At 61.6% G+C, this 227,402-nt stretch carries 209 protein-coding genes, 1 tRNA gene, 6 pseudogenes, 1 CRISPR repeat array and 1 riboswitch (2 of these 218 running past the window's edge); of the genes and pseudogenes, 123 read left to right on the top strand and 93 right to left on the bottom strand.

Annotated features, from left to right (window positions below; all coding sequences use genetic code 11):
• A protein-coding gene (locus tag PVU19_RS16685) for an NAD(P)H-quinone oxidoreductase (RefSeq protein WP_050662064.1) crosses the window boundary here: on the top strand, positions 1–72 show its end. The gene continues 912 nt to the left of window position 1, outside the view; 72 of the gene's 984 nt are visible here — the last part of the coding sequence; its start codon lies off the left edge, out of view; the stop codon is at positions 70–72.
• A 58-nt stretch (positions 73–130) separates the two neighbouring features.
• On the opposite strand, the gene PVU19_RS16680 is transcribed toward PVU19_RS16685, so the two are convergent.
• Positions 131–781, bottom strand: coding sequence for a ribonuclease T2 family protein (locus PVU19_RS16680; RefSeq protein ID WP_050662063.1), 651 nt, complete (start codon positions 779–781; stop codon positions 131–133).
• Between the two features lie 115 nt (positions 782–896).
• Between PVU19_RS16680 and PVU19_RS16675 the strand changes: the two genes are divergently transcribed.
• From PVU19_RS16675 to PVU19_RS16665, 3 genes are all read left to right on the top strand, one after another.
• Positions 897–1,658: a DUF1013 domain-containing protein gene (locus PVU19_RS16675; RefSeq protein ID WP_050662062.1), complete on the top strand. Its 762-nt coding sequence runs from the start codon at positions 897–899 to the stop codon at positions 1,656–1,658.
• A 118-nt stretch (positions 1,659–1,776) separates the two neighbouring features.
• Positions 1,777–2,910 (top strand): FAD-dependent oxidoreductase, encoded by a 1,134-nt coding sequence (locus PVU19_RS16670; RefSeq protein ID WP_050662061.1) that lies wholly within the window; start codon positions 1,777–1,779, stop codon positions 2,908–2,910.
• Between the two features lie 198 nt (positions 2,911–3,108).
• Positions 3,109–4,281: a type III PLP-dependent enzyme gene (locus PVU19_RS16665; protein ID WP_050662060.1), complete on the top strand. Its 1,173-nt coding sequence runs from the start codon at positions 3,109–3,111 to the stop codon at positions 4,279–4,281.
• 103 nt (positions 4,282–4,384) lie between these two features.
• On the opposite strand, the gene PVU19_RS16660 is transcribed toward PVU19_RS16665, so the two are convergent.
• Positions 4,385–5,782, bottom strand: a complete 1,398-nt coding sequence (locus tag PVU19_RS16660) for an aminotransferase family protein (RefSeq protein ID WP_050662059.1) — start codon at positions 5,780–5,782, stop codon at positions 4,385–4,387.
• Positions 5,783–6,223: 441 nt separating this feature from the next.
• Here PVU19_RS16660 and PVU19_RS16655 point away from each other — a divergent pair, with 441 nt between their 5' ends.
• From PVU19_RS16655 to PVU19_RS16635, 5 genes are all read left to right on the top strand, one after another.
• Complete coding sequence (locus PVU19_RS16655; RefSeq protein ID WP_050662058.1) at positions 6,224–7,219, top strand: taurine ABC transporter substrate-binding protein; 996 nt, start codon at positions 6,224–6,226, stop codon at positions 7,217–7,219.
• A gap of 86 nt (positions 7,220–7,305) precedes the next feature.
• A complete protein-coding gene (locus tag PVU19_RS16650; protein ID WP_050662057.1) occupies positions 7,306–8,115 on the top strand; it encodes a taurine ABC transporter ATP-binding protein in 810 nt (269 codons plus the stop codon).
• The gene (locus PVU19_RS16645) at positions 8,112–9,377 is read left to right on the top strand and encodes an ABC transporter permease (protein ID WP_050662056.1); all 1,266 of its coding nucleotides are present in this window, start codon (positions 8,112–8,114) and stop codon (positions 9,375–9,377) included. The genes PVU19_RS16650 and PVU19_RS16645 overlap by 4 nt, the downstream gene beginning before the upstream one ends.
• 646 nt (positions 9,378–10,023) lie before the next feature.
• Positions 10,024–10,719: a hypothetical protein gene (locus tag PVU19_RS16640; protein ID WP_050662055.1), complete on the top strand. Its 696-nt coding sequence runs from the start codon at positions 10,024–10,026 to the stop codon at positions 10,717–10,719.
• Positions 10,720–10,828: 109 nt separating this feature from the next.
• Complete coding sequence (locus PVU19_RS16635; RefSeq protein WP_050662054.1) at positions 10,829–12,871, top strand: ASKHA domain-containing protein; 2,043 nt, start codon at positions 10,829–10,831, stop codon at positions 12,869–12,871.
• Between the two features lie 132 nt (positions 12,872–13,003).
• On the opposite strand, the gene PVU19_RS16630 is transcribed toward PVU19_RS16635, so the two are convergent.
• The 3 genes from PVU19_RS16630 to PVU19_RS16620 form a co-directional block, all read right to left on the bottom strand.
• Entirely contained in the window at positions 13,004–14,929 is a 1,926-nt protein-coding gene (locus tag PVU19_RS16630) for a cation:proton antiporter domain-containing protein (RefSeq protein WP_050662053.1), read from the bottom strand.
• A 39-nt stretch (positions 14,930–14,968) separates the two neighbouring features.
• Positions 14,969–17,434 carry a hypothetical protein gene (locus PVU19_RS16625; protein ID WP_050662052.1) on the bottom strand — a complete coding sequence of 822 codons (2,466 nt, stop codon included), beginning with the start codon at positions 17,432–17,434 and terminating at the stop codon, positions 14,969–14,971.
• Between the two features lie 449 nt (positions 17,435–17,883).
• Positions 17,884–18,240 carry a hypothetical protein gene (locus PVU19_RS16620; RefSeq protein WP_160316353.1) on the bottom strand — a complete coding sequence of 119 codons (357 nt, stop codon included), beginning with the start codon at positions 18,238–18,240 and terminating at the stop codon, positions 17,884–17,886.
• A gap of 27 nt (positions 18,241–18,267) precedes the next feature.
• Here PVU19_RS16620 and PVU19_RS16615 point away from each other — a divergent pair, with 27 nt between their 5' ends.
• Positions 18,268–19,503, top strand: coding sequence for a tetratricopeptide repeat protein (locus PVU19_RS16615; protein WP_160316352.1), 1,236 nt, complete (start codon positions 18,268–18,270; stop codon positions 19,501–19,503).
• A gap of 230 nt (positions 19,504–19,733) precedes the next feature.
• Here PVU19_RS16615 and PVU19_RS16610 read toward each other — a convergent pair whose 3' ends face one another.
• Positions 19,734–21,014 (bottom strand): O-acetylhomoserine aminocarboxypropyltransferase/cysteine synthase family protein, encoded by a 1,281-nt coding sequence (locus PVU19_RS16610; protein ID WP_050662049.1) that lies wholly within the window; start codon positions 21,012–21,014, stop codon positions 19,734–19,736.
• An 84-nt stretch (positions 21,015–21,098) separates the two neighbouring features.
• Here PVU19_RS16610 and PVU19_RS16605 point away from each other — a divergent pair, with 84 nt between their 5' ends.
• From PVU19_RS16605 to PVU19_RS16595, 3 genes are all read left to right on the top strand, one after another.
• A complete protein-coding gene (locus PVU19_RS16605; RefSeq protein ID WP_050662048.1) occupies positions 21,099–21,512 on the top strand; it encodes a VOC family protein in 414 nt (137 codons plus the stop codon).
• Between the two features lie 80 nt (positions 21,513–21,592).
• Positions 21,593–22,636, top strand: a complete 1,044-nt coding sequence (locus PVU19_RS16600) for an aldo/keto reductase (RefSeq protein ID WP_050662047.1) — start codon at positions 21,593–21,595, stop codon at positions 22,634–22,636.
• A 69-nt stretch (positions 22,637–22,705) separates the two neighbouring features.
• The gene (locus tag PVU19_RS16595) at positions 22,706–23,491 is read left to right on the top strand and encodes an inositol monophosphatase family protein (protein WP_050662046.1); all 786 of its coding nucleotides are present in this window, start codon (positions 22,706–22,708) and stop codon (positions 23,489–23,491) included.
• Positions 23,492–23,515: 24 nt separating this feature from the next.
• On the opposite strand, the gene PVU19_RS16590 is transcribed toward PVU19_RS16595, so the two are convergent.
• Together PVU19_RS16590 and PVU19_RS16585 are read right to left on the bottom strand one after the other, a co-directional pair.
• Positions 23,516–23,884 carry a GFA family protein gene (locus PVU19_RS16590; RefSeq protein ID WP_139194517.1) on the bottom strand — a complete coding sequence of 123 codons (369 nt, stop codon included), beginning with the start codon at positions 23,882–23,884 and terminating at the stop codon, positions 23,516–23,518.
• Positions 23,881–24,627, bottom strand: coding sequence for a rhomboid family intramembrane serine protease (locus PVU19_RS16585; protein WP_050662045.1), 747 nt, complete (start codon positions 24,625–24,627; stop codon positions 23,881–23,883). Before PVU19_RS16585 ends, PVU19_RS16590 begins: the two co-directional genes overlap by 4 nt.
• Positions 24,628–24,758: 131 nt before the next feature.
• On the opposite strand from PVU19_RS16585, the gene PVU19_RS16580 reads away from it, so the two are divergent.
• On the top strand, positions 24,759–25,355 hold the full coding sequence (locus tag PVU19_RS16580) for a LysE family translocator (RefSeq protein WP_050662044.1): 597 nt from the start codon (positions 24,759–24,761) through the stop codon (positions 25,353–25,355).
• Between the two features lie 10 nt (positions 25,356–25,365).
• On the opposite strand, the gene putA is transcribed toward PVU19_RS16580, so the two are convergent.
• On the bottom strand, positions 25,366–28,797 hold the full coding sequence (gene putA / locus PVU19_RS16575) for a bifunctional proline dehydrogenase/L-glutamate gamma-semialdehyde dehydrogenase PutA (RefSeq protein ID WP_050662043.1): 3,432 nt from the start codon (positions 28,795–28,797) through the stop codon (positions 25,366–25,368).
• A gap of 105 nt (positions 28,798–28,902) precedes the next feature.
• Here putA and PVU19_RS16570 point away from each other — a divergent pair, with 105 nt between their 5' ends.
• From PVU19_RS16570 to PVU19_RS16525, 10 genes and pseudogenes are all read left to right on the top strand, one after another.
• The gene (locus PVU19_RS16570) at positions 28,903–29,382 is read left to right on the top strand and encodes an Lrp/AsnC family transcriptional regulator (protein ID WP_050662042.1); all 480 of its coding nucleotides are present in this window, start codon (positions 28,903–28,905) and stop codon (positions 29,380–29,382) included.
• Between the two features lie 31 nt (positions 29,383–29,413).
• A complete protein-coding gene (locus PVU19_RS16565) occupies positions 29,414–29,962 on the top strand; it encodes a tetratricopeptide repeat protein (RefSeq protein ID WP_050662041.1) in 549 nt (182 codons plus the stop codon).
• Positions 29,963–30,026: 64 nt separating this feature from the next.
• Positions 30,027–30,112: transfer RNA gene (locus tag PVU19_RS16560), tRNA-Leu, on the top strand.
• A 58-nt stretch (positions 30,113–30,170) separates the two neighbouring features.
• Positions 30,171–31,127: a DUF6538 domain-containing protein gene (locus PVU19_RS16555; protein WP_082237468.1), complete on the top strand. Its 957-nt coding sequence runs from the start codon at positions 30,171–30,173 to the stop codon at positions 31,125–31,127.
• Between the two features lie 76 nt (positions 31,128–31,203).
• Positions 31,204–32,283 (top strand): annotated as a pseudogene (gene istA / locus PVU19_RS16550) (IS21 family transposase); the annotation flags it as partial.
• Between the two features lie 1,081 nt (positions 32,284–33,364).
• The gene (locus tag PVU19_RS16545) at positions 33,365–33,949 is read left to right on the top strand and encodes an HNH endonuclease signature motif containing protein (RefSeq protein ID WP_050664503.1); all 585 of its coding nucleotides are present in this window, start codon (positions 33,365–33,367) and stop codon (positions 33,947–33,949) included.
• Between the two features lie 433 nt (positions 33,950–34,382).
• Positions 34,383–35,291 (top strand): hypothetical protein, encoded by a 909-nt coding sequence (locus PVU19_RS16540; RefSeq protein WP_050664501.1) that lies wholly within the window; start codon positions 34,383–34,385, stop codon positions 35,289–35,291.
• A gap of 22 nt (positions 35,292–35,313) precedes the next feature.
• Entirely contained in the window at positions 35,314–36,117 is an 804-nt protein-coding gene (locus tag PVU19_RS16535) for a hypothetical protein (RefSeq protein ID WP_050664500.1), read from the top strand.
• A 4-nt stretch (positions 36,118–36,121) separates the two neighbouring features.
• A complete protein-coding gene (locus PVU19_RS16530; RefSeq protein ID WP_160316404.1) occupies positions 36,122–36,289 on the top strand; it encodes a hypothetical protein in 168 nt (55 codons plus the stop codon).
• Positions 36,290–36,517: 228 nt separating this feature from the next.
• Positions 36,518–37,768, top strand: a complete 1,251-nt coding sequence (locus tag PVU19_RS16525; RefSeq protein ID WP_089280568.1) for an IS256 family transposase — start codon at positions 36,518–36,520, stop codon at positions 37,766–37,768.
• A gap of 788 nt (positions 37,769–38,556) precedes the next feature.
• Here the strand turns inward: PVU19_RS16525 and PVU19_RS16520 are convergent.
• From PVU19_RS16520 to PVU19_RS16505, 4 genes are read right to left on the bottom strand one after another with little or no spacing between them, the layout of a single operon-like run.
• Positions 38,557–39,036, bottom strand: a complete 480-nt coding sequence (locus PVU19_RS16520; protein ID WP_050664179.1) for a DUF6505 family protein — start codon at positions 39,034–39,036, stop codon at positions 38,557–38,559.
• Complete coding sequence (locus PVU19_RS16515) at positions 39,033–39,740, bottom strand: biotin/lipoate--protein ligase family protein (RefSeq protein WP_050664178.1); 708 nt, start codon at positions 39,738–39,740, stop codon at positions 39,033–39,035. Before PVU19_RS16515 ends, PVU19_RS16520 begins: the two co-directional genes overlap by 4 nt.
• Positions 39,737–40,801: an iron-sulfur cluster carrier protein ApbC gene (gene apbC / locus PVU19_RS16510; RefSeq protein ID WP_050664177.1), complete on the bottom strand. Its 1,065-nt coding sequence runs from the start codon at positions 40,799–40,801 to the stop codon at positions 39,737–39,739. The genes PVU19_RS16515 and apbC overlap by 4 nt, the downstream gene beginning before the upstream one ends.
• A gap of 1 nt (position 40,802) precedes the next feature.
• Positions 40,803–40,997 carry a DUF6494 family protein gene (locus PVU19_RS16505; RefSeq protein WP_050664176.1) on the bottom strand — a complete coding sequence of 65 codons (195 nt, stop codon included), beginning with the start codon at positions 40,995–40,997 and terminating at the stop codon, positions 40,803–40,805.
• A gap of 63 nt (positions 40,998–41,060) precedes the next feature.
• Here PVU19_RS16505 and PVU19_RS16500 point away from each other — a divergent pair, with 63 nt between their 5' ends.
• Positions 41,061–41,834: a hypothetical protein gene (locus PVU19_RS16500; protein WP_050664175.1), complete on the top strand. Its 774-nt coding sequence runs from the start codon at positions 41,061–41,063 to the stop codon at positions 41,832–41,834.
• Here the strand turns inward: PVU19_RS16500 and PVU19_RS16495 are convergent.
• The gene (locus PVU19_RS16495; RefSeq protein WP_050664174.1) at positions 41,828–43,783 is read right to left on the bottom strand and encodes a 4Fe-4S binding protein; all 1,956 of its coding nucleotides are present in this window, start codon (positions 43,781–43,783) and stop codon (positions 41,828–41,830) included. The two genes, PVU19_RS16500 and PVU19_RS16495, sit on opposite strands and share 7 nt — an antisense overlap.
• Before the next feature lie 351 nt (positions 43,784–44,134).
• On the opposite strand from PVU19_RS16495, the gene PVU19_RS16490 reads away from it, so the two are divergent.
• The 10 genes from PVU19_RS16490 to PVU19_RS16445 all read left to right on the top strand — a co-directional run bounded on the left by PVU19_RS16490 (position 44,135) and on the right by PVU19_RS16445 (position 53,997).
• Positions 44,135–44,725: a DUF3305 domain-containing protein gene (locus PVU19_RS16490; protein WP_235575889.1), complete on the top strand. Its 591-nt coding sequence runs from the start codon at positions 44,135–44,137 to the stop codon at positions 44,723–44,725.
• Positions 44,722–45,336 carry a DUF3306 domain-containing protein gene (locus PVU19_RS16485; RefSeq protein WP_050664173.1) on the top strand — a complete coding sequence of 205 codons (615 nt, stop codon included), beginning with the start codon at positions 44,722–44,724 and terminating at the stop codon, positions 45,334–45,336. Before PVU19_RS16490 ends, PVU19_RS16485 begins: the two co-directional genes overlap by 4 nt.
• Positions 45,333–45,962: a TorD/DmsD family molecular chaperone gene (locus tag PVU19_RS16480; RefSeq protein WP_050664172.1), complete on the top strand. Its 630-nt coding sequence runs from the start codon at positions 45,333–45,335 to the stop codon at positions 45,960–45,962. Before PVU19_RS16485 ends, PVU19_RS16480 begins: the two co-directional genes overlap by 4 nt.
• Before the next feature lie 56 nt (positions 45,963–46,018).
• Positions 46,019–46,210: a ubiquinol-cytochrome c reductase iron-sulfur subunit N-terminal domain-containing protein gene (locus tag PVU19_RS16475; RefSeq protein WP_050664171.1), complete on the top strand. Its 192-nt coding sequence runs from the start codon at positions 46,019–46,021 to the stop codon at positions 46,208–46,210.
• A gap of 107 nt (positions 46,211–46,317) precedes the next feature.
• Positions 46,318–49,212 (top strand): formate dehydrogenase subunit alpha, encoded by a 2,895-nt coding sequence (locus tag PVU19_RS16470; RefSeq protein WP_050664170.1) that lies wholly within the window; start codon positions 46,318–46,320, stop codon positions 49,210–49,212.
• Between the two features lie 12 nt (positions 49,213–49,224).
• Positions 49,225–49,821, top strand: a complete 597-nt coding sequence (gene fdh3B, locus PVU19_RS16465) for a formate dehydrogenase FDH3 subunit beta (RefSeq protein ID WP_050664169.1) — start codon at positions 49,225–49,227, stop codon at positions 49,819–49,821.
• Positions 49,822–49,961: 140 nt separating this feature from the next.
• Positions 49,962–51,185, top strand: coding sequence for a formate dehydrogenase subunit gamma (locus PVU19_RS16460; protein ID WP_050664168.1), 1,224 nt, complete (start codon positions 49,962–49,964; stop codon positions 51,183–51,185).
• Positions 51,186–51,187: 2 nt separating this feature from the next.
• A complete protein-coding gene (locus PVU19_RS16455) occupies positions 51,188–52,498 on the top strand; it encodes a c-type cytochrome (RefSeq protein ID WP_050664167.1) in 1,311 nt (436 codons plus the stop codon).
• Positions 52,499–52,501: 3 nt separating this feature from the next.
• Positions 52,502–52,639: a hypothetical protein gene (locus tag PVU19_RS16450; protein WP_162838267.1), complete on the top strand. Its 138-nt coding sequence runs from the start codon at positions 52,502–52,504 to the stop codon at positions 52,637–52,639.
• Complete coding sequence (locus PVU19_RS16445; protein ID WP_274789820.1) at positions 52,636–53,997, top strand: sigma-54-dependent transcriptional regulator; 1,362 nt, start codon at positions 52,636–52,638, stop codon at positions 53,995–53,997. The genes PVU19_RS16450 and PVU19_RS16445 overlap by 4 nt, the downstream gene beginning before the upstream one ends.
• A 79-nt stretch (positions 53,998–54,076) precedes the next feature.
• Here the strand turns inward: PVU19_RS16445 and PVU19_RS16440 are convergent, their stop codons facing one another.
• The 4 genes from PVU19_RS16440 to PVU19_RS16425 form a co-directional block, all read right to left on the bottom strand.
• Complete coding sequence (locus PVU19_RS16440; protein WP_050663453.1) at positions 54,077–55,093, bottom strand: Fe(3+) ABC transporter substrate-binding protein; 1,017 nt, start codon at positions 55,091–55,093, stop codon at positions 54,077–54,079.
• Positions 55,094–55,208: 115 nt separating this feature from the next.
• Positions 55,209–56,021, bottom strand: a complete 813-nt coding sequence (locus tag PVU19_RS16435; protein ID WP_050663480.1) for a metal ABC transporter permease — start codon at positions 56,019–56,021, stop codon at positions 55,209–55,211.
• The gene (locus tag PVU19_RS16430) at positions 56,021–56,770 is read right to left on the bottom strand and encodes a metal ABC transporter ATP-binding protein (protein WP_050663454.1); all 750 of its coding nucleotides are present in this window, start codon (positions 56,768–56,770) and stop codon (positions 56,021–56,023) included. The genes PVU19_RS16435 and PVU19_RS16430 overlap by 1 nt, the downstream gene beginning before the upstream one ends.
• Positions 56,761–57,249 (bottom strand): Fur family transcriptional regulator, encoded by a 489-nt coding sequence (locus PVU19_RS16425; RefSeq protein ID WP_050663455.1) that lies wholly within the window; start codon positions 57,247–57,249, stop codon positions 56,761–56,763. Before PVU19_RS16425 ends, PVU19_RS16430 begins: the two co-directional genes overlap by 10 nt.
• A 102-nt stretch (positions 57,250–57,351) precedes the next feature.
• On the opposite strand from PVU19_RS16425, the gene PVU19_RS16420 reads away from it, so the two are divergent.
• The 3 genes from PVU19_RS16420 to PVU19_RS16410 all read left to right on the top strand — a co-directional run bounded on the left by PVU19_RS16420 (position 57,352) and on the right by PVU19_RS16410 (position 61,044).
• Positions 57,352–58,344, top strand: a complete 993-nt coding sequence (locus tag PVU19_RS16420; RefSeq protein ID WP_050663456.1) for a zinc ABC transporter substrate-binding protein — start codon at positions 57,352–57,354, stop codon at positions 58,342–58,344.
• A gap of 121 nt (positions 58,345–58,465) precedes the next feature.
• Positions 58,466–60,349, top strand: coding sequence for an acyl-CoA synthetase (locus PVU19_RS16415; protein WP_050663457.1), 1,884 nt, complete (start codon positions 58,466–58,468; stop codon positions 60,347–60,349).
• 110 nt (positions 60,350–60,459) lie between these two features.
• Positions 60,460–61,044: an NAD(P)H-dependent oxidoreductase gene (locus PVU19_RS16410; RefSeq protein WP_050663458.1), complete on the top strand. Its 585-nt coding sequence runs from the start codon at positions 60,460–60,462 to the stop codon at positions 61,042–61,044.
• Here PVU19_RS16410 and PVU19_RS16405 read toward each other — a convergent pair.
• Positions 61,039–62,604: a 2-isopropylmalate synthase gene (locus PVU19_RS16405; RefSeq protein ID WP_050663459.1), complete on the bottom strand. Its 1,566-nt coding sequence runs from the start codon at positions 62,602–62,604 to the stop codon at positions 61,039–61,041. The two genes, PVU19_RS16410 and PVU19_RS16405, sit on opposite strands and share 6 nt — an antisense overlap.
• Positions 62,605–62,874: 270 nt before the next feature.
• Here PVU19_RS16405 and PVU19_RS16400 point away from each other — a divergent pair, with 270 nt between their 5' ends.
• Both PVU19_RS16400 and PVU19_RS16395 read left to right on the top strand, forming a co-directional pair.
• Positions 62,875–63,540 (top strand): SDR family NAD(P)-dependent oxidoreductase, encoded by a 666-nt coding sequence (locus tag PVU19_RS16400; RefSeq protein WP_050663461.1) that lies wholly within the window; start codon positions 62,875–62,877, stop codon positions 63,538–63,540.
• Positions 63,534–65,063 (top strand): cryptochrome/photolyase family protein, encoded by a 1,530-nt coding sequence (locus tag PVU19_RS16395; protein WP_050663462.1) that lies wholly within the window; start codon positions 63,534–63,536, stop codon positions 65,061–65,063. Before PVU19_RS16400 ends, PVU19_RS16395 begins: the two co-directional genes overlap by 7 nt.
• Before the next feature lie 11 nt (positions 65,064–65,074).
• Here PVU19_RS16395 and PVU19_RS16390 read toward each other — a convergent pair whose 3' ends face one another.
• The gene (locus PVU19_RS16390) at positions 65,075–66,487 is read right to left on the bottom strand and encodes an MORN repeat-containing protein (protein ID WP_050663463.1); all 1,413 of its coding nucleotides are present in this window, start codon (positions 66,485–66,487) and stop codon (positions 65,075–65,077) included.
• A gap of 153 nt (positions 66,488–66,640) precedes the next feature.
• Here PVU19_RS16390 and PVU19_RS16385 point away from each other — a divergent pair, with 153 nt between their 5' ends.
• On the top strand, positions 66,641–68,308 hold the full coding sequence (locus tag PVU19_RS16385; protein ID WP_050663481.1) for an NAD+ synthase: 1,668 nt from the start codon (positions 66,641–66,643) through the stop codon (positions 68,306–68,308).
• A gap of 7 nt (positions 68,309–68,315) precedes the next feature.
• Here PVU19_RS16385 and PVU19_RS16380 read toward each other — a convergent pair whose 3' ends face one another.
• Together PVU19_RS16380 and PVU19_RS16375 are read right to left on the bottom strand one after the other, a co-directional pair.
• Positions 68,316–70,472, bottom strand: a complete 2,157-nt coding sequence (locus PVU19_RS16380; protein WP_050663464.1) for an ATP-binding protein — start codon at positions 70,470–70,472, stop codon at positions 68,316–68,318.
• 4 nt (positions 70,473–70,476) lie between these two features.
• Positions 70,477–70,875, bottom strand: a complete 399-nt coding sequence (locus PVU19_RS16375) for a hypothetical protein (protein WP_050663465.1) — start codon at positions 70,873–70,875, stop codon at positions 70,477–70,479.
• Positions 70,876–71,055: 180 nt separating this feature from the next.
• Between PVU19_RS16375 and PVU19_RS16370 the strand changes: the two genes are divergently transcribed.
• The gene (locus tag PVU19_RS16370; protein ID WP_050663466.1) at positions 71,056–71,874 is read left to right on the top strand and encodes a CE1 family esterase; all 819 of its coding nucleotides are present in this window, start codon (positions 71,056–71,058) and stop codon (positions 71,872–71,874) included.
• A 97-nt stretch (positions 71,875–71,971) separates the two neighbouring features.
• On the opposite strand, the gene PVU19_RS16365 is transcribed toward PVU19_RS16370, so the two are convergent.
• Together PVU19_RS16365 and PVU19_RS16360 are read right to left on the bottom strand one after the other, a co-directional pair.
• On the bottom strand, positions 71,972–72,367 hold the full coding sequence (locus tag PVU19_RS16365) for a metallopeptidase family protein (RefSeq protein WP_050663467.1): 396 nt from the start codon (positions 72,365–72,367) through the stop codon (positions 71,972–71,974).
• 53 nt (positions 72,368–72,420) lie between these two features.
• On the bottom strand, positions 72,421–73,344 hold the full coding sequence (locus PVU19_RS16360) for an MBL fold metallo-hydrolase (RefSeq protein ID WP_050663468.1): 924 nt from the start codon (positions 73,342–73,344) through the stop codon (positions 72,421–72,423).
• 139 nt (positions 73,345–73,483) lie between these two features.
• Here PVU19_RS16360 and PVU19_RS16355 point away from each other — a divergent pair, with 139 nt between their 5' ends.
• Complete coding sequence (locus PVU19_RS16355; RefSeq protein ID WP_050663469.1) at positions 73,484–74,815, top strand: MFS transporter; 1,332 nt, start codon at positions 73,484–73,486, stop codon at positions 74,813–74,815.
• 66 nt (positions 74,816–74,881) lie between these two features.
• Positions 74,882–76,207, top strand: coding sequence for a glutamate--tRNA ligase (gltX, locus tag PVU19_RS16350; protein WP_050663470.1), 1,326 nt, complete (start codon positions 74,882–74,884; stop codon positions 76,205–76,207).
• Here gltX and PVU19_RS16345 read toward each other — a convergent pair.
• Together PVU19_RS16345 and PVU19_RS16340 are read right to left on the bottom strand one after the other, a co-directional pair.
• Positions 76,191–77,459: a DUF2254 domain-containing protein gene (locus PVU19_RS16345; RefSeq protein WP_050663471.1), complete on the bottom strand. Its 1,269-nt coding sequence runs from the start codon at positions 77,457–77,459 to the stop codon at positions 76,191–76,193. The genes gltX and PVU19_RS16345 overlap by 17 nt on opposite strands.
• A 76-nt stretch (positions 77,460–77,535) precedes the next feature.
• Positions 77,536–78,108 carry a gamma-glutamylcyclotransferase family protein gene (locus tag PVU19_RS16340; protein ID WP_050663472.1) on the bottom strand — a complete coding sequence of 191 codons (573 nt, stop codon included), beginning with the start codon at positions 78,106–78,108 and terminating at the stop codon, positions 77,536–77,538.
• 90 nt (positions 78,109–78,198) lie between these two features.
• Here PVU19_RS16340 and PVU19_RS16335 point away from each other — a divergent pair, with 90 nt between their 5' ends.
• From PVU19_RS16335 to gcvP, 4 genes are all read left to right on the top strand, one after another.
• On the top strand, positions 78,199–78,651 hold the full coding sequence (locus PVU19_RS16335) for an RrF2 family transcriptional regulator (protein ID WP_050663473.1): 453 nt from the start codon (positions 78,199–78,201) through the stop codon (positions 78,649–78,651).
• 30 nt (positions 78,652–78,681) lie between these two features.
• Positions 78,682–78,769: riboswitch (glycine riboswitch) on the top strand.
• A gap of 165 nt (positions 78,770–78,934) precedes the next feature.
• Positions 78,935–80,059 (top strand): glycine cleavage system aminomethyltransferase GcvT, encoded by a 1,125-nt coding sequence (gene gcvT / locus PVU19_RS16330; protein WP_050663474.1) that lies wholly within the window; start codon positions 78,935–78,937, stop codon positions 80,057–80,059.
• A gap of 21 nt (positions 80,060–80,080) precedes the next feature.
• Positions 80,081–80,440: a glycine cleavage system protein GcvH gene (gene gcvH / locus PVU19_RS16325; RefSeq protein WP_050663475.1), complete on the top strand. Its 360-nt coding sequence runs from the start codon at positions 80,081–80,083 to the stop codon at positions 80,438–80,440.
• An 85-nt stretch (positions 80,441–80,525) separates the two neighbouring features.
• Positions 80,526–83,375, top strand: a complete 2,850-nt coding sequence (gene gcvP, locus PVU19_RS16320) for an aminomethyl-transferring glycine dehydrogenase (RefSeq protein ID WP_050663476.1) — start codon at positions 80,526–80,528, stop codon at positions 83,373–83,375.
• Between the two features lie 213 nt (positions 83,376–83,588).
• On the opposite strand, the gene PVU19_RS16315 is transcribed toward gcvP, so the two are convergent.
• The 4 genes from PVU19_RS16315 to PVU19_RS16300 all read right to left on the bottom strand — a co-directional run bounded on the left by PVU19_RS16315 (position 83,589) and on the right by PVU19_RS16300 (position 89,703).
• Positions 83,589–85,388: a bifunctional helix-turn-helix transcriptional regulator/alpha/beta hydrolase gene (locus PVU19_RS16315; protein ID WP_050663477.1), complete on the bottom strand. Its 1,800-nt coding sequence runs from the start codon at positions 85,386–85,388 to the stop codon at positions 83,589–83,591.
• Positions 85,389–85,485: 97 nt separating this feature from the next.
• Positions 85,486–86,352 carry an inositol monophosphatase family protein gene (locus PVU19_RS16310; protein ID WP_050663478.1) on the bottom strand — a complete coding sequence of 289 codons (867 nt, stop codon included), beginning with the start codon at positions 86,350–86,352 and terminating at the stop codon, positions 85,486–85,488.
• Positions 86,353–86,506: 154 nt separating this feature from the next.
• Positions 86,507–89,029: an ABC transporter permease gene (locus tag PVU19_RS16305; protein ID WP_274789819.1), complete on the bottom strand. Its 2,523-nt coding sequence runs from the start codon at positions 89,027–89,029 to the stop codon at positions 86,507–86,509.
• Positions 89,026–89,703, bottom strand: a complete 678-nt coding sequence (locus PVU19_RS16300; protein WP_050663057.1) for an ABC transporter ATP-binding protein — start codon at positions 89,701–89,703, stop codon at positions 89,026–89,028. The genes PVU19_RS16305 and PVU19_RS16300 overlap by 4 nt, the downstream gene beginning before the upstream one ends.
• A 52-nt stretch (positions 89,704–89,755) precedes the next feature.
• On the opposite strand from PVU19_RS16300, the gene PVU19_RS16295 reads away from it, so the two are divergent.
• Positions 89,756–90,382, top strand: a complete 627-nt coding sequence (locus PVU19_RS16295) for an arylesterase (protein WP_235575833.1) — start codon at positions 89,756–89,758, stop codon at positions 90,380–90,382.
• Between the two features lie 58 nt (positions 90,383–90,440).
• On the opposite strand, the gene PVU19_RS16290 is transcribed toward PVU19_RS16295, so the two are convergent.
• Together PVU19_RS16290 and PVU19_RS16285 are read right to left on the bottom strand one after the other, a co-directional pair.
• Positions 90,441–90,647: a cold-shock protein gene (locus PVU19_RS16290; protein ID WP_050663055.1), complete on the bottom strand. Its 207-nt coding sequence runs from the start codon at positions 90,645–90,647 to the stop codon at positions 90,441–90,443.
• A 257-nt stretch (positions 90,648–90,904) separates the two neighbouring features.
• Complete coding sequence (locus PVU19_RS16285; RefSeq protein ID WP_050663054.1) at positions 90,905–91,468, bottom strand: L,D-transpeptidase; 564 nt, start codon at positions 91,466–91,468, stop codon at positions 90,905–90,907.
• A 425-nt stretch (positions 91,469–91,893) separates the two neighbouring features.
• Here PVU19_RS16285 and PVU19_RS16280 point away from each other — a divergent pair, with 425 nt between their 5' ends.
• The 6 genes from PVU19_RS16280 to PVU19_RS16255 all read left to right on the top strand — a co-directional run bounded on the left by PVU19_RS16280 (position 91,894) and on the right by PVU19_RS16255 (position 98,283).
• On the top strand, positions 91,894–93,183 hold the full coding sequence (locus tag PVU19_RS16280) for a lipoprotein-releasing ABC transporter permease subunit (protein ID WP_050663053.1): 1,290 nt from the start codon (positions 91,894–91,896) through the stop codon (positions 93,181–93,183).
• Positions 93,176–93,859 (top strand): ABC transporter ATP-binding protein, encoded by a 684-nt coding sequence (locus PVU19_RS16275; protein WP_050663052.1) that lies wholly within the window; start codon positions 93,176–93,178, stop codon positions 93,857–93,859. Before PVU19_RS16280 ends, PVU19_RS16275 begins: the two co-directional genes overlap by 8 nt.
• Positions 93,860–93,960: 101 nt before the next feature.
• Positions 93,961–94,938 carry an Ldh family oxidoreductase gene (locus PVU19_RS16270; RefSeq protein ID WP_050663051.1) on the top strand — a complete coding sequence of 326 codons (978 nt, stop codon included), beginning with the start codon at positions 93,961–93,963 and terminating at the stop codon, positions 94,936–94,938.
• A gap of 114 nt (positions 94,939–95,052) precedes the next feature.
• Positions 95,053–95,448: a c-type cytochrome gene (locus PVU19_RS16265; RefSeq protein WP_050663050.1), complete on the top strand. Its 396-nt coding sequence runs from the start codon at positions 95,053–95,055 to the stop codon at positions 95,446–95,448.
• A 38-nt stretch (positions 95,449–95,486) separates the two neighbouring features.
• Positions 95,487–95,888, top strand: a complete 402-nt coding sequence (locus PVU19_RS16260) for a DUF4864 domain-containing protein (protein WP_050663049.1) — start codon at positions 95,487–95,489, stop codon at positions 95,886–95,888.
• 103 nt (positions 95,889–95,991) lie between these two features.
• A complete protein-coding gene (locus tag PVU19_RS16255) occupies positions 95,992–98,283 on the top strand; it encodes a glycosyl hydrolase family 28-related protein (RefSeq protein ID WP_050663048.1) in 2,292 nt (763 codons plus the stop codon).
• 20 nt (positions 98,284–98,303) lie between these two features.
• Here the strand turns inward: PVU19_RS16255 and PVU19_RS16250 are convergent, their stop codons facing one another.
• Positions 98,304–98,963: a hypothetical protein gene (locus PVU19_RS16250; protein ID WP_050663047.1), complete on the bottom strand. Its 660-nt coding sequence runs from the start codon at positions 98,961–98,963 to the stop codon at positions 98,304–98,306.
• A gap of 110 nt (positions 98,964–99,073) precedes the next feature.
• Between PVU19_RS16250 and PVU19_RS16245 the strand changes: the two genes are divergently transcribed.
• Entirely contained in the window at positions 99,074–99,394 is a 321-nt protein-coding gene (locus tag PVU19_RS16245) for an antibiotic biosynthesis monooxygenase family protein (RefSeq protein ID WP_050663046.1), read from the top strand.
• Positions 99,391–99,678 (top strand): DUF5665 domain-containing protein, encoded by a 288-nt coding sequence (locus tag PVU19_RS16240; protein ID WP_050663045.1) that lies wholly within the window; start codon positions 99,391–99,393, stop codon positions 99,676–99,678. Before PVU19_RS16245 ends, PVU19_RS16240 begins: the two co-directional genes overlap by 4 nt.
• 36 nt (positions 99,679–99,714) lie before the next feature.
• Here the strand turns inward: PVU19_RS16240 and PVU19_RS16235 are convergent, their stop codons facing one another.
• Entirely contained in the window at positions 99,715–100,935 is a 1,221-nt protein-coding gene (locus PVU19_RS16235; RefSeq protein WP_050663044.1) for a multidrug effflux MFS transporter, read from the bottom strand.
• A gap of 183 nt (positions 100,936–101,118) precedes the next feature.
• Here PVU19_RS16235 and PVU19_RS16230 point away from each other — a divergent pair, with 183 nt between their 5' ends.
• From PVU19_RS16230 to PVU19_RS16195, 8 genes are all read left to right on the top strand, one after another.
• On the top strand, positions 101,119–102,651 hold the full coding sequence (locus tag PVU19_RS16230) for an acyl-CoA carboxylase subunit beta (RefSeq protein ID WP_050663043.1): 1,533 nt from the start codon (positions 101,119–101,121) through the stop codon (positions 102,649–102,651).
• 73 nt (positions 102,652–102,724) lie between these two features.
• A complete protein-coding gene (locus PVU19_RS16225; protein ID WP_050663042.1) occupies positions 102,725–103,063 on the top strand; it encodes a hypothetical protein in 339 nt (112 codons plus the stop codon).
• Positions 103,060–103,458 carry a DUF6497 family protein gene (locus tag PVU19_RS16220; RefSeq protein ID WP_235575831.1) on the top strand — a complete coding sequence of 133 codons (399 nt, stop codon included), beginning with the start codon at positions 103,060–103,062 and terminating at the stop codon, positions 103,456–103,458. The genes PVU19_RS16225 and PVU19_RS16220 overlap by 4 nt, the downstream gene beginning before the upstream one ends.
• A gap of 223 nt (positions 103,459–103,681) precedes the next feature.
• The gene (locus PVU19_RS16215) at positions 103,682–103,825 is read left to right on the top strand and encodes a hypothetical protein (protein ID WP_162838259.1); all 144 of its coding nucleotides are present in this window, start codon (positions 103,682–103,684) and stop codon (positions 103,823–103,825) included.
• An 87-nt stretch (positions 103,826–103,912) separates the two neighbouring features.
• The gene (locus PVU19_RS16210; protein WP_050663039.1) at positions 103,913–104,269 is read left to right on the top strand and encodes an SH3 domain-containing protein; all 357 of its coding nucleotides are present in this window, start codon (positions 103,913–103,915) and stop codon (positions 104,267–104,269) included.
• Positions 104,270–104,633: 364 nt separating this feature from the next.
• Positions 104,634–104,867, top strand: a complete 234-nt coding sequence (locus PVU19_RS16205) for a hypothetical protein (RefSeq protein ID WP_050663038.1) — start codon at positions 104,634–104,636, stop codon at positions 104,865–104,867.
• A 152-nt stretch (positions 104,868–105,019) separates the two neighbouring features.
• Positions 105,020–107,020 carry an acetyl-CoA carboxylase biotin carboxylase subunit gene (locus tag PVU19_RS16200; protein WP_050663037.1) on the top strand — a complete coding sequence of 667 codons (2,001 nt, stop codon included), beginning with the start codon at positions 105,020–105,022 and terminating at the stop codon, positions 107,018–107,020.
• Between the two features lie 4 nt (positions 107,021–107,024).
• On the top strand, positions 107,025–107,543 hold the full coding sequence (locus PVU19_RS16195) for a hypothetical protein (RefSeq protein WP_050663036.1): 519 nt from the start codon (positions 107,025–107,027) through the stop codon (positions 107,541–107,543).
• A 13-nt stretch (positions 107,544–107,556) separates the two neighbouring features.
• Here the strand turns inward: PVU19_RS16195 and PVU19_RS16190 are convergent, their stop codons facing one another.
• Positions 107,557–108,006: a DUF4174 domain-containing protein gene (locus tag PVU19_RS16190; RefSeq protein WP_050663035.1), complete on the bottom strand. Its 450-nt coding sequence runs from the start codon at positions 108,004–108,006 to the stop codon at positions 107,557–107,559.
• 175 nt (positions 108,007–108,181) lie between these two features.
• Between PVU19_RS16190 and PVU19_RS16185 the strand changes: the two genes are divergently transcribed.
• Together PVU19_RS16185 and scpA are read left to right on the top strand one after the other, a co-directional pair.
• Positions 108,182–109,117: a hypothetical protein gene (locus PVU19_RS16185; RefSeq protein ID WP_050663034.1), complete on the top strand. Its 936-nt coding sequence runs from the start codon at positions 108,182–108,184 to the stop codon at positions 109,115–109,117.
• A complete protein-coding gene (scpA, locus tag PVU19_RS16180) occupies positions 109,089–111,218 on the top strand; it encodes a methylmalonyl-CoA mutase (protein ID WP_050663033.1) in 2,130 nt (709 codons plus the stop codon). Before PVU19_RS16185 ends, scpA begins: the two co-directional genes overlap by 29 nt.
• 18 nt (positions 111,219–111,236) lie before the next feature.
• On the opposite strand, the gene PVU19_RS16175 is transcribed toward scpA, so the two are convergent.
• Complete coding sequence (locus tag PVU19_RS16175) at positions 111,237–111,632, bottom strand: beta-barrel domain-containing protein (protein ID WP_476705566.1); 396 nt, start codon at positions 111,630–111,632, stop codon at positions 111,237–111,239.
• 18 nt (positions 111,633–111,650) lie between these two features.
• On the opposite strand from PVU19_RS16175, the gene PVU19_RS16170 reads away from it, so the two are divergent.
• From PVU19_RS16170 to PVU19_RS16145, 6 genes are all read left to right on the top strand, one after another.
• Entirely contained in the window at positions 111,651–113,531 is a 1,881-nt protein-coding gene (locus PVU19_RS16170) for a VWD domain-containing protein (RefSeq protein WP_050663032.1), read from the top strand.
• 174 nt (positions 113,532–113,705) lie between these two features.
• Positions 113,706–115,280, top strand: a complete 1,575-nt coding sequence (locus PVU19_RS16165; protein WP_050663031.1) for an ABC transporter substrate-binding protein — start codon at positions 113,706–113,708, stop codon at positions 115,278–115,280.
• A 63-nt stretch (positions 115,281–115,343) separates the two neighbouring features.
• Positions 115,344–116,327, top strand: coding sequence for an ABC transporter permease (locus tag PVU19_RS16160; protein ID WP_050663030.1), 984 nt, complete (start codon positions 115,344–115,346; stop codon positions 116,325–116,327).
• 1 nt (position 116,328) lies between these two features.
• Positions 116,329–117,282 (top strand): ABC transporter permease, encoded by a 954-nt coding sequence (locus PVU19_RS16155; RefSeq protein WP_050663029.1) that lies wholly within the window; start codon positions 116,329–116,331, stop codon positions 117,280–117,282.
• Positions 117,279–118,274: an ABC transporter ATP-binding protein gene (locus PVU19_RS16150; protein ID WP_050663028.1), complete on the top strand. Its 996-nt coding sequence runs from the start codon at positions 117,279–117,281 to the stop codon at positions 118,272–118,274. The genes PVU19_RS16155 and PVU19_RS16150 overlap by 4 nt, the downstream gene beginning before the upstream one ends.
• Positions 118,271–119,236, top strand: a complete 966-nt coding sequence (locus PVU19_RS16145; RefSeq protein ID WP_050663027.1) for an ABC transporter ATP-binding protein — start codon at positions 118,271–118,273, stop codon at positions 119,234–119,236. The genes PVU19_RS16150 and PVU19_RS16145 overlap by 4 nt, the downstream gene beginning before the upstream one ends.
• 69 nt (positions 119,237–119,305) lie before the next feature.
• On the opposite strand, the gene dctP is transcribed toward PVU19_RS16145, so the two are convergent.
• From dctP to PVU19_RS16120, 5 genes are all read right to left on the bottom strand, one after another.
• Positions 119,306–120,391 (bottom strand): TRAP transporter substrate-binding protein DctP, encoded by a 1,086-nt coding sequence (gene dctP / locus PVU19_RS16140; protein WP_050663059.1) that lies wholly within the window; start codon positions 120,389–120,391, stop codon positions 119,306–119,308.
• 26 nt (positions 120,392–120,417) lie between these two features.
• Positions 120,418–121,743 carry a TRAP transporter large permease gene (locus PVU19_RS16135; protein ID WP_200901860.1) on the bottom strand — a complete coding sequence of 442 codons (1,326 nt, stop codon included), beginning with the start codon at positions 121,741–121,743 and terminating at the stop codon, positions 120,418–120,420.
• On the bottom strand, positions 121,740–122,234 hold the full coding sequence (locus tag PVU19_RS16130; RefSeq protein ID WP_050663026.1) for a TRAP transporter small permease subunit: 495 nt from the start codon (positions 122,232–122,234) through the stop codon (positions 121,740–121,742). Before PVU19_RS16130 ends, PVU19_RS16135 begins: the two co-directional genes overlap by 4 nt.
• Before the next feature lie 220 nt (positions 122,235–122,454).
• Complete coding sequence (locus PVU19_RS16125) at positions 122,455–126,060, bottom strand: flavoprotein (protein ID WP_160316366.1); 3,606 nt, start codon at positions 126,058–126,060, stop codon at positions 122,455–122,457.
• Positions 126,061–126,098: 38 nt separating this feature from the next.
• A complete protein-coding gene (locus tag PVU19_RS16120; protein WP_160316365.1) occupies positions 126,099–129,413 on the bottom strand; it encodes an ATP-binding protein in 3,315 nt (1,104 codons plus the stop codon).
• A 402-nt stretch (positions 129,414–129,815) separates the two neighbouring features.
• Here PVU19_RS16120 and PVU19_RS16115 point away from each other — a divergent pair, with 402 nt between their 5' ends.
• The 3 genes from PVU19_RS16115 to PVU19_RS16105 all read left to right on the top strand — a co-directional run bounded on the left by PVU19_RS16115 (position 129,816) and on the right by PVU19_RS16105 (position 131,816).
• Positions 129,816–130,520 carry a Crp/Fnr family transcriptional regulator gene (locus PVU19_RS16115; protein WP_050663023.1) on the top strand — a complete coding sequence of 235 codons (705 nt, stop codon included), beginning with the start codon at positions 129,816–129,818 and terminating at the stop codon, positions 130,518–130,520.
• 167 nt (positions 130,521–130,687) lie between these two features.
• On the top strand, positions 130,688–130,969 hold the full coding sequence (locus tag PVU19_RS16110) for a CNNM domain-containing protein (protein WP_050663022.1): 282 nt from the start codon (positions 130,688–130,690) through the stop codon (positions 130,967–130,969).
• 265 nt (positions 130,970–131,234) lie between these two features.
• A complete protein-coding gene (locus PVU19_RS16105; RefSeq protein WP_235575829.1) occupies positions 131,235–131,816 on the top strand; it encodes a rhomboid family intramembrane serine protease in 582 nt (193 codons plus the stop codon).
• A 218-nt stretch (positions 131,817–132,034) separates the two neighbouring features.
• Here PVU19_RS16105 and PVU19_RS16100 read toward each other — a convergent pair.
• A pseudogene (locus PVU19_RS16100) lies at positions 132,035–132,659 on the bottom strand (IS6 family transposase); the annotation flags it as partial.
• A 162-nt stretch (positions 132,660–132,821) separates the two neighbouring features.
• Between PVU19_RS16100 and PVU19_RS16095 the strand changes: the two are divergent.
• Positions 132,822–133,972, top strand: a protein-coding gene (locus PVU19_RS16095) for an IS630 family transposase (RefSeq protein WP_274789773.1) whose coding sequence is annotated in 2 segments (ribosomal slippage) — positions 132,822–133,272 and positions 133,272–133,972 — 1,152 coding nt in all. Because the reading frame shifts where the segments join, the coding sequence is not laid out codon by codon here.
• Positions 133,973–133,987: 15 nt separating this feature from the next.
• Here the strand turns inward: PVU19_RS16095 and PVU19_RS16090 are convergent.
• The gene (locus PVU19_RS16090; RefSeq protein ID WP_050664105.1) at positions 133,988–134,851 is read right to left on the bottom strand and encodes a MurR/RpiR family transcriptional regulator; all 864 of its coding nucleotides are present in this window, start codon (positions 134,849–134,851) and stop codon (positions 133,988–133,990) included.
• Positions 134,852–134,955: 104 nt separating this feature from the next.
• Here PVU19_RS16090 and PVU19_RS16085 point away from each other — a divergent pair, with 104 nt between their 5' ends.
• The 6 genes from PVU19_RS16085 (at position 134,956) to PVU19_RS16060 (ending at position 140,605) form a co-directional block, all read left to right on the top strand.
• Positions 134,956–135,981, top strand: a complete 1,026-nt coding sequence (locus tag PVU19_RS16085) for an ABC transporter substrate-binding protein (protein WP_050664104.1) — start codon at positions 134,956–134,958, stop codon at positions 135,979–135,981.
• A gap of 42 nt (positions 135,982–136,023) precedes the next feature.
• Positions 136,024–137,118, top strand: a complete 1,095-nt coding sequence (locus PVU19_RS16080) for an ABC transporter ATP-binding protein (RefSeq protein WP_274789818.1) — start codon at positions 136,024–136,026, stop codon at positions 137,116–137,118.
• Complete coding sequence (locus PVU19_RS16075) at positions 137,115–138,002, top strand: ABC transporter permease (protein WP_050664102.1); 888 nt, start codon at positions 137,115–137,117, stop codon at positions 138,000–138,002. The genes PVU19_RS16080 and PVU19_RS16075 overlap by 4 nt, the downstream gene beginning before the upstream one ends.
• Complete coding sequence (locus PVU19_RS16070; protein ID WP_050664101.1) at positions 137,999–138,814, top strand: ABC transporter permease; 816 nt, start codon at positions 137,999–138,001, stop codon at positions 138,812–138,814. Before PVU19_RS16075 ends, PVU19_RS16070 begins: the two co-directional genes overlap by 4 nt.
• A 98-nt stretch (positions 138,815–138,912) precedes the next feature.
• Positions 138,913–139,920: a DmpA family aminopeptidase gene (locus PVU19_RS16065; RefSeq protein ID WP_235575883.1), complete on the top strand. Its 1,008-nt coding sequence runs from the start codon at positions 138,913–138,915 to the stop codon at positions 139,918–139,920.
• Between the two features lie 319 nt (positions 139,921–140,239).
• On the top strand, positions 140,240–140,605 hold the full coding sequence (locus PVU19_RS16060) for a DUF983 domain-containing protein (protein ID WP_050664099.1): 366 nt from the start codon (positions 140,240–140,242) through the stop codon (positions 140,603–140,605).
• A gap of 363 nt (positions 140,606–140,968) precedes the next feature.
• Here the strand turns inward: PVU19_RS16060 and PVU19_RS16055 are convergent, their stop codons facing one another.
• Together PVU19_RS16055 and PVU19_RS16050 are read right to left on the bottom strand one after the other, a co-directional pair.
• On the bottom strand, positions 140,969–141,388 hold the full coding sequence (locus PVU19_RS16055) for a hypothetical protein (RefSeq protein WP_152911695.1): 420 nt from the start codon (positions 141,386–141,388) through the stop codon (positions 140,969–140,971).
• A 147-nt stretch (positions 141,389–141,535) separates the two neighbouring features.
• A complete protein-coding gene (locus PVU19_RS16050; RefSeq protein ID WP_050664107.1) occupies positions 141,536–142,420 on the bottom strand; it encodes an HAD-IIA family hydrolase in 885 nt (294 codons plus the stop codon).
• Between the two features lie 303 nt (positions 142,421–142,723).
• On the opposite strand from PVU19_RS16050, the gene PVU19_RS16045 reads away from it, so the two are divergent.
• The 7 genes from PVU19_RS16045 to PVU19_RS16015 all read left to right on the top strand — a co-directional run bounded on the left by PVU19_RS16045 (position 142,724) and on the right by PVU19_RS16015 (position 150,113).
• Positions 142,724–143,500, top strand: a complete 777-nt coding sequence (locus PVU19_RS16045; protein WP_050664097.1) for a DeoR/GlpR family DNA-binding transcription regulator — start codon at positions 142,724–142,726, stop codon at positions 143,498–143,500.
• On the top strand, positions 143,500–144,534 hold the full coding sequence (locus PVU19_RS16040; RefSeq protein WP_050664096.1) for an ABC transporter ATP-binding protein: 1,035 nt from the start codon (positions 143,500–143,502) through the stop codon (positions 144,532–144,534). The genes PVU19_RS16045 and PVU19_RS16040 overlap by 1 nt, the downstream gene beginning before the upstream one ends.
• A gap of 42 nt (positions 144,535–144,576) precedes the next feature.
• Complete coding sequence (locus tag PVU19_RS16035; protein WP_050664095.1) at positions 144,577–145,833, top strand: ABC transporter substrate-binding protein; 1,257 nt, start codon at positions 144,577–144,579, stop codon at positions 145,831–145,833.
• A gap of 76 nt (positions 145,834–145,909) precedes the next feature.
• Positions 145,910–146,803, top strand: coding sequence for a carbohydrate ABC transporter permease (locus tag PVU19_RS16030; RefSeq protein ID WP_050664094.1), 894 nt, complete (start codon positions 145,910–145,912; stop codon positions 146,801–146,803).
• Entirely contained in the window at positions 146,800–147,609 is an 810-nt protein-coding gene (locus PVU19_RS16025; RefSeq protein ID WP_050664093.1) for a carbohydrate ABC transporter permease, read from the top strand. The genes PVU19_RS16030 and PVU19_RS16025 overlap by 4 nt, the downstream gene beginning before the upstream one ends.
• A gap of 2 nt (positions 147,610–147,611) precedes the next feature.
• Complete coding sequence (locus tag PVU19_RS16020; RefSeq protein WP_050664106.1) at positions 147,612–148,409, top strand: phosphodiesterase; 798 nt, start codon at positions 147,612–147,614, stop codon at positions 148,407–148,409.
• A 45-nt stretch (positions 148,410–148,454) separates the two neighbouring features.
• Positions 148,455–150,113, top strand: coding sequence for a Na/Pi cotransporter family protein (locus tag PVU19_RS16015; RefSeq protein ID WP_050664092.1), 1,659 nt, complete (start codon positions 148,455–148,457; stop codon positions 150,111–150,113).
• Positions 150,114–150,237: 124 nt separating this feature from the next.
• Here the strand turns inward: PVU19_RS16015 and PVU19_RS16010 are convergent, their stop codons facing one another.
• The 6 genes and pseudogenes from PVU19_RS16010 to PVU19_RS15985 form a co-directional block, all read right to left on the bottom strand.
• Positions 150,238–151,803, bottom strand: a complete 1,566-nt coding sequence (locus PVU19_RS16010; RefSeq protein ID WP_050664091.1) for a Na/Pi cotransporter family protein — start codon at positions 151,801–151,803, stop codon at positions 150,238–150,240.
• 110 nt (positions 151,804–151,913) lie between these two features.
• A pseudogene (locus PVU19_RS16005) lies at positions 151,914–152,093 on the bottom strand (LrgB family protein); the annotation flags it as partial.
• 262 nt (positions 152,094–152,355) lie between these two features.
• The gene (gene istB / locus PVU19_RS16000; RefSeq protein WP_274789755.1) at positions 152,356–153,123 is read right to left on the bottom strand and encodes an IS21-like element helper ATPase IstB; all 768 of its coding nucleotides are present in this window, start codon (positions 153,121–153,123) and stop codon (positions 152,356–152,358) included.
• A gap of 17 nt (positions 153,124–153,140) precedes the next feature.
• Positions 153,141–154,676: an IS21 family transposase gene (gene istA / locus PVU19_RS15995; RefSeq protein ID WP_274789756.1), complete on the bottom strand. Its 1,536-nt coding sequence runs from the start codon at positions 154,674–154,676 to the stop codon at positions 153,141–153,143.
• Positions 154,677–154,736: 60 nt separating this feature from the next.
• Positions 154,737–155,381: an LrgB family protein gene (locus PVU19_RS15990; protein WP_274789817.1), complete on the bottom strand. Its 645-nt coding sequence runs from the start codon at positions 155,379–155,381 to the stop codon at positions 154,737–154,739.
• The gene (locus tag PVU19_RS15985) at positions 155,378–155,731 is read right to left on the bottom strand and encodes a CidA/LrgA family protein (protein ID WP_050664265.1); all 354 of its coding nucleotides are present in this window, start codon (positions 155,729–155,731) and stop codon (positions 155,378–155,380) included. The genes PVU19_RS15990 and PVU19_RS15985 overlap by 4 nt, the downstream gene beginning before the upstream one ends.
• Positions 155,732–156,008: 277 nt before the next feature.
• On the opposite strand from PVU19_RS15985, the gene PVU19_RS15980 reads away from it, so the two are divergent.
• Positions 156,009–157,292 (top strand): hemolysin family protein, encoded by a 1,284-nt coding sequence (locus PVU19_RS15980; protein ID WP_050664264.1) that lies wholly within the window; start codon positions 156,009–156,011, stop codon positions 157,290–157,292.
• Here the strand turns inward: PVU19_RS15980 and PVU19_RS15975 are convergent, their stop codons facing one another.
• From PVU19_RS15975 to PVU19_RS15960, 4 genes are all read right to left on the bottom strand, one after another.
• Complete coding sequence (locus tag PVU19_RS15975) at positions 157,293–158,276, bottom strand: calcium/sodium antiporter (RefSeq protein WP_050664263.1); 984 nt, start codon at positions 158,274–158,276, stop codon at positions 157,293–157,295.
• 165 nt (positions 158,277–158,441) lie between these two features.
• Positions 158,442–158,615, bottom strand: a complete 174-nt coding sequence (locus tag PVU19_RS15970; RefSeq protein ID WP_235575898.1) for a hypothetical protein — start codon at positions 158,613–158,615, stop codon at positions 158,442–158,444.
• A gap of 46 nt (positions 158,616–158,661) precedes the next feature.
• Positions 158,662–158,907: an EF-hand domain-containing protein gene (locus PVU19_RS15965; protein WP_050664262.1), complete on the bottom strand. Its 246-nt coding sequence runs from the start codon at positions 158,905–158,907 to the stop codon at positions 158,662–158,664.
• Positions 158,908–159,188: 281 nt separating this feature from the next.
• Positions 159,189–159,815: an exopolysaccharide biosynthesis protein gene (locus PVU19_RS15960; RefSeq protein ID WP_082237989.1), complete on the bottom strand. Its 627-nt coding sequence runs from the start codon at positions 159,813–159,815 to the stop codon at positions 159,189–159,191.
• A gap of 374 nt (positions 159,816–160,189) precedes the next feature.
• Here PVU19_RS15960 and secD point away from each other — a divergent pair, with 374 nt between their 5' ends.
• On the top strand, positions 160,190–162,646 hold the full coding sequence (gene secD / locus PVU19_RS15955; protein ID WP_274789816.1) for a protein translocase subunit SecD: 2,457 nt from the start codon (positions 160,190–160,192) through the stop codon (positions 162,644–162,646).
• A gap of 169 nt (positions 162,647–162,815) precedes the next feature.
• Here secD and PVU19_RS15950 read toward each other — a convergent pair whose 3' ends face one another.
• Positions 162,816–163,742, bottom strand: coding sequence for a magnesium transporter CorA family protein (locus tag PVU19_RS15950; protein WP_160316393.1), 927 nt, complete (start codon positions 163,740–163,742; stop codon positions 162,816–162,818).
• Positions 163,743–163,994: 252 nt separating this feature from the next.
• Positions 163,995–164,894, bottom strand: a complete 900-nt coding sequence (locus tag PVU19_RS15945; RefSeq protein WP_050664259.1) for a mechanosensitive ion channel family protein — start codon at positions 164,892–164,894, stop codon at positions 163,995–163,997.
• Between the two features lie 645 nt (positions 164,895–165,539).
• Between PVU19_RS15945 and PVU19_RS15940 the strand changes: the two genes are divergently transcribed.
• Positions 165,540–165,890, top strand: a complete 351-nt coding sequence (locus PVU19_RS15940; RefSeq protein ID WP_050664258.1) for a MarR family winged helix-turn-helix transcriptional regulator — start codon at positions 165,540–165,542, stop codon at positions 165,888–165,890.
• A gap of 505 nt (positions 165,891–166,395) precedes the next feature.
• Here PVU19_RS15940 and PVU19_RS15935 read toward each other — a convergent pair.
• Positions 166,396–167,586, bottom strand: a complete 1,191-nt coding sequence (locus PVU19_RS15935) for a DMT family transporter (protein ID WP_274789815.1) — start codon at positions 167,584–167,586, stop codon at positions 166,396–166,398.
• Between the two features lie 59 nt (positions 167,587–167,645).
• Here PVU19_RS15935 and PVU19_RS15930 point away from each other — a divergent pair, with 59 nt between their 5' ends.
• Entirely contained in the window at positions 167,646–167,930 is a 285-nt protein-coding gene (locus PVU19_RS15930; RefSeq protein ID WP_274789814.1) for a hypothetical protein, read from the top strand.
• Positions 167,869–168,006: a VOC family protein gene (locus PVU19_RS19410; protein ID WP_420833273.1), complete on the top strand. Its 138-nt coding sequence runs from the start codon at positions 167,869–167,871 to the stop codon at positions 168,004–168,006. Before PVU19_RS15930 ends, PVU19_RS19410 begins: the two co-directional genes overlap by 62 nt.
• Before the next feature lie 23 nt (positions 168,007–168,029).
• Here the strand turns inward: PVU19_RS19410 and PVU19_RS15925 are convergent, their stop codons facing one another.
• A complete protein-coding gene (locus tag PVU19_RS15925; protein ID WP_050664510.1) occupies positions 168,030–168,380 on the bottom strand; it encodes a winged helix-turn-helix transcriptional regulator in 351 nt (116 codons plus the stop codon).
• 124 nt (positions 168,381–168,504) lie between these two features.
• Here PVU19_RS15925 and gstA point away from each other — a divergent pair, with 124 nt between their 5' ends.
• The 6 genes from gstA (at position 168,505) to PVU19_RS15895 (ending at position 171,488) form a co-directional block, all read left to right on the top strand.
• Positions 168,505–169,128 (top strand): glutathione transferase GstA, encoded by a 624-nt coding sequence (gstA, locus tag PVU19_RS15920; RefSeq protein ID WP_050664509.1) that lies wholly within the window; start codon positions 168,505–168,507, stop codon positions 169,126–169,128.
• Entirely contained in the window at positions 169,125–169,499 is a 375-nt protein-coding gene (locus PVU19_RS15915; RefSeq protein WP_050664508.1) for a nuclear transport factor 2 family protein, read from the top strand. The genes gstA and PVU19_RS15915 overlap by 4 nt, the downstream gene beginning before the upstream one ends.
• A gap of 11 nt (positions 169,500–169,510) precedes the next feature.
• The gene (locus PVU19_RS15910; RefSeq protein WP_050664507.1) at positions 169,511–169,717 is read left to right on the top strand and encodes a tautomerase family protein; all 207 of its coding nucleotides are present in this window, start codon (positions 169,511–169,513) and stop codon (positions 169,715–169,717) included.
• A gap of 5 nt (positions 169,718–169,722) precedes the next feature.
• Positions 169,723–170,700: an NAD(P)H-dependent flavin oxidoreductase gene (locus PVU19_RS15905; RefSeq protein WP_050664506.1), complete on the top strand. Its 978-nt coding sequence runs from the start codon at positions 169,723–169,725 to the stop codon at positions 170,698–170,700.
• A gap of 4 nt (positions 170,701–170,704) precedes the next feature.
• A complete protein-coding gene (locus PVU19_RS15900; RefSeq protein ID WP_050664505.1) occupies positions 170,705–171,109 on the top strand; it encodes a GFA family protein in 405 nt (134 codons plus the stop codon).
• 202 nt (positions 171,110–171,311) lie between these two features.
• Positions 171,312–171,488 (top strand): hypothetical protein, encoded by a 177-nt coding sequence (locus PVU19_RS15895; RefSeq protein WP_160316406.1) that lies wholly within the window; start codon positions 171,312–171,314, stop codon positions 171,486–171,488.
• Between the two features lie 14 nt (positions 171,489–171,502).
• Here the strand turns inward: PVU19_RS15895 and PVU19_RS15890 are convergent, their stop codons facing one another.
• Both PVU19_RS15890 and PVU19_RS15885 read right to left on the bottom strand, forming a co-directional pair.
• Positions 171,503–171,913, bottom strand: a complete 411-nt coding sequence (locus PVU19_RS15890; RefSeq protein ID WP_082238074.1) for a thermonuclease family protein — start codon at positions 171,911–171,913, stop codon at positions 171,503–171,505.
• A gap of 314 nt (positions 171,914–172,227) precedes the next feature.
• Complete coding sequence (locus PVU19_RS15885; protein WP_050664435.1) at positions 172,228–172,776, bottom strand: DUF6512 family protein; 549 nt, start codon at positions 172,774–172,776, stop codon at positions 172,228–172,230.
• 172 nt (positions 172,777–172,948) lie between these two features.
• Between PVU19_RS15885 and PVU19_RS15880 the strand changes: the two genes are divergently transcribed.
• The 3 genes from PVU19_RS15880 (at position 172,949) to PVU19_RS15870 (ending at position 174,399) form a co-directional block, all read left to right on the top strand.
• Positions 172,949–173,350 carry a helix-turn-helix domain-containing protein gene (locus PVU19_RS15880; RefSeq protein ID WP_050664434.1) on the top strand — a complete coding sequence of 134 codons (402 nt, stop codon included), beginning with the start codon at positions 172,949–172,951 and terminating at the stop codon, positions 173,348–173,350.
• Positions 173,351–173,355: 5 nt separating this feature from the next.
• Complete coding sequence (locus PVU19_RS15875; RefSeq protein ID WP_162838268.1) at positions 173,356–173,496, top strand: hypothetical protein; 141 nt, start codon at positions 173,356–173,358, stop codon at positions 173,494–173,496.
• Between the two features lie 402 nt (positions 173,497–173,898).
• Positions 173,899–174,399 carry a DMT family transporter gene (locus PVU19_RS15870; RefSeq protein ID WP_274789813.1) on the top strand — a complete coding sequence of 167 codons (501 nt, stop codon included), beginning with the start codon at positions 173,899–173,901 and terminating at the stop codon, positions 174,397–174,399.
• Here PVU19_RS15870 and PVU19_RS15865 read toward each other — a convergent pair.
• A complete protein-coding gene (locus tag PVU19_RS15865) occupies positions 174,344–175,048 on the bottom strand; it encodes an IS6 family transposase (RefSeq protein ID WP_082238045.1) in 705 nt (234 codons plus the stop codon). The genes PVU19_RS15870 and PVU19_RS15865 overlap by 56 nt on opposite strands.
• A 272-nt stretch (positions 175,049–175,320) precedes the next feature.
• Here PVU19_RS15865 and PVU19_RS15860 point away from each other — a divergent pair, with 272 nt between their 5' ends.
• Positions 175,321–177,261, top strand: a complete 1,941-nt coding sequence (locus PVU19_RS15860) for an autotransporter outer membrane beta-barrel domain-containing protein (RefSeq protein ID WP_082238043.1) — start codon at positions 175,321–175,323, stop codon at positions 177,259–177,261.
• A 188-nt stretch (positions 177,262–177,449) separates the two neighbouring features.
• Here PVU19_RS15860 and PVU19_RS15855 read toward each other — a convergent pair.
• From PVU19_RS15855 to PVU19_RS15840, 4 genes and pseudogenes are all read right to left on the bottom strand, one after another.
• Positions 177,450–177,734: pseudogene (locus PVU19_RS15855) on the bottom strand (DDE-type integrase/transposase/recombinase); the annotation flags it as partial.
• 279 nt (positions 177,735–178,013) lie between these two features.
• Positions 178,014–178,210, bottom strand: a pseudogene (locus tag PVU19_RS15850) (IS6 family transposase); the annotation flags it as partial.
• A 150-nt stretch (positions 178,211–178,360) separates the two neighbouring features.
• Positions 178,361–179,350, bottom strand: a complete 990-nt coding sequence (locus PVU19_RS15845) for a response regulator (protein ID WP_050664382.1) — start codon at positions 179,348–179,350, stop codon at positions 178,361–178,363.
• Positions 179,351–179,556: 206 nt separating this feature from the next.
• A pseudogene (locus tag PVU19_RS15840) lies at positions 179,557–180,148 on the bottom strand (IS6 family transposase); the annotation flags it as partial.
• Here PVU19_RS15840 and PVU19_RS15835 point away from each other — a divergent pair.
• Positions 180,130–180,411, top strand: a complete 282-nt coding sequence (locus PVU19_RS15835) for a hypothetical protein (RefSeq protein WP_152911716.1) — start codon at positions 180,130–180,132, stop codon at positions 180,409–180,411. The pseudogene PVU19_RS15840 and the gene PVU19_RS15835 overlap by 19 nt on opposite strands.
• Positions 180,412–180,500: 89 nt before the next feature.
• Here PVU19_RS15835 and PVU19_RS15830 read toward each other — a convergent pair whose 3' ends face one another.
• From PVU19_RS15830 to PVU19_RS15775, 12 genes are all read right to left on the bottom strand, one after another.
• The gene (locus PVU19_RS15830; protein WP_160316396.1) at positions 180,501–180,644 is read right to left on the bottom strand and encodes a hypothetical protein; all 144 of its coding nucleotides are present in this window, start codon (positions 180,642–180,644) and stop codon (positions 180,501–180,503) included.
• 139 nt (positions 180,645–180,783) lie between these two features.
• Positions 180,784–182,262, bottom strand: a complete 1,479-nt coding sequence (terL, locus tag PVU19_RS15825; RefSeq protein WP_050664381.1) for a phage terminase large subunit — start codon at positions 182,260–182,262, stop codon at positions 180,784–180,786.
• Positions 182,259–182,702, bottom strand: coding sequence for a DUF5681 domain-containing protein (locus PVU19_RS15820; protein WP_050664380.1), 444 nt, complete (start codon positions 182,700–182,702; stop codon positions 182,259–182,261). The genes terL and PVU19_RS15820 overlap by 4 nt, the downstream gene beginning before the upstream one ends.
• Positions 182,689–183,549 (bottom strand): DNA-methyltransferase, encoded by an 861-nt coding sequence (locus tag PVU19_RS15815; RefSeq protein WP_274789812.1) that lies wholly within the window; start codon positions 183,547–183,549, stop codon positions 182,689–182,691. The genes PVU19_RS15820 and PVU19_RS15815 overlap by 14 nt, the downstream gene beginning before the upstream one ends.
• Positions 183,546–183,893, bottom strand: a complete 348-nt coding sequence (locus PVU19_RS15810; protein WP_200901895.1) for a hypothetical protein — start codon at positions 183,891–183,893, stop codon at positions 183,546–183,548. The genes PVU19_RS15815 and PVU19_RS15810 overlap by 4 nt, the downstream gene beginning before the upstream one ends.
• A 5-nt stretch (positions 183,894–183,898) precedes the next feature.
• The gene (locus tag PVU19_RS15805) at positions 183,899–184,747 is read right to left on the bottom strand and encodes an ATP-binding protein (protein ID WP_050664378.1); all 849 of its coding nucleotides are present in this window, start codon (positions 184,745–184,747) and stop codon (positions 183,899–183,901) included.
• A complete protein-coding gene (locus PVU19_RS15800; protein WP_050664377.1) occupies positions 184,744–185,232 on the bottom strand; it encodes a hypothetical protein in 489 nt (162 codons plus the stop codon). The genes PVU19_RS15805 and PVU19_RS15800 overlap by 4 nt, the downstream gene beginning before the upstream one ends.
• A 43-nt stretch (positions 185,233–185,275) precedes the next feature.
• A complete protein-coding gene (locus tag PVU19_RS15795) occupies positions 185,276–185,626 on the bottom strand; it encodes a hypothetical protein (protein ID WP_200812556.1) in 351 nt (116 codons plus the stop codon).
• A gap of 18 nt (positions 185,627–185,644) precedes the next feature.
• The gene (locus tag PVU19_RS15790) at positions 185,645–185,905 is read right to left on the bottom strand and encodes a hypothetical protein (protein ID WP_183073547.1); all 261 of its coding nucleotides are present in this window, start codon (positions 185,903–185,905) and stop codon (positions 185,645–185,647) included.
• An 84-nt stretch (positions 185,906–185,989) separates the two neighbouring features.
• Positions 185,990–186,712, bottom strand: a complete 723-nt coding sequence (locus PVU19_RS15785; protein ID WP_121096490.1) for an RNA polymerase sigma factor — start codon at positions 186,710–186,712, stop codon at positions 185,990–185,992.
• 99 nt (positions 186,713–186,811) lie between these two features.
• The gene (locus tag PVU19_RS15780; RefSeq protein WP_121096489.1) at positions 186,812–187,057 is read right to left on the bottom strand and encodes a hypothetical protein; all 246 of its coding nucleotides are present in this window, start codon (positions 187,055–187,057) and stop codon (positions 186,812–186,814) included.
• A 79-nt stretch (positions 187,058–187,136) separates the two neighbouring features.
• Complete coding sequence (locus tag PVU19_RS15775) at positions 187,137–189,353, bottom strand: hypothetical protein (RefSeq protein ID WP_143535659.1); 2,217 nt, start codon at positions 189,351–189,353, stop codon at positions 187,137–187,139.
• A 395-nt stretch (positions 189,354–189,748) separates the two neighbouring features.
• Here PVU19_RS15775 and PVU19_RS15770 point away from each other — a divergent pair, with 395 nt between their 5' ends.
• From PVU19_RS15770 to cas2 (PVU19_RS15740), 7 genes are all read left to right on the top strand, one after another.
• Positions 189,749–190,201 carry a DUF2924 domain-containing protein gene (locus PVU19_RS15770; RefSeq protein WP_274789811.1) on the top strand — a complete coding sequence of 151 codons (453 nt, stop codon included), beginning with the start codon at positions 189,749–189,751 and terminating at the stop codon, positions 190,199–190,201.
• A complete protein-coding gene (locus PVU19_RS15765) occupies positions 190,198–191,505 on the top strand; it encodes a recombinase family protein (RefSeq protein WP_274789810.1) in 1,308 nt (435 codons plus the stop codon). The genes PVU19_RS15770 and PVU19_RS15765 overlap by 4 nt, the downstream gene beginning before the upstream one ends.
• Positions 191,502–191,894, top strand: a complete 393-nt coding sequence (locus tag PVU19_RS15760) for a hypothetical protein (RefSeq protein ID WP_274789809.1) — start codon at positions 191,502–191,504, stop codon at positions 191,892–191,894. Before PVU19_RS15765 ends, PVU19_RS15760 begins: the two co-directional genes overlap by 4 nt.
• A 300-nt stretch (positions 191,895–192,194) precedes the next feature.
• Positions 192,195–195,434 (top strand): type II CRISPR RNA-guided endonuclease Cas9, encoded by a 3,240-nt coding sequence (gene cas9, locus PVU19_RS15755; RefSeq protein ID WP_235575918.1) that lies wholly within the window; start codon positions 192,195–192,197, stop codon positions 195,432–195,434.
• Positions 195,435–195,512: 78 nt separating this feature from the next.
• Positions 195,513–196,538, top strand: coding sequence for a type II CRISPR-associated endonuclease Cas1 (cas1, locus tag PVU19_RS15750; RefSeq protein WP_420833235.1), 1,026 nt, complete (start codon positions 195,513–195,515; stop codon positions 196,536–196,538).
• Positions 196,477–197,858 (top strand): IS3 family transposase gene (locus PVU19_RS15745; RefSeq protein WP_420833267.1). Its coding sequence is split into 2 segments (ribosomal slippage): positions 196,477–196,795 and positions 196,795–197,858, totalling 1,383 coding nucleotides; the frame shifts between segments, so codons are not numbered across the junction. The genes cas1 (PVU19_RS15750) and PVU19_RS15745 overlap by 62 nt, the downstream gene beginning before the upstream one ends.
• 224 nt (positions 197,859–198,082) lie before the next feature.
• Positions 198,083–198,373 carry a CRISPR-associated endonuclease Cas2 gene (gene cas2 / locus PVU19_RS15740; protein WP_274789806.1) on the top strand — a complete coding sequence of 97 codons (291 nt, stop codon included), beginning with the start codon at positions 198,083–198,085 and terminating at the stop codon, positions 198,371–198,373.
• Between the two features lie 73 nt (positions 198,374–198,446).
• A CRISPR array of direct repeats spans positions 198,447–202,426; the repeat unit is 36 nt; unit sequence ATTGTAGCTGTTCAAAATTCGCGGTCCAGCCGCAAC.
• 742 nt (positions 202,427–203,168) lie between these two features.
• Here cas2 (PVU19_RS15740) and PVU19_RS15735 read toward each other — a convergent pair.
• The 7 genes from PVU19_RS15735 to PVU19_RS15705 form a co-directional block, all read right to left on the bottom strand.
• Entirely contained in the window at positions 203,169–203,486 is a 318-nt protein-coding gene (locus tag PVU19_RS15735) for a type II toxin-antitoxin system RelE/ParE family toxin (RefSeq protein WP_050664311.1), read from the bottom strand.
• 4 nt (positions 203,487–203,490) lie between these two features.
• Entirely contained in the window at positions 203,491–203,742 is a 252-nt protein-coding gene (locus PVU19_RS15730) for a ribbon-helix-helix domain-containing protein (RefSeq protein WP_050664312.1), read from the bottom strand.
• A gap of 71 nt (positions 203,743–203,813) precedes the next feature.
• Positions 203,814–204,146: a hypothetical protein gene (locus tag PVU19_RS15725; RefSeq protein ID WP_050664313.1), complete on the bottom strand. Its 333-nt coding sequence runs from the start codon at positions 204,144–204,146 to the stop codon at positions 203,814–203,816.
• A 145-nt stretch (positions 204,147–204,291) separates the two neighbouring features.
• Positions 204,292–205,224 carry an IS5 family transposase gene (locus PVU19_RS15720; RefSeq protein WP_050664314.1) on the bottom strand — a complete coding sequence of 311 codons (933 nt, stop codon included), beginning with the start codon at positions 205,222–205,224 and terminating at the stop codon, positions 204,292–204,294.
• A 328-nt stretch (positions 205,225–205,552) separates the two neighbouring features.
• Positions 205,553–206,581, bottom strand: coding sequence for an IS110 family RNA-guided transposase (locus PVU19_RS15715; RefSeq protein WP_050664315.1), 1,029 nt, complete (start codon positions 206,579–206,581; stop codon positions 205,553–205,555).
• 155 nt (positions 206,582–206,736) lie between these two features.
• Positions 206,737–207,945, bottom strand: coding sequence for a CaiB/BaiF CoA transferase family protein (locus tag PVU19_RS15710; RefSeq protein WP_050664316.1), 1,209 nt, complete (start codon positions 207,943–207,945; stop codon positions 206,737–206,739).
• Positions 207,942–208,898, bottom strand: coding sequence for a hydroxymethylglutaryl-CoA lyase (locus PVU19_RS15705; protein ID WP_050664317.1), 957 nt, complete (start codon positions 208,896–208,898; stop codon positions 207,942–207,944). Before PVU19_RS15705 ends, PVU19_RS15710 begins: the two co-directional genes overlap by 4 nt.
• 265 nt (positions 208,899–209,163) lie before the next feature.
• On the opposite strand from PVU19_RS15705, the gene PVU19_RS15700 reads away from it, so the two are divergent.
• From PVU19_RS15700 to PVU19_RS15685, 4 genes are all read left to right on the top strand, one after another.
• A complete protein-coding gene (locus PVU19_RS15700) occupies positions 209,164–210,135 on the top strand; it encodes a Bug family tripartite tricarboxylate transporter substrate binding protein (protein ID WP_050664318.1) in 972 nt (323 codons plus the stop codon).
• Positions 210,132–210,563, top strand: a complete 432-nt coding sequence (locus PVU19_RS15695; protein ID WP_082238001.1) for a tripartite tricarboxylate transporter TctB family protein — start codon at positions 210,132–210,134, stop codon at positions 210,561–210,563. Before PVU19_RS15700 ends, PVU19_RS15695 begins: the two co-directional genes overlap by 4 nt.
• Positions 210,564–210,599: 36 nt before the next feature.
• Entirely contained in the window at positions 210,600–212,114 is a 1,515-nt protein-coding gene (locus tag PVU19_RS15690) for a tripartite tricarboxylate transporter permease (RefSeq protein WP_050664319.1), read from the top strand.
• 339 nt (positions 212,115–212,453) lie between these two features.
• Positions 212,454–213,176, top strand: coding sequence for a hypothetical protein (locus PVU19_RS15685; RefSeq protein WP_235575903.1), 723 nt, complete (start codon positions 212,454–212,456; stop codon positions 213,174–213,176).
• Between the two features lie 150 nt (positions 213,177–213,326).
• On the opposite strand, the gene PVU19_RS15680 is transcribed toward PVU19_RS15685, so the two are convergent.
• From PVU19_RS15680 to PVU19_RS15650, 7 genes are all read right to left on the bottom strand, one after another.
• Positions 213,327–213,815: a hypothetical protein gene (locus tag PVU19_RS15680; protein WP_050664377.1), complete on the bottom strand. Its 489-nt coding sequence runs from the start codon at positions 213,813–213,815 to the stop codon at positions 213,327–213,329.
• A 43-nt stretch (positions 213,816–213,858) separates the two neighbouring features.
• The gene (locus PVU19_RS15675; RefSeq protein ID WP_200812556.1) at positions 213,859–214,209 is read right to left on the bottom strand and encodes a hypothetical protein; all 351 of its coding nucleotides are present in this window, start codon (positions 214,207–214,209) and stop codon (positions 213,859–213,861) included.
• Positions 214,210–214,227: 18 nt separating this feature from the next.
• Positions 214,228–214,488: a hypothetical protein gene (locus PVU19_RS15670; RefSeq protein ID WP_183073547.1), complete on the bottom strand. Its 261-nt coding sequence runs from the start codon at positions 214,486–214,488 to the stop codon at positions 214,228–214,230.
• 84 nt (positions 214,489–214,572) lie between these two features.
• The gene (locus PVU19_RS15665; protein ID WP_121096490.1) at positions 214,573–215,295 is read right to left on the bottom strand and encodes an RNA polymerase sigma factor; all 723 of its coding nucleotides are present in this window, start codon (positions 215,293–215,295) and stop codon (positions 214,573–214,575) included.
• Between the two features lie 99 nt (positions 215,296–215,394).
• Positions 215,395–215,640, bottom strand: a complete 246-nt coding sequence (locus PVU19_RS15660; RefSeq protein WP_121096489.1) for a hypothetical protein — start codon at positions 215,638–215,640, stop codon at positions 215,395–215,397.
• Between the two features lie 79 nt (positions 215,641–215,719).
• On the bottom strand, positions 215,720–217,936 hold the full coding sequence (locus tag PVU19_RS15655) for a hypothetical protein (protein ID WP_143535659.1): 2,217 nt from the start codon (positions 217,934–217,936) through the stop codon (positions 215,720–215,722).
• A gap of 132 nt (positions 217,937–218,068) precedes the next feature.
• Complete coding sequence (locus tag PVU19_RS15650; protein ID WP_050664513.1) at positions 218,069–219,001, bottom strand: IS110 family RNA-guided transposase; 933 nt, start codon at positions 218,999–219,001, stop codon at positions 218,069–218,071.
• A gap of 484 nt (positions 219,002–219,485) precedes the next feature.
• On the opposite strand from PVU19_RS15650, the gene PVU19_RS15645 reads away from it, so the two are divergent.
• From PVU19_RS15645 to cas2 (PVU19_RS15620), 6 genes are all read left to right on the top strand, one after another.
• The gene (locus tag PVU19_RS15645) at positions 219,486–219,938 is read left to right on the top strand and encodes a DUF2924 domain-containing protein (RefSeq protein WP_050664514.1); all 453 of its coding nucleotides are present in this window, start codon (positions 219,486–219,488) and stop codon (positions 219,936–219,938) included.
• The gene (locus PVU19_RS15640) at positions 219,935–221,239 is read left to right on the top strand and encodes a recombinase family protein (protein ID WP_050664515.1); all 1,305 of its coding nucleotides are present in this window, start codon (positions 219,935–219,937) and stop codon (positions 221,237–221,239) included. The genes PVU19_RS15645 and PVU19_RS15640 overlap by 4 nt, the downstream gene beginning before the upstream one ends.
• Positions 221,236–221,628, top strand: a complete 393-nt coding sequence (locus PVU19_RS15635) for a hypothetical protein (protein ID WP_274789808.1) — start codon at positions 221,236–221,238, stop codon at positions 221,626–221,628. The genes PVU19_RS15640 and PVU19_RS15635 overlap by 4 nt, the downstream gene beginning before the upstream one ends.
• A 300-nt stretch (positions 221,629–221,928) precedes the next feature.
• Positions 221,929–225,168 (top strand): type II CRISPR RNA-guided endonuclease Cas9, encoded by a 3,240-nt coding sequence (gene cas9, locus PVU19_RS15630; RefSeq protein ID WP_235575918.1) that lies wholly within the window; start codon positions 221,929–221,931, stop codon positions 225,166–225,168.
• Positions 225,169–225,246: 78 nt separating this feature from the next.
• Positions 225,247–226,158, top strand: coding sequence for a type II CRISPR-associated endonuclease Cas1 (gene cas1, locus PVU19_RS15625; RefSeq protein ID WP_274789807.1), 912 nt, complete (start codon positions 225,247–225,249; stop codon positions 226,156–226,158).
• A gap of 50 nt (positions 226,159–226,208) precedes the next feature.
• Positions 226,209–226,499 carry a CRISPR-associated endonuclease Cas2 gene (gene cas2, locus PVU19_RS15620; RefSeq protein WP_274789806.1) on the top strand — a complete coding sequence of 97 codons (291 nt, stop codon included), beginning with the start codon at positions 226,209–226,211 and terminating at the stop codon, positions 226,497–226,499.
• A 592-nt stretch (positions 226,500–227,091) separates the two neighbouring features.
• Here cas2 (PVU19_RS15620) and PVU19_RS15615 read toward each other — a convergent pair.
• On the bottom strand, positions 227,092–227,402 hold the end of the coding sequence (locus PVU19_RS15615) for a sterol desaturase family protein (RefSeq protein ID WP_050664490.1). Its footprint extends 535 nt past the window's final position; only the last 311 of its 846 coding nucleotides appear in the window; its start codon lies beyond the right edge, outside the window; the stop codon is at positions 227,092–227,094.

Raw genomic sequence — 227,402 nt, 5'->3', positions numbered from 1 at the left:
GACGCAGCTGCGGCGCATGCGCGGATGGAATCGAGCGGCCACATCGGTAAGATCGTTCTCAAGGTCGGCTGAGCCGGGCCGCCCGCCGGGGCACAGGGCGGGAGTCGAGTATTTTTGCCAAGAAGAAACCCTAGGGGATGGGCGCGAAAAGCGCGTCTTTCATCTGGCAGTCGCGGATCACGTCGCGCCCGCAGGGCACCGGGCTGAGATCGCGGGAGAGGCAGAGCCGCGCCTCCTGGATGCGGCCCGCGCGGCAGGTGATGGTCAGCATGTCGGCCTCCCATCCCGGGTTGGCCTTGAGAAACGCCTCTTCCACCACGCTGGCGGGCAGTTTCACGGGTTTGGTGAGGTTTCGGAACACCGCTGGCCGGGTGACTTGGGCATAGGCCTCGCGCGACAGGGCATAGTAATCGGGCGCGGAAAGACCGGAGCAGGTGCCGTGTTTTTTCCATTGATGCCAGGCGAGGCCCGCGTTGCCCATGATATCGGCCATGTCGCGGGTCATCGCGCGTGAGGGCGGGCGGTGCGGGCTCTGGCAATCCTCGGGCCAGCCACGGTGGTATTGCGGCCAGAGCCCGTGCAGCACCCAGCCGTGATCGGCCTGCGGGTCGCATTGCGTGGCTCCCCGCGCATCGCCTTCGAGCGCACACCATGTGGGCGACCAGCTGAGCGACAGCACGTAATAGTCGAACACGCCCGCGCGGTGCGTCTGTGCGGTGGCGGGAAGGCCGAACAGGGCCAGGCAGATCAACAGCACAAGGCGCATTCTTTGGTCTTTCATTTTGCCGTCGGGGGCAGTATACAGCGCCCAATTTCCCCGACAATGGAAACCGTTCCGGCCCGCTGGAACCGCCTTTCAGGCGACGGGGAAGATTTGGGTAAAGGAGACCTGAGACATGTCACTGCCGATCATGGCCAAGGCCACAGCCGTCTGGCTGGTGGATAACACGACGATCAGCTTCAAGCAGATCGCCGATTTCTGCGGCATGCACGAATTGGAAGTGCAGGGCATCGCCGACGGTGATGTGGCAGCGGGCGTCAAGGGGTTCGATCCGATTGCGAACAACCAGTTGACGCAGGAGGAAATCGACCGCGCGCAGGCCGACCCGATGCACAAGCTCAAGCTCAAGCATTATGCCGCAGCACAGGGCGAGGAAAAGCGGCGCGGTCCGCGCTATACGCCCCTGTCGAAGCGGCAGGACCGGCCCAATGCGATCCTGTGGCTGGTGAAGTTCCATCCCGAACTGGCCGACAGCCAGATCGCCAAGCTGGTGGGCACCACCAAGCCGACGATCACCTCGATTCGCGAGCGGACGCATTGGAACATCTCAGCCATGCAGCCGATCGACCCGGTGGCCCTGGGGCTGTGCAAACAGTCCGAGCTGGATGCCGCCGTGCAGAAGGCCGCCGCCAAGAAGGCCAAGGAAGGCGCCGCGCTGAGCGATGACGAGCGCCGCAAGCTGTTGAGCACCGAGCAGAGCCTTGGGGCGGATGCGGAGCCGCGCATGCCGACGGCGATCGAGGGACTGGAGACGTTTACCCTCGGTCAGGACAAGGATGACGACGAGGACGCGCCGGAAAAGGAATATGACGTCGACAGCGTCTTCAACCTGCCCGACAGCGACGATGACGAGGATGACGAGGACGATCAGCGCTGAACGCCGCTGACCTCTGATGAATGACAGGCCCGGACGCATCTGCGTGCCGGGCCTTTTCGTGTCTTGACGCGGGCGCGGTCGCACGCTCGACTGCGCGCGCAAGATGAGGGAGGCAGGCATGAGCGTTGCGGTGATTGGCCGGGGCTTGATCGGATCGGCGGCGGCGCGGCATCTGGCGCGTGCGGGGCAGGATGTGGTGTTGATCGGGCCGGATGAGCCGGAGGAAAAGACCCGCCATCCCGGCGTTTTCGCCAGCCATTATGACGAGGGGCGGATCACGCGGGGCCTTGACCCCGCGCCGTTCTGGAGCCGGGTCAGCCGTGCCTCGATCGCGCGCTATGCCGAGATCGAAGCGGCGAGCGGCATCCGGTTCTACACCGAGCGGGGCGTCGTCATGGCGGGGCCAGAGGGCAGCGCGCCGATGGACCGGATTGGTGAGGTCGCGGTGCGGGACGGCGTGCCGCATGACCGGCTGGACGATGCGGGGCTGGCGGCGCGGTTCGGGTATTTCCGGTTTGATGCCGGAACCTGCGCCTTTCACCAGACGCAGCAAGCGGGGTTCATCAGCCCGCGCCGTCTGGTTGCCGCACAAGGCGTGGCCGCCGAGCGGGCGGGGGCGCGGATTTTGCGCGCGACGGTCGAGGCGGTCGAGGAGGATGGGCAGGGTGTGCGCATCCGCAGTTCGGCGGGCGATATCCGCGTCGACCGGGTGCTGATCGCGGCGGGCGGCTATACCAACACGCTGTTGTCCGTGCCCTTGCCGCTGACGGTGATGGCGCGGACGGTGGCGCTTTTCGAGGTGGACGAGGGGGAGGCGGCGCGTTTCGCCTCGATGCCGCCGTTGATCTACCTGCACGCGCATGGCGACGGGCCATACCTGTTGCCGCCGATCCGCTATCCTGACGGACGGCATTACCTCAAGATGGGCGGTGATCCGGTGGATCGCGTGCTTGGATCAGGGGCCGAGATCAGCGACTGGTTCCGCTCGGGTGGTGATCCGGAGGTGGCCGCCGGGCTGGAGGCGCAGCTGCGCGAGCGGATGCCCGATCTGACGATCCGGTGCATGAGCCACATGGCTTGCGTGACCACATTCACCCCCGAGGACGAGGCGCGGATCGAGATGGTGTCGGCGCGCATCGGCGTGGCCACGGCGGGCTGTGGGCGGGGCGCGAAATGCAGTGATGAATTGGGGCGTCTCGGGGCCGTGCTCATTGCCGACGATGTGCCGGAGGGCGCGCCTGCCATGGCGTGACATCCGCGCCTCGGAATTATTTTTGGCCGCCCTCAGAAATCTCTTGCGCGAGTCAGTGCAAAGCCCTACCTGCGATTTTCATAGACGCCAACGCACGCGCCTCTGGCCGGTGGTTCGCCACCCGTGTTTACGTAGCGACGGTAACGTCTCCTTTTGGAACTGGTCGGGTGAAAGCCCGGGTCTTGATCGGAGATGACCATGAACGCTTACGTAACCCCCGTCGCGGGCGGCGATGCCGTTTTCGCAGCCACCCCCCTTGTCGATTTCATCCGCCAAAACACGTTCGACCGCCCCACGCTGGTGCTGTCGCGTGATATCGTGGCGCAGAATTACCGCGCCCTGAAGGCGGGTCTTGGCCGCGCCGATATCCATTACGCGGTCAAGGCGAACCCCGCCCGCGAAGTGATCGAGACGCTGATTGCGCAAGGAAGCCGGTTCGATGCGGCCTCGCGTGGTGAGATCGAGCTTTGCCTGAGCCTTGGTGCGCAGCCTGCGCATATCTCGTTCGGCAATACGGTGAAACGAGCCAGCGACATCGCCTTTGCCCATGCCGCCGGGATCACGCTCTTTGCCGCTGACAGCGAAATGGAGCTGGAGAAGATCGCCGAGCATGCGCCGGGCGCGCAGGTCTATATCCGCCTGCTGGTGGGCGCAACGGGCGCCGACTGGCCGCTGAGCCGCAAGTTCGGCTGCGCGCCGGAGCGGGCCGTGGAACTGATGGATGAGGCCGTGTCGGTTGGCCTCAAGCCTGTGGGGCTGTCGTTCCATGTCGGTAGCCAGACGCGGCGTTCGGAGATGTGGCGCGACACGCTCGATCAGGTCGCCGGTGTCTGGGCCGAGGCGCGCGCTGCCGGGCATGCGCTCAGCCTCATCAATATCGGCGGTGGTCTTCCGGCCTTTTACGGCGACGAGATCGCGGCGCCCGAGGCCTATGCCGCGCAGGTGATGGCGATGGTCGAGCCGCGCTTTCCCGGGGCCACCCGCGTGATGGCAGAGCCGGGGCGCGGCATGGTGGCCGAGGCGGGCATGATCGCCGCCGAGGTGCTGCTGGTCAGCCGCAAGTCGGACGAGGATCTGTGCCGTTGGGTCTATCTCGATATCGGGCGCTTTTCCGGGCTGGCCGAAACCGAGGGCGAGGCGATCCGTTATCAGTTCCTGACCGACCGCGACCATGAGGCGACGGGGCCCTGCATCCTGGCCGGGCCGTCCTGCGACAGCGCCGATGTGCTTTACGAGAAACGCCCCGTGGCGCTGCCGGTGGGCCTGCGGGCCGGGGACCGGATCATCATTCGCGCCTGTGGGGCCTACACGTCGAGCTATTCCTCGGTCGGGTTCAACGGGTTCCCGCCGCTGGATGTGGTGGTGATCTGAGGAAAGCCGCGCGCCGGAAACTTTAAAAGTTTCCGGTCCGGAATTTTTTGAAAATTCCGGCTCTGGCCCGCCCCGAAACCGGTGTTTCGGGGCGGTTCGTTTTTCAGCCGAACACGCGGGTCAGTGCGGCATCGGTGGCCGACACGATCTGGTCGATGTCATCCTTGGTGGCGATGAGCGCGGGCGAATAGCAGAGCGTGTTGTTGAAGCCCGGCAGCGAGCGGTTGGTCGCGCCGATCACCACGCCATTTGCCATGCAGTCGGCCACGACCGCCTGCACCATCTTCTCCGCCGCCGGTTCCTTGGTCGCGCGATCCGCCACCAGTTCGGCCCCGAGGAAGAGACCCTTGCCGCGCACATGGCCGATGACCGCGTGCTTGTCCTGCAAGCTACGCAGCTGGTCGAGCATGTAATCACCCATGGCATTGGTGTTCTCGAGCAGGTTTTCCTCTTCGATGATCGCCATGTTTTCGAGCGCCGCTGCAGGCCCCGCCGTGCAGCCGCCGAAGGTCGAAATATCGCGGAAATAGTTCATCGGGTCAGTGGCGTCGTCCTTGAAGAGGTCGAACACACGCTCGTTGGTGACGCAGCAGGCGATGGCGGCATAGCCCGAGGCCACACCCTTGGCCATGGTCACGAAATCGGGCTCGACCCCGTAATGCTGATAGCCGAACCATGTGCCGGTGCGCCCCACGCCGCAGACCACCTCGTCGATATGCAGCAGGATGTCGTATTTGCGGCAGATCTCCTGCACGCGGGGCCAGTAGCCTTCGGGCGGGACGATCACGCCGCCACCTGCGGTGACCGGCTCAAGACAGAGCGCGCCGACGGTATCGGGACCCTCGGCGAGGATGACCTCTTCGATCGCGTTGGCGGCGGCGATGCCGTAATCCTCGCCTTCCAGATCCCATTGCGCGCGGTATTCAAGGCAATGCGGCACCCGCACGAAACCCGGCGTGTAGGGGCCATATTGGGCGCCCCTCTCATCCTGACCGCCCGCCGAGAGGCAGGCAATGGTGGTGCCGTGATAGTCGCGGTCGCGGTAGAGGATCTTGTGCTTCTTGCCGCCATAGCGCTTGTGGGCGATCTGACGCACCATCTTGAACGCCTTCTCATTCGCCTCGGAGCCGGAGTTCGTATAATACACCCGGCTCATCCCCGGCATTTTCGAGATCAGTTTCTCGGAAAAAAGCGCGCCCGGAATGGAGCCTGCGGAGCCTGCGAAATAGGGCAGTTGAATAAGCTGGTCGCGCACCGCGTTGGCGATGCGCTCGCGCCCGTAGCCCACGTTGACTGTCCAGACCCCGCCCGAGACGCCGTCGATATGCTCGCGGCCCTTCTGGTCCCAGACGCGCATGCCGCGCCCTTCAACGATGATGCGCGGGTCGGCCTTGGGGTCGTCCCCGGTCCAGGCTGCGTGCTGAATGAGGTGATGCCAGACATGGGCGCGGTCGGCCTCGACCACGTGGCTGATGTCATTGTCGCGAAGTTTGCCGTCCATGGGGATGCTCCATCAGGTTGAGGCCCGGCGCAGGCGCGCGGAGCCAAGGCTGTAACAGCGTTCGTTCATGCTTCATATCAGCCTTGAAATTTAGGCACACGATAGGGCCAAATAACGGCATTAAATATATCCAGATCACCCCGATCAGCAGAGAATCCGAAGTCAATCCCCTGAAAAGTAGCAGTTTTCTCCTCTGGCCCTGCGTAGTGGCTCTCTTTCGGGCGATCCGAAAAGCTCTTTTCGGATTTACTGAAATGCCTCTAGGCTTTGCACTATGGCGTTGATCGGGACGCATGGATCGGGTTCACTCTTTTATGCAGTGGGCGGTCCATGGGGCCGGTCGGGCTCATCAATGCGGGTGTGTCGGGCAATCATGCCGGGCACGCCGGTCAATCAACAAGGCGCAAAGCCTGTCAACATAACCAACGGGAGACCAGACAAATGAACCTCAAGGCAAAACTGATGTCCGCCGTCGCCGGTGCGGCTTTTGCGGCCAGCGCGGGTGCCGCGCAGGCGGAAATCACCGTCGCCTATTTCCTCGAATGGCCGATGCCGTTCCAATATGCCAAGGAAAAGGGCATGTATGAAGAGGCGCTTGGCATGAAGGTGAACTGGCGCGCGTTCGACACCGGCACGGCGATGAGTGCGGCCATGGCGAGCGGAGATATCCAGCTGTCGGTCAGCCAGGGCGTGCCGCCCTTCGTGGTCGCCACCAGCGCCGGTCAGGACCTTCAGACTGTCGATGTGGCGGTCAGCTATTCCGACAATGACAACTGCGTCGTCGCCGAGGCGCTCGAGATCGACAAGGACAGCGCCGGGGAACTGGCGGGCAAGAAGGTCGCCGTACCGCTCGGCACCGCGGCGCATTACGGGTTCCTCAAGCAAATGAACCACTTCGGCGTCGATATCTCGACCATGGACGTGGTCAACATGGCCCCGCCCGAAGGGGCCGCCGCCATCGCGCAGGGTGCGGTCGACATGTTCTGCGGCTGGGGCGGTTCGCTGCGCCGGGCAAAGGAGCATGGCAACGTGTTGCTGACCGGGGCGGAAAAGGAAGAGCTGGGCATCCTGGTGTTTGACGTGACCTCCGGGCCCGCCGATTACATCGCCGAGAATTCCGACGTGGTGGCCAAGTTCCTCGCGGTGACGGCAGAGGCGAACGCGATGTGGGCGGACCCTGCCAATCGCGACGAAATGCTGCCGGTGATCGCCAAGGATAGCGGTATGGATGTCGAAGCCACGGCGGCCACCATCGACACGTTCGTGTTTCCCACCGTCGAGGACCAACTGACCGAGAAATGGCTGGGTGGCGGCGCGCAGGAATTCATGAAGGGCGTCGCCGAAGTGTTCGTCGAGGCAGGCAGCATCGATTCGGCGCAGGCCACCTATGAGAGCAACGTCAACACCGGACCGCTCGCCGCAGCCAACGGCATGTAATCCCTACTGACACTCTCAACGAGGCCCGCCCCGCAAGACTGGGCGGGCCTTTGCCCAACAAACCCAATGAACAACAGGGGGTGGGGATGTCGACACTATCAATCGAAAACATCTCGATGCGGTTCGATCTGCCGAATGGCAGCCATGTTCAGGCGTTGCAGGACGTTTCGCTCGAACTCAATACCGGAGAATTGATGAGCGTGCTGGGGCCTTCGGGCTGCGGCAAGACCACGCTTCTCAACATCCTCGCCGGGTTTCTTGCCCCGACCGAAGGGCAGATCACGCTCAACGGTCACAAGGTCACCGGGCCGGATGCCGAGCGTGGCATGGTGTTTCAGCAAGGCGCGCTCTTCGAGTGGATGAGCGTGCGCGACAACGTGAGCTTTGGCCCCCGCATGGCGGGTAAGCGCGAGAAGGAGTGGCGCGGCACCGTCGATCACCTGCTGGATGTCGTGGGCCTTCAGGGTTTCAAGGACAAGGCGGTCTATGAGCTGTCCGGCGGCATGCAGCAGCGCGTGGCGCTGGCGCGGTGCCTTGCCAACGATCCCGACGTGATCCTGATGGACGAGCCATTGGGCGCGCTTGACGCGCTGACCCGTGAAAAGATGCAGGGGCTGGTGCTCAAGCTCTGGAAGGAGACCGGCAAGACGATCATCCTGATCACCCATTCGGTCGAGGAGGCACTGCTCTTGGGCGAGCGTCTTCTGGTCATGGCGCCGCGTCCGGGCCGCATTCACAAGGAATACCGTCTGCCCTTTGCCGATGATGGCGTGGGCAAGGACCTGCGCGAGGTCAAGAAAAACCCCGAGTTCGGGCAGAAACGCGAGGAAATCCTGTCGATGATCTGGGACATGGAAGAAGAGATCATGGGACGCACAGAGGAGGCCGACGCATGATCATCCTCGTCATATATATCGTGATCTTCGCCGCTGCCTTCTTTCTGGTGCGCTTCGGCGTGCGCAAGTTCCGGCAGATGAACGATTTTACCTCGCTCAAGACCGTCACCTTCGGGGATGAGAGCGCGGTGCGCCCCGATCGGTGGGCGAGCGTCATCTCGGTGGTGACGATCTTTCTGCTCTGGGGCGCGTTCACCGGGTCGAAATGGGTGCCCGTTCACGCGCCCGGCCCGTTTGTGGGCGATGCCGAGTTCACCTATACGCTCGAGGCCCCGAATGGGGATCGTGACGATGCGACGGTCTTTGTGCGTGTCTTCGAGGTGGGCGAGGAAATCGTGAAGCCCGAGATCGAGCCGGGCGACGGCTTTGCCAAGAATGACGCCTCGGCGGTCGGTGCATGGCGGTCCGACCTCATTCTGATGGACAAGAACGACGAGACAACGCGCGATGACGGGGCAAAGGTCGTGGCCATCGACGGACAGCCGGTGAGCGCGGGTAGCACCGTGTCGGTTGCGGCGGGCAAGGTCACGGTCACCGCCAAGGGCGCGCTCAATTTCACGCCCTCGGGCGGCATGCAGATGGAGCCGATCTGGCTGCCACCGCCCGAATCCGTGGTCAAGCGCGTGGGCGAGATCGCAAGCGAGGGCTATCAGAACTTCACCCTGTGGGAGCATCTCTACTGGTCGCTGTTCCGGGTGATCGTGGGCTTTGCGCTCGGGGCTGCCGTGGGCATTCCGCTGGGCTATGCCATGGGGTTGAGCGATTGGTTCCGCGGCTGGTTCGATCCGATCGTGGAATTCATGCGCCCGGTGCCGCCCTTGGCCCTGATCCCGCTGGTGATCATCTGGGCGGGCATTGGGGAGTCGGGTAAGATCATCCTGCTGTTCCTCGCGGCGCTCTGGATCATGACCATCTCGGCGCGTGCGGGTGTCTCGGGCGTGGCGATTTCCAAGGTGCACGCGGCCTATTCGCTCGGGGCATCAAAATGGCAGCTCATGCGCCACGTGATCGTGCCGAACTCCCTGCCGGAGATCTTCACCGGGGCGCGTGTCGCCATGGGGGTCTGCTGGGGCACGGTGGTGGCCGCCGAACTGGTGGCCGCCGAAAAGGGTGCCGGCATGATGATCATGGTCGCCAGCCGGTTTCAGCTGACCGATATCGTGATCATGGGGATCATCCTGATCGGGATCATCGGCTACGGCATCGACATCCTGATGCGCAAGGCCGAAAGCTGGCTGGTGCCGTGGAAGGGCCGCGTCTGACGGGCCTGCAAACCTGACCAACTCAAAAGGGGGCTGCATCGCGGCCCAGCCCCCTTTTATTAAATGATGCAGGTTAAAACACGCAGTGGGCTCGAAGCGCAATGACCGCTTCGAGCCCATTCTGTCGATTTCGTTGGAAATGAACCTCGGCTTGGCTTGGCCTGAACCCGACATACGCACCACCCGCGCGAAACGCACCGAAGGTGCCGCGCGATCGCCGGGCCGTCCCTCGGCCTGGCGATTTGATAGGGTGCGCAACCTGTTGAGGTTAGAATGACTTGGCTGGGATAAAGCACCCGCCACGACCGTTGCATCGCCAGTCCCCGGCCCTGCGCTCGCGCGGCACCTTCTGGCGGGGTGCTATGACTGCTCCACGCCAATGGCCGACCTTGATCCCGACTTTCACCAAGAGCAGCTCCGTCCGCACAGCCGACATTCATCGCATCCACCTCCCGAGAAAATCTTCGGAAGCTGGATCTTTGTCATCGTGTTGCCCTGAATGGCTCTCAGCTCCGCGCTGCATCATTTATTGCAAAGGGCTGGGCATCGCGGCCGCCTTTTTGCAATGCCCGCTTTGGTTGAAATCACCGTGATCCGCGCGTGAGGCGGATTGTGCGCGCCCCGGCATAGGCCGTAGAGTCTCCCTATGGATGACAGCGCTACCCCTGGACATGCCCCACCCGTACCGCCGCCGGTCAAGATCGGACTGGCGCGCACCTTGGTGCGGCTGCTGCTGATCGGCGGTCTGGCAGTGGTGCTGCACCGGGTATTCGTCTGGGCCGAAAGCTGGATATTGCAGAGCGAATATGGCTGGGCGATGCCCGGGCTCTTGGTGGCGGTGCTGCTGATCTATGCGCTGCTGATCGCCATTCCCTTCGTGCCGGGGGTCGAGATCGGGCTGAGTGTCCTGGCGGCAGGCGGGCCCGAGATTGCGCCGCTCGTGTGGCTGGCAACGGCCACGGGCCTGACACTGGCCTATATGGTGGGTTGTTTCGTGCCGCTGAAATGGCTGCACCGGTTCCTGCTCGATCTGCACCTGACCGGCGCGGCTGATATGATCGCGCGGTTCGAAGCGGTGCCGCCCGTGGAGCGCGCCGCCTTTGTCCACAGCTTCCTGCCCGCGCGCTATTGCGGCTGGATCGTGAAATACCGCTACGTGAACCTTGCCGTTCTGATCAACGTGCCGGGCAATTCGGTGATCGGCGGCGGGGGTGGCATCGCCCTGATCTCGGGCTTGTCGGGGGTGTTCCGGTTCCCCCCGACCGTGCTGACCATCGTGATCGCCACGGCACCGGTCCCGCTGGCGATCTGGCTCTTCGGCTGGCAGATGCCCTGGCTGTGAGGCCCCTGAGCGCGCGATGCCGCGCCAAGGCCATTTTCTGACGGTTGCAGGCTGTTCGGTCCCGTCCTATGGCTTATGTTCCGCGCAGGTCAGCAACAGGAACAGCCAGATGTCCACCGATCCCCTTGTCGTTTTCACCCCCTCGGGCAAGCGCGGGCGCTTTCCCAAAGGCACGCCGGTTCTGACTGCGGCGCGGCAATTGGGGGTCGATCTCGACTCGGTTTGCGGCGGGCGGGGGATCTGTTCGAAATGCCAGATCACGCCGGGCTATGGCGAGTTTTCCAAGCATGGCGTGACGGTGCAGGACGGCGCGCTGTCGGAGTGGAACAGCGTCGAGGAGCGCTATGACCAGAAGCGCGGGCTGAAGCCGGGGCGGCGTCTTGGCTGTCAGGCGCAGGTCATGGGCGACGTGGTGATCGACGTGCCGGCTGAGTCTCAGGTCCACAAGCAGGTGGTGCGCAAGGCCGCCTCGGCCCGTGTGATCGAGATGGACCCGGCAACGAAGCTCTATTTCGTGGAGGTCGAAGAGGCCGACATGCACGAGCCGACCGGCGATCTGGAACGGCTGGCGCGGGCGCTCAAGGCTGAATGGGGCATCGACGCCATTCGCGCCGATCTTTCGCTGCTCTCGAAGCTGCAACCGGTGCTGCGCAAGGGCAAGTATCAGGTGACGGTGGCGCTGCATCGCGGCCATGCCGAGGATGCCGCGCAGGTGCTGGAAATCTGGCCGGGGCTGCATGAGGGCGGGCTTTATGGCCTCGCCATCGACCTCGGCTCCACCACCGTCGCCGCGCATCTCACCGATCTGGTGACCGGCGAGGTGAAGGCGTCGTCGGGCATCATGAACCCGCAGATCCGCTTTGGTGAGGACCTGATGAGCCGGGTCAGCTATTCGATGATGAACCCCGGCGGCGACAAGGAGATGACAGCGGCGGTGCGCGACGCGATCAACACGCTGGCCGAGGAGATCGCCAAGGAGGCGGAGATCGACGCAGGCCTGATCGTCGAGACGGTGTTCGTCTGCAACCCTGTGATGCATCACCTGCTGCTCGGGATCGACCCGGTGGAACTGGGGCAGGCGCCGTTTGCGCTTGCCACCTCAAGCAGTCTGACATTGGGCGCCAAAGAGCTTGACCTTGCTGCCATCAACCCGCGTGCGCAGGTCTATATCCTGCCCTGTATCGCGGGCCATGTGGGGGCGGATTGCGCCGCCGTGGCGCTCAGCGAAGAGCCGGGCAAGTCCGAAGACCTCGCGCTCATCGTCGATGTGGGGACCAATGCCGAGATTCTGCTGGGCGACAAGACCCGGGTGTTGGCGTGCTCTTCGCCCACCGGCCCGGCGTTCGAGGGCGCGCAGATTTCATCGGGGCAGCGTGCGGCACCGGGGGCAATCGAGGCCATCCGCATCGACCCGGCAACCAAGGAACCGCGCTTTCGCGTGATCGGCTCTGACAAGTGGTCGGACGAGGACGGCTTCGACGCCGAGGTCGGCGCGGGCGGTATCACCGGCATCTGCGGGTCAGGCATCATCGAGGCGGTGGCGGAACTGCGTATGGCGGGGCTCTTGGACGAGAGCGGCCTGCTCGGATCGGCCGAGGCCACCAGCACCGCGCGCATGATCCCCGAGGGGCGCACGCATTCCTACCTCATCCATGACAGCACAGAGCATGGCGGCCCGCGTGTGACCGTGACCCAGGGCGATATCCGGGCCATCCAGCTTGCCAAATCTGCGCTCTATGCGGGCGCACGCCTGCTGATGGACGAACGCGGCGTGGACAAGGTCGACCGCGTCGTGCTGGCCGGGGCTTTTGGCGCGCATATCTCGCCCAAGCACGCGATGGTTCTGGGGATGATCCCCGATGTGCCGCTGGACAAGGTGACGTCGGCGGGGAATGCCGCCGGAACCGGCGCGCGCATTGCGCTCTGCAACGTCGCCGCGCGGCGCGAGATCGAGCGCGTGGTCGGCGAGATCACCAAGGTCGAGACCGCGATCGAGCCGAAATTCCAGGAGCATTTCGTCGCCGCCAACGCGATCCCGCACAAGACCGACCCGTTCCCGGAACTGGCCAAGATCGTGCCGTTGCCAAACCCGTCCTTCAACACGCATGGCGACGGCAGCGACGGCGGACGGCGCAAGCGCAGACGCGGGTGAATACCCAAGGCCGGATGTGAGATCATGCGGTCGGGTCGATCTGCGCATTTGGCCTGATGCTGCCGTTGAAGCCTGCCCGCGCGGCACCCTTGGTGCGTGTCGCGGGCATATTTCAATATCCGCTCCGGGCCCTTATCCCTCAGACTTCTGCCGCCCGTTACCCGGATCGCTGCTTTCCTCCAGCTGCGACAGCAGCATGGTCTGCAATTCCTGCTCCAACTCGCGCGCGCGCTTGATATAGGCCGCGTTCTCGACGGTGGGCGTGTCGGGATCCCATAGCGCGGCCAGGTCGCGCACCGACCTGCGGTCATGCTGGTAGAACGTCTTCTCGACCTCCGCCGCCTCGAACTCGGTCAGCCCCATGTTCTCCAGCACATAGCGCCCGGCGCGCAGCGAACTGTCGAACACCTCGCGCACGATGTCATCCGCCCCCGCCTGATAGAGCCGGAACACATGCGTGCGGTCGCGGGCGCGGGCGATGATATGCAGGTCGGGCCGTTCGCGGCGGGCAAAGCTGACCAGCCGCACCACCGCATCGGGACTGTCGAGCGTGGCCACCAGCACCTTGGCCTCCGCCAGCCCCGCCGCATGCAACAGGTCAGGCCGCGTCGGATCGCCAAAGAACCCCTTGACGCCAAACCGCCGCATCCGCTGGATTGCGGCCAGGTCATGATCGAGCACCACCGTCTCGAAGCCGCTGGAGCGCACCAGCCGGTTGACCACCTGCCCGAACCGCCCGATGCCGGCGATGATCACCGGCCCGGTGCTGTCGATCTCGTCGGCGTCCGGCGTCTCGGCGGTCTCGGTAATGCGCTTGGACAGCCAGTCATAGAGGATGAACAACAGCGGCGTGATCAGCATCGTCAGCGCGATCACCAGCAGCAGGATCTCGCCCATGCCGCGCGGCAGCACGTTCTGCTGATTGGAAAACGAGACCAGCACGAACCCGAATTCCCCGGCCTGCGCCAGCGACAGCGTAAAGAGCCACAGATCCCGCCCGCGCAGCGCAAAGATGCGCCCCAGCCCGTAGAGAATAACGCCCTTCACCAGAATGAGCGCCGCCGCCATGCCGAAGATCATGACCGGTGCGCCGAACAGCACCTCGAAATTGATCCCGGCGCCCACGGTGATGAAAAACAGCCCCAGCAGAAGCCCCTTGAACGGCGCAAGATCGCTCTCCAGCTCGTGCCGGAATTCGCTGTTGGCCAGCACCACCCCCGCCAGGAACGCGCCCAGGGCAGGCGACAGCCCGACCAGCATCATCAGGAACGAGATGCCCACCACGATCAGCAGCGCCAGCGCGGTATACATCTCGCGCAGCCGCGCTGCGTGAATGAATCGAAACACCGGCCGGGTCAGGTAAACCCCTGTCAGGATGATCGCCACCACGGCCGCGATGGTCACCAGCGTCGCCCCCCAACCCGGCAGGCTGGCGATGAAACTTTGCGCGGCCTCATGCGGCGCGGCGGTCGCGTTGCCATGCGCCGCATCCGTTTCGGCGCCGCGCAGTAGCACACCGCTCAGCACCGCGTCGGCCCCCTTGGGCAGCGCCAGCAGCGGCAGAAAGGCCAGCATCGGAATGACCGCGATATCCTGCGTCAGCAGCACCGAGAAGGACGACCGCCCGCCGCCTGTCTGCATCAGCCCCTTTTCCGACAGGGTCTGCAGCACGATGGCGGTCGATGACAGTGCAAAGATCATCCCGATGGCGAGCGCCACGCTCCAGCCTTGCCCGAAATACATCGCCCCGCCCATCACGGCGAGCGTGGTCAGCGTGATCTGCAAGCCCCCCAGCCCGAGCAGCCGGTGCCGCATGTCCCATAGCGCGCGCGGCTCCAGCTCCAGCCCGATGAGAAACAGCATCATCACCACGCCGAATTCCGCCACATGCTGCAACTCGGTGGTCTGATGTCCGCCCACCAGCCCGGCAATCGGGCCGATGATGATCCCGGCAGCCAGATAGCCCAGCACCGAGCCAAACCCCAGACGCGAGGCGATCGGCACGGCGATCACCATCGCGCCGAGGAGGATCGTGGCTTGAAAGAGGAAACCTTCCATCGGGGCCTACCGGGTCAGAATATGCGAGGTGTGCGCAGCCTAGCCCTTCGGCATCCGCAACACCACATCCCGCCCGCGTTTATTGTAGCGTAATTCGCTGTCGCCTATGGCCGAGACCTGCCCGCCGTCCATTCTGTCACCAACCTGCACCTTTTGATAGCGCCCGTTCGACAGCCGCACCAGCGCGCGGCGGTTCGACGGGCTGCCATAGACGCCGATCAGATTGACCTGTCGCATGTTGATCGCGTTACGCTCGGTGGCACTGCGCGCGACCGAGGTAGAGCTTGGAATGCGCGGCGCCACGGTCGCGGCAGCGGCGCTCTGTTGCGGGGCCTCGCGCACGATCCGCTCGAAATCACCGGGCCGCGTGCGCGGCTTGAGCGAGGCGGCGACAGCCTGCGGGGTCGCGTCAGATGCCGCGTCCTCCACCGCCTCGGCAAGGGCGGCAGCCATGGCATCGGGATCGGGGGTCACGGCAGCGGCGGCGGCCTGCACAATGACCTCGGGTCGGGTGCGTGGCCGCAGGTCCGACAATTCGGTCCGGGTGCGCCCGCCAAGCGCGCCGCGCTCCTGTTGCTCGATCAGGTCGCCGGGCCGCGACCGGGGGCGGATCCCCGACAGCCGCTCCAGTTCCGCCGCCGCCTCGGCGGTCAGCGTGAGACCGGGCACCGGCACCGCACGCGTGGGCGTGTCGGGCGGGATCACCGGCGGCGGCCCTTCGCGCACCACGACGCCGTCAGGGGTCAGCGCGCCCTCGGGCGTCGGCACCACGAAGCCACGCGCATCGAGCGTGAACTGCGTGCCGGGCGGGGCCGGTGCGGCGGGCGTCGCGGGCCGCGCATCGGGGGCCAGCTCCGGCACGGCCGGAAGCGCCACGGCATCGCCTATCGGCACATCCTCGTCGATCGAGGTCAGGTAGAAATCGTCGATCGTGCCCGCCTCGGGCTCCTGTGGCGGCGCGGGCGGGGTCTGCCAGATGCCCGTCACCGCGTAGCGCGCGCGGGCCTCCTCCGGGGTCAGCGGCCCGGCGACCGGGTCGGGCTCCGCTGCGACCTCGGGGCTGGCCTCGGGCTCCGGGGCAAGGGCGATCTCGGGCTCCGGCAGGGCTGCGCGCGGCGCGACCTCGGGAACCGGGTCCGCGACGACGGTGTCACGCGGCTCCGGCACGGCAGTCTCAGGCGCCTCCGGCACAGATGCCGGTGCGGCAATTTCCGGGATCTCCGGGGTGAGCGCGATTTCCGGCTCCGCCCCGCGCAACAGCCGCCCCACGCCCGAGTCGGGAAAGATCGTCGCCCAGGCCGCGACACCGACCATCAGCAGGATCAGCGCCGCCGTCAGTATCACCCCTAGGAATCTTGGCTTGCCCCGCTGTCCGCGCTGCGAACTGCGCGCGCCAAAGATCGTCATCCGATCCGCTTCGTCCTCGGGCGGGGCCAGTCCGGCACCTTTGGTGGATGCGACAGGGGGCGTGTCATCCTCGACGCCGAAAAAGCCCGGCTCGGCGCGCGCCACCGGCGTGGGCGGGACCGGCTCGGCCCGCCGCGACCGACGCGAAAAGAAGCCGATAGCGCCCCGGTCACCGGCGGCTGCGTCATCCGGCCCGCTGTCTGGGGTCGGCGCAAGGCTCGCAGCGGCAGGCCCGGGGGTGGCCTCACCCTCGACCGGCGTCGTCTCATGGCTCTCGGGGGCCGCGCGCGCCGCCCCGGCCAATATCGGCGCACCGGTTGCGGGCGCATCGCGCTCCGCCCGGATCGAGGTAAAGGCGACCGCGCTTTCGGCCTCGGGTCGCGGCTCGGCCTTTTGCGCCGGCCCGGTATCGGCCTCCGCCCTCTCTGCCGCCTCCGGCGCATCGCCCTCGGGCTCCGGCGCGGGCGGCTCCGGCGCGGGCGGCTCCTCCGCGTCCGGCGCATGCGCCACACCGTCCGCTGCCTCCTCCACCGGGTCCGGCACCGCTTCGGGCTCGGGCATCCGCGCCGCGCCGATGATCTCGAGCGGTGCTGCGTCCCGCTCCACCGGGGTCTCGGCACAGCTGGTCTCGCCAAAGAACGGCTCCGTCCCGAACCCGTCGCCCATTGGCCGGGCCACGAAACTCACCGGGTTGAACCGGTGATCGGTGGCAAAACTTTCCGCCTCCTGCAACGTCTCGCGCGCCACCGCCGCCACATAGAGCCGCGCCCCCTCGACATTCCAGTCAAACGCCAGATCCTCCAGCGCATAGGGCGTCGCCCCGTCAAGCGCCTCTGCCGCCGCCGCGTCATAATCGCCATAGGGCGCACTGCTCGCGGGCAGATCGAGATAGCGGATCTGTTCGTCGGGAATGATCAGCTTGCACGACAGGCCCGACGCATCCAGCGCCGCCGCCTTTTCGCGCAACGCCGCGAGGTCCGCGTTCAGATCATCGCAATCGAGCGCGACCTCGCCCACCAGATGCCAGCCCGACGCACCTGCCCGATGCAGCAGGCGGATACCGTCGAAAGACAGGGACAGGGCAAAGTTCGGTTTCATGCGCAACGCTGTAACACCGCTCGGGGTCATGCGGGAGTCATCCCGCGTCGAACCCCGATCCTACAGCACCAAATCGCCGAGGCAAAGGGTGGAAGCGAGGTAGAATAATAGCCCTCACGCGATGTCAAAGCACCAACCTCTTTGGCTGCGCAGTCCTGCATGGCGCGACAATCCCGACACCTGCATAGGGCGCGCCTTCACTGCGCATCAACCGATCCCATTGCACGGCACGCCCCTTCCCAAATCGCCTATGGCGGGTATGGTGAGGGCAGATCACGAGTTAGGGGGTATCAATGCCGCAAACAGGAATGGATTGGTGGGTGGTCGCCGGGGTCTTGGTGGCCGTGGTCGGTGTTTGGATCGCTTGGCGGCAATACCGCAAAGGCAAACCAACCACCCAAAACACGATCAAAGGCGGCCATCGCAACGCGCAACAGGGCGGTTCCGGGTCAACCGTGAATCAAATCGAAGACGGCGATGATAACGAGCAGCGTGGCTAAATGATGCGCCCCAAGACGGAAAACTCCATCACCGATGGCTCGGGCAACGCGCAGATCGGCCATAATACCGGTGAAATCCATATCGGCCTGACATTCGAACAGCACCAACAGGCGCTGAACGAGGCCTTGAAAGCCAAGACCGATGATTTGGAACGCGCCCATGGCGCGGAAAAGGATCTTATTCGCCGTGAAGCGGATGAATTGCGCGGGCGCTTGGCCGACGTTGAAAAAGACTATCACGAACGGCTTGAAGAACTGCGCCAAACAAAGGCCGAACTCGCAAGATACCAAAATCGGTTTGAGCAAGAAAAATTCGACGCCGCCAATGCTGCTTTGGATCGTGACGACAGCAGCCTTGCCGAGGCGCTGTTCAAGGAATTGCTGGAAGCGTCACAGGCCCGGCGCGAGGACGCCGAACGCGACGAAGCCAGCCTTCATTATCGCCTTGGAAAAATTGCGGAAGATGCTGTGCGGTGGCACGACGCCTACACACACTACAAATGCGCGACTGATTTGCATGAAACCTTTGATCATCTGTCCGCCTACGCCCGCATGACATGGCGGCTGGCCAAAGGGTCGGAGGCGATCCCGCTGCATGAAAGGTTGGTGGACTGGGCCAAATCCGACCATGGCGTAAACGGCACTGAGTTTGCCATCTGCCTCAACAACCTCGCCGGGGTGGTGCAGGCGCAGGGGCGGTATGCGGAGGCCGAGGCGCTTTACCGCGAGGCGCTTGAGATTGACCGCGCGACAATTGGGGAGGGGCATCCGAGCTATGCCATCCACCTCAACAACCTCGCCGGGGTGGTGCAGGCGCAGGGGCGCTATGCAGAGGCCGAGGCGCTTTACCGCGAGGCGCTTGAGATTACCCGCCAGGCGGTTGGGGAGGGGCATCCGAGCTATGCCACCCGCCTCAACAACCTCGCCGGAGTGGTGGAGGATCAGGGGCGGCATGCGGAGGCCGAGGGGCTTTTCCGTGAGGCGCTTGAGATTAGCCGTGCGACGATTGGGGAGGGGCATCCGAGCTATGCCACCCGCCTCAACAATCTCGCCGGGGTGGTGCGGGCGCAGGGGCGGTATGAGGAGGCCGAGCAGCTTTTCCGTGAGGGGCTTGAGATTGACCGTGCAACGCTTGGGGAGGGGCACCCGGACTATGCCACACGCCTCAACAACCTCGCCGGGGTTGTACAGGCGCAGGGGCGGTATGCGGAGGCCGAGGGGCTGTACCGCGAGGCGCTTGAGATTGACCGCGCGACGATTGGGGAGTGGCATCCGGGCTATGCCACCCGCCTCAACAACCTCGCCGGGGTGGTGCAGGCGCAGGGGCGGTATGAGGAGGCCGAGGGGCTGTACCGCGAGGCGCTTGAGATTACGCGCGAGGCGGTTGGGGAGGGGCATCCGAGCTATGCCATCCGCCTCAGCAACCTCGCCGGGGTTTTGGTGACACAAGACAAACCCGAGGAAGCGCGGCCCTTGATTGAGCAAGCCTTGCAGATTTTCCGCGCCACTCTGCCGCACGATCATCCGCATATCGGGGTGGTCGAAGAGCACATCGCCAATCTGCCCTGAGCCAAATCCGAAACCGTACAAAACGCCCGTATGTTTCGTACGTTCCCCACCGTGCGCCCTGTTAACCCGCCCCCGCACCGCATCGGCACCGTTGCGATACCGACAGGATACCGACGCGATACAGACCGCCGAAAATCGCGGATCGCCCTTGTTAATCAGGCGAATCCTGCCCCGATTCGCACGCGCCGCGCGCCCCGAGTCAGGTTTCGTTAACCAATGCCCGGCGCGGCTCAGCCCGCCGCTTTTGCCAGCGCCTGCTCCAGATCGGCGATGATGTCATCCGCATCCTCGATCCCGATGGAAATCCGCACCACATTGGGTGCTGCCCCGGCAGCGACCTGCTGCTCTTCGGTCAGCTGCCGGTGCGTGGTCGAGGCCGAATGGATGATCAGGCTGCGGGTGTCCCCGAGATTGGCCACGTGGCTGAACAGCTCAAGGCTGTCCACCAGCCGCACGCAGGCATCATAGCCGCCCTTGAGCGCCACGGTGAACAGGCCCCCCGCCCCCTTGGGGCAGATCCGCGCGACCCGGTCATGCCACGGCGACGAGGGCAGCCCGGCATAGGTAACCCCTTCGACAGCCTCATGTTTTTCCAGCCACCCGGCGACCCGCTCGGCATTCTCGCAATGCCGCTGCATGCGCAAGGATAGCGTCTCGATCCCCATCAGCGTGTAATGCGCCGCCTGCGGATTGAGCGTCATGCCCAGATCGCGCAGCCCCACGGCGATGCCGTGAAAGGTAAAGGCAAGCGGCCCGAACGTCTCGTGGAACTTGAGCCCGTGATAGGCCGGTTCCGGCTCGCTGAGCGACGGGAACTTGCCCGAGGCCGACCAGTCGAACTGCCCGGAATCGACCACGACACCGCCTGTCACCGTGCCGTTGCCGGTCAGGAACTTGGTCATCGAATGCACCACCAGCGTCGCGCCATGCTCGATCGGGCGGCACAGATACGGCGTGGCCGAGGTGTTGTCGACGATCAGCGGCAGCCCGGCCTTGTCCGCGATGGCAGAAATCGCATCAAGATCAGTGATATAGCCGCCGGGGTTGGCGATGGACTCACAGAACACCGCCCGGGTATCCTTGTCGATGGCCGCCTCGATCGCATCGGTATCATCGAAATCGACAAACCGCGCCGACCAGCCGAACCGCTTGATCGTCTGGCTGAATTGCGTGATCGACCCGCCATAGAGCCGGGTGGAGACCACCACGTTCAGCCCCGGCCCCATCAGCGGAAAGAGCGCCATGATCTGCGCCGCATGCCCCGAGGAACAGCACACCGCCCCCGCGCCGCCTTCCAGCGTCGCGACGCGCTCCTGCAACGCGGCCACGGTCGGATTGGTCAGGCGGGAATAGATATAACCCACCTCCTGCAGGTTGAAGAGCGCCGCCGCGTGTTCGGCATCGCGGAATACGTAGGCGGTCGTCTGATAGATCGGCACCTGCCGCGCGCCGGTCGCCGGATCGGGCCGCGCGCCCGCATGAATTTGCAACGTGTCGAAACCGTAAGCCATGTGAAGGATCCTCCCTTGGGAAATACTTGCAAACCGGGTTAAGCCATTGAAAGGTGCCCCGCAACAGGCATGAGGAGTCTCGACATGGCACACCCGTTTCATCTGGCGATCAACGTGACCGATCTTGACGCGGCGCGCGCGTTTTATGGCGGGCTCCTGGGCGGCGTCGAGGGGCGCTCGACCGAAACCTGGGTCGATTTCGATTTCTTCGGGCATCAGCTGTCGCTGCATCTGGGCACGCCCTTTGCCACCGAGGCCACCGGCAAGGTCGGCGATCACATGGTCCCGATGCCGCATTTCGGTGTGGTGCTGCCCCTGTCTGACTGGCAGCGCGTGGCCGGACGGCTGAGCGCAGCGGAGGTCGATTTCGTGATCCCGCCCTCGGTGCGCTTCGAGTGCGAGCCGGGCGAGCAATGGACGATGTTCTTCCGCGACCCGTCCGGCAACCCGTTGGAGTTGAAAGGCTTTGCCGAGATGGACGCGGTCTTCGCCGCGTAAGTATCCGTCGCGCACCCCCCGTTGCACATCCGGTCCAACACCCTAAAGTGCCGCACAAAACCGCGACGAGGGAACAGGACATGCAGAAACGACCGTTGGGGCGCACCGGCATGGAGGTGAGCGCGCTCTGCCTCGGCTCGATGACATGGGGCGCGCAGAATACCCCCGCCGAAGGCCACGCGCAGATCGACCGCGCGCTGGAGCGCGGGGTGAATTTCATCGACACCGCCGAGATGTATCCCACGGCGCCCGTCCGCGCCGAAACCACCGGGCGCACCGAGGAAATCATCGGCGACTGGATCGCCCGGACGGGGCGGCGACAGGACGTGATCCTCGCCACCAAGCATTCCGGCATCGGCTTTGCGAATGCCCGCGATGGCGCACCGATTTCCGCGGCGACCATCCCCGAGGCGATCGAGGGGTCGCTAAGGCGGCTGCAGACCGATCACATCGACCTCTACCAGTTTCACTGGCCCAACCGAGGCAGCTACATGTTCCGGCAAAACTGGAGTTTCGATCCCTCGGGGCAGGACCGCGCCGAGACGCTCGCCCATATGGAAGAGGCGCTCGACGCTTTGCAGCGCGAGGTCGACAAGGGCCGCATCCGCGCCTTTGGTCTCTCCAATGAGAGCGCCTGGGGCACCGCGCAATGGCTGCGGCTGGCAGAGGACGGGCATGGTCCGCGCGTGGCCTCGATCCAGAACGAATATTCGCTGATGTGCCGCCTGTACGATACCGATCTGGCAGAGTTGAGCGTGAACGAGGATGTCGGGCTTCTCGCCTTTTCACCGCTCGCGGCGGGGCTGCTCAGCGGCAAGTATCAGGGCGGCGCACTGCCCGAAGGCTCTCGCATGACGATCAACACCGATCTGGGCGGGCGCAAGGGGCCGCGCACCTTTGAGGCGGTCGAGGCCTATCTCGGCGTGGCGCGCAAACACGGGCTTGATCCGGTGCAGATGGCGCTCGCCTGGTGCCTGACGCGGCCCTTCATGTGCTCGGCCATTTTCGGGGCAACCAGCATGGATCAGCTCGATCTCGCGCTTGGTGCAGCGGATATCACCCTCGGCGATGAGGTGCTCTCTGATCTCGACGCGGCACACCGCGCTCATCCCATGCCCTATTGATCCTGCCCCCCTTGTCTGGGGGCACGGCCCGGCGTATACGCGCGCCCTGACCCAGAAGGAGCGAAAGCCATGGTAGGCAGTGCCAATCTCAACGTGATGCTGAAAGCCGCGCGCAAGGCGGGGCGGGCGCTGGCCAAGGATTTCCGCGAAGTCGAGAACCTTCAGGTCTCGATGAAGGGCGCGGGCGATTTCGTCAGCCGCGCCGATATCGCCGCCGAAAAGATCCTCAAGACCGAATTGATGGGCGCGCGCCCGACCTATGGCTGGCTGGCCGAAGAGGGCGGCGAGGAGCCGGGCAAGGACCCAACCCGCCGCTGGATCGTCGACCCGCTCGATGGCACCACGAATTTCCTGCACGGGCTGCCGCATTGGGCGGTGTCGATCGCGCTCGAACACAAGGGCGAGGTGGTCGCGGGCGTGATCTATGACGCCAGCAAGGATGAGGCGTTCTTTGCCGAGAAGGGCACCGGGGCCTGGATGAACGAGGGGCGGCTGCGCGTTTCCGGCCGTCACAAGATGATCGAGGCGATCTTTGCCACCGGCCTGCCCTTTGGCGGGCGCGCGGACCTGCCCGACACCTTGCAGGATCTGGCCCGGCTGCTGCCCAGCTGTGCGGGCGTGCGGCGGTGGGGATCGGCGGCGCTCGACATGGCCTATGTGGCGGCGGGGCGCTATGATGGGTTCTGGGAACGGCGCCTGAACGCCTGGGATCTGGCGGCGGGCGTGATCATCGTGCGCGAGGCAGGCGGTTTCGTTGAGCCGATCACCAAAGGGGCCGACATCTTGGGCGACGGCGAGGTGATCTGTGCCAACGAGGCCCTGTTCGACAAGTTCACCAAGGCGATCCGGGGCTGAACGGCCCCGGGCTTAACCAACCTTTTACGAATCTGACGGATGATTCACCCCATCGACCCACGGAATCGGATCGAAGTCACGCGGGTTTACCCCGTCAAGCGCGCCGAGGTTGACGCCATATTCAGTCGGGTCCGAGCGGCGCTGGTGATGGGTATAAATCCCGCAGGTCTTGCAGAAGTAATGTTTCGCGGTGCCGGTGCCCCATTGGTAGAGGGTTAGGTTTTCGGCCCCCCGCACGATCTCCAACTGGTCGAGAGGCACCGAAACCGCAGCGGCCCCGCGCCGTCTGCAAAAGGAACAATCGCAGCGGCGGGCGGTCTCGAATGCCTGCGACAGCCGCACGCGCAATTCGACGGCACCACAATGGCAGGTGGCTTTCAGCGGCTCGGTCATCGGCGTTTCCGAACCCGCGGGATCGGGGTGCGCCGGGTGGTGTAATCGGTCTGCGGATAGGGCGGTTTGCCGTCATGCAACTCCCAAAAGCGCGGCCCGCCCAAACGCAGGAAGACCGGCAGCGTCAGCACGACACCGGCCACGAACCCCCCGGCATGCGCCCAATAGGCGACACCGCCGGTCTCGGCGCTGGTCCCCAGCCCTGCGAAGACCTGAAACCCGAACCACAGTGCCAGCATCAGTGCCGCCGGGATCGTGATGACCCGAAAAAAGATAATGAATATCAGCAAGATATCGACCCGTGCGCGGGGGAACAGTAACAGATACCCTCCCATCACCCCGGCAATCGCGCCCGATGCGCCCACCGTCGGCACCATCGACCCGGGACCGCCGAGAATCTGCGCAAGGCTCGCCGCCAGCCCCGACGCGATATAGAAACCGAGATAGGGCAGGTGGCCCATCCGGTCCTCCATATTGTCGCCGAAAATCCACAAAAACAGCATGTTACCCACCAGATGCATCACACCGCCATGCAGGAACATCGAGGTGAGCAGGCCAGTATAATTGCCTGCCTGTGTGACCTTGGCCGGTACCATCGCCCAGTCGTCGAAAAACAGCATCAATGCGCGCTGATCCGAGAACAGCGACCAGTAACTGAGGAAGATCAGCACGTTGAGCGCGATCAGTGCGTAGGTCACGTAGGGTGTGCGCCCCGAGGGGTTATGATCGCGGATCGGAAACATGAGGGGAAGCTAGCGCGGAACGCGAGCGACGAAAAGGCGGCGCGTGCATGCCGTTGTGCAATTTGCGCAGGAACCGGGTCGCGGTCTGTGCTGTTCGGTGCTCAAATCGCCAGAGACCAAGAGTTATGCCAATGACCCAGACCGCGATTGCCCTGTTCCTGTTTCTCTTGCCGCTGGCCTACAGTCCCGGCCCGGGAAACCTGTTCTTTGCCGCCAATGGGGCACGTTTCGGCGTGTGGGCGACGCTCCCGGCAAGCCTTGGCTATCACGTCGCCACATGGCTGGTCACCGCAGCCATCGGCTTTGGTGCGCTGCGCGCGCTTGACGCGGCCCCGGCGATGTTCAGTGTGCTCAAAATCGCAGGCGCGCTCTATGTCCTTTGGATCGCGGTCGGGCTGCTGCGCGCGGGACGGCACGATACCAGCGAGGACGCGCAACCGGCGCTGTTCCGTGACGGCGCGATGCTATTGCTGCTCAATCCCAAGGCCTATGTGATCATCGCGCTGATGTTCACGCAATTCCTCGACGTTCCCGGACCTGACCGGACGTTGTTGGTTCTGGGGATCACCACGCTGTTCACGCTCAACAATCTCGTTGCGTTCACGGTTTGGACGATGATGGGCGCGCAGTTGGGCGCGCTTTTCGCCCGCGCAGGAAGTGCGCGGGCGATGAATATCGGGTTCGGTCTGACCCTTGGGGCTGTGGCCGTGTGGATGCTGCTGGCCTAGACGGCTGCGCTCAGGACATGCCACCCAAGAGCGCCGCATTGCCCCCGGCCGCCGTTGTATCGACACAGACATGCCGCTCATGCAGGGCGTGGCCGGTATCGGGCAGCCCGGTGATCAGCGGCAGGATCGGGCCCGCGCGCTCGGCCAACGCCTGCGCATATGCGCGGGCGTCGCGGTCGTCGCCCCACCAGAGCGCGCCTGAAAGCCCGCCCATGGTCTTGAGCGCATGCGGATCGACACGGCCCGACGCCTCGACCGCGACACCGCCAAGATCCGCGACCGCGCGAGCCTGCGCCGCTGCTGCCTCCTTGCCCGGCCCAAGGCACAGAAGCGCCGGACGCAGATGCGTGGTCAGCCGGTTCGACTCGCCGGTAGGTCCGGGCAGGATGAGCGCCTCACGCGGGCTGTGCGGGGCGGCATTGGCGGCGTCGAGCGCCTTTTGCACGGCGGCAACGGGCATGGCCTCGTCCCACTTCTGTCCCTCCACGGGCGCCGGATGCGCGCAGAACCGCGTGAGGTAATGCGGCCCGCCCGCCTTGGGGCCGGTGCCCGACATGCCTTCGCCGCCGAACGGCTGCGATCCGACGATGGCGCCGATCTGGTTGCGGTTGACATAGATATTGCCCGCATGCACCGCCTCGGTCACGTGCTGAACGCGGTCGTCGATCCGGGTCATCAGACCGAAAGTGAGGCCATAGCCGGTAGCGTTGATCGCACCGATCACCTTGTCGAGGTTGCGCGACTTGAAGGTCGCGAGATGCAGGACCGGGCCAAAGATCTCGCGCTCGATATCCTCGATGCCGCCGACCTTGATCAGCGTGGGCGCGACGAACGTTCCGACATTCGGGGTCTTGAGTTCGTGCAGGAGCCGCCCGTCTGCGCGGGCCTGCTGGATATGTTCGGCAATACCCGCGCGGGCCTCTTCGTCGATCACCGGGCCGCAATCGGTCGAGAGGTGCCAGGGGTGGCCGACATGCAGCGCGTCCATCGCACCGGTCAGCATCTCGGTAAAGCCCTCGGCAATGTCCTCCTGCACGTAAAGACATCGCAGCGCCGAGCAGCGCTGCCCGGCGGACTGAAAGGCGGATTCGACGATCGCCTGCACCGCCTGTTCGGGCAGGGCGGTGCTGTCGACGATCATCGCGTTCATCCCCCCGGTTTCCGCGATAAGCGGCGCGCCGGGTGCGAGGTTCTTGACCATTGCCGCGCGGATTTTCAGCGCCGTGTCGGTCGAGCCGGTGAAGGCCACGCCGCCGACGCGCGCGTCCGAGGTGAGCGCCGCGCCGACCTGTCCCGCGCCGGGCAGGAGTTGCAAAGCCGTGTTGGGCACGCCCGCCTTGTGCATCAGGCCGATGGCCAGATGCGCGATGAGCGGGGTCTGCTCGGCCGGTTTCGACAGCACGGCGTTGCCCGCCGCAAGCGCCGCCGCGATCTGGCCGGTGAAGATGGCGAGGGGGAAGTTCCAGGGGCTGATGCATGTGAAGGTGCCGACCGGTTCGGCTTCGGGCGCGTTGGCCGCGTAGTACCGCAGGAAATCCACCGCCTCGCGCAACTCAGCCACGGCGTCGGGAATGGATTTCCCGGCCTCACGGTGCAGGATCGCGAAAACCTCGCCGTAGTTCTCCTCGTAGAGATCGGCCACTTTGTTGAGGATTTTGGCGCGTTCGGTCGCTGTGGCGTCCCACGGCTTGGCTGCTGCAAGCGCCGTCTCGATATCCGCCTCAGAGGCCCAGGCGACGGTGCCAGGGCTGTCGGCGGGATCGGCGGGGTTCTCGACGCGCTCGGGCGTCTCTGGCTGCGCCTTGCTCGCCAGCAACGGCGCGGCCTCCCATGCCTGCGAGGCATAGGGCGCGCGCGCGGCCTCAATGGCGTCGAGCGTCGGTTGGTGTGTCAGGTCAAACCCAAGCGAATTGGGTCGTTCAGGCTGGAACAGATCGGGCCCGGTGGGCAGGTGCGGCTGCGGATCATCCACCGCCTCAAACGGGTCGCGGGCGACGGTTTCGGGGGCCACATCCTCATCCACGATCTGGTTGACGAAGCTGGAATTTGCCCCGTTTTCCAAGAGGCGGCGCACCAGATAGGCCAGCAGATCGCGATGCGCGCCCACGGGGGCGTAGATGCGGCAGCGGGTGCCTTCGGATTTCAGGATGATGTCATGCAGCGCCTCACCCATGCCGTGCAGGCGCTGGAATTCGAAGGTGGATTTATCCGTCGCCATGTCGAGGATCGCCGCTGCCGTGTGGGCGTTATGGGTTGCGAATTGCGGATAGATCCGGTCGGTCATCGCCAGCAGTTTGCGGGCATTGGCGATATAGGAAATGTCGGTCGCGGGTTTCGAGGTGAAGACCGGAAAGCCGTCCACGCCTTCGACCTGCGCGCGCTTGATCTCGGTGTCCCAATAGGCGCCCTTGACCAGCCGCACCATGATCCGGCGGTCGAGCCTCACAGCCAGATCGTGCAGGTAGTCGAGCACGTGGGCGGCGCGTTGCCCGTAGGCCTGCACCACCACGCCGAACCCGTCCCAACCGGCAAGTGCCGGCTCCGAGAGCACGCTCTCGATCACGTCGAGCGAGAGCGCGAGGCGGTCGGCCTCTTCGGCGTCGATATTGAGGCCCATACGCGCGGATTTCGCCAGCAGCGCGAGCGAGCGCAGGCGCGGCACGAGGATGTTCATCACCTCGTCGCGTTGTGCCACCTCGTAGCGCGGATGCAGCGCCGAGAGTTTCACGGATATGCCGGGATTGTCGCGGATGTCCTTGTTGGTGCAGGCATTGGCGATGGCGCTGATCGCACGGGAATAGCTGAGATGATAGCGGGTGGCGTCGGCATCGGTGCGCGCGGCCTCGCCCAGCATGTCGTAGGAATAGGAATAGCCCTTCTTCTCCATCCCCGCCGCGCGGTCCATCGCGCCCTGAATGGTCTCGCCCAGCACGAACTGACGGCCCATTTCCTTCATCGCGCGGCCTGTGGCGGTGCGAATGACCGGCTCGCCCAAGCGCTTGATGGCTCCGCGCAGATGGCCCACCGGGCCGGGCTGTTCGTCCTTGAGCACCTTGCCGGTCAGCATCAAGGCCCAGGTCGAGGCATTGACCAGCGGAGAGGTGGAATGGCCCATATGTTTGCCCCAGTCCGAGGGCGCGATCTTGTCCTCGATCAGGGCATCTATCGTTTCGGCGTCTGGCACCCGCAGCAGCGCCTCGGCCAGACACATCAGCGCGATGCCCTCGTCGGTGGACAGGCCGTATTCCGCCAGAAACACCTCCATCAGCCCGGTATCGGACCGGCCGCGAATGTCGCGCACAAGCTGTGCGCCGCGGGCGCAGATGCGCGCGCGATCTTCGGGCGAGAGGTCGGCGATCTCGGTCAGGCGGGTGAGCGTCTCGGCCTCGTCGGCATAGGTGCCAAGGTCGATGGCGCGGCGGATATCGGTGTCATACGGCATGGCTACTCCCCCATGATTGATCGCATGATGCTACCATCATTGTCTAAGTGACTTTTCCCGATTAGGGTTGAAACGCAGGCCGGTTGCATTGAATTGGAGAGAAAAGTGGACCAAAGTGAACAGCTTGATCTCGACCGTTTCGACCGGGCGATTCTGCGGGTTCTGGCGGGCGACGGGCGGATCAGCGTGACCGATCTAGCCAAGGCGATCGGGCTTTCGAAATCGCCCACGCAGGCGCGCTTGCGGCGGCTGGAGCGGGACGGTGTGATCACCGGCTACCGCGCGCTCTTCGATCCGATCCGGCTCGGGCTGGATCATGTCAGTTTCGTCGAGGTGCGGCTGCATGACACGCGCGAGGCGGCGCTGGCGGAATTCAACGCCGCTGTCTCCAAGGTGCCCGAGATCGAGCAGGTGCATCTCATTGCCGGAAGTTTCGACTACCTGCTGAAAATCCGCACGCAGAGCATGGCCGATTATCGCCGGGTTCTGGCCGAGCATATCTCGGGGCTGCCGCATCTGGCCAATACCTCGACTTATGTGGCGATGCAGGCGGTCAAGGAAAACGCGCTCTCGGACGTGATTTGACCTGCGCGTAGCCTGCGCCATTATATGTTGCATGAAACTTGCCCTGATCGCGTTTGCACTGATGGCCGGACCGGCCTTTGCCCAGACCTGCCCCGAGCCGCCTGATCACCGCGTGGCCATCGGTGGGTTGATCGAGGATGTGCAGCAGGCAGAGGACGAGCGCAGCGCGCGGCTCATTTCAAACGAGATGTGGGAATACTGGGCCGACGCGCCGGACACGCGCGCGCAGGACTTGCTCGACGAGGGCATGACGCGGCGCGAGGCCTATGATTTCGCCGGGGCCGTGGATGCGTTCGACGCGCTGATCGCCTACTGCCCGGACTATGCCGAGGGCTACAACCAGCGCGCTTTCGTTAATTTCATCCGGCAGGACTATGCGGCGGCGCTGCCAGATCTGGAGCGTGCGCTGGAATTGTCGCCGCGCCATATCGCGGCGATGACCGGGCAGGCGCTGACGCTTGTGGCGTTGCAGCGTCCGGGCGAGGCGGCGCTGATCCTGCGCCGCGCGCTCGACCTCAACCCGTGGCTGACCGAGCGCCATCTGCTGCCCGGGTTGGAGGCGCTGGAAGACGACATCTGACACGCCGCTATGGCTTTACACCCCGGTCAAAGCGGATATTGTCCGCGCGCGTCTGGTCGCCCTTGCCCGCGTGGTGGAATGGTAGACACAGGAGACTTAAAATCTCCAGGCCGAAAGGCCGTGCCGGTTCGAGTCCGGCCGCGGGCACCATAACTCTTTGTTTTCATTGAGTTTTTCTTTCGATGTAACAGTCGAAGGAACCCAAAAAATGACGCTAGAACTGCCCAAATATTTGCTTAAGCGCGGCTCCAATTATGCCGTTCGATTCACAGTTCCCCAAGAATATCAAACCGCATTCGGACGGAAAGAAGTGGTGCGAAGCTTAGGTACATCAGACCTTTATGAGGCCCTAGGGAAACGTGATGCCGTCCTTAAGCAGATCGAAGGTGAACTTAAAGGCCGCCTCGAAGGACGCCCGACTAAGGCGATGGTGAAGCCAGAGAAACTGGAAGGAACGACTGTTAGGGTCACAGTACACCGTTGGTTGTCTCAGGCGGATGGGATCAACAATAAGACGCGCCAGAGATACCGACAGCACCTTGAGGCATTCGAGGCTTTCGCAGGGGATATTGAGGTATCCGAAATCAATAGGGCGCTTGCTCTGCGGTTCATGGATCACCTGAAATCGACACCATCAGAAAGGACAGGTGAAAAACTGTCCGAGTGTTCCCTTCAATCCTACCAATCCTGTCTGGCTTCCTATTGGCGTGTCTTGGATCACTGGGGGATGGTGGACTCGGATGCTCGTAATCCCTTCTCGTCATTGCTGCGTCGTTTGGCAGGACAGCGAAAGCAGAAAGACCCGAGGTCAAAGAACCTACGACCCGTGACCCGAGAAGAAGCTGAGGCGCTCTTGGCTCATATCGAAGGCAATGACCGTCTCAAGTATCAGCGGGAAATGTATGTAATCGTCCGGTTGCTTTGGGTGACCGCATGTCGGCTCAACGAACTATGCAGCCGGTCGTTGGGCGACATAGACGACAGAGGCGATCATATCAGGATCAATATTCCGCAGTCCAAAACAGATGCAGGGAAGCGAGTGGTCATGGTCGTGGGGCAGGGGGATTGTGAGTTACTCAGAGACGCTGTGAGACGCGCTGAGACTGACCAACCGTCTTGCCTGAGAACGGCGGTGCAAAACTCGGCCACGGTAGCGGCGGGATAGTCCTGCTGCGGGCGGTGTAAAAACCGGCCATTTTGCTCTTCTTGTGACGGCAAGAGGGGGCGTGGAGATGCATACCGTGGATTTGTATTTGAAGGTTCGCCTGGCGTGTGGCGAAGGCATGAGCCAGCGAGAAGCAGCGCGTCATTTCAATGTTTCGCGCGACAGCGTAGCCAAGATGCTGGCGTTTTCAGCGCCGCCCGGTTACCGGCGCCAGAAGCCGATCAAGCGCCCGAAGCTGGACGGGTTCACCGAGATTATCGACGCGTGGCTGGACGGGGATCGTGAGACCCACCGCAAGCAGCGCCATACCGCCAAGCGGGTATATGACCGGTTGCGCGAGGAGCACGGTTTCACCGGCGGCTACACGATCATCAAGGACTATATCCGGGACCGCGAGCGGCGTGGACGTGAGATGTTCGTGCCGCTCGCCCACCCGCCCGGGGATGCCCAGGCGGATTTCGGCGAAGCCATGGTGATCATCGATGGCGTCGAGCAGAAGGCCCATTTCTTCGTCTTGGATTTGCCGCACAGCGACGCCTGCTTTGTGCGGGCCTATCCCGCGGCGACGGCGGAGGCGTGGATGGATGGCCACGTCCACGCCTTTGCCTTCTTCAGCGGCGTCCCGCACTCCATCCTTTATGACAACGATCGTTGCCTGGTCTCGAAGATCCTGGCCGACGGGACGCGCCAGCGCGCCACGCTGTTCAGTGCCCTGCAGTCGCATTACCTGTTCCATGACCGCTACGGGCGGCCGGGCAAGGGAAACGACAAGGGTAAAGTCGAGGGCATCGTTGGTTACGCCCGCCGGAACTTCATGGTGCCGGTCCCGCGTTTTGCCAGCTGGGACGCGTTCAACGCGGATCTGGAGGCCCAGTGCCGCAATCGCCAGAACGAGATCCTGCGTGGCCATAAGGAAACGATTGGCGAACGGCTGCAGCGCGATCTGGCGGCGATGAAGCCACTGCCCGGGGCTCCATTCGAGGCTTGCGCGCAAGCCAGCGGCCAGGTCAGTTCGCAATCGCTCGTGCGCTACGAGACCAACGATTACTCGGTTCCCGTCGCCTATGGTCATCAGAATGTCTGGGTGCGCGGCTATGTCGATCAGGTCGTGATCGGCTGCCGTGGAGACGTGATCGCCCGGCATCCGCGGTGTTACGTGGACATTGATCCCGAGAATGGAAAGATCACACCCACGGACCTCTGGGTTGAACATCTGGAAGACGTTGACGATGCCTTGAGTACGTCGCTGTACCATGCCGCTATGGCTGGTCGCCTCTATCATTTGGGCGATGGGATCAACCTCGCGGTGATGCCTGAGGTTCTCTTGAAGGCCGGTAACTCTCTGACCGTCTACACCTACAAGGCAGAGGGTTCGATCATGTATGCGTACCTAAAGCGCATAGGGTTGGACCCAGTGCATGACACAGGCTCACCTGAAATCGAACAAGAGTTCGTCCGACAGGCAAGAGACCTGATTACCGTTAAGGACGTTCGTGCATTGCGCGGGATCAGCCTCAGCTACAATAGTCAGACACGGACCAACTCGAAGACGCTTAACGAGAAGGTTCCAAATGCCTTGGCGTCTTTGCGTAGGTACCAATTCCCTGACACTTGGCTACCTAACATCCTCATTACCTGCCCCAAGGATAAGTGGTACCATAAGGGCAAGGCTCCATTGCTGGATGATTTCGGAGACGAGAAGACAGCCTTTCGTCCCGGTCCTTACGCCAGCAATAGCCGACTTGCAGCTAGTGGCTATGGTAAACCGAAAGCTACTTGGGTTCCCAATACGACCCGAGGAACTAATGACTACAAACACTGTACCCAAGCCATTTACTTGTACGACCAGAACCTGAATCCTTCGATCCTGAATTGGTTCGGTGGACCAAAGGTAATTTCGAATGATGATTATGCTTTGACAGAACTCATTCAATGGCTCTGGCGTACTCAGGTTCGAGACAACAAGCCGATCACCCTCTATATCCCATCCGAGCGTATGCGAGAGTTGCTCTTGAGTTGGCTCTGGGAAGGCCGGGTTCCGATCTCAGTTCGGGACCAGATCAGCCGTGATCGCAGCTAACAGCCAAACGAGTTTGTCTGTAAGCGAATTTGAGCCATAAAAATAAGGGGTTTCAGGCCCCTACCTGTAAAACAAATTGTACTTTGGGTCGGCCTCTTTCGGTCGGCCCTTAGTCGTTTTCCTATCATGATTTTCCAAACAAGAACGAAAGACACAAATGAACAAGACCGATCAATTACTCCGCCCAGAGAACCTCGATTTCCTCAGGGCCACCTTCGATACAACCGAAATCGACCTAGGACGCCTTTACTGGAAAGAGCGACCCCGACACCATTTCAAATCCTCTCGGAATCATACCACCTTCAATAACAAGTACGGTGGAAAGATCGTCGGCAAGACGCCCTGCCTCAAGATGCCTCACATCATCGTCGGCATCCGACACCCTGACCTCGGGCCGGTTCGAGTGATGCTGCATCGCTTGATCTGGCTACTCAAGTACGAGGAAGAACCACCCAAGCTGATTGACCATATCAATCGCATCCCTTTCGACAATCGCCCCTCGAACCTCAGGGCTGCGACGTACACGGACAACCTGACCAACTGCATTGCCAACTCGGGTTGCCTGAGTTCTGGCGAGGTCAAGGAAATTGGTGATGGTCGTTACAGAACCGTCTTTGTTCCTGGTCCAGGTATTCCCGAAATGGCCTTTGAGTTCGACTCGAAGCTGATGGCGAATACCGCTCTGAATTACCTCTCGTTCCTCTTTGACGCTCGTTATGCCGAGGTCGAAGGCCGAGGCTGAGCCTGTCCAGCCATCAGGCGTTCAAAATAGACAAACAAGGAAACTGAAACAGAAATGGAAATCATAAACATTACACCTTCCCTCGTGGCAATTTTTGCCTACGCCGCAATCATCCTCGCTACCCCTTCCCCCTACTGAATTTGAATAAGAAACTAGAAAATGCACACACGATCCGACACCTACACCAACCGCCTCATTGAGTACCTCAAGACCAAACCCGAGGGGCGTTATTCACCTTTCGATATTCGAATGGACCTCGGGATTTCTTCGCATTCTTGGCGCTGGTTCTCTAACCGCCATGTCTACCCTGAGGGGTCCAGAGTCCGAGCCAAGCTGTCCGAGATTGGGGTCGATATTGAAACGATCCTCAAGTGGTCTCAGCCAAACAGTCGGATGTACCCAGCGTCAATCTTTGTCGTGAAACAGCCGAGCAATGGCAGCTAAGTCCGGCCTCAAGAGTACCCCGAGGTACAAGTCGGAAACTTGGAAGACCAAAGAGCGAGCAAGCCTAGCCGAGAGGAAAAAGGCTAACTCAGGCAAACTCTGTTCTGTCTCGGGCTGCACCAAGAAACGCTACGATCTCTACCCGTATTGCTGGACCCATTCGAGACGCTACAGGCGCTATGGTCACCCGGTCATCAAGCTACCGACGCAAGGTGAACTCAGGGCCATAGAGAGTGCCATCAAGGCATGGCTCGACAATGACCACCTGACCACAAAAGCAGACCGAGAAGCCTTCAAGCGGAATTGGTCAGCCGGTCAACAGACCATCCGCAATCACCCGTCCTTTGCTCTGCCCTTTAGTCGGCTTCAAGGCCACTCGGGGTACACTCAGAAATCCAAGGGGCTGGTGATCCTCTCGCACTACTTTCACAGACAGGGGCATTCCCTCTCGGATGCCATGCTGCGCTATATGGCCGTAAGGCTCTGGACCGAGTTCAAGTGGCGAATGCCCGAAGGTAGCCGCAAGGGCTTTCAGAAAGAGCGGCACCTGTTCATGAATACGTGGTCGGGAACGTTCGTACTCACCAACTCAGGGTTCGCAAGGACCACCACCGAGGACAGGGTGATTGCGTGGGAACGCCCTTGGTATGTCTCCGAGAACCCCCGCGACAACCTGCCCAAACCGATCACCAAATCAGTGACCACCAAAAAGGCCCTCGACCGATGGTCGGTAGCAACCACCATTCGTGCCATTGGCGATGAACTCCGAGGCGCTGTGGAACACGCAATGGGAACCGACTGGGTATCCCGTGACCACCGCCTTTTACAGAAGGCAAGCGAGGCGCTGGGCCTCCCTCATTCAAACCCCAGCATCCACCAACACTTCGAACAATACTGATAATCCATAAGGAAATTGAAACATGACAACCGCAATTGATGCGAATGGCTACGCCGTACCGACTCCCACCGATAATCTCACCACCGACAATGAACTCGGATTCTCTGCCCGTGATGTACACTCCGAGAAGATTGCCAAAGGCTATTACCACACCGCCGACAGCTACATCCCTGACGAGCAGATCGACAACAACCCTGAGGTCGTGATCCGTGACGGTTCCCGGCAGCATGCCAACGGGGAATACCAGCCCGGTGATCTTGTCGTTATAGGTGGCATGGAGATTGCCTATGAGGACGCAGCGTCCCTCGGGTTGCTCAAAGGGGAAACCCTCAGCACCCCCGCCGACAACTTCATGTCCGACGCTGAGAATACCCGAGCCGAACTGCAACAGGCGCAGCAACAAGATACCCGACCCGAGGCCGCTCAGTTGCTCGAAGCCCAGCTTAAGGTTGCTGTGGGTGAAGGCAATGCCGATGCCGCTCTTGCCACTTTCCAAAACGATATCGTCTACAATGGCGAGATTGGCGAGGAAGGTTTCGCTTTCGCTCAGGAGAGGCTGGGAATGTCCGAGCAATCCGTCGCCTCGCTTTACGAGGACATGCGAGATACCGGCGATGGCGTCATGGCGCAGTACATGGAAACTGGCGATGGCCTTGGGGCTGAGCGGGTCGAGTTCTTGGCCGACAAGGCTTTCAATGGAAACCAAAAGGAACAGGCAATTGTCCGTAACCTCTGGTTCATGGCCGCTACCGGCAAGCTGAGCGCAAAGGATGCCGCAGAGGCATTTGATTTCCTCTATGCGCCCTATGCTGAGGCCGAGGCGTAATCATATGACCAAGCAGGACATGAATGCCACCCGCGCGGACCTTGAGAAACTCAATGGTCTCTTGATTCGCGCCTTGATTACCAAGCTTGAAAAAGACGAGGCGACAGCAACGGATATCGGGAACGCCGTTAAGGTCGTGACGTCGAACCGAGTGCAACCCGTGGAGCCTTAGGGTCACCTTGCGTACACCGGGGGTATACCGACAGACAGGCTGGATTTCCCGGTTGATGTAGACCTCAACGGTTGATCCCTGCGATAGCGTCTAGCCGTGGCGCACTGAGCAGAGAGGCAATTAGTAGCTATTGGGAGATAGGCGCGAAAGTTGGTGACGCCCTGAGGGGCGGCATATCATGGCGGTGTTCAGACGCCGCGATTCTCTGCTGAGAAAAGGATATGCCCCATGTCAGAGACTACCATTACTCAACTGCCCGATCCATCGGGATTTAGCGCCGATCCGTTCACGGATGTCATCCGCGATGGCGCGCGCAAGCTGATTGAACAGGCGATCCACGCCGAGCTGGCCACACTCATGGCGGCCTTTTCCGGAGAAAGACTTGAGGATGGGCGGGCACGCCTGGTCCGTCATGGTCACTTGCCTGAGCGCGAGGTAATGACCGGCATTGGTCCGGTGCCCGTGAAGGTGCCGCGGGTTCGGGATCGGGGTGCTTACGAAGACAAGATCACCTTCACGCCCAGCATCCTGCCACGTTACCTGCGCAAAGCGAAATCTATCGAAGAACTGCTGCCTTGGCTTTACCTCAAGGGCGTGTCCACGGGCGATTTTACCGAGGCACTTGAAGCGCTGCTGGGCCCGAATGCCAAGGGTCTATCCGCCAAGACCATCACGCGCCTGAAAGCCGATTGGTGGCAGGACTACGAGGCTTGGCAGAAACGCGATCTTGGCTCGCGGCGGTTTCTCTACATCTGGGCAGACGGAGTCTACTTCAAGCCGCGAATGGCTGAGGAAAAACAATGTGTTCTGGTGGTTGTGGGCGCAGACGAATATGGCCGCAAGGAACTGCTGGCCATGACCGACGGCTTCCGCGAGAGCACTCAAAGCTGGCGCGAGGTTCTGCTTGATCTTAAGCGGCGTGGCCTGAAGCAGGATCCAAAGCTGGCTATCGGCGATGGTGCCATGGGGTTCTGGACAGCCCTGCGCGAGGTGTTCGCCACGACGCGGGAGCAACGCTGTTGGGTCCACAAGACCATGAACGTGCTGAACGCGATGCCGAAATCCGTGCAAGCCAAGGCCAAGGGTCATCTGCACGACATCTGGCAGGCAGAGACAAAAGCCAAGGCCAACGCAGCCTTCGATTTTTTCGTCGAAACCTACGGCGTGAAATGGGACAAGGCGGTCGCCAAGCTGGTCAAGGACCGGGATGCGCTGCTGACCTTCTACGACTATCCGGCGGAACAGTGGAAACACATCCGAACGTCAAACCCGATCGAAAGCACTTTCGCCACGGTCCGGCACCGCACGAAACGCACCAAAGGATGCCTCAGCCGCAAGACCGGGCTGGCCATGGCCTTCAAGCTGATGATGTCAGCGCAGAAGAAATGGCGCAAACTCGACGGACAGAACCGCCTGCCCGAGATCATCCAGGGGGTTGAGTTCCGCGATGGGATCCGCCAACTTCAAACTGCCGCCTGATCAGGCATCACCAACTTTTGCCCATATCTCGCTATTGGCTGAGGTTGCCTCTCCGCCTCCTTCCAAAAAATGGAGACAAATACGTTGAATTCGAGTAATATCATTCCTTGTCCAGAGGTGTGTACAGGAGGCGGACACTCTAGTTCTGACACATCCTCCCCTGAGGGTTACCTCGTCTCTCCTCTGCCTGCATCCCCAAGCGGAATGTTACCAGCCTCTGGACAACCTCAAAGCGCTACAGTCTCTGGGTCTACCAAGAAACCCTCAGCGGCACTCAGTGACTCTCTACGGGCCTCTGTGGACGCCCTAGCGCCCCTGCATATCCTTGGCGATGATCTGTACGAGGAAATCCTACAAGCCCTGTTCAAGTCCAGAACGGGGCGGCAGGAATCCCAGACCAAGGGGATGCTCTACAATCCCAACATAACCCCGGCGCTGCCTTTCCTCTTTCGAGACCAAGAGGCGAGGGCTTGGTATGTCTTCGAGTGCATCAACGGTTTGACCTACCCGTGTGACCTAAGCCAGCCCGAGCGGGACAGGTTGAAACGCGCGTTTAACCGAGGGTGGGCAGACGGTTCACTCTCGTTCCTCGCAGAGGTTCCGCTTGGCGACTTCGAGTCCTACCGACCATGTTAGGGTTGACTGAGAAAAACCCTTACATTACCAAACTGGTCATCGGACGGAAAACGTGGTGAAAAATCTAAGAGTTTCCGGCGGTTAGGCTAAAGCATACAGGCGGTCAACGCCGTGTAACTTCGAGTCCGGCCGCGGGCACCAGGCGGTGAGCGTCACTCGTCGAGCGCGCCGTGGATCGCGAATTGCTCCAACCCCGCCTCCCGCGCCTCGATCATGCTGTAGGTCTCGCGCACGCCCGCCTCGGTCAACTCGCGCAGCACGGTAAGCAGCGTGTTGGGCGCGTGATCCTCGCAAAGCTCGATCATCTGGGTGATCTCGTCGCGGGCCACGGGCAAGGCGGCGTCGATGGAGGGGGCGCCGTAGATGTCCACGAAATGCTGCGCGAGGGCGCGGGTCAGTGTCTCGACCTCGGCCTCCTCGATCTGCGTGACCGCGACGAATGTGACGCGGCCGAATGTCTCCAACCCCAACCAGCCATTGGCAAACGCCTGCCGGGATTTGCCTGTCAGATCCGCATCGGACCAGTTGGAAAACTCGAACCCGCCCGAGATGCACCATTCTCCGGTGCGCGCCGGACTGTGATAGACGCGTTGGTCGCTTTCGTCGAAATGGATCGCGCGGGCGAGTTTCATTGCGGGGTCTCCAGACGGGTGCTGAGGGGGATGAGATGGGTGGTTTCGCCTTCGCGCATGAGCATGCCAAAGCGATCGTCGACGCCGAGATAGGTGCCGCTGCGTCCGTCGAGGGTGATGTGCTCGCCGATGCCATGGGCCAGACCGCGCCATTCTGCATGGAGCACCTTTGGGCCGCCGTCTTCCCAACGGTTGATCCAGACCAGCGTGTGCCGGGCCCAAGCCTCCAGCAGTCCCACCGGATCGACCTCGGCGCAGCCCTCGTCATAGAGCGCGGTCTGATCGGGCGCGTCTCCGGGCCGTTCGGTGATCTGGATCAACGGCAGTTCAAGGCCGACGACGAGCCAACCGGGCTCGGCATCCGGTGCGGTGCCACCCGCCGCGACGCGCAGCCGCCCGCAGGACGCGCCGTTAATGCGCAGGCCGCCCGCCCATTCCAGATGCACCGCCACTTCGGGCGGGGCGAGCGCGCCGAGCGCGTTCTGAAACCCCACGCCGCAGACAGGTACCATCGCCATCGCGTCTTCGAGCGGGACTTCGGGGGCGATGACGAGCGCGGCCAACAGGTGATTGGCCGTCACGTTATGCACGATCAGGCCTGCGTCACAGCCCAAGGCGGCCATGGCGCAGGCCTTCTCGAACGGGTCGATCGCGCCCTCGACCGCGAGGCCTGACATCAGCGGCGGAAAGCTGGGCACGCTCATGCCACGCCCTGTGCAATGAGTTGCCGCGCCACGTCGCGAAACGCCTGTGCCTGCGCGCTCTCGGGTTTCGAGACCACGATGGGCGCGCCGCCATCCGAGGCGAGGCGAATATCGAGATGCAGCGGGATTTCCGCCAGCAACGGCACGCCCATTTTCTCGGCCTCGGCCTTGACGCCGCCATGTCCGAAAACGTGTTCTTCATGGCCACAATTGGAGCAGATATGCGTGCTCATGTTCTCGATCATGCCCAGCACCGGCACATGCAACTGGTTGAACATGTCGATCCCTTTGCGCGCATCCAGAAGCGCCACGTCCTGCGGGGTGGACACGATGATTGCACCATCGACCTGCGCCTTTTGCGCCAGCGTCATCTGCACGTCGCCGGTGCCGGGCGGCAGATCCACGAGCAGACAATCGAGCGCACCCCATTGCACCTGCATCAGCATCTGTTGCAGCGCCCCCATCAGCATCGGACCACGCCAGACCACCGCCTGCCCCTCGTTGGTCATGAGGCCGATGGACATCATGGTGACACCGTGGTTGCGCATCGGCAGGATGGTCTTGCCGTCGGGGCTTGCGGGGCGGCCCGAGACACCGAGCATGCGTGGCTGCGAGGGCCCATAGACATCCGCATCCAAAAGCCCCACGCGGCGGCCTTCGGCGGCGAGCGCGCAGGCGAGGTTGGCCGACACCGTGGATTTGCCGACGCCGCCCTTTCCCGATGCGATGGCGATCAGGTGATTGACGCCGGGCACTTTCTCGGGGCCTTTTGGTTCGGCCTTTTTGCCGGGTTTGAGATCGGGCGGGGCCTTGGTGGAATGGCCGGTCAGCACGACCGAGACGGTCTCGGCCCCCGGCAGTTCCTTGACTGCGGCCTCGGCGGCATCGCGCACGGGGTTGTAAGCCTCGGCGCTTGCCGGGTCGATCTCCAGCACGAAGCGTACCGAGGCGCCCTCTACCGTCAGCGCGCGCATCACGCCCGCCGCCACGATATCCGACCCGCTGACCGGATCGGTGATGGTCTTGAGCGCCGCTAGAACGCTCTCTCTTGTCACTGCCACGTCAGTTCTGCCCTTTGATCGTGCCGGTCACGACATGCTCGATATCGAGACCCTCGACGGTCAGCACCACCTTGGCCTGAAATTCCTGCCCGGCTGTGGCGCCTTTTTCGCGCAGCCCCTCCTCGATGGCCTGCTGCGAGGTGACGCCCACCTGCTTGAGGAATTTGCGCATCGACATGTTGAACTCATCGCTCATCGGTTTCTCCCTTCGTGGTTCAGACGACTTGACGCCGATAGTGGCGCTTTTCTAGGCTTGGGTATGCGTGGAGTGATCTCTCATATTGCAAACCGGCTGTGGATCGTGGTTGCGGCTCTTGGCTTTATGCCGGACGTGGAGCAGGCGCGCGCCGATGACAAGCGATTTCGGCTGAGCGCGCCTGCCGCCCTCGTGGAGACTGGCCTGCTCGAGTACCTGCTGCCGCGCTTCTCGCTCAAGACCGGAGTGCGGATCGAGGTGGTCGGCCCGGCTGATCCGGCGGAGATGACGATTGGCCCCGAGGCGGGGCGGCCTGTCTTCAAGGGTGAAGCCAATATTTGGCGCATGGCCCTCAACGGCGATCACCCCGGGGCGGCGCGGTTTGCCGAGTGGCTGACCTCCGAGATCGGGCAGCGCACTGTCACCAGCTACGAGGTTGCGGGCCGCGCGCCCTTTACCCTGCCGGAGGTGGTCGAAGAGGCCGAGGCCATACCTGACTTTGACGGCAACGCGTCCGACGGCAAGGCGGTGTCGCTGGCGCAATGCGGGCGCTGTCACGTGGTGGCGCCCGAGAACCGAATGAACGCCATGGGCTCCACCCCGTCTTTTGCCGTACTGCGCACGCTGCCCGATTGGGCCGCGCGGTTTCAGAGCTTTTACGCACTCAGGCCGCATGCCGCTTTCACGCAGGTCGAGGATGTCACCGCGCCGTTCCCGATCAACCGGCCCTCGCCCATCGTGCCCGTCGAGGTGACGCTCGACGAGGTGGAGGCGATCCTGGCCTATGTGGCGGAGATGGCCCCCGCCGATCTGGGCGCGCCGATTCAATTTCAGTGATCCTTGCGCTTGCTGAGATAATCCTCGGTCGTGCGGACGCGCGGGCGCGGGCCTGCGGCGAACGGATTGTCGTCTGAATGGAACTGCGCGTTGATCCGGCAGCCTTCGCACATCTGGATCATCTTTGCGGCATCCGAGGTGGCGAACATCGAATGCTTGCCCGCCAGTTTCTCGGTGATCCGTTCGATGGTTGATTTCGAGCCGAAAAGCACGCCGCATTCGATGCAGGCAAACGGCTCTTCCTCGTTGAGCACCACTTGGGTAAGGGCGCTGTCATCGAGGTTCATCTGCGGCTCCAGCGTGATCGCCTTTTCGGGGCAGATCGTCGCGCAGATCCCGCATTGCAGGCAGGCATCCTCCTGAAAACGCAGTTGCGGCAGATCCTCGTTATCCATCAGCGCGCCCGAGGGGCAAAGCGACACGCAGGAGAGACACAGCGTGCAGGCGTCCTGATCGACCAGCACCGCGCCATAGGGAGCTGCGTCGGGCAGGGGCAGGGTGCCGCCCTCGGTATTGAGCGCCTTCGCAGCGAGGCGCGCCACCTGACGGCGGCTGCCCATCGGCAGGACCGGCTCGGCCAGCGCCGGGGCAGGTTCGGCATCGTAGAGCGCATCGCAGAGCGCGTCGGGATCGGCAAGATCGAGCATCCCGACAGGCGCGCCGCCTGCCATGGCCTGCGCCAGTGGCACCTCTTGGTCGAGCGCGTCGCGCTCGGTGCGCGGGGAGAGCAGGACCCATACGACCCCGAAGCCCGAGGCGAGGGCCGCGAGGATCTCGGCATGGCCAAAGCCAGAGAGCGCCGAGACCTCCAGCGGGATCACATCGGCGGGCAGCCCGCGCCCGTGGCGGGCGGCCAGACGGATCATCTCGGCACCATGGCTGGCGTCATGCACCAGCAGGCGCGGGGCCGCGCCACCAGCCTTGCGGTAGGCCGAGGCGAGCGTCTGAATGCGCCGAAACGTCATGTCGGGCGGCGGCGCGTCATAGGTGATCGCGCCCGAGGGGCAGCGCGCAGCGCAGGCCCCGCAGCCCGCGCAGATCATCGGGTCAATGCTGACATGGTCGCCATCGGGTGAGATTGCGCCGGTGGGGCAGATATCGAGGCATTTGCTGCACCCGGTCTGCTCGGCGCGGCTATGCGCGCAAATCAGCGGCTCGAGCGCCACATGGAGCGGCTTTTCGAATGTGCCGATCATCTGCGCCGCCTCGAATACCGCGTCCGAGACAGCCGTCAGACTGCCGGGATCGGCGCGCAGATAGCCTTCGCGTTTCTGCGGGGCGGGGAACATCGGCGTGCCCCCCGTGAGGTCGAGAATGACATCGCATTGCGTCTGCCCGCCGTCACGGGGCGCGGTCCAGCGCAGCACCCCGCGACCGCCGGGATTGACCTGTTGCAGCGTGTCGAGGCGCAATTCGAACTGGCCCAAGGCGCCGCTTGCCTGCGTGATGTGCCCCCGGATCGCATCGAAATCGCGGGCCTCGGGCGGGTCGCACTCGTCTGTGAGCAGCACCGTGACCCCCAAAAGCGGGGCCAGTTTTTCGGCGGCGGGCAGCACCACGTCGGAGGCCCCGATGATCAGGCACAGCCCTTCGGAGATCACGTCGAGTGTCTTTTCCGGGGGGGTCGGCAGCGCCGCTTCGGCCAGCAATGCGGCCATTTTGGGTAGTTTCGGGGCCGGATCGTCGGACCAGCCGGCCCGGTCGCGCAGATCGACAAAGGCGGGGGTGTCGGCCTCCAGATCGGTGGCCAGCTCCTCGAAAATCCGGGCCTCCTGCGCGCAGCAAATAATTGCCTCGCCGCCCTCGATCGCCTTGGCCGCCGACCCGATCCCGTCGGTGCAAAGCGCGCTGTGGAGCCGCGAGCAGGGCAGGCCGGTTGCCGCCTCCAGCCCCTCGGCGTCGAGCGTCTGTGACGCAGAACAGTCACACAATATCAGTTGCTTAGGCATTTTCACCCCGGGTGTTTTGCACGGCTGGGAAGGCGACGTTTTCGGTCTGTTCGGCGCAAGATTAGGCACGATTCGAAGCCCTCGTAAACAGCAATTCGAATCACGCCATCCGTCCGGGCTCGGCGCAGAGAGGGTGATTTTAATCCCGATTGATTCTGTTTGGATTCAAGGTCTTGCAATGCGGCATCGCAGCATCGAGAGGGTTCATGTGGACAAAATGTCCAATCCTGTCTTGTCGCGTCTTGTTGCCGGTTCAAAATGTCCGGGCGGTCGTCAAAGTCTACCTTTGCACACAGAAAAGGCTTTGCCCGGTCAGGAAACTGAACCAATCTGGGTTTACGCAGCAAGGGGATGGCACAGCGCGTGACCCATAGCCACGAAAAAGAGGTGACGATGCCCGTAGGGATCGTGATCCGAAAGTCGCCCGGTGTAACCCGTTGGGCGGCGTGGTCGTGGCGGGCTGTAGCGCTTTTGCCCGGGGCCGGTCCTGCCGAGTGGCGCGAATTGCGCCGCGAGGGCGAGGCGGTGGAGTACCATGCCGCGACCGTGCAGGTCGAACTGCATCACACTCAGACAGAAGCGTATCTGCAAGGCATTTCAGCCAAGGTGCCGTCTGTTTACGTGGTGATGCGCAACGGGGCGGCGGCGCATCGTGACGGCGCGCCGCTCGATGTGGTGCTGGCCACCGCGTCACCCTTCGAGGCGCAGGATTATGCCGATACCGGCGAAGAGATCGTCGAAAAGGTGCCGATGCCTGAAGGTCTAGTGGCGTGGGTGCGCGATTTTGTCGAGGCGCACCATCAGGACGAGGAATTCAAGAAGCGTCGCCGCGACAAGCGCACCATCGGCGACGCGCAGGACGGCATCGGCGATCCGCGCATCCCGCAGATGAGCGACGTGTATCGCGCGCCGGTGATGGCGCGCAAAGGGAGGCTGCATTGAGCCGGGGAGGCGATTTCTGGTCGCGCCGCAAGGCGCAGGTCGAGGCAGAGGCCGAGGCACAGGCCCGTGTGTCCGAGGCTGAGGCGCGCGCCGTGCAGGACGCGGAGCAGGCGGAGAAGAGCGATGCCGACCTCTGCGAAGAGCTGGGCCTGCCCGATCCCGACATGTTGCAGCCCGGCGATGATTTCCGCGCCTTCATGGCCAAGGCCGTGCCCGACCGGTTGCGCCGCCGTGCGCTGCGGCGTCTGTGGCTGAGTAACCCGGCGCTCGCCAATCTCGATGGTTTGATCGATTACGGTGAGGATTTCACCGACAGTGCGACGGTGATCGAGAACATGCAGACCGCTTATCAGGTGGGCAAGGGCATGACCGCCCATGTCGAGGAGATGGCGCGGCAGGCTGAGGCTGAGGCGCAGGCGACGGAGGAGCCCGAGGCGGAAGACACTCCGGCAGAGACCGAAGATGAAACCCCGCAGGTTGCCGAGGCCGAGGCGCCGCAGGAGGTGGCGGAGCCGTATGTCTGGGCCGACACGTCCGAGGCTGAAGAGGCCGCGCCACCCCGCCGCCGCATGCGGTTCGAGTTTGACGACACAGCCGGAGCATCGGCATGACCCAGCAAGAGGCCCTTATGCAAGACCAGACCGCCACGCCGGAGATCACCGAGGAGGACGCGCTGCGTGCCGATCTCTATGATTTCCTTGCCGCCCTTCTTGCACGCCCGCCGGGGCAGGATCTGCTCGACAAGACCGCCGCGCTGAGCGGCGATCAGAGCGATATGGGGCAGGCCATCGCGGCGCTGGCCCGCGTCGCGCGCGTCAGCAAGCCCGGCGCGGTCGAGAGCGAGTTCAACGCGCTTTTCATCGGGCTGGGCCGGGGCGAACTGCTGCCCTATGCCAGCTACTACCTGACCGGATTTCTCAATGAAAAGCCGCTCGCCGGGCTGCGCCGGGACATGGCCGCGCGCGGCATGACGCGGGCCGAGAATGTCTATGAGCCCGAGGACAATATCGCGTCTTGCATGGAGATGATGGCGGGGTTGATCCGGGGCCGCTTCGGCAAACCCGCCACGCTGGCCGAGCAACAGGTTTTCTTTGCCAAGCATGTCGGCCCATGGGCCGGGCATTTTTTCAGCGATTTGGAGGCTGCGCGCAATTCGGTTCTCTATGCCTCGGTCGGCGTTGTCGGCCGGGTGTTCATGGAGATCGAGGCGCAGGGCTTTCGGATGAGCGCGGGCTGATCCCGCGCCGTAACCGGTGGGCACGCGCCCGCCATAACCAGAGGAGGGGAACCTTCATGACCCGGAAACCCGAGGATGGCAGCAGCCGCCGCGATTTCCTCAAAATGGCCGCCACCGGCGCGCCCGCTGTCGCGGTCGCAAGCGTGGTGACCGCAGGCAAGGCCGAAGCCGCCGAGCCCGACCTGACGTCGGACAAGATGCAGGACACCGCGCACACTCGCGCTTACTTCGACAGCGCCCGGTTCTAAGTTCCGGACGCCGTCCAACACCGCTGACGACTGGTTGCGTGACGCCCGACTGTCAGGGGAAACCGCAGTACCCAGCCTGAATTCAGGCCCAGGGAGGAGAGAGAAACATGCTTAGGAAAAAGACCAACGGGGTTGCGCGACGCCCCCAGCGGACCAGTATCCTGTCTGAGGTCGCCGACAAGTCGGTCGACCGCCGCGCGTTCCTGCGCGGCAGCGGTCTGGCCATCGGTGGCCTGGCTGCCATCGGGGCCATGGGTGGCACCGTCACCCGTGCGAATGCCCAAAGCGCCGCCGTCGAGGCGGTGCAAACCGTGAAATCCGTCTGCACGCATTGCTCGGTCGGCTGTACGGTCGTGGCCGAGGTGCAAAACGGCGTCTGGACGGGTCAGGAGCCCGGCTGGGACAGCCCCTTCAACTTGGGCGCGCATTGCGCCAAGGGCGCGTCGGTGCGCGAGCACGCGCATGGTGAACGCCGCCTCAAGTATCCGATGAAGAAAGAGGGTGGCGAGTGGAAGCGCATCAGCTGGGAACAGGCGATCAACGAGATCGGCGACGGCATGATGAAGATCCGCGAAGAGAGCGGCCCGGATTCGGTCTATTGGCTGGGCAGCGCCAAGCACAATAACGAGCAGGCCTATCTCTTCCGCAAGTTCGCCGCCTATTGGGGCACCAACAACGTGGACCATCAGGCGCGCATCTGTCACTCGACGACCGTGGCCGGCGTTGCGAATACATGGGGCTACGGCGCCATGACCAACAGCTACAACGACATCCACAATTCCAAGGCGATCTTCATCATCGGCGGCAACCCGGCGGAAGCACATCCCGTCAGCCTGCTGCATGTGCTGAAGGCCAAGGAAGAGAACAACGCCCCCCTCATCGTCTGCGATCCGCGCTTTACCCGCACGGCCGCGCATGCCGATGAATATGTGCGCTTCCGTCCCGGTTCGGACGTGGCGCTCGTCTGGGGTATCCTGTGGCACATCTTCGAGAACGGCTGGGAGGACAAGGAGTTCATCCGCACCCGTGTCTGGGGCATGGACCAGATCCGCGACGAAGTTGCCAAATGGACGCCCGAAGAGGTGGAGCGCGTGACCGGTGCGCCGGGCAGCCAGCTGCGCCGCGTGGCGCGCACGCTCGCCAATAGCCGTCCCGGCACCGTGATCTGGTGCATGGGTGGCACGCAGCACACCAACGGTAACAACAATACCCGCGCTTACTGCATCCTGCAACTGGCGCTCGGCAACATGGGCACCGCCGGTGGCGGCACCAACATCTTCCGCGGCCATGACAACGTGCAGGGTGCCACGGATCTCGGCGTTCTCAGCCACACCCTGCCGGGCTATTATGGCCTTGCAAAAGGGTCCTGGGCGCATTGGGGCCGGGTCTGGGGCGAGGATATGGAGTGGCTCGACGCCCAGTTTGCCACGATCAAGGACAAGGATGGCAAGGATCAGTCGCTCCAGCAACTGAGCGGTATCCCGGTCAGCCGCTGGATCGACGGCGTGCTTGAAGACCCCGACAACATGGACAACCCCAACAAGGTTCGGGCCATGGTGCTCTGGGGGCATGCGCCCAACAGCCAGACGCGCGGCAAGGAAATGAAGACGGCGATGGAACAGCTCGACATGCTGGTCGTGGTCGATCCCTATCCGACGGTCTCGGCGGTCATGCATGATCGCACCGATGGTGTCTATCTGCTGCCGGCCTGTACCCAGTTCGAGACGCGCGGCTCTGTCACCGCCTCGAACCGCTCGCTCCAGTGGCGTGACCGCGTGGTCGAGCCTCTGTTCGAGAGCAAGCCGGACGAGGTCATCATGGCCAAGTTCGCCAACAAGTTCGGCTGGGCCGATCGGTTCTTCCGCAATATCGAGATGGACGACCCCGAGACGCCGAATGTCGAGAGCATCACCCGCGAGTTCAACCGCGGCATGTGGACCATCGGCTATACCGGGCAGAGCCCTGAGCGGATGAAGTTGCACATGGCCAATCAGCACACCTTTGACCGCACCACGCTGCGCGCGGTCGGCGGTCCTGTTGATGGCGAGACCTACGGTCTGCCGTGGCCATGCTGGGGCACGCCCGAAATGGGGCATCCGGGCACGCATATCCTCTACGATATGTCCAAGCCGGTCTCCGAGGGTGGTCTGACCTTCCGTGCGCGCTTTGGCGTCGAGCGGGATGGCGACAACCTGCTGGCCGAAGGCGTCTACTCGGCGGGATCCGATATCCAGGACGGATATCCGGAATTCACCATGCAGATGCTGATGGATCTGGGTTGGGACAGCGAGCTGACCGACGAGGAACGCAGTGCGATCGACGCGGTCGCGGGCGCAGGCACCAACTGGAAAACCGACCTCTCGGGCGGCATCCAGCGGGTTGCGATTGCCCATGAATGCGCCCCCTTCGGCAATGCCAAGGCGCGCGCTGTGGTCTGGACCTTCCCCGACCCGGTGCCGATCCACCGCGAGCCGCTCTATACCAACCGGCGCGATCTGGTGGCGGATTATCCGACCTACGAGGACCGGCACGCCTACCGCCTGCCGACCATGTATGCCTCGATCCAGAAGAACGACTTCTCGAAGGATTACCCGATCATCCTCACTTCCGGCCGTCTGGTCGAATACGAGGGTGGCGGCGACGAGACGCGTTCGAACCCATGGCTTGCGGAATTGCAGCAGGACATGTTCGTCGAGATCAACCCGCATGATGCCAACAATATCGGCGTGCGGGACGGATCGCAGGTCTGGGTCGAAGGGCCCGAGGGCGGAAAGGTCAAGGTGATGGCGATGGTAACCGAGCGCGTGGGACAGGGTGTGGCCTTCATGCCGTTCCACTTCGGCGGTCATTTCGAGGGCAAGGACCTGCGGGAGAACTATCCCGACGGGGCCGATCCATATGTCTTGGGCGAGAGTACGAACACCGCCCAGACCTATGGCTACGACTCGGTCACGCAAATGCAGGAGACCAAGGCGACTCTCTGCAAAATCGTTGCAGCATAAGGAGATACTGATATGGCAAGAGCAAAGTTTCTGTGCGACGCCGAACGCTGCATCGAATGCAACGCCTGCGTCACCGCCTGCAAGAACGAGCACGAGGTGCCGTGGGGGATCAACCGCCGCAAGGTGGTGACGATCAACGACGGCAAGCCTGGTGAGCGCTCGATCTCGGTCGCGTGCATGCACTGTTCGGACGCGCCCTGCATGGCCGTCTGTCCGGTGGATTGCTTCTACCAGGACGAGGAAGGCGTGGTTCTGCACTCCAAGGACCTGTGCATCGGGTGCGGCTATTGCTTCTACGCGTGCCCGTTCGGTGCGCCGCAATTCCCGCAGGCGGGCAACTTCGGCAGCCGTGGCAAGATGGACAAGTGCACCTTCTGCAAGGGCGGCCCGGAAGAGAACCACAGCCAGGCCGAGTTCCAGAAGTACGGGCGCAACCGGATCGCCGAGGGCAAGCTGCCCATCTGCGCCGAGATGTGCTCGACCAAGGCGCTTCTGGCGGGCGATGGCGATGTCGTCTCGAGCATCTACCGCGAACGCGTCGTCGCGCGCGGCTTTGGCTCGGGCGCATGGGGCTGGGGTTCGGCCTACGGCCAGCAAAGCGGCGGCTGAGGGATCGGCGGGTTGCACCCATCCTACGGGCTTTCTGTAGGGTGGGTAAAACCACCGTCCCCAAGCATCTGACGTACAAGGTGGGCGGCCGTCGGGCCGCCCCCTGACACATAAAGAATTTCCAGACAGGATGATCACACATGCCCCGCATGATCTTGACGCTGTTGCTCTCGTTGGTCCTTGGCCTGCCATTGGCCGCGCAAGAGGCGACACAGACATCCGAACCCGACCGCGCCGCAACCGGTGGGGCACAGACGCTCGAAGATATTATGGCCCGTCAGCGAGGTGAGCCGGTCGATGACTCGTTCCGTCGCAATGCCACGGGCGGCGATGATGCCGCGGGCATGGCCGGGCAGTTAGGGTCGCTTGGCGGGGCGTCCGACTCCGAGGTCTGGCGCGCGCTGCGCTATGGCCTCGATGACGTCAAGGTGTCGTCGGGAGGGCCGGAGGCACGCGTGCTCATTCAGGATGGCGGTATGTCCTGGCTGGCATTCCGCCAAGGACCACTTGCGACTTATGGTGCCTATCTCCTCGGTATCACGCTGGCGCTGCTTGCACTCTTTCTCCTGATCCGGGGGCGTATTCGGATCGACGGTGAAAAGACCGGGCGCACTGTCACCCGGTTTCAGGCCGTCGAGCGTTTTGGCCATTGGCTGATGGCGGGCTCGTTCATCGTGCTGGCCATCACCGGGCTGGTGGTGCTTTTCGGTCGGATGGTGGTTATCCCGCTTCTGGGGCATGAGGCGTTCTCGACCATCGCGGTGGGGTCGAAATGGGTGCATAACAACATCTCATGGGCCTTCATGCTGGGCCTCGTGATGGTGTTCTTCATGTGGGTTCTGCACAACATTCCCAACCGGACCGACCTGAAATGGCTGGCTGTTGGCGGGGGCATCTTCACCAAGGGCGTGCATCCGCCCGCCAAGAAATTCAACGCCGGGCAAAAGATGATTTTCTGGGCGACGATCGTGTTTGGGGCCTCGATTTCGGCCTCGGGCCTGTCGCTGCTCTTCCCGTTCGAGTTGCCGATGTTTGCCAAGACCTTTGCCATCCTCAACGACACCGGCTTGCCGCAGGCCGTGGGTTTCGGGGTGCTGCCCGAGATGCTTGCCCCGCATGAGGAAATGCAGCTGGCGACGCTGTGGCATTCGATCATGGCCTTCGTGCTGACCGCGATCATCCTCGCGCATATCTATATCGGCTCTGTCGGGATGGAGGGCGCGTTCGACGCCATGGGCTCGGGCGAGGTCGAGGAGCAATGGGCGCGCGAGCATCACGGTTTGTGGCTCGAGGAGTTGCAGGAGAAGGGCCACGCGCCCGACCCCGGCCCAAATCGCACCAAGGCCGGCACGCCCGCGGAATAGCCATGCGCGTGCTGGTGCTCGGTCTCTGGCTCATGGGGCTGGCGGGGGTCTACCCGCTGGCGGCGCAGGAGTTCACCACGCTCAAGGGGCATGGTGGGCCTGTGATGGGGCTGAGCGTCTTGCCGGGCAGCGGTCAGGTGGTGTCGGCGAGTTTCGACAATTCCGTGGGTCTCTGGCAGGGCCGCGCCCCGCGCTGGTTTGAAGGGCACGCGGCGGCGGTCGTGACGGTAGAACCTTTGGGCGAACACCGTGTCGTCAGTGGGGGCGATGATTTCGCGGTCATCATCTGGGACCGGGCCACCGGCGAGGGGCAGCGCCGTGAGGGGCATCAGGGCAAGATCGCGGCGCTCGATGTGTCGCCCGATGGCGACTGGATCGCCTCGGCCAGTTGGGACGGCTCTATCGGCCTCTGGCCCGTGGCGGGGGGCGAGGCGCGGTTTCTCAAGGGGCATGATGCGGCGGTCACCGATGTGGCGTTCAGTGAAGATAACAGCCTTCTCTATTCCTCTTCCGCCGATGGCACCCTGCGCGAATGGCAGTGGCGCGAGTTCGGCGCGCCGCCGCGCGAGTTGCTCAATCAGGGGTTTGGCATCAACCGTATCGTGCTGGGGCCGGGGGATGCGTGGCTGGCCTATGGCGCGGTCGATGGCGCGACGCGTGTCGTGGACCCGAAGACGGGCCAAGAGATCGCCGATTTCACGCTCGACCGCCGCCCGGTTCTGTCGCTCGCCTTTCATGCCGAGACGGCGCAGCTCGCGGCAGGGGACGGGCACGGCTATATCATGGTGATCGACACCGACGATTGGCACATCGCGCGGGATTTTCAGGCCATGGCGCGCGGCCCAGTCTGGGCGCTCGAATTCTCGCCCGATGGCGGGATGATCTACGCAGGTGGCCTGAGCGAGGTGATCTTTGGCTGGCCGGTGGACCTGCTCGACGATTACGATCCGGCGGGTGCTGTCGAGCACAGCTTTCTGCGCCCGGCAGAGGAGATGGACAACGGCGAGCGGCAATTCATGCGCAAATGCTCGATCTGCCATGCGCTGACGCCACCGCCGTCGCGCAAGGCGGGGCCGACACTGCACGGTATCTTCGGACGCCGCGCCGGAACGCTGCCCGGCTATGCCTATTCCGACATGCTGGACGGTGCCGATATCGTCTGGAGTGAACAGACCATAGACGCGCTATTCGACCTTGGGCCGGATCACTACATCCCCGGCTCCAAGATGCCGATGCAACGGATCACGGCACCTGAGGACCGGCAGGATATGATAGACTACCTGCGCCGGGCCACTGCAACAGAAGGGAACTGAGAAATGAAAGTCATGATTGCGGCCTTTGTCGCCTGCGGGATCATTACCGCTGCGGCACCTACCGTCCTGAGTGAGTTGGGTTACACATCCGAAGCCAAGCGCGCGGGCGATGCTGTCCGGTTGGGTGACGCGGCTGAATGACGGCCAAGCCTGAGCCCGATGAGACCCGCGACGACTATGGTGCGAACCTGTCGCGCGCCGCCGTGCTCATCATCGACGATGAGCCGGGGATGCGGAATTTTCTGATCAAGACGCTCGGGCCGCGCTGCAAGCGGGTGGAACAGGCGCGCTCCGCCGAGGAGGCGGGCGAGATCCTCGATCAGGTGCATTTCGATCTGGTGATCCTCGACAATGTGATGCCGGGCAAGAGCGGGCTCGATTGGCTCGAAGAGCAGCGGCAAGTGGGGCTCTTTGCCGATACGATCCTGATCACCGCCTATGCCGATCTCGATACCGCGATCAAGGCGTTGCGCGCGGGCGTGAGCGATTTCGTTCTCAAACCGTTCCGCGCCAACCAGATCCTGAACGCGGTGGCGCGCGCACTCGACCGCAAGTATCTCGCGCGCGAGAACTACCTGCTGCGGCACGAGCTGTCGGAGGGCGGTCAGGCGGCGCGTGGGCGGCTTCTGGGCAATTCCGCCCCCGTGCTGGCGGTGCGCGAGATGCTGACCAAGCTGGCCCCCCTGCCCACATCCGTTCTCTTCACCGGGGCGAGCGGGACAGGAAAGGAGATCGCGGCACGTACCCTGCACGGGCTGTCGGACCGGGCGGAAAAGCCCTTTGTCGCGGTCAATTGCGCCGCGATTTCTTCAGACCGCATCGCCGAGGAACTGTTCGGTGTGGTCGAGGATGGGCGGCCGCGCAAGGATGGGCTGTTGCTGCATGCCGATGGTGGTACGCTGCTTCTCGACGAGGTGGCGCAACTGCCTGAACATGTGCAGGCCGGGCTTTTGCGTGTGCTGGAGGACAAGCGGATCAGGCCCTTGGGCTCGGAACGGGAAGTCCCGCTCAACCTGCGCTTTCTCTTCGCCACCAATGCCGATTTGCAAGAGGCGGTGCGGGCAGGGCGTTTTCGCGCCGATCTCTACCACCGGATCAATATCGTCAATGTCGAGATGCCCCGGCTCAAGGAGCGCGCCGAGGATATCGTTGAACTGGCCGCCCTTTTCATGAGCGAGTTTTCCCGCTCGCTCGGCATGCCGGCGCTGGAACTGAACGAGGAGGTTCTGCTCAAGCTCAGCCGTTACGACTGGCCCGGCAATGTGCGCGAATTGCGCAACCTGATCGAACGCTCGGTGATCCTCGGTGAGTTTCCCGAGGAATTCGCGGGATCGGGACGTGTCACCGGGACACAGGCCATCGAGACGCTGGAGTTGGTCGAACAGCGACACATAATGTCCGTGCTCGACGCCTGTGGCGGCAACCGCGCCGAGGCGGCGCGGCGATTGGGCGTGGCGCGCAAGACCGTGGATCGCAAATGTGCGGCCTGGGGCATCTGATCCCGCAGAGCCAGAATTGAAAATGCCGGGTTCATCCCCGAACCCGGCATTCTTTTCCCAGTGAGAGGGTCTTGCCCGATCAGTCCCAGCCAACCTCGTTGAAGATGGTCTGTGCATCGGCGGCATGGGCCTTGAACGACGCGGTCGGCGTTTCGTTGTCGGGGATGAACAGCCCCATCTTGGCGACATGCTCGCCGATCGGCACGCCGGACATGACGGGATATTCGTTGTTGGCATTGGCGAACTGCGCCTGCGCCTCTTCGCTGGCGAGGAACTCCAGAAGCGCTGTCGCCTCGTCCTTGTTGGGCGCATTGGCGGCGATGCCGGCGGCGGCAAGATTGACATGTGCGCCGCGTCCGCTCTGGTTCGGCCAGACCCAGCCGATGCCGTCGATGCCGCTGGTCAGCCCGTCCACGTCGCTGGCGAGGCCCCGGGCGAAGTAATAGGTGTTGGCTACGGCGATGTCGCACTCACCCGAGACGATGCCGCGCAGCTGGTCGGTATCGCCGCCCTGCGGTTCGCGCGCCATGTTATCGACGATGCCTGCGGCCCAGTCCTTGGCGGCCTCTTCGCCGTGATTCTCGATGATCGAGGCCATCAGCGACTGGTTGTAGATGTTCGAGGACGAGCGAATGCAGATTTGCCCTTTGTAGGCGGGATCGGCCAGGTCTTCGTAGGTGCGCGGCGGGTTTTCGACCCGCTCTTCGGAATAGAAGATGATGCGCGCGCGCTGCGAAAGGCCCGTCCAGAGGTTTTCATCGTCGCGCAGATGCGCCGGTACGTTGGCCTCGATCGTCTGGGACTCGAATGGCTGGAGAAGACCGCGCTCTTCGGCGCGCGAGATGCGGCCCACATCGACGGTCATGAACACATCGGCGGGGCTGTTGGCACCCTCGGCTTCCATCCGCGCCATCAACTCGTCGGCCTTGGCCTCGATACGGTTGATGGTGATGCCTGTCTTTTCGGTGAAGGCGGCATAGAGCGCATCGTCGCTGTCATAGTGGCGGCTGGAATAGAGGTTGACCTCTTGCGCGAAGGCAGGGGCGGTCAGGGCCATGAGGGCGGTGACGCTCATCGCGGCTTTGAACGGGTGCATCGGGAGTCCTTTCAGGTTTCCGAGTGAAATCGTGGGGTATTCCTACGAATTACTGACTAAAAGAGTCAATAGTATTTCCGACAAAATCAGTCGGGTCACTATATGGAAAAGCTGATCACAAGACAGACGGGCTGCGGTGCCTGCGCCAGAGGCTGCTGCCAAGCGTCGTTGCAGCAAAGATCATCGCGGCTGCGCAGACGATGGTTGGTCCCGTGGGCGTGTCCATCGCAAAGGACGCCCGCAGACCGCCTAGCGCCGAGGCGGCGGCGATCAGGGTTGCGATGAGCGCCATCCGCTCGGGCGTTGAGGCCAGAGGGCGGGCGGCGGCGGCGGGCACAATCAGCATGGCGGCGATGAGCAGCACGCCCACCACCTTGATCGCCACCGCCACGACCACGGCAAGCGCGAGCGTCAGGACCAATTGTTCGCGACGCGGATCAATCCCCGCCGAATAGGCCAGATCCGGGCTGAGCGTCGCGGTCAGGAGCGCCTGCCACCGCCATGCGAGCAGCCCCAGCACGAGTGCCGCGCCGCCCCAGATCACCGCCAGATCACCTTGGCTGACGGCGAGGATGTCGCCGAAAAGATAGGCCATCAGGTCGATCCGTACGCCCGACAGGAACGATACCGCCACGAGACCAAAGGCGAGCGCGGAATGCGCGAGAACCCCAAGCAGCGTGTCCATCGCAAAGCCGCGCCCAGACAGCGTCGAGACGGTGGTGGCCATAATCAGGGACATCACCAACGCACCGACAAAGACCGACATCGAAAAGGCCAATGCCACGGCCACGCCGAGGATCGCGGCATGCGCGGTGGCGTCGCCGAAATAGGCCATGCGCCGCCAGACGACGAAACTGCCAAGCGGTGCAGCCGCGATCGCCACGCCAAGCCCGGCGAGGGCCGCGCGCATCAGGAAATCGTCAAGCATCATTCGGCGGCCTCATGGCTGTGCGGATTGTCGTGATCATGATCATGGCCGTGGTCATGGTCGTGGCGGTAAAGCGCAAGAGCGCCCTGTGTGCCGCTGCCGAAGATGGCGCGGTATTCCTCGGCCTGGGCGACAATCTCGGGGCGGCCCTCGCAGCAGACATGACCATTGAGGCAGATCACCCGGTCGCTGGCACTCATCACCACGTGCAACTCGTGGCTGACCATCAGGACGGCGCAGCCGATCTCCTGCCGAACCTCCTCGATCCGGCGGTAGAACGCGGCGGAGCCCGGTTGATCAAGGCCCTGCGTGGCCTCGTCGAGAATCAGCAAGTCAGGATTTTCCATCAGCGCCCGGGCCAGAAGCACCCTTTGAAATTGCCCGCCCGAGAGATCGGTCATCTGACGGTCCCGTAGATCGGGCAGCCCTGCCTGTTCAAGCGCCGCACGCACGGTTGCGGGCGCGTGGCGGCGCGGCAGGCTAAGGAACCGGGCCACGGTGAGGGGCAGGGTCGGGTCGATATGCAGCTTTTGTGGTACATACCCGATGCGCAGCCCCGGCGAGCGGCGGATCTGCCCCTTGGCCGGTTTGATCGCGCCGATGATGGTGCGCAGGAGCGTTGATTTGCCCGATCCGTTGGGGCCGACGATGGTCACGATCTCGCCCCTGTCGATGGCGAGGCTCACATCGTGCAGCACCATGGCCCCGCCTAGGCGCACCGCGATCCCATTGGTCTCGATCAGGCGCATGCGGGCTGTCCCTCGCGGCAGTTGGGGCACAGGCCGACGGCCTCGACCACGGCCTGTTCGATGGCAAAACCCGCCGCGTCGGCGGCCTTGCCCAGAATGCCGCGCGTCGGTTCGGCATGGGCCTCGGCCACGGCATCGCAATTGCGGCAAATGAGGAAGGCGGGGGTGTGCGTCTGCCCCGGATGGGTGCAGGCGATGAAGGCGTTGAGCCGTTCGACCTTGTGCGCGAAGCGGTGGCTGACAAGGAAGTCGAGCGCACGATAGGCGACCGGGGGCTGCGATCCCAGACCTTCGTCGCGCAGCACGTCGAGAATTTCATATGCCCCCATTGCGCGGTGCTCGCTCAGCAGGATTTCCAGGACCCGGCGGCGCACGGGGGTGAATTGCAGCTTGTGCGCGGCGCACTGCGCCTCGACGGCTGAAAGGGCACCCTGCACACAGCTTTTGTGATCATGCTGCTCGAATCCGATGGTGTCCATGCCGGGCCTCCACTGCGGTAATTTTTGGGCTTGATATGTTATAGAGTTACAATTATCAAGCCTTCTGATGCGTTATGATATTACATACAATGAGGGTCTTCCATGTCTATCCGAGTCATTGCAACGCTGAGTGTCGGCCTGGGTTTTTCTGGTGCCGCACTGGCCGAGACGCCCAAGGTTGCCACCGATATCACGCCAGTGCATTCGCTCGTGGCGCAGGTCATGGAGGGGGCAGGCGCGCCCGCTCTGCTGATTGCGCCGGGGGCATCGCCGCACGGGTACGCGATGCGCCCGTCCGAGGCGTCGGCACTGGAGGCAGCCGACCTTGTCTTCTGGATGGGGGAGGGGCTGACGCCCTGGCTTGAAGGGTCGATCGCCTCGCTGGCCGGGGATGCGCATGTGATTGCCCTTCTGGGGGCCGGCGAGACGCGCGTTTTGCCATTCCGCGAGGGCATTGCCTTTGATGAGCATGACGAGCAGGACAACGACGACCATGGCCACGATGACCATGACCACGACGACCACGGCCACGATGACCATGGCCATGACAACCATGATCACGGCCACGCCCATGACGGGGCCGACCCGCATGCTTGGCTCGATCCGGCGAACGCACGGGTCTGGCTGGGTGTCATCGCCGAAGAACTGGCAGAGCACGATCCGGAAAACGCAGCGCTCTACAAGGCAAATGCCGCAGCGGCACAAGCAGAGATTGCCGCTCTTGAGGCCGATATCGCCGAACAAACTGCGCCGCTGCGCGACGTGCCGTTTCTCGTGTTTCACGACGCGTACCAGTATTTCGAAACGCGGTTCGACATAGCTGCGGCGGGGGCCATCGCACTCGGGGATGCCGCGGATCCGGGGCCTGCGCGGGTCGCAGCGCTTCGGGATATGGTGAAAGAGCGTGACATTGCCTGCGTCTTTTCCGAGCCGCAATTCGACCCCAAGCTGGTTCGTACCGTCTTTGGCGATAGTATCGGGCATGGTGTGCTTGACCCCCTTGCCAGTGATGTTGTTCCCGGCCCTGCACTCTATTCGGAAATATTGCGTGGTATGGCGCGCGCTATGACCGAATGCCTAGGTACGCAGGGCTGAGTCTCGAACCAAGGCAGCCGGATACGCAGCGTAAAACTTGCGCCGCCTCGCATTCCCGCACATTCTGTCGCGCAGGGATCACCCGCGCGGGAGAGGCGGGGCATAAAGGGAGGACGGACTGATGGGTTTCACATCGCGGCAGGATGCGCTCGACATTCAGAACGAGATGCCTTGGGAGGCGCGCGACAGACCGGCGACGCTTTACAAGATGCTGAGCGCGACGGCGCAGGCCTTTCCGGATCGTCCGGCGCTCAGTTATCAGCTACTTTCGGGCCCCACCGACAAGGCGCAGACGCTGACATGGCAGCAGTTTCATGATCAATGCTGTCAGGCGGCCAACCTCTTTCGCAGCCTGAAGCTGGCCGAAGACGATGTGATCGCCCTGGTCCTGCCCAACTGTGTCGAGACCGCCGTCGCAACCATCGGCGGGGCCATCGCCGGGATCGTCAACCCGGTCAATCCGCTGCTGGAACCCGAGCAGATCAGCGCGATCCTGCGTGAGACCGGGGCCAAGGTGGTGGTCACGCTCAAGGCCTTCCCCAAGACCGACATCGCGCAAAAGACCGCCGAGGCCGTGCGACACGCGCCCGATGTGCACACCGTCTACGAGATTGACCTCAACCGCTACCTTACCCCGCCGAAAAGCTGGATCGTGCCGCTGGTCCGCCCCAAGAACCCGACCGGCCACCATGCCGATGTGCTGGATTTCAACAAGGCGATGGCGGGGCAGAGCAAGACCCTGACTTTTGCGGATAGCGACGGTGACCGGGTCGCCGCCTATTTCCATACTGGCGGCACCACCGGCATGCCCAAGGTCGCGCAGCACAAATACTCCGGCATGATCTATAACGGCTGGATCGGTCACACGCTGCTCTTCACCGAAGACGACAACGTGATGTGTCCGCTGCCGCTGTTTCATGTCTTTGCCTGCCACGTGATCCTGATGGCCTGCATCAAATCCGGCGCGCATGTGGTCTTTCCCACGCCCGCAGGCTATCGCGGCGAGGGCGTGTTCGATAATTTCTGGAAGCTCTGCGAACGCTGGAAGATCAGTTTCGTGATCACCGTGCCGACCGCCGTCTCGGCGCTGATGCAGCGCAAGGTGGATGCCGATCTGAGCACGGTCAAGAACGCGTTTTCCGGCTCCGCGCCGATGCCGATGGAGCTGTTTACCCGGTTCGAGAGTGCCACCGGCATGACCGTGATCGAGGGCTACGGGCTGACCGAGGCGACCTGCCTTGTCTCGGCCAACCCGCCCGAGGGGCAGAAGAAAGTGGGCTCTGTCGGGGTGCCTTTTCCCTATACGGATGTGCGCATCTACAAGGTGGTGGACGAGCAGCCGGTGGAATGTGACACAGACGAAGTGGGCGAAATCTGCATTTCCAACCCCGGTGTCTTTGCCGGCAACACCTATACCGAGGCCGCCAAGAATGCCGGCCTCTATCACCACGAAACCTACCTGCGCACCGGTGATCTGGGGCGGATCGACGGCGATGGCTATCTGTGGATCACCGGCCGCGCCAAGGATCTGATCATCCGGGGCGGGCATAATATCGACCCGGCGGATATCGAAGAGGCGCTGATGGCGCATCACGACGTGGCCATGGCCGGGGCCATCGGGCAGCCCGATGCCCATGCCGGTGAAATGCCCTGCGCCTATGTCGAACTGGTCGAGGGCGGCACGGCGACCGGGGCGGACCTGCTGGAGCATTGCAAGATCCACGTGCATGAGCGCGCGGCCATCCCGAAATATATCGAGGTGCTGGATGAATTGCCCAAAACCGCCGTCGGCAAGGTGTTCAAGCCCGACCTGCGCAAGCAGGCGATCACCCGCATATACAACTCGGCGCTGGACGAGGCGGGTCTTGCCGCGCAGGTGACCTCGGTCGTGGATGACAAGAAACGCGGGCTGGTGGCACAACTCACCCGCAAGGGTGACGCGGATGAAGAGGCCATCGGTCACGTGCTCGGCCAATTCGTGCGGCCTTGGGAGTGGGCGGAGTAGGCGTCGAAGGATAGGCCGGGCGTTACCGGAATGTCATATGCGGAGGTGATACGGCATTCGGGATCATAGTCCGGTCATGTGTTTCGCCCAAGCCTACCAGGAGACGGCCCATGCCTCAGAACATCTTCATCTGGGTGGCCCATCCGCGCGAAACTTCGTTTTGTTCCGCTCTGGCCGATGCCTATCAGGCCGGGGCCGAGGAGAGGGGCGCCAACATCCGGCGGATAAACCTGCACGCCATGCGCTTTGCCCTCGACTTCGAAGGCTACGGCAAGGACATGCCCGCGCTCGAGCCCGATCTGCTGACCTGGCAGGAGGCCATCACCTGGGCCGATCACCTGCTGATCGTGCATCCCTATTGGTGGGGGTCGATGCCCGCTCCGGCCAAGGCGGTTCTGGACCGTGCGCTGATTCCCGGCTTTGGTTTTCGTTATCACAAACGCGGCGTGTTCTGGGACAAGCTGCTGACCGGGCGCACGGCGGATGCGATCATCACCTCCGACACGCCGCCCTGGTACGACACGCTGGTCTATCGCAAACCGGGGCGGCGGGTGTTGCGCAATCAGGTACTGGGGTTTTGCGGCATCAAGATGCGCAAGCTGGTCCAATTCGGCACGGTAAAGACGGCCAATGAGGCCAAGCGCGCCCGCTGGATTGAACGGGCGCGCGAGATGGGCCGCAGCGCGGCCTTATGAGACGTCCTTGTAGCTGACTTCGCGCTTGTCTGCCCCGGTCTTTTCGCGCCGCACGAGCAGCCGGTTGAGCGCATGCACATAGGCGCGGGCCGAGGCCACGACGGTATCGGTATCGGCGGACTGCCCGGTCACGATGCGGCCGTCTTCCTCCATCCGCACAGACACGGTGGCCTGCGCGTCGGTGCCCTCGGTCACGGCGGCGACTTGGTAGAGTTGCAGCCGCGCCTCATGCGGGAAGAGCGCCTTGACCGCATTGAACGTCGCGTCCACCGGGCCATCCCCAGTCGCCTCGGTCGATTGCTCCGCGCCGTCGATCACCATGGTGAGGGTCGCCTTTTGCGGCCCGTCGGTGCCGCAGATCACCTGCAAGTGCTTGATCTGCAAGCGGTCGCTCTCATCGTCGAGCCCGGCATTCACCAGGGCGATCAGGTCCTCGTCATAGACCTCCTTCTTGCGGTCGGCGAGTTCCTTGAACCGCACGAACACATCGCCCAGCTGATTGTCGGCCAAGTCATAGCCAAGGTCATGCAGCTTGGCACGAAGTGCGGCGCGGCCCGAATGTTTGCCCATGACGATATTGGTGGCGGCAAGACCCACATCCTCGGGGCGCATGATCTCGAAGGTTTCGGCGTTCTTGAGCATTCCGTCCTGATGGATGCCCGACTCGTGCGCGAAGGCGTTCTTGCCGACGATGGCCTTGTTGTACTGTACGGCAAAGCCCGACACGGCGGCCACCCGGCGTGAGATGTTCATGATCTTACGGGTGTCGATACCGGTCTCATAGGGCATGATGTCGCCGCGGACCTTGAGGGCCATCACCACCTCTTCGAGGGCGGTGTTGCCCGCGCGCTCGCCAAGGCCATTGATCGTGCATTCGATCTGCCGCGCGCCGCCTGCCACGGCCGCAAGGGCGTTCGCGGTGGCCATGCCCAAATCGTTATGACAATGGGTGGCAAAGACGATTTCATCGGCGCCCGGCACCTCGTTGATCAGGCGGCGGATCAGATCTGCGCTCTCTACCGGGGCGGTATAGCCCACCGTGTCGGGGATGTTGATCGTGGTGGCGCCAGCCTTGATGGCGATTTCGACGACGCGCTTGAGATAGTCCCATTCTGTGCGGGTGGCATCCATGGGCGACCATTGCACGTTGTCACAGAGGTTTCGGGCATGGGTTACCGTTTCGTGAATGCGCTCAGCCATCTGGTCCATGTCGAGATTGGGTATGGCGCGGTGCAGTGGCGAGGTGCCGATGAAGGTGTGGATGCGCGGGGAATTCGCGTGTTTCACTGCGTCCCAGCAACGGTCGATGTCCTTGAGATTGGCGCGGGCGAGGCCGCAGATCGTGGCATCCTTGGATTGTTTGGCGATCTCGCTGACGGCGCGGAAATCCCCCTCCGAGGCGATGGGAAAACCCGCCTCGATGATATCGACGCCCATCTCGTCAAGCATCGATGCGATTTCGAGCTTTTCGGCGTGGGTCATGGTCGCGCCGGGCGATTGTTCACCGTCGCGCAAGGTGGTGTCGAAAATCACCACGCGGTCTTTGGTCTGATCTGTCATGTCGGGTCTCTTTCACTGAATCCTAAGCCTGCGGCGCGAAAACGGCACATCCTCTGAGCGGTCGCGCCATGACGGCACGCTCAGAGGCGGCTTAGGCCTAGCAGAACAGCCCGCAGGCCGCGCACGAGGGCGCGGGCGTCGGGAGCGATATGGTTCTGCATCAACATGGGTGAAACTATAAGAGCGGCGTCGCGCGATGAAAACCCCGAAATTTCGGGGCGCAGGTGGAACGGGCTTGAAGCTTTCGCGCAGTCGGCTAGCTCTGCGATCATGGAAAAGGCTTTGATCATAGGTGCATCCGGAGGCATCGGGCATGCGGTGTCCGAGGCGCTGATTGCGCGCGGTGTGGCGGTCACCGGCCTGTCGCGCAGCGCGGACGGGATTGACGTGACTGACGAGGCGTCGATTGAGGCGGCGTTGGGGCGGCTTGAAGGGCCCTATGACCTGATCCTCGTCGCGACCGGTGCGCTGGAGATCGACGGCGCGCGGCCCGAAAAGGCGCTCAAGCAGGTGACGCCCAAGGCGATGATGGATCAGTTCGCGCTGAATTGCATCGGTCCGTCGCTGGTTTTGAAACACGCCGTGCGGCTTCTGCCACGTGACGGGCGCTGCGTGTTTGCCGCGCTCTCGGCGCGGGTTGGCTCGATCGGGGATAACGGGTTTGGTGGCTGGTACAGTTATCGCACTGCGAAGGCCGCGCTCAACCAGATGATCCACAGCGGGGCTATAGAGTTGGGGCGCAGCCACCGTGACGCCATTTGCGTGGCGCTACACCCCGGCACCGTTCAGACGCCGTTCACCGAGAAATACCTGGGCCGTCATCCGTCGGTGCCGCCCGAAGAGGCGGCGCAGAACCTGCTGTCGGTGATCGACGATTTGACAGTCGAGGATAACGGGCAGTTCTTTGATTGGCAGGGCGCGCGGGTTCCATGGTAGGGCGTCTTGTCCTCGTGCTTGGCGATCAGCTTAGCCGTGATCTTTCGGCGCTGAAGGCAGCCGATAAATCCCGCGATATCGTTGTGATGGCCGAGGTTATGGACGAGGGCACCTATGTCCCGCATCACCCCAAGAAGATCGCGTTGATCCTGTCGGCCATGCGTCATTTCGCCGAAGAGTTGCGCAATTACGGCTGGCAGGTCGCCTATACGCGGCTGGATGATCCTGACGCCAGCAAGAGCATCGTCGGTGAATTGATGCGCCGGGGGCAAGCGCATGGCACGTCAGAGGTGATCGCCACGCAGCCCGGCGAATGGCGGCTGATCGAGGCGCTCGGAAACGCGCCGCTGACCGTGACTCAATTGCCCGATGATCGCTTCATCTGCTCTCTGGATGAATTCGATCAGTGGGCCGAGGGCCGCAAGGAACTGCGGATGGAGTATTTCTACCGCGAGATGCGACGCAAGACCGGCTTGATGATGGAGGGCGACACACCGGCGGGCGACAAGTGGAACTATGACCACGACAACCGTAAGCCAGCGAAATCCGACATGCTGCGCGCCCGTCCGATGCAGTTTAGCCCCGATGAGATCACCCAAGAGGTGCTCGATCTGGTCGAGGCACGCTTTGGGGATAATTTCGGGGATCTTCACCCGTTCTGGTTTGGTGTGACCTCGGGGCAGGCCAAGCGCGCGTTCGACCATTTCGCCAAGAGCCTGCTGCCGGGGTTCGGCGATTATCAGGACGCGATGCTACGGGATGACCGCTTCGTGCATCACTCGGTCATTTCGATGTATCTCAATATCGGCCTGCTCGATCCCGTGGATATCTGCAATCGTGTGGTTGACGAATGGCAAGCCGGGCGGGTGCCGATCAATGCCGCCGAAGGGTATATCCGGCAGGTGATCGGCTGGCGTGAATACATGCGCGGCATCTACTTCCGCGAGGGGCCGGGCTACACGGCGCGTAACATGCTTGGCCAGACCCGCGATTTGCCTTGGTTTTATTGGGGGGGCGAGACGCGTATGAACTGCGTCGCGCAAGCCGTTGATCAGACGAAGGAAGAGGCCTACGCACACCACATCCAGCGGTTGATGGTGACTGGCAACTTTGCGCTGCTCGCGGGCATAGACCCGGGCCAGGTGCATGAGTGGTATCTGGCCGTCTACGCCGATGCGTTCGAATGGGTCGAGGCCCCCAACGTGATCGGAATGAGCCAGTTCGCCGATGGCGGCATCATCGCCTCCAAGCCCTACATCTCATCCGGCAACTACATCGCGAAAATGTCCGACTACTGCACCACCTGCGCCTATTCGGTGAAGCAGAAGACGGGCGAGGGCGCCTGCCCCTTCAATCTGCTTTACTGGGATTTCCTGATCCGTCACCGTAACCGATTCGGACGCAATCCGCGCATGGGTCCGGTTTATCGCACATGGGACAAGATGGACGAGACGCGGCGGGCGGCCGTTCTCGACGGGGCCGCTAATGTGCTGAAAGACCTCGACGCCGGGCGGGTGGTATAATCACCCTGTGATCAGTCCGCCGTTTCTGTGTTGCGGGTCAGCGCGCCATCTTCCCATGTGCCGGTGGCTTCCTGTCCGCTGGAATAGCGCATCGTGCCCTCGCCCTGACGCTTGCCCGCGCGGAACATGCCTTCGTAGACATCGCCATTGGTGTAGGTGGCCACGCCCCGGCCCGAAATCTCACCGTTTTGCCACTCCCCCTCGTAGACGAAGCCATCAGGCATGGTGATCTTGCCTTGCCCGTGGCGCTGCCCATCGGCGAATTCGCCTTCATAGACAGTGCCGTCAGGATACGTGGCGGTGCCTTGCCCATGTCGTTGCCCGTTCTGCCACGCGCCCTCGTAGCGATAGCCGTCGGGGTAGGTCATGACACCCTGGCCGTGGTTCTTGGCATCGACGAATTCGCCCTCGTAGACCAGGCCGTTAGGATAGGTCGCGGTGCCGCTGCCCTCGATTACGCCGCCGACCCAGTCGCCCTCATAGGTGGAGCCGTCGGGATAGGTGATCTTGCCCTGACCGTTGGCCAGGTCATCACGAAACTCACCCACATAGACCGAGCCATCGGGATAGGTCACGCGGCCTTCGCCGGAAATCTTGCCGGCGCGCCACTCGCCCTCGTAGTGATAGCCATCGGTGCCGGTGAAAGTCCCTTGCCCGTGGCGGCGATCATCCTGGAATTCGCCCTGGTAGACATCGCCGTTCTCATAGGTCACACGGCCCGTGCCCTGGCGTCGTCCGGCCACGAGATCGCCTTCGTACACGTCCCCGTTGGGCTGGATCAGTTTGCCGGTACCGTCGATCTGGCCTGCTTTCCATGTGCCCTCATAGATCAACCCGTCGGACATGGTAAGTTTGCCGTCGCCTTCGCGCGCGCCACGCGCCACCGCGCCTTCGTAGATCGCGCCGTCGGGATAGGTGATCGTCGCCTGGCCTTCCTTGACCCCGTTGACCCAATCGCCTTCGTAGCGATAGCCGCCGGGGCTTTCCATGCGGCCGCGCCCGTGATGCATCGCATTCAGAAAGCCACCCTCGTAGCGCACACCATTGGCGTAGACGGCGACGCCCTGACCGGTGATCTTTCCGTCGCTCCACTCACCCTCGTAGGTGCCTCCATCGGTGAATACGATCTTGCCCACACCATTGGGTTTTCCGCGCGCGAACTCGCCCTCGTAGACCGATCCGTTTGGGAAGCGCGCCACGCCGCGGCCCCTGATCTCGCCCTCGACCCACTCGCCGGTATATTCATAACCATTGGGCAGGGTATAGGTGCCGGTGCCATGCTGGAGCCCGTCCTTGAACGTGCCCTCATAGATGCCGCCATCGTCATATTGCTTGGTTTCGACCTCGCCATCCTGTGCGGTGGCCACGCCTGCGACCGCAAGAGTGGCGGTCAATATAATCGTCCGTGTCAACAAGCGCGTCATGTCTGCCCCGATACCCGATCCCGCCCGGTTGCCTGACGGGTGCGGCAAATCTAGTGGACGCAGGCAGGCGTGACAACGGGTTTCGGGCAAATCGGCTTTCCCTCGCGCGGCGATCTGCTAAATCAGGCGCAGGACAAGATGAAGGGCACGCGCATGGCTGACCGGTTCCGCCTGACACTGGCACAGTTGAACGCCACGGTGGGCGATCTTGCTGGCAATTCTGCGCGCGCGCAGACCGCCTGGGAGGCGGGGCGCGTGGCGGGTGCGGACCTCGTGGCGCTGCCCGAGATGTTCATCACCGGCTACAACACGCAGGATCTGGTCATGAAGCCGGCCTTTCATCAGGCCGCGATCGCTGCCATCGAGGGGCTGGCGCGGGACTGTGCCGACGGGCCCGCTATCGCGATCGGAGGTCCTGCGCTCGAAGGGGCGGGGCTCTATAACGCCTATTATATCCTGCAGGGCGGGCAGGTGACGGCGCGGGTGTTCAAGCATCACCTGCCCAATGAGACCGTGTTCGATGAAAAGCGCATCTATCAAAGCGGCGACGTGACGGGCCCCTATACCGTTCGTGGCCTGCGCATCGGAAGCCCGATCTGCGAGGATGCCTGGCACGATGACGTGGCCGAAACCCTGGCCGAGACGGGGGCCGAGATGCTGCTTGTCCCCAATGGCTCGCCGCATTACCGCGACAAGATCGACACTCGCCAGAACCTGATGGTGGCGCGGGTGATCGAGACCGGCCTGCCGCTGGTCTATCTCAATCTCGTGGGCGGGCAGGACGATCAGATCTTTGACGGCGGCACTTTCGTGCTCAACCCCGGGGGTCGGCTGGTCGTGCAACTGCCGATGTTCGAAGAGGCCGTGGCCCATGTTGAATTCGAACGGGGCGGTGCGGGTTGGCAGGCCGTGCCGGGCGTGCTGGCGCATCTGCCGGATGATCTGGAACAGGATTACAATGCGATGGTGCTGGCGCTGCGCGACTATCTGCGCAAGGCCGGGTTTTCGCGCGTTTTGCTGGGGCTGTCGGGTGGGGTGGACAGCGCTATCGTCGCGACCATCGCGGTCGATGCGCTAGGGCCGGAGAATGTGCGCTGCGTTATGCTGCCCTCGGAATATACGTCGGAAGAGTCGCTGGAGGATGCCAGATCAGTCGCAGAAAATCTGGGCTGTCGTTATGATACCGTGCCGATTGCACAAGGGCGCGCGGCGATCACCGCGACGCTTGCGCCGCTTTTCGAGGGGACCGCGCCTGATCTGACCGAGGAGAATATTCAGTCGCGGCTGCGCGGGTTGTTGCTCATGGCGCTCAGCAACAAGTTCGGCGAGATGCTGCTGACCACCGGTAACAAGTCCGAGGTGGCGGTGGGCTACGCCACGATTTATGGCGACATGGCAGGGGGCTACAACCCGATCAAGGATCTTTACAAGACGCGGGTGTTCGAGATCTGCCGCTGGCGCAATGCGCATCACCGGGGCTGGATGCAGGGGCCCGAGGGCGCGGTCATCCCCGCACGCGTGATCGACAAGCCGCCGAGCGCAGAGTTGCGCGCGGATCAGAAGGACAGCGATTCGCTGCCTGATTACCCGGTGCTGGACGGCATCCTGCACATCCTCGTGGATCAGGACGGGTCAGTGTCCGATTGCGTCGCGGCGGGCTATGACGCGGCGGACGCGGCCAAGGTCGAACACCTGCTCTATATCAGCGAATACAAGCGGTTTCAGTCGGCGCCGGGCGCACGGCTCAGCAAGCGGGCCTTCTGGCTCGACCGACGGTATCCCATCGTGAATCGTTGGCGTGACAGCGCGAGCGAAGTGTAAGCTGCGGCTATTCTGCGGCGCGCGACCATTTGGTCTGACCGTTGGGACGGCTTAGCTGACTCGATGTTTCGCGATAGTGGCTTATATAGGCAATCAACTCGGCCTTTCGAAGCGGCTTGCTCAAAAAACCGTCCATCCCTGCCAGATGTGCCGCCTGCCGATGCTGGTCCAGAACATTGGCGGTGACTGCCACGACATGTGCGGATGGCAGATCATGTGCCGCCTCATGCGTGCGGATCAGTCCGGTCGCCTGATGCCCGTCCATCCCCGGCATGGAGACATCCATCAACACCAGATCGGCCTGCCGCTCGCTTTGGAGTGCGACGGCTTCCGCTCCACCGCTGGCAAGGCGCAGCCTTGCCCCGGAACCGGTGAAATAGCGTTCAAGCAACAGCCGATTCGTTGCGTTGTCATCAACCGCGAGCACATCCAGCCCTTCTGCCCAACCTGGTGGTGTAATCGTGGAGGTGATCCGCGGGGCAACGCGATGGCCTGCCGTGGTGTTACCCTCAGAGGCTGTTTGTTGCCCTTCGAGAACCCGTCGCACCGTTTCCAGGAAAAGCCCCTCTTGCAAGGGTTTGCGCAGGATCGCCCCGTTCGGTGGCGGTGCGGTCGGGGTGTCCGATAGAACGATGCGGGGCACATGCGCCGTGTCCGTGGGCACTGCGGCTGCCTCATCGACAATCAGAAGATCGGGTGCCGCATTGTCGGGTTGTGAGGTGTCCCCAATCGAGGCCCCGAGATGAAAGAGTAAATCCGTCATCGCCTTTTTGCGGCCAGCGAGAGTGTCAAGCACCCAGATCATCGGCGGCTCGACACCCGGCAAGACGAGGGGGGCGGCACAGAGCCCGTCTCTTGTTCCGCCGTCCGGCACGAGCGGCAGAGTGATATCGAACCGTGTCCCGCGGCCTTCGCGGCTCTGAAGGGTAATTCGCCCGCCCATCAGGATGACGAGCTGGCGGCTGACGGCAAGGCCGAGGCCGGTGCCACCAAAGTTTCGTGCGGCGCTGTTGTCCGCTTGTTCGAACGCAGCAAAGACGTTGGCTTGCTGGTCTTTCGGGATGCCCACGCCTGTATCGGCGACCGACAGAACAACATCGCCGACCGTGCCCCGTGCCACTTCGAGCGCAACATGTCCCTCCAGAGTGAACTTGACGGCGTTTCCCGCGACGTTGACCAGTATCTGCCGCAAGCGCCCGGCATCGCCTAGCATCACGTCCGGCAGGTCGGGGGAAACATGGCCGTAGAGCGCTATCCCCTTGCGGGCGGCGAGCGGAGCAAGAAGCTGCGTCACATCCTCGACAAGGTCGCGCAGCCGGTAGGGTTCCTGCGCGAGCGTGAGTTTGCCTGCCTCGATTTTCGAGAAATCGAGAATGTCGTTGATGATCGTCAGGAGCGCATCACCGGAGCGGGTGATCGTGCGCACATAGCTGGCCTGTTCCTGCGATAAATCGGTTTCTGAGAGCACATCGGCCATGCCGATGATCCCGTTGATCGGGGTGCGAATTTCATGGCTCATCTTGGCCAGAAAATCGGATTTGGCCTCGTTCGCGGCAATCGCCGTTTCACGCGCTTCTTCGAGGCGTCCGATGAGGCGGCGAAGAGGACGCCCCACGATTACCCGAAAAGACACCCAGTTGGCGAGTGTCGCAATCAGGATGCCTCCAACGAACAGAAGCAGCAGAAAATCGCGCTGATAGCGTTTCACCGTTGCAATCTCGCGCTCGTCAAAGCGCGTGACCAGTTCGGTGATCGGCCAGGAATAAACCTCGTAGGGCAGCGACAGCGCGCGCTCGGCTCCCTGACAGCCAAGCCCCTGTGGCACGACGGCAAGCACGTCGCCGCGTTCGGCGTCACGCAGTTGCACGCAGCGGATCGCGGGATCGCCCAATAGGGTCTGCATGAGATCGGTGACATAGGGGCTTTGCCAATCGACCGGCCCCGGGTTCTGATCGCTGAACCGCTCCAGCGCCCCGCCGACGCGCGCGGTGGCATTGCCGATCCGCATCGCCATGGCCTCTTCGCTGCGCAAAAGGTTTTTTTCGCTGAGCCACATAAGCCCCGAGGCGGCGAAGATCAGGAAGGTCGGCACCATCACCGCTGTCAGCCGCAAATAAAGCCCCAGGGTCGGTGTGCGCGGGTCGGTCGTCTCGGCCAGGGTCATCGGCTCACTCCAGCCGCGTGGCGTGCCCCGCCTCCATCAAGGCGCGCAGTGGCGCACGGTTGTCGATCTCGGTCCGAATGACGCCAAAGCGCCCGTCGCTCTGGGTGATGTAATAGTCGACCAGCGCCTCACGTCCATCTTCGCTCACTAGGGTAGAACACATCACATAGATTTCACCCATTTTCAGGATCACCTGGTGATTCTCGGTTGGATAGAACCGGGTCAGCGTTCCCGTTCTTAGGTCTACATGCGGCAACGCGCCGCCAAGCATCGAACGGCCAAGGTTGCGCTGCAACGCCGCCTGCAGTGTTGTCCGCAACTCGGCCAGAGACTGCGCCTGCGCACTCGCTCCGTCGAACAGAGCAAGCGCCAATAGCGCGCAAAAAGCCAAGCGTATCCTCATGGGTCTTCCTCCGTCCCGCATCGCCTTGCACATCAAGGACCATGACAGTTACCAATCCGTTTCCCGGTATCGCGACTTGCGTTCACAAAACCGTGATAACGCCGCGCGTGCCACGTGCTTATGACTTGTCATGTGCGTCCTGAAAGGCGCAATCTGATGCCGAGCGCGAGGGAGCCGGTGATGAGACATCTAAGGATTTTGCCTGTTTTGTTCGTCCTGTTCTGGACGGGCTGGACGGGCGGGGCATTGGCCTGTGGGCCGGAGACCGACTGTCGTATCGGTGACCGGCATTACCGCATCGCCTTGCCCGAAGGGCAGGTCGAGGGTTCGATCGGTGCGATCATCTACGCGCATGGCTATCGCGGGTCGGCGGCGGCGGTGATGCGCAACGGCAATCTGCGGCGCATGGTCTCGGATATGGGTCTGGCGCTGATCGCGCTCAAATCTGGAGATGACGATTGGGTCATTCCCTCGTCTCCCAGCCACATGGAGGCCGACGGATCGGTCGAATACCGCTATGTCGAGGCGGTGATAGAGGATGCGGCGCGCCGGTTTCCCATCGATACCGGCCGCCTCATGGCGGCGGGGTTCTCGGCGGGCGGCATGATGGTCTGGAACCTCGCTTGCACCATGCCCGAGCGGTTCGCGGGCTTTGCCGCCATTGCCGGCACGTTCTGGAAAGGGCCGCCCGACAGTTGCGAGACACCGGCGGCGAGCGTGGTTCATATCCACGGGCGCAGCGACCCCACGGTGCCGCTTGAGGGGCGACCCATCAGAGAGACCTGGCAGGGCAAGGTCTCGGAGTCGATGGACATGTACGAACATCTCGGCGGCTTCAGTCCGGCGGGTGACCTGACCGAGGGAGACCTCGAATGCCAGAGCCGCCGCAATCCGCGCGGCGAGATCCTCGAGCTGTGCCTGCATCCCGGCGGGCATTCCTTCCGCAGCAGCTATGTAAAATTCGCATGGGAGCGGCTGCACGCGGCAGGTCAGCTCTGATCCGGCCCAGGTTTCTTTTTGGCACAAATACTCCGGGGGTCCGGGGACAGCGCCCCCGGCGGGTCGGATGGCGGCAGCCATTCGAAACGGGAATGCCTCATTCCCACCAACGGTCTATCGTGGCGATATCCGCGTCCGACCAGCCTAGGTGATGCGCGAACTCATGCACCACCACATGGGTCACCAGATGTTCCAGGCTCACATCGCCCCGGTCGCGCCATTCCGCCAGGATCGGCGCGCGAAAGAGCCAGACCGTGTCGGGGCCGAGCGGTTGATCGAAGCTGGATTTCTCGGTGAGCGGAACACCCTCGTATAGCCCGGTCAGATCGAGCGGGTCGTCGATCTCCATCTCGGCAAGAATATGTTCTGGCGGCCAGTCCGTCACGATCAGCGCCACATCGCGCGCCGCCTGCCGAAACGCCTCGGGCAGCTGCGCAAGGGCGCTGCGGGCGATATCTTCGATCTTTGCAAGGGTGGGGGCCGGGTCGTTCATCCCGGCGATATGGGGCGCGGGGGCAGGAAAGTAAATCCGCCCCCGTTCCGATCTTACAGCATCAGCTGATAGCTGGTCGGCTCGTAGACGAAGCCGTCACCCTTGGCCGAGACATAACCCGTGCCGGGCCAGGGCATGTGATATCCGACGAAGGGGATCTTGTCGGTGGCCAGCATACCAAGCAGGCGACGGCGGGTCTCGGCGGCCTTGGCCTTGTCCATGTCGAACTTGACCTCCCAATCGGGATAGCCCAACGACCAGACATAGTGATTGGCGAAATCCGCCGCGATCAGCAGTTGGCTGCCGCCGCTCTCGATCATGTAGGCGGTGTGGCCGGGCGTATGGCCATGGGCCGCCATCGCGGTGATGCCCGAGGCGACGCTCGCCCCGTCGCCGATCATCTCGGTCTGCTCGGCCAGCGGGCGCATCTTGGCGTCGAAGGTTCCGTTGTCCATTGCCGCCCAAGCGTCGAATTCGGCGCTTGCCGTGACATAGCGCGCATTGGGGAAGGTTGCGCCGCCCTCACCCATCAGCCCGCCGATATGGTCGCCATGCATGTGGGTGATCACCACCACGTCGACCTGATCGGGCGTGTAGCCCGCCGCGTTGAGCGCCGAGGTGATGCCCTCGGGGTTGAGGCCGGTGTCGAAGAGGACCAGATCACTCCCGGTATTGATCACCGTTGGAGTGAAGAAGAACTGCGCCTGATCCGTGGGGATGTTGGCGGCGGCAGAGACCTCGTCGAAGGTTGCCTTGTCCACATTGAGGCCGAAGATCGAATGCGGGTCGGGCCGGGGCGTGGTGGCGGCCAGAAGCGTCGTGACTTCGAAGTCGCCTAGCGTCACGCGGTTGAAACGGGTGGTGGCCGCGCCCATCATCGGCGCGGCTGCGCGCGCGGATGTGGTCGCGAGCCCGGCCAGTGGCAGGGCGGCGGCCGATCCCAGAACGGCACGGCGGGACAGGGTGGTGCGGGACATTGAAACCTCCAGTTGATTTGGTTCGTAGGCATTATAGCGCAGGAGTATGTAGTGTGATTGACGTTCACGCAAAATTGAGACGCCTGTGGATGTGTCATCATCCCTTCTAAAACGGGTGTTGGGAGGTTATTTTCGGGTCATGTTGAGCCTGTTCCAGAACCGCGACTATGCATTTCTGTTCGGCGCGCAAGTCGTTGCGCTGATCGGTACGGGGCTGTTGACCGTGGCGCTCGGCCTTCTGGCGTATGATTTCGCGGGTAATCGCGCCGGGCTGGTGCTGGGCACGGCCTATACGATCAAGATGGTGGCCTATGTGGGCCTGTCCCCGATAGCGCAGGCCGTGGTCCAGCGCCTGCCGCGCAAGGCTGTGCTGATAGGGACCGATCTGATCCGGGCGGCGGTGGCGCTTTGCCTGCCGTTTGTCACTGATCTGTGGCAGGTCTATGCGCTCATCTTCGTGTTGCAGGCGGCCTCGGCCACCTTCACCCCGGCCTATCAGGCGGTGCTGCCCGATGTGCTGCCCGAGGAGCGCGACTATACCCGCGCGCTGTCGCTGTCGCGCATGGCCTATGATCTGGAGAACCTGACAAGCCCGGCATTGGCCGGTCTCTTGCTGACGGTGATGAGCTATCACTGGCTGTTTCTGGGCACCGTCGCGGGGTTTGGCGGATCGGCGCTTCTGGTGGCGGTATCGGTGATCCCTGTCCTGAGCGGCACGGCGGCGGCGCGCCCGTTCCGCGAGCGTCTGTCGCGGGGGCTGCGCATCTATCTGGCGACGCCGCGGCTGCGCGGGCTGCTGGCGCTCAATCTTGCTGCGGCTTCGGTCGGGGCCTTCGTGCTCGTGAACACCGTGGTTATGGTCCGGGGCGATTATGGCGCGGGCGAGACCGGTCTGGCGATTGCGATGGCGGCTTTTGGTGCGGGCTCCATGGCGGCGGCGCTGCTCCTGCCGCGCCTGCTCGATGACCTGCCGGACCGGCGGGTGATGATGGCGGGCGCGCGCAGCCTGATTGTTGTGGCGTTGCTGATGGGCGCGCTGATCTGGCTTGACGGTTTGCCCGCTTGGGGCGTCTTCCTGCTGGTCTGGGCTGCTATCGGTTTTCTCTATTCCAGTATTCTAACGCCCTCTGGGCGTCTGTTGCGGCGCTCGGCCCATGCCGAGGACCGCCCGGCCATCTTTGCCGCGCAATTTGCGCTGAGCCATGCGTGCTGGCTACTGACTTACCCTCTGGCCGGTTGGGCGGGACAGGCGATTGGCATGGGGCCGGCGCTGCTGCTGCTCGCAGGCGTGGCGGTGGTCGGGCTGGCTGTAGCGTCACGGCACTGGCCCGACGGTCTGCCCGATGCGCCCGAGCATGACCATCCGGACCTGCCCGAGGATCATCCGCATCTGCGCGCCAATGGCGGGCGGCGGCATACGCATGCCTTCGTGATCGACGACGAACATCGCGTCTGGCCCACCCACGGCTAGGACCGCCGCAATCTGGACAAACGCCCGCGCCTGTGACAAAGCCCGCGCGACAGTCAGGAGACACCCATGACCACCACCCGTTTCGCCCCGTCGCCCACCGGATATATCCATGTGGGCAACCTGCGCACCGCGCTGATGAACTACATGATCGCCGCCAAGGCGGGTGGCACCTTCATCCTGCGCATCGACGACACCGATCCGGAACGCTCCAAGCAGGAATACGTGGACGCGATCAAGTATGACCTCGAGTGGCTGGGCCTGCATTGGGACCGGGTCGAGCGGCAGTCGGAACGGCTCGACCGCTATGCGGAGGCGGCGGACCGGTTGCGCGAAATGGGACGGTTTTACGAGGCGTTCGAGACGCCGACGGAACTGGATCTCAAGCGTAAGAAGCAGCTCAACATGGGCCGCCCGCCGGTCTATGACCGCGCAGCACTGAGCCTCACGGACGAGGATAAGGCGGCCCTGCGCGCCGAGCGCGGTAACGGCGTCTGGCGCTTCAAGCTCGATCAGGAGCGGATCATCTGGCAGGATGGTATTCTGGGCGAGATTTCCATCGACGCGGCCTCGGTCTCTGATCCGGTACTCATTCGCGGCGACGGGCAGGTGCTCTATACCTTGGCCTCCGTGGTGGACGATGTGGAAATGGGTGTAACCCATGTGGTGCGCGGCTCGGACCATGTGACCAATACCGCGACGCAGATCCAGATCATCGAGGCGCTTGGCGGTACACCGCCGCAATTCGCGCATCACTCGCTTTTGACCGGTCCGCAGGGCGAGGCCTTGTCGAAACGGCTCGGCACGCTCAGCTTGCGCGATTTGCGCGCGCGGGGGGTGGAGCCGATGGCACTCCTGAGCCTGATGGCACGGCTTGGCTCGGCCGATCCTGTGGAGTTGCGCAGCGACATGGCAGAGCTGATCGAGGGCTTCGACATCGAGCGGTTCGGTGCCGCGCCGACCAAGTTTGACGAAAACGACCTCTTTCCGCTGACCGCCCGGATCATCGGTGCGCGGCCTTATGAGGCGGTGGCCGGAACCATCGCAGAGATTGGCGTTCCCGACAATCTTGCGCCGCAATTCTGGGAGGTCACGCGCGAGAACGTCACCACGCTCAATGATCTCGAGGCGTGGTGGGCGATGTTTCGCGACGGGGCCGAGCCGGTGATCGAAGAGGACGATCGCGCCTTTATCGCCGAGGCGATGGCGCTCTTGCCAGAGGGGCCGCATGATAATGAGACCTGGGGCAAGTGGACAACGGCCGTCAAGGACACCACGGGGCGCAAGGGCAAGGGCCTGTTCATGCCGCTTCGTCTGGCATTGACTGGACAGGCGCGCGGGCCGGAGATGGCGAAAGTTCTGCCGCTTTTGCAGGTGATCAAGGCAAGAAACTGATCCCGCCGGTCGCGTCGCGCAGACGCCTGCGCTCGCGGTCGAGCGGCAGCGCCGCGTCGGCATACTCGAGCGCGCGCGTGCTCATGTCGCGCGCGGCCTCGGCCAAGTCTGTATCCGGGGCATCTGCAATCCGCCCGAGCGCGTCGAGCAGGCGCAAGGCCACCTCGATCTGATCGGCCCCGTCGCGCGCCGTCCCGGCAAAGGCGTTCTCGATCATCGCGTGACGTGCGGTATCTGGCAGCAAGATGCGCGGGAAAAGCGGTTTGGTCTTTTTCGGGTCGGCATGTGCCCATTCAAGCAGCAGCTTTTCCTGACGGCAAATCACGGCAATTGCGGTGCCCGGATCGTTGATCCCGGGCGAGAGGGCGCGCGAGGCGGTCTCGGACAGCACGAGCAACCCGTAGGAGGCATCCTGCTCAAATGTGCGATGCGTACCGATGGTCAGGCGGCGCGCGATGGCCCCGGTCTCGCCATCCTTGACGCCGGTGGCGTGGCCGATGATCTGTCCCTCGACTAGATAGTCGCCCGGACGGGCATAGAGATAGACCCGCGTCTGATCGGATTTCAGCCGCTCGCTGATGCCCGGCATATCGATGAACTGCACATAGCCCGACGCCGGGGCCGTGAGCGAGCTGGCCTGTGCGGGAATGGCCGTCTCCTGCGTCATCACCACCCCCCCAAGAGAGGGCAGGCGGCGGGCGCGGATGAGGCAGGCGCGCGCGGCGGCCTCGGTCGCCTCGAGCGTGGCATCCATGCTGCCGAGGTCGCTGAGATGGTGAATCCAGCGCAAGAGCGCCAGCAATACCAGCACAACGACAGCCACGGTGAAGCCGAGAACCAGCACGCTGGAGCCTTCGGGATAAACGTTCGACTTGATCAGGATGATTGAACTGAGCGCATAGACGAAGGCCCCGATAAAGACCGCAAGCGCGGTATGCGTGGTGGTGTCGGCCAGCAGGATACGGTGCACGCGCGGGGTGGTCTGCTGCGCCGCCGCGTTATGCGCCGTTACCATGACGTTGAGCGAGAAGGTGCTGACCGCGAGCATGCCAGAGGCAAGGATCGACAGGATCGGCATCACCGATTCGGTAGTGAAGCGGTCTTTCAGCGCCGTGGGGATCTGGTCTTCGAGCAGGATCGATACCGCCGCTGCCAGCACGGCGAGCAGGGCGAAAAGGCTGACCCGCAGCCAGAGCTTGCGGCTGAGCCGCAAGAGGGTCATGACCCATGTCGAGAGGAAATTGAACTTCATCGCACGCGCCTCCTGTCACCGATCCGAGACTCGATAGTGGCGCGCCTGCCAGGGCCTGTCGATGGGTGGCCTTGCGTCATTCTTGGGCCGCGATAATCGGCGGGCCGAGCCGGGCGAGGTGCAGGTCAGTCAACTCTCGCTCTGCGCCGCTCAGAACCTGATGCCGGGGATAGCGCGGGGCGGCGCGGTCATCGAGAATGGGCGCGTCCCAGCCGTGGGTGGTTTCGAAGAACCGCGTCACCCCGGCCTCGCCGAACTCGCGCAGATAGCCCTGCACCACCACATCGACATAGCTGAGCAGGATGGGATGTGCCTCGGTCGGTGCGCCGTGATGGCCGTCGGGAATTGTATAGACCGCGATCTCTGGCGCATGCGGTAGGGCGTGGCGCACCTGATGCGCGGCGGGCGCGCGGATATAGGCCGCCTCGCGCGCATCGAGCGCGGGCCAGTCTGCCCCGGGGACCGGCGCGATCAGCCCGTCGATCTCAGACCCCTCTTCGGGCACCACCGTCAGATAGGCCACCGGTCGCAGATCGGTGTGCCGCCAGATGCGCCGCCAGCCTCTGAGATGGGCCGCCTGCGCATCGTCGAACACATGGGTGGCTCGGTTCACGAGGCTGCCATAGCCGAAGAAATATGCATCCTGCATGAAGGTTTCGCCGCTCCTTTGATCTGAATCATGGTTTTTCAGTAGTCTCGGGGCAATCCTCGCCGAATTCAAGCAAGGGAACCAGACACCATGCGGATCACCAAACGCACCAATATCGCCATCCGCCTGCTCATGTTCTGCGCGGCCAATGAGGGGCGTCTGGTCACCAAGTCCGAGATCGCAGAACGTTGCAACACTTCTGAAAGCCACTTGGCACAGGTCATCAACAAATTGGGTCAGCTTGGGTTCCTGCATACGCAGCGCGGGCGTAGCGGCGGCGTGACCCTTGGCCGACCGATGTCGGAGATCCGGGTGGGCGAGGTGTTTCGTCGGCTGGAAGAAAACACCCCCGTCGCCGAGTGCTTTGCCGATGTGGACAATACCTGCCCGCTGACCGAAGCCTGCCGATTGCGGGTGGCGCTCGTGGACGCGGTCGAGGCGTTTTATGCCCATCTCGACGAGGTGACGCTCGATGCTCTGGTCTGCGACAACGAGGCGCTTTTCACGATTTTTTCAGCCGTGCCCTGCATGAAACGGGCTTGAAGGCCTGCGCGCGGTATACTAGCGTGCACGCTGACTGGACAGGGAGAACTGGCGCGTGCCAGTGCCGAAGGAGCAACCGCCCCGGAAACTCTCAGGCAACAGGGACCTGCCCGGTCAAATGAACTCTGGAGAGACCCGGCTGCGACACGCGGGGCGCCGAAGGGATAGCGATCTCAGGCGAAAGGACAGAGGGGGCATCGCGGCGCAGCCTGTCGGCTTGCGTCTTGTCGGTGCCGGAGCGATCAGCACATGATCCGGCCCGGAGGGATAGGGAAGGACGCTGATGGCTGATCTGGAAATCACACCGCTCAACGCTCTGCACCGCGAATTGGGGGCCAAAATGGTGCCCTTTGCGGGTTATGACATGCCGGTGCAATATCCCATGGGCGTGATGAAGGAACATCTGCATTGCCGCGGCAAGGCGGGGCTCTTCGACGTCAGCCACATGGGGCAGGTGATCCTGCGCGCGCCGGGCGGCTATGCAGAGGTGGCCCGCGCGATAGAGGCACTGGTGCCGGTCGACCTGCTGGGTCTGGGCGTGATGCGGCAGCGCTACGGGTTTTTCACCAATGAGGATGGCGGCATTCTCGATGACCTGATGCTGGCCAATCGTGGCGATCACATGTTCGTCGTGGTCAATGCCGCCTGCAAGGCCGACGATATCGCGCATATGCGGGCCGGGCTGTCGGGCGTCGAGGTCGAGGAGGTCACCGACCGCGCACTTTTGGCCCTTCAGGGGCCTGCCGCCGAGGCTGTTTTGGAGGCAATGGTGCCGGGTGTGGCTGCGATGCGGTTCATGGATGTCGGCATCATCGACACCGACTTCGGAGATCTGTGGATCTCGCGTTCGGGTTATACCGGCGAGGATGGCTATGAGATCTCAGTGACCGAAGATCAGGCTGAACCATTGGCGCGTGCGCTGCTGGCGAATGAGGCGGTGGCGCCCATCGGCCTCGGCGCGCGTGACAGCCTGCGGCTGGAGGCGGGCCTGTGCCTCTATGGCCACGATATCGACACCACCACCAGCCCGGTTGAGGCGAGTCTCAACTGGGCCATCCAGAAGGTGCGCCGCGCAGGCGGCGACCGGGCCGGGGGTTTTCCGGGTGCCGCGCGAATTCTGAATGAGCTGCAGACCGGCGCAGCCCGCGCCCGCGTCGGCCTGCGCCCCGAAGGCCGTGCGCCGATGCGCGAGGGCACGCCGCTTTTCGCCTCAGCCGAGGGTGGCGATCCAGTCGGCCATGTCACCTCCGGTGCCTTCGGGCCTATGATCGAAGGGCCGATGTCAATGGGCTATGTCCCCGCTGACATGGCCACCGAGGGAAACGAGCTTTTCGGGGAGGTGCGCGGCAAGCGCCTGCCTGTCCGGGTGGCAAAGCTGCCCTTCACCCCCGCCAATTTCAAACGCTGAACCAGCATCAGGGAGCACAAGATGAAATTCACCGAAGAACATGAATGGCTGCGCGACGAGGACGGTGTTATTGTCGTGGGCATCACCGAACATGCCAGTGAACAGTTGGGCGATGTGGTCTTTGTCGAACTGCCCGAGGTCGGCAAGCAGGTCACCAAGGATGACGAGATCGTTGTGATCGAGAGCGTCAAGGCGGCCTCGGACATCCTCGCCCCCATCGACGGCGAGATCGTCGAGGTCAACGAGACGCTCACCGATGAGCCCGGCAAGGTCAATGACGACCCGCAGGGCGATGCGTGGTTCTTCAAGATGAAGCCGAGCGAGCCCAGCCAGATGGACGACCTGATGGATGAGGCCGCCTACAAGAAATACATCGGCTGAGGTTTCGCCCTCAGAGAGAGTATTTTTGGAAAGATGAAGCAGGGGGCCGGCGCGCGCCGCCCCCGGATGCGATGAGGACACCGCCATGCCGTTCAAAGCGACCGACTATCTGCCTTATGATTTCGCCAATCGCCGCCATATCGGACCCTCGCCAGAGGAGATGGGCGAGATGTTCGAGGTGCTGGGCGTGGAAACGCTGGAGGCGCTTATCGACGAGACTGTGCCAAAATCCATCCGGCAGGAGGCTCCGCTCGATTTCGGCAAGCCCAAGTCGGAAAGCGAACTGCTGCATCACATGTGGCAGACAGCCTCAAAGAACAAGGTGCTGACCTCGCTGATCGGGCAGGGCTATCATGGCACGGTCACGCCCCCGGCGATCCAGCGCAATATCTTCGAGAACCCTGCCTGGTACACAGCCTATACCCCCTATCAGCCGGAAATCAGCCAGGGGCGGCTGGAGGCGCTGTTGAATTTCCAGACCATGGTCAGCGACCTCACGGGTCTGGAGATTGCCAATGCGTCGCTTCTCGATGAGGCGACGGCGGCGGCCGAGGCGATGACCATGGCGCAGCGCGTCGCCAAGTCCAAGGCGCGGGCTTTCTTTGTCGACGAGAACTGCCACCCGCAGAACATCGCCGTGATGCAGACCCGCGCGGCACCTCTGGATATCGAGGTGATCGTCGGCGCGCCCGAGGAGATGGAGGCCAGCAAGGTATTCGGCGCGATCTTCCAGTATCCCGGCACGCATGGAGGGCTGCGCGATTTCAGCGCCGAGATCGCGGCATTGCACGAGGGCAAGGCCATCGGCATCGTGATCGCCGATCCGCTGGCGCTGACCCTGCTGAAGGAGCCGGGGGCCATGGGGGCCGACATCGCCGTGGGCTCGACGCAGCGGTTCGGCGTGCCGGTGGGCTATGGCGGCCCGCATGCCGCTTACATGGCCACCAAGGATGCCTATAAGCGCGCCCTGCCGGGGCGGATCGTGGGGGTGAGCGTGGACAGTCACGGCAACCGCGCCTACCGCCTCAGCCTGCAGACCCGCGAACAGCATATCCGCCGCGAGAAGGCCACCTCGAATGTCTGCACTGCGCAGGCGCTGTTGGCCGTTATGGCGTCGATGTATGCCGTTTTCCACGGGCCCAAGGGCCTGCGCGCCATCGCGCAGCGCATCCACCGCAAGACCGTGCGGTTGGCCAAGGGGTTGGAGGCGGCGGGCTTTCATGTCGAACCGGGTGATTTCTTCGATACGATCACCGTCGATGTGGGTCTGTTGCAGCGCGGCGTGTTGCAATCGGCGGTGCGCGAGGGCGTGAACCTGCGCCGCGTCGGCGATACCAAGATCGGAATCACTTTGGATGAGCGCACCCGCACCAAGACCGTGGAGGCGGTCTGGCGCGCCTTTGGCATCATCATGGAGGACAGCGACTTCACACCCGAGTATCGCATCCCTGAGGTGCTGCAGCGCGAGAGTGCTTATTTGACTCATCCGATCTTTCACATGAACCGGGCCGAGACTGAGATGATGCGCTACATGCGCCGTCTGGCGGATCGCGATCTGGCGCTCGACCGGGCAATGATCCCGCTTGGGTCCTGCACGATGAAGCTCAATTCCGCCGCCGAGATGATGCCGGTCAGCTGGCGCGAATTCTCGCTGCTGCATCCCTTTGTCCCGGCGGATCAGGCGCTTGGGTACAAGGAGATGATCGACGATCTGTCGGCCAAACTGTGCGACATCACCGGCTATGCCGCGATTTCGATGCAGCCCAATTCTGGCGCGCAGGGGGAGTATGCGGGCCTCTTGAGCATCGCGGCCTATCACCGCGCCAATGGCGAGGGGCATCGCAAGGTGTGTCTGATCCCCGTCAGCGCGCATGGCACCAACCCGGCGAGCGCGCATATGGTGGGCTGGGATGTGGTCGTCGTGAAATCCGCCGATAACGGCGATATCGACGTTGAAGATTTCCGCGCCAAGGCCGAGAAACACTCGGACAACCTTGCCGGCTGCATGATCACCTACCCCTCGACGCATGGCGTCTTCGAGGAGACGGTGCGCGACGTCTGTGCCATTACCCACGAACACGGCGGGCAGGTCTACATCGACGGCGCAAACATGAACGCGATGGTAGGGCTTGCACGGCCCGGTGACGTGGGCGGCGACGTGAGCCATCTCAACCTGCACAAGACCTTCTGCATTCCGCATGGTGGCGGCGGGCCCGGCATGGGGCCGATCGGCGTCAAGGCGCATCTGGTGCCGCATCTTCCGGGCCATCCGGCGACGGGCGGCGAAGAGGGGCCGGTGAGTGCCGCGCCCTATGGCTCGCCCTCGCTGCTGCCGATTTCATGGGCCTATTGCCTGATGATGGGCGGCGCGGGCCTGACGCAGGCGACGCGGGTGGCGATCCTCAATGCCAACTACATCGCCAAGCGGCTGGAGGGGGCCTATGACGTGCTCTACAAAGGGCCGACGGGACGGGTGGCGCATGAATGCATCCTAGATACCCGCCCCTTCGAGAAGAGCGCGGGCGTCACCGTGGACGATATCGCCAAGCGGCTGATGGATTGCGGCTTTCACGCGCCCACGATGAGCTTTCCGGTGCCCGGCACGCTGATGGTGGAGCCGACCGAGAGCGAGACCAAGGCCGAACTGGACCGCTTCATCGACGCGATGCTGGCCATCCGTCAGGAGATCCGCGACATCGAAGAGGGGCGGATGGAGGCCGAGAACAACCCGCTCAAGAACGCGCCGCACACGATGGAGGATCTCATTCGCGAGTGGGACCGGCCCTATAGCCGCGAACAGGGCTGTTTCCCGCCGGGAGCGTTCCGGGTGGACAAGTACTGGCCGCCGGTCAACCGGGTGGACAATGTCTATGGCGACCGGCACCTGATCTGCACTTGCCCGCCGCTTGAGGACTATGCCGAGGCGGCGGAATAGGACCGCAAGAAATAAGGCGGCCCTACGGGGCCGCCTTTTTACTATCAAATATCTGTCTAAAATGGCATTCGGCACGTCAGACGCGCCGAATACGCGACAGGAACGGTTGCGCCATCACTCACAATCACCCGATCTGTTCACGTAGGCTCACGCTAATGTGAATATGCTTAGGCTGTCATACCCCAATTAGGGTATGAGGCCGCCATTTCACACTCAATCCCCGAGAAGAGGCATGAGCCGATCAAGCACATCGCGCCAGTGGCGGAAGAAGGCGAGCTGTCCGGCATCCTCGAAAAGGTGAAATTCGATCCAGTCATGATCGCGGCGAAACTCGTCATAGGTGGCGACGGGCACCTGCGGATCCTGTGCGCCGTTCATCAGGATCAGTGGCACCTGGCCGCGCAGCGCAGTGAGATCACTCGTCCAGTCGGTCAGTTGCCCGGCGACGAGTTGACGAGAGAACGCCTCGTGCGCGCAATGGGTCTTCGAAAGCGCGACGTCCGAGCCGGTGACGAAGGCTTCGTAGACCTCGCGTTCTTCGAAGGTGGCGATGTCGGCTGCGGAATTTCCAAAGACCGCGTGAATGAACCCGCGCTTGCCAAGCTTCTGTGCCAGAAGAAAACCGGCCTTGACCATGAACGGCAGCAGATGGGGCGTATATTTGGCACCGGCCATGATAAAGCGATGCCATTTATCCATCCGCTCGAACTGTTCGCGGCGGGTGAGGGGCAGCATGCCGGAACAAGCGATGATCCCGGTGAAGAACCCGGGGTTGGCGCGAGCCAATCGTACCGCATAATATGTATCCCCGCTGAGCGCGATGATCGGGCAGTGACCCACCCCTTCGGCGGCCAGCACCAGCATCGTGTCCTGAACCAGGGCGGTATCATAATCCACGCCCCGGCCCACCATGTCGGAACCGCCATAGCCCGGACGCAGCGGCACGATGATCCGCAAGCCGCGCGCGGTGGCGCAAGCCTCGGCTGAGGCGGGCCAGCGGACCAGTCCGAAATCAAGCGGCAGGTAGAGCACCGGGCGTCCCTGCGGCGCGCCGAGCACCAGATAGTCCACCCGCCGCCCATCAAAGGCCCGCAGCGAATGAAAATCACGCTCGGCAAGCGTGGCGGACCCACGGCAGACGTCGTGTCGGCCAGTGGCCGAGCGCACCGTCAACGCCGTCATGTCGATCATCGACAGCGCCAGACGCACCAGCTCAAGTTGCGAATGGGTTTCGGTCTTGGCGAGGATCGACTTGATCTGCGCCCGGATCGTATCCACAGACCGGTCCCGATCCATAGCGATATCAGTCACGCTGCGGCAATCGACCAGATGACACAGGATATCGGCCTCAGTGGCCGTGAGATTGAAGGCTTGACGCAGGATGTCGCAGAAACCCTTGGGCAGGCTGACCTCGTTCGAGGCCGCGAGGACCAGCACCGTGCCATCGGCGGCAACGCAGCGTTGCAGGCGAAAGACGATCAGGTGATCGGCACGCTGCGAGCGTACGCGCAGGACGGCGCTGTCTTTGGCGCGGTCCTCAAAGAGCAGGGCGAGCGTGTCGGCGACCGCCTCCCTGTCGGCGTCATGAATCGGCAGATCGCCGAGATGTGCCTGTGTGGGCAATTGCATCACAACGCGTGCAGCGGCATTCGCCGCGCGGATATCATTGTTCCGGTCGAGCAGTGCTGCGGGAACGCGGTCGAAGGGCGCCAGGATGGATTCGAGATCCTCGGCTGTTGTGCCGGGCGTCGGGACCGTGACCTTGACCCGGTCGAGAAACTCGGTCGCGCGGCGGAAATGCGCGGCGATACGCGGGTCGTCCAGCAGGCGCGGCGCGTTCAGATCGACCCGCGCCCGCAATGGCCCGACCGTGCTCTCCCAATGGTCGAGAAGGGCCTCGTATCCGGCCGGATCAAGCGCGACATCGTAGAGACGATCAAGCGTCGCAGCCCGGTCCTCATCGGACAGGGTTATTTCATCGTCTTCACCCGTAGCGCGCGGCCTGGACGTCATAAGAAAATTCCGAAAACTAACATGATTGAGGCCCCGAGGGCCATTTATACATGCCGTTATGGCGGATTTATGGCAATGAAAAACTGATGCTTCCCGCTCAATCCTCGAGAAGGCAGGCGAAATGATCGCGCAAGCGGTGCCATGTGGGCTGGTTCGACGCGCAGAGCAGAAACCCCTTTGTGATCGCTGTGTTGTAGTCGCGCCCGTCAAGCATCCGCGCGACACCTCCCGCCTGTTGGCAGATCAGCACGCCCGCTGCGTGATCCCAAGGGTTGAGCACGCCGGACAGCGTGAAATCCACCGCGCCCTGCGCCAGCAGGCGGTATTCGTGGCACGAACAGCGCAAGGCAAAACACCGGGCCAGTGTCGCGAGAAGCGGGGCTACGCGCTCCTGCTGCTCCTGTGGCATGAGATAGAAATGGATGTAGCCTTGCAGATCCGCTAGGTCACCGCCCTTTGAGACGCGTATCGCGCGTTCGGACCCGAGGGCTGCGGCAAGGCGCGCGGGGCTTGCCTCATCGGCGATGATCCAATCGTCGGAGACCGGATCATGCAGCAACCCCAAAACCGGGCGGCCAAAGCGGGTGACGGCGATGATCACCCCGAAGAGCGGCAGGCCGTGGACGAAATTCCAGGTGCCGTCGACCGGGTCAATGATGAAGGCGAGTTCTGCTTCGGCCACCGCATCGCGCAAATCCGGGTTCTCGGCCACGGCCTCTTCGCCCACGATCAGGGCATGCGGAAACATCCGTTGCAGCCCGCGCGCCAGCATCGCCTCGGCCTGACGGTCGGCCTCGGTCACCAGATCTGTCGGCCCGGACTTGGTGTCGGCCTCGGCGCGGGTCACCGTGCGGAAAAGTGGCATGATCTCGGCCCGCGAGGCGCGGCGCACGAGATTGACGAGGGCGGTCTGCTGCGCGGCTGTCAGCGGAGGAGAAAGCGGGATGGGCAGCGAATCACTCATGAGCACTCCTGTCGATGCGCGCATGCAGTGCCAGCCGGGTTGCGCAAAATCAACGTGGCGTTTGGTGACGGGATCATCGACCGGCTTACGCCGACCGATCCGCCGGGGGTTTCACCCCCGGACACCCGAGAGTATTTTTGCCAAAAAGAAGGGGCTATTCGCGGGCCCGCAGGATGCGGGCGGGGCGGGCGCGTAGCGGGCGCAGGGCAAAGGCGAGACCGGCCAGCAATGTGACCGCAATGCCGCCCGCGACGATGGCAAGCGCCGAGGGCCAGATCACCGTGAAGGGCGTCTCCATCACGAAATGGCTGACCGCCCAGCCCCCGCCGATGCCCGCCGCCAGCGCCACGCCGCCTGCGGCGGTGCCCAGAAGAATGGCGCGCAGCGCGATGCTGGTCAGGATCTGCGCGCGCGACGCGCCAAGCGTCTTGAGGATCGCGGCCTCATAGGTGCGCGCGCGCGCGTCCGCCGCCGCCGCCCCGATCAGCACCAGAAAGCCCGTGAGCAGCGTGACCGACGCCCCCCAGGAGGTGGCAGAGGCGAGGCTGGCCAGAAGATCCGTCACCCGCATCAGCGCGTCGCGCACATTGATCGCGGTCACGTTCGGGTAGCGGTCGGTGACCTCGCGCAGGATCGCCTCTTCGGCGGCCTCGCTGTCGGCATAGACCGTGGCGATGAAGGTATGCGGCGCACCGGCAAGGGCGGAGGGGTTCATCAGCATGACAAAGCCCATGCCGACGCTGGAGAAATCGACCTCGCGCAGCGAGGTGATGGGCGCGGTGATATCCCGTCCGAGGATGTTGACGGTTATCTCGTCGCCGAGGCCGATGCCCATTTCCGCCGCCTCTTCGGCAGCGAAGCTGAGCTGCGGCTGCCCCGTGTAATCATTGCCCCACCAGTCGCCTGCGGTGAGGGTGGTGCGTGCGGGCAGCGTCTCGGCATAGCTGATCGCGCGGTCGCCTTCGACCACCCAATGCCCCGGGGCCACCTCGCGCGCCGGGCGGTCGTTGATGCGGCTGATGATGCCGCGCAGCATCGGGGCGTGGTCGATGCGGCTGACCGCCGGGTCGGTCTCCAGCCGGTCGAGGAACCACGGCATCTGGTCCTTTTGCAGATCGACGAAGAAGAAGGAAGGCGCGCGCTCGGGCAGGTCTCCGGCGATGGCGCGGCGCAGGTTGCCGTCGATCTGTCCGACGGCGGCGAGCACCGTGAGGCCCAGCCCGAGCGAGAGCATGACCGGGGCGGCGGTGCTGCCCGGCCCGCCGATGGCCCCAAGCGCCCAGCCAAGCGCGGGACGGCTGCGTAGACGGGGACGCAGGGCGCGGGCGGCACGCTGAACCCCGAGTGCCGCGAGGCTAAGCGCACCGAGCGCGCCGAGGATGCCGCCTGCTGTCCAGAGGGTGAGCGCCAGGTTGCCGGAAAAGAGCGCCGCCGCAGTCAGCAAAAGGCCGATAAGCACAAGCGTGGCAATAATATAGGGCATGCCGGGCCAGCCGTGACGTGCGCCCGCCGCCTCGCGGTAGAGCGCCGCTGCGCGCACTTCGCGCGCCCGGGCAAGGGGCCAGAGGGTGAAGATCAGAACGCTGAGCACGCTGTAGAGCGTCGCCTCGATCATCGGGGCGGGATAGGCGGCAAAGACCGCAGGCACCGGCAGGCGCGCGGCGATGAACGGCCCCAGCAGGACCGGCAGACCGACGCCGAGGATCAGACCGCCGATGATGCCGAGAACGGCCAGAACACCGACCTGAAGAAAGTAAGTCAGAAAGATCGTCCGCTGATCCGCGCCGAGGCTGCGCAATGTGGCGATGACCTGCACCTTGCCCGCGAGATAGCTGCGCAGCGCTGCGGAGATGCCGACGCCGCCCACGGCAAGGCCCGAGAGCCCAACGAGCACGAGGAACGCCCCGAGGCGGGTGACGAATTCGGCGACGCGGGGGCTGGCGTTGCGGGCGTCGTTCCAGCGAAAGCCACTGCCGTCCAGTTCCTCGGTCGCGCGACGCTCCATCGCGGCGAGATCGGTGCCGGGCGGCAGGGTCAGCCGGTATTTCGAGGTGAAGAGCGAGCCGGGCGACAGCAGCCCCGAGCCGTCAAGCGCCGCGCGCGTGACGATAGTGCGGGGACCGAGACCGAAGCCCGCCCGCGAGGGGTCAGGCTCGCGCACCAGTTCGGCCATGAGGCGAAACTCCTGCTCTCCAAGTCGAAACGTATCGCCGATGTCGAGGCCGAGGCGGGAAATCAAGAGCGGCTGCATCACCGCGCCGGGCAGGTCATTCGCCCCGGCAAGCGCCACCTTGAGCGGCATGTCGGGGGATATTTCTATCTCTCCGACAAGGGGATAGGCGCTATCGACGGCCTTGACCTGCGTGAGTTCGCGTGTGCCCTCGGGTCCGAGCGCCATGGAGCGGAAATCGGCGATTTCCGAGACGTCGAGTGCCGCGCCCTCCATCCAGTCTCGCTCGGCCTCGGTGGCGAAGCGGTAGGTCAGTTCGAGTTCGGCGTCGCCCCCCAGAAGCGCCGCCCCCTGATCGGCGAGCCCCGCGCGCACGCTTTCGCGCAGGGTGCCGACGGCGGCGATGGCGGCCACGCCGAGGATCACGCAGGCGAGAAAGATGCGAAACCCGCGCAAGCCGCCACGCAGCTCTCGCCGGGCGAATTTCGCCGCTGTTCTCACACTCATGCGGTGTCCTCGATGCGCCCGTCGCGCAGGCTGATCACGCGGTCGCAGCGCGTGGCGAGATCGGAATCGTGGGTCACCAGAACCAGCGTCGCGCCGTGGCGGTCGCGCAATCCGAAGAGCAACTCGATGATCGTCTCGCCGGTGGTGCTGTCGAGGTTGCCGGTGGGCTCATCGGCGAGGATGATCGCCGGACGCGGTGCAGCGGCGCGGGCGAGCGCCACGCGCTGTTGTTCGCCGCCCGAAAGTTGTGAGGGGTAATGCCCGGCGCGGTCCGCAAGCCCGACAGTGGTGAGTTCCTCAAGCGCGCGGGCGTCAGCATCGGGCGCGCCCGCCAGTTCCAGCGGTGTCGCGACATTTTCCAGCGCGGTCATCGTCGGGATGAGGTGAAAGGATTGAAAGACGACACCGAAATTGTCACGGCGCAGGCGGGCAAGCTGATCCTCGGTCTGCGCGCCGAGATCGTGCTCGAGCGCGCGGACGGTGCCGCCGGTGGCGCGCTCCAGCCCGCCCATCAGCATGAGCAGCGAAGATTTGCCGGAGCCGGAGGGGCCGACCAGGCCGACACTCTCGCCCCGGTGGACATCCAGCGTGATCCCGTGGAGTATCCGGACGAGACCGGTATTCCCCTCCAGTGCAAGCGAGGCATCGGAGAGGGACAGAAGAGGAGAGTTCATGCGTTTGCGCCTGATTGAAAAGGGTTTTTTGACATATGGGGCCCTGCGGGGGATGGGCAAGGTCTTAGCCGTGATCGGCGCGCTTGTCAGCCCGGCAAGCGCGGCAGAACCGGTCACGGTTTTGGCATTGGGTGACAGTCTGACCCAGGGCTACGGGTTGCCCGAGGAAGGTGGCTTTGTTCCCCAGATGCGGAATTGGCTGAAAGGTCAAGGGGTTGAGGCCGACCTGATCAACGCCGGCGTATCCGGGGATACCACGGCGGGCGGGGCCGCGCGGGTGGACTGGAGCCTGACGCCCGAGGTTGACGCGATGATCGTGACGCTTGGCGGCAATGACCTATTGCGTGGCATTGACCCGGCGGTTAGCCGCCGAAACATAGAAACAATTCTAGATGTGGCCGAGGAGCGCGGTGTCGAGGTCTTGCTGGTCCCGATGGCTGCGCCGGGCAATTACGGGGCCACTTACAAGGCCGAGTTCGACGCGATTTACCCCGAATTGTCGGAGGCTTACGACGCGATGCTGGCGGCGGAGTTCTTTGCCGGCCTGGGCGAAGGCGACCCGGCGACGTTGCAGCGCTATTTTCAGCCCGACGGCATCCATCCCAATGCCGAAGGGGTGCGGCGGATCGTCGAGACGTTGGGGCCGCATGTGGCTGAGCTGATCGCCACCACGAAATGAAACCGCGCAATGAAAAAGGGCCCGCGCGGGGCCCAATTCCGTCAAATCTGTCAACGCCTTAGGCGAGGGTGATGTTCGACGCGGATTCACGACCGTCACGGCCGGCTTCGATGTCGAAATTCACTTTCTGGTCGTCGGCCAGACCGGTCAGACCGGCGCGCTCAACGGCGGAAATATGGACGAACACGTCCTTGCCGCCGCCATCGGGAGCGATGAAGCCGTAGCCTTTTGTGGAATTGAACCATTTCACGGTGCCAGAAGCCATCGTTCTGATCTCCTTCAGTTTTTTGCTGCCCGCGGGACTGCGGCAGCCCGGCTCTGTCGTGCAAGATCGAGTGACTGAGCCGTAGAAGGAGCAGATGGTCGATAGTGGTAACGTCGCGACCTCGAGTATGGGATTGAGACTTTTGAAAATCAAGTATGATCGCGAAGGGCCGTCGGACGAGTTGCAGAATTCAGCCCGCGATTGTCCCATTCATGAACCGGGACGCGCGCCCCGGTCCGGTGGTGTTATCCGCTGTCCTAGAGAACGGTGACCACGGTTCCGACAGGCACGCGTTCATAGAGATCCTGCACATGGTCGTTGATCATGCGGATGCAGCCGTTCGAGACCGAGCGCCCGATTGAGGATGGCTGCGTTGTGCCGTGGATACGGTAATAGGTGTCACGCCCGTTCTGAAATAGGTAGAGCGCACGCGAGCCGAGCGGGTTCTCTGGGCCGCCGGGCTGGACGTAGTCGTTGTCCTTGAAGCGGCCATAGGTTCGCGGCTCGCGTTCGATCATCTCATTTGTCGGGCGCCACGTGGGCCATTTCTTCTTGACGTCGATGGTGGCGGTGCCGCTGAATTCCAGTCCCGCACGACCCACCCCCACGCCATAGCGGCGGGCGCGGCCCGGTTCGGTGACCAGATACAGGAAATGCGCCCGCGGCAGCACGATCAACTGACCGGGCTGGTATTTCGTGTCGAACGTCACCTCTTGGGGCGTGAATTTCGCATCAAGCTCAAAGGCCCGGGCAAGGCCCGGCACAAGCGCAGGTGCAATGGCGGCAAGGCCGGTCGCGAGAAAATGGCGGCGATGGGTCATGGACAAACCTCCTGAACGGGATGTCGTCGTTATACCGAGGCGATGCAAGAGCGCAAAAACCAAATGTGCTTTGGGACTGCCACGCGTTGCCAACTGTGGCCTTGCGGTCGCGTCAGATGGCGGCCCAGTCGTCGAACCGCCACGGCAGGGGGCGACGATAGACCGGCGGCTGCGCCAGGTTTGACGGGTAGCTGGGGCGTTGCATGGCGGCACCTTTCGTGTGGTTGCTCTTACAAGGTGGTGGCGGTCAGGGGACGTACCAGAGCCGCTCGGCGGAATGTGAGGTCTCGTGATGCAGGTGCTTTGGTGTTGCCCGCCGGGTTGCATCAGCGGCGCATTGGCCGCCGCCGCGCAGATGCGCCGCACGACCTTGACGCCCCCTATCGAAAACAGCACTGTCCGCGCGACTTGACCGAGGAGCTGGAATGGCCAGATCGACCCCCCCCTTTGCCGCTTTTGAGTGGATGATCGCGTGGCGCTATCTGCGCGCCAAGCGCGCCGAGGGGGGCGTGAGCGTGATGACTTGGATCAGCCTGGTCGGCATAACGTTGGCGGTATTCGCGCTGATTGCGACGCTTTCCGTCCGCTCGGGATTTCGGGCGGAATTCGTCGATACGATCCTGGGGGCGAATGCGCATGTCACGATCTACAATGCGGGTACTGTCGATGCCCAGACAGGCCGCATAGATCGCACCATCGAGGATTACCAGGCGATGGCGGCGCGGGTGCGCGACGTATCGGGCGTTACCCGCGTGGCCCCGCTGGTCAAGGGGCAGGTTATGGCCAGTGCGCGTGACCGCAACGCGGGGGTACAGGTGTTCGGCATCGCGCCGGAAGATCTGCGCACCATTCCGCGCGTGGCCGATCCAGAGACCTCGCAAGGCGATATCGCGCAGTTTGACCAGGGCATCGCCATAGGCTCGGGGGTGGCGCAGGAACTGGGCGTGACGGTCGGCGAGCGGATCAAGCTGATTTCGCCCAATGGGGTCAAGACACCGCTTGGCACAAGCCCGCGCGTCAACGCTTACGAAGTGGTCTATATCTTCACCGCAGGGCGCTATGACATCGACCGGGTGCGGGTCTATCTGCCGTTTGCCGAGGCGCAGAGTTTTTTCAACCGCGACGGGCGCGCGGATGAGCTGGAGGTCATGGTCGAGGCGCCCGAGAACGTCGATGACATGACGCTACCCCTGCTGCGGGCGGCTGGCGAGCGGTCGCAGATATGGACATGGCAGGATTCGAGCGGGTCGTTCCTGCGCGCGCTGGAGGTCGAGGATAACGTGATGTTCGTGATCCTCTCGATCCTCGTGCTGATCGCGGCGATGAACATCACCTCCGGGCTGATCATGCTGGTCAAGAACAAGGGGCGCGATATCGGCATCTTGCGCACCATGGGGTTGAGCGAGGGCTCGGTGCTGCGCATCTTCTTCATCTGCGGTGCCTTTACCGGGCTGATCGGCACGGCGGCGGGGGTCATTCTGGGGTGCCTTTTCGCGATCTATATCGACCCGATCTTCAGTTTTGTGAATGTGCTGATGGGTGGGCAGGTCTGGGATCCGTCGATACGCGGCATCTATCATCTGCCGGCACAGTTGCAGGCGGGCGATGTGCTGTCTGCGGTGGTGCTCTCGCTGGGGCTGTCTTTTGTCGTGACGATCTTTCCGGCGCGGCGGGCGGCGCGGATGAACCCGGTGGAGGCGCTGCGCTATGAGTGAGGCGATGCTGCGGCTGACGGGGATTGAGAAGACCTACAACAAGGGGCAGACCGGCGAGGTGCAGGTGCTGGCGGGGGCCGATCTGACGCTGGCGAAAGGCGAGATGGTGGCGCTCGTGGCGCCCTCTGGGGCAGGCAAGTCGACGCTCTTGCATATCGCGGGGCTCTTGGATGTGGCTGATGCGGGCCGGGTCGAGATCGGTGGCGAGGACATGACCGGGCTGAGCGACCGGCGGCGCACGGCGGTGCGGCGGCAGGAGGTCGGGTTCGTCTATCAGTTCCACCACCTGCTGCCCGAGTTCAGCGCGCTGGAAAACATCGTGCTTCCGCAACTGGCCAATGGTGTGGCGCGCAAATCTGCGCAGGCGCGGGCGCAAGAATTGCTGGAGCAGGTCGGCGTGGGGGCGCGTGCCGGGCACCGCCCCTCGGCCATGTCCGGTGGAGAACAGCAACGTGTTGCCTTTTGCCGGGCGCTTGCCAATAGCCCGCGCGTTTTGCTGGCCGATGAGCCGACCGGCAATCTCGATCCCGGCACTTCGGATCAGGTGTTCGGGGCGCTGACGGGGTTGGTGCGGGGCACTGGCCTGTCGGCCCTGATTGCCACGCATAACCTTGATCTGGCCGCGCGGATGGACCGGGTCGTCAAGCTCGACCAGGGGCAAATCGTGGCGGGCTGAGCGACGCGCGTTTCGCCGTCGCTGAAGGCAGGTTCAGAAGGTCTGAATTGACCTCTGGCAGGGCACGGACCATAGCTGTCTCTGACACAAGCGGAGGCGGGATGGTGCAAATTTCCCTGAACGAGATCGAGGCAAGGACCTGCGCGGCGCTGATCCGGCACGGTGCGCAGCCGTGGATCGCCGAAGAGGTGGCGTGCGCGGTGCGCAAGGCGGAAAGCGTCGGCAATCGGATTTGCGGGCTCTACTATCTCGAAAGTTATTGCCAGCAATTGCAGACCGGGCGCGTCAAGGGCGATGTGGAACCCGAGGTGACGCAGCCGCGCCCGGGCGCCGTTCTCGTGGATGCTAAATTCGGTTTCGCGCAGCCCGCCTTTGCCCGGGGGATCGACCGGGCGGCGGGGGCGGCGCGGGCCTGCGGTGTGGCGAGCCTTGCGGTGGGGCACGCGCATACCTGCACCTCGCTGGGGTATTTCACCGAACAGATCGCGGATCGCGGCCTGATTGGTCTGGGGATGACCAATGCCTCGCCCATCGTGGCGGCACCGGGTGGCAAGACGCGGGTCATTGGCACCAACCCGATCGCCTTTTCGGTCCCGGACGGGCAGGGGGGCATCGCCATGCAGTTCGATCAATCGACGACGGTGGTGGCATTGGGCAAGATCACCATGGCCAAGGCCGCAGGCGAGCGTATCCCCGAAGGCTGGGCCGTCGATGCCGAAGGCCGCCCCACCACAGACCCCGAGGCGGCGCTTGGTGGCTCATTGGTCAGCATCGGTGGGCCCAAGGGCTGGGGCTTTGGCCTGATGGCAGAGCTGCTGGCGGCGGGGATGACCGGCGGCGTGGTGAGCCAGGATGTCAAACCGCTGAAGGCCCCCGAAGGATCGCCGCATGATCTGGGGCAGTATTACCTGCTGATGGACCCGGAGGTCTCGGGTGCGTTCTTTGACCGGCTGGCACAGGTGGCCGAGGCGGCGACACAGGACGAGGGGGCCCGTCTGCCGGGGCAGGGCAAGGTGCGTGCCGATCCGGTCGAGGTGACCGATGCAGTCTGGGCGCAGGTGCTCGACCTCGCGGGATGAGGGCGACAAGGCCTTTGCAAACGGCTTCTGCGACGGTTGGGGTGGTGTTTGACTTTGATCATGGCGTGCGCGGTGGTTTCGGGGAGAATGGCGACAGGCTAAAAGGAGGCCGCTATGAGAGCCGTTTTTTTACCACTGGCCCTGGCTGTTCTGGCAAGCGGCGTACAGGCGCAGGACGTGCGCGGTGGCAAGGCAGCCTATGATCGCTACTGTGCCGCCTGTCATGGTCCGAATGCGCGTGGCGAAGGCCCGATGCGAATGGTGCTGACGGTCGTTCCTGCCGATCTGACTGGATTGCAGCGCGCCAATGGCGGGCATTTTCCGCTGGCGCGGGTGGTGCAGCGTATCGACGGGCGCGATCCGATTGTGGCGCATGGCAGCGAGATGCCGATCTATGGTGATTTCTTCGAGCCGCGCAGCGTGCCCTTGCGCACTGAACGAGGCGAGACTTTGAGGGTCAGCCCGCCGATGGCCGATCTGGTCGCCTATCTGGAGAGCTTGCAACGCTAGGATGGCGGCCTATTTCTCTACCACATGGAGGTGTTCCCATGCGGTATTTCATTTTATCCTTGATCTTTGTCCTCGGACTGAGCGGCGGTGCAAAGGCGGACGAGGCAGCGCTGCGGGCGGTGATCTCATCGCAGATCGAGGCGTTTCTGGCCGAAGATGTGGATCGCGCCTACAGTTTCGCCAGCCCGTTCATTCAACGTAAATTCGGCACGCCGGAGACCTTTGGCACAATGGTGCGTGAGGGCTATCCGATGGTCTGGCGGCCCTCGGATGTGACCTTTCTCGACGCTGAGGTGATCGCCGGCAAGCTGTGGCAGAGCGTGATGGTGCGCGGCCCGGCGGGCAAGGCCTGGATCGTCGATTACGAGATGGTCGAGCTGGAGGACGGCTGGAAAATCAACGGCGTGCAGGTGCGCGCGGCCCCCGAGGTGGCAGCCTGAACCTGGTACGGGGCACCGTGACGGTGCACTGACACGTGGTTAATGCCTTGTGACTATTCCCCCACTCGATCACGCGCGGCGCGGGAGAGAGAAAGGGATATCCATGAACAAGGCAATCACCCAAGGCATCGTTTTCATGCCCCGGCCCTTTGCGGTAGGGCTCGATCAATGGTCGAGTGGCGACGGGCGTCCCGGCTCGGATACCTATGAGAATGCTCCCAATGCGGCCTTTGTTCCGGCCGATCAGGATTTCGGCGGCGCACTGGAACTGCAGAAGATCGAGGCCGTGCAGCGCCTGCGGTTCATGGGCGAGACGCCGATCCTGCCCGGCTGTTATCTGCAGGTGCGCGCGCGGGTCAAGGCCATAGCGGGCAACCTGCCCAATGTGCGGATCGCAGCCTTTGCCGGGGATGCGGGTGGGAGTGCGCTTGCCGGTGTGGCGGTCGAGGCCGCACAGGTCACGCTGACGACCTATGGCGAGGTGGTCGAGGTGCGTGCCATTGTCGGCATCGGGCAGCGTGCGGGCGTTGACATGGTCTGGGGTCCGCAGGCGGTGTTCGGCCATTTCGGGATCGACCTCACCGGCCCGTCGGGCGGTGTCGTGCGGATCGACGATATCGAGATCGAGGATGTAAGCCGCTTTTTCCTGCGCGACGTGATCGCCACCGTGGATGTGCGCGACTACGGAGCGATCGGCGACGGGGTGACGGACGATTACGCCGCTTTTGAGGCCGCCGATACGGCGGCGGGCGGGCGCGAGATCATCGTACCAGCTGGCACGTATTTTCTTGGGGCAAGCACCACGATCCAGAGCCGGATCCGGTTCGAGGGGACGCTTACGATGCCCGATGCCGCGATCCTGTCTCTGACCAAGAATTACGACCTACCCGCCTATATCGATGCGTTCGGCGACAGCGAACTGGCCTTCAAGAAGGCGTATCAGGCGCTCTTGAACAATGCCGGACATGTGACGCTCGATCTGGCGGGGCGCAAGATCGCCCTGCGCGAACCCATAGACATGGCCGCCGCCGTGGGCAATCGCAGTACGTTCAATCAGCGGCATGTGATCCAGAACGGCCAATTCTCGGTTTTTCCGACACCCGCGTGGGAGACCGATATCGTCGCTTCGCAGGCGAGCTATGACCCCGAGGCCAACAACAAGCGCCTGTCAAACGTCGTGGATGTGGCGAATGTCGCGGTGGGCTCGCTGGTCGAGGGCAATGGTGTGGGCCGCGAGGTCTATGTCACCTCGCGAAACATTGCCGCCGGGCGGTTGACGCTCAGCCAGCCGCTTTTTGATGCGGCAGGCACGCAGGTGTTCACCTTCCGCCGGTTCAAGTACATTCTCGATTTCAGCGGCTTTCAGGACGTGTCGCGCATGGTGTTTTCGGAGGTGGATTTCCAGTGCTCGGGTGATTGCAGCGCCGTGTTGCTGCCGCCTTCGGGCTCGGCCAACCATTTTCGCGACTGTTTCATAACCCGTCCCAAGGATCGCGGCATCACCAGCCACGGTGAAGGCGATCAGGGTATGATGATCGACCGCTGCCAGTTTCTCTCGAACGAGAGCCCGCTTCTGGTGACCGAGCGCGCCAGCATCGGGTTCAACGCCAATGCCAATGACCTCAAGATCCGCGACAACCGCGCAACGTTTTTCCGGCATTTCGCGGTGATGGCCGGATCAAGCTCTCTGATCACCGACAATCACGTTTTTCAGGGGGATTCGGCGTCGAATGGCGTGCGTAGCGCGGGCTTCGTGCTGACCCGCACCAACAATCGCGGTATGATCAGCGGCAACTATATCGACAACTGTTTCCTTGAATGGGCGAACGAGCACGATTCTGCGCCGGATTTCTCGGGGGAGTTTTCGTTCAGCGCGCTGAGCGTCACCGGCAATGTCTTTCTTGCGAGCGATATGGCACCATGGTTCACCTTCATCACGGTCAAGCCGCACGGCCCGGGGCATTTCCTTAATGGCATGACGGTCACCGGCAATACGTTTCGTGCGATCGGGTCGATTGACCGGGTGGAGACGGTGGATACCAGCTTTGCCGATCTGGATTTCGACCGGGTGCGCGGCATCACCTTTGCCGAGAACACCTTTCACAACATCGACGTTCAGGCTGAAAGCCCGCTTGTCATGGCGCATGAAGAGGCGAGTGCGAGCGCGGTATGGGTCATCGAACCGGCCCCGCGCCTGCCGTTCGGGGCCTGGGCACAGACCGTCGAATCTGTTCTGGCCGATGGGCCGCTGCGCAGTGGCGGTGGTGCGGTGACGCATGTGGTGCCCTATTTCGAGGCAAGCCAGGGTCCGGCGAACGATCGCGTCAATCTGCGCTGGCCAACGCCTGTGTCAGGCCGGGTCATCCTGCGGGTACGCATTGACGACGCGCTCTGAGGATGGGCGGGCTCTGGCGTTCAGAATTTGCGCCAGAGCCCCAGTTTGATACCGCGATCACCGTCGCCGAGGAGCGGCTCTGTCAGGCCGAATTCGATATGTGCGCCGGGTTTGGTCTCGAATACGAAGGACGGGGCGAAACGGGTGTAGGCGTCCCCGAGGTCGGGCTGCCCGGCCTGTATTTGCAGAATCACCTTGCTGCGTTTGGTGAGGGACAGGCCGAATGTCAGGTCGGTCTCCAGCGTCATGCCTCCGCCGGTGAAGAGGATCGCGCGGCCATCGGCGGCCAGCCAGCCTTGACGTTTGCCGAATTCGACGCCGCGCCCAAGCGACAGGCCCGGGCGCAAGGCGTTTTCTCCATCCACCTGACCGGCCCCCAGTTCAAAGGCGAGTTTTACGCCACGGTCGGTGCGTCCCAGTGGCAAGCGTAGAAAGCCGATGGCCTTGGTCATGCGTAGTGCGTCGCCGCCTGCATCGACCCCGAGCGTGAGCCGCTCTGTTAGTCCATATTCGGCATAAAGGGTGAAATTCTGGCGGTAGATGCCGTGGTCGTCCGGCCCTTCCGCCTGTCCGGCGAGAGACAGGAACGCGGTGCCCTTTTCGCGTGGCCAGGCCCCCGGCAGGGCCGGGCCTGACAGGCAGAGCGAGAGCAGCACGGCAAGAGCCAGGCATCGCGACATGGTTACCTCCGCGTTAACTCTCGGTAAAAAGGGTAAAGCGAGGGTTAAGCCGCGTGGAGAATTTACCGTGTCGCGGCTGCGTGCTAGGCTCAACTCAAAGGAGGTGCGCCATGCCGCATATCACATCCCAGACCAGCCATCAGACCGTGCTGACGACGTTCGAGGCGACACCGGGCACCTGTCAGGACCTGCTTGACCTGTTGGAGGAGGCCTATCGCGATTTCATCTCGAAGCAGCCCGGTTTCATCGCCGCCGGTCTGCATGTGAACGACGCACAGACCCGGATCGCCAATTATTCGCAATGGCGGTCGCGCGAGGATTTTCAGGCGATGCTGCGCAGCGACGAGATGCGCGCGCGCAATCGCAAGATCAACGAGCTGTGCAAGAGTTTTGAGCCGGTGATGTATGATGTGGTGGCGACGTTCGGATGAAGGATGATCCCGCCGAGAGCGACGATCTGAGTGAGGAACTGCGCGCCCTGCGGGCCGAGCTTCAGACCCTGAACCGGCATCGCTTCGTTCGCATCCATAACAACATGCCGCGCCTTCTGGCGTTCAACTTCGCGCGTGGGCTGGCGGTGGGGCTTGGTACGGTGTTGGGCGCGACAGTGCTGTTGTCGCTCATCCTCTGGGCTCTGAGCCAGATAGAGTTCCTGCCGATCATCGGGGAATGGGCATCTCAGATCGCAGAGCAGATGCGCAGCGCGCAGGAGTAAGCGACGACCGTCTCTGAGCGAAGAAGGCTGCGCGGTCTATTGCGCCAAGCCCAATCGGCGTTCGCGGCGGATGACCAGGAGGATGGTGAGTACCGCTGCCAGCCCGGTGGCGAACATGATCGACAAGAGCGTGACCGCTCCGCTGCCCGGTGTCAGAAGCATCCCCGCCAGAGCTGAAAGGGCCGCGCCCAGCCCGATCATCAGCGCGCCCGAAAGCCCGCTTGCAGTGCCCGCAAGATCGGGACGGATCGAAAGCGCCCCTGCGGTGGCGTTGGGGATCACCATGCCATTCCCCAGCCCCATGAAGGTCATCAGCCCGAAGAATGTGAGCGGTGAGCCGTGACCGAGCTGAAAGAGCGCGAGGTTGAGCCCGATGCCGCCTGCGTTGAAGAGCGCGCCCCAGAGCACCATCCGATTGACGCCGAAGCGCATCGAGTAGCGGCCCGAGGCGAAGTTTCCGAGGAAATAGCCTATGGCGGGCGCGCCGAAGAGCAGCCCCAAGGTCGAAGGTGGCAGGCCGAAAACCTGATCGCCGACATACGGCGCGCCGCCGAGATAGGCGAAGAACGAGCCCGACGACAGCCCCGCCGCCGCCGCATAGCCCCAGAACCGGCGCGAGGTCAGCAGCGCGGGATAGTCGCGGAACTGTTGCAGCAGGGTGCGCCCGGTCAGCGGGGCGGTCTCGCCAAGATCACGCCAGCAGAGGGCAAACAGGGCGGCACCGAGGAGGAACAGCGCCCAGAAATTCGCCTGCCAGCCGAAGACCTCGTCGAGCAGCCCGCCAAATGCCGGGCCGATCATCGGCACCACCGCCATGCCCATCGTGACGTAGCCGATCATCGAGGCTGCGCGATCCTGTGGCACCATGTCCCGCACGATGGCACGGGACAGGACCATGGCCACCACGACACTGGCCTGCACCATGCGGAAGGTGAGAAAGACGTAGACATTGGGTGCCGCAAGGCAACCAAGCGTCGCCACCAGAAACAACCCCAGCCCCCAGAGGATCACCGGGCGTCGACCCCAACGGTCGGAAATCGGCCCCATCAGAAGCTGAAGCGCCGCGTTCACCCCCAGATAAAGCGCCACCGAAAGCTGGATCAGTCGGTATTCGGTCTTGAAATAGGCGACCATGCCCGGCAGGGAGGGGAGAAAGATGTTCATCGCAAGCGCCGACAGCCCCGCGAGCAGGATCAGCGTCGAGATATGCGGTGGTGTGGCGCGGTCCAGGTAGCGGACGCGTGGTTCCGGGCTCATGCGCTCATGGCTAGGCGGGTCTTGCGGAGATGTCCATCGCGGCGACGCGCAAATCTATGGATGGTTTGCAGTTTTACAGTTATGCAGCTGTATATTTGCGTAACTTTGCAAATTTGCCGGATTCTGTTTGGTCCTGCGCGTCGCACTCCTTATGCTGCGCGCAACATGAGAGAGGGGAGTGCCATGAAAGACATTCTGGAGGAACTCGAAAGCCGCCGTGCAGACGCGCGATTGGGCGGCGGTGAGGCCCGCATCGAGGCGCAGCACGGGCGCGGCAAGCTGACCGCGCGCGAGCGCGTCGAACTGTTGCTCGACGAGGGCAGTTTCGAAGAATTCGACATGTTCATGGCGCATCGCTGCACCGATTTCGGCATGGAAAAGAACCGCCCCTATGGCGACGGCGTCGTGACCGGATGGGGCACGATCAACGGCCGTCAGGTCTATGTCTTCAGCCAGGATTTCACGGTGCTGGGCGGATCGGTCAGCGCCACCCATGCGCAGAAGATCTGCAAGATCATGGATATGGCCGTCGAGAACGGTGCGCCCGTCATCGGCATCAACGATTCGGGTGGTGCGCGAATCCAGGAAGGCGTCGATAGCCTTGCGGGCTATGGCGAGGTGTTCCAACGTAATATCGAAGCCTCGGGCGTGGTGCCGCAGATCAGCGTCATCATGGGCCCGTGTGCGGGGGGTGCGGTCTACAGCCCTGCGATGACCGATTTCATCTTCATGGTGAAAGACAGCTCCTACATGTTCGTTACCGGCCCTGACGTGGTCAAGACTGTGACCAACGAGCAGGTGACGGCAGAAGAGTTGGGCGGGGCTGTGACCCATACGCGCAAAAGCTCGGTTGCCGATGCGGCGTTCGAGAACGATGTCGAGGCGTTGGCCGAGGTGCGGCGGCTGGTGGATTTCCTGCCGCTCAACAACCGCGAGAAACCGCCCAAGCGCCCGTTCTTCGACGAGCCGGGCCGGGTGGAGACAAGCCTTGATACGCTGATCCCCGACAATCCCAACATGCCCTATGACATGAAGGAGCTGATCCACAAGATCGCGGATGAGGCGGACTTCTACGAGATTCAGGCCGAATTCGCCAAGAACATGATCACCGGATTCATCCGGCTGGAAGGTCAGACCGTCGGCGTCGTGGCCAATCAGCCCATGGTGTTGGCGGGTTGTCTCGATATCGACAGCAGCCGCAAGGCGGCACGCTTCGTGCGGTTCTGCGACTGTTTCGAGATCCCGATCCTGACGCTGGTCGACGTGCCCGGCTTCCTGCCCGGCACGGGGCAGGAATATGGCGGGGTGATCAAGCATGGCGCCAAGCTGCTCTATGCCTATGGAGAGGCGACGGTGCCGAAGGTCACGGTGATCACCCGCAAGGCCTATGGCGGGGCTTATGTGGTGATGGCGTCCAAGCATCTTCGCGCCGATTTCAACTATGCCTGGCCGACCTCGGAAATCGCTGTGATGGGGGCCAAGGGCGCGACCGAGATCATCTATCGCTCTGACCTCGGCGATGCGGAGAAGATCGCCGCGCATACCAAAAGCTACGAGGATCGCTTTGCCAACCCCTTCATCGCTGCCGAGCGCGGGTTCATTGACGAAGTGATCCAGCCACGCAGCACGCGGATGCGGGTGAGCCGGGCGTTTGCATCGCTGCGCAACAAGACGAAAAAGATGCCTTGGAAGAAGCACGACAACATCCCGTTGTGAGGGGCGTCGCCCCCGTCGCCCGTGCCGGGCGACTCCCTCGGGATATTCATGGCGAGAAGAAACGAGGAGGAACATGGCCCGCGACCGCTGGCATCTGATCCGCGAGGAGGACGGCGCGGTGACGCTGGCGCGGCGCCTGCCCGCGCGCTTCGATTTGGCAGTCGAGGGGCACCTGCCCGAGGCATCGCGCGTCCGCGTGGCGCATCGGGTGCGGCAGGACATGTGGCGTGCCTTGCAACATTTGCGCGGCTTTGCCCCGGTGGTGCGTGTCTGGCGCGAGGAGGAGGGTCTGCGGCTCCGGGCGGGCGGTGCGGTGGCAGGGCGGTTTGCCCGGTCTGACGCCGAGGCGCGGATCGCCGCGCTCTTCGATGACCCGGCGCGCGTGGCGCGCTGGACGGGATCGGGGCGGTGAGGCTGGCGGCGGGCACGGCGCTCGTGCTGCTGGCGCTGCCCCTTGCAGCCGCGGCGCAGGAGGAGGTGCTGCGGCTGCCATCGGGACTGGAGGCGCGGGTTCACGAGGTGCTGACCGATCGGCCCGCCGGCGGCGGTCTGACCTACAGGTTCCGCTTCGTGGCGGAGGGGTTTGAGGGCGGTGAGGCCGGGTTGGAACGGGTGATGGAGGATCTTGAATGGCTGTGTGTGACCTATGCCTTGCCCCGGCTGTCCAATATCGGGCCGCGACCGGGCCGCGTGGTGATCTCGCTCGCCGATCGGCCCTCGGAATTCGGGGTTTACAATCCCGCCGTCATACAGGTCTTCGAGGCATATCGGCCCGAGGGCGATACCTGCATCTGGGAGATGTTTTGATGCGAACGCAATATCTTGCGGGGCCGGATTCTCCGGGGTTGATGACTGCGACTTTGCGGACACATGCGCGCCGGTTTGCGGATTGCATGTATTCAAATCTTGAATTTTCGGCTAGCTTGCCTGAGGGTTGCACCCAAGCGACCTTTACCTCGCCCACTTGGCGGGCGTTGGCACTATGTCTGCGCGCGCCAGTTTTCGAAGATACGAGAGACAGGAGTTATACATGTCGAACAGCATCAAGAGCGTTATCGCCATCGGCCTCGTCGCCTTTGTCGCAGCCTGCGCACAACCCGCGGAAGAAGAGTTCGTGGTCGTTGAGCCCGAGCCCATCTCGACCGAGCCGGTCAGCACTGGCAAGTACAAGTAAGCCCATCGGGCTTGCTCCGGAGCGGGTGTCACCATCCGCTCCGGCACTACGACCGCCGATGCGCCCCTGTGATCCGGAGGGCGCGATATGCTGAAGCATCGCGGATTTCCCGGGCGTCTGCCGGGTACGGATTACCAATTCACCATTCGCCGCGCCAATCCCAAGGGAGCCACGCCGCTAACCCCGCGTGAGCGTTACCGGGATCGCCGCCCCGCTGACAAGCGGGCCGATGTTGGTTTTCTGCGCGCTCTGTGGGAGTGTTTCGGCGATCAGCCGTTCGAGCGCGGCAACCTCGATGCCGGGCGTCTGGGCTGGTTTCTGGGCCGCGAGGTAAAGCCCGCAGAAGACTCGTTCGACCCTGAAAGTTACGAGGCGCTACTGGTGCTCGACGTGCCTGTGGCACGGGCGAATTTCCCCGAGATATTCGAGGGTCTGGACGAATGAGCCACGCCCGGATCGGCATGAATTCGCGCAATGCGTGCAGAAATGCGCGAAGCCTCGCCGATACAGCGCTGCGTTGCGGTTTGGGTTTGGCGCACGCTGCAAGCGATGCCATCATAACGCAGGTAATGGAGGCCCGTTCCCCAGCGGCTTTGACCATATGTCATTTCCGTTACCCTTCCCCTGTTGGGCGGCTGTGTGCAGACTTGCTCACGCCGCCCACTTTTTCAATTTTTACAGAACCTTACCGAAGTGAGCGGCAGTTCGCCGGTTACGCTGCGTGGAGGCAGGACCGCTTTGACGCAGCGCGCGGACTGCGCTTTTGTGGCGCGGATCAAAACGCGCTTACAAAAGGAGCCGCAGGCCCATGCAAGAGACTAGAAAGCTGCAGAGTAAACAACCTAAGATTGCGTCTGCCATTGCTGCGATTGCCCTTCTCGGGCTTGCGGCCTGTGGTGACACGGTGCCGGAACAGGCCCTTCTGGGCGGCGGGGCGGGTGCCGTCACCGGGGCCGTGGTCGGCGGCAGCGTCATCACAGGTGCAGCCGTTGGGGCTGCGGGCAACGTCGTCTATTGTCAGGCCTATCCGGGCCGTTGCTAATGATCTGAGCCCGGTCACGCGCGCCGCGCGGACCTATTCGAATTCGGCCATCGCTGCCTCGGGCAGCGGTGGTCTTTTTTATGCCAAGCGCCAAACCGGCCCCGCGACTGACGTTGTCGCGTGGCCAAGACTCTCAAGAAGGGACTGATAGCATGTTCAAGAAGATCCTGATCGCGAACCGGGGCGAAATCGCCTGCCGCGTCATCAAGACGGCGCGCAAGATGGGGATTGCGACCGTGGCGATCTATTCCGACGCCGACCGCAACGCGCTGCATGTGCAGATGGCGGATGAGGCGGTGCATATCGGCCCGCCTCCTGCGAATGAGAGCTATATCGTCATCGACAAGGTGATGGAGGCAATCCGTCAGACCGGGGCCGAGGCGGTGCATCCGGGCTACGGCTTTCTGTCGGAAAACCCCAAATTCGCCAAGGCGCTAGAGGCCGAGGGCGTGGCCTTTGTCGGCCCGCCGGTGAAGGCGATTGAGGCGATGGGCGACAAGATCACCTCGAAGAAGATTGCGCAGGAGGCGGATGTCAGCACCGTTCCGGGTTATATGGGCCTGATCGAGGATGCCGATGAGGCGGTCAAGATTTCCAACGAAATCGGCTATCCGGTTATGATCAAGGCCAGTGCCGGCGGCGGCGGCAAGGGCATGCGCATCGCCTGGAGCGACGAGGAGGCGCGCGAGGGCTTTCAAAGCTCCAAGAACGAGGCGGCAAGTTCCTTTGGCGATGACCGGATTTTCATCGAGAAATTCGTGACGCAGCCGCGCCACATCGAGATTCAGGTGCTCTGTGACAATCACGGCAACGGCGTGTACCTCAACGAGCGTGAATGCAGTATCCAACGGCGCAATCAGAAGGTCGTGGAAGAGGCCCCAAGCCCGTTCCTCGATGAGGAGACCCGCCGCGCTATGGGCGAGCAGTCCTTGGCACTTGCCCATGCCGTTGGCTATGCCAGTGCGGGCACGGTGGAATTCATCGTCGATGGCGACCGCAATTTCTATTTCCTTGAGATGAACACCCGTCTGCAGGTGGAACACCCGGTGACGGAACTGATCACCGGCGTCGATCTGGTCGAGCATATGATTCGCGTGGCCTACGGTGAAAAGCTGGCGCTCTCCCAGGACGATGTGACAATCAACGGCTGGGCGATCGAGAATCGGCTTTATGCCGAAGACCCCTATCGCGGCTTCCTGCCCTCGATCGGTCGTCTGACCCGCTATCGCCCGCCCGAGGAGCTCGATATCGAGGGGGCCGTGGTGCGCAACGATACCGGCGTCTACGAGGGCGGTGAGATCAGCATGTATTACGACCCGATGATCGCCAAGCTCTGCACCTGGGGCCCGACGCGCGCGGCGGCCATCGAGGGCATGCGCAACGCGCTCGACGCCTTCGAGGTGGAGGGGATCGGTCACAACCTGCCGTTCCTCAGCGCGGTGATGGATCATCCGAAATTCGTCAGCGGCGACATGACCACCGCCTTCATCGCCGAGGAATATCCCGAAGGCTTCAGCGGGGTGGAACTGCCCGAGGACGTGCTGCGCCGGATCGCGGCCAGCACGGCAGCGATGCACCGGGTTGCGGAAATCCGGCGCACGCGCGTCTCGGGGCGGATGGACAATCACGAGCGGCATGTGGGCGAGGATTGGGTGGTGAGCCTTCAGGGGCAGGACTATCCGGTGACCGTCGCCGCCGACCGCGCGGGCGCGAGCGTGCGCTTTCAGGATGGCAGCACCCTGCGCGTGAGCAGCGACTGGACCCCGGGGGACACGCTGGCGCGGCTTGACGTTGATGGCGACGCGCTGGTGCTCAAGGTGGGCAAGATCACCCAGGGTTTCCGCATCCGCAGCCGCGGTGCCGACCTCAAGGTGCATGTGCGCACGCCCCGGCAGGCGGAACTGGCGGCGTTAATGCCCGAGAAACTTGCCGCTGATACATCCAAGATGCTGCTCTGTCCGATGCCTGGGCTGATCGTCAAGGTCAACGTGGCCGAGGGCGACGAGGTGCAGGAGGGTCAGGCGCTCTGCACGGTGGAGGCGATGAAGATGGAAAACATCCTGCGCGCGGAACGCCGCGGCGTGGTCTCGAAGGTCAATGCCGGGCCGGGCGACAGCCTGGCGGTGGATGATGTGATCATGGAGTTCGAGTGAGGAGATGACGCGCGCCCTGCGCCATAATCGCGTGCCCGTCGCCTGTCTGGCGGCGCTTGCCCTCTTGGCGGCGTGTCAGCGTGAAGAAGAGGCGGCGCAGCGCGGGCGGCTCGGGCAGTGGTTCGCCATCGGTGAAACCTTGGCGTTTGACGCCCGGCGCGGCTGCGCCGTGGGGCTATACGATCTGGTCACCGGGCAGGTGAAATCGGCGCTTGCTGTGACCGACAGCGTGGCCGGGATGCAGCGCGAGATTGCGCTGCGCGGGGCAGCGGCGCTCGATATGCCGGGGCAGGGGGTTGATATGGCGATGGTGGCCATGGTCAACCATCATCGCGCCACCGGCATGGCGATGCGACGCGCGGGGCTGGAGGCGCGGGCCTGCATGACCGAGGTGAGCGAGAGCGCGTTTCGCCATGCGCTCGATGACAGTTCAACCGTACTGGTCTGGGACGAGACGCGGCACGCGTTGATCCTGATGGCGCGCGGGGCGGGATATGTCATCGTCGTGCAGGGAGAGGCGTGATGGCGGGGTGGGATCAGCTGTCGGCGGCGGGGCGCTCGCGTAGTTCTCGTTGTCGGGCGGGCAGCTTGTCGATGGAGCGCACGATCTCGCGCACGTGCCATGGCGCGGGCTTGCGCAGGTATATCACCCCATCCTTGCCGATCAGCACTAGGCCGAAGCCGCGCGGTCGCAATTCGCGTCGGATGTCGGAGCGTGCCTCCGGGTCGGTATCGGTGATCACCACCACGTCACGCTCTTCAAGCGCGTCGAGCCGTTCAGAGATATATCCCATCTGTTCGACGAAGCGCGGGTCGGCGGGAGTGTCGGCAAAGACCACGAGTGGCCGTTTTATCCACATCAAATCACTCAAATTGATCTCATCCGCGCTGAAGATCATGCCGTCGAGGCCCGCGTCTGCATCCTGCTGGGCCAACGCGGCACTGGTGGCAAAGACTGCGAAAACAAGCGATAAGATGTGTTTCATGGGTTCTCCTGCTGGCCAAGATATAGGCCCTGTGCGCACAATTGCGAAGGGGGAATGCAGGCGGCGGACGGAATCGTTTGGATTAATCGGATCGTCAGCTTTCGCGGGCAGCCTGTGGCGTGGGATCACGCACCGCACGGGGTGTGTGGCATATCGGCGAAAGGCGAAACCGGTCATGGAGATCATCCTGCATCTGGGGGCACATCGCACCGCAACCACGAGTTTTCAACATTACATGCGGGCGAATGCCGTAACGCTGGCGGCGCGGGGCGTGGGCTATTGGGGCCCTGACGTGACGCGCGACGGTATCCTGACCGGGGTCATTCCCGTGCCTGGCGGCGAAAGTGCCAGGCGTCAGATGGATCGCGCGCGCGGGCGCATCGCGCTGCGTCTGGCGCAGGCGCGCAAGGCGGGGCTGCGCCGGATCGTGGTGAGTGACGAGAACATGATTGGCGCCGCCCGCCGCAATCTGCGGCAGGGACGGCTTTATGACAGTGCAGGCGAGCGGATGGCGCGGTTTGCCCATGCCTTTGACGGGCGGATCAGCCGAGTGGCGGTCTCGATCCGGGGGCAGGATGCCTGGTGGTCCTCGGCGCTGGCCTATGGCGTGGCGCGCGGGCACCGCCTGCCGGAGGCGGGGGATCTCGACCGGCTGGTTACGGTCAACCGGCACTGGCGCGAGGTGATCCGCGACATCGCCTGTGCGCTGCCCGGGGTCGATCTGTTGGTTCTGCCCCACGAGCCCCATGCCGCACGCCCCGAAGAGCGATTGCGCCACATGACCGGACTGGACGAAACCCCTCGCCGCGCCGCGCGCGTCTGGCTGGGCCGCGCGCCGGATCTGTCTGAGTTGCGCCGGGCGGTTGCGGCACGCGGTGGCGATGCGGCCCTTCTGCCCGAGGGTGAGGGGCGCTGGCAGCCCTTTGACCGATACCAGAAACAGGCCCTGCAAGAGGCCTATGCAGACGATCTCTTCTGGCTGAGTGCCGGGGCGGATGGTCTGGCCCGACTGATAGAGGAAACCGGATCGAACGAGGCGGGGCTACAGCCGCCCGACGATCGCACGACAAGAGGACAAGAGAATGGCATCGAAGAAAGACGACTGGCGTAAAATTGCAGAGGGTGAACTGCGCGGGCGGCCGCTGAGTGATCTGACATGGAAGACGCTCGAAGGCATCGAGGTGGAGCCGCTTTATACCCATGAGGACGTGGCCGATCTGCCGCATCTTGGCGGCATTCCCGGCGAGGCGCCGTTCACCCGTGGGGTCAAGGCCACGATGTATGCCGGGCGGCCCTGGACGATCCGGCAATATGCCGGTTTCTCGACGGCAGAGGAATCGAACGCCTTTTACCGTCGCAACCTGGCTGCTGGTCAGCAGGGCGTGTCGGTCGCCTTCGATCTGGCGACGCATCGCGGCTATGACAGCGACCATCCGCGTGTCGAGGGCGATGTAGGCAAGGCTGGCGTGGCGATTGATTCCGTCGAGGACATGAAAATCCTCTTCGACGGCATCCCGCTCGACAAGGTCAGCGTCTCGATGACCATGAACGGCGCGGTGATCCCGGTTCTGGCCAGCTTCATCGTCGCGGGCGAAGAGCAGGGGCACGACAGGGCGACGCTGTCGGGCACCATTCAGAACGACATCCTGAAGGAATTCATGGTGCGCAATACCTATATCTACCCGCCTGCGCCCTCGATGCGGATCGTCTCGGACATCATCGGATACACCGCCGAGCATATGCCCCGCTTCAACTCGATCTCGATTTCCGGCTACCACATGCAGGAGGCGGGCGCGAACCTCGTGCAGGAACTGGCCTATACGCTGGCCGATGGTCGCGAATATGTGAAGGCGGCGATCGAGGCGGGGATGGACGTGGACAGCTTCGCGCCGCGCCTGTCGTTCTTTTTCGCCATCGGCATGAATTTCTTCATGGAGGCCGCCAAGCTGCGCGCCGCCCGCCTGCTCTGGCACCGGATCATGACCGAATTCAACGCCACATCCGAGAAATCCAAGATGCTGCGTACCCATTGCCAGACCAGTGGCGTGAGTTTGCAGGAGCAGGACCCCTATAACAACGTGGTGCGCACCGCCTATGAGGCGATGAGCGCGGTTCTGGGCGGCACGCAATCGCTGCACACCAACGCGCTTGACGAGGCGATTGCCCTGCCCACCGATTTCTCGGCCCGGATCGCGCGGAATACACAGTTGATATTGCAGGAGGAAACCGGCGTGACCAACGTGGTCGACCCATTGGCGGGCTCCTACTACGTGGAGAAGCTGACCCACGATCTGGCGGAAAAGGCCTGGGAGTTGATCGAGGAGGTCGAGGAGATGGGCGGCATGACCCGCGCGGTCGAGAGCGGCATGCCCAAGCTGCGCATCGAGGAGACGGCGGCGACCCGGCAGGCGATGATCGACCGCGGCGACGAGGTGATCGTCGGGGTCAACAAGTATCGCAAGGACAAGGAAGACCCGATCGACATTCTGGATGTCGATAACGTCAAGGTGCGCGACGGGCAGATCAAGGCACTGGAACGAATCCGTGCGAACCGCGATCAGGCGGCCTGCGATGCGGCACTGGATGAGTTGACACGCCGCACCCGCGAGGGCGGCAACCTGTTGGACGCGGCGGTCGAGGCCGCGCGCGCGCGCGCCACTGTGGGAGAAATCAGCATGGCACTGGAAAAGGAATTCGGACGACACCGCGCCGAGGTCAAGACGCTGGCCGGCGTCTATGGCGCGGCCTATGAGGGCGACGAGGGCTTTGCGGCCATTCAGAAATCGGTCGAGGCGTTCGCCGAGGAGGAGGGACGGCGGCCGCGCATGCTAGTGGTCAAGATGGGCCAGGACGGGCATGACCGGGGTGCCAAGGTGATCGCTACCGCCTTCGCCGATATCGGGTTCGATGTCGATGTCGGTCCGCTCTTTCAGACCCCGGAAGAGGCCGCGCAAGATGCCATCGACAACGATGTGCATGTGGTGGGCATCAGCAGCCAGGCGGCAGGGCACAAGACGCTGGCACCGCGCCTGATCAAGGAGTTGGAGGCGCGTGATGCCGGGGATATTCTCGTGATCTGCGGTGGTGTCATTCCGCAGCAGGATTATGAGTTCCTGAAAAAGGCGGGGGTCAAGGCGATCTTCGGCCCCGGTACCAATATCCCCGAGGCGGCACAGGATATCCTGCGCCTGATCCGGGCCGCCCGCGGCTGAGCGCGGGGCCGGGCGGCCTCAGTCGCGCAGGGCACGCTCCTTGACCCGGACGACGGGCCGCAGGATGTAATCGAGCACGGTCTTGCGACCCGCGAGGATATCGGCCTGCGCGACCATGCCCGGCATGATCTCGACCTCGACACCATCGGCATCGAGGATCGTGTCGGTGGTGCGGATTTCCACGACGAAGACCTCTTCCTCGCTGCGCTCGGTGCGGGTGATCGTGTCGGCACCGATGCGGACGATTTCGCCCGAGAGGTTGCCATAGCGCGAGGCGTCATAGGCGGTGATCGTCACCTTTACCGGCTGGCCGGGATAGAGAAAGGCGATGTCGTCGGGGCGCACATAGGACTCGACCAAAAGTGTGTCGTCAAGCGGCACGATCTCGATCAACTCCTCGCCGGGGCGGGCCAATGCCCCTACGGTAGGGCTGTGGATGCGGTTGACTATGCCGCGCACCGGCGCGTAGAGGCGCGAGCGTGCGGCGCGCAGGGGAACGACTCCTTTATCGGCACGGGCGAGAGCGAGCGGTTCGAAGGCGGTCAGGGCAGTGACACCATAACCGCCGGGGGCGGTGACGATACGCTGGCCGGGGGTGAGGGCGATGCCACGCTCAATGGCGGCAGTGGCAGTGATATCTTCTTTGTCGGCAATGGACGCACGGTGATCGAGGATTTCAACGCCGCCGAGGATTTCCTCGATTTCTCGTTCACGGGCCTAGGTCTGGTCGGACGCAATGCTGCGCTGGCGAACGCGACGGATAACTTTGGCGAGACCACGGTCAATCTGAGCACTGGGGGCGCGCTGGTCTTCGGCAACCTGACAGTGGCCGAAGTGCAGGCGCTGTCCGATCCGGATGCGGGCACGCCGCCGCCGCCGCCGACCACGCCGATTGCCTGGACGGTGGGTGATCCGCACCTGCTGACGCTCGACGGGGTGGGGTATGATTTTCACGCCATCGGTGAATTCGTGCTGCTGCGCGGTGTTGCGGGCGGGGTTGCGGATGGGTTCGAGATCCAGTCCCGGATGGGGCCGGTGCTCGATGATCAGGGCGATCCGGTGGCCAATGTCTCGGCCAATATCGCGATTGCGGCTCGGCTCGGGAACGGCTCGGAAGTGATGATCGACTCCGCCGATGCCGGTCCGCTGTCGGTGGATGGTGTGACGCAGACCCTTGCGGATGGCGATGCGATCGACATCGGAAGCGACCTGATCGTGCGTGATGGTGACATGTATACGGTCATCTTCGCCGGTGCCGACGGCAATGTAGGCGATGGCGATGCGCGGCTCAATGTGATCGTGCGTGACGGGTTCGTCGATCTCAGTGTGCAGATCAGCGCCGACATGGCGGGCGCGGTCGAGGGGCTGCTGGGCGACGGCAACGGCAATCCGGATGACGATATCGCGCGCGCTGATGGCACCGTTCTGGAGCGTCCGTTGGCCTTCGAGGATCTCTATGGTGGCTTCCGTGATGACTGGCGGGTGACTACCGAAGAGCAGAGCCTGTTCACCTACGATGCTGGCGAGACACTGGTGGGCTTCTACGATCCGGATGCGCCGGGCGATATCCTGAGTGCCGACGATTTTGACGCCACGGCTGTGGATGCCGCGCGCACCGCCGTGGAAGATGCAGGCCTGACGCCGGGCACGGTGGCCTACGAGAACGCGCTAATCGACTTTCTTCTGACGGAGGATGAGACCTTTATCGAATCCTCGTCGACCCAGACCGCGCCCGCACCGGAGAATACCGGCTCGGCGGGCACGCTCAATCCTGGCGAAGAGCGTGTCACGCTCAATGTCAGCCTGACTGACGAGAGCGGTGCGGGCATCGACGGGGCGGTGGTCAACTTCACCGCCGGGGGTGCGCCGATCCTTGGGCAGTCCGCCGGAACACAGGGGGCATATAACCTGCGGCTCGGGTCTTCGACCGTTGAAGGCCGGGTGGATGCGGTGCGCGACTTCGACACCGGGGATGCCAGTATCGACGTGACCGATGCGCTCAATGCGCTGCGGCTGGCGGTCGGGCTGAATCCGAGTTTTGGCCCTGCAAATGCGATGGATTTCATCGCGGCGGATGTCGATCAGAACGGGGCGGTCAACGTGACCGACGCGCTCGATATCTTGCGCTTTGCGGTGGGGCTCGAGACTGAGAATGCGCCGCGATGGGTTTTCCTCGACGATACCCAGGACCTCAGCGGCACGTCGAATAGCAATGTGAGCTATGAAACCGGTACGGAAAGCGGCGCGATCATCGAAGGCGGAGATCTGCAACTGACCGGTGTTCTGCTTGGGAACCTTGCAGCAGAAGTCTGATCGGTGCCATGGCCTGAAAGCGGGCCGCGATGCGATCCAATTGAGCGGCGCGCCCTGGCATGGGGCGCGCCGTATTGCTTTACCCGAGGGTTTTGTTGAAGGCGTGACAAACTTGGTTATTGTTGTCGATATCAGCCCGCGCTGCGGCCTGGGTTTGCTGACAGGGAGATAACCATGAAAAACACTATAGTTCTGACGGCTGTGCTTTTGGCCAGCACCACGATCGGCGCCTCCGCCGAGACGCTCCGGTGGGCGCGGGCGGGCGATTCGCTGACGCTTGATCCGCATGCACAAAACGAGGGGCCGACGCATACCCTCGCCCATCAGGTCTACGAGCCGCTCATCATCCGCGACATGACCGGCGCGTTTGAGGCGGCACTTGCCACCGATTGGGCCCCCAAGGAAGACGACCCGAATGTCTGGGTGTTCAACCTGCGGCAGGGTGTGACCTACCATGACGGTGCGGCATTCACCGCCGAGGACGTGGTCTTTTCGATCAACCGCGCGCAATCCGAACAGTCGCGGATGAAGGAACTGCTGTCCTCGGTCGTGGAGGTGCGCGCGGTGGATGACCACACCGTCGAATTCGTCACCGACGGGCCGAATCCGATCCTGCCTTCGAACCTGACCAACCTGTTCATGATGGACAGTGGCTGGGCCGAGGCCAATGGCGTGGTCGAGGTGCAGGACGTGGATGGCGGCGAGACGACCCATGCCACCACCAATGCCAACGGCACCGGCGCGTTCAAGCTGGTGAGCCGCGAGCCGGACGTGAAAACCGTGCTGACGCGCAATGACGCCTATTGGGGCATGGACCAGTTCCCGATGGAAGTGAGCGAGATCGTCTATACCCCGATCCAGAACGCCGCCACGCGGGTGGCCGCCCTGCTCTCGGGCGAGGTCGATTTCATCCAGGACGTGCCGGTGCAGGATCTCCAGCGGGTGTCGGGTACGGATGGCTTGGTGGTCAAGACCGCGCCGCAGAACCGGACGATCTTCTTCGGTCTCAACCAAGGCCCTGACGACATCCCGAACGACAATGTCGAGGGCAAGAACCCGCTTTCGGATGTGCGCGTGCGCGAGGCGATGAACCTCGCGATCAACCGCGACGCCATTCGTCAGGTCGTGATGCGCGGCCAGAGCCAGCCTGCTGGCATCATCGCGCCCCCCTTCGTCAATGGCTGGACCGAGGAGATGGATCAGGTCGAGACCAATACCGACAAGGCCAAGGCGCTGATGGAAGAGGCGGGCTATGGCGACGGCTTCTCGATCCAGCTCGATTGCCCGAATGACCGCTATGTCAACGACGAGGGCATCTGTCAGGCCGCCGTGGGCATGTTCGGCCAGATCGGCATCACCGTCAATCTCGATGCCAAGCCCAAGGCACAGCACTTCCCGTTGATCTCCTCGGGCGGCACCGATTTCTACATGCTGGGCTGGGGCGTGCCGACCTATGACAGCGAGTATATCTTCAACTTCCTCGTGCATACGCGCGGCGAAGAGCGCGGCAGCTGGAATGGCACCGGCTATTCCAACCCCGATCTTGACGCCAAGATCGTGAGCCTCGCCTCGGAGACCGATCTCGACAAGCGCAACGCGACCATCGCCGAGATCTGGAACACGGTGCAGGACGAGGTGCTTTACCTGCCGATCCACCACCAGGTGCTGAACTGGGGGATGAAAGAGAATGTCGGCATCGAGGTCAGCCCCGAGGACGACCCGAAGGTGAAATACTTCACCATGAAGTAAGATCCGACGGGCGGCGGGCCACGCGCCTGCCGCCCGCTCTCTGACCAGGCACCGGAGCCCGCCATGCTGGCCTATATCATTCGACGCGTCGCCCAATCGGTGCTCGTGCTCTTGGTCGTGGGCCTTGTTGCCTTCGCAATGTTCCGTTTCGTGGGCGATCCCGTCGACGCGATGCTGGGGCAGGAACGCACCCAGGCCGATATCGCGCGGCTCACCGCCGAACTTGGCCTCGATCAGCCCTTTCCGGTGCAATACTGGCGGTTTCTGGAACAGGCGGTGCAGGGCAATTTCGGGCTCAGCTACCGGCAGGGGCGGCCGGTCTCTGAGATCCTCGTCGAACGTTTGCCCGCCACGCTGGAACTGGCTTTTGTTTCGGGGCTGATGGCGCTTGCGGGCGGCATCGCACTCGGGATCTTCACCGCGATCTGGCGACGCGGCATTTCGGCCAATATCATCATGACCGTCTCGCTTATCGGGGTGTCGCTGCCCACCTTTCTGATCGGCATCCTGCTCATTTATCTTTTCTCGGTGGAGCTTGGCTGGCTGCCCAGTTTCGGGCGCGGCGAGGTCACGCGCATCGGCTGGTGGACAACCGGTTTTCTCACTGAAAGCGGGCTCAAGGCGCTGATATTGCCCGCCATCACCCTCGGGCTCTACCAGATGACGCTGATCATGCGGCTGGTGCGCACCGAGATGCTGGAGGTTTTGCGCATGGAATATATCCGCTTTGCCCGCGCCCGTGGCATCCGCGAGAAATCCATCAATTTCCGCCACGCGCTCAAGAACACCCTGGTGCCGGTGATCACCATCACCGGGCTGCAATTGGGCTCGATCATCGCCTTCGCGATCATCACCGAGACGGTGTTTCAATGGCCTGGCGTGGGCCTATTGTTTATCAACGCGATCCAGTTCGTCGATATCCCCGTGATGGCCGCCTATCTGATGCTCATTTCGGTGATGTTCGTCGGCATCAACCTGATCGTCGACATGCTCTATTTCGCGATCGATCCGCGCTTGCGCGTCGACCGCACTGCAGGGGGACACTGACATGGCCGAGACCCGGATCGAGACGCCTACGGCCCCGTCCCGCTCGCGCCTTCGCCGCACGTGGGAGAGCGATTTCATCTGGTCGTTCCGCCATTCGCCGGTGGCGGTGGTCTCCTTTGCCGTGGTGCTGCTGATGATGCTTGGCGCGCTCTTCGCGCCCCTCATCGCGCCGCATGACCCGTTCAACCCCGCCACGCTCAACCTGATGAACGGCTTTACCCCGCCGGGACAGGCCAACCAGTTCACCGGCGAGTTTTTCGTGCTGGGCACCGACGATCAGGGGCGCGACGTGTTCTCGACCATCCTGTTCGGGATGCGGATCTCGCTCTTTGTCGGCCTCTCGGCGGTGTTTCTGGCGATGCTCATCGGTGTCACCGTGGGCCTGATGGCGGGCTATCTCGGCGGCTGGACCGAGACCATCATCATGCGCGTGGCCGATGTGCAACTGACCTTTCCGGCGATCCTCGTGGCGATGCTGATCTTTGGCATCGCCAAGGGCATCACCCCGCCAGAGCATCGCGACGCGATGGCGATCTGGGTGCTGATCCTCGCCATTGGCCTCTCGGACTGGGTGCAGTTCGCCCGCGTTGTGCGGGGTGCCACGCTGGTCGAGAAGAACAAGGAATACGTGCAAGCCGCAAAGCTCATCGGGCGCACGCCGTTCTCGATCATGCTGCGCCACATCCTGCCCAACGTGCTCAACCCGGTGCTGGTGATCGCGACGATCTCACTGGCGCTTGCCATCATCGCCGAGGCGACGCTGTCGTTCCTCGGCGTCGGTGCGCCGCCCACCAAACCCTCGCTCGGCACGCTCATTCGCATCGGGCAAGAGTTCATGTTCTCCGGCGAATGGTGGATCCTCTTCTTCCCCGCCGCCACCCTGCTGGCACTGGCCCTGTCGATCAACCTGCTGGGCGACTGGCTCCGCGACGCGCTGAACCCGAGGCTGAGATGAGTGATACCCCAGTTCTGTCCGTCCGTGACCTCGTCGTGGAAATCCCCACGCGACACGGCATCCTGCGGCCCGTGGATCACGTCAGCTACGATATCGCGGCGGGCGAGATCCTCGGCGTGGTGGGCGAATCCGGGGCCGGAAAATCCATGACCGGCAATGCCGTGATCGGCCTTCTCGATCCGCCCGCGCGCATCACCTCGGGCGAGGTGCTGTTGAGCGGCCAGCCGGTGCAGTCCTTGCGCGGCGACGCACTCCGGCGGCTGCGGGGCAAACGAATGGGGATGATTTTCCAGGACCCGCTCACCTCGCTCAACCCGCTGCTGACCGTGGGCGATCAGCTCGCCGAGACCATCATTGAGCATCTCGACGTGAGCCAATCCGAGGCCCGCCGCCGCGCCGTTGCGGCGCTTGATGAGGTGGGTATCCCGGCGGCGAGCCAGCGGATGGGCAGCTATCCGCACGAGTTCTCCGGCGGCATGCGGCAACGGGTGGTGATCGCACTCGCGCTCTGCGCCGAGCCTGATCTGGTGATCGCGGATGAGCCCACCACCGCGCTCGATGTGAGCGTTCAGGCGCAGATCATCGTTCTTCTAAAGCGCCTCTGTCGCGAGCGTGGCGTCGCGGTGATGCTGGTCACCCATGATATGGGCGTCATCGCCGAGGCTGCCGACCGGGTGGCGGTGATGTATGCCGGGCGGTTGGCAGAGCTCGGCCCGGTGCGCGAGGTGCTGGGCCGCGCGCGCCACCCCTATACCGCAGGTCTCATGGCCTCGACTCCGCTGGCCAGCCAGGGCCGGGCGCGGCTGCGGCAGATACCCGGCGCGATGCCGCGCCTCGGCAACCTGCCCCCCGGTTGCGCCTTTTCACCGCGCTGCGAGCGGGCGCAGGCGCAGTGCCGCGAGGAGCCGGGCCCGACGCTGGAGCGCTGCGACGGGCGCGCTGCCTGCTGGTTCCCGCTCAATACGGACGCGACAGAAGAGGCCGAGGCATGAGCCCGATCATCAAGGTGCAGAACCTCACCCGGATTTTCGACGTCTCGAAACCCTGGCTCAACCGGGTGATCGAGCGTCAGCCCCGCGCGTTGCTGACCGCCGTTTCGGAGGTGAGCTTTGAGGTGCCCGAGAACAGTGTTTACGCGCTGGTGGGCGAGAGCGGGTCCGGCAAATCCACCATCGGCAAGATCATCGTCGGGCTGGTGCCGCCGTCAGAGGGCATGGTCGAGATCGAAGGCGTCGATCTGGCCAGCGAAACCGATGCGAAGAAGATCGACGCCGTGCGCGCCGATATCCAGATGATCTTTCAGGACCCCTATGCCAGCCTCAACCCGCGCTGGCGGGTGCGCGACATCATCGCCGAGCCGGTCGCCGCGCGTGGTGGCAAGGCCGATGGTCTGGCGGAACGGCTGCTGGAACAGGTGGGCCTCTCGGCGGCGGATGCCGGTAAATATCCGCACGAATTCTCTGGCGGCCAGCGGCAGCGTATCTGCATCGCCCGCGCGCTCTCATCCGAGCCGAAAATCATCGTCTGCGACGAACCGACCTCGGCGCTCGATGTCTCGGTGCAGAGCCAGGTGCTCAACCTCATGTCCGACCTGCGTGAAGAGTTCGGCCTCACCTATCTCTTCATCAGCCACGATTTGACAGTGGTGCATCACATGGCCGACATGATCGGCGTGCTCTATCTCGGGCGGCTGGTCGAGGAGGCGTCGCGCGACGCGCTCTTCAACGACCCCAAGCACCCCTATACGCAGATGCTCTTCGATGCGGCCCCGCGGATGGATGCCTATGGCCGTGAGGTCGATCCGCCCAAGGGCGAGATCCCCGACGCGATCAACCCGCCGCCGGGCTGCGCCTTTCACCCGCGCTGCCCGCTGGCCGTTGAGCGCTGCCGCGTCGAGCGCCCCGAGATGCGGCGGATCGGCGGGACGCGTGTGGCTTGCCATCTGGCGGAATAGGGCAGGGGACTGACATGAAAAATGCCCGCCGTTCCCGGCGGGCATTTGCTTAGTCGGGGCGCGTCAGGCTTACTTGACGCAATCGCGCAGGGCGGCGGCGTCGGGCCCGTTGGGCGTGCGCCCGAGGTTGAACGGCGCCGAGGCGTCGCGCCATTGCGCGTAGTCGTTGAGATATTCGACCATGCTCAGATAGACCTTCGCCGAGTTCGGGTTGGCGCAGGCAGTCTCGACGATCACCTCGTTGGCCATTTCCTGAACCTTGGCGAGCGTCTCGTCGTCATAGCGGTTGATCTCGACCGCCTCGTCGAACTTGGCATAGGCTTCGGTGGCGCGCTTTTCGGTGAAGGCGAGCGACCACAGCAGGGTCGCGTCGGCGGCGATCTGCAGTTTTTCCTGCGTCTCGGCGCTGAGCGCGTCCCAAGAGGATTTGTTGATCATCACGCCAAAGACCGAGGCCGACTGGTGCCAGCCCGGCGTCGCCCAATACTGGGTGACTTGCTGAAAACCGCCGGACCAGTCGACATTGGGGGTCGAAAACTCGGCCCCGTCGATCACGCCACGCTCCAGCGACTGGTAGATTTCGCCACCCGCCATGGAGACCTGATTGCCGCCAAGGCGCTCCAGAAGCTTGCCCTGCTCCAGCCCCGAGAGGCGCAGGCGCTTGCCCTGAAGATCTTCTAGGTTGCGGATCGGCTCGTTGGTGCGGAAGCCGGATTCGTTGTTGGTCACGCCGTAGGGCAGGTAGACCATGCCATAATTGCCGTAGATCTCGTTGTAGAGGTCGGCACCGCCCCATTGCTGGATCCAGTTCACGTAATCGACAGCGTTGAACAGGCTGGGCGTCGTGGCCAGCGGCGAGAAGGCCGCGTCGCGCCCGGCCCAGTAACCGGGCCAGTCGGCGCCGGCCTGGATCGTGCCCGATTCGACCGCGCCGAAGACCTCGCCCGAGGGCACGAGCGAGCCGCCGTCGAAGAACTCGATGGTCAACTCACCTTGGGTCAGTTTGTTGGCCAGATCGACGAAGTGCCGGTCGGTTTCGATCAGTTCCAGCGAGGACGGCCAGGTCGTGGTCATCGTCCAGTTCTCTTGCGCGGTGGCCTGCCCGGCCAGCGCGGTCGCGGCCCCTGCCGCGAAAACGAATGCCTTGATGGTCATGGTTTCTCCCTTCTCCATGGTTGTGGTTACTTGGTGTAGAGGACATCCGGCAGCCAGGTGACAAGCGCCGGAAAGATCGCGACGAGCACACACATCGCGACAATCAGCGCGATGAACGGCAGCACGCCGCGGATGATAGAGCCTGTGCGCAGATCCTTGGGCGCGATGGCCCGCAGGTAAAAGAGCGCGTAGCCGAATGGTGGTGTCAGGAACGAGGTTTGCAGCACGACCGCCATCAGCACGACGAACCACAAGAGGTTCACGTCCGGCATTTCCTGAATGATCGGCAGGAAGATCGGGAAAGACAGCAGCACGATCCCGGTCCAGTCGAGAAACGCCCCGAGAATGAACACGATCGCCATCATCATGGTGATCAGCATCCACGGCTCCATATCGAGCGTGCGGATCAGTTCCTGCGTGGCACGCAGGCCGCCGGTGATATTGAACACGCCGGTAAAGGCGGTGGCACCGACCACGATGAACAGGATCATCGCCGATGTGCGCCCGGTTTCTAGCATCGCGCCATAGAAGGTGCCAAGTTGGAACCGCCCGCGCGCGATCACGATCAGCAGCGCGAGTGCGGCACCAATGGCCGAGGCCTCGGTCGCCGTGGCGATGCCCGCCAGAAGCGAGCCGAGAATGCCGAAGATCAGCACCAACGGTGGCAGCGCCTCGACTGCCAGCATCCGCATCAGGGTGGCGCGCTCGACCTTCTCTTCGGGCTCCACCGCCGGGGCGAGATCGGGGCGCAGAACCGAGATGATGTAGACATAGACCGCATAGCTGAGGCCCAAGAGCACGCCGGGGATCATCGAGCCCGCGAAGAGTTCCCCCACAGAGAGCGGCGAATAGCTGGCCATCAGGATCAGCATGATCGACGGCGGAATGAGGATGCCCAGACAGCCCGAGGCCGCGATCACCCCGGCGGTGAGCGAAGGCGCATAGCCGTATTGCAGCATCGGGCGGAGGGCCATCACCCCCATCACGGTGATCGACGCCCCGATGATGCCCGTGGTCGCCGCCAGCAGAATCGAGATGAATACCACTGCCAGCGCGAGCCCCCCGCGCACCTGACTGAGCATCAGGCGCAGGGTCTCGAACATCCGGTCGGTCACGCCTGAATCCGATAGAAACCGGGCCATCAGTACAAAGAGCGGAATGGCGATCAGGGTGTAATTGTCCAGCACATCGCCGAAAATCCGGTTGATGACGATACCCAGCACCATCGGCTTGCCAGCGATGATCGCAGTCAGCACGGCGGTGCCACCCAGAACGAAGGCCAGCGGATGCCCAAGGAACAGGCCAAGCAGAAGCAGGCCGAACATCAGGACGGCAATCAGTTCGGGGTTCATTCGGAGGCCTCCTGCCTGTCGAAGACGATTTTCAGAACCTCGGCGACCCCCTGCACGAGCAACAGCCCAGCGGCGACGCACATTGCCATCTTGAGCGGATAGACCGGCATCTGAATAGCACCGTAGGTGACTTCTCCCTGCGCCCATGAGCGCTCGGCGAACTCCCATGACCGGGTGAGAAACACCCAGGCGAAGGGAAAGAAGAAGATCGCATAGCCCAGTAGGTCGGCGATGCGCTGACCGCCGCGCCCAAGCTTTTCAGTCAGGATATCGACACGCACATGCGCCTTGTGCCGCAGCGCATAGCCACCGAGCAGCACGAAGTAGAAACCAAAGAGCTGTTTGGAGACGTCGAAGGCCCATCGTGTCGGCTCATTGAACACGTAGCGCAGAACCACGTCATAGATGATGATCGCGGCAAAAATGATGGCCAGAACAGATATTACTCGCCCAACGATTTCATTCAAACCGTTGATGGTTCGCACGACCATACCGGTCCCTCCCCCTCGATTTTTGCCCGGCGGTCGCGGTTCGACCGTCGCGCATCTATCTACCTCGCGGGAACTGTCGCGTGTTTGAACACGGAGTTCAAGGGGCTCTCAGGCGTCTTTCATACAACTGAAATACTTAAGTATTTTTATGAAGCCCGGCGTTCACGACCGCGCGCGCCGATGTGACGGGCAGGGTCGTGAACGCGCAGCGCGGAGCCGATCAGGCCTCGACCGGTGCGTCCCATCCGGGCTTGAGCGCACCCTTCGCCATGTCCAGCGTGTATTCCGACAGGATCGAGGATGTCCCGTCTTTCACGCTTTGCATATACGCCTGCGGCTCGGCGATGAAGTAGCAATGCGCCTGCACCCTCTCGCCGTTGACGACGACCGAGATCGTCTTGCGCATGTAGGTGTTCTTTTGCCCGGGGCCGTTGTAGCCCTCCAGCTTGTCGATCTCTTTCAGTCCGCTCGACTTGACCCGGTAAACCTCTCCCATGACCTGCTGTCCGTGGCCTTTCAGATCGACGAGCGTTGCCATGCGGTGCAGGTAGGGGCATTTTTCATTCGTGCAGGCGGGTTCGTCCTGAACGACCAGCGGCACGCGTTGAAAGGTCTTGGCCTCGCCGACGAAGTCCGACAACAGATCCTTGTACTTGTCGTGATTAGGGAAGCCGCGTTTGAGCGAGCCATAGGTGAAGTAGAGATGGGTTGTTTCGGCCTCGGTGCCTGCGCCGTCCTGCCCGGCACCGGCCAGACCAACCGCGTCTGGATCATCGACATTGAACTTTTTCGACCAGTCGACCAGCCGGGAATAGACCGCGTCGGACAATTCGACTTCGCTCAACAGTTGCAGGCAACTCGTGACGTTGAAGTCGTCCTGATCGAGCAGCAGGTTGATGATGTCCTCGGCACGGTTCTTCATGGCGACATGCATCGCCGAGAAGCCGAACGCGTTGACGATGTTCACGTCGATCCCCAGCTCAATGAGCTTGCGGGCGGCGTTCAGATCCGTTTTGCCCTGAGCGGTGCCATGCCCCGAGGTTTCGCCTGCGCCGCCCGCCGCGTAGTGCAGCAGGCCATCGCCGCTTTCCTCATCGACGATGTTCACGCCGACCACCTGTTCCTCGATCGTGCGGAATATCCTTGGCCACAGGCCGCCGTCGTTCTGGCGCGATGCCTCTTGCGCCCATTTGATCACCCGGTGCTCCTGATGATCAAGGTCGTCAAAGGCGACCTCGAGGGCGTCCAGAATTTCCTCTGGTGTCGCCATCGCCCCGATGCCGACCATGCCGTTCGATAACTTGTCCGATCTTGGGCCCACGAATGTGCCGCCGAGACGCTTCAATTGCGCGACGTTGCTCTGCGTGTTGATGTTGTTCCACATGTTGGTGTTGCAGGCCGGGCAAAAGATCACCGGCTTTTTCTGGTACTGCCACGCAACGAACACCGAGGTGATCAGGCTGTCGCCGATCCCGTTTGCGACCTTGCCCATGGTGTTGCAGGTGATCGGCGCGACAATCACGCAATCGGCCCAGTCACACAAGGCAAGATGCGAGGCGCGCACTTTCATGTCGAATTGCTCGTAGCGAAAGTTCCACTCGTCGCTGTCGCGGTAGATGTCACTGTGCTTGATCTTGCTGAGGATGGTTTCGGTTCCGAAATCCTTGAAGAAATGTTCGGCCTGTGGCGAAGGCGCAAGTTTCACGTGGTGGCCCGCGGCGGTCAGTTCCTCGACCAGTCGCGGCACCTTGTCGGCGGCCGATGAACCGCAGGCGCACAAAAGCACGTTGCGCTTGCCGTCACGCGGGTCGGTCAACCCGCCCTTGGGGTAACCATATAGGTTGTGTTCGAGGCTCGGGGTCTCGTCGGCGGCCAGGGCCGGCAGGCCTGCCGCGCGGATCTGTTCCTGAAGCGATCCGCTGAGGATGGCGTTGACGATGTCGTCGCGCCGCCCGAGGTATTCGCCGTTCAGGAACATGTAGGGCACCGTCGCCTTGCCGGTCATCCGTTCCAGTTGCTGACGCATCCGCGATGCCAGCGTGCCGTTGCCCGACACGTCCTGCTGGAAAATCTCGGTTACGCCAATATTGGAAAGGATGCTTTGCAGCATGTAGGACCACGAGTCGTCGGGATCGTAGAACAGCGCCAGCGTGTTCTCTGAAATCAAACGCGCGACGTCGCCGGGGTCTTTGGGCACGTCCTTGCGCAGCAGCAAGACCATGGACGGGTTGCGCTTTTCGCGCAGACCGCGAAACAGGTGAGAACGCGGGGCCTGCCAGACCTGCGATGTCGCCGGGCTCATGTCGACCAGCGTCACATAATCGGTGTCGGCGTCATAGGCGATGCACAGGCACCAGAATTCCTGCAAAAGCGCAGTCTCGACATAGGCGCTTTCGGGGATCGCCACTGCCTCGTGCCCAAGCACGGCGTTGAGGTCGATATTGACCATCAGGTGCCGCTGCGACGCGGTGCCAAGCTGGTTGAGTTGCTCTGTGAACCACGTCTCGGGATCGTCCGCCTCGCTCTCTCCCCGGTCTTCAAAGATGCGGCTCTCGGCATCGAGATGCAGGTCCGAGAATTTTCCGAGATATTGATGGGCGATCAGGGCCAGTTCCTTGGCCGAGCGGATGGTGCTGAGCGATTCCGTATAGGACACATCCGTCGAGCGCAGCAGCTTGTCCTCGCTCGCCCAGTGATCGCCGAACAGCTCAAAGCTTTCGGCCAGGACGCTGAGACCGTTCAGGTTTGGCGTCGAACGCCGGAACATCTCGCGACGTTTCTCGTTGGTGATGTCGAGATGCGCGGTGCTGTCGACATAGCGGCAGTCCTGCGCGAACGTCGTCAGCTCGGTGTCCATGGCCTCGCGCGCCGAGAACCTGAGCAGACCGCGCGACCGCAGCGATCCACCATCGCGATCAGACATCGCGGAATGCAGCCGGGCGGTCGTGGTAACCCACATCTTGCCGTATTTCTCGGGGTGGACATCCATCATGTGCACCAGCCCGGTGCTGGGATTGCATTTCGCGATGACGGCGAAATGCCCGCCCGGCATGTCCGCGCGACCATGCGCGAGACCGACCTGAAAATTTGCGACGATGATGTCATTGTTCCCGGCGACCTGTACGGATTCCATGATCCCGTCGCGCAGCATGTGCTCATCCGTGGTGTCGGCATCCATGTAATGGACACGCACCTTCACGCGGTCGTTCAGACCCTTGGTGTGAATGTAGGTGCAGGCGATGTCGAACAATTCGCCAAGCGCGATGCCGGTATTGACGACATAGGCACTGGGCAGGTTGGCCTTGCGGAAGATGTCATTGACGTCGCAGGGAAACCCGAGGGCCGACAGGCTGAGGGCTGCGGCGGTAACGCTGCAACAGTTGATGGTCTGTTGAAAATGCTCCATCCGCTCGGTGACAAGTTCGCCGAAGAACGTGGCGAAGAACGCGAGGCGGGTGTCATCGGGCAGGTCGTGCCACTCCGTCGCGGACAGAAAAGCAACCTCTGTTCCTGCTCCAGCGCGTGCGATCAGGCTGACCGGAAGGTCATTGAATTCCAGATGTTCTTCATAAAAGTAGTCGCCCGGCTTTGCCGTGGTCAGCACGTCCTGCTTATGCAAAAGCGTCACGTCTCCCGTCAGCACGATATAAAGCCCGGTTGCGGGCAGGACTGTCTCATTCGTGAAACTGTGTGCCTTGAACCGCTGCATCAGGGCCTCGGGGGCCTTGTCGGACAACGTATCGGGAAGCGCACCGAGAACGATGTCCCACTGTGCGGGGGTCAGCGGGGTTGCGGGTGTTGCGGGGGTGGTGGAAATCTCGGACATAAAATGCATAGCCTCCGGTTGGGGTCAGGTTAAAAATCTCACATTATATCACTCGGTACTGATACAGAGCCGGGGCCGGTGATGGCCGGCACCGAATTGAACAACGCGGCATCCACCGCGCGGCGGGTGATCTCTTTCAACGTCTCGCCATCTGCGCGACCGCAGGCGACATCGAGCATCGCCCGCGTCCGGGCGATGTGAAAATCCGACCAGGGCGTTGGCTCTTCGTTAGCGTAGGCCTCCAATGCGTCGGCAAAGCGCGCGGCCTCGTCATGCTCGCCCGCGTTGAGACTGGCCTGCATCGCATTTCGATAGAACCTGAAATAGTTATGCCCGACGCATCCTTTTGCCAGAAGCGCCTCAGCCTCGGCGAGAACAGTCTTGCGGCGGGTCGCGTCCGGTGTCGTCAATCCGACCGTGGACATGACCCATGGGCCGATGAAGGTCTCGGCCCCCAGATCACGCAGCTTTCGGAGCGCGTTTTCGGCAATCGCGGCGGCCTCTGTGCCTTTGCCCTCGTAAAACGCGATGCGCGCGTTGGTCTCTTCAAGGAACGGCTCAAAGCGCAATGCGCCAATCTTTGTCGCCAAGTCCAGACCTGACTGAATCTCGAAACGCGCGTCCTCGAAACGCGCCATCGACGTGAGAATCCATCCGGCGGTCAGGCGCGAGACGATCTCGGGGCGGTGCATCCCGAGTTGTGCAGCGAGATCCGCCGATCGCAGTGCGTAATCCAGCGCGGTCTCGGTTTCGTTCATGTAGATTTTGGCGGTTGCCAGCATGAACAGATTGGCGCTTTCGACATCGGCCAGATCATGCTCGTGACAAAGTGCCAAGCATTTCTCGATCACCTCATGGGCCGAGAACATGCGGCCCTGTGCATAGGCGGCATCCCCCAGTCCGCTAAGCGCAAGTGCCTGGCGTCGCGGCAGGTCTGCGCGTCTGGCGTAACTGAGAGACGTCGTGTGTTCCGCCTCGCAGCCTTCCAGATCACCGCGTGGAAAATGAAGGCTGCCGCGCAGGTAATGAATGGTACTCAACTCGGCGATCAGCCCGGCCTTCTCCGCGATGTCCTGGGCGTGATCCAGCACGCTGTAGGCGTCGTCGATGCGGTCGAGAATGCGCATGGCCGACGCGATTCCGATCTCCGACTGGCAGATTTCAAGCGGTGTCTGCGCGCAATCCCGCGCCGACCTGAAACATTCGATGGACGCGTCATTCTGACCGGCATCCCGCAGCGCATCGGCCTTGACCCGCAGCAACGCCCCTTTGGCCTGTATGTCCGGCGCACAGCTAAGACCTGCATCGGCCAGCCGAAGTGCCTCTTCTCTCTGGAACCGCTCCCGCGCATCTTGTGCGACTTCGAGAAAGGCCTCGGCCGCCTCGGGGTCCATTGCGGCGGCAAGATGCTGAGCGTAGAGCCTGCGATCCTGCGTGGCATACCAGCGTGCGGCGGCCTTGTGCAGCGCGCGAAAGTCATTCCGCAGAATGGTCTGCAGAATCGCCTCGCGGATCAGCGCATGCGCAAAGAGATAGCCATCGTCGGTCGGCTTTATCAGGGCCGCCTCGACCAGCGGCTTTTCGTCATAGACGCTGATATCCGCGATGCGGGTCACCGCAGCCATGGCGAACCTTTGGCCAAAGATGGCCGCAGCCTGAAGGATCTTCTTGTCGATGAGAGCGAGCCGGTCGAACCGAGCCTGGATCAGGCTCTGGATCGAACTCGGAAGACGGCCGTTGGAGTCGGTTGCATGCGCCAGCATCTGCACAAGGAACAGCGGATTGCCCTGGGCCTTTTGGACGCATTCCTCGATCAGCTCTTCGGTGACGCGCAGGGTTTTCTGGGCCAGGGCAAGCGCCTCGGATTCCGTCAGCGCCTCGAGCGTCATGCACCTGACCCGCGCGGAACTGTCGATAGGGGCAAGCGTGACCTCCATCACCATCCCCTCCATCCTCGATGTGATTAGAAGCAGGATTGGATTGATCTTGCTTTCCTCGATCAGCAAATCGACCATTGGCAGGGCATCCGGGTCGGCCCAGTGGATGTCTTCGACAAGAATGAGTTGGGGTCTGTGCGCCGAAAAATGACGCAGGAGCTGCCGCAGCGTTTCGCGATAATTTTCGGTCCTTGCGTCGTCGCTCATCGCGCTCAGCATCAGCGACATATCACGGTCCAGCTTCCCACCCAGCATCTGCACCGCAAAGATCGCCGTGACCTGAGTGAGCACCTCTGCCTCGACGAGTTTCGAGACTGTTACCATGATGGCGGATTGCCGGGCGCGGTCCCTCAGGCCGCACATGCTTTTGACCAGTTTTTCGATTGGGTCATGCGTGTTGCCCGATCCGAAATCCAGAAACTGGGCCGTGTGCGTCTCAAACCCCGCCTCGTCCGCCGCGAAACGTGTCGCCTGCAGAAGGTGGGTCTTGCCAAGGCCTGCGTCGCCCCGCACATAAATTGTCTCGCCGGTGCCGCGCTCGGCGCAGCCTGACAGCGCGCCACGCATCACCGCCATTTCGCGATCCCGCCCGACCAGCGGTTTTACCTCGGTCGTTTCGCGGAACCCGATATAGCGATGTGCGAGGATCGGCACATCATATCCCTTGACCTCCAGGGACAAGGGCGTGTCGCAGACTATCTTGTGGCTGAGCGAGCGATAGATCAGGTGGTCGATCAGAGTCTCCCGGCGGTCCGCCCGGTCCGCCAGCCGCGAGGCGAGGTTCACGGTATCGCCGGTCAGCGTGAAATCCACGTCCTTGCGATGACCGTATCCGCGTCTTGAGAACAGGACATTGCCGACCGCAGCCCCGACGTGGATGGTCAGTTCCCGTCCGAACCGGTGCGATATCTCATCCATCGCGCGATGCATCTCAGAGGCCGCGCGCAGCGCACGTTCGGTGTCGTTGCCATAAGAGACCGGGGCCCCGAAGACGGCGATGACGCAATCCCCTCTATGGCCGTCGATGGTGCCGCCCATCCGCACGACGATCTCGTTGAGGCTTTCATAGAAGCACGACAGGACATCGTGCATGTCCTCGGTATCGAGGTCGCGCGAGAGGGCTGTGTAATCGTTCAGATCCGCGAACACGGTCGTCACATTTCTGCGCTCGGCCTCTATCCCGGCGTCCGCAGTGTCGTTTGCAGATGCGTCTTGGTCTGTGACCGGGTCGGGTGCGGCCAGCGTCTGGAACCGTGCATATAGCTTCTTGCGGTGTCCCAGTGAGGCGATGCCGATTTCCTTGAGTTCATCAAGGCTGAGATCCGCGACGAGGGTCAGGTCAATGTCGTTGTCTTCAAACAAGCAATAATATTGGTGAAATCCCAGCTCATCGAGCAAGCTCTCAAGCTCGGTCATCTTGCGATCCTTAGGGTTCATAATGTCGCCGCAGTGTAGTTTCCATACGCAGCAAGTAAAGATTTTTCAGGGTGGACTTGGACATTGCGTAGCATGTTCCGCCAACCACTGTCAGTTGATCAAAGGAGTTTGAATTCGCTTGTCACGGAATGGCAGGGCCTTGTGCGCTCTGGTCTGACCCTGCAGCGGAGTGAGGTGCGTGGCGCGGAAAGCAGAACCACTACATGACACCGGCTGCCCGGACAGACCATAACGCCTTAATCCCTGTGCGGATACCTGATAGATAGCTGCGGGTTTCCGGGAAAAATGTCGCATGAACGCGCCGCTTGGCGGCCAATGATTCCTGTTGGTCTCATCAGGTCCCATGTTGTAGGGCTGGGTGACGCTGATGGAGTCAGAGACATGGAACATTTCCTGACGGATCAGGTGTTCAACGCGGCCGGGCTTGCGGGGGTGGTGGTCTATCTGGGATCCTATGCACTGCTTCAGGCGGGCATTTTGCGCGGCGGCGGATATACCTACGCGATCCTGAATCTTTGTGCCTCCAGCCTGGTTCTGATCAGCCTGACCGTGGCGTTCAACCTGTCTTCCGCCATCATACAGGTGTCATGGATCGTCATCAGTCTGATGGGCATAGCGCGTCTTGCATGGATCAATGGCCATGTGCGATTTTCGGCAGAAGAAGAGGCCATGTTGCAGCAGGTCTTCACGGACATGCCGCGTCCGATGGCTCGCCGCTTTCTGAATCGGGGCAATTGGATCGACGCCACTGAAGGTGCCATACTGACCGAAGAGGGCACGCCAGTCGCCAACCTTTACTATCTGGCGGATGGCGAGGTGCAGGTCATATCCGGCGGTCAGGTCATTTGTAAGATCACCTCCGGGCTGATCGGCGAAATGAATGTTCTGTCCGGCGGAGAGGCCTCGGCCACGGTTCGGATCGCAACCCCATCACGCCTGTTCGTGATCTCGGGCGATGCGCTGAGACGCCTGAACGCGCGCGACCCAGATTTTCGCAATTTGCTGGGCAAGGGAATGAGCCGTGACACCGGTCGCAAGCTGATGTCCGCAAACGCACGCTGGTCTGAAAAAGCCGCCGCAGATTGACGCTGACCGCTTTGCGGGTCGCCTTGTCTCAACCAAAACCGAACTTGGCTGCGGAAGTTGGAGCAGGAAACACCCTTGTCCGAACCTGACCCGTCGGTGTCTTGTATCGCATTGAGCCAACACTTACCTCTGCCGATCACCAAAGGCCATTTTGAACCGGTCTGATCGTGCCGGTCGTCATAACGGCAGCGATCCTGATCTTCTCCGAGATCATTCCCAAGACCATAGGTGCCACCAGTTGGCGCGCACTTGCGCCCTTCACGATCCGGTCGCTCGACCTGACGGTGAAAGTGCTCGCCCCCGCCGTATGGACCTGCCAGCGCATCAGGGGAGTGTTCAACGCCGACAACGAAAAGCAGATGTTCAGCAGAACCGATTTTCTGGCAATGGCGCAGATCGGGGCGCAGGAAGGGCACCTTATCTCTGGCTTGAGGTGGCTAAAGTATTGATTTCAAGCCACATGGAATTTTCACGTATAGCGTTATGTGTGGCAGTAACATCACGGGCGCATGGTGTCTTCGAATAGCGAAAGCTCCTGCCTTCGGCAACAACTCAGCTGTCAATCTGCTGGGAAAGCATGCAAACCTCTCGCTCGATGGAGTGAAAGCGGATAGGTGGCGAACGATGACGAACCAATTCCCATCACACCCGCCGCGGGGACCGGAAGTGCAGCGGGCAGGGGCCCCGGCATTTCTCTGGATCCTCGTCGGCATAATGGCCGCCATCGAGGTCGCGCTCAGCCTTTCCGAGGCGGGATACCTGGGGTCGTTCAATTTGAGATGGCCAGCATTCGCGGTGGGGGCATTCTGGCAGCCGATCTTCGCGGGTGCCATGACGCCCATCTTTCCGGGGCAGAGGCTGATCATGCTGGTCACATACGCGTTCTTGCACGGCGGCATCCTGCACCTCGCGATCAACAGCGTCATCCTGCTGTCACTGGGCAAGCTCGCGACCAGCCGCATCGGGGCAGCCCGAACGCTCTTGCTGTTGTTCCTGTCGGCCGTCGGCGGCGGGCTTGCCTATGGACTTCTGTCACAGAGTGCCGGGCCGATGATCGGAGCGTCGGGCGCGGTGTTCGGCTTGATCGGACTCTGGCAGGGTTGGGATTACCGCATGCGGAAAAATGCAGGGCTTCCGCTGCGCCCGTTGATCACCGCAATCCTGGGCCTCGCCGCTGCAAATCTTGTCCTCTTCGTGATCTTCAGTGGCGGCTTGGCCTGGGAAGCGCATCTCGGCGGCTGGCTGGTCGGATGGGTCATGGCGCTGTTCCTGGCTGTTCGCAAGGTGCACATCTGAGAAATGCCTTTCTCTTCGACAGCGCGGCGTTCGAACATTCCGCCCTGAAGTCGTGCCATCTTTCCAGATCCCGACAATTCGCAGAAATCTGGTCATGAAAAGCGGAGCAACACCCGGATTCCATATTTGGATAAGATTTTGTTAATAAGCAAAAAGGTTTTTGGCGGTGGTGTCAGACAAATTCGAACTCGTCTCAGGAAGGGCAGGGTTGCTGCCCTTTACGCCGTGCAGAGATTGCGCCACTCGGCGAGAGCGAGGGCGCGGTTTCGCTTGAAATTTGATCTTGAGTAGAGGCTGCGCTCCGAGTTGAACAGATTGTAGACCGAGGCGTGTACGGCGGCGAATTTCTGTAAACTTCGCAATCGCCGGAAGCGCTGCATCGCCCGCTCTCGCCTTCGGAAAGGCAGGTGGGAATTTTCTGCCCTATTGTTCAACCAACGCCCCGTTTCCTGTCTATCGGCATTGCCGATCTCCTTCATCGCAGCGCCGTACGAACGCAGTCGGTCCGTGACAATGACGTCTGGGCGACCGTGCTTGCGCATTGCTTTCTTTTAAGAATTTCAAGGCAGCTTTCTTGTCGCGCCTCTTTGTTACGAAGCTTTCCAGAACTTCGCCCTCATGATCCACGGCCCGCCAGAGGTAATGCCTTTCGCCGCTTTTCTTCACGAATATCTCGTCCAGGTGCCAGCGCCAACGGCTGGATCTCAGTCCGGCCACACGGCGCATTTTGATCTCTGCTGCAAACAATGGCCCGAACCGATGCCACCAATACCGCACCGTTTCATGACTGACGTCGATGCCCCGTTCATGGAGCAGATCCTCGACGTTCCGTAATGAAAGCGGAAGGGGGGGCAGTGTTTCTGCGCATTCCCATAAGCGTGATGGCTGCCAGTCCAGTGCCTGCTCAGCCGGTGTGGGGCAGGATATCTAGTCCTCAGCTTCAGGTTATTTGACACGAGGACATTTCTCTGAATCACTGTCGAAAATGGTCGAGAGGTGATTGAGATGACGAAAACAGGGCCGTTGGTGAAATATGTGGTTCGGTTGAGTGCTGATGAGCGGTCGTTCCTTGAGGGGATGATCCGGACCGGTCGGGATGCTGCTTACCGGCTGCTGAAAGCACGGATCTTGCTCAAGGCGGACGCATCTGTGGAAAATGGCGGCTGGGATAATGCGCGGATTGCTACGGCATTGGACACCAGCGCGTCGACGGTGCTTCGCACGCGCCGCCAGTTCGTGGAGGAGGGTCTGGAAGCGGCCCTGGCGCGCAAAAAGCGCGAGACGGCGCCAACGCCCCGGATCTTTGACGGGGAAGCGGAGGCGCGCTTGCTGCAACTGGCCTGTTCGGAACCACCCGAAGGCCATGCGCGCTGGTCCTTGCGGTTGTTGGAAAAACGGGTGGTGGAACTGGGCATCGTGGAGGCAGCCAGCGACAGCACGATCCAGCGCGTGCTCAAAAAAACGCGCTCAAACCGCATCGAAGCCGCTACTGGGTGATCCCGCCCAAGGCCAACGCTGCCTTTGTCGCGGCGATGGAAGATGTGCTGGAGGTCTACACGCGCCCGCATGATCCGGCGCGCCCGCTGGTCTGTCTGGACGAGACGAGCAAGCAACTGACCAATGAGACGCGCACGCCAATCCCGATGGGGCCCGGCCGCGACGCGCGCTTCGACTATGAATACGAGCGCGCCGGCGTGGCCAGCCTGTTCATGCTGTTTGCGCCTCTGGAAGGATGGCGTCATGTCGCCGTTCGCGAGCGGCGCACGGCCGTCGATTATGCCCATATTCTGCGGGACCTGGCCGATACCCATTTCCAAGAGGCTGAAAGGATCGTTCTGGTGCAGGACAATCTCAACACCCACCGGCCAGCCTCGCTCTACGAGGCGTTCGACCCGGCCGAAGCCCGCCGGATCGCAGAACGGTTCGAATGGCACTACACACCGAAACACGGCTCCTGGCTCAACATCGCTGAATGCGAACTGAGCACCCTCGCACGCCAGTGCCTCGACCGCCGCATCCCCGATCGCGGGAAACTCGAAGAGCAGACCAGGGCATGGGAAATACCCCGCAACCAGGGCGGCACAGCCGTCAAATGGCGCTTCTCAACCGAGGACGCGCGCATGAAACTCGCCCACCTCTATCCGCAGATAAGCTGAATCGCAGGACTAGGCTCAAAATATCTTCAGCCGTCGGCTACGGTTCTTCCAGTCTTTCAACCTATTCGCCGAACTCGCTTGGTCCTCTGAGGCTACGGCGTCAACTAACAGAGCGAGTGCCGCATTGAGGCCGACTGTGGATTCCAGAAAAAGCCCGGTAGAGGAGGGCGCGTAGATAACCGCATGCGCCTGTTCTGCAGCCCAATGACAATATTCATCCGCGACTACCACAACGCCTCGACCTTGTTCTCGGGCCATTGCCGCGAGCGTTTCGCTTTCCTTTGAGTATGGCACTACGTCAACGAGCAGAAGACAGGTCTTGGCCGGAGTGGGGTCATTGATCCACTCGGCTGTCATTCCGTCGTGCGCGGAAAGATATCGAACGCCGGAGCGCGCAAGGCTTAGGCGGCGTGCCGCATCTTCCGCGAGGCCGCGCACCGTCTGAAAGCCGGTTACATATACTTCACTTGCTGTGGATAGTCTTGTTTTTGCCACTTCAAAGGCCGCGCTTTCTCTTTGTTCGTAGATTGATTTCAGTGCTGCTTGTTCTGCATCCAGCTTCCCTTGCCACAGTGGCGATAGCTCCCCGCGCGCGCTGACCATGCCACCTGCAACCGAGTAGCGGCGCTGCAACAGTATCTTGAAAGCTTTTACGCTATCACACCCGAACCGCCGAAGGGCGCGTCCCACGGTGACCTCAGACACTCCTGCCTTTTCGGCGATGGAGCGCCCAGTTTCGAAGGATAGCGAATCGACGTTAAGCAGAATGAACTGGACAACTTTTGCCTCCTGCTTGGGCAGCGTGGAGAGCTCTGCCTGCATTTCGGTCAAGAGGTCTTCCAGTGTTCCGTCTTTGTAGGACGTAAAGCCTTGGCGCATGTGAATTCTCCAATGACAGAAAAATAACATTTGACACAAACGACAGAATTGCAACAGCATTGAGGGAGAAATTACAAAAAATCCTAACCAACCGGGAGACAAACATGAAATCGCGCGGAATTGCCCTTACCACTTTGCTCGTCCTCGGCCCCGTTGCGGCTACGGCCCAAGGTGAGCTCAATCTCTACAACTGGGGGGATTACATTAACCCCGCGGTGCTTGAACGCTTTACCGAGGAGACGGGAATCGAGATCACGCTTGATACCTATGGATCGAACGAGGAGATGCTGGCCAAGATACAGGCAGGAGCGACGGGCTATGACATTGTCTTTCCGTCGGTGCACATGCACGACATCATGTATCAGCTAGGGCTTTTGGCTGAAACAGGCATCGGCTCGCATCCGGATTTCACGAATATTGATCCGCAGTTCGTTCGCGCCAAAACCGACCCCGAGGCGGACTATTGCCTGCCTTACGCGTGGGGAAACGTCGGCATTGTGTATAACAAGGAGCAAGCGGGCGAGGTAGACAGTTGGAAGGACTTCTTCGCACTCGGGGATGATGGGAAGAAGATTATCCTGCTTGACGACCTTCGGGAGACAATTGGCATTGGCCACATTATGAACGGCACTTCAGTCAATTCGACCGATGAAGCAGAAGTTGAAGCCGCAGCGGAGTATGTCCTGCAGAGAATTGATGCAGTCTCGGCGTTTTCGTATGACTCCATTCCGCTTGTGACGTCAGGTGATGTAGCTGCGGCGCATTGGTATGTTGGCGCAAATATCTTTGTCGCGGAGAATCCGGACATACTTGGCTATGTCATTCCGGAAGAGGGTGCGACCATGTATCAGGAAGACATGTGCGTATTAGATTCGGCGCCGAATATGGAGAACGCGATCAAGTTCCTTGAGTTCTACCTTCAGCCGGAGATTGCTGCGCTGAATGTTGAGCAGCAAATGAACGGGACGCCTAATATTCCTGCTCAAGACCTGATCCCCGAGGAAATCGCCTCGAATCCTACCATCTACCCTCCACAAGACGTGCTGGAGAACCTGCAACTTTTCGAGGATCTCGGCCGAGACCTGCAACTCTACAATCGGGAATGGACTCGGATCAAGACTGCCCAGTGATGGCTTAGCCCGATCCGTCGGGGTTCAGTGATGGACCCCGACTTGACCAAATTTGCGCTTATCGGGAAACCACAAGTCGTGCTAGAAATTATCAACGCCAGCAAATCGTTCAAGACACCCGAGGGTGGAACATTGAACGCTCTCACGGATGTATGCGTCAATGTAGAGGCGAGCGAGTTTGTCACGCTTCTAGGACCATCCGGCTGCGGCAAAACCACACTCTTGCGAACAGTAAGCGGATTCGAGGCGCTCGATGCGGGCGAAATCCTGATCGACGGGCGCGCGGTCACGCAGATACCAGCGCACCGTCGTCCTGTGAACACGGTTTTCCAACGCTATGCGCTGTTCCCACATCTCGATGTGAGGCGAAATGTGTCTTACGCTCTCGATATCTCGAGGGTTGGCCGGGAGGATACACGTCGCAGAGTTGACGAGATGCTCGATCTTGTGGGTCTGTCTGGGTTCGCAGCGCGGCGGATTAACCAGCTGTCAGGAGGACAGCAGCAGCGTGTTGCACTTGCGCGCGCTCTGATTGCGCGACCAAAACTCCTCCTGCTGGATGAACCGCTCAGCGCGCTAGACAAAAACCTTCGTCAAAAGATGCAGCAGGAGCTCAAAGCGCTGCAGGCCGAGCTTGGTATAGCCTTCGTATTCGTTACCCACGATCAAGACGAAGCGCTGACTATGTCTGACCGCATCGCAGTGCTGGCTAATGGTCGTATTCAGCAACTTGGTCGGCCCGAGGAATTGTATCGTCATCCGAAGAATGTGTTCACGGCTGACTTTTTGGGCGAAAGCAATCTTTTGTCCGTTGAGGTTTCTAACCGCGCAGCAACGTTGGCGGATGGTCAACGCCTCGAAGCGGCAATCAATGACGGGATGGCACATCTTCTGATCCGCCCGGAAGCCCTGACGGCGCGTTCGCCGTCGGACGACGCTTTGTGCTTCAGTGGTGTGGCGTCGCGATCTGTCTATACCGGCACAGATTACCGTGTTGATGTGAAGACTGAGAAATTTGGCACTCTAGCGGCGCTGTTGCGGGCAGACGATATGCAGCCTCAGGCCGGGCAAGATATCACTCTGTGGGCCCGCCGAGATGCGGTTCATCTTATCCCTGAACATGAGGCAGCACCATGAAGCTTGCCGCGCGCAAGAAGCTGGGTCTGGCGTTTCTATTGGGTCCAGCAACAATCTTCCTTCTCATCTTCTTCTTTGGTCCGCTGCTGATCATGCTGATCTACAGCTTTCTGACGCCAGGGCTGTATGGTGGTGTGGAGTGGAGCTTCTTTTCGCTCAATTACGGGCGCATCCTTGGGTGGGCAGACACAAAATACGAACAGTTCGATCCTGTCTATTTATGGATTTTCCTGCGCTCGCTTCGGCTTGCGGGCCTGACTGTCTTGACCGCGTTGTTAATCAGCTATCCGGCGGCTTTCTGGATCAGCCGCATGCCGCCAGCGCGACGATCATTTTGCATTTTCTTGGTGACCCTACCTTTCTTTGTAAGTCTGATCGTTCGGCTTTTTGCCTGGGTCTTGATCCTTCGGCCAACAGGATTTCTCAATCAGGCTCTGATGGGGCTGGGCGTGAGCGACACCCCGTTCGAATTCCTCTATACGGATTTCGCGGTGATCATCGGCATGACCTATGTTTTCATCCCCTTCACCTTTCTGCCTCTTTACGCGTCGATTGAAAGGCTCGATGGGGCGATGCTTGAAGCCTCGGCCGACCTTGGAGCGACCCGACTGCAGACGTTTCGCAGGATCATATTGCCCGCTACCCTACCAGGGATCGTAGGGGGAGCGATCATCACCTTCATTCCTGCATTGGGCAACTTCATTGTGCCGTCAGTGTTGGGCGGCGCCAAGGTTGTGATGATCGGCAATCTGATCGAACAGCAATTTCTTTCTGCACGTAATTGGCCCTTTGGTTCCGCACTGGCGATGCTGGTCATGGCCGCTGTTCTGGTCATTCTGACCCTGCAAATTCGCATAGGCGCACAGAAAGGAGTAATGCGATGAGCCTCGCGCGTCTTCTGTCTCTATACGGATTTCTGTTTTTTGTCTTTGTCTATGCACCGATCGCCTTGGTGGTCGTTTTCTCGTTCAATGCAAACCCAGTAAACATGATGATCTGGGATGGCTTTACGCTGGATTGGTATAGACTCATTTTCGGGATGGAGACGTCCATCACCGACAGCACGTCCTATATCGATAGCACGGCGCAACTTTACTCCGCGATCCAAACGAGCCTGATCGTCGCGCTCTCTACCACGCTTGCGGCAACGGTGATGGGAACGGCACTCGCACTCGCTGTGGCCCGCTACAGGTTTTATCTTGCAGGCCTTTACCGAACCTTGCTTCTCGTCCCGATGATAATGCCTGACATCGTTTTGGGTATCGCGCTGCTGATCTTCTTCATCACTATCGGAATGAACCTGTCGGTCCTGACAATCATTATCGGACACACCACGTTTCTGATCTCTTATGTCTTTGTCACTGTCTCCGCTCGACTTGCGAATATGGACGACACATTGGAAGAAGCCTCAGCCGACCTCGGGGCAACGCCTGCTCAGACATTCAGACGAGTGACCCTTCCTGCAATCGCACCGGGTGTGCTTGGTGCTGCGCTTCTGGCTTTCATCATTTCGATGGATGACCTGGTGATTACGTATTTCATAGCTGGCACCGGTGACACGACCTTACCGATTCATATCTGGGGTATGCTGCGTCGCGGAATTAAACCGGAGATCAACGCCATTGCGACCATGATGCTGCTTTTCACCATCGTGATCGCAGGGCTTGGGCTTTACTTTAGATCGAGACAGAAATGATAACGCCAAAACCACGCGCACGCGCTCTAGGGCTTAATCTGCCCGGCACGCCAGGCCCGCTCAATGCGATCACGGATATAGAAGGCATTGAGGTAGGCATGACCGAGTTATTGTCTTCGAGAGATCCTTCGCTCATGACCCGTGGGATTCCCGTGCAGACTGGCGTAACTGCGATTCTACCGCGGGGGCGGGAGCCGGAGCCAAAACCGCTTTGGGCCGGGCAGTTTAGTCTAAACGGAAATGGTGAGATGACTGGCGCCCATTGGGTGCGTGATGGCGGCTGGTTCTGTGGCCCGATCCTGCTGACCAACACGCATGCTGTCGGTGCTGCACATCAGGCGGCAGTGCGCTGGATGATTGAGGTCTATGGAGACACTTGGGAAACCAACCATCTCTGGGCCATGCCGATAGTAGGGGAAACATATGACGGTGTTTTAAGTGACATCAACGGGCTGCATGTAGCGGAGATGCACGCGCGTGCAGCAATAGATGCAGCGCGACCGGGCCCTGTGACCGAGGGTAACAGCGGTGGCGGTGCGGGCATGATCTGCTACGAGTTCAAGGGGGGGACCGGGACATCTTCTCGGAGAGTTAAGGTCGACGACCAGGATTTTACCGTCGGGGCGCTTGTTCAGGCTAATCATGGCCTCCGCCCTTGGCTTACGATTAGTGGCCAGCGCGTGGGTGAATTGATGCTTGAGGACCGAGTGCCTGACATGGTCACTGAGCGGGGTTCGATCATCGTGATACTCGCTACGGATATTCCACTGTTGCCGGGCCAACTCGAACGCTTGGCTCGGCGCGCTGCCATCGGCATCGGCCGTTCGGGGTCTCCGGGCGGAAACAATTCGGGAGACATCTTTCTCGCTTTTTCTACCGCGAATGAGATGGCCCTACCACAATGCTCTGGACCTTGGCGAAACATGACGGCGTTGAATGACGAATATCTTGACCCGGTTTATATGGCAGCGGTCGAGGCTGTAGATGAGGCCGTGCTCAACGCGCTTTTTGCTGCTCAGGATGTTCCTTTCGCGCGCCCTGCGCGTGGGGTCTGCAAAGCTATAGATACGCAACGACTGCGTGCTTTCTTCAATCTCGAAAAGTAATAGTATGGCTCATTAAATCTGCTTGTGTGAGCTACCCGCCGAAATTCGGACACTGTGACCTGCCACTGAACTTTCATCCAGCCGGAATCGGAGCCCTTTGGGTTGTTGGTCCGATCCCGAACCTTCTACCGCCCTTAGCAAGAGTTTTCCAGCTTCGATGTTCATCGCTGCGTTTTGGCTCGTCAGACCGGACTTTCGCCGCGTGCGCGAAATCATAGATCGGGTGAATTCACACTATTCGGGAGCTGTCTGCCGTTCGACTTGCATCATGCAATGACTTCTGTCAGCCCAAACAGACACGAGAAAAACGGATAATGCCATGCCGATTGACGAAGAACGCGATACGCGAAAGGCGATTTTCAGAGGTCTCCGGCTGAAGTGCCCATCTTGTGGAAAAGGAAAGGTCCTCTCCGGATACCTCAAGGTTAAAGACAAATGCAATTGCTGTGGGCAGGAACTTCATCACGCGAGCGTCGATGATGGCCCCGCATATTTTACCTTGATGGTCGTGGTTGCGATCATCTTCCCAATTTTTGGCCTGATTTATTCCCTCTTCGAGCCCAAGCCACTTTGGGTCGCTTTGTCAATGATGGCGCTCGCAACGATGCTGGCACTATTCATCCTTCCCCGCGTCAAAGGTATGTTTATCGGCCTCCAGTGTGCGAAGCGACTTTACGGCTTCTAGGTGTGCCATTAGCACCTGTTTGCGGCCTTTATAGTGCAGCGCGCATGTGACCCAATTCTGATGCGCGTGGGTCTTGAGATTCCTGCCTTCGGAATCATGAATGATGCCGCGGTTGCCCATAAGCGTTCCTCGGGAAGAGACTGTGTGAAGTTCGCCAGTGGGGGCGACGCGGTTCTGGAATGGCATGGTGCCTCCGGCATCTCGGGCGATAATTCAGCTTGACCAACGACCTCGGGTCTAGTTGTCACTTTTCTGCATGTCTAGGATTACGGATCGAAACGCTGAACGAAGAACATTCACAAAATCATTAGTCCGTGCAGCCATCCTTGAGAGGCGCGCCTGCTGCCGGCAGGCTTCGTCCTGTCAGTCTGCTTTGCAATCTGTTACCGGAAATACGTAACCGATGGCGGGAAACACCTCGTTCATCGCATATCCATCTTTCTGTTCCTTGAAGATGGCAGAGGGCTGCCTTGTCGTGATCGTCGCCGGCGCGCCGTCACGTTGCCAGACGATAGAATAAAGTTTTGCAAAAACAGACGCGCTGCCATCTCCGGTCACGGCCAGGTCCGCCGACATGCATTCGCTTATGGGGCCGCTCCTGATGCATTTGAGGATTTCGGGTTCGCGATGTGGCCAGTCGGATACGAAGACCAGACGGTCGTCCTCTATGGTGACGCTTCCCCCGCCGTTGACCTCGTCGTAGGGAACCTGGCAGGTCCAGGTTTCAGAAAACGCAGGGCCAGCGATCAGGGCCAGAAATCCCAGGCGCATTGTCCATTTCACGAGTGGTCTCCTTGTTGTGTCGAAAGCAGAGACGTGGTCAGGGTGCGATGACACGGCACGCATCCGGGGGTCGGCGCAGGGTGATCACACTTGGGATCATACGCGCAAACACAGCATGCCCACAATGTCGGCATCACGCGAGCCGAGTCAGATTCTCGATAGCCTCCAGTTTGGAAATAGCCTGGCTCGGTTGACATACGCACCCGTATCATGGCCGGAGAAAAGCCCGTCGTGCTCGACGAGGACCGTCTGCCAGCCGCGCGCTGCCGCCCCCAGGATATCCGTGTGGAGCGTATCGCCGCACATGACGATCCGACCCGGTGGCGTCTCGGGCAACGAGGCTTCGATCATCTCGTAGACTGCAGGAAACGGTTTGCCGACAAATCGGATATCACGGATACCGCGATCTGCCAGCAGATGGCCGAAATATCCGGGCTCCAGCGAGAAACCGTGTTCGCGGGGCGCAACGAGGTCTGCATTGGCGATGATCAGGGGTCTGGGCCTCTTGAGAAGAGCGTCTTCAAGAAGCGCCTGTCGGTCCAGTGACCAGACCTCGGTCGACAGAAACACGAAGCCGTCGACCTGGTCATAGCTTGCGGGATCATCGACGAGGCGGCGCGTAGGACAGGGGATGTCCGACAGATCATCCTCGACTGCCGCGATACATCCCCACAACCTGCCGTCCAGCTGCGCCAAGGTCGCGTCACGGCTGGTTATGATCTCGTGGTCCCTGACGCCCATGCCGAGTTTTCGGAACTTGGTCACGGCACCTGCATGACTGTAGCTCGCGGCGTTGGAGAGAATGCGGATTCGGCACCCGGTATCGCGCAGTTCCCTGAGACGTTGCGATGCGCCGGGAATGCCCGCCTCGCCGATATTGAGAACCCCGTAGGCATCGAACACAAAGGCGTCCGCCTGCGCGGCGATGTCGTGCAGAGACCCGATCTGCGCCGTTGCGGTCGCGGCGCTGGCCGAGGGCAGGCGATGTCGCACCGCCTCGTATCGGTCGAAAATGGTTGCGACGGTATCCATCAGCCTGGCGAATCCCCTGATGTTGCAGAATTGCGGTTCCCGCAGATCCGGACGCTGCATCCGGGCTGGAGAAAAACTTACAGTGCGGGCAGAAAAATAAAAGTAAAAACAACAATACGACATTTCATGCCGACGTTACAATCTTTGGCTATGTCTGATTCAGCGCTAAAAAGCATGCGTTTTTGATGGTTGTGCGGGCTGCCGGGATTCAGTCGGCCTCGCGTATTCCAACAAGGCAACGCATAAAAATGTTGCTTTGTTGCAATGCATGCTCAACACTCGAGCAAAACGATGGAGCCAGTCATGGCGTCGAAGAAAATTAGGCGGCGCGATCTCATTCAGCAGGTCGTTCAGGAACAGGGCGGGGTGAGCGTCGGCGCGCTTGCCGAGATGTTCGGCGTCTCGATGCAGACCATTCGGCGCGATCTCGATATCCTGTGCGATGGCGACAACCTGCACCGTTCGCATGGACGGATCGAGCTTGCCGAGGGTCGGCGCAACACGCCCTTTGACCAGCGGGCGGGCACCAACCTCGTGGGTAAGCGCGCGATCGCGAGTGCCGCCGCCGCGCTGATACCCAATGGCGCGACGCTGTTCATCTCGATCGGCTCTACCGCGCTGAGCGTGGCGCGGGCACTGCACCGGCGCAAGGAGCTGACGGTTGTGACCAACAACCTGAGCGTGGCGATGGCGCTGAGCGAGGAGATCTCGAACCGGATTATCGTGCCGGGCGGGGAAATTCGACTGCCGGACCGGGATTTTGTGGGTGAGGAGGTGGTCGAGTTCTTTGGCCGCTACCGCGCGGAATACGCGATCTTCGGCACCGCCGGGATCGGGGCCGAGGGCGAGTTACTTGAATTCCATGAGGCCGAGGTGCGCGCGACCTACCGGATGTGGCGCAATGCGCAGACCTCGGTCCTTGTCATCGACCGCAGCAAGTTCGGGCGTCTTGCCCCTGCCGTGGGCGGCACGATCACGCAGATCGACCACGTCATCTGCGACCGCCCGCCCGCCGAGCCGTTTTCCCATCTGGTCGAACAGCTCGGGGACCGGATCACCTTTGCAGAGGAGGCCGAATAATGCCCGAGGCATTCGTCGAGGTGCAGAATGTCGCCAAGCGCTGGAACGGGCAGCTTGGTGTCGAGCATGTCTCGTTGTCGATCCTGCGCGGGTCGTTCGTGGCGCTGCTCGGGCCATCGGGATGCGGCAAGTCGACGACGCTGCGGCTGTTGTCGGGTCTGGAACTGCCGGACGAGGGACGCATCCGGATCGACGGGCGGGACGTGACCACCGCCGCGCCGTCGGAGCGCAACCTGTCGATGGTGTTCCAGTCCTACGCGCTGTTTCCGCATCTGAGCGTGGCCGAGAACGTGGTCTTTGGCCTGAAGGTGCGCAGGGTGCGGGCCGCTGAGCGGCGCGAGAAACTGCACCGCGCGCTTGAGATCACCGGACTTGTGGGCTTTGAGGCGCGCAAGCCGGGGGAATTGTCGGGCGGGCAGCGGCAGCGCGTGGCGCTAGCGCGCGCCATCGTGGCCAACCAGCCGCTGTGTCTGATGGACGAGCCGCTCTCAAATCTCGACGCCAAGCTGCGCGCCTCGGTGCGCAAGGACATCAAGAAGTTGCAGGTCGATCTGGGGATCACGGTGATCTACGTGACGCATGATCAGACCGAGGCCATGAGCATGGCCGACATGGTGGTGCTGATGAAGGACGGGCGCATCCAGCAGAGCGGCGCGCCCTCGGACCTGTATTACCGGTCCGCCAATACCTTTGTCGCCGAATTCGTGGGCGCGCCGCCGATGGCGCTGATCGAGGGGGCGGCGATCCCCGGCTATGAGAGTGCCAGCACCATCGGCCTGCGCGCCGAAAGCCTGCGCCTCGCCGAGCCGGGCAAGGGGCGGCTGAAATGCCGGGTGTCCGAATGCGAATTTCTGGGCTCCGAGACCTTTGTGGGGCTGACGCATCCCGGCGCGAACGGGCTGACCATCTCGATGCCGGGATTGCGCAACATCCCGGCGGGCGAGGACCTGGAAATCGATTTTGCCGATGAAGACCTGCATTTCTTCGACGCGGAGGGAAACAGGCTGCGGCATCCGAATGGCGTGACGGCGTGACGTTACGTCGGGAATACCGTGTTTAATTCAAGGGAGAAAACTATGAACACGATCAGGAAGATAAGTCTGGCAAGCGCATTCGCGGCATTGAGCGCCGCGCCGGTTGCCGCGGAAACCGAACTGACGATGTATTACCCGATCGCGGTGGGCGGTGCGCTGACCGAGGTGGTCGACGGTATCGTCGCCAAGTTCGAGGAGGCCAACCCCGAGATCAAGGTCAACGCGATCTATTCGGGCAACTACGACGACACCCGCGTGCGCGCGTTGTCGGCCATCGCCTCAGGCGAGCCTGCGCAATTGGCGGTGATGTTCTCCATCGACGCCTATGACCTGATCGAGCAGGAACGCATCGTTGCCTTCGAGGATATCGAGGGCGTGGATGCGGCTTGGCTGAACAGTTTTTACCCCGCGCTGATGGCCAACAGCCGGATCGAGGGCAAAACATGGGGCGTCCCGTTCCAGCGTTCGACCATCGTGGCGTATTACAACAAGGACATGTTCCGTGCCGCCGGTCTCGACCCTGACGCGCCGCCCGCCACATGGGACGAGATGGTGAGCATGGGCAAGACGCTGACCGAGGGCGATACCTACGGTCTGATGATCCCCTCGACCGGGTATCCCTACTGGATGTTCCAGGCGCTGGCGATCCAGAACGGTAAGGAACTGATGTCCGGCGACGGGCTTGAGACCTATTTCGACGACCCGGCGGTTGTCGAGACGTTGGAATTCTGGAAGTCGCTCTCGACCGAGCATGGCATCATGCCCGAGGGCACGGTCGAATGGGGCACGCTGCGGCAGGCGTTTCTGGAAGGGCAGACCGCGATGATGTGGCATTCCACCGGCAACCTCACGGCGGTCAAGAACGGTGCCGAGTTTGACTTCGGCGTGGCCGAACTGCCCGCCCGGGAGCGGCCCGGCTCGCCCACCGGTGGCGGCAATTTCTACGTCTTCGAGGACACCACCGACGAGGAACGCGCCGCAGCGCTCAAGCTGATCAAGTTCATGACAGCACCCGAGCAGGCGGCTGAATGGTCGATCTCCACGGGTTACATGGGCGTGTCGCCCGCCGCCTATGAAACCGAGGCGCTGAAGGCCTACACGGAAGAGTTCCCACCTGCATTGGTGGCGCGCAACCAGCTTGAAAACGCCGTCGCCGAGTTCTCGACCTTCGAGACGGCGCGCGTGCGTGACGGGCTCAACAACGCCATTCAGGCGGCTTTGACAGGCAGCAAATCGCCCGCCGATGCGCTGGCCGAGGCACAGGCCGCTGCCGAGCGGCTTTTGAAGGACTACCGGTAACACTAGACCGGTATTCCACTTCTCCGGCGTCGGGCACATGCCCGGCGCCGGTATTTGACTTCGCAGAAGGGCCAAGATGCCGACCCAAGTGAACATCGAGCGCCGCAGACAGGCGATTTACGGCTGGCTCCTGCTGTCGCCCGCCGCGATCCTGTTGACGGCCTTTGCCTTTTACCCCTCGATGGCGACGCTCTGGACGTCCCTGTTCAGCCGTGGAACGCGGCGGCGTCCGACCGAGTTTGTTGGCACCGAGAACTACGCCGATCTCTTCGCCGATCCGACCTTCTGGAAGGTGGCGACGAACAATCTGATCTATGCCGGGGCGACGATCCCGATTTCCATCGCGATCGCACTGGGCATGGCGCTCTGGGCCAATTCCAAGATCCCGGCGCGCGGTTTCGTGCGCACCGCCTATTTCACCCCGACCGTGCTGCCGATGATCGCCGCCGCCAATCTGTGGCTGTTCTTCTACACGCCGGGTCTGGGTGTTCTGGATCAGATCGGGGCGCTGTTCGGTTTGCCATCGGTCAACTGGCTGGGCCAGCCCGAGACGGCGCTCTGGGCGGTGATCATCGTGACGATCTGGAAAGAGGCCGGGTTCTTCATGATCTTCTACCTCGCGGCGCTTCAGACCATTCCCGAAGACCTCAAGGAAGCCGCCGATATCGAAGGGGCGAGCCGTTTCACCTATACCCGGCGCATCGTGCTGCCGCTCCTGATGCCGACCACGCTCTTCATCATGGTCAACGCGCTGATCAATTCGGTCAAGCTGATCGATCATCTCTTCATCCTCACCAAGGGCGGGCCGAACGACGCCTCGAAGCTGATCCTGTATTACATCTGGGAGATGGCGTTCGCCTTTTTCGACGCGCCGCAGGCGGCGGCGATGACGATCCTGATCCTGCTGGTGCTGGGCATCGTGGCGGGCGTCAAGTTCACCATCCTCGACAAGCGGACGCATTACCAATGAGCGGCCTTTCGAGACATATCGAGACCTTCGGCGCGCTGCTGCTGGCGGTGATCTGGATCTCGCCACTGGTCTTCGCGTTCTGGGCGGCGTTTCACACGACCTCGGACGCGGTGAATTTCAATATTACGGCGCCCTGGACGCTGGAGAATTTCCGCACCGCCTGGGCCGGGGCACCGTGGCTGAAGTATTTCCTCAACACCTTTCTTTTGGTCACAGTCATCCTGATCGGGCAATTCATCGTCACCACGTTGGCGGGCTTTGCCTTTGCGCAGGTGCGGTTCCCGGGGCGGGATGTCGTGTTCCTGCTCGTCCTGATGCAGCTTTTTATCCTGCCCGAGGTGCTGATCGTCGAGAATTACGTGATGGTCTCGCGGCTGGGCCTGTTCGATACGATCCTCGGAGTGGGGATGCCCTACATGGCGTCGGCCTTCGGCATCTTCCTGATGAGGCAGGCGTTCAAAGGCGTGCCGATCGAGCTGCACGAGGCAGCGCGCGTGGAGGGCTGTGGCTGGTTCGGGATCCTGTGGCGGGTCTATGTGCCCCTCGCGCGGCCCACCTATCTGGCCTATGCGCTGGTCTCGGTCTCGACCCATTGGAACAATTTCCTGTGGCCGCTCATTGTCACCAATTCGCCCGAGACACGGCCGCTCACGGTGGGGCTGTCGATCTTTGCAGCACCCGAGAACGGCGTCGATATCAGCGTGATCTCGGCAGCGACGATCATGTCGGTGGCCCCCCTGCTGATCGCCTTTCTGGTATTTCAGCGGCAGTTCGTGCAGGCCTTTCTGCGCACTGGGATCAAGTGAACGTGGCGCGGTTGCTGCATATTTCGGATCTTCACGCGGTCGCGCGGGGGCAGCTTGTCTCCGGTCGGCTGGATACCGGGCATCTGCTGCATGAGGCCATCACGACGCTCTGCGCGCGGATGGATGCGATCGGCCCCGTCGACGCGGTGTTGGTGACCGGCGACATCAGCGATGATGGCAGCGCCGAGAGCTACGCCATCGCGCAGCGAGAGCTGGAGCGGCTGGGAGAGAGGCTGCTTGTGATTCCGGGAAACCATGACTGCCGCGAGACGCTGAGGCTGGCGTTTTCCGACCTGCCTGAAATCGCGCCGCGCGGATTGATCGACTGGGTGTCGGATATCGGCGACACCCGGATCGTCGGGCTTGATACGCTGATTGAGGGACAGGGTGGGGGCACCTTGCGCGATGAGAGCCGCGCGCTTTTGTCCGAGGCGCTGACCGGGGCCGGGGGCTTGCAGGTCGTCGTGGCGTTGCATCACCCGCCGCTGCGGACCGGCATCCGCTTCATGGATGCGATCGGCCTGGCAAATCCCGACGCGCTGCGGGACGTTCTTGATCGGCACGACGCACCGGTTCGTGTCTTGGCGGGGCATGTGCATGGTGTGTATCATGGTCTGCTGGGGCGGCATCCGGTCGTGACGGCCCCGGCCTGTTGCAGTGCCTTCGCGTTTGACCGGCGGGCGGATGCACCGGCAGGTTTCATGACCGGGCCCACCGGATGCGGCCTGATCGACACGGCCCCCGGCGGGGTCTGGACCGAACTGCCCTTCGAATATGATGAAGGTCCGTTCATCTTCTGAAATCGCGCTGATGCGCGCCGGCATCGGCAAACCCCTTGGAGCCTTATGGAAAGCACACCCGTTCTCTTTGTCGTCAACATGGCCGCAGCCGCGGCCCTGCTGATCTGGGCTGTCCGGCTGGTGCGCACGGGGTTTGAACGGGCGCTTGGCGCCAAGCTGCGGCTCTGGCTGCGCCGCTCGACCTCGAACCGCCTCGCGGCGGCGGGGTCGGGGGCGGCGACGGCAGTGCTGATGCAAAGCTCGACCGCCGTGGCGGTGCTGATGGCGGGGTTTGTCACGACCGGCGCCATTGGTAGCGTGGCGGGCCTTGCGATCATGCTTGGTGCCGATCTCGGCTCGGCGATCGTCGCCTTGGTGCTGAATTCGCAGCTTGCCGTGGTTACGCCGGTTTTGCTGCTGGCGGGTGTCATGATCTTCTTGCGCAGTTCGGCCCGGCGGATGCGGCAGGTTGGGCGAATCCTGATCGGATTGTCCCTGGTTTTCCTGTCGCTTGACCTGATCCGCGAGGCGAGCCTTCCGCTGACTGGTATGTCGGGCGCTGAGGTCGCCATGCTCTATCTGGCTGAGGACGCGCTTCTAGCCTTCGTGATCGCCGCGCTCTTTGCGTGGCTGGTTCATTCCAGCGTGGCCGCCGTGCTGCTATTCGCGACGCTGGCGGCGGAGGGCGTCATGCCCGTGGACGTAGCGTTCGCGATGGTCCTCGGGGCCAATCTTGGCGGCTCGATCGTCGCCGTGGTGCTGACCCTCAATGCCGAAAGCGCGGTTCGTCGGGTTGTCTGGTGCAACCTGGTATTGCGCGGCGGCGGGGCTGGTGCCCTGTTGGTGTGGCTGGCGAACCATGACCTGCCGTTTGCCGGCCTGGATATGAATGCAGGGCATCAGGCGCTCTTTGTGCATCTGGCGTTCAATGTCGTGCTGCTTCTGGTCAGCCTGCCACTGGTCGGACCCTTCATGAAGATGGCCAAGATGATCGTGCCGGATGAGCCGCAGTTGCAGGCGGAGGGCGCGTCGCGCAGCGCGCTCGATCCGACGGTTCAGAACCAGCCGAAACGCGCGTTTGGCTGCGCACAGCGGGAACTGGTGGAAATGGCGCATCGCATCGAGATCATGCTGCGCACCGGGATCGGTTTGTTCGAACGCTATGATGATGCCACGGCGAAAGCGCAGCGCGCCGAGGTGAAGGCCCTGAGCCAGATGTCGCTCGATATTCGCACATACCTTTCGCGTGTGCGCAGCCACGATCCGGACGAGGACACCAGCAATCGCGCCTTCGAGCTGTCAGGGATTGCGGTCAACCTCGAGGCGGGTGCGGATGTGATCGCGCGCAAGATGGTCGATCTCGCACGGGCCAAGGATGTCGAGAACCTGGAGTTCTCGCCCGAGGGGTGGCGCGAGCTATCGGATTTTCACGACGTGGTTTTGCGCAATGTGCAGCACGGGATTTCGGTGTTGATGTCGGAAGATATCGGCCTTGCCCGGGAATTGGTCGAGCAGAAGGAGCAGGTTCGCGATCTGGAGCAGAACCTGCAGCGCAGGCATCTCAAGCGGCTTCGAAAAGGTCTGGCGGAGACGTTCGAAACCAGTGCGATCCATCTCGATCTACTGCGCGCACTGAAGATGTTGAACACCTCTTTCGCGATGATTGCCTATCCGGTGCTGGAAGATCGTGGCGAATTGCTCGAGAGCCGATTGGCATCGTCCTGAGCTATGCCGGTTTCTTCGACGGGATGGCGTTCGGAAAGTCGAGGTCTTGCCTCCGTCCCCCCATCACGCGGTTGGTTGGATCTGCGCGGTCATGGCCAAGAGGAGGTCCGGAGTGGATCAGTGCCTAGCCCAACCTGTCTTGAACCTCGTGTTCGTATTCTCCGACGCGCTGGACGTTGTGCATGATCCGGCTGAGCCACCGCATCGCGTCGGTTGCCTGAAAGGTCTCCTGCACCGAGTAGAGGCCTGCGTGCTCGCCCAGCAGAAGGCCGCGCCGGTGCCGGGTGAAGCGGTGCGAGACTTGAGCGGTCATGCGCGCCATATGCGTGCCGATGCAGACAAGTGCCAGCGCCCGGGTGGGCGAGAGGCAGGCGGCAAACCAACGGGCGGGTCGCCGTGTGACCAGATCGTGTTTCAGAACGCGGGCGAACCCGCGATTTTCAGCCTGTTCGATCAGGCGCACGAGGTGGTCGACCTGGTGCATCAGCGCGGCGTAGGCGGCGGCTTCGGCGGGTTTGTCGTGTGGCACCGAGATCCGGGCCATGAAATCCTTCAGGTCCTCGAGCGCGAGGGTCACACGGGGGGTAAGCGATGACAGCCGCCGCACATCGCCTTGTGGTCCGAGGGCCAGCGCATAGGCCGCGAAAATTTCGCGCGCGGCCCAGGTCATGGCACCGTGCGCAGCCTGAATCGCCGCACCCTCGTCCGTCAGAAGACGGCGGTCCAGTTCCGGGAGGGCGAGCGCGCCGAGGTCCGGCCGCAGCGATGACACCAGCGTGGCAAAACGGTCGGTGAGGGGAAGAAAGACGAGGGTGCCCAGAAGGTTGAACGCGGTGTGAAACAGCACGAGCGCGGTGTCCGCTCCGCTGCGGGCGGCCAGCGTTTCGAGCGGGCCGGTGATCAAAAGCAGCATGGGAAAGGCCAGCACCATGGTCCCGAGGTTGAACAATAGGTTCGCGATCGCGGTCTGTTGCATGGCGCGCGATCCGCCGATCGTGGCAATCAGCGCGGTCACGGTGGTGCCCAGGTTCATTCCGATGACCGCCGCTGCGGCCTGGATCAGCGGCAAGGCGCCGCCGCTCAGCAAGACCAGCACCACGGCGATGGCCGCCGAGGACGACTGCATCACCACCGTGATCGCGAAGCCGAGTGCGGCCATGGCCAGCATTCCGCCCAATCCCGGCCCTGGTGTGCGCTCGGGCGTGATCCAGGCGGCGGCGCCGGACATGCCCTCCTGCATCATGTCGAGCCCGATGAAGAGCAGGCAGAAGCCCGCCACGATCCGTCCGATCCGTGCCAGTTGCCCATGTGACAGGAGAAGTGCCAGGCTCGCAAGGAACAAGAGCCCCATCGCCAGGGTGCCCAGCTTCAGCTTGAAGCCGACCAGAGAGACGATCCAGCCGGTCACGGTGGTGCCGATATTGGCCCCGTAGATCACCCCGAGCGCCTGCGGGAAACTCAGAAGCCCGGCCCCCACGAACCCCACGGTCATCACCGTGGTGGCGGAGGATGATTGGATCACCGCCGTGGTGAGCGCGCCGCTCGCCACGCCCCGCAGCGGTGTAGTGGTGAACCGTGCGAGCAAGCGACGCAGATTCGAGCCCGCCGCCTCGCGCAGCGCCTCGGTCATGATCTTCATGCCCAGAAGAAACAGGCCGATCCCGCCCAGTGCTGTCAGTGTTTCAGACATGTCTCGTTAACCCCTTGCCGCAGAGAATGCGGCTGCCTCCGGCAGAATACGACCACAGGTCAGGAACATGGGCAAAACTGGAGACCTCGCGGCGGCGCCCACCCGGCTCATCATATCAGCCACCGCACGAGCACCGGCACGATCAGGCTCGTGAGCAGGGCATTCAGCGCCATCGCGATGCCGGCATAGGCCCCGGCCGTCGGATTGACCTGAAAGGCGCGCGCCGTTCCGATGCCGTGCGAGGCCAGCCCGACGGAGAAGCCCCGCGCGCGCCAATCCTTGATGCGCAGCACGGTCTGCGTATTCCACGACATGTGGCCACCTGTTCCACGCGCATGTGGCCAGTCATTCCATGACATGTGGCCACACCCGTGAGGTGATCTGCGAGGCAGTTTCTTCATGACGTGATTTTCACGTCTGGGTCAATGCCGACGGTTGGGCTGGGTTTGTCCATGGGGGGACCCGCGCGCCCGGCGCAGCGCTTATCATATAGCTGGCGGCGACGGGCGCGTGGGTGGGCCCTGTGGGCAAAGCCTGAGCGGGACATGGTTGTCATTGTGTGGCCTCGTCGGTTTCGACCACGGGGTCGGGCGGCGGGTTTTTTCGCATCGAGGGGCCATCGAGTTCGATCCGGTGAGCGTGATGCACAAGCCTGTCGAGGATCGCATCCGCGAAGGTCGGATCGCCGATGATGTCATACCACTTTTCCACCGGAAGTTGACTGGTGACGACCGTTGCCTTGCGGCCATGACGATCATCCACGATCTCCATCATGTCGCGCCGCTGACCGGCGGTCATCTGTTCCGGGCCCCAATCATCGAGGATCAGGACATCGGCGCGCACGATCTTGCGGAAGATCCGCTCGAAGCTGCCATCGCCGCGCGCGGCAGCCAATTCGCCGAACAGGCGCGGCATGCGGAAGTAGAGGGTGGTCTTGCCCTGCCGACAGGCTTCATGACCAAGGGCGCAGGCCAACCAGGACTTCCCGACCCCGCATGGCCCGGTGATCAGGATGCTGCGGTGTCTGGTGATCCAGGCACCATCCTGGAGGCTTCGGAACAGCGCGCGGTCCAGCTGGCGCGCGGTGCGATAGTCGACGTCTTCCATGCAGGCGCCGCTCTCGCGCAGTTTCGCGGCCCGCAGACGCGTCTGAAAGCGCCGGCTGTCACGCGTTGCGCTTTCGCGGTCGAGCATCAGGCCGATCCATTCGACCGGATCCATTTGCCGGCTGCCCTCGCGTGCCAGAAGGTCTGCGAAGACCTCGGCCATGCCGTCAAGTTTGAGCGCGCGCAGCGCCTCGTGGGTGGGATGTGTGAGCATTCGGTGTCTCCTTTGGCTCAGTGGAAATATTTCGCACCACGCAGATTGGCGTGGGCGATCGTGGGCGCGTCTGGCGCGACCTCGATGGGCTGGTCCTCCAGGCGGTTCTGCAGGATGGAGGTGACGGATTTGAGCGAGCAGGCGTTGAGCGCCAGCGCGCGTGCGCAGGCCGTGTCCAGTCTTTCCGGACCAGAGCCGCGCTTCAGCTTGAGAATGCCGACACAGGCGCGGATGCCCTGTTCCGGTCTTGGCTTGTTGCGCAGGATGACCTCGACGAGCGTGACCACGTTCGGACCGACCTTTTGGGCCTCGGCCTGAACTGTCGAAGCGGTCATACCGGCATAATGGCGGTGCTTGGCGGGCATGTGCGCCGTTACCGTCGTCTCGCGCCCATCCTCGGGACCCGCGCGTATGTGGCTGGCAACACGTTTGCCGCCCTGAAACGCCTCGATGGTGCTGGCCGTGATCCGCACCCAAAGAGCCGCCCGCGCAAGGTCGTAGGGGACCGAGTAGTAATGGTCATCGATGCGGATGTGGTAATCGGCTCCGACGGTGACATTCTTCCAATCGGCATGGGCATGGCGTGTCGGGGGCAGCGGGATCAGGGCGGGTTTGTCCAGCCGTTCAAAAAGCTCCAGGCGCGACGCACCAAGGTGACGGCTGACACGGGCATTCAGGCGCACGAGTTCTTCGCGGATGGCCGCGTTCAACTCCTCCAGCGAGAAAAAGACCCGATTGCGCAACCGCGCAACGATCCAGCGCTGAACCAGAAGCACCCCGCCTTCCGCTTTCGATTTATCCTGTGGTTTGTAAGGACGGGCCGGGAGGATGGCCGTATGATAATGGCGCGCAAGATCGGTGTAGCTGCGATTGACACCCGGCTCATGGAAACATGCCCGGACCACGGCAGATTTGAGATTGTCCGACACGATCAAGGCCGGCGCGCCGCCGAAGAACTCGAACGCGCGGACATGCGCGCCGATCCAGTCCGGCAATGTCTGGCTCCGGCTGGCCTCGGCATAAGTGTAATTCGACGCGCCCAACACCGCGACAAACAGCTCGACGGGGTGGCGCGCGCCCGTGGCGGGATCCGTCACTTCCATGCGCACGCCGGAATAATCGACGAACAGCTTCTCGCCCGCGACATGGCGCTGGCGCATCGAGGGGGACAGCCGCTTTGCCCACGCGCGGTAATGCTGGCACCAGGCGGAATATCCATAGCCGTCATCAGGGTGACGCGCGCGATATTCCTCCCAAAGCAGGCGCAGGGTCACACCGGAGCGCTTCAACTCACGATTGACCTCTGCCCAGTCCGGTTCCACGAACAGAGGGTCCTCCGCGCCGGCCACCTGTCGAAAAAGCTGTCGCTCGAGAGCGACCTCATCGATATCCTGAACATCCGGCCACGACAGCCCCGCCGCAGAGGCGCGCTGAAGATAATTCCGCGTCGACGTCCGCCCCAGCCTCAGACTTTCCGAAATCCTGCGCGTCGAATACCCCGACGCGCGCAGTCGTAGAACATCCTTGATCTTGCGCATTGGCAACCTTTCCATCTCGCCCTCCTGCTTCCTCAATGGGCCGCAGAATAGGCAGGGTCAGATCGCCCCGCAGGTCTATCTCAAAGGGGTGGCCACATGCCGTGGAACCGGTGGCCACATGCTCGTGGAATCCGTGGCCACATGTTCATGGATTCGATGGCCACATACCCGTGGAATACGCAGCACGGTCATCAGCGGGGTCACGATCACCGCCCCGGTGATTCCGGTCAGGATCACCAGCACCGCCGTCAGCGCGGGCAGGCCGCCGACGGCCTCGGATATGCCGAGCGCCACGGGCGCGGTGGTCGATTTGGGGGCGAGCGACAGGATCACATCGGGCGAAAGGCCGAACGCCTGCGCCAGCAGGATGGTCGAGCCTGCGGCGGTCACCGAGCCTGCCACAAGTGCCAGGAGGATCGGCGCGACAGAGGTGCCGATCGTCTCGCGGTTGTCCCAGAGCGGCAGCGCGAGGGCGATCGTCGCGGGGCCGAGCAGGAAGTGGATGAACTGCGCGCCTTCGAAATAGGTCGCATATTCCGTCTTCGTGACCCAGAGCACCGGCGCGATGATGAGGACCGAGAGGATCACCGGGTTGGCGAGCGGATGGTTGTGCAGCCGTCGGGCTATCGCATCCGCGGCGAGGTAGGCGAGGATGGTCGCGGTCAGCCACAGGAGAGGGGTCGTGGAGAGATAACTCCAGAGATTTGCTACGCCGGTCATTTCGCTGGTCCCTCGGTCACGCGGCGCACGGCGAGAAATGTGCCCACGGAGGCCAGCATGGCCAGAAGCGTCGAGAGCACCAGAACGATGAGGAGCGCGAACCAATCCTCGGACAGCACATCAAGATTGCCGATCACGCCGACGCCCGCTGGCACGAAGAGCAGCGACAGGTTGGCGAGGATGACTGAGATGGTGGGGCGCAGCTCTCCGGCCAGGGCGGGCCTGAGACGCAGGATGACGATGAGAAGGGCAAGCCCGAGGACAGGGCCGGGGATCGAGAGACCGATGCCCCGGACGGTGACTTCTCCGATAAGTTGGCAGGCCAGAAGCAGCCCGAGTGTTGGAAGCATGGCAATTTACCTCTTCAGGAGAGAACGCCTGCCCTTTATGACATCTTGGTCCGGAGCCTGCACTCGTATCTCGCAGCCGATGATGGCCGCCCAGCCCGGGGCGTCACGCCATGCAGGCAACTCCTGCGTTCGCGTTAACTTCCACCGGTCAAGCCCAGAGTCCCATCATGGGATACCATCAATGCGACCGCACTCACTGGTTGCAGGTCTCTTTGTCAATCGGCGCGCCGACCTCTATGGTCAGTTTGAGCACACTTTTACATTGGGGCCTTTGGTAATGTTTTTCGAGCTTTCGATTCTTGGGAGCCTGATCCTGCTTAACGGCGCGCTCGCAATGTCTGAACTTGCAATCGTGTCCGCACGGCCTGGACGATTGAAGGTGCGCGGCGATCGCGGCTCTCTCCAGGCTCTTCGACTTTCTGAAGACCCCGGGCGATTCCTATCCACGGTTCAGATTGGAATTACCCTTGTCGGCGTCGTGTCCGGGGCGTTTTCCGGCGCAACGCTCGGCTTGCGCGTATCGTCGACGCTTGAAGATTTTGGTGCCTCGGTCGCTATAGCCCAGCCGCTCGGTGTAGGATCCGTCGTCGTGCTCGTCACCTATCTTTCTCTGGTGATAGGCGAATTGGTCCCGAAGCAGATCGCCTTGTCAAACCCGGAAAGCATCGCTGCCCGCGTCGCTCCGGCAATGATGCTTCTGTCAGTTATAGCGGCGCCACTGGTCTGGATCCTAGACAGGTCAGGCAAAGCGGTGCTGAAGATACTGGGGCAAAATCAAAGGCGGCAAAATCGGGTCAGCGATGAAGAAATACGCCTGTTGATTGCCGAGGCCAAAAGCGCTGGCGTCATCGAGAAGGGCGAAACGGCCATGATCGAGGGTGTCATGCGGATCGCAGACCGCACGGCGAAAGGACTCATGACCACGCGGCATGAAGTTGCCATAGCCGACGCGGGTGAGACGCTCGATAATATCCTGGAACGCTTCAAAACGTCTGGACGGTCGCGCCTACCGCTCCGCGATGGCGGTCCAGACGACATCGTTGGCATCCTCCACAGCAGGGATCTGCTTCGGGCAGATTGTAAAAACTTCAATCCGCGTCAGTTGATGATGAATGCCCCGGTGATCCACGATGCCCTTCCAGCCATGGACGTGGTCGACCGTCTACGAAGCTCATCCGAGCACATGCTGCTTGTCTATGATGAATACGGGCACTTTGAAGGCATCGTCACCGCGATGGATGTCCTCGGCGCGATTGCCGGAGGCTTCGACGAGACCGAAACCGATGAGCCAAAGATCGTTGAGCGTGATGATGGTTCTTTGCTGGTTGCGGGCTGGATGCCCATCGACGAGTTCGCGGATAGGCTTGAGATTCCCATTCAGGACGATGGAGACTACGAGACCGTTGCCGGTCTGGTTCTATATCTCTTGGCAAAACTGCCGACTGTGGGCCAGGTCGTTTGGCTCCAGGGCTGGCAGATCGAGGTGATCGACATGGACGGTCGGCGCATTGACAAGTTGCTCGTGCAGCGGGCTCAAAAGCGTCCTGCTGCAAGGAACTGATCACGGCCAGATCACATAGACATAAACGACGTATCCGGCTAGCAGCGCCGCTCCTTCCCATCGTGCGATCCTCAGTCCGGTCCAAGCGAAGGCGACTAATGCTAGCGAAACGCCAATCATTACGAGGTTGTCGAAAGTCACGATCTCGACCGGGACGGTGCCGGGCGCGATTAGGGCGGTGAAACCACCAATCCCGAGAATGTTGTAAATGTTGGAGCCAACGATGTTGCCGAAAGCCACGTCGCCCTGCTTTTTAAGCCCCGCGACGACTGAGGTCACCAACTCCGGCATCGACGTCCCGACTGCGACGATGGTTAGGCCTATCACCGTCTCGGAGATGCCGAAACCGCGGGCGAGGGACACGGCACCGTCAACGAGGAAGCGTCCCCCGATCACGACAAGCACAAGACCGCCGAGTGCGATCAGCATCGAAATGAGCAGGGATTTTTCTGGCGGTTTTGGAGGTGCGAGCGCGGCGTCGGCTTCCTGCAATGCGAGGCTCTTGTCATAGACCGCACCGTGACCCTCCGGCATGGACGCTTTTTCCTGGCGAAACGCGAGATAAATATATCCCATCAGTGCGGCGATGAAAATCACGCCCACGACCCGGCCAAGCGGCATGAGGAACGCCGCGGCAGAGAAAGCGACGGCAACGGCGACCATTACCGCGCCGTCACGTCTTAGAGCGACCGACGCGATGACCATCGGGCTGATCAGTGCGGCGACGCCCGCGATCAGAAGGATGTTGGCGATGTTGGAGCCGACGATGTTGCCGTAAGCGATGCCCGGGGCATCGGACAGCGCCGCCTGCACCGAAGTGACGAGTTCCGGCGTTGACGTTCCAAAGCCAACCAGCGTGAGGCCTATCACTAGCGGCGAGATGCCAAGCCCGGTGGCGACCTGAACTGCCCCACGGACGAGTAACTCCCCTCCCGCGATCAACAGAACTAGACCTCCGATGAGCGGCAGCCAGATCTCAAGCATTCTCAAACCTCTTGGTTGTTCCGTAGGCGTGTGCGCTTGCCCCGTCCGGCAAGGCCAGTGCTGCACCTTTGTCGAAAGACGACGTCGGCGGTCGCTACCCTGGTAATAACTGTGCCCCCGGCATGATTAATCGCCGGGGGCACATGTGTCAAAAGGCGCTCGGAGTTACTCCGAGACTGGTGCCGTCTGCTCGATGGTGGGAGAAACCGCGTCAGCGGCGCTGCCACCAGACCAGTCGATCCCGTAACCGAGTGCAGCAATCAGAACGATTGCCGCGATTGTTGCTCCGCCCCAGAGCCAGAAGTTGGTCTGTTTGGGAGCTTGGGTGTTCATAGCCATAGCTTTGATCCTTCGAGTCCGAATGTCTCTGTGCTAACGGAAGAGTTTATTCGTTGGGCTCAGCGACCGTGCCGACCTCAAGGGCGGCGGTCAGTTCGCTCTCGTCAACGAAGCTGTCGCCGCTCGTGTCGATTTCGGCGAAAACCTCTTCAGTCAGGTCGGGATAGAGCACCGACATTTCGGTAAAGGAAACCAGGCTGTCGCCATCGGTATCGACCTCTGAAACCGTAAGCGAAAAAGCCGGGGCCGCGAACAGAGCGACCACCATGGCACCAACTGCTGCACGACGCATGTGTGTTCTCCAAGGGAATGTCATGGAAGGACCATCCTCCCATGCAGCAGAGAAATCAGCATGAACAACAGCCTATTCAAGGTCTTCTGACCGTCAGCCGAAAATAATTTCGTAAGGCTTCGGAAGCCCGGAAGGCATGAGGGTTATTTCTTTTTGAATCAAGCATTAACGCCCTCCGAGCAGAGAGAATGCGCGGTTGACCTGGATCCGGGATTCACCACGCGCCATACGCGCGGAGTTTTACGTGAGGCGCAAGCCGGAAGTGGCTGGCGTCTGTGCCGTCAGAAAATTTTGGCAACGGCAAACGCACCACCACCAATGATGGCCGCGACGACCACCATGGCCAGCGCAGATGCCACGAGGCCGGCGACGAGCCATATCCCGTCCCGTTCGCTCAACGCTAGGCCGAGCGCGATGATGGCAAGCGCTGGCAGCCCGTTGGCAAACGGGATCGGGAGGAACAGTAAGAGCGCCATGATGAGGCAGGCCATCCCGATCAGCTGATCGACGCCAGCCGCGGCACCCGGCCAGAGGCGTGGTCTTGCCAGCCGTTCGATCCGCGCGACCCAAGGCAAGGAGTAGCGGACGATACGTGCGAAGCTTGCGCGATCAAGCGACCTGTCGCTGAGGGCCCTGGGCAGCCAGACGGAAGGGCGACCGGCGATAAGCTGAAGGGAGATGATCATAAGTGGCAGGCCGGTGATGACCGACGAACCGGGCAGATAGAGAAATACATTTGGCACCGCGAAAAGCACCATAAGAGGTGCGAAGCTTCGATCTCGCAGGCTGGAAACCAGGTCGCCCAGTGCGATGCGAGGGCCAAGTCCGGCCTCCAGATCGCGTAGAACATCGGACAGTCGGCGAGGCCCTTCGCACAGGGTGGAGACAACATCAGGCTGAGTGTTCATTTAACGATGTTTTCCATGGCCTCTGCCGAAGAGATCGAGAAACAGGACTTCCATTCGAAAAATCCAAGCACGCCGGCTCGCACTAAACCCTCTTTCATACTTCGTGACGCGGCACGGGCCATCTCAAGGAATTGACCCTCGAGCAACAGACAAGTGGCGATCGCCTGCGGTCTTTCAATCCGTCGGCTCCAGTTTCTTTTTTTGGGCATCTTGTGCGCCGTCTTCCCAGATACAATTTCCACGCTGCCAGTCGCAGAACAGGCCCCGCAGTCTGGGCCCTTGTCGCTTCGATGATCGGCGAGACGAGCCCGGCGTCTCCGGGATTGGAGACCTCGGTCTTGAAGCTGCCCCTCTGGCGTTTTGCCCTATACGCGTTGGTCGTTCTGACCGGTCTTGCAATTGCCCTGCCGACCTTCATACCGCGACATCTCGCGCAAGCCTGGCCGACGGAGCCTGTTTCCCTTGGCCTCGATTTGCGCGGAGGCGCGTCCCTGACTTTGCGGGCCGACGAAGCCTCGATCCGCACGGGGCTCCTGTCCGACTTTGCCGCGGCCTTGGTCGACGTCGATCCTGGCTTGCGCGTTCAGACGACGTCGGAGGGCGGTGGCTTCACGATCGCGGTCCCTGGCGGCATGACTTCGGAAGCGGCCATGAAGAAGGCACTCGACGTGATGCCTAAGGTCGGCGGCGGCCCCTTGCGACAGACGGAACCTGCGTTCACGCTTCGTGCCGATCAGGGCGGGCTCACGGCTGCGATGCGCAATTCGGCCGTCGCTCTGGCGCAGGCTGATGCGGTCTCGCGCAGTATCGAAGTCATCCGCAGCCGGATCGACGAGGCCGGGGTCGCCGAGGCGTCGATCCAGTCGCTCGGGCGCGACCGCATCCTCGTGCAGATGCCGGGTGTCAGCGACCCCGCAAGTCTTCGGGCGCTGCTGGGCGCAACTGCGCAAATGACGTTTCACAGGGTCGTCGCTGACGGGGCCGCTGGCGCACTGCGTCTGCCCGAGGCTAACGGCGCATGGGTCTCGGTGACTGCGCGTCCTGCGCTGGATAGCGAGCGGCTTGCCGATGCCGGCGCTGGCTTCAATCCCGAGACCGGCGCACCGGTCGTCCAGTTTCGCTTCGATGCGGAGGGGGCGCGGATCTTCGGCGAACTTACACAGGAACTGGTCGGGCAGCGCTTCGCCATCGTGCTTGATGGTCAGGTCATCTCCGCTCCGGTGATCCGGGAACCGATCCTCGGTGGTTCCGGCGAGATCAGTGGTGCGTTCACGGTCGAGGAAACGACCACGCTTGCGGCTCTCCTGCGCGCCGGTGCCCTTCCCGTGCCGCTCGAGGTCATCGAGGAGCGGACCGTGGGCGCAGACCTTGGCGCGGACGCCATATCGATGGGGCTCTGGACGGGGCTCGCGGGCTTTGCCCTGGTCGCCACCATGATGGTGGCGCTCTACGGCGCCTGGGGGGCGGTGGCGACCGCCGCGCTTATGATCAACGTGGCGCTGACCGTTGCGGCACTTGTCCTCCTCGGCGCCACCCTGACGCTGCCGGGGGTTGCGGGACTCATCCTCGGGATGGGGCTAGCAGTTGATGCAAACGTGCTGATCAACGAGCGCATCCGCGAGGAAACGCGGGCCGGCAAGCGGGCGGCATCGGCCGTGCAGGCGGGCTTTGACCGGGCGTATCGTGCCATCCTCGATTCTAACCTCACCACCCTGATCGCGACCACGTTGCTGTTCTGGCTGGGGTCCGGCCCGGTTCGGGGCTTCGCGCTGACCATGGGGCTCGGCATCTTGATCTCGCTATTCACTGCCGTCGCAGTGGTGCGCGCGGCGATGGACATCCACCTGCGCACGCACAGGCCCAAGACCTTCGACATCCGGCCTCTTTTCGGGTTTCTCGTGGCGAAATCGGTTCCGTCCTTCCGCTTTATGCGTGCGCGGTTCGCGGGCCTTTCTGTGTCGCTGGTCCTGTCCGTGGCCTCGGTCTGGCTCTTCGTTGCGCCGGGTCTGAACTACGGCGTGGATTTCCGTGGGGGCGCCCTCATCGAAGCCCGCAGCGGCGCGCCTGTCGATCTCGGAGCCCTGCGGACGGGAATGGAGGGGCTCAGCCTCGGCGAGATTTCCTTGCAGGAGAGCGATAGCGGTCGCTCGGTCCTGATCCGCGTCGAGGAGCAGCCAGGAGGTGAGACCGCGCAAACGGCGGCGGCAGAGGCTGTGCGGTCGGTCGTGACGGAGGTCGCGCCGCATGCCGCCATCGACCGGGCCGAGATCGTCGGACCTCGCGTCAGCACCGAGCTCGCAGTCGCCGGGCTGGTCGCTGTCATGGCGGCAAGCGCCGCGATGCTGGTCTACATCTGGGCGCGGTTCGACTGGCCCTACGCGGTGGGCGCCATCGCGACGCTCGCGCTCGACATCACCAAGACGGTCGGTTTCCTCGCTCTGATCGGGCTAGACTTCGGTCTGACGGCAATAGCCGCGTTACTGACGCTGATCGGCTATTCGGTCAACGACAAGGTCGTGGTCTATGACCGGATGCGCGAGAACGCGGGCCGTCATCCGGACATGCCGCTGCGCGACCTGATCGACCTGTCGATCAACCAGACGCTCGCGCGTTCAATTTACACATCGGGCACAGCGTTGCTAGCAGTGCTACCGATGGCGATCTGGGGGGGCGCAGCCGTTCAGGGCTTTGCGATTCCGATGGTTTTTGGCATCGTAGCTGCTGCATCCTCTTCGGTGTTCATCGCGGCGCCTCTGCTCTTGTTTCTCGGCGATTGGCGAAAAAACTGTGCGGGTCGCTCGACGGGTTCTCGCACCAGCGATGCGATCTGACCCTGATCAAAATCAGTTGACCTGGGGCTCAGATTTGCAAAGCCTTGGCTTTTGACGTCGTGATGGTCTTGTTTAGGGCCTCGTATACGTTTCGCTCCCACGATGAACGCCTCCACTGCTTAGTAGGCACACTTAACGTTGGTAACCTTGGTAGAAGACTTGAAGCTTGTCATAGCCATCCGCGGTGGCGACACCAAAGATAAGGGAAAACAGCAGAAACGAGCATCGCGACCAATGCAGTTGGATAGCCCCACGCCCAGTTGAGTTCAGGCATGACCGCGAAATTCATTCCGTAGATCGCCGCGATTAGTGTCGGCGGCAACAGGACAACCGCAACGATCGAGAAGAACTTGACGATCGCGTTTTGCTCCACGCTGATAAGGCCGAGCAACGCATCGAGCACGAACTGTATGTTCTGGGCAACGAATGTCGCGTGATCGGTGACGGATGAAATATCCCTCGTGACACTGTTCGCTCGCGACCGGATTTCTGAGTCCGTGATATCCGGCTGTGCGAGCAGGAACCCGATCATGCGGCCCATCGACACCAGGCTCTCTCGGACCTTGGCGACTCGTCTGTGGAGACGGTGTATGTCAGTCAGGATCGCCTCCAGCTCTGCCGCAGCCCTGCGCCTCGAAGGATCTTTCCCACTGGACAACACCTTGACCGGCAAGTCGTCCGCAGCCTGCCCTGTGCGCTCCAGGATTTCTGAGGTTCGATCTACGACAGCCTCTATCAGACCGACGAGGACTTCTGCACCGGATCCCATGGTCTGAGAGCGCTCGCACTCGCCGGCAAAAATATCGAAGGTTCGGCTGCCCTCGTATCGAACAGTAAAGAGCGTATTACCTTTAAGGATGAACGCTACACTAGCCGTTTGCGGAAGATCAGTATCTCCATGGACCACGACCTGCGCAGCCATGCAGATCGCACCATGCTCGCGGTAAAGCCGGCTGGAAGGCTCTATGCTTCGAATATCGTCATGCGTCGGGACGTCGATACCGAACTCGGTCTCTATTCTCTGTTCTTCTTCTTGTGAAGGAGAGACCAGATCCAACCAACGCGTAGTCTTTCCTGTTTTGATTTCGTTGATCACGATGCTCTCCGCGGCTAGTTTCGCATTTCAAATCACAATCACATGTCTCGACCGGGCAGCCGCCGACACCGAAGTGAAAGGTGATTGTTAGCCAGGTTCTGTGGGTTTCGTGAATGCCCTGTTGAGATATTCTTCTTCTGCACTCAAGTCCCTGCCTGTCCACCTTTCGTGGCTACTTTCATGTCATATTCCGCTGCGACCAGAAAGGTGGCGATGGCTGCGATGTCTAGGATTATGAGTATCGCAAGCATGTCAGCCGACCTCCGCGTTCTTCTTCTCCGGTTTATCCTCGTTTATGCGGTCGGCCTCCATCGATTGGAAGGAAGCCAGGATGTCGGATGTGATCTCGCTTTCGATCGTATCGGCGGACTGGGAGGGACAGAATACTGTAACTTCGACCCGCAATTTTCCGAGGTCGGAAGTTCGGAAACGAACTACTGGATCAGGATCGGGTAGATTGGTTCGCGTTCGATGCTCGACTGCTGCATTTTCCTGACGCGCGCGTTCAAATAAAGGCGCGTAGTGGTGTTGGACGATCTCTTGTGCCTTCTTCAAAGCTGGAGCGATTTCGGGCGATTTATCAAGCGTGATCGCAAAGCTATGATACGTATGTTCGCGCAGCGTCGTATGGTTTCTCAAGGGCGTGGTCAGGAGCATGCTATTTGGTAGCACCACGTTTCGACCTGTCGGCATGTAGGCATGTGGGCCTGAGCCAAATTCTTGCAAGGTGGTGGCGAGCAGGGTGTGGTCAGTCACCTCCCCACGGATATCACCGATTTCAATCCAGTCGCCAACGCTGAATGCGCGCGATGTCGCACGAAGGACCGAGCCGGAGAGGCAGAGGATCAGCTCCTTCGTGGCAACAACGATAGCCACCGCCACAGCAGTAAGTGAAAGCGCGAATGTGCGGAGCTGCGGCGCCCAAATCAGAACCAGCCCCACCAGCAACAGAAAGAGAAAGACGTTGCGGCTCGACGCGAGAAGTCGTCTTTGATCGTGCGATGGCACTTCTGCGCGAGCACGGATCACGCCGACGACAATCTTGCGCGCAATCCAGAGCACCACGAACAAAAGAAGTGACGCCAGAAGATCGAGGTGCGGCAGAAGCGCAAGGTTAAAGGGGAGATGTTGGAGGTCGAGTGCGTCGAGCATAGTTGCCAGCTTCCAGATTTTTGGGAGCGACCTTGCAGTTCCTAATTATAACTTACAAGTCTATACCCGTTTGGGCTCAGAGATCATATTGTGCTTTTGCGATGTTTAGTAATCACTCGACACCCGGGTGCTCGGCCGTTGGTTCATCCACCACCTAGAGAATGGCTAAAGGTCACTCAGGGTGGGTGAAAATAATGCACGCATGGCGCGAGTTCCACTTGCTCTGCTCCACGACAGGGCATAAATGATCCACAGGTCAGCAAAGCTGTCCTAACCCCTTAAACCCTCTGAAAAGCATGCAGCGAAAATGTATCTGGGTTGTCTGGAGATCGGCAGTCAGGAGACTGTCGTCGAATACGATCAGCACGCAATCTGGCGGGATCGGCAAATCGAGCGCCCGAGTGACGGCGAAACCACCGTCTACCTTGAGAAATTTGTGCTAATACACACAAAAAGTGGCGGCGCGATAACCGGACTGCAAATTCACCCATGTGGGACAAGACAGTCACCTATCTCTTGATCATCGTTTTGGTCACCTGCGCGGGCACCGTTGCAAGCGAAGCAGCGCGAAAATCCGTGGAGACACCGAACAAATTCTTAGGCTACTGATGCTGGGGGTTATCCTCCCGCCAACGGACGAAAACCATGAACCCAACCTTACAGTCATCCGACCGCAAGCAGTTCCGCGCGATCTTTCAAGTCATGCAGGCACTGCGTGAGTTGGATGCAGACATGCCCATGAACCAAGCCGTCTGCTTCGCTTGGATTGCCCTAAACGAGGGGCGCACCCAAGTGGAGCTTCGGCAAGACCTCGACATGGCTTCGTCTACCTCGTCACGCAACCTCGCGGCCCTCTCGAAGGTCCACCGCCTAGGCAAGCCGGGTCTGGACATGATCGAGTGGGTCGAGAACCCCAAAGATCGCCGCGCCAAGCTGCTCTACCTGAGCAACGAGGGCAAGCACCTCGTAAGCAAAATGCTGGCCCGCTTCGGCTGACCGGCTCCCGTTTCACCCAATACCTCCCCTGAAAGGACTATCCCATGAAAGCAACTGAAACCATCGCCCGCATCCACAACATTCGCGCCGCCGTGGTGTGCGCCCCACCCTCTTCGAGGCTGCCGAGTATGCCCGAAAAAGCTTCTGGGGAACGATGGACCGGCAGGCGCTGAACGGTGCAGTCCACGAGCTGCGCCGTGTCGACGTGCTGATCGTCGAGGCCGGGGAGCGTGCACATCAAGACCCAGAAGCCAGAATAACTCGACGACTAACATGTGTGACCCGAAACTCCGACAGAATCTCCAGACTGATCTCCGTGGTCGCCGCCTAGGAATGGCTTGATGCCCAAGTATAGACGACAGCCAAAGTGCACGGGATTCGACGAAGTCCTAGATTTTTTCGTCGATCGCGATGGGGATGTATTCTGGCGTCGGCATTGCCCCGTGGCGAAAGCTCCCATAGCGTGAGGCGACCAGATCAATCTCGCGACGGTTGCTGAGTGGGGCTATCGCAGGCGTGCTTTTGTCGGAAAGGCAAGTCTGCCAGTGGCCTGTTGGTCGGCAGGTGCGCAGACTGATCGAAGGATCAACTTAACTCGGTTTAGCCACAGGTTACAGTGCGGCAGCCTGACGACAGGGTCGCAGCGTTCACGGCCCCCAGCGATGCAGACATGACCTGCGATTGCGGTTTCCAGCCCTGTTCGCTGCCGCGAGAACAGACCATTGCCGATCGCAATCGCCAGCACGATCAGCGCAGCGCCCGGTATCAGGCCCGGCCCCGCAGTTTCTCCCAGGAGCACCATCGCAATCAGGATCGCAGCGAGCGGCGAGAAGGATGTGGCGAGCGAAAGCTCAGAGGCGCGTGCGTGTTTCAGTGCCATGTTCCAGGCCAACTGGCCAAGCACGATGACCACGCCTGCATAGAGCCAGATCCACTGCCACAGCAGCGGTGAAAGAATGTCGCGGAACACCTGCGGGCCGTAGAGCGCCGACATGAGCACGAAATAGATCGCCGCGCCCACGACGGTGCGATAGATCGAGAAGATCCCGAGCGGGATATCGCGCAGGCTCACTCGGGTCACCAGCGTCGAGGCGACGTAGGACAGTGTTGCCGCCACGGTGGCCCATTCGCCGGTGCCAAGCGCGGCGACCCCGCCACCGTCGCGCGATCCGATCATCACAACGGCACCGGTCAGGGCGATCAACCCGGCCGTCATGGTGCGACGGCAGACCCGCTCATTCAGCACCAGCCATGCGGCCAAGAGAAACAGCGGCGGCTCGATCCGCGAGACCAGAACCACATTGGTCACGCTGGTATGGGCCAGCGCGTAGAAGAACAGCCCCGGCGTCAGCGCCGACGACAGAAAGGCCGAGAGCGTCAGCATACGCCAGTCGCGGCGGGTCAGTCGCGCGATGTTGGCACGGGTCCAGTCGCGCCAGAACAGAAAAACCATCGGGATGACCGAGAGAAGCGAGCCCAGCAACAGCAGGTTCATGTAGGTTATGGCGTTGCGCCCCTGGTCGACTGGGTTGGCCTCGCCGATATCGACCAGCAGTGCCACGATGGAATTCGACGCCGCATAGATGAGCACTGCGGTCCAGGCACAGATCAAACCCCAACTCGCCATCGGCAGGCGGCGGATGGCCAGACAGATGTCTGTTGTTATGGGCCGTCTAAGGCTTATTGCGTTCTGCATCGTTGCTCCTCAGGCCCGGGATTTCGGGCAGGGTCACAACGAAGCACGCAGGACGGACGATGAAAGTTTCAGACTGGCCCCTGGATGCCGTCATCACACCGCGTCTGGATGGTATGAATCCGGAACCTGATTTCCGTGGAATTCGCGCTTGCTTCGGTAAGGGTGCAATCAGCAAAACGACACATAATCAAAACTTGGCGCAGACGTCGAACCGTGGCCTTGTGGATGCATACGGGCATACCGCGTTGGAAGTCCCAAGACATCCAGCAGGTGCGCAATCACCTGTCAGAAGTCGGCATCAATATCGTCAGGACTCTAGGCCCAATGAAGATGGCACCGGATGAAACCGCAGAGCGTGAGATCATTGCGTTTATAGAAGATCCAGACGGCTACAGGATCGAACGGATCCAAACCCCATAGGTCTTGGGCCTAAATTCAGGACCTTACGCTTCGTCGCGCATCTTTAGACGGTGGCCAACCTCAACAATCGCCTGAAGGGCTGGCACAAGTTCACCGCCGAGCTCGGTCAGGGCATATTCGACGGATGGGGGCGAGGTCGGTTGCACGTTACGAGACAGCACGCCGCGCTGCTCCAGCTCGGTCAACCGAGCAGACAGCACCTTGGCCGATATTGGCGGAATGTCGGTGCGCAACTCGTTAAAGCGGCGCGGGCCAGCACGCAGCGACCAAATCACATTGGCGGCCCACGCGCCGGAAATCACTGCCATGCAATGCGTGAGCATGCAGGGCTGCGGCGGATCGGGGCTTTGGTTCTTGCGGACTTTGAGGGGCATTGTTGGGTGACCAGGTTTCCTTAAGGTAACTCGATAGTTGGGTATCTAGAAGAAATCACGTTGTCAACGGTTAGTCGATACGTCATCTCTGGCCCATCAACCCAATCAACTGGAGCTATGACAGATGAAACTTTACTACAAACCCGGTGCTTGCTCGATGGCATCCCACATCATCCTGAACGAACTTGGCCTCTCGTTCGACCTCGACAAAACAGACACCGACGCCAACACGACCGAAGCAGGCGCCGATTTCCTCAGGATCAGCCCGAACGGCTATGTTCCGGCACTTGAAACTGATGACGGCGATATCATCACCGAAAACCCCGCTGTGCTTCAGTACCTGGCGGATCAGTCACCCGATGCTGGCCTTGCACCCCCGAACGGCACATTGGCGCGCACACGGCTTCAGGAAATGCTCAATTTCATATCGTCAGAACTGCACAAGTCCTTTGGGCCGTTTTTCTCTGGCGGCGAGATGGATGATGCGCGGCGCAAGAAAGCCGACGCTGGTGTCCAACGCCGGGTCGCTCATATCGAGCGAAGCCTCGCAGATGGACGTGATTTTCTCATGGGTGACACCTTCAGCGTTGCGGACGCCTATGCCTTCGTTGTGCTCAATTGGGCAGGTTTTGTCGGAGTGAGCCTTGATGCGCATCCGAACACCCAAAGCTACGTCGCACGTATCGCGGCACGTACCACCTCGATCAAAGCGATGATTGCCGAGGGTCTGATGGAGCAGGCCACATGACTGCATTTGCCGCGGTAACAGACGTGTTAGAGACCTATTTCGACGGTCTCTATCACGCCGATACGGGCAGACTGGGAAATGCGTTTCACCCAAAAGCGATCTATGCAACGGCGGATGAAACGCCTCTGCTTTATCGCATGATGGATGAATATTTCCCAGTGGTGGCAAAGCGCGTGTCCCCTGCCTCGCGCGATGAACCTCGGCGTGATGTGATCGACTCAATCGAGTTTGCAGGTGAAAACACCGCCTTTGCCCGTGTGCGGTGCTCCATCGGCACCAAGGACTTCGTCGACTTCCTGACCCTTGTGCGAACCGATGGCGCGTGGCGGATCATCGCCAAAATTTTCCAAATCACTGAACGCGAGAGCTGAAAGGACCCGATATGCCCTATGTCAACATCAAGGTGACGCGCGAAGGCGTCACCCCTGATCAGAAGGCCGAGTTGATCAGCGGTGTAACCGACTTACTGGTCCGCGTTCTCGACAAATCCCCGGCAACAACCTTTGTCGTCATCGACGAAGTGGCGCTTGAGGATTGGGGAATTGGCGGCCTGCCGGTTCAACACTATCGCCGCGAAGCGGCGGGCTGACCGACATGTCTATGCGCACACCTCTGTGTGAACTGTTGGGTATCGAGCATCCCGTTCTATTGGCACCGATGGCAGGTGTCAGCGGTGGGGCGCTTGCGGCGGCGGTGAGCAATGCAGGTGGCTTGGGCCTGATCGGCGGCGGTTATGGCGACGCCGATTGGCTCATGCGCGAATTCAACGCAGCGGGCGATGCACGGATCGGGGTAGGCTTTATCACTTGGTCGCTGGCCAGACAGCCCCAATTGCTCGACCTTGCCCTTGAGCGAAACCCTGCCGCGCTCATGCTCTCGTTCGGTGATTTCAAACCGTTTCTCCATCAAATCAGAGAGGCACAAACAAAGTCGATCGTTCAGGTGCAGACCCTCGAACAAGCGCGTGAAGCTGTGGACGCTGGCGTTGATGCCATCGTAGCGCAGGGCACAGAGGCGGGCGGGCACGGCGGCACCAGAGCGACGTTGCCCTTTGTCCCGGCGGTTGTCGATATCGCGCAAGGGATACCGGTCATCGCGGCGGGCGGCATCGCTGACGGGCGTGGCCTGGCTGCGGCTCTGGCGCTCGGGGGCTCGGGTGTCTTGTGTGGAACCGCCTTCTTTGCCAGCAATGAATCGCTCGCCAGTGACCATGCCAAACAAGCCGCTCTGAGCGGTTCAGGCGACGATACCGAACGAAGTTCGGTGTTCGACCTGGCACGTGGGCTCAACTGGCCTTCAGAATGGAACCTGCGCACGATGCGCAATTCGTTCACGCGGCAGTGGAGTGGAGACATTGCCGGCTTGCGCGAAAACCTTGCAGTGGAGCAGACCCGCTTCAACACCGCTTCGGCGGCGGGTGACATGGATGTAGCCGCCGTTATCGTCGGCGAGGCCGCTGACCTCATTCGGACCAAAGAAACCGCGCAGGCCATTGTGCACGGAATGATTTCGCAGGCGGAGGATCGTTTGCGATTCCTCGCCCGGTATGCTGACCCCATTAAAGGGACATGAGAAAATGCAGAAGCTGAAAGGAAGCTGCCTTTGCGGCTCGGTATCCTTCGAGGTCGTCAACGCCTTCGACAAGATGTTCTTGTGCAGCTGCGAGCAATGCAGACAGATCACCGGTTCGGCTTTCGCATCAAATCTGTTCATAGCCAGTGATCGGTTCAATTGGCTGTCTGGCGGCGATGCGATTGTCACCTACCAGATGCCCGGGCGGGACATCTCCAAGTCGTTCTGCCAAGTTTGCGGTTCCGGCGTTCCTTGGGCAAGCGGCGACGGATCAAAAATGATCGTTCCGGCGGGGTCTTTGCACGCAGAGCCCAAGGTGGCTGAAAAGTTCAGGACGTTCGTCTCTGAACAACCATCGTGGTCCTCAGGTCTTGATCAGGTCGAGGCGCATCAGGGGTTTCCACCCTAGGGCAGTGTCCTTCTGTGTTGCGTTCGACTGGGAAAGCATTCCGTCTTGGTCGTATCGCCTTCCATTACGACATGAACCGCAGTTGGTCAGACCGCTTGCATCCTGAAAAGGCGAAGTTTGATGCGTGAATTTTGTTGCAATGGTCGTTACGACACGCAATCATAGATAGAGCAGTAATCAACAATAACATGTGAGAGGCAGCATGTTCGCGACTTTGATTTTAAATGCTTACCAACAAGTTCAAGGTTTGATTGTCGAGACCTATCAGGATGGCCAAGTCGCCATATCTGTAGGCGACAAAGTCTTCAAAGGCTGGCCGGTTTCCAGCCCCCGAAGCGCGGCTCTGTATGACAGAAAGCCGGAGCTGGGGCACGCCTGACTATTGGGAGTGGCTTATCGGCAGTATCCGTGTTGCGGCAGGCGGCGGCTCTCCTGCGTTTCAAACTGTCGATACTTTCCACCGGAATAACGAGGGCAGTCTCGCGCCTGCCCCGCCTGAATGGCAAGCGCGCCGATATCCGCACCTGAAGACGTGTAGCAAGTGCCGACCCAGCGGTCATAAGTCTTGTCTCCAGTCAGCCAGCACTTCACCGGCTCACGCAGGATCAGCTTCTGCATCCAGCGCTTTGCGGCCTGTCCTCCGCGCTCATCGAGTTCCGGGCCATCAACGCCATTGAGCCTCACCGGCAGGTTACTGACTTCGATCGTGTCAACATCGCGGACGTGAGCGACTCGCCCGTCGACCCATTGACCAGCCATGGCGCTAAGCCCTGAAACGGTCAGAGCAACAACAAGAAAGATCATGGATCGCAAAGTTATCGAAGCGGTCATTCGCCCGGGTTCCTGTTGTGTCAACGTATGCCTCAAATTCGCTTTCACCGAGCCTTTCGGAATTGGCGAAGCATTACCTACGACTGCTAATGCCCGTTGGGCGGTAACTCAACTATGACTTTTATCGGAATCAAGGATTCAACAGTCTGTTTCGATTTATGAATCTACTTGCGGTGGTACTGAGCGTGGAGCGCATCAGCAATCTCTATCACGAAGGCTTGTCGCCTGAGCCGCCCACGGCTGTCACTGGCGCGGTTTAGGCGGCACAACTCGGCGCGGCATAGGCTTCAAGGCACAGGAATACCCCGCAATCCGCTGCTTGCCTCAATAAAGAGCCAGTGATTCGGCGGAATGTAGGTGAAGAGGCCATAAGCTATTATCTGCAGGCCCAGGAGTCCAAGACCAGCGCGTATGAAAGCGCGACGCTGAAATACGCCGCCGATCAGCAAAAAACCAGACAGAGCCTGTCCAATCACGATGGCAAAAACGAATGTGCCGATGTCTAGCGCGAGGAGGTTGTGGCCCAGGATTGTTACATAGGTTGTAAAGACCGCGACGATCAGAACCGCCGTGAGAAGCAATCCAGGCGCCTTAGCCGCCAGCACTTCACGTCGGCGCAGCCCGGCTGGGAGTGGTGCAGCGCCGACCCAGAACAGCCCCGGCCAGAAGGCGAGCTTCAGATGCTCCCAGATCGACTCATTGACCGCAGCGATCAGTGCAAGAGGCGGCCATCCCCCCGCAAGCTCGAACAGGAAATGCATCGCCGAACCGACCGCTACCATGAAGGCCGCGCCACCGAGCTCGAAAATGAGAATGCTGCGGGTCCGGCTGCTCATGTCCCGGCTTCTAGTGCAAATCTAGCAAATTGTGGAACCAAAGATCGAAACGACCCGAAAACTCCGCAGTATGATGCTTTCGTTTTTCTCATCCTGCCACGCATCCCCAAGCAACTGCTTTCTATAAAGTAAGCAAGCAGCGCGTGCTGCGTCACTAATGAGAGAAACAGAGATGACCAAGAAACCGCATCAGGACACACGGCTCGCAAAATACGTCGAACGCCGTATCCTGGAACTGAAGTCGCGCAAGACGCAGGCCGAAATCGCCGCACAGGCAGGGTTCGTGAATCCGAACATGATCACGATGATCAAACAGGGAAAGTCCAAGGCAGCCCTTGATCGCATCCCGGCACTTGCACGCGCCTTGGAGTGTGATCCGGCCTATCTGATGCGTCTCTCCCTGGAGCAATCGGTCGGGCGGACGGCGGCGGCTGCGGTGATCGAGATATTCGGGTCTCCGGTGACCGCAAACGAGCTGAGCTGGATCGAAGCGATCCGTGCCGCCTCCGGCAACAGCGATCCGCGCCTGACCAGCCGCGCGCAGGCAGCGATCAACGCAATCTTCGGGAGGTGAGCGAGATGAAACACATGGAAGGGCTCACCGTGAATGAGCGCGACTGGCTCGTTTTCCTGCGGATGATCAGCCTGGATCGCGATCCGGCGCCGACCTTGCGGCGCGTGCAGTTGTTGCGGCGTATCTGTGAGGCAAGGAGGGCGTAGGAACGAGAAGTGCACAGCGCCCGTGACGAGTAGCTCGACAGCCGAGACACACCAATTACCGTGCCAGCCCTCCCGATGTAATAGTCGCGGTCGGCCCTTATCTGACGTGCGATAACAGCGTGACGAAAGGCTGCTTTGCGACTTTCTCTTATCCACGGTGTTCTCTCATCGAGGCCGATGATGCCCATTCATGGCTGTTGCTCTGGCCACGGCCTGCAATTACACGACGCGGCGGATTTGCTTGGACGGCCCTTGACTAGAGGATGTCCAAACTACTATCTGCGGCCTGTGCGTAATGCGATGGCGTCGCTTGCAGATATGCATTTATCCTAAACCTGAAGCTATGTCCTGAACGCCCGGACATCACTCGCCCGAAGCCCATTCGGGCCGATTTCTTTTGGAGTGATGACCATGACCTTTGTCCTGACCGTGCCGCGGCGCCCTTCTGTCCCTGAGAACAGCTCGGCAATCGGCATGATTTGCATGGCGGTCGCAATGCTGCTTTTGCCCGTGGGGGATACATTCGCCAAGATTCTGACGGGGCATATGTCCGCTATCGAGGTGACCACTGTCCGGCTGCTGGCCCAGGGCCTGTGCCTTACCCCGATCGCTCTCTTGATGCGCAACCGTCTGCGCGGCCCAATGTTCTCGCCGATCGTCGCTCTTTCCGGTGGGCTTGTTATGGTGACCCTGACCAGCCTGATCTGGGCATTCTCGGTTATGCCGATCGCCACGGCCATCGCGATCTTCTTCGCCGAGCCGCTGATCTTGACGGCGCTCGTAGGTCCATTGCTGGTGCTGCCAGACAAATTCGAACTCGTCTCAGGAAGGGCAGGGTCGCTGCCCTTTACGCCGTGCAGAGATTGCGCCACTCGGCAAGAGCGGCGGCGCGGTGCCGTTTAAAATTTGATCTTGAGTAGAGGCTTCGCTCCGAGTTGAACAGATTGTAGACTGAGGCGTGGATGGCGGCGAATTTCTGCAAACTTCGCACTCGTCTGAACCGCAACATCGCTCGCTCACGCCTTCGGAACGGCAGGTGCGAATTCTCGGCTCGATTGTTCAACCAACGCCCCGTTTCCTGTCGATCGGCATTGCCGATTTCCTTCATCGCAGCGCCGTACGAGCGCAGCCGGTCCGTGACAATGACGTCTGGTCGACCATGCTTGCGCATTGCTTTCTTTAGGAATTTCAGCGCGGCTTTCTTGTCGCGCTTCTTTGTTACGAAGCTTTCCAGAACTTCGCCTTCGTGATCAACGGCTCGCCACAGATAATGTCTCTCACCGTTGATTTTCACGAACATCTCATCCAGGTGCCAGCGCCAGCGGCTGGATTTCAATCCGGCCACACGGCGCTTTTTGATCTCGGCTGCGAACAGTGGACCGAGCCGATGCCACCAAAATCTCACAGCTTCATGGCTTACATCTATGCCGCGCTCATGCAGCAGATCCTCGACGTTCCGTAATGAAAGCGGAAACCTGACATACAGCATGACTGCCAGGCGGATGATCTCGCGGCTGGTTTTGAAGTACTTGAACGGGTCGCGTTTTGTCATCCGGGGAGAGTAGGGGGCAGCTTGCAAGGGCTCAAGCCAAGTTCGTCTGACAAGACCCCTCTGACAATGCCCTCGGCTTTATCTACGGACCAACGCCGAGTGTGACCAAAATGTGGCAACCAGTTCTGTAAACTTTTGTCAGTCTAAGACTGAGTTGACCGCCCGACCAGCAAACTCTTAGTAACGATAACTAGCGAGACTTCCCCGGGGGACCTTTCGAGGTGGGGCGGTTGCTCGCCGAGATAAACACTTTCTATTCGGGGGACACTTCCATGACACCATTGCGCAGCGCGCTTCTTCTCGCTACCAGTTTCAGCGCGTTATTCACGCATGGTGCCTCAGCTCAGGCCGTAATCGACAACGGCGCAGTTCAGCTCGGCATCAATCCGGCAGGCAATCTAGTCACGGGGGGCATTGGCCTCACCTTCCTGAACACGACTGCCGCATCGGGCGAAGCTCTGGCGCCAGGCTGCGCCTGTGAAGGCTGGGGGGTCGCGGATTTGACCACTGGGGAGTTTGCCAAGGCCGGGCAGTCGTTCGGCTTTTCCAATATCGTCTCGTCCGGCCTGACCGTCACAGGGACAGGCACCGACGCGTCCTCTTCCGGCAACGCGGCCACCTCGGTGACGGGTATCGCCGATGGCGCGCTGTCGCTGCAACTGACTCACGATTTCGCGCCCTCGGCGTCCAGCAGTCTCTACGAGGTCGATGTAATAATCGAGAATACCGGTGCAGGGGGTGTCGGTGACCTCGTTTATCGCCGCGCGATGGACTGGGACGTGCCGGATACTGAGTTTAGTGAATTCGTGACCATCGGCGGCTGGCCCGCGGCCAATCTCATTGGGTCGAGCGACGACGGCTTTGCCGACGGCAACCCCAACGTCGCACTCACGACTATCGCGCCCGACGCCGTGCTTAACGGGAATTTCACCGATAGCGGCCCCGCGGATCACGGCTCGGTCTTCGATTTCGGCTTCGGCACACTCGCCGCGGGCGACACGACGGAATTCCAAATGTTCTATGGCGCGGCGGCCAGCGAAGCGGATGCCTTCGTGGCACTAGGCGAGGTCGGTGCCGAGGTATTCTCCCTCGGTCAACCGAGCTCTACCGACGGCGACACGCTGGGCACACCGCATACTTTCATCTTCGGCTTTGCCGGTGTTGGGGGCACGCCGATCGGGCCGGGCGGCGGCGGCGCTGCCACGACCCCACTGAACTTTGCCGGGCAGTTCGCTAACCTCGTTGTTGATCACCACCTCTATCGCAGCGCGCAACGGCTCGACCGGCTATCGTTGAGCAGGGCGTCTGCCACCGTATCGACAAAAGGTGACGACATCACGCCACTCGGCCTCAGTGGCATCACCATCCGACTTACCGGTAGCTATTTCGATGGCGAGTTCGACGCGACCACGAACAATGTGGGCCTCGACTATGACACAAACTATCTCGCCGTCTCAGTGGAGCGCGAATTCTCGGTCTCCGGGGGCACCTTCTCGCGCGGGATGGTTGGCTTTTCGTTTGGCTACGAGGATGTGGACGCCTCTCGTAAAGACGGGCTGGGATCGTTCGATCTCGATGGCATGTCCTACTCGATCTACGGTGGCGTCGCCGATCCGAACGGAGCCTTTGTGGACGGCGCACTGTTTTACAGCGATCTTGATTACGAGCAGCAGCGGATTGGCCTCACTAATGTCTTCAGCTCCTCGCCCGAGGGCGACTCGAAGGGTGGGCGCTTGCGCGGCGGCTACAATATCGACCTCGGCGATGCAGCAGGACCGGGCAGCGGCCCGCAGGTTAACCAGACCTTTGGCGTCTATGCCGAATGGACGTATCGCGACACCAGCATCGACAGCTACACCGAGAACAATGGCGGACTGACCACCACAGACTTTTCCGATAAAACCAACGAGGTCGGGGTTGGCGTGCGTTATGGGTTTGACGGGTTTGGCGCGTCGAGAAATGTCTTCGGAAATGTCGATGTCGCACTGTTATCTGATCTGTCGGGCGACGATTACAATGTGGCTCAGACCACGCTGGGCGGCACAGCCCTCACGAGCGTGGTAGATGGCAACGATGGCGTGACCTTGCGCAGCAGCGTCGAGGTTGGATTTACCGAAGTCAGTGGCTGGTCGGGCGCCGCGCGCTTGGGCAGCCGACTGAACGAAGATCACTCCGAAGTCGAGGTCGGCTTAGATATTACTCGTCGCTTCTAATACTCGGTTTACCCTGCTTTTCGGCCCGGTGCGCTCGCGCTCCGGGCCGTTCTCATATGCGAGACTACAGCTGGAAATCTAGGAATGGCTCGCACCAGACCTATGACGCCATCGCCGGATCCCAGCGTAGAAAGCGGAGGTGTCAGACCAATCCGAACTCGTCTCAGGAAGGGCAGGGCCGCTGCCCTTTACGCCGTGCAGAGATTGCGCCACTCGGCAAGAGCGAGGGCGCGGTTTCGCTTGAAATTTGATCTTGAGTAGAGGCTGCGCTCCGAGTTGAACAGATTGTATACCGAGGCGTGTACGGCGGCGAATTTCTGCAGACTTCGCAATCGCCGGAAGCGCTGCATCGCCCGCTCTCGCCTTCGGAAAGGCAGGTGCGAATTCTCGGCTCGATTGTTCAACCAACGCCCCGTTTCCTGTCGATCGGCATTGCCGATTTCCTTCATCGCAGCGCCGTACGAGCGCACCCGCACTCCGACACGGACGTGCCCGCCGCGGGTCGGCGTTGCCGCCCAGGCGCCGCGCGCACCGGCAGCCATCATCGCACCGGCCGCGGCCATCGACGACATCAACGTGCGTCGGTTCATCGCCGGTCCGGAATTCATCTTGAAAGTCATTTCCCCTGATCCTCCCAATCATTAGATGCCTTCACGTCGATTAACCGAGGGTCATAGTTAAATAAATTGACTATTTCTTACCATTTCGTTCAGAATTACTTTACAACACGTCGATCGGTCCTGTCATGTGTGGACGGCTCTCTGAGGCGAATTTCGGGCCAAATCTGTTCCACCAAAAGCGGACGGATTCATGGCTGACGTCTATGCCGCGTTCGTGGAGCAGGCTCGACGTTGCGCAGCGAGAGCGGAACACGCACGTACATCATGACCGCCAGGCGGATGATCTCAGGGCTGGTATTGAAGTACTTGAACGGGTGACGTTTTTCCATGGGGGCAGGGAAGGGCAGCGGATAACCGATCTCAACTCAGGTTGCTCTGACAAGGTCCTTGCAAGGGCTCCAGCCAAGTTCGTCTGACAAGACCGAGCCCGGCCTTCGGGTTGTTAAGTAGCCGCCGCATCTAAATACGCATCTGCGCCATCACGCTGACTTGCTGTACCAGAAATCTTCCAAGTTTCTTCCATAGCGTCGGCTTTCTCTTTCCGCGCTTTCGTGTGCCTGTGCGAGGGCATCAATCGCCCTGTCGCCGGATTTCCAAACTAGGCGAATTACATCGCCTGCCGACACGCTCACCTTCATTGGCCTGCCGTCGTTAAAACTTAATTCCATATGATGAATGATTAGGTTTACCCTGTCGGTCAGTTCGACCGGATCTGGAACCCAACCCTTTTTCAAAATGCATACAAAGGTCCCGTTCCCGGCATAGGCGGTCAGGAACTGATGGCCCTCCAAAGATGCCGCCAGCGCTTCAGATACGTCCGTCACAAGACACTCAAATTCAAACCCTGAGGTTGTCTCGAACAGATCCTGTATGCCACGAATGCTGAATGCTAAAATACTTGATCCGAAGAGTTCTCTCTTTGAGATCAAAGAGACATAGTTTTCAAGTGCCTGATAACCAATCACGCCATCCACATTCTTGATGCGAAACGGTTCATGCAAAGATGGCTTTACGTCGACGACGACGTTCAGTGCTTCAGTGCTCGGTTGCACGAGCCCCATGGTGTTGTTTTCAGTCAGTTTCTTGCGGGTAACAACCAGATTTTCCACCAATGCAAGGCGTCCGCGCAAGTCGTCGATCTCGAATGGCTTGGCAATGTAGTCATTTGCCCCGGCTAGAAAAGCACGGTCGATATAGGATTTATCGGCCATTGCAGTGAGCATCAGGATTGGGGTTTCTTGATACTCAGGGCAGTCCCGCAGGATCTGGCAGAGCTCGATCCCATCTGTACCGGGCATTTGAATATCTAACAGAATGCAGTCAAATGGCTTTGCAACCGACCGTGCAACCAGATCGAGCGCGTCGGTAGCGCATAACGCTGTTTCTATTGTGTTATCACCGACGGCATTCACAAATGCCTCAAGCAACTCAATAATACTTGGATCGTCATCGACCGCGAGAATATGCATCTGACTGCCTTTCTAAGATTCCTCCCCCGACAAACTCAATAGTTCCGTGATTGTATTTATCGTTCATGCAGCAACCTCAGTCTGATCTCCCTGAGATTGAAATAGAAGTAAATTGTGTCTACTTTAAGAAATTATGGAGAAATGATCGGTGCTGGCAGGCTAATTTGAGCCAGTCTCAGAATGGACAGTGGCGCTGTCCATTCTTCCGCGCCGAGACCTCGCCACTCCGCAAGGGCGGCGGCGCGGTTGAGTTTGAAGTCGGGTCGTGAGTGGAGGCTGCGTTCCGAGTTGAACAGGTTGTAAATCGAGGCGTGGACGGCGGCGAATTTCTGCAAACTTCGCATGCGCCGGAAGCGGGACATGGCGCGCTCTCTTCTTCGGAAAGGCAGGTATGAGTTCTCTGCGCGATTGTTTAACCAGCGACCCCGTGCGCTGCCGATCCGAGTTCCCGATTTCTTTCATTGCGGCGCCGTACGAGCGCAGGTTTTCAGTGACGACCTTTTCCGGCCGACCGTAGCGCTTCATCAACTTTCTTAGGAATTTCAATGCTGCTTTGCGATTACGGCGCTTGGTGACGAAGGCATCGAGCACCTCGCCTTCGTGATCGACGGCGCGCCACATGTAATGGGTCTTGCCGTTGATCTTCACAAAAACCTCGTCGAGATTTCATTGCCAGTTCGAGTAACAGCGCGATCGACCTTGGCGCGCCGTGGACACTCGCTCGTAAGCCACAAGTTTTTCGACAGCCGGTGTCATGGGACGCCCGAAACAGGTTGTCCATGTCGAGTGATGCAGATCTCGGGCTTTGTGACAGCAACAGAGTGTTTCCTTCGCAATTCCGTCAAGAAGTTGCCCAAGGAATCGCCCACAGCAGCCGTAGCAACGACCAAGGGAAGATTTCGGCGATGAGTGGAAAGCACAACAAGATCAACGCGTACGGCGCGGAGGTGGTCACCGGCCTTCCCTCGCCGAATACGTTGCAGAGCCGCAAGAAACGATCGCGCCTCACAATACTGGCCTTCAGCTGTATGCTGATCATCGGGCTCGTTGTCTTTGTCTGACAGAATTCCCACCATGTACAAGCCCGCGTAACGTTGGTTGCGCAGATGTATACATCCGACGGCACCGAATTGGAACTCAATCTCGTGATTCAAATACGGAAATCCAGCTCGTACCGGGTGATCCCATTGCCTTGGTCGTCCGAATCCCGATCGTCGGCCGGCCGATCCAGCGGCGTCTTCATCCGTTTTCCGTCCTTGTCCTCGTAGACCACGACAAACTCGATCTTGTCCACGGGCTCCGTCTCCGCCCCCACCGGCATGTCGATCCGAACCCGGAAGACGGTTATTGCAGCAGTGCCGGAAGTTGAGATCCGGAAGTAGGTTTCGCTCCGGCTTCTGCTTGCGATGTTTCAGTTGATATTCGGGTCTGGCCTATCTCCGCATGGACCTCCTTCGAGATCGATTTTGCCGCTCGACATTGATCGGGTGGTCGCGACCGAGCGCTCGAAAGAAGCCATTTGTCTTCGTCCAGTTCAGGAACTGGCTGAAACTGTCCACCTGGTCGTCGTTGCGACCCCGCGGAAAGCTCTGCAGCTCGCGTTTGAAAGGCTGGAGCCAGGGCGCCTCGCGTGGGAGGTAGACAATCCCCTCTTCGACAGGGGCGCAGGCTGCATTGAATCGGATTTCTTTGTCCACGGTCACGCTAATTGGAAAAATCAGCCGATAGTCGCTGTTCCGAAATTCCTGCAGCAGGGATTTACCACTGCCTGCATCCTCGACCAGGACCCGGTCCGCTTTCCACGTGTCGCAAAGCGCGAAGGCCTTGCGCTTGAGGTCGGGAAAATCGAGCTGGTCCCGAAACACATCCAGAAGGTGCCAGCTGCGATCGCGAAACCCCCAGGTGGTGCAGACGGAAAAGTCAGAGCGCGGGTCGGACGACATGCCGGTGTCCCAGCTCTGGACGACAAGCTGGTAGTCGGCGCGGTTTTCGGGCGCGTCGTAGACTTGGAAGCACTCCCACCGCAGGGGAGAGCCATCCGGAGCCACGGGGTTCTGCTGGTACTGGCAATTATACGCAGCCGACCCCATTTCCTTGCGCAGTCGCTCGAGGGTTTCGAGGCTCATGTTCTCGGGAAACAGGGCGTCGCCCATCTTGCGATGATGAACCAGGCCGGGGCCAATCGGGATCGCTTGATCTTCTTCTGCAATGGCCGGAAGGTTGAGGTGGCGATAGGTGCCCTTGTCGAGCAGGTAGCCGGGGGGATCAAGCTCATGCAGCCGCTGGGCAATCATCACGACCCGGCCTTCCGACGGCTTGTCGAAGCGCGACAGCAGCGTAGCTTCGATGAAGTCTTGAGCACGCTGGAGCTCGACGTCTGAGGCAGCATCCTGGGCTTTCAGCAGGTCGTCGATGATGATGTAGTCGGCCCCATGACCTGTCACGGCACCGCCAAGGGAGACGGCCTTGCGGCCGCCGCCCTGCGTGGTGCGGAATTCATCGACCGTGTTGCCTCTCCGCGATAGCCGGGTTTTGGGAAACGCCTGTTTATACCAGTCGGCCTCCATGACGCGGCGGCAGTCCTCGGAGTGCTTGCGGGCGAGGTCGAGCCCATAGCTAGCCACGATGATCTTGGCCTCCGGCTGATGGCCCAGCACATAAGCGACGAAGGCGACCGCGACGGTGATCGACTTCAGATGGCGTGGCGGAATGTTGATCACCAGCCGCTTGTTCTCGCCAGAGAGAAGGTTCTCGAGCTCAAAACACATCGCCTGAACATGCCAGGCGGGCACGAAACTGTCTTTGTGCCCCTGATGCAGTGTGGCAAAAGTCTTCCAGACAAAAGAAAACAGGTCTTTCCGGACAACTGCGCCCCAGGCCTTGCGATCAAGGGCAGGATCAAATCGAGTCATTTATCTCCACCCTCCTCATCAACCTTATCTTGTCCAGACGTGTCGAGCAGTTCGCTCCCGCGCATCTTTATGAAGTGGCGCAAGATAGCCTCATCGGTTGCATCAATCTCAGACGCGTCCGTCACCTCGTCGGCCGCCAGGGTGTCAGCTTCCGCAAGCGGAAGGAGCTTAATCAGGCGATCTAGCGCGCGTACGTCGCCTTCGAGGCCGGACTTAAGCAAGGTCCGAAACAAGGCCTCGACCATCGTGATTTGCTTGCGTCGGCCGTTTTCCACGATGGTGACCTTGCTAAAAAGCCGTTCTCTGAGAATGGTTGAGATGTTCTTCGAGCCTTTCGGACGGCCGTTGGGGTTGCCGGACTGGCCTTTCTGGAACTGGCTATGCTTGGGTGGTTTGCCATAACCCACGTCGTAGTCATGGTCATTGTCATTGGTCGTCATGACGCGCCTCCTCATCCTCAGGGGTCTGGACCTGTTCCCGATCGGCGAACGTTTCGCCGGAGCCGACAAGCGTGGCCGACCTGCCAGTCGCCTGCTGCCATCGGCGAATCGCGACATCGACATAGAGCGGATCGAGCTCGATGGCGCGGGCGATGCGCCCGACCTGCTCGGCGGCCAACAGCGTCGCGCCTGATCCACAAAACGGGTCAAGCACGATCTCGCCGCGATGGCTTACGTCGCGCACCGCGTCGGCCACCAGCGCCGTTGGCTTGACGGTCGGATGGTCCACCAGGTCCGCGTCGCGGCCCTTGCGGAACGTGTTGACGCCAGCATAGTCCCAGACATTGGTGCGGTAGCGGCCATGGCGGCCGAGCTCGACATTGTTCACGTGGCTGGCACCAGCCTTCTTGAACACACAGACCAGCTCATGCTTGGAGCGATAAAGGCTGCCCATCCCGCCATTGGTCTTGTTCCAGACGCACAGGTTCAAGAGCGACAGCCCCTCCGCCTTGCCGGCAAGGACCAGGTCCGCGACGTGCCGCCAATCCATGCAGATCATGCAGATACCACCCTCCATGACCATGGCGGCGGTTTCGCGGATGAACCCGCACAGGAACGCCTGGAACTGAGCATCAGACATCTCGCCCACGCCCATCGCGAAATCCCGGTGCCCGCTGGCCTCACCCATGCGGACGTGCCCGTTGATCGGCACGTTGTAGGGCGGGTCGGTGAAGACCATGCGGGCGCGCGCATCGCCCATGAGAGTCCGGTAGGCCGTTGCTTCGAGCGCATTCCCGCACATCAGGCGGTGATGTCCCAACTCCCAGACCTCACCGGGACGCGTCACCGCGATGGCCTGAGCCCAAGCGCGCTGTCGATCATGGCCCGGAACTGGCTCTTGGAGATTTTCCAGCCGATCGACTGGCCCTGCTCGTCGAGCTTGCCGCCCTGCACGGTGAAGTTCTGCCAGAACTTACGCCGGGCAAACCGGCCCTCGGCCACGGTGAACTCGGCATCCACCATCAGCACATCGCTGCCCGGCTGGTTCGAGGGTTTCAGCAGCCCGCGATCCACCTCGCTCATCCCGTCCGTGCCGCCCTTGCGGATGGACATGGTCACCTTGGCGAAGGTGCCGTCCGGGATCAGGTCGCCGGATTGCTGCGGTGCGACGTCGTTCATGTCGAAGGTCATGGGGATTATCCTTTCGGGGTTTGGTTGATCTTGGTGAGAAGCGCGCCGAGATCGGCGGGTTCGGTCAGGTCGAGACGGCCCGAGCGATCCTTGGCGGGCAGGCCCCAGGGGTTGGCGGACTGGCAGACGAGGCGGCGCGCGGTGCCCTTGTCGGGATCATGACGCCAGCTGCGCGCGCCCTCCGCGCCCTCTTCCTGCGTGAAGAGGTCGAGCGTCATGACCTGATCGACGATGCCCGGCAGTTCGCGCGCGGCCTTGCCGCCTTCCATCTGCGGCTGGAACGTCACCCTGTTCATGTCGTCGACGACCTTCTCGAGGATGCCGACGAAGATGACGGTGCGCCCCGGCGCATGCTGAAGATGCTTCAGCAGGCCGATGACCTCGCGCGCCAGAAGCCCGTAGGCGCCGCGTGTGTCGGGTTTCCCGGTGCGGTCCGACAGCGCCTCGGGTCGGGTCTTGGCCCATGCCATCGCCTGGCGCGTCAGATCGGTGATGCTGTCGACGAAGACGATGCGCTTGGTGTCGAGCCGCGCGGCTAGCTCGGGATGCAGCCCGCGCAGGTGCGCATGATGGGCCTCGGAGAAATGCTCTTCCGGTTGGGCCGCCGGGTTTGCGCCACCGATCAGGCAGGCGATATCGACCGCATCGGCAAAGCGACGGATCGAGATGCTGTCGCCTTTCCAGCCCTGCACCGATTTGAGACCCGCTTCAAAGTCGAGGCAGACGGTTTGCTCCTCGGGCATGGTGGTCAGGAGGGTCGTCTTGCCACCCCCGCTCGGGCCAAAGATCGCCATGGTGGTCTTGCCCTGCGCCTCGCGCAGGCGCTCATCGGCGGTGAGAATGCGCAGGCTCATTGATCGCCTCCCTGAGAGAGAAGCTCGACCTTGAGCGTGCCGGTGCGCACGGTCCGCGCGGGCTCGAAGCCTTTCCGGATCGCGTCGGGCCAGGCCGCGTATTTGCGCTCCGGCACCTTGATGGCGATGTCGACATATTGTGCGGGGTCGTCACCGGCATCGCGAATGCGCGCGACCATCGCGGCGAGCTTGTCCTGATCCCAATCGACCCGCTTGGGCAGGTCAGCCACGATGGTGAAATCACCGTCATCGAAGCGCGTCGTGCCCGTGTCCTTGCCTGCGGCCTGCCGTTCCTCAGCAGCGCGATCGGCGTAGCGCACCGCGAGACCGGCATCGAGCCGGGCCTTGGCGGCCTTGTCGCGTTTGAGCCGCGCATCGATCTCGTGCTGCAGGATGGCCAGCAGTTCGACCGGCAAGGCCGCGATCTCGGCCGCGCTGAGCGCCTGGAGATCATCCGGCGTGGGGGTGTTTTCTGAAAACGGCATATTTGTGCCTCCTTGGTTTGCGTGTTGGGTCCGGAAGGGAGGGTCACGCCGCCTGCGCGTCGAGCAGCAGCGCGGACAGCGATGCGGTGGCGGCCTTCGGCCTGGGGCGGGCGACGGCGATGTAGGCGAACCGATCTGTGTCGATGCGCTCCTGCACCAGGTGCACGAGGCCCTGTTCGGCGGCCCAGAAGGCGCGGCTTCCCAGCTTGGCCAGTTCGACGCGCTGCGCATCCGGCAGGTGCGAGATCGCCGGAAAGGTATCGAGCACCAGAAAGCCGCGATGGTATTCCAGCCGGTCGCCGGGAACGGCCTGCGCCACCCATGCGCAGAACTCGATCTCGGACAGCGGTCGACTGGCGCGAACCGTGATGAAGGGTGTGGTTCCCATGAACATTATCTCCTCCTTTTCCCTCTACTCAGGCCGCCGCGACATCGTCCCAAGCGGGACCGAGACCGCTTCGGTGTCTTGGTTTGAGGCGTTGTGCTGGTCGTCCGGCTGGCCCGCTTCGGCGTCGGCGTAGACCGCCACGAGAGGCGTCCCGTCCTGATGGGAACCGGCATTTTCGATGCGGTAGGCACGCTGGTTCTTCAGGATTTCCGGCAACTCCCAGCGGCGGTAGAGGCCGGGGATGCGCTTGAGGTCTGCGGACAAGAGGTCGGCTTTGCTGATCATGCTGGTCGACTTTCGGTTTGAGTGGGGCGCGCGGTGGCGTCTGAATGGGAAAAGCCACCGCGCTGCAGGGATCGGGACATCCGGTCAGCGAAATTCTTGCAGGACGTCGCGCAGACGCCGGGTCGCCCGCTGATATCGTTTGCGCGTCGCCGCCTCGGACAGCCCCATCTCGGATGCGACCTCGGCCTGGGAGAAACCGTCGATGGCCACACGGATCACCAGATCCGCATCCGTGCCGATGATGCGGACCAGATCGCCGTGGAGCAGTCCGGGGCTGGCAGTGGCCTGTGACACTCCCCCGTCAATCGGGATATCGTCGGGATCGATATCGCTGCGCAGGCTCTGCTGCCTGTCCTCACGCTGACGCGTTCTGATCAGGTCCCGCTCGATGTTCCGCAGGATGGTTGCTGCGATCCAATTGACGCGCTGCAGATCCAGACTCCGAATGGCCTCGGAAGCTCGTGCAAGGATTTCGGATGCAACTTCGTCGCCGGTGCCGATCCTGCGCCAGATCGATCTGCGCCGAACGGCATCCAGCCCCGGCCAAAGCGCCAGAAGCATCAGCGTCAGGACACAATCGGAGGCCGCGCCGCCGGACTGTGCGGCCCCGACCAGTGCAGCCAGCAACCGGTTTTTCTCGTCCGGCGCACGGCCACCGACGTGCAGCGTGTCCAGCAAAGCGGCGGGATCAGCGAAATGCGCGAGCAGTTCGCTGCTGTGCCGCAGAGCATCGAAGGTGTTTTGAAAGCCGAGAGTTGATGAAGAAAACATGAGGTGATCACGGATCTCGTGCCACGCGATAGACATTGGACGCCTGCCTTGCGGCCAGGCGTCCAGCGCCTTTTTGTGGCCAGGTCAGGACGTCGTGCGTCTCTGCGATTTCAGGGAAATGGTGAGATGCGCGCCTTAGCGCGCGGGTGATGTCGCCTGGTTCAGCGTTCCGCAGCCGCGGCAGGTGGCCACGACCGGAAAGCCCACGAAATACTCGTGCCCCCGCGCGAAACGCAGATGCATGCGGCCGTCCCGGCAGACGCCGAGCAGCTTGTTACAGCGCGTGCAGCGCCATTCCGGGCTCAAAGGGGTGGGTTTTGATTTTGCGCCACCGGTCCAGCTGATCTGGGCTGGCTGGCGGGAAGTGTCGGGAGTCGGCATGGAATGCTCCTCTGATGAGTGAGCCTTTCCAATAATCAGCGGTTTGTTAGACCGTCTCGCACGACATGTTAGACCGGCGTTAGACGGGGGCTTCTATCGGCGTATCAACGACCAAGCGCCAGTAGCCACGTTTGGCACCTTTGCTGATGTAATTGTTCAGTATGCTCTCCCATGCTGCCTTCCGGAAAGCTTGCTGGGGGCTTCGTGAACCCAACCCATCCATCAGCTCCTTGACCTGCTTATCGGGGCTGCCAGCCTTGTTCGCGTCCACGAGACGTTCGAAAATCGTGATCTGATCGGCGCCAACGAGAGCCAGTGCATCCTTGCCCGGCACGTGCAGCGTCGCCGATTGTTTGCCAGACCGAAGCACTTGCGGTGTCGCACCGCCGCGCGCGAGTGAGAAGTTGTTGCGGAACGCGAGCTCCAGACCATCACGCGCGAGCACGATCTCCGCTTCCTCCGGCGACAGATTCGACAATAGGGGCACTACTACATTCGGCCCGAGGTGTGACGGCATCTCTGTACTTGCAGCCAGCACGATCCCGACACCGGCCTGGTTTCGCGCCCGCAGGGCCAGATCCAACCTTTCCAGAGTCTTCAGGTCGTAGAGACGCCGCCCGAAATACACGGGCACCTCGGCCCCACCGATCTGCATTGCGCCAAGAAGAGTCAGATCAGGATCGAGGATTTGCGATGCACGCTTGGTCAACAACGGCTTGATCAGCAATACGACCGTCTCGTGCAGCCATTGCCGGTTAATCTCATACATTTCCAGATCGGACGCTGGCCGCTCGCCTCCGTCCTCCCCGAACGCGCCCTCGGTCCGGACCATCCCTTCTCTTGCAGATGGCTTGATCACAGCTTCGCCGCCCACATCATCGTCATCGATCAGCACGACATCCTGTCGGCCGCGACGCTCCAGCAGGCCGCCTTGGATAAGGCGATCAGGGTCCAGACCCAGTTCGCGCAGGTATGCCCCGCTGACCTCGTCCTCGGTTCGGTCGTGGAGATCGATCAGCTGCGGGAACATCGCCCGCAGATCATTCGGGTCGATCTGCTGAAAGGCGCTCAGAATTCCCCACGCATCGAGCAGTGCAAACCCGAGGTTGCGTTCTTCAGGATCCTTGTTGCTTTGGAGATTGCAGCTCTTTGTGCCAGAGATCGTGATGTTGAGTGTGCGCTCTTTTTCATCGCCGACCCGGTTGTAGGAGATTGCGATCCCAATTCGGCTGAAACCGTCCGCGCGGCGGAAGATATTGTTGGGCCTCAAATAGCGATCGGCCACATCCACTATGTCGTCGTCGACCGCGACCTTGAGCAGCAGCTTTCGGCTCCATGTGCCAAGCCGGACTTCCGCCTCGAGCACGCGGGCGAATTTAATCTCGTAGCCATCGATTCTGGGGACATCCAGCCGCAGCGATGAGCGGAATCGCGAGAGATTGTAGCGCTTCCAGGTCAACGGCTTCTGAGAAACGTCATGGCCAAGTGCGATCTCGGCAAACGATCCGGCAACCTCCTGGCGAACGACGGGGCTATCCGCGCAGACCTCGATCTGGCGCATTGACGGCGTGTAAATGAGTGTCGCCTCATTCGGCGGCCGGAAGTAGATGGTGCCCCGCCGCCCGTCGTCCCGGTGGTCATATACGCTCGAAAGCGGCCCGCCGTGCCGCACGATCAGCATGATCGATGCAGGGTGCGCAGTCGTAGCAGGCAGATCGAGCGCCTTGACCGTGCAGTTGGTCTTGAGTTCAAGGACCTTCGTGATTTTGGCCGCCAATGCCATTTCGTCGATGGATCCCGAATCGAGCGCGACAGCCTTTTCAAGTTCCACTTCGAAAGCATCGTAAAGCTTGCCGTAATCCCTGAATTGCCGGGCGAAATGAAAACTCTCGGCATCCTCGAAAGTTTGGCGTGCGTTCAGAAACGCCCAGATGCTTCTGCAGAGTGGATCAGGTTGTGAATTGATTTCCCGAACTTGCTCTTCGCTGAACTGCTTATCGACAATCGTAGTAAGGGATGTAATGCCCTTGCTGTCTGCAAGAGCACGGATCCTGCGACAGCGCTGCTCGGCGGGCCGCAATTCGTCAGGATCGAATTCTGACAGGATTTCAATGATCTCTTGCCGAAATGCATTGATGCTTTCGTCGTCAAGTGGATTTGGAACTTCCTCGGGCAGATTGAACTCAGGCTCGTTTTCACCTTCCCGAACGGCAAGCACGGCGCGCGCAAGGTCAATTCGTGCGTCCTCGATAAGACCGTGAGTATGGGGACCGACCGGAATTGCTTTGCGCGCCATGAAATCACCTCAACGAATGTTTGCTCTCTACCTGATTCAACCTCCGATAATCGTTGACGGAACTTTCCTCCGCAAGGGTCGATGTTCTCCACTTGTTCGCTTTCGTTGACTGCCTTAGAGCGCGGCACGTCCCACATGAAGCTCGCAGGTGGCTTTTGATTGGTAACGACACCACCAATCACGGTTGCCCGAGACATGAAAAGACCCAACCCCTTTCCATCCGACCAGATGACGCCAGCGGAACGTCGTGCCGAGTTGTGCGGGCTGCTGGCCCTTGGGCTGGTCCGATTGCGGATGCGTGACCGGGCGGAAGTATCTGACAAAAATGGAGAAAGTTGCCTACACTATCCGGCCGACCAATGGCGTCATGCAACTCCAACTCAACGGAGAAAAGCATGACCAAACAAGATCCCATTCCCGCGCGCCTGGCCGCGCTCAAGACGACCTCGACGCCAGACCTGAAGCAACAATGGCGCGAATTGTTCGACAGCGAACCTCCGCCGTTCAATCGTCGCTATCTCGAAAGCCGGTTGGCGTACCGCATCCAGGAACTCGCCTATGGCGGCCTGAAACCGGAAACCGTGAAGCGGCTGGAAGCCCTCGGCGAACAGCTGGACGGCGGCGATCGCAAGAAGAGCCGCATCCGCGCCGACCTGAAACCCATCGTCGGCACGCGCCTGATCCGCGAATGGCAGGGCATCGAGCATCTCGTTACCGTCACCGCTGACGGGTTCGACTGGCAGGGGCGGCCCTACAAGTCACTGTCCGCCATCGCGCGCGCCATCACCGGCACACGCTGGAACGGCTGGGTCTTCTTCGGGCTCAAAAACCACCGGGGGCGGACATGACCAAACCGATTGTAAGGAAACTGCGCTGCGCCGTTTACACCCGGAAATCCTCCGAAGAAGGGCTGGAGCAGGAGTTCAACTCGCTCCACGCCCAGCGCGAGTCCTGCGAAGCCTATATCGCCAGCCAGCGCTCTGAGGGTTGGGTGCTGGTTCGCGATCAATATGATGACGGTGGCATTTCCGGCGGCACGCTGGAACGCCCCGGCCTGAAACGGCTGCTCGCGGACGTCGAGGATGGCTTGGTCGACGTGGTAGTGGTTTACAAGATCGACCGGCTGTCGCGCTCACTGATGGATTTTTCAAAACTGGTCGAGGTGTTTGACCGGAATGGTGTGACATTCGTCTCGGTGACGCAATCGTTCAACACGACAACGTCCATGGGGCGCCTGACGCTGAACATTCTTCTGTCCTTTGCCCAATTCGAGCGCGAGGTGACGGCCGAGCGGATCCGCGACAAGGTCCGCGCCAGCCGGATGAAGGGCATGTGGATGGGCGGCGTGCCTCCACTGGGCTACGTGGTGAAAGACCGGAAACTGATCATCAAGGAGGCCGATGCCGCCAATGTCCGCTGGATCTTCGCCCGGTTCATCGAGATCGGATCGGGCACGGAGCTGGCAAGGGAATTGACCGCTCGGGGCGTCCAGACCAGCCGAGGCAACCGGATCGACAAGAAATACCTGTATCGCCTGCTGAACAACCGCGCCTACATCGGAGAAGCTGTCCACAAGGGCGACAGCTATCCTGGCGAGCATGACGGCATCATCGACCGCACGGTCTGGGATAAGGTCCATTCCATCCTGACCGAAAGCCCCCGCAAGCGTGCCGCGCGCACCCGGGCCGACACGCCCGCGCTGTTGAAGGGGCTGCTCTACGGCCCGGACGGCGCCGCGTTTTCACCGACCCACACGCGCAAGAAGGGCAAGCTCTACCGCTACTATGTCAGCCAGACGGTGCTGAAGCACGGCGCCGGGTCGTGCTCGGTGGGCCGGGTCCCTGCGGGCGAAATCGAAACGGCCGTCAACGACCAGCTTCGCGCGGTGTTTCGCCAGCCCGAGATCGTGGCGGGGACTTGGAAAGCGGCAAGCGCACAAGACGCGGAGATCACCGAGGCCGACGCCCGTGACGCGCTGACCCGGCTCGATCCGCTGTGGGACGAACTGTTCCCTGCCGAACAGGCGCGCATAGTCGCGCTGCTCGTCGAGCGGATCGACATCGGCACCGATGGCCTCAATGTTCGCCTCCGCATGGACGGTCTGACCGGGCTGGCGCGCGAAATGATGGCTGATCTCGGGGCGGCGGCATGACTCGCGCGACGCCAGCACCGGAAACGGTGACAGTGCATGTCCCGTTCCGCCTCGTGAAACGAGGCGGCCGCAAGGAAATGCACCTACCGGATGGGGCATCCAGACAGCACAAGATTGACAACACGCTAGTCAAGGCGGTGGCGCGAGCATTTCGGTGGAAGCGTATGCTGGAGACGGGGGAGTTCGCATCGATATCTGAGGTAGCCCGTTCCGAGGGTATCGCATTCACCTATATGGCCCGCGTCCTGCGCCTGACCCTGCTGGCGCCGGACATTGTCGAAGCGATCCTGGATGGGACGCAGGACCCGGCGGTGACGCTGTCGCGGGTGTTGGAGCCGTTTCCGGTGGCGTGGAGTGGGCAGTGCAATTACTTCGTTCAAACCGGCTGAAGCAGTCGTTAATGACAGTCGCAGCAAACTTATGGATCGAGCCTATGTTGACCGTCCTTCAGCTTCCGGGTTGCACGGGCGCAGCAGTTAGAACGACCAAACGGGAAAAATGGAAACGCAGGCCGTAGCCTGCGTTTCAATGTGGTGCAATCGAATGCTTGTTAACGGCTCGACCGCGAATTTTGAACATTCCAAGCATAGCAGTTGAGGCTGTCAGTGGCAAGGAACGACAGTTTTCAGTTGAACGTCTATTGGTAGGATGCAACTCTCACCTTAATCGCTGGGAGAACACCATTGCGCTTGGGGTTAGATATCGGAACGAATTCGATTGGTTGGTGGCTGTATGCGACCGACGAAGAGAAGATCACCGAGGTTATCGATGGGGGCGTACGAATTTTCTCCGATGGGCGTGATCCCAAATCAAAAGCATCGCTGGCCGTCGATCGCCGCGTGGCACGTGCGCAGCGCCGTCGCCGTGACAGGTATCTGCGACGCAAGGCCGCGTTGATGAAACGGATGGCCGCCGTGGGGCTGATGCCCGCCGATCCGACCGAGGCCAAAGCTTTGGAATTGCTCGATCCCTATGCATTGCGCGCAGCCGGGTTGGATCAGGCGTTACCCCTGACTCATTTCGGACGAGCATTGTTTCACCTGAACCAGCGGCGCGGCTTCAAATCCAACCGCAAGACGGACAAGGGCGACAACGAAAGCGGCAAGATCAAAGATGCGACCAAACGACTTGACGAGGAAATGGCGATCAAGAACGCTCGCACCTATGGCGAATTCCTGCATATGCGGCGCACGTCTGCCACTGACCCAAAAAATGTGCCGACCGTGCGCACTCGCCTGTCTATCGCGCGGCGCGACAATGCGGAAAAGGAAGAGGCCGGGTATGATTTCTATCCTGACCGACGGCATCTGGCGGAAGAGTTCGACAAGCTCTGGAAGGCTCAAGCCGGGTACTCCCCGGATGTCCTGACCGACGAATTGCGTGATGAAATCTCCGTCATTATCTTTCACCAGCGCCCTCTGAAAACGCCAGAGGTCGGCCTGTGCCTGTTCTCAGGATCACATGGCGTCCCCAAAAAAGATAAACGCATCCCAAGCGCGCATCCGCTGAACCAGCGGCGCATTCTGTTTGAGACCATCAACAATCTGCGGGTGGCAGCACGCGGGGAACCTGCGCGCGGTTTGACGCGTGATGAGCGCGACGCGATTGTTCATGCGCTTGACAACAAAGCGCACACCAAATCGCTTTCGGGCATGTCAATGAAGCTCAAGGCGCTTGGCAAGGTGATCAAGCTGCGCCCGGAGCAATCGTTCACGCTGCAAACCGCCAATCGTGAAACCATCGCTTGCGATCCGGTACGGGCCAGCCTCTCGCATCCTGACCGGTTCGGGCCGCGCTGGTCCATGCTGGACGCCGATGCGCAATGGGACGTGGTGCAACGTATCCGTGCGGTGCAGAGCGAGGCCGAGCATGATGCGTTGGTCAAATGGCTCATGGCGACGCACGGCCTTGATCGCGATCATGCTGAAAGCACTGCCAAGGCCCCCTTGCCCGAAGGCTATGGCCGTCTGGGCCTGACCGCGACAAAGCGCATTTTGGCGGCTTTGGAAGCGGACGTGATCCCCTATAGCGATGCTGTCAAGGCTTGCGGGTGGCATCATTCGGACGGGCGCACGGGGGAGGTTCTGACCGAATTACCCTATTATGGTCAAATCCTTGACCGTCACGTGATACCTGGAACATACAACGAATCAGACGATGACGTAACCCGTTATGGCCGCATCACCAACCCGACGGTTCATATCGGCCTGAACCAGCTGCGGCGGCTGGTGAACAAGATCATCACTGTTTACGGCAAACCCGATGAGATCGTGGTGGAGCTGGCACGCGATCTGAAATTGTCCGAAGACCAGAAGCGAGACGTCCAGCGCGACATCAAAAAAAACACTGACGCAGCGATTGCGCGGGGGGCAAAGCTTTCCGAAATGGGCGTACCGGACACCGGTGCTAACCGGATGGTACTGCGCCTGTGGGAAAGCCTTGGTGATGACGTGATGACCCGCAATTGCCCCTATTCCGGCAAGCGGATCAGCGCCACCATGTTGTTCGACGGCTCCTGCGACGTCGATCATATCCTGCCTTACTCGCGTACGCTGGATGACGGTTTCGCCAACCGCACCCTGTGTCTAAAGGAATTTAACCGCCAGAAAACCGACAAGACCCCATGGGAGGCATGGGGCGACACGCCGGCCTGGGCTACTATCGAAGCCAACCTGAAAAACCTGCCCGCCAACAAGGCGTGGCGCTTTGCTCCCGACGCGATGGAGCGGTTTGAGGGTGAGAACGATTTCACCTCCCGCGCCCTGAAAGATGCGCAATACCTGTCTCGCATCGCCCGCACCTATCTGGATGCATTGTATGACGGGGCGGACGGCAAGAGCCACGTCTGGGTTGTGCCCGGACGTCTGACTGAAATGCTGCGCCGCCATTGGGGGTTGAACAGCCTGCTACCCGACAAGGATGGCGCGGTCAAAGCCAAGAACCGCACTGATCACCGCCATCATGCCATTGATGCCGCCGTTGTTGCGGCCACGGATCGCTCCCTGATCCAGCGGATCAGCAAGATGGCTCGAAAGGACGAGGTGAACGGGGCAGAAGAGGTTGCGCGCTCCGTCCCGCCCCCGTGGGAAGGCTTTCGTACCGACATCGAAACGCAGTTGGATCGCATCATCATCAGCCACCGTGCCGATCACGGGCGCATTGACCCGGCGGCGCGCAAGGACGGACACGACAGCACCTCGGGCCAGTTGCACAACGACACCGCCTATGGGCTTGGTGAAGGCAATTCCGTCGTCAGCCGCAAACCGCTTTTGTCACTCAAGTCCAACGATATTGAAGTGACAACGAAGGGTGCCAATATCCGCGACGTCGACCTTCAGCGGCATCTGGAGCGGATCACGCGTGGGCTGGACGGCAAGGCGTTGGAAGCCGCGTTGGCGGAGTTCGCGGCAACCGCTAAGCTTCCCGATGGAACCGACAACCCTTATTACGGCTTGCGACGCGTGCGACTCGAAGAAACCTTGCAGCAAGGCGCGCGCGTTGAGGTCAAAGACAGAAATGGCAAGCCTTTCAAAGCCTACAAAGGCGATAGCAATCACTGCTATGAGATTTGGCGCATGCCCGATGGCAAAGTCGTGCCACAGGTCATCACGACTTATGAAGCCCACCAAATTGACGTCGAGAAGAAGCCACATCCCGCTGCCAAACGGCTTTTGCGCATCTTCAAGCGGGATATGGTTGCCATTGAACAGGACGATAAAGCGATCATTGGCTATGTGCAGTCAATGCATGTCGCCAATGGACTATTCATTGCCCCTCACACTGAGGCAAACGCTGACGCACGAAGCCGAGACAAATCGGATTCGTTTCGACTTATTCAGATGAGTGCAGGCCCACTGGTCAAAGCCAATGCGCGTCGCGTCTACGTCGATGAAATGGGACGTCTGCGCGACCCTGGCGCTCCAAGTTAAGCAAGATTTTGGTGAATCAACAGAGTTTCAATATTATCAATGTGTTAATGATTCTCGTGGGGGCGTGAGGGATAACGTGTGGACCAGATTATCGACATTGCAACCGACGGTCGCCACCTATCGCGGCATCGCGGGTTTCTGAGAGTTTCGGAAGACGGTCAGGAAATTGGTCGGACTCCGCTGGATCAGATCGCCGGGGTGATTGTTCACGCCCACGGTACGACATGGACCACATCCCTCTTGTGTGAACTAGCCGAACGGGGCGCGCCGGTCGTGCTTTGCGGGCGCAACCATGCGCCAAGATCGGTCTTGCTACCGATCGAAGGACACCACGCGCAAGGGGCACGAATGCGGGCGCAGTGGCAGGCCAAGGCATCGCTGACGAAACAAGCCTGGAAAAAGATCATCACCGCAAAAGTTCAAATGCAGGCTGCCGCACTTTCGGCAATCGGCGAAGCTCCCGCACCGCTTCTCATGATGCTGCGAAAGATCACCTCTGGCGACAGTACCAATATTGAGGCGCAAGCTGCCCGCCATTACTGGCCGCGCATGATGGGGTCCGACTTTCGGCGTGACACCGCCGGTGAGGATGCAAACGCCCTTCTGAACTACGGTTACACCGTGTTGCGCGCCGCGACCGCCCGCGCCGCCGTGGCGGCGGGACTTCACCCGACAATTGGCCTGTTTCATTCCAACCGCAGTAATGCATTTGCGCTTGCTGACGATTTGATGGAGCCGTTTCGTCCCCTCGTCGATAGTGCGGTAAGAAAGATTTCCCAGTCGCGGGGTAACACAGTTGACAGTGAGGCCAAACAATCACTCGCCCGGTTGATCGCAACAGACCTGCCATTGGGCGATGCCCTCCGTGCCAATAATAGTGAGACATTCGACCGGCTGAAGTTTACACTTGAGGGCGCAGGAGAACGAACCGATGGTCATGCCCTCACGGACACCACTTTCATCGGATGCCGGGTCCGACGCCATTTCGCCCGACGTCACACCTGCCCGCGTCGTAGCCGCACCGGCAGCCCCCACGGCCGAGCTGACGCGCACGCCGAAGCGGCGCAGCTTCACTGCGAAATACAAACTGCGCATTCTGGATGAGACGGATCGAGCAGCAGGCACTGGCGAGGTCTCCAGCATTCTGCGGCGTGAGGGGCTTTATTCCTCGGCCCTGACCGATTGGCGCCGGGCGCGTGCGGCAGGCACGCTGGGGGCATTGCAGCCCCGCCGACGCGGCCCGCAACAGGCGCCGGTCAACCCGTTGCAGGCCGAGCTGGACAAGGCCAACCGAGAGGTTGCGGCATTGCAGCGCCGCCTGAACAAGGCGGAAGCCGTCATCGCCATCCAAAAAAAAGTGGCGGCGCTGCTGGAGGAGATGGAACAGACATCCGAGCGCGGCGGAACATCATGATGGCCGCGGCGATCGCCTTGCCAGCCGGCAGCGGTTTGACATCGGCCGTCTGTGCCGCGCTGCCGGTGTCGCGGGCAAGCGTTTTGCGGCACCGCGCGGCCCTCACGGCCCCGCCACGCGCAGCAAAGCCGCGCCCGCCGTCGCAACGCGCCTTGCCGGAGCGTGAGCGGGCTCGGGTCCTGGACTATCTGCGCAGTCCCCGCTTCGCCGATCAGACGCCCACGGAGGCCTTTGCGAGCTTGCTGGATGAAGGCACCTACCTGTGTTCGATCCGCACGATGTATCGGATATTGGCCGCGCAAGGCGAAGTTGCCGAGCGCCGCCGTCAACGCACACATCCCGTCTACCAAAAGCCCGAACTGCTGGCCGAGGCCCCCAACCAGGTCTGGTCCTGGGACATCACCAAGCTGATGGGCCCGGTGAAATGGTCCTACTTCTATCTCTATGTCATACTGGACATCTTCAGCCGCCGCGTGGTCGGCTGGCGCGTCGAGCACGCCGAGAGCGCAACCCTGTTCAAAGCCCTGTTCATCGACGCGATGGAAAAGCATGCCGTCCCGCGCGATCAGTTAACGCTGCATGCCGATCGCGGAGGGCCCATGAAGGCAAGGACAACCGCCCTTATGCTGGTCGATCTCGGCGTGCTCAAGTCCCACGGCAGGCCGCACACCTCGAACGACAATCCGTTCTCGGAGGCTCACTTCAAGACGCTGAAATACCAGCCGGAATTTCCCAGGAACTTCGAAACCATCGAACAGGCCCGCACCTTCTGCCGTCGCTTCTTCGCATGGTATAACCAGGAGCATCATCACGCCGGCATCGGGTTGATGACACCCGACCAGATCCACTTCGGACAGGCCGAAGCAATCCAGACAGCCCGTCAAGCAACCCTCGACGCCGCGTTCCTGAGCACGCCAGAGCGGTTCGTGCGCAAACCGCCGCAACCACCAAAAATCCCGACTGCCGTCTGGATCAACCCACCAAAGACAACCGAAGGAAATCAAGCTTAAAGTCCAGAAGCTGCTGTCTCAAAGTCGTTGACACGTTCCGATGGCCTTACGCCGGTTTCGGTCGCCTTGATAAAACTTGCCACTTCGCTGGGGCAGAGTTTCGAGATGGGAAAGCTCAACCTCGCATTGCCGACGTCACCTGACCCTTTGGTCTTCTCAGGGCTTGGTCAATGACTTCGAATGTGACCTATTTGTCAGGATACCGTCTGATGTGGATACTTGTGATGTTCGACCTTCCCACTGACACCAAGCCGCAGCGCAAGGCAGCGACCGCGTTTCGCAATTTTCTCCTCGACGAAGGTTTCGAGCGCAGTCAATTTTCCGTCTACGCCCGCTTTGTGAATGGCAAGGAGGCCTTTGCCACCCGCGTCAACCGAATCGAACGCCATTTGCCTGATGCCGGTGACGTGCAAGTCCTGAACTTCACCGACCGCCAGTATCGTGATATTGTGCAGTTCTCGGACCAGGACCGCCGCAAGGCCCGCGAAAATCCGCAGCAACTGGTGATGTTCTGATGCGATTCGCTCTGGGAAAAACCAATAGCCTCCGGTTTAAGTTCTTCTTTCACAAGGACTTAGCCGGAGGTCTATTGTAGCTGTTCAAAATTCGCGGTCCAGCCGCAACTACCAGTTTGTCGGTAAGTTTGCGGTGATTATTGTAGCTGTTCAAAATTCGCGGTCCAGCCGCAACTCGGGCGGGTTGTTAATCCTGCCCGATGGATTGTAGCTGTTCAAAATTCGCGGTCCAGCCGCAACCTTTACATCGTCGCACGCCTCGCGGTGCGTATTGTAGCTGTTCAAAATTCGCGGTCCAGCCGCAACTGCCACGGCGCTCGGCCGACAGCCGACCGTATTGTAGCTGTTCAAAATTCGCGGTCCAGCCGCAACGTGCCAGGGATTGAGGCCGCATGTCGGATAATTGTAGCTGTTCAAAATTCGCGGTCCAGCCGCAACGAAAGTGTCAGACGTTATAATGTGACGCGCATTGTAGCTGTTCAAAATTCGCGGTCCAGCCGCAACCGGGCCGCTGCAAATGAAAAACGCCGTGTAATTGTAGCTGTTCAAAATTCGCGGTCCAGCCGCAACACCGCAGACCACATGGCCCGCATGCGTGCGATTGTAGCTGTTCAAAATTCGCGGTCCAGCCGCAACAGCACGCGGAACTGACACATCAAAATCACTATTGTAGCTGTTCAAAATTCGCGGTCCAGCCGCAACTCAAGCCACCACATTCCTGCCCGAGCCTGTATTGTAGCTGTTCAAAATTCGCGGTCCAGCCGCAACTCAAGCCACCACATTCCTGCCCGAGCCTGTATTGTAGCTGTTCAAAATTCGCGGTCCAGCCGCAACCCATCCGCCAGCGTTACGCAGTCAGGCGTTATTGTAGCTGTTCAAAATTCGCGGTCCAGCCGCAACGCAAACAGCATCACATACGTCCAGCCGGAATTGTAGCTGTTCAAAATTCGCGGTCCAGCCGCAACATAACACATTTTTATGTGACGAAAGGTCAGATTGTAGCTGTTCAAAATTCGCGGTCCAGCCGCAACTGAAACTGTGGCCGAAATGATTGCTAAATATTGTAGCTGTTCAAAATTCGCGGTCCAGCCGCAACTTGGCAGTAAAGGGTTTTTTCTAGGGGGAATTGTAGCTGTTCAAAATTCGCGGTCCAGCCGCAACTCCTGTCGCGGTGGCCTGTCATCTCAGCAAATTGTAGCTGTTCAAAATTCGCGGTCCAGCCGCAACGCACTCAAACTCAACGCAACCCAAACTGGAATTGTAGCTGTTCAAAATTCGCGGTCCAGCCGCAACACCGCAGACCACATGGCCCTCATGCGTGCGATTGTAGCTGTTCAAAATTCGCGGTCCAGCCGCAACTAGATCGCCGCCAGACGCCTTGGCTTTGAAATTGTAGCTGTTCAAAATTCGCGGTCCAGCCGCAACCGCCCACATCGCAGATTGATTTACGCGGCATTGTAGCTGTTCAAAATTCGCGGTCCAGCCGCAACGGATTGTTTGACGAAGGCTTTGACGTGCCTATTGTAGCTGTTCAAAATTCGCGGTCCAGCCGCAACTTTCACCCTTGGCAATCGCCTGGGGCCTGTATTGTAGCTGTTCAAAATTCGCGGTCCAGCCGCAACCTGCTGGGTCGGGTGGCATGGCTGACAGCCATTGTAGCTGTTCAAAATTCGCGGTCCAGCCGCAACTCCAGCGATAAAAGCATGTCGCCCAAGGCATTGTAGCTGTTCAAAATTCGCGGTCCAGCCGCAACGTAAATTATAAACGATGGCTTTTATACATTATTGTAGCTGTTCAAAATTCGCGGTCCAGCCGCAACTACACTGACCCCAACGACGTTTTTCCTGCATTGTAGCTGTTCAAAATTCGCGGTCCAGCCGCAACTCGCCAAAGCGTTGCCCGGTCTTGGTGTCTATTGTAGCTGTTCAAAATTCGCGGTCCAGCCGCAACCAGCCGTGCAACAGAACCCACCGACACCGCATTGTAGCTGTTCAAAATTCGCGGTCCAGCCGCAACGGACTATGGAGATTACTGGATCAGCCTTTCATTGTAGCTGTTCAAAATTCGCGGTCCAGCCGCAACCATTCCGGGCGGCATTCCCCGACAACCCGGATTGTAGCTGTTCAAAATTCGCGGTCCAGCCGCAACAGCCACGCTGACTGAGGCGCGCGGATCGTATTGTAGCTGTTCAAAATTCGCGGTCCAGCCGCAACTGAAACCGCACCAGACACAATGGGACTATAATTGTAGCTGTTCAAAATTCGCGGTCCAGCCGCAACCTGCCGTGTCAAGCTGAAGGGCGTTGGTTATTGTAGCTGTTCAAAATTCGCGGTCCAGCCGCAACGTTTGCAAACCTTCCTACCTTAATCGGAAGATTGTAGCTGTTCAAAATTCGCGGTCCAGCCGCAACAGGGCAAGAGGCGGTTTCGGACGGCGTGCAATTGTAGCTGTTCAAAATTCGCGGTCCAGCCGCAACGACCAGATCGAGGCCGACGATTACGCCAATATTGTAGCTGTTCAAAATTCGCGGTCCAGCCGCAACGCTGGCGTGTTTACGGTGACTTGATATGACATTGTAGCTGTTCAAAATTCGCGGTCCAGCCGCAACTGAAACCGCACCAGACACAATGGGACTATAATTGTAGCTGTTCAAAATTCGCGGTCCAGCCGCAACCTGCCGTGTCAAGCTGAAGGGCGTTGGTTATTGTAGCTGTTCAAAATTCGCGGTCCAGCCGCAACAAGGAGCGTAACCGATGCCAAAACGAGTGAATTGTAGCTGTTCAAAATTCGCGGTCCAGCCGCAACATGGGTCGTCGGCGATAGGGTTGATGTTGATTGTAGCTGTTCAAAATTCGCGGTCCAGCCGCAACAGCGATGCGACGTTGGCAATGGTGGCGTCCATTGTAGCTGTTCAAAATTCGCGGTCCAGCCGCAACCCAACGTCCCGTTGAATGCGCTGCTGGGTATTGTAGCTGTTCAAAATTCGCGGTCCAGCCGCAACTATGGACGGAAACAGATCGCTTTGCATGACATTGTAGCTGTTCAAAATTCGCGGTCCAGCCGCAACTATTATTCCCCTTTACTACCGGGGCAGGCGATTGTAGCTGTTCAAAATTCGCGGTCCAGCCGCAACTCACCGTCTCGGGGCTTGTCGGCGGCACGCATTGTAGCTGTTCAAAATTCGCGGTCCAGCCGCAACGTAGTAACCATTTTCGTTACCCTTCAGGTTATTGTAGCTGTTCAAAATTCGCGGTCCAGCCGCAACTACGCAGAAGCACAAAACTGGATCGAAGCATTGTAGCTGTTCAAAATTCGCGGTCCAGCCGCAACCCAACCAATAAGGCGGATCCGGCGTGACGTATTGTAGCTGTTCAAAATTCGCGGTCCAGCCGCAACTGTCAGCGCATAGGTGCGGCTGATCTGCCCATTGTAGCTGTTCAAAATTCGCGGTCCAGCCGCAACGGATACTGCGTCCATCATCGGATCAAGCGTATTGTAGCTGTTCAAAATTCGCGGTCCAGCCGCAACGACAAAGCTGACATTGCGCGCGGTCGGATAATTGTAGCTGTTCAAAATTCGCGGTCCAGCCGCAACTTGCACGTGGAAAAACGTAACCTTGGCGCGATTGTAGCTGTTCAAAATTCGCGGTCCAGCCGCAACTGACGGCAACACCAAGGGTCGCCCCTACAAATTGTAGCTGTTCAAAATTCGCGGTCCAGCCGCAACAAGGGGCTGGGGGTTACGGCCACGCCGATCATTGTAGCTGTTCAAAATTCGCGGTCCAGCCGCAACGCAACAGCGTTTGAGGCGCTGACATGGGTATTGTAGCTGTTCAAAATTCGCGGTCCAGCCGCAACCGGGCATACCCCGCAATCGTGCCGTCCGAATTGTAGCTGTTCAAAATTCGCGGTCCAGCCGCAACGATAGCACCTGCGGCCTGTGCGTTGCCCTATTGTAGCTGTTCAAAATTCGCGGTCCAGCCGCAACATGTTATGCTTGCTACCATTCGGAGCGCTCATTGTAGCTGTTCAAAATTCGCGGTCCAGCCGCAACGATGGGCGGGCCCCGCGTCAAACGGTTATGGCCAATGGCAAAGGCCTCGTGAGGTAACCGGGCTAATGGCGAAAGTTCGACTTCCGTTCCTTCTCACGAAAGCCACCGGCATCGGAGTGCTCAGCTTTGGCGTCAATAAAATCCAGTATTGCCAATAGCTTGCAAACTATTCACTAAATCGGCGCAGTCATCAGGTCCGGAGAATATCGGCCCTGAGAGACCGCTTCCGGGCTTCCTGGCGACTAGGCCAGTGCTCAGCCCCTCCCGCATAACCCTCGAAAACAACGAGAAAATCCGGCAGCAGCCGGATCGGGAGAACGGTTTCGCGAGGGCAAGTGGCGGAGCGGGAGGGACTGGCGTCGGACGTTCTCCACCTGTAAGTTATTGTTTTTATTTAATCTATAATAATACATCGCGCTCCGCCCATCAATGATCGCGCCGCTTCACCCTTTTCGAAGTCGCCACCAATGGTGCCCATCTGGTAGGTCAAGTGGGCCAGACAGATGACAGCCCGATCCCGCACCTGTCAGTTGCCGCCGAGCCAGACAGGCGCATTCGATCGGTCGAAGAAGGCCCTCGCTATCTATAGCTTGGAGGCCGCGTGATCTATAGGAGTTCCGATATCGAAGCACTTGATCTCGAAGTGCAGAGTGCATCTTGCCGAAGCGTCTAACCCTATGCCGTGCCAGTGTCGGACCCCGAGGGGTCAACGCGAAACCTTGCGCCCATTTGAAATGGGCTTTCAGCCATGCCCAAAATCATCGAGGAAGCGTTCGATCTGATGCATTCGCTCGTGCAAGATCGTCACAATGCCAATGTCGCCGTTCGAGAGGTGGCGCCAGTAAACGAAATGGCGTTCGTAGCGAAAAAAGAACCCCTCGACGCCGAACTCCGCCGGGATGGGCTTTGACGCGACTCCGTGGGCGGCGATCTTGTCGAAGGCGGTGAACAGACCGGTGATGTACTTCTCAGCTTGATCGTCCCCCCACCTGTCCCGGGTGAAGCGGTAGATGTCATCGAGGCGATGGGATGCCCCTTCTTGGATACGGATGGCGGGCACCGGGTCAGGCCCGGTTCCTGGCGATCACCTCGGCCGCAGTCAGCGACTGATAGGATTCCTCCGGCGCGGCGAACGCGTGGGTCAGTTCGCCCTTCAACCGGTTAAAGGCTTCTACTTCGGCCCGTTCCTTGTCACGCCGGATCAAGTCGCGAACGTATTCGCTGACGTTCTCGTACGACCCGTCGTCGCCCACATTGGCCGACACGAAATCACTCAGAGCCCCACCAAGGCGGACGGTCATTGTTGTTCGGGACATGGCGCAGCACCTCTCATCTTGAGTGTATTCAATATAACCAAAAATGAACGCAAAACAAGAGCAGCTGCGCCTTACGGCTGCCTATCGTCAGTCGCACCTCGGCCGTTGAACTCATCAACTATGATGCGGCCCGCAAGCGCGAGAACAACATAGAGCACAGCATCCGAATGCCGCGCAAGGGCGATGAGATGATCACCGCTCGGCCCCCGCTCGCCCGCGAACCAGTACTTCACGGTGCGTTCGCTGGCCCCAGTCCAGCGCATGGCCATCTTGATCGCGCGGTGCGTTTCGCCCAGTTCTTCGTGCAGAGCCAGCGCCATGGCCTTTCTATAATCGGTTGGTTCTTCGACCAAGTGCACAAATGTGCCCATTTTCGGCACAACTGTGCCCATCTTCACGCGCATTTTGACGTCCTTCTCCGTTAAACAATTGAAGAACCATAAAAACGTCGAAAACCCGTATTTGTCCGTGACGGGTCATTGGTGCCCGTCAGGGACTCTGTTGCACAAATTGGTTGAAGGCCAGACGCCCCCCTTTCCCCAGACAGACTCATCCTACGGGCTCAGTTATGGGTATGCCGAGCGCGGTATAGCCGTTCATGACGAGGATGCGGACTTGGACTTCCGCAACCTGACGATCGAAGCCCCGCGCCATGAGGCGCTGGCCCAGCATTTTCACGCAGTGCATTTTGGTCTCGACGCGGCTTCGGCGGTGGTATCCACTCCAGTTTCGCCAGATCGCGCGGCCGAGGTATTTCGAAGCTCGCAGGGCCTCGTTTCTGGCCATTGCACCCGCGGTGACGGTCTTCCACGGCTTGGCGTTTTTGCGAGGCGGGATGACGGCATGTGCACCACGGTCGGCGATGGCGTCGTGGCACTTGCGGGTGTCGTAGGCACCGTCAGCCGTGACGCTCCCGATCTCTTCGTCCGCCGGGATTTGGCTGAGCAGGTCAGGTAGCATTGGTGCATCGCCGATGTGGCTGCCGGTAATCTCGACCGCCCGAACCTCCAATGTTTGCTCGTCGATCCCGAGGTGGATCTTGCGCCAGACCCGTCGCTTGGGGCCGCCGTGCTTGCGGGCGTGCCACTCGCCTTCGCCCTCGACCTTGATCCCGGTGCTGTCGATCAAAAGGTGCAGCGGACCCTGGGAGCCGCGATATGGGATGTTTACTGCCAAGGTCTTCTGGCGACGGGAAAGCGTGCTGAAGTCCGGCACCGCCCAGTCCAAGCCAACCAGTTGCAGCAAGCTTTCAACGAAGCCCGTGGTCTGGCGTAGCGCCATGCCGAACAACACTTTCATCGTCAGGCATGTCTGGATAGCGGTGTCGCTGTAGGTCTGCTGCCGACCGCGCTTACCGGTCGGCGCAGCCTCCCAGATCATCTCCGGGTCAAACCAGACTGTCAGCGAGCCACGGCGCTTGAGCGCTTCGTTATAGGCCGGCCAGTTCCTGGTCTTGTAGGTTGGGGGTGTGGGTCTGCTCATGTCGCCCAGCTACCACACTGGATTCGCGACATGAATCCCTCACGCGCTTTGTGCATGTATGGATGCCCCCGTTGGTGCAAGTGGTTTTTGAACGGTTCGAGCGTGTGATCGGGTGCGGTCATGTATCAGGCCTTTTCTCTGCGGCGCTGACATGGCCGCTGGCCGGTATGGCGATGCGCGGATCAGAAGCATATCAACAAACCGAGCTCGTTGGCTCCTGCACAAAGACTGCTTTCTCTGACCCGGATCTTTTCGATCCTTTGCCCTTACGGTTCAATGACCTCCTCACACCCCGACGTGCCGGGACGGACTGGTAAACGCGGTGCGCTCAGACCAACTCCGCCACCGGGTTCCGGTAATCCTCTTGTTTCGTCAGCATCGCCCACAGGGCACGCGCCATCTTCTTCGCCAACGCGATGGCGGCGACCATACGTGGCTTGCGGGTCAGTAGACGTTTCAGCCAGCCGTTTTTCGGCGTATCAAACCGCTCAACCGCCTGAAGAACGGCCATGGCGCCGGACACCAGAAGCGTGCGGATATCGCGCTGGCCCATTTTCGATGTCTTCCCGAGCCGTGCTTTCCCGCCAGTCGAGTGCTGTTTCGGCACGAGCCCGAGCCAGGCAGCAAAATCACGTCCACGCTTGAAGGTGGCCAAGTCAGGTGCAAATGTTTCGATCGCCAAAGCCGTGACAGGGCCGACCCCAGGCATGGTTTGCGCCCGACGCGCCAGATTGGCTTCTTTGGCAGCGCGCTTCATCTTCCCGTCAAGCTCTGCGATCCGAGCGGACAGGCCATCAATCTGCTCCAGATACATCTGTCCGAGTTCTCGAACCTCGTCAGGCAGCGAGGTGTCATCCTCTGCAATCGCGTCCGCAAGCCGCTTGAGATGGGCAGGCCCTCGCGCGGCGACCAGACCATGCTCGGCAAGGTGTCCGCGCAAGGCGTTTATCATTTGGGTGCGCTGCCCCACGAACATCTGCCGTGTTCGAAACAGCATCGCGCGGGCCTGCTGATCTTCCGTCTTCACCGCGACAAAGCGCATGGTCGGACGCAACGCTGCCTCAACGATCGCCTCGGCGTCGGCGGCGTCGTTCTTCTGACGCTTGACGAAAGGCTTCACATAGACTGGCGGGATCAAGCGGACCTCATGCCCCAGCTTCCCGAACTCGCGACCCCAGCCATGTGCTGTCGCGCATGCTTCCATGGCGATAACGCACTTGGGATGCCGAGCAATGAACGCCAATAGCTGACCCCTGGACAGCTTCTTGCGAAAAGCGACTGATCCGTTGTAGCGCGCGCCATGAAGCTGGAAGACACGTTTTGCCAGATCGATTCCGATGATGGTAACCTCGGACATGGATGCTCTCTCCTTTTGTGATGGCTTCAACACTCATCACATTGGCACATTGCGATGCCGTCGGGAGGGGGCATCCACGCCATCAACAAAGCCGATCATGGCTGTGGTTCTGACGTCGGACATGGCCCTCGACGGCAGAGAGAGCGCCGAAGCGGCTATCCAACAGGCTCGTTTCCGTTGCCCAGAACCCCGCGCGCGATCAACGTCGCGATCTGCGCTTCACTGTAGCCCGTTGCGCGCAGGATCTCCGGGCCCTGGGCGCCCAGCTCAGGCGTGGGATGGCGCACGCCGAGCGGCGTTTGCGAGAACTTGATCGGAAAGCCGGTCATCCCGACGCTGCCACGGCCGGGATGGGGCACGCGCAGCACCATGTCCTGCGCGGCGACCTGCGGATCGGTCAGCGCCTCTGTCAGCGATTGCACCCGGCCGCAGGGCACGCCGGCCCTGTTCAGCCGCGCGATCCAGTCGTCTTGCGTGCCATCGGCCAGCGCCGCGTCGATCAGCGCATTGAGTGCGACGCGGTTGTTCAAGCGCAGGGCGTTGGTCTCGAAGCGCGGGTCCGACAACAGGTGTTCCAGCCCCAGCTCGGCCAGAAAGCGGCGCACGATCACCTCGGTCGAGGGGGCGACGGCGATGTCGCCATCCGACGCGCGGAACAGCCCGTAGGGCGAGGCGATGGGATGGTCGTTGCCGGTGGGCACCGGATCGCGCCCGGTCGCCAGCGCGTTCGACGACAGATAGGCCAGCATCGACATCATCGACATCATCATCGACGCCTCGACCCGCTGCGCCGGGCCGCCCTGCTCGCGGCCGCGCAGCGCCGCCACGGCCCCCAGCGCGGCGTACAGCCCGGCGACCAGATCCGTGATCGGCGGCGCGGTGCGCAGCGGCCCCGTTTCGGGCGTACCGTTGGTGGCCATGTAGCCCGACATGGCCTGCGCGATGAAGTCGAAGGCCGGGCGGTCGGCATAAGGACCGGTGGAGCCGTAGCCATTGACGCTGACGACGATCAGATCGGGGTTGATCTGTTCCAGATGCGCCTCGGTCAGGCCCATCTTTTCCAGTGTGCCGGGGCGGAAATTCTCGGTCAGGATGTCGGCGTCGGCCAGCAGGTGTTCCAGCACGGCGATGCCTTCAGGCGCGCGCAGGTTCAGCTCCATCGATCGCTTGTTGCGGTTGAAGCCGGCGAAATACCACGACAGCCCTTCGACCATATGCCCCTGCTTGCGCACGGAATCCCCGCCTGGCGCCTCGATCTTGATCACGTCGGCACCCAGATCGCCCAGGATCATCGAACAAAACGGACCGGAAAGGATGCGCGTCAGGTCGATGACCTTCACGCCGGACAAGGGAAGCGCGCTCATCCTTCGGCCGTCAGGGTCAGCTCCGGGTCATGGCGTTTCAGGCGCGGCCCGGCCTTGAGCAGCTGCCCGGGCAGCGCGCGTCCGATGACATCCTGCGCCAACGCCGCGGCGTCGATCAGGTGGTCCAGGTCCACGCCGGTCTCATAGCCGCTTTCCTGCAGCAGATAGGCCAGATCCTCTGTGCAGATGTTGCCGGTGGCGCCGGCGGCGAAGGGACAGCCGCCAAGGCCGCCGACCGCCGCGTCGTAATGCGTCACACCCTCGGCCAGCCCGGTCATGACGCAGGCGAGCCCGACGCCGCGCGTGTTGTGGAAATGCAGGTGAATCTCCAGCCCCGGCGCGGCGTCGCGGATGGCGCGGATGGCGGCCTGCACGGTCAGTGGCGTCGCCATGCCCGTCGTGTCGCCCAGCGACACGCTGGTGGCGCCAAGATCCTGATACCGCCTGGCGATGCGCGCCAGCTGTTCGGGCGGCACGATGCCTTCGAAGGGGCAGCCGAAGGCGGTGGCGATCCCGCCTTCGACGACAATACCGGCCCCGGACAGCACGTCGAACACGGCGTCCAGTTCCGCCAGCGACTGATCGACGGGGCGGTTGAGGTTCTTGAGGTTGTGTGTCTCGGAGGCCGACAGGACCGTATGCACCGCGTCCACGCCCGCGCCGGCCGCGCGCTCTGCACCGCGCAGGTTGGGCACCAGCGCGGTCACCCAGGCGCCTTCGGGGCGGTCGATACCGGCCAGGACCTCTTCGGCGTCGGCCAATTGCGGCACGGCGCGCGGACTGACGAACGACGTGATCTGCATGTGACGCAGCCCTGCAGCGAACAGGGCGTTGGCGATCTCGATCTTCTTTTGCGTCGGGATGAACGTCTTCTCGCTCTGGAACCCGTCACGGGGGCCAACCTCGCATATGGTGATCCGGGTGCCCTGCGGCACGGGGGCTACGGTGGCCATTGCGGTTCCTTTCACGTTTTCGGGTCACGCTTTCGGGCACCGCGTGATGCGTGCACCCGGCCGGGCCTCTGCCGACAGATGCCAAGATTCCGCGCCCACGGCAAGAGAGGCGCCTTGAGCACCGGCGTTCAGCCTACCGGATCCATCCCGCGCGATCCGGTCCCTGCCGGGCGGTGCACGGTTTCAAATTCCGCGGCCCGTCGCGACCACTTGCAAAGCGGCGTCAACTGTCATTTTATGAAGGAATCCAAGGGAGGATGGAGCTATGAAGATTTTCACGACCACTTCGGCGACGCTGGTAGCCGCGATGAGCGCGGCAGTAACGTTCGGCGCCCCGGCATCGGCCACCGAATGCATCGCGCCGTCGGCGCCGGGCGGCGGCTGGGATTTCACCTGCCGCACAATCGGCCGCATTCTGACGGAGCTGGACCTTGTGGAGGGCAATGTCCAGGTCACGAACATGCCGGGCGGCGTCGGTGCGGTGACCTTTGCCATGGTCGCAACCGAGCGGCCGGCCGACGAGGAACTGATCGTCGCCACGTCGACCGTCGGCATCACGCAGATCGCGCAAGGGCGCTATCCTGCGCCGGTCGACACGATGCGCTATCTGGCCATGCTGGGCGCGGATGTGGGCGTGATCGCAGTGGATGACGACAGCCCGATCGAGTCGCTCGGGCAGCTGACCGAGATGCTGGCGGAGGATCCGGGCTCGCTGGTGACGGCGGGATCGTCGGGCGCCGGCGGCTGGGATCACATCCGCCTGCTGATGGTCGCGCGTGAAGGCGGGCTCGACACGCTGGGCGACGTGCGCTGGGTGCAGTTCGACGGCGGCACCGACGCGGTGACGCAGATGATGGGCGGCCAGATCGACGTCGTGTCGACCGATCTGGGCGAGATCGCGGGTTTCGTCGAGTCGGGCGACATCCGCATCCTCGCCGCGCTGTCGGACGATCCGATCCCGGCCTTTCCCGACATCCCGACCGCCAAATCGCAGGGCATCGACGTGACCGGCTACAACTGGCGCGGCCTCTACACCGGCGGCGAGGTGTCGGACGAGGCCTACGACGAATGGGTGTCCGACCTCGAGACGCTGTACAATTCCGAGGCGTGGCAGACCGCGGCCGTCGAATCCGGGCTGATCCCGATCTGGCGCGGCGGCGCCGAGTTCTCCGACTTCGTCATGGAGGAGGCGCAGGTCATGGAGGACATTTCGCGCGATATCGGCGTGATTGAATGACGGTCAGACTGGCCGGCGTCGCGATCTTCATGATCGCGGCGCTTTATACCTGGTACGGGCGCGACTACACGGCCAGCTTCGGCGACGTGCTGGGCCCATCCGTCTTTCCCGTGATCGTGGGCATCCCGGCGATGATCCTGTCGGCCTCGCTGGTGGTGTTTCCGATCGGACAGGTCCAATGGCCCGACCCGCCCCACATGCTGCGGCAGGTGGCCGCGCTGGCCATCCTGCTGGGTTATGCGCTGTTGCTGCGCGATCTGGGTTTTCCGCTCGCGACGTTCGGCCTGATCCTGGGCATCGGCATCGTGCTGGGCGGGGCGCCGCTTCGCGCGTTGATCCTCGCTGCGATATTCGCACCCGCTCTGTGGGCGCTGTTCGACCAGATTCTGGGGCTGCCGCTGGCCTTTCTCGGCCGCTGGTTCGACTGACACGCAGCACAACGACACGCAGCACAAGGTGCGCTTATGGAAACCCTTTCCCTTCTGGCCGGCGGCTTTGCCGTCGCGCTGACCCCGCTGAACATCGCGCTGCTGCTGCTGGGATGCTTTTCCGGCACGCTGATCGGCGCGCTTCCGGGTCTCGGTCCGGTCAATGGCGTGGCGATCCTGATCCCGCTGACCTTCGCCTTCGGGTTCGACGCCACATCGTCGCTGATCCTGCTGTCTTCGGTCTATTTCGGGGCGATGTATGGCGGGCGGATCAGTTCGATCCTGCTCAACATCCCCGGTGACGAGCCGGCGGTGATGACCACGCTCGACGGCTACCCGATGGCGCAGCAAGGCCGAGCGGCGGATGCGCTGGCGATTTCCGGCGTGGCATCGTTCTTTGGCGCCACGGTCGCGGTGATCGGCCTGACGCTGTTCGCGCCGGTTCTGGCGCGTGCCGCGATCCATTTCGGACCGGCGGATTACTTTGCGCTATACGTCCTGGCCTTCATCACCATCGGCGGCATCGCCGGCGTGGACCCCCGCAAGACGCTGATCTCGGCCCTGCTGGGGCTGATGATCGCCACGATCGGGCTGGACCCGATCTCGGGTATCCCGCGCTATACGTTCGAGAATTATCACATCTACGACGGTGTCGACCCGATCGTCGCGCTGGTCGGATTGTTCGCGCTCTCCGAGATCCTGATGCTGCTGGAAAAGGCGGCCGTCGACCGGGCCAAGCCCATCGGGCTGGACAGCTGGTTGCCGGATGTCCGTACCATCTGGTTCACGCGATGGGCGATCCTGCGAGGGTCGGTCGTGGGGTTTGTGGCGGGGGTGCTGCCCGGTGCTGGAGCCTCGCTCGGCTCTGTCATGGCGTATTCGATGGAAAAGCAGACCAGCGACAAGGACGGCACCTTCGGCAAGGGCGACCCGCGCGGCGTCGCCGCCCCGGAGGCGGGCAACAACGCGGCCTCGGGCGGGGCGCTGATTCCGATGTTGTCTCTGGGTGTGCCCGGGTCCGGAACGACGGCGGTGATGCTCGCGATGCTGATTTCGCTGAACGTACAGCCAGGGCCGCTATTGTTCGAACGCCAGCCTGATCTGGTCTGGGGGCTGGTCGCGTCGCTCTACATGGCCAACGTGGCGCTGCTGGTCCTGAACCTGCCGATGATCGGCCTGTTCAGCCGGCTGATGATCGTGCCCACCTGGGCGCTGATGCCCATCGTCGCGGCGGTCAGCTTCGTCGGTGTCTTTTCGATCTCGAACTCGGGCTTCGATCTGCAGTTGATGATTGCGTTCGGAGTGCTGGGCTATCTGTTGCGCAAGCTTGATGTCAGTCTCGTGCCATTGGTGCTGGGACTTTTGCTGGGCGGCGACATGGAGCGCAATCTGCGCCGTGCCATGTCGATCTCGGATGGCGACTGGGGCGTTTTGATCGCCAGCCCGATATCGGTCACGCTTTATATTCTCACCATGGCGTTCCTCGGGCTGTCGATCTGGCTGGCGCGCCGTGACTTCAAGCGGACACAGGCCCGCAACGTCGAGGGCTGAAGGCGCGGGCGGCGGCTGAGGTGGCAGAGGGAGCCAACCTGGCCGCTAACTCTCTCTCGTGTCAGAGGTAGCCAATGCGCGCTTGAGCGAATTGCTGCGCGATGCTTTTGCGTTGGCCCGGAAGGGTGTCGTTACACTGCTCAGCGGCTTGGCGCATCGCGATCGCGTGGACCTGCGGGAGAGCAAAGTCCCCGTCACATCCCAGGCCCGGGTTTGATGGCGGTCATCCGCAGGCCCAGGCGCTTTTGGCCTTCCCTGAGAGGGGTGCCAAAATGTAAGCGAGCCCCATCACGTTGACATAGCGGCATGTTTTTAAAGACCGTGGTGGAGCCCGGCAAGATGAATTCGACCTTCTCCCTCCTTCTGGTCTTCCTGACCCAATTCTTCATGCCGCGGCACAACGCGCAACTGCGGCTGCTGAAGGCCCAGATCACCATCCTGCGCGCCCGCATCCCGACGCAAAGGATTATCCTGTCGCCCGCCGAAAAGGCCGAGCTGCTACGGATCGGGACGGAGTGCGGGCACGATATCGACGGGCTCTTGGAAGTCGCCAAGCCAGCGACCTACAAGCGCTGGCTTGCCCAGATGCGCGATGGACGCCCCTTCAAAGCGGTGGGACGGCCGCGCCTGACGCAAGAGCTGCGCGACGTCGTCACTCGCATCGGATCAGAAAACCTCCTGTGGGGGTACAAGCGGATCGCGGGGGAACTGAAAAAGCTGGGGCTCTATGCCGGTGCCAATTCCGTCAAACGCATCCTGAACGAGGCGGGCATCCACCCGAGCCCAGAGAGGCGAAAAAAGAAACCGGCCCTGCCGTGGACCACATTCATCCGTGCGCACATGGAAAGCATGGTCGCCTGCGATTTCTTCTCAAAGACCGTGTTTACGCTCCGTGGGCCAAGGACGGCCTATGTGCTGATCTTCATCCATCTCGGCAGCCGAAGGGTGTTCTGCAGCGCCCCGACCTATGCCCCTGGCCAGCTGCAGGATCGGGCTCTCGGCGGCCTTCGGCAAAGCGACGGATCGAGATGCTGTCGCCTTTCCAGCCCTGCACCGATTTGAGACCCGCTTCAAAGTCGAGGCAGACGGTTTGCTCCTCGGGCATGGTGGTCAGGAGGGTCGTCTTGCCACCCCCGCTCGGGCCAAAGATCGCCATGGTGGTCTTGCCCTGCGCCTCGCGCAGGCGCTCATCGGCGGTGAGAATGCGCAGGCTCATTGATCGCCTCCCTGAGAGAGAAGCTCGACCTTGAGCGTGCCGGTGCGCACGGTCCGCGCGGGCTCGAAGCCTTTCCGGATCGCGTCGGGCCAGGCCGCGTATTTGCGCTCCGGCACCTTGATGGCGATGTCGACATATTGTGCGGGGTCGTCACCGGCATCGCGAATGCGCGCGACCATCGCGGCGAGCTTGTCCTGATCCCAATCGACCCGCTTGGGCAGGTCAGCCACGATGGTGAAATCACCGTCATCGAAGCGCGTCGTGCCCGTGTCCTTGCCTGCGGCCTGCCGTTCCTCAGCAGCGCGATCGGCGTAGCGCACCGCGAGACCGGCATCGAGCCGGGCCTTGGCGGCCTTGTCGCGTTTGAGCCGCGCATCGATCTCGTGCTGCAGGATGGCCAGCAGTTCGACCGGCAAGGCCGCGATCTCGGCCGCGCTGAGCGCCTGGAGATCATCCGGCGTGGGGGTGTTTTCTGAAAACGGCATATTTGTGCCTCCTTGGTTTGCGTGTTGGGTCCGGAAGGGAGGGTCACGCCGCCTGCGCGTCGAGCAGCAGCGCGGACAGCGATGCGGTGGCGGCCTTCGGCCTGGGGCGGGCGACGGCGATGTAGGCGAACCGATCTGTGTCGATGCGCTCCTGCACCAGGTGCACGAGGCCCTGTTCGGCGGCCCAGAAGGCGCGGCTTCCCAGCTTGGCCAGTTCGACGCGCTGCGCATCCGGCAGGTGCGAGATCGCCGGAAAGGTATCGAGCACCAGAAAGCCGCGATGGTATTCCAGCCGGTCGCCGGGAACGGCCTGCGCCACCCATGCGCAGAACTCGATCTCGGACAGCGGTCGACTGGCGCGAACCGTGATGAAGGGTGTGGTTCCCATGAACATGATCTCCTCCTTTTCCCTCTACTCAGGCCGCCGCGACATCGTCCCAAGCGGGACCGAGACCGCTTCGGTGTCTTGGTTTGAGGCGTTGTGCTGGTCGTCCGGCTGGCCCGCTTCGGCGTCGGCGTAGACCGCCACGAGAGGCGTCCCGTCCTGATGGGAACCGGCATTTTCGATGCGGTAGGCACGCTGGTTCTTCAGGATTTCCGGCAACTCCCAGCGGCGGTAGAGGCCGGGGATGCGCTTGAGGTCTGCGGACAAGAGGTCGGCTTTGCTGATCATGCTGGTCGACTTTCGGTTTGAGTGGGGCGCGCGGTGGCGTCTGAATGGGAAAAGCCACCGCGCTGCAGGGATCGGGACATCCGGTCAGCGAAATTCTTGCAGGACGTCGCGCAGACGCCGGGTCGCCCGCTGATATCGTTTGCGCGTCGCCGCCTCGGACAGCCCCATCTCGGATGCGACCTCGGCCTGGGAGAAACCGTCGATGGCCACACGGATCACCAGATCCGCATCCGTGCCGATGATGCGGACCAGATCGCCGTGGAGCAGTCCGGGGCTGGCAGTGGCCTGTGACACTCCCCCGTCAATCGGGATATCGTCGGGATCGATATCGCTGCGCAGGCTCTGCTGCCTGTCCTCACGCTGACGCGTTCTGATCAGGTCCCGCTCGATGTTCCGCAGGATGGTTGCTGCGATCCAATTGACGCGCTGCAGATCCAGACTCCGAATGGCCTCGGAAGCTCGTGCAAGGATTTCGGATGCAACTTCGTCGCCGGTGCCGATCCTGCGCCAGATCGATCTGCGCCGAACGGCATCCAGCCCCGGCCAAAGCGCCAGAAGCATCAGCGTCAGGACACAATCGGAGGCCGCGCCGCCGGACTGTGCGGCCCCGACCAGTGCAGCCAGCAACCGGTTTTTCTCGTCCGGCGCACGGCCACCGACGTGCAGCGTGTCCAGCAAAGCGGCGGGATCAGCGAAATGCGCGAGCAGTTCGCTGCTGTGCCGCAGAGCATCGAAGGTGTTTTGAAAGCCGAGAGTTGATGAAGAAAACATGAGGTGATCACGGATCTCGTGCCACGCGATAGACATTGGACGCCTGCCTTGCGGCCAGGCGTCCAGCGCCTTTTTGTGGCCAGGTCAGGACGTCGTGCGTCTCTGCGATTTCAGGGAAATGGTGAGATGCGCGCCTTAGCGCGCGGGTGATGTCGCCTGGTTCAGCGTTCCGCAGCCGCGGCAGGTGGCCACGACCGGAAAGCCCACGAAATACTCGTGCCCCCGCGCGAAACGCAGATGCATGCGGCCGTCCCGGCAGACGCCGAGCAGCTTGTTACAGCGCGTGCAGCGCCATTCCGGGCTCAAAGGGGTGGGTTTTGATTTTGCGCCACCGGTCCAGCTGATCTGGGCTGGCTGGCGGGAAGTGTCGGGAGTCGGCATGGAATGCTCCTCTGATGAGTGAGCCTTTCCAATAATCAGCGGTTTGTTAGACCGTCTCGCACGACATGTTAGACCGGCGTTAGACGGGGGCTTCTATCGGCGTATCAACGACCAAGCGCCAGTAGCCACGTTTGGCACCTTTGCTGATGTAATTGTTCAGTATGCTCTCCCATGCTGCCTTCCGGAAAGCTTGCTGGGGGCTTCGTGAACCCAACCCATCCATCAGCTCCTTGACCTGCTTATCGGGGCTGCCAGCCTTGTTCGCGTCCACGAGACGTTCGAAAATCGTGATCTGATCGGCGCCAACGAGAGCCAGTGCATCCTTGCCCGGCACGTGCAGCGTCGCCGATTGTTTGCCAGACCGAAGCACTTGCGGTGTCGCACCGCCGCGCGCGAGTGAGAAGTTGTTGCGGAACGCGAGCTCCAGACCATCACGCGCGAGCACGATCTCCGCTTCCTCCGGCGACAGATTCGACAATAGGGGCACTACTACATTCGGCCCGAGGTGTGACGGCATCTCTGTACTTGCAGCCAGCACGATCCCGACACCGGCCTGGTTTCGCGCCCGCAGGGCCAGATCCAACCTTTCCAGAGTCTTCAGGTCGTAGAGACGCCGCCCGAAATACACGGGCACCTCGGCCCCACCGATCTGCATTGCGCCAAGAAGAGTCAGATCAGGATCGAGGATTTGCGATGCACGCTTGGTCAACAACGGCTTGATCAGCAATACGACCGTCTCGTGCAGCCATTGCCGGTTAATCTCATACATTTCCAGATCGGACGCTGGCCGCTCGCCTCCGTCCTCCCCGAACGCGCCCTCGGTCCGGACCATCCCTTCTCTTGCAGATGGCTTGATCACAGCTTCGCCGCCCACATCATCGTCATCGATCAGCACGACATCCTGTCGGCCGCGACGCTCCAGCAGGCCGCCTTGGATAAGGCGATCAGGGTCCAGACCCAGTTCGCGCAGGTATGCCCCGCTGACCTCGTCCTCGGTTCGGTCGTGGAGATCGATCAGCTGCGGGAACATCGCCCGCAGATCATTCGGGTCGATCTGCTGAAAGGCGCTCAGAATTCCCCACGCATCGAGCAGTGCAAACCCGAGGTTGCGTTCTTCAGGATCCTTGTTGCTTTGGAGATTGCAGCTCTTTGTGCCAGAGATCGTGATGTTGAGTGTGCGCTCTTTTTCATCGCCGACCCGGTTGTAGGAGATTGCGATCCCAATTCGGCTGAAACCGTCCGCGCGGCGGAAGATATTGTTGGGCCTCAAATAGCGATCGGCCACATCCACTATGTCGTCGTCGACCGCGACCTTGAGCAGCAGCTTTCGGCTCCATGTGCCAAGCCGGACTTCCGCCTCGAGCACGCGGGCGAATTTAATCTCGTAGCCATCGATTCTGGGGACATCCAGCCGCAGCGATGAGCGGAATCGCGAGAGATTGTAGCGCTTCCAGGTCAACGGCTTCTGAGAAACGTCATGGCCAAGTGCGATCTCGGCAAACGATCCGGCAACCTCCTGGCGAACGACGGGGCTATCCGCGCAGACCTCGATCTGGCGCATTGACGGCGTGTAAATGAGTGTCGCCTCATTCGGCGGCCGGAAGTAGATGGTGCCCCGCCGCCCGTCGTCCCGGTGGTCATATACGCTCGAAAGCGGCCCGCCGTGCCGCACGATCAGCATGATCGATGCAGGGTGCGCAGTCGTAGCAGGCAGATCGAGCGCCTTGACCGTGCAGTTGGTCTTGAGTTCAAGGACCTTCGTGATTTTGGCCGCCAATGCCATTTCGTCGATGGATCCCGAATCGAGCGCGACAGCCTTTTCAAGTTCCACTTCGAAAGCATCGTAAAGCTTGCCGTAATCCCTGAATTGCCGGGCGAAATGAAAACTCTCGGCATCCTCGAAAGTTTGGCGTGCGTTCAGAAACGCCCAGATGCTTCTGCAGAGTGGATCAGGTTGTGAATTGATTTCCCGAACTTGCTCTTCGCTGAACTGCTTATCGACAATCGTAGTAAGGGATGTAATGCCCTTGCTGTCTGCAAGAGCACGGATCCTGCGACAGCGCTGCTCGGCGGGCCGCAATTCGTCAGGATCGAATTCTGACAGGATTTCAATGATCTCTTGCCGAAATGCATTGATGCTTTCGTCGTCAAGTGGATTTGGAACTTCCTCGGGCAGATTGAACTCAGGCTCGTTTTCACCTTCCCGAACGGCAAGCACGGCGCGCGCAAGGTCAATTCGTGCGTCCTCGATAAGACCGTGAGTATGGGGACCGACCGGAATTGCTTTGCGCGCCATGAAATCACCTCAACGAATGTTTGCTCTCTACCTGATTCAACCTCCGATAATCGTTGACGGAACTTTCCTCCGCAAGGGTCGATGTTCTCCACTTGTTCGCTTTCGTTGACTGCCTTAGAGTATCCGTCTTGATCAAGCGGTTTTTGGCGTCCATTCGCGGTCTTGTCGGACGAGTGCGTTGGCCAGCTCGATGAGCTTTCGCATGAGGGCGGTCAGCGCGACTTTTGCGGGTTTTCCATCTGATATCATCGCTTGGTATTTCTGCCGCAGATCCGGATTGTAGCGGGCGGCGACGAGCGCTGGCATGTAGAGCGCGTCGCGCAGGAACTTGCGCCCGCCTTGAATGAACGCCTTACCTCGCCACTGTCCTGATTGCCGCGTCATGGGTGCAAGGCCCGCAAGGCTCGTGATTTGTTTGCGGGTCATGGTGCCGATTTCCGGACATTCGACGAGGATCGCGATCGCAGTGATCCGGCCCAGCCCCGGGATCGAGCACAGAATATCGAAGGCGCGTGCGCGTTTCGGGCACTGGCGCGCGAGGTCCAGCAGCGCGTCTTCCAGTTCGCCGAGCTGGCGCTTGATCTGCGCAAGGCGAGCCTTGGATTGGCGTTTGAGCACGGTCAGGGACTGCGTTTTGGACCGGTTCAGCAATCGCGTGCGTTCCTTGATCAGGGCCATGCGGGCGATCTGCAACTCCCTGAGGTCGTGTTGATTTTTGCCTGCCGGGACATCTGGTGCAAGGTCGAGAGCCGCACCCATCGCGGCCAGAACGCGCGCATCAACGGCATCGGTCTTTGCCCGTGTCCCGCGGGCCTGGGCAAATCGGCGCGCCTGCAGCGGGTTCACCTTCACGAGAGGCAAGACGCCGCCAAAGCTGCGTTCAATGGCGGCGTGATAGGCACCAGTCGATTCATAAATGACCAAGTCAGGCATTTTGGTGCCGATCCAGCGACGAAGTGCCCGCAGGCCGGCTGGGGAGTTCGCAAATTGCCGCGCTTCGTCATCGATCAGACGATGCGCGTCGAGAGTGGCTTTCGAGATGTCGATTCCGATGGTATCTTTCATTGTCCTCGCGTGTCCTATGCTTGTCGTAGAGGGCTTTACGCCGCTCTGTATCCGTTCAGGCCTCAGGCGAAGACGATGGCTGATCACACTCTAAAACGGTCCATCACGACCAAGCCCGTGACGATCCAGCCACCGCCAGCGCGCGCCATAAATCGCGTAGCGCGCGCTGGCTCTTTCTTCGCACAAGAGCCGGGATCAGCATAAGACAAGCGCGGCACGTCCCACATGAAGCTCGCAGGTGGCTTTTGATTGGTAACGACACCACCAATCACGGTTGCCCGAGACATGAAAAGACCCAACCCCTTTCCATCCGACCAGATGACCCCCACCGAACGTCGGACCGAACTGTGCGGCCTGCTGGCGCTCGGGCTGGTGCGACTTCGGCATCGGGACAAGGCGCAACCATCTGCAGATGCCGGAGAAAGTTGCCTACACTCTCCGCCCGACGGATGCCTTCATGCAACTCCATTCAACGGAGAAAACCATGACGACGCATGACCCCATCCCCGCGCGCCTGGCGGCGCTCAAGACCACGCCGACGCCGGCGCTGAAGGCTCAGTGGCGCGAGTTGTTCGACAGCGAGCCGCCGCCCTTCAATCGGCGCTACCTGGAGAGCCGGCTGGCCTATCGCATCCAGGAGCTGGCCTATGGCGGGCTGAAACCGGAAACCATCCGGCGGCTGGAGCGGATGGGTGAAGACCTTGACGGCGGCGATCGCAAGAAGAGCCGCATCCGGGCAGATCTGAAACCCATCACCGGCACACGCCTGATCCGCGAGTGGCAGGGCGTGGAGCATGTGGTCACGGTGACCGCCGACGGGTTCGAATGGCAGGGTCGGCCCTACAAGTCGATTTCGGCCATTGCCCGCGCGATCACCGGCACGCGCTGGAATGGCTGGGTGTTCTTCGGACTGAAAAGCCGGAGGGCGCGCGCATGAAAGCCACGGTTCGCAAACAGCGCTGCGCGATCTACACGCGCAAATCCTCCGAGGAAGGGCTCGAGCAGGAGTTCAATAGCCTGCATGCCCAGCGCGAGGCCTGCGAGGCGTTCGTGGCCAGCCAGAGATCCGAGGGCTGGGTGCCGGTCCGCGACCAGTACGATGACGGCGGCCTTTCCGGCGGCACGCTGGAACGGCCCGGCCTGCAGCGGCTGATGGAGGATATCGAGGACGGGCTGGTCGATGTGGTCGTGGTCTACAAGATCGACCGGCTCAGCCGCTCGCTGGCCGACTTCGCCAAGCTGGTCGAGGTGTTCGACCGCCACGAGGTCACCTTTGTCTCGGTCACGCAGGCGTTCAACACCACCACGTCGATGGGGCGGCTGACGCTGAATATCCTGCTCAGCTTCGCCCAGTTCGAGCGGGAGGTGACCGCAGAGCGCATCCGCGACAAGGTCGCCGCCAGCCGGAAGAAGGGGATGTGGATGGGCGGCGTGCCGCCCTATGGCTACCGCGTCGAGAACCGCAAGCTGATCATCAAGGAGGCCGACGCCGCCAATGTGCGATGGATCTTCGACCGATTCATCGAAATCGGCTCGGGCACGGAACTGGCTTGTGAACTGGCGGCACGGGGCATCCAGACCAGCCGCGGCAATCGGATCGACAAGAAATACCTGTATCGCCTGCTGAACAACCGCGCCTACATCGGTGAAGCTGTCCACAAGGGCGACAGCTATCCCGGCGAGCATGACGGCATCATCGACCGCACGGTCTGGGACAAGGTCCATGCCATCCTGACCGAAAGCCCGCGCAAACGTGCTGCGCGCACCCGCGCGGACACGCCCGCATTGCTGAAAGGGTTGCTCTATGGCCCCGATGGCGCGGCGTTCTCTCCGACCCACACCCGCAAGAAGGGCAAGCTTTACCGCTACTATGTCAGCCAGACTGTTTTGAAACACGGTGCAGGATCATGTCCGGTCGGCCGCGTTCCCGCGGGCGAAATCGAAACCGCCGTCATCGACCAGCTCCGCGCCGTGTTCCGCCAACCCGAAATCGTAGCGGGCACATGGAAAGCGGCACGCGCACAGGACGGCGAGATCACCGAGGCCGATGCCCGTGACGCACTGACCCGACTCGATCCGCTCTGGGACGAGCTCTTTCCTGCCGAGCAGGCGCGCATCGCGACACTGTTGGTCGAGCGGATTGATATTGGCACGGACGGGCTGAATGTTCGCCTTCGGATGGACGGTCTGACCGGGCTGGCACGCGAAATGATGGCTGATCTCGGGACGGCGGCATGACCCGCGCGACGCCAGCACCGGAAACGGTGACAGTGCATGTCCCGTTCCGCCTCGTGAAACGAGGCGGCCGCAAGGAAATGCACCTACCGGATGGGGCATCCAGACAGCACAAGATAGACAACACGTTGATCAAGGCGCTGGCGCGAGCATTTCGGTGGAAGCGTATGCTGGAGACGGGGGAGTTCGCATCGATATCTGAGGTGGCCCGTTCCGAGGGCATCGCATTCACCTATATGGCCCGCGTCCTGCGCCTGACCCTGCTGGCGCCGGACATTGTCGAAGCGATCCTGGATGGGACGCAGGACCCGGCGGTGACGCTGTCGCGGGTGTTGGAGCCGTTTCCGGTGGCGTGGAGTGGGCAGTGCAATTACTTCGTTCAAACCGGCTGAAGCAGTCGTTAATGACAGTCGCAGCAAACTTATGGATCGAGCCTATGTTGACCGTCCTTCAGCTTCCGGGTTGCACGGGCGCAGCAGTTAGAACGACCAAACGGGAAAAATGGAAACGCAGGCCGTAGCCTGCGTTTCAATGTGGTGCAATCGAATGCTTGTTAACGGCTCGACCGCGAATTTTGAACATTCCAAGCATAGCAGTTGAGGCTGTCAGTGGCAAGGAACGACAGTTTTCAGTTGAACGTCTATTGGTAGGATGCAACTCTCACCTTAATCGCTGGGAGAACACCATTGCGCTTGGGGTTAGATATCGGAACGAATTCGATTGGTTGGTGGCTGTATGCGACCGACGAAGAGAAGATCACCGAGGTTATCGATGGGGGCGTACGAATTTTCTCCGATGGGCGTGATCCCAAATCAAAAGCATCGCTGGCCGTCGATCGCCGCGTGGCACGTGCGCAGCGCCGTCGCCGTGACAGGTATCTGCGACGCAAGGCCGCGTTGATGAAACGGATGGCCGCCGTGGGGCTGATGCCCGCCGATCCGACCGAGGCCAAAGCTTTGGAATTGCTCGATCCCTATGCATTGCGCGCAGCCGGGTTGGATCAGGCGTTACCCCTGACTCATTTCGGACGAGCATTGTTTCACCTGAACCAGCGGCGCGGCTTCAAATCCAACCGCAAGACGGACAAGGGCGACAACGAAAGCGGCAAGATCAAAGATGCGACCAAACGACTTGACGAGGAAATGGCGATCAAGAACGCTCGCACCTATGGCGAATTCCTGCATATGCGGCGCACGTCTGCCACTGACCCAAAAAATGTGCCGACCGTGCGCACTCGCCTGTCTATCGCGCGGCGCGACAATGCGGAAAAGGAAGAGGCCGGGTATGATTTCTATCCTGACCGACGGCATCTGGCGGAAGAGTTCGACAAGCTCTGGAAGGCTCAAGCCGGGTACTCCCCGGATGTCCTGACCGACGAATTGCGTGATGAAATCTCCGTCATTATCTTTCACCAGCGCCCTCTGAAAACGCCAGAGGTCGGCCTGTGCCTGTTCTCAGGATCACATGGCGTCCCCAAAAAAGATAAACGCATCCCAAGCGCGCATCCGCTGAACCAGCGGCGCATTCTGTTTGAGACCATCAACAATCTGCGGGTGGCAGCACGCGGGGAACCTGCGCGCGGTTTGACGCGTGATGAGCGCGACGCGATTGTTCATGCGCTTGACAACAAAGCGCACACCAAATCGCTTTCGGGCATGTCAATGAAGCTCAAGGCGCTTGGCAAGGTGATCAAGCTGCGCCCGGAGCAATCGTTCACGCTGCAAACCGCCAATCGTGAAACCATCGCTTGCGATCCGGTACGGGCCAGCCTCTCGCATCCTGACCGGTTCGGGCCGCGCTGGTCCATGCTGGACGCCGATGCGCAATGGGACGTGGTGCAACGTATCCGTGCGGTGCAGAGCGAGGCCGAGCATGATGCGTTGGTCAAATGGCTCATGGCGACGCACGGCCTTGATCGCGATCATGCTGAAAGCACTGCCAAGGCCCCCTTGCCCGAAGGCTATGGCCGTCTGGGCCTGACCGCGACAAAGCGCATTTTGGCGGCTTTGGAAGCGGACGTGATCCCCTATAGCGATGCTGTCAAGGCTTGCGGGTGGCATCATTCGGACGGGCGCACGGGGGAGGTTCTGACCGAATTACCCTATTATGGTCAAATCCTTGACCGTCACGTGATACCTGGAACATACAACGAATCAGACGATGACGTAACCCGTTATGGCCGCATCACCAACCCGACGGTTCATATCGGCCTGAACCAGCTGCGGCGGCTGGTGAACAAGATCATCACTGTTTACGGCAAACCCGATGAGATCGTGGTGGAGCTGGCACGCGATCTGAAATTGTCCGAAGACCAGAAGCGAGACGTCCAGCGCGACATCAAAAAAAACACTGACGCAGCGATTGCGCGGGGGGCAAAGCTTTCCGAAATGGGCGTACCGGACACCGGTGCTAACCGGATGGTACTGCGCCTGTGGGAAAGCCTTGGTGATGACGTGATGACCCGCAATTGCCCCTATTCCGGCAAGCGGATCAGCGCCACCATGTTGTTCGACGGCTCCTGCGACGTCGATCATATCCTGCCTTACTCGCGTACGCTGGATGACGGTTTCGCCAACCGCACCCTGTGTCTAAAGGAATTTAACCGCCAGAAAACCGACAAGACCCCATGGGAGGCATGGGGCGACACGCCGGCCTGGGCTACTATCGAAGCCAACCTGAAAAACCTGCCCGCCAACAAGGCGTGGCGCTTTGCTCCCGACGCGATGGAGCGGTTTGAGGGTGAGAACGATTTCACCTCCCGCGCCCTGAAAGATGCGCAATACCTGTCTCGCATCGCCCGCACCTATCTGGATGCATTGTATGACGGGGCGGACGGCAAGAGCCACGTCTGGGTTGTGCCCGGACGTCTGACTGAAATGCTGCGCCGCCATTGGGGGTTGAACAGCCTGCTACCCGACAAGGATGGCGCGGTCAAAGCCAAGAACCGCACTGATCACCGCCATCATGCCATTGATGCCGCCGTTGTTGCGGCCACGGATCGCTCCCTGATCCAGCGGATCAGCAAGATGGCTCGAAAGGACGAGGTGAACGGGGCAGAAGAGGTTGCGCGCTCCGTCCCGCCCCCGTGGGAAGGCTTTCGTACCGACATCGAAACGCAGTTGGATCGCATCATCATCAGCCACCGTGCCGATCACGGGCGCATTGACCCGGCGGCGCGCAAGGACGGACACGACAGCACCTCGGGCCAGTTGCACAACGACACCGCCTATGGGCTTGGTGAAGGCAATTCCGTCGTCAGCCGCAAACCGCTTTTGTCACTCAAGTCCAACGATATTGAAGTGACAACGAAGGGTGCCAATATCCGCGACGTCGACCTTCAGCGGCATCTGGAGCGGATCACGCGTGGGCTGGACGGCAAGGCGTTGGAAGCCGCGTTGGCGGAGTTCGCGGCAACCGCTAAGCTTCCCGATGGAACCGACAACCCTTATTACGGCTTGCGACGCGTGCGACTCGAAGAAACCTTGCAGCAAGGCGCGCGCGTTGAGGTCAAAGACAGAAATGGCAAGCCTTTCAAAGCCTACAAAGGCGATAGCAATCACTGCTATGAGATTTGGCGCATGCCCGATGGCAAAGTCGTGCCACAGGTCATCACGACTTATGAAGCCCACCAAATTGACGTCGAGAAGAAGCCACATCCCGCTGCCAAACGGCTTTTGCGCATCTTCAAGCGGGATATGGTTGCCATTGAACAGGACGATAAAGCGATCATTGGCTATGTGCAGTCAATGCATGTCGCCAATGGACTATTCATTGCCCCTCACACTGAGGCAAACGCTGACGCACGAAGCCGAGACAAATCGGATTCGTTTCGACTTATTCAGATGAGTGCAGGCCCACTGGTCAAAGCCAATGCGCGTCGCGTCTACGTCGATGAAATGGGACGTCTGCGCGACCCTGGCGCTCCAAGTTAAGCAAGATTTTGGTGAATCAACAGAGTTTCAATATTATCAATGTGTTAATGATTCTCGTGGGGGCGTGAGGGATAACGTGTGGACCAGATTATCGACATTGCAACCGACGGTCGCCACCTATCGCGGCATCGCGGGTTTCTGAGAGTTTCGGAAGACGGTCAGGAAATTGGTCGGACTCCGCTGGATCAGATCGCCGGGGTGATTGTTCACGCCCACGGTACGACATGGACCACATCCCTCTTGTGTGAACTAGCCGAACGGGGCGCGCCGGTCGTGCTTTGCGGGCGCAACCATGCGCCAAGATCGGTCTTGCTACCGATCGAAGGACACCACGCGCAAGGGGCACGAATGCGGGCGCAGTGGCAGGCCAAGGCATCGCTGACGAAACAAGCCTGGAAAAAGATCATCACCGCAAAAGTTCAAATGCAGGCTGCCGCACTTTCGGCAATCGGCGAAGCTCCCGCACCGCTTCTCATGATGCTGCGAAAGATCACCTCTGGCGACAGTACCAATATTGAGGCGCAAGCTGCCCGCCATTACTGGCCGCGCATGATGGGGTCCGACTTTCGGCGTGACACCGCCGGTGAGGATGCAAACGCCCTTCTGAACTACGGTTACACCGTGTTGCGCGCCGCGACCGCCCGCGCCGCCGTGGCGGCGGGACTTCACCCGACAATTGGCCTGTTTCATTCCAACCGCAGTAATGCATTTGCGCTTGCTGACGATTTGATGGAGCCGTTTCGTCCCCTCGTCGATAGTGCGGTAAGAAAGATTTCCCAGTCGCGGGGTAACACAGTTGACAGTGAGGCCAAACAATCACTCGCCCGGTTGATCGCAACAGACCTGCCATTGGGCGATGGCCTTACGCCGGTTTCGGTCGCCTTGATAAAACTTGCCACTTCGCTGGGGCAGAGTTTCGAGATGGGAAAGCTCAACCTCGCATTGCCGACGTCACCTGACCCTTTGGTCTTCTCAGGGCTTGGTCAATGACTTCGAATGTGACCTATTTGTCAGGATACCGTCTGATGTGGATACTTGTGATGTTCGACCTTCCCACTGACACCAAGCCGCAGCGCAAGGCAGCGACCGCGTTTCGCAATTTTCTCCTCGACGAAGGTTTCGAGCGCAGTCAATTTTCCGTCTACGCCCGCTTTGTGAATGGCAAGGAGGCCTTTGCCACCCGCGTCAACCGAATCGAACGCCATTTGCCTGATGCCGGTGACGTGCAAGTCCTGAACTTCACCGACCGCCAGTATCGTGATATTGTGCAGTTCTCGGACCAGGACCGCCGCAAGGCCCGCGAAAATCCGCAGCAACTGGTGATGTTCTGATGCGATTCGCTCTGGGAAAAACCAATAGCCTCCGGTTTAAGTTCTTCTTTCACAAGGACTTAGCCGGAGGTCATTGTAGCTGTTCAAAATTCGCGGTCCAGCCGCAACGATGGGCGGGCCCCGCGTCAAACGGTTATGGCCAATGGCAAAGGCCTCGTGAGGTAACCGGGCTAATGGCGAAAGTTCGACTTCTGTTCCTTCTCACGAAAGCCACCGGCATCGGAGTGCTCAGCTTTGGCGTCAATAAAATCCAGTATTGCCAATAGCTTGCAAACTATTCACTAAATCGGCGCAGTCATCAGGTCCGGAGAATATCGGCCCTGAGAGACCGCTTCCGGGCTTCCTGGCGACTAGGCCAGTGCTCAGCCCCTCCCGCATAACCCTCGAAAACAACGAGAAAATCCGGCAGCAGCCGGATCGGGAGAACGGTTTCGCGAGGGCAAGTGGCGGAGGGAACGGGACTGACGTCCAACCTTCTCCGCCTTTAACCCATTGAATTTTAATGATTCATAATAGACCACCGCACGTTATTTTGCTGCCTGCCGATGGTCAGCACCCTCGACTATTGATCGTGCAGACTGAAGCAGATCGCTTACAACTTCTTTCCCGTCTCGCGGTTGATCGGATAGCCGCTTGCCGGGCCTTTGATCGGTTGCACCAGCATCCGGTCGAGCCACAGGTCACGCGGTGTCCGGAATTGCTCGATCCCGATCGACATGTCCTCGTGCCCAGCTTCTGGCTGCGCTTTGTAGGTGCCAAGCAGCCTGTCCCACCAAGGAAGATTGAAGCCGAAATTGCTGTTCGTCTCTTCAGGTCGGATCGAGTGATGTACACGGTGCATGTCTGGCGTCACCACGATCAGACGCAAAACTCGGTCTGCCAAAGTCGGCAACCGGACATTGG

It is taken from the genome of Roseovarius tolerans, assembly GCF_028885395.1.
GTDB lineage: Bacteria > Pseudomonadota > Alphaproteobacteria > Rhodobacterales > Rhodobacteraceae > Roseovarius > Roseovarius tolerans.
The sequence above is the reverse complement of the archived record's forward strand: the minus strand, read 5'-3'. Positions and strand labels throughout refer to the sequence as shown.

What these genes read in the sequence shown, in the direction of transcription:
- PVU19_RS15900 (WP_050664505.1), top strand. Translation starts at nt 170,705, where the DNA reads ATGCAGAAGCTGAAAGGAAGCTGCCTTTGCGGCTCGGTATCCTTCGAG.
- PVU19_RS15655 (WP_143535659.1), bottom strand. Translation starts at nt 217,936, where the DNA reads ATGGCGCGCAAAGCAATTCCGGTCGGTCCCCATACTCACGGTCTTATC.
- PVU19_RS15685 (WP_235575903.1), top strand. Translation starts at nt 212,454, where the DNA reads ATGAATTCGACCTTCTCCCTCCTTCTGGTCTTCCTGACCCAATTCTTC.
- PVU19_RS16440 (WP_050663453.1), bottom strand. Translation starts at nt 55,093, where the DNA reads ATGCACCCGTTCAAAGCCGCGATGAGCGTCACCGCCCTCATGGCCCTG.
- PVU19_RS16515 (WP_050664178.1), bottom strand. Translation starts at nt 39,740, where the DNA reads ATGAGCGTGCCCAGCTTTCCGCCGCTGATGTCAGGCCTCGCGGTCGAG.
- PVU19_RS16475 (WP_050664171.1), top strand. Translation starts at nt 46,019, where the DNA reads ATGACCCGGAAACCCGAGGATGGCAGCAGCCGCCGCGATTTCCTCAAA.
- PVU19_RS15810 (WP_200901895.1), bottom strand. Translation starts at nt 183,893, where the DNA reads ATGACCTTCGACATGAACGACGTCGCACCGCAGCAATCCGGCGACCTG.
- PVU19_RS16285 (WP_050663054.1), bottom strand. Translation starts at nt 91,468, where the DNA reads ATGACCCATCGCCGCCATTTTCTCGCGACCGGCCTTGCCGCCATTGCA.
- PVU19_RS16645 (WP_050662056.1), top strand. Translation starts at nt 8,112, where the DNA reads ATGATCATCCTCGTCATATATATCGTGATCTTCGCCGCTGCCTTCTTT.
- PVU19_RS16105 (WP_235575829.1), top strand. Translation starts at nt 131,235, where the DNA reads ATGGCCGCCATCGAGGTCGCGCTCAGCCTTTCCGAGGCGGGATACCTG.
- PVU19_RS16090 (WP_050664105.1), bottom strand. Translation starts at nt 134,851, where the DNA reads ATGCGCCAAGGCTTTACGTCCTACAAAGACGGAACACTGGAAGACCTC.
- PVU19_RS16480 (WP_050664172.1), top strand. Translation starts at nt 45,333, where the DNA reads ATGACCCAGCAAGAGGCCCTTATGCAAGACCAGACCGCCACGCCGGAG.
- PVU19_RS16295 (WP_235575833.1), top strand. Translation starts at nt 89,756, where the DNA reads ATGGGCAAGGTCTTAGCCGTGATCGGCGCGCTTGTCAGCCCGGCAAGC.
- PVU19_RS16065 (WP_235575883.1), top strand. Translation starts at nt 138,913, where the DNA reads ATGACCGAGTTATTGTCTTCGAGAGATCCTTCGCTCATGACCCGTGGG.
- PVU19_RS16655 (WP_050662058.1), top strand. Translation starts at nt 6,224, where the DNA reads ATGAACCTCAAGGCAAAACTGATGTCCGCCGTCGCCGGTGCGGCTTTT.
- PVU19_RS16365 (WP_050663467.1), bottom strand. Translation starts at nt 72,367, where the DNA reads ATGAACGACCCGGCCCCCACCCTTGCAAAGATCGAAGATATCGCCCGC.
- PVU19_RS16345 (WP_050663471.1), bottom strand. Translation starts at nt 77,459, where the DNA reads ATGAAGTTCAATTTCCTCTCGACATGGGTCATGACCCTCTTGCGGCTC.
- cas2 (WP_274789806.1), top strand. Translation starts at nt 198,083, where the DNA reads ATGTTCGACCTTCCCACTGACACCAAGCCGCAGCGCAAGGCAGCGACC.
- PVU19_RS16420 (WP_050663456.1), top strand. Translation starts at nt 57,352, where the DNA reads ATGTCTATCCGAGTCATTGCAACGCTGAGTGTCGGCCTGGGTTTTTCT.
- PVU19_RS16035 (WP_050664095.1), top strand. Translation starts at nt 144,577, where the DNA reads ATGAACACGATCAGGAAGATAAGTCTGGCAAGCGCATTCGCGGCATTG.
- PVU19_RS16315 (WP_050663477.1), bottom strand. Translation starts at nt 85,388, where the DNA reads ATGACGTCCAGGCCGCGCGCTACGGGTGAAGACGATGAAATAACCCTG.
- PVU19_RS16165 (WP_050663031.1), top strand. Translation starts at nt 113,706, where the DNA reads ATGAAAAACACTATAGTTCTGACGGCTGTGCTTTTGGCCAGCACCACG.
- PVU19_RS16150 (WP_050663028.1), top strand. Translation starts at nt 117,279, where the DNA reads ATGAGTGATACCCCAGTTCTGTCCGTCCGTGACCTCGTCGTGGAAATC.
- PVU19_RS16265 (WP_050663050.1), top strand. Translation starts at nt 95,053, where the DNA reads ATGAGAGCCGTTTTTTTACCACTGGCCCTGGCTGTTCTGGCAAGCGGC.
- scpA (WP_050663033.1), top strand. Translation starts at nt 109,089, where the DNA reads ATGGCATCGAAGAAAGACGACTGGCGTAAAATTGCAGAGGGTGAACTG.
- PVU19_RS16500 (WP_050664175.1), top strand. Translation starts at nt 41,061, where the DNA reads ATGCGTGGAGTGATCTCTCATATTGCAAACCGGCTGTGGATCGTGGTT.
- PVU19_RS16520 (WP_050664179.1), bottom strand. Translation starts at nt 39,036, where the DNA reads ATGAAACTCGCCCGCGCGATCCATTTCGACGAAAGCGACCAACGCGTC.
- PVU19_RS16225 (WP_050663042.1), top strand. Translation starts at nt 102,725, where the DNA reads ATGGCCCGCGACCGCTGGCATCTGATCCGCGAGGAGGACGGCGCGGTG.
- PVU19_RS15720 (WP_050664314.1), bottom strand. Translation starts at nt 205,224, where the DNA reads ATGAGCAGACCCACACCCCCAACCTACAAGACCAGGAACTGGCCGGCC.
- PVU19_RS16370 (WP_050663466.1), top strand. Translation starts at nt 71,056, where the DNA reads ATGAGACATCTAAGGATTTTGCCTGTTTTGTTCGTCCTGTTCTGGACG.
- gcvT (WP_050663474.1), top strand. Translation starts at nt 78,935, where the DNA reads ATGGCTGATCTGGAAATCACACCGCTCAACGCTCTGCACCGCGAATTG.
- PVU19_RS16115 (WP_050663023.1), top strand. Translation starts at nt 129,816, where the DNA reads ATGGAACATTTCCTGACGGATCAGGTGTTCAACGCGGCCGGGCTTGCG.
- cas2 (WP_274789806.1), top strand. Translation starts at nt 226,209, where the DNA reads ATGTTCGACCTTCCCACTGACACCAAGCCGCAGCGCAAGGCAGCGACC.
- PVU19_RS16505 (WP_050664176.1), bottom strand. Translation starts at nt 40,997, where the DNA reads ATGAGCGATGAGTTCAACATGTCGATGCGCAAATTCCTCAAGCAGGTG.
- PVU19_RS16195 (WP_050663036.1), top strand. Translation starts at nt 107,025, where the DNA reads ATGACGCGCGCCCTGCGCCATAATCGCGTGCCCGTCGCCTGTCTGGCG.
- PVU19_RS16335 (WP_050663473.1), top strand. Translation starts at nt 78,199, where the DNA reads ATGCGGATCACCAAACGCACCAATATCGCCATCCGCCTGCTCATGTTC.
- PVU19_RS16185 (WP_050663034.1), top strand. Translation starts at nt 108,182, where the DNA reads ATGGAGATCATCCTGCATCTGGGGGCACATCGCACCGCAACCACGAGT.
- PVU19_RS16630 (WP_050662053.1), bottom strand. Translation starts at nt 14,929, where the DNA reads ATGGAAGGTTTCCTCTTTCAAGCCACGATCCTCCTCGGCGCGATGGTG.
- PVU19_RS15715 (WP_050664315.1), bottom strand. Translation starts at nt 206,581, where the DNA reads ATGTCCGAGGTTACCATCATCGGAATCGATCTGGCAAAACGTGTCTTC.
- PVU19_RS16075 (WP_050664102.1), top strand. Translation starts at nt 137,115, where the DNA reads ATGAAGCTTGCCGCGCGCAAGAAGCTGGGTCTGGCGTTTCTATTGGGT.
- PVU19_RS16070 (WP_050664101.1), top strand. Translation starts at nt 137,999, where the DNA reads ATGAGCCTCGCGCGTCTTCTGTCTCTATACGGATTTCTGTTTTTTGTC.
- PVU19_RS15665 (WP_121096490.1), bottom strand. Translation starts at nt 215,295, where the DNA reads ATGTCTATCGCGTGGCACGAGATCCGTGATCACCTCATGTTTTCTTCA.
- PVU19_RS16050 (WP_050664107.1), bottom strand. Translation starts at nt 142,420, where the DNA reads ATGGATACCGTCGCAACCATTTTCGACCGATACGAGGCGGTGCGACAT.
- PVU19_RS15960 (WP_082237989.1), bottom strand. Translation starts at nt 159,815, where the DNA reads ATGAACACTCAGCCTGATGTTGTCTCCACCCTGTGCGAAGGGCCTCGC.
- PVU19_RS16525 (WP_089280568.1), top strand. Translation starts at nt 36,518, where the DNA reads ATGTCAGAGACTACCATTACTCAACTGCCCGATCCATCGGGATTTAGC.
- gstA (WP_050664509.1), top strand. Translation starts at nt 168,505, where the DNA reads ATGAAACTTTACTACAAACCCGGTGCTTGCTCGATGGCATCCCACATC.
- PVU19_RS16460 (WP_050664168.1), top strand. Translation starts at nt 49,962, where the DNA reads ATGCCCCGCATGATCTTGACGCTGTTGCTCTCGTTGGTCCTTGGCCTG.
- gltX (WP_050663470.1), top strand. Translation starts at nt 74,882, where the DNA reads ATGACCACCACCCGTTTCGCCCCGTCGCCCACCGGATATATCCATGTG.
- PVU19_RS16605 (WP_050662048.1), top strand. Translation starts at nt 21,099, where the DNA reads ATGGCACACCCGTTTCATCTGGCGATCAACGTGACCGATCTTGACGCG.
- PVU19_RS15875 (WP_162838268.1), top strand. Translation starts at nt 173,356, where the DNA reads ATGAAACACATGGAAGGGCTCACCGTGAATGAGCGCGACTGGCTCGTT.
- PVU19_RS16400 (WP_050663461.1), top strand. Translation starts at nt 62,875, where the DNA reads ATGGAAAAGGCTTTGATCATAGGTGCATCCGGAGGCATCGGGCATGCG.
- istA (WP_274789756.1), bottom strand. Translation starts at nt 154,676, where the DNA reads ATGGAAAGGTTGCCAATGCGCAAGATCAAGGATGTTCTACGACTGCGC.
- PVU19_RS15805 (WP_050664378.1), bottom strand. Translation starts at nt 184,747, where the DNA reads ATGAGCCTGCGCATTCTCACCGCCGATGAGCGCCTGCGCGAGGCGCAG.
- PVU19_RS16030 (WP_050664094.1), top strand. Translation starts at nt 145,910, where the DNA reads ATGCCGACCCAAGTGAACATCGAGCGCCGCAGACAGGCGATTTACGGC.
- PVU19_RS16395 (WP_050663462.1), top strand. Translation starts at nt 63,534, where the DNA reads ATGGTAGGGCGTCTTGTCCTCGTGCTTGGCGATCAGCTTAGCCGTGAT.
- PVU19_RS16375 (WP_050663465.1), bottom strand. Translation starts at nt 70,875, where the DNA reads ATGAGGATACGCTTGGCTTTTTGCGCGCTATTGGCGCTTGCTCTGTTC.
- PVU19_RS16545 (WP_050664503.1), top strand. Translation starts at nt 33,365, where the DNA reads ATGAACAAGACCGATCAATTACTCCGCCCAGAGAACCTCGATTTCCTC.
- PVU19_RS16585 (WP_050662045.1), bottom strand. Translation starts at nt 24,627, where the DNA reads ATGTTTCCGATCCGCGATCATAACCCCTCGGGGCGCACACCCTACGTG.
- PVU19_RS16580 (WP_050662044.1), top strand. Translation starts at nt 24,759, where the DNA reads ATGACCCAGACCGCGATTGCCCTGTTCCTGTTTCTCTTGCCGCTGGCC.
- PVU19_RS16430 (WP_050663454.1), bottom strand. Translation starts at nt 56,770, where the DNA reads ATGCGCCTGATCGAGACCAATGGGATCGCGGTGCGCCTAGGCGGGGCC.
- PVU19_RS16190 (WP_050663035.1), bottom strand. Translation starts at nt 108,006, where the DNA reads ATGAAACACATCTTATCGCTTGTTTTCGCAGTCTTTGCCACCAGTGCC.
- PVU19_RS15980 (WP_050664264.1), top strand. Translation starts at nt 156,009, where the DNA reads ATGTTTTTCGAGCTTTCGATTCTTGGGAGCCTGATCCTGCTTAACGGC.
- PVU19_RS15675 (WP_200812556.1), bottom strand. Translation starts at nt 214,209, where the DNA reads ATGTTCATGGGAACCACACCCTTCATCACGGTTCGCGCCAGTCGACCG.
- PVU19_RS16085 (WP_050664104.1), top strand. Translation starts at nt 134,956, where the DNA reads ATGAAATCGCGCGGAATTGCCCTTACCACTTTGCTCGTCCTCGGCCCC.
- PVU19_RS16640 (WP_050662055.1), top strand. Translation starts at nt 10,024, where the DNA reads ATGGATGACAGCGCTACCCCTGGACATGCCCCACCCGTACCGCCGCCG.
- PVU19_RS15865 (WP_082238045.1), bottom strand. Translation starts at nt 175,048, where the DNA reads ATGACAAAACGCGACCCGTTCAAGTACTTCAAAACCAGCCGCGAGATC.
- PVU19_RS15880 (WP_050664434.1), top strand. Translation starts at nt 172,949, where the DNA reads ATGACCAAGAAACCGCATCAGGACACACGGCTCGCAAAATACGTCGAA.
- PVU19_RS16555 (WP_082237468.1), top strand. Translation starts at nt 30,171, where the DNA reads ATGACGCTAGAACTGCCCAAATATTTGCTTAAGCGCGGCTCCAATTAT.
- PVU19_RS15650 (WP_050664513.1), bottom strand. Translation starts at nt 219,001, where the DNA reads ATGAAAGATACCATCGGAATCGACATCTCGAAAGCCACTCTCGACGCG.
- PVU19_RS15700 (WP_050664318.1), top strand. Translation starts at nt 209,164, where the DNA reads ATGAAGATTTTCACGACCACTTCGGCGACGCTGGTAGCCGCGATGAGC.
- PVU19_RS15910 (WP_050664507.1), top strand. Translation starts at nt 169,511, where the DNA reads ATGCCCTATGTCAACATCAAGGTGACGCGCGAAGGCGTCACCCCTGAT.
- PVU19_RS16670 (WP_050662061.1), top strand. Translation starts at nt 1,777, where the DNA reads ATGAGCGTTGCGGTGATTGGCCGGGGCTTGATCGGATCGGCGGCGGCG.
- PVU19_RS16045 (WP_050664097.1), top strand. Translation starts at nt 142,724, where the DNA reads ATGGCGTCGAAGAAAATTAGGCGGCGCGATCTCATTCAGCAGGTCGTT.
- PVU19_RS16215 (WP_162838259.1), top strand. Translation starts at nt 103,682, where the DNA reads ATGTCGAACAGCATCAAGAGCGTTATCGCCATCGGCCTCGTCGCCTTT.
- PVU19_RS15885 (WP_050664435.1), bottom strand. Translation starts at nt 172,776, where the DNA reads ATGAGCAGCCGGACCCGCAGCATTCTCATTTTCGAGCTCGGTGGCGCG.
- PVU19_RS16230 (WP_050663043.1), top strand. Translation starts at nt 101,119, where the DNA reads ATGAAAGACATTCTGGAGGAACTCGAAAGCCGCCGTGCAGACGCGCGA.
- PVU19_RS15925 (WP_050664510.1), bottom strand. Translation starts at nt 168,380, where the DNA reads ATGCCCCTCAAAGTCCGCAAGAACCAAAGCCCCGATCCGCCGCAGCCC.
- PVU19_RS15975 (WP_050664263.1), bottom strand. Translation starts at nt 158,276, where the DNA reads ATGCTTGAGATCTGGCTGCCGCTCATCGGAGGTCTAGTTCTGTTGATC.
- PVU19_RS15710 (WP_050664316.1), bottom strand. Translation starts at nt 207,945, where the DNA reads ATGAGCGCGCTTCCCTTGTCCGGCGTGAAGGTCATCGACCTGACGCGC.
- PVU19_RS16495 (WP_050664174.1), bottom strand. Translation starts at nt 43,783, where the DNA reads ATGCCTAAGCAACTGATATTGTGTGACTGTTCTGCGTCACAGACGCTC.
- PVU19_RS16235 (WP_050663044.1), bottom strand. Translation starts at nt 100,935, where the DNA reads ATGAGCCCGGAACCACGCGTCCGCTACCTGGACCGCGCCACACCACCG.
- PVU19_RS16565 (WP_050662041.1), top strand. Translation starts at nt 29,414, where the DNA reads ATGAAACTTGCCCTGATCGCGTTTGCACTGATGGCCGGACCGGCCTTT.
- PVU19_RS16600 (WP_050662047.1), top strand. Translation starts at nt 21,593, where the DNA reads ATGCAGAAACGACCGTTGGGGCGCACCGGCATGGAGGTGAGCGCGCTC.
- PVU19_RS15785 (WP_121096490.1), bottom strand. Translation starts at nt 186,712, where the DNA reads ATGTCTATCGCGTGGCACGAGATCCGTGATCACCTCATGTTTTCTTCA.
- fdh3B (WP_050664169.1), top strand. Translation starts at nt 49,225, where the DNA reads ATGGCAAGAGCAAAGTTTCTGTGCGACGCCGAACGCTGCATCGAATGC.
- PVU19_RS15790 (WP_183073547.1), bottom strand. Translation starts at nt 185,905, where the DNA reads ATGATCAGCAAAGCCGACCTCTTGTCCGCAGACCTCAAGCGCATCCCC.
- PVU19_RS16255 (WP_050663048.1), top strand. Translation starts at nt 95,992, where the DNA reads ATGAACAAGGCAATCACCCAAGGCATCGTTTTCATGCCCCGGCCCTTT.
- PVU19_RS16340 (WP_050663472.1), bottom strand. Translation starts at nt 78,108, where the DNA reads ATGCAGGATGCATATTTCTTCGGCTATGGCAGCCTCGTGAACCGAGCC.
- PVU19_RS16155 (WP_050663029.1), top strand. Translation starts at nt 116,329, where the DNA reads ATGGCCGAGACCCGGATCGAGACGCCTACGGCCCCGTCCCGCTCGCGC.
- PVU19_RS16210 (WP_050663039.1), top strand. Translation starts at nt 103,913, where the DNA reads ATGCTGAAGCATCGCGGATTTCCCGGGCGTCTGCCGGGTACGGATTAC.
- PVU19_RS16665 (WP_050662060.1), top strand. Translation starts at nt 3,109, where the DNA reads ATGAACGCTTACGTAACCCCCGTCGCGGGCGGCGATGCCGTTTTCGCA.
- PVU19_RS15680 (WP_050664377.1), bottom strand. Translation starts at nt 213,815, where the DNA reads ATGCCGTTTTCAGAAAACACCCCCACGCCGGATGATCTCCAGGCGCTC.
- PVU19_RS16675 (WP_050662062.1), top strand. Translation starts at nt 897, where the DNA reads ATGTCACTGCCGATCATGGCCAAGGCCACAGCCGTCTGGCTGGTGGAT.
- PVU19_RS16025 (WP_050664093.1), top strand. Translation starts at nt 146,800, where the DNA reads ATGAGCGGCCTTTCGAGACATATCGAGACCTTCGGCGCGCTGCTGCTG.
- PVU19_RS16595 (WP_050662046.1), top strand. Translation starts at nt 22,706, where the DNA reads ATGGTAGGCAGTGCCAATCTCAACGTGATGCTGAAAGCCGCGCGCAAG.
- PVU19_RS16240 (WP_050663045.1), top strand. Translation starts at nt 99,391, where the DNA reads ATGAAGGATGATCCCGCCGAGAGCGACGATCTGAGTGAGGAACTGCGC.
- PVU19_RS16250 (WP_050663047.1), bottom strand. Translation starts at nt 98,963, where the DNA reads ATGTCGCGATGCCTGGCTCTTGCCGTGCTGCTCTCGCTCTGCCTGTCA.
- PVU19_RS16160 (WP_050663030.1), top strand. Translation starts at nt 115,344, where the DNA reads ATGCTGGCCTATATCATTCGACGCGTCGCCCAATCGGTGCTCGTGCTC.
- PVU19_RS16625 (WP_050662052.1), bottom strand. Translation starts at nt 17,434, where the DNA reads ATGAAACCGAACTTTGCCCTGTCCCTGTCTTTCGACGGTATCCGCCTG.
- PVU19_RS16380 (WP_050663464.1), bottom strand. Translation starts at nt 70,472, where the DNA reads ATGACCCTGGCCGAGACGACCGACCCGCGCACACCGACCCTGGGGCTT.
- PVU19_RS16635 (WP_050662054.1), top strand. Translation starts at nt 10,829, where the DNA reads ATGTCCACCGATCCCCTTGTCGTTTTCACCCCCTCGGGCAAGCGCGGG.
- PVU19_RS16650 (WP_050662057.1), top strand. Translation starts at nt 7,306, where the DNA reads ATGTCGACACTATCAATCGAAAACATCTCGATGCGGTTCGATCTGCCG.
- putA (WP_050662043.1), bottom strand. Translation starts at nt 28,797, where the DNA reads ATGCCGTATGACACCGATATCCGCCGCGCCATCGACCTTGGCACCTAT.
- PVU19_RS16130 (WP_050663026.1), bottom strand. Translation starts at nt 122,234, where the DNA reads ATGGTCGTGCGAACCATCAACGGTTTGAATGAAATCGTTGGGCGAGTA.
- PVU19_RS15940 (WP_050664258.1), top strand. Translation starts at nt 165,540, where the DNA reads ATGAACCCAACCTTACAGTCATCCGACCGCAAGCAGTTCCGCGCGATC.
- PVU19_RS16270 (WP_050663051.1), top strand. Translation starts at nt 93,961, where the DNA reads ATGGTGCAAATTTCCCTGAACGAGATCGAGGCAAGGACCTGCGCGGCG.
- PVU19_RS15820 (WP_050664380.1), bottom strand. Translation starts at nt 182,702, where the DNA reads ATGACGACCAATGACAATGACCATGACTACGACGTGGGTTATGGCAAA.
- PVU19_RS15795 (WP_200812556.1), bottom strand. Translation starts at nt 185,626, where the DNA reads ATGTTCATGGGAACCACACCCTTCATCACGGTTCGCGCCAGTCGACCG.
- PVU19_RS16415 (WP_050663457.1), top strand. Translation starts at nt 58,466, where the DNA reads ATGGGTTTCACATCGCGGCAGGATGCGCTCGACATTCAGAACGAGATG.
- PVU19_RS15990 (WP_274789817.1), bottom strand. Translation starts at nt 155,381, where the DNA reads ATGACCGGCGTAGCAAATCTCTGGAGTTATCTCTCCACGACCCCTCTC.
- PVU19_RS15760 (WP_274789809.1), top strand. Translation starts at nt 191,502, where the DNA reads ATGACTCGCGCGACGCCAGCACCGGAAACGGTGACAGTGCATGTCCCG.
- PVU19_RS16530 (WP_160316404.1), top strand. Translation starts at nt 36,122, where the DNA reads ATGACCAAGCAGGACATGAATGCCACCCGCGCGGACCTTGAGAAACTC.
- PVU19_RS15690 (WP_050664319.1), top strand. Translation starts at nt 210,600, where the DNA reads ATGGAAACCCTTTCCCTTCTGGCCGGCGGCTTTGCCGTCGCGCTGACC.
- PVU19_RS16120 (WP_160316365.1), bottom strand. Translation starts at nt 129,413, where the DNA reads ATGACCGAGCTTGAGAGCTTGCTCGATGAGCTGGGATTTCACCAATAT.
- PVU19_RS15965 (WP_050664262.1), bottom strand. Translation starts at nt 158,907, where the DNA reads ATGCGTCGTGCAGCAGTTGGTGCCATGGTGGTCGCTCTGTTCGCGGCC.
- PVU19_RS16405 (WP_050663459.1), bottom strand. Translation starts at nt 62,604, where the DNA reads ATGACAGATCAGACCAAAGACCGCGTGGTGATTTTCGACACCACCTTG.
- PVU19_RS16290 (WP_050663055.1), bottom strand. Translation starts at nt 90,647, where the DNA reads ATGGCTTCTGGCACCGTGAAATGGTTCAATTCCACAAAAGGCTACGGC.
- PVU19_RS15695 (WP_082238001.1), top strand. Translation starts at nt 210,132, where the DNA reads ATGACGGTCAGACTGGCCGGCGTCGCGATCTTCATGATCGCGGCGCTT.
- PVU19_RS15915 (WP_050664508.1), top strand. Translation starts at nt 169,125, where the DNA reads ATGACTGCATTTGCCGCGGTAACAGACGTGTTAGAGACCTATTTCGAC.
- PVU19_RS16200 (WP_050663037.1), top strand. Translation starts at nt 105,020, where the DNA reads ATGTTCAAGAAGATCCTGATCGCGAACCGGGGCGAAATCGCCTGCCGC.
- PVU19_RS15635 (WP_274789808.1), top strand. Translation starts at nt 221,236, where the DNA reads ATGACCCGCGCGACGCCAGCACCGGAAACGGTGACAGTGCATGTCCCG.
- PVU19_RS16360 (WP_050663468.1), bottom strand. Translation starts at nt 73,344, where the DNA reads ATGTCCCGCACCACCCTGTCCCGCCGTGCCGTTCTGGGATCGGCCGCC.
- PVU19_RS16660 (WP_050662059.1), bottom strand. Translation starts at nt 5,782, where the DNA reads ATGGACGGCAAACTTCGCGACAATGACATCAGCCACGTGGTCGAGGCC.
- PVU19_RS15800 (WP_050664377.1), bottom strand. Translation starts at nt 185,232, where the DNA reads ATGCCGTTTTCAGAAAACACCCCCACGCCGGATGATCTCCAGGCGCTC.
- PVU19_RS15895 (WP_160316406.1), top strand. Translation starts at nt 171,312, where the DNA reads ATGTTCGCGACTTTGATTTTAAATGCTTACCAACAAGTTCAAGGTTTG.
- istB (WP_274789755.1), bottom strand. Translation starts at nt 153,123, where the DNA reads ATGCTCACACATCCCACCCACGAGGCGCTGCGCGCGCTCAAACTTGAC.
- PVU19_RS15935 (WP_274789815.1), bottom strand. Translation starts at nt 167,586, where the DNA reads ATGCAGAACGCAATAAGCCTTAGACGGCCCATAACAACAGACATCTGT.
- PVU19_RS16300 (WP_050663057.1), bottom strand. Translation starts at nt 89,703, where the DNA reads ATGAACTCTCCTCTTCTGTCCCTCTCCGATGCCTCGCTTGCACTGGAG.
- PVU19_RS16490 (WP_235575889.1), top strand. Translation starts at nt 44,135, where the DNA reads ATGGCACAGCGCGTGACCCATAGCCACGAAAAAGAGGTGACGATGCCC.
- PVU19_RS16410 (WP_050663458.1), top strand. Translation starts at nt 60,460, where the DNA reads ATGCCTCAGAACATCTTCATCTGGGTGGCCCATCCGCGCGAAACTTCG.
- PVU19_RS16260 (WP_050663049.1), top strand. Translation starts at nt 95,487, where the DNA reads ATGCGGTATTTCATTTTATCCTTGATCTTTGTCCTCGGACTGAGCGGC.
- PVU19_RS15835 (WP_152911716.1), top strand. Translation starts at nt 180,130, where the DNA reads ATGTCGAGTGATGCAGATCTCGGGCTTTGTGACAGCAACAGAGTGTTT.
- PVU19_RS16455 (WP_050664167.1), top strand. Translation starts at nt 51,188, where the DNA reads ATGCGCGTGCTGGTGCTCGGTCTCTGGCTCATGGGGCTGGCGGGGGTC.
- PVU19_RS15770 (WP_274789811.1), top strand. Translation starts at nt 189,749, where the DNA reads ATGACCAAACAAGATCCCATTCCCGCGCGCCTGGCCGCGCTCAAGACG.
- PVU19_RS15930 (WP_274789814.1), top strand. Translation starts at nt 167,646, where the DNA reads ATGAAAGTTTCAGACTGGCCCCTGGATGCCGTCATCACACCGCGTCTG.
- PVU19_RS16535 (WP_050664500.1), top strand. Translation starts at nt 35,314, where the DNA reads ATGACAACCGCAATTGATGCGAATGGCTACGCCGTACCGACTCCCACC.
- PVU19_RS16060 (WP_050664099.1), top strand. Translation starts at nt 140,240, where the DNA reads ATGCCGATTGACGAAGAACGCGATACGCGAAAGGCGATTTTCAGAGGT.
- PVU19_RS16425 (WP_050663455.1), bottom strand. Translation starts at nt 57,249, where the DNA reads ATGGACACCATCGGATTCGAGCAGCATGATCACAAAAGCTGTGTGCAG.
- gcvP (WP_050663476.1), top strand. Translation starts at nt 80,526, where the DNA reads ATGCCGTTCAAAGCGACCGACTATCTGCCTTATGATTTCGCCAATCGC.
- PVU19_RS15945 (WP_050664259.1), bottom strand. Translation starts at nt 164,894, where the DNA reads ATGCTCGACGCACTCGACCTCCAACATCTCCCCTTTAACCTTGCGCTT.
- PVU19_RS16355 (WP_050663469.1), top strand. Translation starts at nt 73,484, where the DNA reads ATGTTGAGCCTGTTCCAGAACCGCGACTATGCATTTCTGTTCGGCGCG.
- PVU19_RS15670 (WP_183073547.1), bottom strand. Translation starts at nt 214,488, where the DNA reads ATGATCAGCAAAGCCGACCTCTTGTCCGCAGACCTCAAGCGCATCCCC.
- PVU19_RS15890 (WP_082238074.1), bottom strand. Translation starts at nt 171,913, where the DNA reads ATGATCTTTCTTGTTGTTGCTCTGACCGTTTCAGGGCTTAGCGCCATG.
- PVU19_RS16010 (WP_050664091.1), bottom strand. Translation starts at nt 151,803, where the DNA reads ATGTCTGAAACACTGACAGCACTGGGCGGGATCGGCCTGTTTCTTCTG.
- PVU19_RS15765 (WP_274789810.1), top strand. Translation starts at nt 190,198, where the DNA reads ATGACCAAACCGATTGTAAGGAAACTGCGCTGCGCCGTTTACACCCGG.
- PVU19_RS16305 (WP_274789819.1), bottom strand. Translation starts at nt 89,029, where the DNA reads ATGAGTGTGAGAACAGCGGCGAAATTCGCCCGGCGAGAGCTGCGTGGC.
- PVU19_RS15645 (WP_050664514.1), top strand. Translation starts at nt 219,486, where the DNA reads ATGACGACGCATGACCCCATCCCCGCGCGCCTGGCGGCGCTCAAGACC.
- PVU19_RS15860 (WP_082238043.1), top strand. Translation starts at nt 175,321, where the DNA reads ATGACACCATTGCGCAGCGCGCTTCTTCTCGCTACCAGTTTCAGCGCG.
- PVU19_RS16135 (WP_200901860.1), bottom strand. Translation starts at nt 121,743, where the DNA reads ATGAACCCCGAACTGATTGCCGTCCTGATGTTCGGCCTGCTTCTGCTT.
- PVU19_RS15660 (WP_121096489.1), bottom strand. Translation starts at nt 215,640, where the DNA reads ATGCCGACTCCCGACACTTCCCGCCAGCCAGCCCAGATCAGCTGGACC.
- PVU19_RS16280 (WP_050663053.1), top strand. Translation starts at nt 91,894, where the DNA reads ATGGCCAGATCGACCCCCCCCTTTGCCGCTTTTGAGTGGATGATCGCG.
- PVU19_RS16145 (WP_050663027.1), top strand. Translation starts at nt 118,271, where the DNA reads ATGAGCCCGATCATCAAGGTGCAGAACCTCACCCGGATTTTCGACGTC.
- terL (WP_050664381.1), bottom strand. Translation starts at nt 182,262, where the DNA reads ATGACTCGATTTGATCCTGCCCTTGATCGCAAGGCCTGGGGCGCAGTT.
- PVU19_RS15845 (WP_050664382.1), bottom strand. Translation starts at nt 179,350, where the DNA reads ATGCATATTCTCGCGGTCGATGACGATCCAAGTATTATTGAGTTGCTT.
- PVU19_RS16470 (WP_050664170.1), top strand. Translation starts at nt 46,318, where the DNA reads ATGCTTAGGAAAAAGACCAACGGGGTTGCGCGACGCCCCCAGCGGACC.
- PVU19_RS16390 (WP_050663463.1), bottom strand. Translation starts at nt 66,487, where the DNA reads ATGACGCGCTTGTTGACACGGACGATTATATTGACCGCCACTCTTGCG.
- PVU19_RS15640 (WP_050664515.1), top strand. Translation starts at nt 219,935, where the DNA reads ATGAAAGCCACGGTTCGCAAACAGCGCTGCGCGATCTACACGCGCAAA.
- PVU19_RS15725 (WP_050664313.1), bottom strand. Translation starts at nt 204,146, where the DNA reads ATGCGCGTGAAGATGGGCACAGTTGTGCCGAAAATGGGCACATTTGTG.
- PVU19_RS16680 (WP_050662063.1), bottom strand. Translation starts at nt 781, where the DNA reads ATGAAAGACCAAAGAATGCGCCTTGTGCTGTTGATCTGCCTGGCCCTG.
- PVU19_RS16245 (WP_050663046.1), top strand. Translation starts at nt 99,074, where the DNA reads ATGCCGCATATCACATCCCAGACCAGCCATCAGACCGTGCTGACGACG.
- PVU19_RS16015 (WP_050664092.1), top strand. Translation starts at nt 148,455, where the DNA reads ATGGAAAGCACACCCGTTCTCTTTGTCGTCAACATGGCCGCAGCCGCG.
- PVU19_RS16590 (WP_139194517.1), bottom strand. Translation starts at nt 23,884, where the DNA reads ATGACCGAGCCGCTGAAAGCCACCTGCCATTGTGGTGCCGTCGAATTG.
- PVU19_RS15705 (WP_050664317.1), bottom strand. Translation starts at nt 208,898, where the DNA reads ATGGCCACCGTAGCCCCCGTGCCGCAGGGCACCCGGATCACCATATGC.
- PVU19_RS15905 (WP_050664506.1), top strand. Translation starts at nt 169,723, where the DNA reads ATGTCTATGCGCACACCTCTGTGTGAACTGTTGGGTATCGAGCATCCC.
- PVU19_RS16205 (WP_050663038.1), top strand. Translation starts at nt 104,634, where the DNA reads ATGCAAGAGACTAGAAAGCTGCAGAGTAAACAACCTAAGATTGCGTCT.
- PVU19_RS16450 (WP_162838267.1), top strand. Translation starts at nt 52,502, where the DNA reads ATGAAAGTCATGATTGCGGCCTTTGTCGCCTGCGGGATCATTACCGCT.
- PVU19_RS16310 (WP_050663478.1), bottom strand. Translation starts at nt 86,352, where the DNA reads ATGAGTGATTCGCTGCCCATCCCGCTTTCTCCTCCGCTGACAGCCGCG.
- gcvH (WP_050663475.1), top strand. Translation starts at nt 80,081, where the DNA reads ATGAAATTCACCGAAGAACATGAATGGCTGCGCGACGAGGACGGTGTT.
- PVU19_RS16540 (WP_050664501.1), top strand. Translation starts at nt 34,383, where the DNA reads ATGGCAGCTAAGTCCGGCCTCAAGAGTACCCCGAGGTACAAGTCGGAA.
- PVU19_RS16275 (WP_050663052.1), top strand. Translation starts at nt 93,176, where the DNA reads ATGAGTGAGGCGATGCTGCGGCTGACGGGGATTGAGAAGACCTACAAC.
- PVU19_RS15985 (WP_050664265.1), bottom strand. Translation starts at nt 155,731, where the DNA reads ATGCTTCCAACACTCGGGCTGCTTCTGGCCTGCCAACTTATCGGAGAA.
- PVU19_RS15780 (WP_121096489.1), bottom strand. Translation starts at nt 187,057, where the DNA reads ATGCCGACTCCCGACACTTCCCGCCAGCCAGCCCAGATCAGCTGGACC.
- PVU19_RS16445 (WP_274789820.1), top strand. Translation starts at nt 52,636, where the DNA reads ATGACGGCCAAGCCTGAGCCCGATGAGACCCGCGACGACTATGGTGCG.
- PVU19_RS15775 (WP_143535659.1), bottom strand. Translation starts at nt 189,353, where the DNA reads ATGGCGCGCAAAGCAATTCCGGTCGGTCCCCATACTCACGGTCTTATC.
- PVU19_RS16385 (WP_050663481.1), top strand. Translation starts at nt 66,641, where the DNA reads ATGGCTGACCGGTTCCGCCTGACACTGGCACAGTTGAACGCCACGGTG.
- PVU19_RS15730 (WP_050664312.1), bottom strand. Translation starts at nt 203,742, where the DNA reads ATGTCCCGAACAACAATGACCGTCCGCCTTGGTGGGGCTCTGAGTGAT.
- PVU19_RS16610 (WP_050662049.1), bottom strand. Translation starts at nt 21,014, where the DNA reads ATGGCTTACGGTTTCGACACGTTGCAAATTCATGCGGGCGCGCGGCCC.
- PVU19_RS15970 (WP_235575898.1), bottom strand. Translation starts at nt 158,615, where the DNA reads ATGGCTATGAACACCCAAGCTCCCAAACAGACCAACTTCTGGCTCTGG.
- PVU19_RS16435 (WP_050663480.1), bottom strand. Translation starts at nt 56,021, where the DNA reads ATGCTTGACGATTTCCTGATGCGCGCGGCCCTCGCCGGGCTTGGCGTG.
- PVU19_RS16125 (WP_160316366.1), bottom strand. Translation starts at nt 126,060, where the DNA reads ATGTCCGAGATTTCCACCACCCCCGCAACACCCGCAACCCCGCTGACC.
- PVU19_RS16040 (WP_050664096.1), top strand. Translation starts at nt 143,500, where the DNA reads ATGCCCGAGGCATTCGTCGAGGTGCAGAATGTCGCCAAGCGCTGGAAC.
- dctP (WP_050663059.1), bottom strand. Translation starts at nt 120,391, where the DNA reads ATGACCATCAAGGCATTCGTTTTCGCGGCAGGGGCCGCGACCGCGCTG.